The sequence below is a fragment of the Dyadobacter beijingensis DSM 21582 genome (assembly GCF_000382205.1).
GTDB lineage: Bacteria > Bacteroidota > Bacteroidia > Cytophagales > Spirosomataceae > Dyadobacter > Dyadobacter beijingensis.
Genome location: NZ_KB907787.1, coordinates 287,176 through 517,861, shown reverse-complemented (window position 1 = coordinate 517,861; position 230,686 = coordinate 287,176). Strand labels below are relative to the sequence as shown.

Here is a 230,686-nt window from a genome sequence, read left to right as displayed (position 1 = left end):
ACGATCCGTTTGCTGCCATCGCTCGCATTGGGCAAAACGGAGGCCGATCTGTTCCTCGAAGCATTGAAAAAAGAAGTATCTGTCGCAGCTGAGTGATTTTTTTGAACTAATACCATCCTTGTCCCAGTTGAGAATAGGAACACCTATCTCCGAAATTTTAACCTGAATGAAACACTTTCTTTCCATTAAAGACGTCACCGACCTCCCTCAGCTCATCAGCAGCGGTATCGCAGCCAAAAAGGACCCGTTTGCAGACCAGGCGCTTGGGAAAAACAAAACGATAGGCCTGTTGTTTTTCAATTCGAGTTTGAGGACGAGGATCAGTACCCAGAAAGCAGCGCAAAACCTCGGCTTGAATGTGATTACGATGAATGTCGGCCAGGATGGTTGGGGACTGGAAATGGAAGAAGGCGTGATCATGAACGGCGACAAGGCGGAGCACGTGAAGGAAGCGGCGGCTGTGATCGGCAGCTATTGCGATATCATCGGTATCCGTTCGTTCGCAGGCTTGCAGGATCGCGAGAAGGATTATTCTGAAATTGTTTTCCAGCAATTCAAAAAATACGCGCAGGTACCGATCGTGAACCTCGAATCGGCGACGCGGCACCCGCTGCAATCGCTCGCCGACTGCATTACCATCGAAGAATTCAAGCTCAAAAAGCGCCCGAAAGTGGTTTTGACCTGGCTTCCGCATTTCAAAGCATTGCCCCAGGCGGTAGCCAACTCTTTCTGCGAATGGATGAACCCCATGGACGTCGAACTAGTGATCACGCACCCGGAAGGGTACGACCTCTCCCCCGATTTCGTGGGTAAAGGGCAGGTTATCTACGACCAGGACAAGGCTTTGGAAGGCGCGGATTTTGTATACGGCAAAAACTGGTCGTCTTTCAATGAATATGGCAAGGTATTGAACACCGACCCGTCTTGGATGATCACCGAGGCTAAAATGGCATTGACCGACAACGGCAAATTCATGCATTGCCTCCCCGTTCGCCGCAATATGAAAGTGGCCGACGAGGTACTCGACGGCCCGCGTTCGCTCGTGATCGAGCAGGCTGCCAACCGTGAATGGTCGGCGCAGGCGGCATTGAAAGAGGTCTTGTTAGGATTGTAATTGCTATTTTTGCAAGATTGAAAAAGAAAAGGGAATAGTCTTCCGCGACTGGCTTCCTCTCATGAAACTGATTATAAAATGAGTACAACCACATTGGCTCAACCCTTCGATACCACAACGATGAATGAAGTCCGGAAAACGGGCGTATTGATCGTCAACCTCGGCACGCCCGACAGCCCGTCGGTACCCGATGTACGCAAATACCTGCGCCAGTTCCTGATGGACGAGCGCGTGATCGATATTCCGTACCTGAACCGCTGGTTCCTCATTAACCTGATCATCGCGCCGTTCCGCGCACCCAAATCCGCGAAAGTTTACAAGCAGCTTTGGCGCCCCGACGGCTCTCCGCTGAAAACGTACGGCTATTCGGTGAAGGAAAAGTTGCAAAAGGTACTGGGCGAAGACTACATCGTGGAATTAGCGATGCGTTACCAGAACCCGAGCATTGAAAAAGCATTGACCGCATTGCGCAAGGAATGCCTGACAGAAATCGTCATCGTGCCGTTCTTCCCGCAATATGCCTCGGCGTCCACCGGCTCGGTGTACAAAGAGGTCATGCGCGTCGTGAAAGACTGGGAAGTATTACCCGAAATCCGTTTTGTCAACCGTTTCCTCGAACACCCGAAGTTCATCAAGGGTTTCGTGGATTTGGGTAAAAAATACATGGCGCAGCACGATTACGACCATTTCGTGTTCAGCTACCACGGCCTGCCTGAGCGGCAGATCACCAAGGGCGATGTGACGGGCAGTTTTTGCCAGTTCGGCAGCTGCTGCGACAAGCTCGATCACCGCAACCAGCATTGCTACCGCGCCCAGTGCTTCGAAACGACACGTTTGCTCGTGAAAGGCATGGGCATTCCCGAAGGCAAGTATACAACCTGCTTCCAGTCGCGACTGGGCAAAAATCCGTGGATCAAGCCTTATACCGATGAGGTAATCCCTGAACTGACGAAAAAAGGCGTGAAAAGCGCATTGGCATTTTCCCCCGCATTCGTCGCCGACTGTCTGGAAACGACCATCGAGGTGGGCGAAGAATATAAAGAGCTGTTCGAGAAGGAAGGCGGAGTGCATTGGCAGCTTGTCGAGAGTCTCAACGACTCCGACATATGGGTCGAATGCCTCGAAGATATCGTAAAAAACCCGGCCTCCTGATTCAGGGGCCGGGTTTTGGCTTTTATAGCTTCATGCTTCTGCAGATCGAACCGCTGTTAAGGCCTGGCAGGCATTTACAGAATAATGCTTTCTTTCTTATAAAGACTGATCAGCGTTTCCGCTGCGTAATCGATCTCCGCTTCCGTATTGTATTTGCCAAACGAAAAACGCACATTAGCGCGGTTCTCATCGATCCTGAGCTCATTCAGCACGTGTGAGCCAATGTCGGTCCCGCTCGAACACGCGCTGCCGCCTGAAACGGCGATCCCGGCAATGTCAAGGTTGAACAGCAGCATATCGCTGATGTCCGACGGCGGCAGGCTTACGCTTAGCACGGTGTAAAGACTTTCGCCCAATTCGGCAGACTTGCCATTGAACGTCACTCCTTCGATACCGGATTGCAATTTTGCGATCATGCGGCCTTTTAGCCCTTCGATATGCGCCTGGTGAGCGTCCATGTCACGGTAAGCGATTTCCAGTGCTTTCGCCAGGCCTACAATGCCGTAAATATTCTCGGTCCCGCCCCGCATGTTACGCTCCTGTGCGCCCCCGTGCACGAAGGGATGGATTTTAATGCCCGGACGAACGTACAAAAAACCGACGCCTTTCGGACCATTGAACTTATGTGCCGCGCCGACGATGAAATTCGTTTTCAGCTTTTGCAGATCGTGGCGGTAATGGCCCATCGTCTGCACGGTGTCGCTGTGAAAAATCGCGTCGTATTTCTCGCAAATGTCGCCCGCCGCTTCCAGGTCGAGCAGGTTACCGATCTCATTGTTACCATGCATGAGGGATACCAGCGAGCGTGGCTTCGAGGCCAGCAGTGCGTCCAGATGCCCCAGGTCGACTTCACCTTTCTCATTCAGGTTGACGAAGCTCAGCTCGATGACGCCCAGCTTCTTCAAATGTTCCAGCGTATGCAGTACCGCGTGGTGCTCGATGCGGGAAGTAATGGCATGTTTCAGGCCGAAAGTCTCGATGCTTGAACGGATAGCGGTATTGTCCGCCTCGGTACCGCCGGATGTGAAGAAGATCTCTGCCGGGGCCGCATTCAAAATTCCCGCGATGTTCTTCCGGGCGCGCTCGATGGATGAGCGTACCGCACGGCCGAACGAATGGATGGATGAGGGGTTACCGAATTGCTCGGTCATCAGCGGCAGCATGGCTTCCAGAACCTCAGGGTCCAGTTGCGTCGTCGCCGCATTGTCCAGATAGACTTTCATTGGATATAAATTAGAAAGATCACTCATTGCCAGTTTCCGACAACAAGTGACCTGAATTTGCTTAGCAACAGCTTTATTATTTCTTAGGTTCCGAAATGATTTCCTTGATATCGGAAATGATCTTATTGGCAAGGTTAATGGCCGTCGTCTGTGTTTCCGATTCCGAGTAAATGCGGATAATCGGCTCGGTATTAGACCTTCTCAAATGCACCCATTCGCGGTCGAATTCGATGCGGACGCCGTCGACCGTATTAACGGGCTGCTTGGAATAGCGTGTCTGAATGCGGTCGAGAATATTGTCGACGTTGATTTCCGGCGTAAGCTCGATCTTGTTTTTGGAGATATAATAATTCGGGTAGGCCCGCCTTAAACCGGATGCTTTCTTGCCCGATTTCGCCAAATGCGTCAGGAACAATGCTATGCCCACGAGCGCGTCGCGGCCATAGTGGCTTTCGGGGTAAATGACCCCTCCGTTGCCTTCCCCGCCGATCACCGCATTGTTGGCTTTCATGGCGTTCACCACATTCACCTCGCCTACTGCCGATGCAAGGTATTCGCCGCCGGCTTTAAGGGTGACGTCGCGCAATGCGGCCGTCGACGATAAATTCGAAACCGTGTTGCCCGGGGTATGTTTCAACACATAATCCGCCACGGCAACCAATGTATATTCTTCACCGAACGGCGTCCCATCCTCGCACATGAGCGCGAGCCTGTCAACGTCCGGGTCCACGACGATCCCGAGCTGGTAGGAGCCATTGTTGAGCTCCTTGCTGATGTCGTGCAAATGCTCCGGCAGCGGCTCGGGGTTGTGTGCGAAGTTACCGGTCGGCTCGCAGTTCAGCTTCTTGATGTTCTTCGGATCTACGCCCAGCGCTTCGAGCAGCTGCGGTACGGCAATGCCCCCAGTAGAGTTCACCGCATCGACCACAATCCTGAAATTGGCGTTTTTGATCGCTTCCGCATCCACAAGCGATAGCGAAAGCACATGATCGATATGCTTTTGGAGATAGGTATTGTCGGAAGCGTATCCGCCCAGTTTCTTCACGTCGGGAAAAATAAAATCTTCCGCTTCGGCGATGCGGAGCACTTCCGCGCCTTCCGCTTCCGAAATGAATTCGCCTTCGTGGTTGAGCAGTTTGAGGGCATTCCACTGGATCGGGTTGTGGCTTGCTGTCAGGATGATCCCCCCCGCCGCGCCTTCCGCTCTCACGGCTATCTCGACGGTAGGAGTGGTGGAAAGGCCAAGGTCGAGCACATTCAGGCCCACGCCTTGCAAGGTACCGGCTACGAGGCGGCTTACCATTTCACCGGAAAGCCTGGCATCCCTGCCGATCACTACCTTCTGATTCTGCGGATTTGTACGCCTCACCCATGTCCCGTATGCCGCAGCAAACTTAACAACATCAATCGGAGTCAGCGCCTCACCCGATTTTCCACCCACGATTCCCCTGATTCCTGAGATAGATTTAATTAACGTCACGATCTAGAATTCCTCTTTATGTTTGGTTGCAAAAATACTAAAATTCCCTCTCCCCACTTAGATTTTTCTACAAACAAAAAACTACAACTGATTATCTGGATTGATATCGTTCGTCTGTTTTCGGCATGAGTGATTTGCCGGAAATAGGGCATTAAAACGTGTCTCAGAGCTGCATTGACCGGTTATGCGGTCGAAGTTTCCCCCATTTTACCGAACACCGGGTCCATCCATTCCAGGGACAATTTTTGTACGGAATTGCTCAATAATGCGCTCCATTGCTTACCCACGTAGTCGAGGTCGTCCTTCTCGAAACGGTGCTCCACGAGCTGGAATGAGTCCTTTTCATACATGACGACATCTATCGGGTAATCCACATCATTGGAACTGACCCTTGTAGAATCGAACGACAAAAAACCGATTTTCAATGCATCCTGCATCGACGACTCGAATTTGAGGCTCCGATACAACAACGGCTTGCCATAACCCGAATTACCGATGATGATAAACGGCGAGCCGTCGCCCACTTCCACCCAGTTGCCTTCGGGATATAACAGGAACAGCTTATGGTCCGAATCGTTTTCGAGCTGGCCGCCGACGATCGCGAAAAGGTTGAAAACCAGCCCCGCATTGTTGAGCGCATGCCGGTCCTCGTCGGCTACCCGCCTGACCTGCTGCCCCAATGCATTCACGGCCTTGTAAAGCTTGTCGAATGAAGTGTCCCGCTCTTCCAGGACTTCCTTGAAATAGGTAATGGCCTTATCCCGCACCGACCTCAAACCGGAGGTCATGACAAAAATCGAATGCTTCTCCGACTGATATACAGATACTTTCTTATTGGTCGAAACTTCGGTTCCGGAAGTAAGGCGGGTGTCCGCAATGGCCACCAGGCCGGATGCTACTTTGATACCCAGGCAATATGTCATGTCTTAGCGGCTCAATAATGATAGAGTCGCTAAGATAGGAAAGTTTTGATCAGTTCATCCACTGACTTTTGAAATGCCCCTGGCTCTGGCTTTGCGATTGACCCGTATCCAAACCGAAGTACATATCGAAGATTTTATTGTCCACTTCGTTGTTCTTGATCTGGAATTTATCGAGATACTCGTGCAGCCCCATCTTGAAAACGTCTTCCACGTCTGTGAATTCCAGCTCGCTGCGGATCTTGCTCAATGCGCGCTCGGCCGGGCTGGTATAACCCCGTTCGGGAATAGAGCCGGCAATGGCGTAAAGCGACAGTTCCGCCTGGCGCACCGAATACGCGATCGAGCGCGGGAAAAGCTTGTCGAGGATCAGGAACGCCACGATGTTCATCGGCGTCAGCGCCCGGTGCGTCTGCCGGTACATATTGTAGGCACTCACCGATTTCAGTACGGCCGTCCAAAGCATTAAATCCAATGTCGACCCCGAAGTACCCGCATCCTGCAAAAGCGTGAAATATTTTACATCCAGGAAACGCGAGCATTTGTCGGCCCGCTCGATATGCCGGCCGAGGCGGCCGAAATGCCAGGCTTCGTTGCGCGTGATCGACGAGTCGACGACGCCGTGGAAAAGCTGGCAGTTTTTGCGGATATCGGTAAAATAGGCTTGCATATGGTCCATATTCCGGAAATCGTCGGGCGATGTTCCCTTAATGGCCAGGTAAAACGTGTTGATACTCTCCCACATTTCCTTCGAAATGGTCTCCCGGATCGTGCGCGCATTCTCGCGGGCTTCGTAGAGGCAGCTGATAATCGAGTTCGGATTCCGCTTGTCGAATGTCATGAAATGGATGACATCCTCTTTCGTAGGCTTATCGTAGTATTTGTAAAACAGGAAATGGTCGGCTGTTGCGATCAGAAGCGGCTCCCATTGTTCGTCCACATCGGGCGGAAGGTCGAGGGCCAGGTTAAAATTAACTCCCACGAAACGGGCATAATTCTCAACCCGTTCCATATATCGGTTCATCCAGTAAATTGAATTCGCAACTCGGCTCAACATAAAGGGTAAGTACGTCTCTAAATTTGTAAATCAGAATAATCACTAAGTGATCAAACCAAAATACCTAATAATATTTTGCAAATACAAGCATATACAAAAAGTTATATTATTTCCTCACAAATTATTATTCTACAAAATTCCCCGGGAAGCCTTGGAATCTTCCCGAAACGTTTAATTTTTGTAAATTAACCTTTCATCAAACCATAACCCGTATTTCCTGTGTCAAAGAAAGAACAATTTATTGCAGCAATTCAGAAATCTTATCAAACTGACAAACCTGTAATTCATTTGGGGTCGGCCATTCTCGATGGCGAGATTATCGGCGAGGCCCGCGTGAACCTTCCCTTGCGCATGATGAACCGCCACGGACTGGTGGCCGGAGCGACCGGATCGGGTAAAACGCGCACACTGCAGGTATTCGCCGAACAGCTTTCCGCAGCCGGCGTGCCCGTATTCATGTCGGATATCAAGGGCGACCTTTCGGGCATTGCGCAGCCGGGCAAGACCAATGCAGCCCTCGAAGAACGCGCGCAGATACTCGGTACCGTTTTCGAACCCAAAGGCTTTCCCGTAGAGCTGTATTCGCTCAGCGGCAAAAAAGGCGCCCAAATGCGCGCAACCGTCCTCGAATTCGGCCCGATATTGCTTTCCAAAATATTCGAATTGAACGAAACGCAGGCCGGCGTGCTCGCCATCCTATTTAAATACGCCGACGATAAGGACCTGCCGATGGTGGATTTGAACGATTTGAAAAAAGTCCTCAACTACCTCGCCGAAGGCCCCGGCGCCGCGGAGATCAAAGCCGATTACGGCACTATTTCAGCATCCACAGCCGGTACGATCCTCCGCAAGATCGTCGCGCTGGAACAGCAGGGCGTGGGTAGTATTTTCGGGGAAAAATCATTCGATATAGAAGACCTGATCAATAAGGTCGACGGCCAGGGCGTGATCAGCCTGCTGAATGTGTCCGATGTGCAGGACCGCCCCGCGTTGTTCTCGACATTTATGCTGAGCCTTCTGGCGGAACTATATCAAAAACTACCGGAAGCGGGGGATCTGGACAAACCCAAGCTGGTATTCTTCCTCGACGAAGCGCATTTGCTCTTCAAGGACGCGCCCAAAGCATTTCTCGAACAGATCGAGCAAGTAGTGCGGCTCATCCGGTCCAAAGGCGTGGGGATTTTCTTCTGTACCCAAATGGCGCAGGACGTGCCGGTATCGGTGCTCGGCCAGCTTGGCAACCGCGTGCAGCACGTGCTCCGCGCATTCACGCCGCAGGATGCCGAAGGGTTGAAACAAACTGTCAAAACCTATCCGAAATCCGATTTCTATTCCATCGACCAGATACTCACGACATTAGGAATCGGCCAGGCGCTCATCACGGTTTTGAATGAAAAAGGTATCCCTACCGAAGTGGCCGCCACGCATTTAATGCCACCGGCGTCCATTATGGGCCCGATGGTGCAGGCCGATTACGACCAGCACGTGCAAAAATCGGATGTGTACTCGAAGTACAAAGATCCTGTCGACCCCGAGAGCGCGTACGAAATCCTGACCAAGCGCATGGAAGAGCAGGCGCGCAAGGAAGCCGAGGTGAAAGAAGCCGAAGTGCAGGCGAAAGTCGAGGCGAAAAAGGAGAAAGAGCAATCGAGCATGATCTCCGACGCGCTCAACTCGCCATTGGCCAAACAAATAGGCCGCGAAGTAGTCCGCGGCGTTTTTGGAATGCTGTTTGGCAAGAAAACCACCTCGCGGAAGAGCGGGGGCGGGTTGTTCGGATTCTAAACATCCGTATCAAACCCGATCACGCAGCGCTGGTTTTCCAGTTTGATCAGATTCTGATATACATCGAGACGCGTTTTGGCATTGTCGAACGCGTCTCGGTACTGTTCCTTCAACTCCCGCCGTTTGATCGCTTCCAGAAAACGGCGCGCATCGCCCTCGTTTTCCAGCAGCAGTTCAGGCACCACGGTAGGCTTGTTATTGTCGTCTTTGGCAACCATTGTCACATAGGAAGTATTCGTATGCCGCACCGTGCGGTTCCTGACGTTTTCAGCCACCACACGAATACCCACTACGAGCGAAGTCCGGCCGACATAGTTCACCGATGCGTGCAGCGACACGAGATCGCCTACCTCCACCGGTTCCAGAAAATCCACCGCATCCACCGAAACCGTCACGCAATAGGTGCCCGCATGGCGCGTCGCGCACGCATACGCGACCTTGTCGATCAGCGAGAGCAATATCCCCCCGTGTATTTTCCCGCCGAAGTTGGCGTAGGAAGGGATCATCAATTCGGTAAGGGTAGTCTGGGAGAAACTGACGGGCCTGGGCTCCATAAGCATTGTTTATTTTTTCAAAAAGATGGTTTTACCGGTTTTAGCAGCCTCTTTGGCCGTTTCCAGTATTTCTACGACGGTCACATTCACCGGCAGCCCGTACAAATCGTTCTGATCGAGTTTCAGACGCCCCTGCACGACGTCGGCCAGCACAGAGAACGGATCGGTATAAGGGGCCGGGCGCGGATCTAGTTTCAATGTTTCTTCCGGTGCTTTTTCCTGTAAGCGCTGGCGAACGGTGGTCGCATTCACGGCCACGGCATAGCCTTTATTGCCATATACTTCCATGTCCTTTCTGGCAAATGACCAGTTCCAGGAGCCCTGGATAATGCATTGCGCCTTGGGATATTGCAGGATAATGGACGCCTCATCGTCGACATTCTTGTAGATATCCGGCTTGTTCTGGTGCGTCGCGGCGGTGACCGAAATGGGCCGCTCCCCTTTCATGAGCCAGGTCATGAGGTTGGCGCCATAGCAGCCAAAGTCGACCAACGCGCCGGCACCGTTTTTCACCGGATCGGTCAAAATAGCGAAAAACTCCTTGCTCACCCCGATTTCCTTGGGCCCCTGATGGCCGTCGTTGACCATTACTTTCCGGATTTCGCCCAGCTTACCGTCCTGAATGAGCTGGTTCACATGCTGGTTGCTTGCGTACCAGGAGGTTTCGTAGTTGGTCAAAACGTGGATATTGTTCTGCGTTGCCAGCTTCTGGATTTCCTTTGCATCGGCAAATGTCGTCGCCAGCGGCTTTTCCACCATCACATTCACTTTCCTCGGCGCACAGGCGCGAACCACCACCACGTGCTCGCTGATCGCCCCGAATGCAGAAACGGCTTCCGGTTTCGTCTCATCGAGCATTTTATTCAGGTCTGAATAAAACAGTTTCGGATCGAGCTTGTAGCGTTCGGTAAACTGTTTCACCAGATCGGGGTTCGTTTCCCAGATGCCTACCAGCTGAATGTCGGTTTTGTCTTTCCGGTTAAAAATCCAGCCTACGTGGCCGTGGCTTAGCCCTGCTACCGCCACGCGAACGGGTTTCTGGGCCATGGAAGTAAGGCTGAGGAATGCCAGGAAAAGGAATGCGAGTGTTCTCATATCAGTTGCGGTTTAGGATAATTTATCGATAATATCTTTGATCACTTCCTGCAAGTAGGCGCCATTGTACGGCCCGTACCAGCTCATGGTTTTTGTTTCGTACAAATCGCGGTTGAAATACTTATCGTGGGTTATGTAGCCGATATAGCCGCCGTTAAAGCTCGTCACCATCAGGTTCAGGCCCTTGGTTTTCGCATAAGCATCGAGGCTGGCGGTGAGCTCGCCGGAAAAGTCGCAGGGCATGCCTACCATGAGAATGTTGCCCACGCGCAATGCTTTTACAAACACGGGATATTCGCCGAATGCCTTTTTGAATGCCCACGGCCGGAGTACGATGTTCATCGTCAGGCGCGGCGTGGGTTCACGGAGCGGCAGGGGCAACGTCAGCGTTTCCACGATTGCGCTCTTCGCGTCCTCCCTTGTGGTTGCAGGTGACAGCAATGCATTCTGCACGCCGAATGCCTGGTTTTTCACCTCATCGAAATCATCCGTACCTTTTTCGATCGGCCCCATGCTGCCTACCGCCCCGGCCATGTACATCGCGAAATTGTAGCGTCCCTTTTCCAGCGAGTCCACGAGCATGCCTGGGTAGTCGCGGGAGAGGACGATGTTTTTGGAATTCAATACCGTGGAATGTGCCGCGAATGAGCTGAGAATGGCCTTCTGCCCGCTTCGGGTAACAAATGCCGCCGACCGGATCTCGGGGTCGATGCCTCCCTCCTCGCCTACCAGCCGGTTGCGGATATCCAGCGAGTCGAGCGATTCGAGGTATGTCAGCTGCACAGGTTCTACCCTTTTCTGCGCGTCGGCAATGGCCTGGTGAAATGCATTGGCAAGGTTTTCCACAATAGCAGGGTCATACTTTCCCGAAAAGAACAGCGACGAAATGCCCGTTCCCCAACCGCCGACGCTGTTGTGGCTGTGCGTGGCTCCGAAATAGATCTGGTCAAACGGAATATCGCCCGGTTTCAGCTTCTCTTTCAATACCTTAATGACGGTGGGCGGGATGATGAGCAGGTCGGCCGCGATGATGGCGGCTTTGGTATGGCCATTGTCGATCACCATCGCACGCACGTATACGGAGTCGTGCACGGCGGTGTAGGGTTTGCCGCGCCGGTTGCCGTAGCCCGCCGTGGGTGTTGGCGTTGCGGGTGTGATGTTTACTTTGGCCCAACCGGCCCGCAAAGCGCCGGCCGTGTCTGCCGGAGTCACTTTTACGCCGCCGATCAGCGTTTTCCATTCTTTATAATAAGCCATTTGCTGATACGGCGTGTCGTCCATCGTCGTGATCATCGTGGCAATGGCGATTACCAGCACGAGCAGGAATATGCCTATAACTTTGAGTACAATGCGAAGCAATTTCATGGATTGCGTATAGTGGAGTTCAGGTTTGAAGGAAAAGACGGGAGGTCCTGTTTTCTATTGATCACAAAAATACCCGGCAAACCTGGTTTCGGTTCATGCCGGGTACCTTTTGGGCATTAAATGTTTGTCGAAAGCGCTTCAGGGCTGTTTTACGAGCTGAATATTCGCGATCAGCTTCACGTCCTCGCCAATTACCAGGCCGCCCGAATCGGTCAGCTGCATGTAGTTGAGGCCAAATTCCTGGCGGCTCAGACGGCCCTCCACCTCGAAACCGATGCGCGTGTTTCCGTTCGCATCCTTCTCGGCCCCGCCGTATTCGGCGTCGAGCTCGATGGGCTTCGTAATACCTTTCAGGGTAAGGAGGCCCGAAAGCTTGTAATTATCGCCTTTTACCTGATGAAAATAGTTGGATTGAAAAGTAATGTGCGGATATTGCTCGGCATCGAAGAAATCCGCCGACCGCAAATGGGCATCGCGCATTTCCACGTTGGTATCGATACTGCTCACGTCGAGTGAGAAATGTATTTCCGCGTTTTCGAAGTTATTCAAATCCGAAGTAGCCCCGCCCTCAAAGTTCTTGAACGAACCGGTGATGGTTGAAATCACGAGGTGTTTGATCTTGAATTGCACTTCGGAGTGCGTAGGGTCTACAATCCATTTTGTAACTGCCATAGATGTATTATTTAAATTTCACTAAATACTACTCGCTCTAAAATTAGCATTCCTGACATACAAACGTCGATAAAATGGATTTAATTCTGGTCTTTGCGCATGTTCACGATAAAATAAATGGCACGTAATTTTTAAATAACTATGCATCATTACATTGAACTCAAATACTAATCCGACTCATACATGAAAATGAAGGGAAGAAGCATATTCACGTACGACGTGTATGCCCCCACCACCGTAACGACCATGTTACGCCCCCGCCGCCAGGAAGGCCAATCGATCATACAGGAAGGTTTCAATATCGAGCCGTCGGTACCGTTTTCGGAATACACCGATCTGTACGGTAACCCCTGCCAGCGCACCATTTTACCGGTCGGGAGAGTTACCATTTCTACGGAAGTACAGGCGCAGGTAAGCCCTACGAAGCCCATACCGAACCCTGCACCTGCGTATATGCTGGTAGGGGACCTGCCCGATGAAGTGATGCATTACATTCTGCCGAGCCGCTACTGCCAGTCTGATCTGCACGAAGTCAATATGCTGGCGATGGAAATCGCTGGTAACCTCACGCCCGGTTACGACCAGGTGGAAGCCATCCGCAGCTGGATTCATAACAATGTAAGGTATCAATACGGCATGTCCGATGCCTCCACCACGGCCCTCGATACCGCCCGCAGCCGTGTAGGCGTGTGCCGCGATTTTACGCATTTGGCTATCGCATTATGCCGAAACCTCTGCATTCCCACCCGGATGACGGTAGGTTACCTCGATAAATTGAAGGATATGGACCTGCATGCGTGGTTTGAGGTGTTTATCGGCGGCGAGTGGTACACATTCGATGCGGTGCAGGAAAAGACCGAAGGTTACCGCATTGAAATCGCCCACGGCCGCGACGCCGCCGACGTGGCGATGGTGACGCAGTACGGGAATGCCACGTTGCAATCCCTGCATGTAGAAGTAGAGCTCCTGGAACCGGAGCAATAGGACAAAAAGCCGGTACCGGAATCCGGTATCGGCTTTGTTTTATCGGTTTTAGCTATTGAAATGTGGTCTAAATCACGCCCAACGTCTGCCCAACCTTCGTAAACGCCGCAACGGCCTTTTCCAGGTCTTCCTGCTCGTGCCCGGCGGAGATTTGTACGCGGATGCGCGCCTTGCCCTGCGGCACTACCGGGTAGAAGAACCCGATCACGTAAATGCCTTCTTCGAGCAGTTTGGCGGCGAAATCCTGCGCCAATGTCGCTTCGTACAGCATAATCGGCACAATGGGGTGCTCGCCCGGCAGAATATCGAAGCCCGCTTCGGTCATGGCTTTGCGGAAATATTGCGCATTGCGTTCCAGCTTGTCGCGCAGGGCAGTAGATGAGGTAAGCAAATCGAGCACTTTGATGGAAGCGCCTACAATGGACGGGGCCAATGTGTTGGAAAACAAATACGGCCTTGAACGCTGGCGCAGAATCTCTACGATCTCTTTTTTCGCAGCCGTAAACCCGCCGGACGCGCCGCCCAATGCCTTACCGTAAGTGCCGGTAATAATATCGATGCGGCCCATTACATTGCGGAATTCGTGCGTACCGCGACCGGTTTTGCCCATGAAACCCGTGGCGTGGCATTCGTCGATCATGACCATAGCTTCGTATTGCTCGGCCAGGTCGCAGATTTTGTCAAGCCGCGCAATGGTACCATCCATCGAGAACACGCCGTCGGTCACGACGAGAATGCGGCGGCTGCCCTGGGCATCTTGCAGCTGCTTTTCCAGGTCGGCCATGTCGTTGTGCTTATAGCGGAAGCGTTTCGCCTTGCAAAGCCGCACGCCGTCGATGATCGACGCGTGGTTCAGCTCGTCGGAAATGATGGCATCCTGCTCGTTCAGCAAAGGCTCGAACACCCCGCCGTTCGCATCGAAAGCGGCGGCGTAGAGAATGCAATCCTCCGTGCCAAGGAATTCGGCTGTTTTGCGTTCCAGCACCTTGTGAATGTCCTGCGTGCCGCAAATAAACCGCACCGACGACATTCCGAAACCATGCGTATGAATGGCCTCGATACCCGCCTGGATCACATCCGGGTGCGACGACAGGCCGAGGTAATTGTTTGCACAAAAGTTAAGCACATCCGCGCCATCGGTTGTCGCAATATGCGCCGCCTGCGGCGTCGTGATCACGCGCTCCTTTTTATATAATCCCGCAGAACGGATTGCTTCCAGTTCACCGGCGAGTTGTTCTTGAATGTTGCCGTACATAAGTTATGAGTTTATGAGTGTATGAGTTCAAAGTTTAGGATTGAAGAGTTTATGAGTTTAAAATGTACCCTAAACTCATAAACTTTTAACTTTTAGCTCTTCACCAAATGATACTTTTTCCGCAACTCACTGATCATCTCCTCCGTCATCTTATCGAGTGAGTAGGCCGGGCGCCACCCCCAGTCTTTGCGGGCCTGGGCGTCGTCGATTTCCTGCGGCCACGAGTCGGCGATAGCCTGGCGGAAGTCGGGTTTGTAGGTAATGTCAAATCCGGGGATGATCTTTTGAATGCTTTGCGCGATCTCCTGCGGCGAGAAGCTCATGCCCGCGAGGTTATAGGAAGTTCTGACCGATATCTTCTCGGCGGGGGCTTCCATCAGGCGCACGGTAGCGTCCATGGCATCGCTGATGTAAATCATCGGCAATGTGGTTTCGGGTTTCAAAAAGCATTCGAATGCCTCGCCCTTTACTGCCTTATGGTAAATATCGACGGCATAATCGGTAGTGCCGCCGCCCGGCATCGACTGGTGCCCGATAATGCCCGGGTACCGCAGCGATCGGATATCCACGCCATAGCGCTTGAAATAGTAGTTCGACCAATTCTCGCCAGCCGCCTTACTAATGCCGTAAACCGTCGCCGGGTCGAGGTATGACCATTGCTCAGCCAAAGCGTCCACACGATCACCGAAAACGGCAATAGAACTTGGGTAGAAAACCTTGCTCACCCCATTCTCGCGAGCTACTTCGAGCACATTGAAATAGGTTTGCATATTGATCTGCCACGTTCGCAATGGGTCCTGCTCGCCTTTTGCCGAGAGGATGGCGGCCAGATGGTAAATTTGCGTAACGCCATATTTGCGCACGATAGCGGCCACTTCACCCGCATTCGTCGCGTCGAGTTGTTCAAAAATCCCGGTAGGGAATTCGGGCATGCGGATGTCCGTCGCCACAACCTTCCCCAATCCGTAAATTCCCCTCAGATATTCCACCAGAACAGAACCGATCTGCCCGTTTGCTCCTATTACTAAAACGCTGTCCGTTTTCATAAAAAACAACTTTTGGGTAAAGCATAAATCACTCGCAATTTCCCATTTGCGAAAATTATTTTCAACAAATGGTCTGTTTTGCAGGAAACATTACCACACTATTTGATTTTTGAAGCAAAATTTACTTTTTGAAGCCTGAAACAAATGCCCCACCAGTAAATATTATTGCCCCATGGAACAGTTGGACAAAATCGATACCAAAATCCTTCGCATCCTGCAAAAAGACGCAAAAAAAACGACGAAAGAAATCGCGACGATGCTCAACCTCACGGTGTCGCCGGTGTACGAACGGATCAGAAGGCTGGAAAGTCTCGGCTACATTAAGCAATATGTAGCTATTCTCGATAAAAAGCTCATTAACAGGCACGTGACGACCATCTGCCAGGTGTCCATGCGCTACCATAACGAGGCATTTATCGAGAAGTTCGAGCAGGAGATCCAGAACCTGCACGAGGTGCAGGAATGCTACCACATGGCCGGGCAGGTCGATTTTCTGTTGAAAATAAACGTCGCCAGCCTCGACGAGTACCATGATTTTGTGAAGTACAAACTGTCGAAAATCGACAACATAGGCGTGCTCAACAGCACCTTCGTATTGAAGGAGATCAAGCACACCTCGGAGTTCTACATTTAAAGGCTCCGCTTTTTCACGTCGAATGAAACGGTCTGGCTGCCGGCAGTGCCCTCAGGCGTAATGCCCTGGATCACCACCTGGTAGCGGCCCGTCTGGTCGGACGTGTAAAACTCGACCGTCGCTTTGCCGTCCTTGCCCGTCGTTACATTCGGTGCCCAATGCAGCAGGTTACGGAAATCGGCAATGCGACTGTTCGCATTGTTATTGTCGTACCTTGGCGCGTAAAACTCGCGCTGCGCCTGCACGCCCTCATAAGGCATGACGAGCACTTTCGGATCGAGCTCGAAGCCGCCCAGGTCGCCGCGGTAAGTCGAGAAGCTGACGATGCCGGTAAATGTCATTGGCCCCAGAAAGTAGCGCGAGCTCAACAGTTCGATCTTCTTGATTTTCAATGGGTCCATTTCAATGATCTTGTCCGCATCGAATACCGGGATACCGTCCAGGAGCATCAGCGGGTCTGTCGTATAATAGGTGTTCGGGACGAGCTTATCGATCATCCGCAGGTGGAATTCCTTCTGTCGGCGGCGCACCAGTACGCCTTTAACATATTCCCGAAGCACTTCTTCCATCGTTGGGAAGCGGGTGAAATCGTCGAGGAAATACTTCTCGTCGGGCATACCGAAGAACGGCAGCGAGTCGGTGAGGACGGCTTTCTTTTCCGCATAAACGCGTGGCAGGAATGCATTGGCCGTCTGCATGTTGATCGACCGCGTCAGCAGCTGGTTTTCCAGGGCTTTGTCGAAATAAAAGTTCGGAACACCGTTGGTAGAGAACTGTTTCGAGAACGGATTGGCCACTTCGAAACGGTAGGTCGTATCGTTGGCAAGGTCGGTTTGGAGCGTAATCTCTTTCGGGCCGGTAAACTGCCGCACCTCGAATTTCACCCGGCCGTTCTCATCGCTCCGGTCTACATACAGACGTGCCGGCACGTCGAGCGTACCCAGGAATGCGTCCTTATTTTTGGCAGGCGTTCCATCGGCCTTGTTGAGCAGGCGCGCGTGGATGAAATGCCCGTCATATTCCGGCAAATGCTCGAACGAAACGAGCTGCCCCCCGAAAACCTTGTCCCATTTCAAGCGTCGCCAGCCGTGGGTGAGCATCAGGTTGTCGAGCTGCCGGTCGGTGTCCTTATTGGCACTGCTAAAATAATAACCCGGGTTTTCGATATTGCCTTTCAGGTCGGCGGTCAGCCACAAATAGCTGTGAATGTCCTGCTGGGGCTGGTATTGGATCGAGTCGTCGAGGTATACCGCTACCGACAGGCTGCTCCACGCGGGCAATGCCTGCCCGAGCCCCGCGGTCACATTCATCGACACTTTTTCCCGCGTGGTAAAGGATTTCCCTACCTGCGCGTCGATCGTCAGCTGCTTTTCCGGGCGTTTGAAATACAGCCTTTCGCAGACCGGTTTCAGCTTTTCGTTGAAGATCGTGATCTGCGAAACCCCCTCTCCCATTTTAGCCTTTTCCAGGACAAATACAGCCTTACCGCCGCCTATCGCCTTTTTTCCAAAGAATGCATTCGCCTGGCGCGTGTGCGTGAGCATATACACATTCCCCGGGCCGTCGGCGTCCACCTTGGCCGTAACCGTTACCTTCACGAGCGCCGCCGTCGAATCCTTCACTTCCATCACAAACCCCTGCGGCTCTACTTTCGGGAATTCATATTCGAAGCGTTTGCCCTTACCGTCGGTAATGGCGGCTTTGTAAACCGCATTTCCTTCCGGTTTGAAGCTGAAATAGCCGATACCGTTCATTTCCGGTTCGAACTCGCGGACGGTTTCGTTCTGCTGGTTGAGCAGGGCGCCTTTGAATTTGATCCCTTTTCCATCCACACCCACGGCACGGAATGCGACTTTGCTTTCAATGCCATTCACCAGATGCCCGCCCTCCGGGAAAAACTGGACGTCATAGCGCGTCTCTTCTTTCGAAGCTTTGTCGGGGTCGAAGCGCACGAACGGGTTCAGAATGGAAATATTGGTTTCAAAATAACTGTCGGCGGAGAAATTCTTCATCCAGCTGGTATAGCAACGGACTTTGTATTTCCCGCTCACGAGCGTCGACGGTACCAGCGCCGAACCATTGCCGCGGCCATCCACCATCGAAAATTTGGTTTGCAATACGGCATTGTTTTCACTGTCGAGCACTTCCAGGTAGCCGACCTTGCTCAGGTCGAGAAAGCGGTGCGTTGCGCCATTGAGGTTATAGGCTTTGAACCAGATCGTTTCCCCTACGAGGTAAAACGGCCTGTCGATGTGCACGTACATTTTTTCCTGCACGGCCCGCTCGGTGTAAAGCCCGAAACGTTGCTGCATGGAAGCCATCATGGCATCGTCCTGCGCGCAGGCAGGCGCAGCCAATGTCAGCAAGCCGTAAATTAATGTCCTGATTTTCATTGTATATTTTCAGACAATCGGATAATCATTGATCCCAAAATGCGGGTTTCTTCGTTGTTCCGCCCTGCGAACGGCAGTCGGCACACGACTCGGACGTACCGAGGTAACCGCTCTTGGGCAGGCCGTCGTAATAGTAAAGTAATACCGCCGCGCCTTCTAAGGCATCTTTAAAAGTAAGCGTATCAGGCGCCGAGCACCGCGGGTAAGCTCCCAGCCGCTCGCGGATAAATATGCGTTTCTTCTGCTCCTGCGCCGCACTGAAATAGCCGAATACCAGCTCTTTCGCGTCGCTTTTGCTGTGGATATTGCCCGTCACCTGCGATGGCTGCGGATCGAAAAGGCTACCGGTTCCCTGGGTCGTCTTGGCCAGGTCCGTCCAGTATTCGAATGCCTCGCGCGAGAGGCCATATTGTTTCAAAAGAATGGTATACCCGAAATACAGCTTGTTAGTACCAATATCGACAATGTTGATCGGCAGGTCCCTGATAATATCCTGGCTGAGCTTGATCGTCGAGCCGAGCTTGATATCCTTCGACTGCAATGTGCGCCAGCATACATTGATATTCTCGTTTCGCGGAACGATCGTCCGGTTGGGGATATCGCGCGTGAGGCTGGAATAGTAGGCCATGCGGTACTCGTATGTTTCCTCGAAATTCCATTTGTAAAAACGCGTCGCATTGGTGGCGTCGTGGGTGTTTACATAAATCATCATGGCATTGCGGCCCTCGTCCACGCGGTAAGTAATGCTGTCGATCGGCGGCGTTTTGCTTACTATCACGTAATCCGATTCGTATTCGCTCCCGCTGAGGCGTTTGATCCGCAGACGGTATTTTTTGTTCTGGTCAAATGCGGCAGGAGGCAGCTTGTACGAGCCATTGCCCATGTCCCTGAATGCATAGCTTTCGCCGTTCTCGGCATCCACCGTAATGCTGGCACCCGATTCTTTTTCGACCGTCTTGTTGTCGTTCGTGGCCTGTGTGTGGCTCAAAAGAATGGTACTCGTATCGCCATTTACATTCAAAAAGCCGTCCACGACCAGGTACGTATCGGGATTACTCACTTCGGGTGGCGAAAACGGTTCAATGCAGCTGTTCACAACCAGCCCGATGCCCAGCAGTATCCCGAACGCCGCCCATTTCCCCTTCGATTTCCGGAGGGTATGATCTGGTTTTCCGATGAAGTTTAATTTATTCACAATCATTCACAGCTAATTCATTACCAATAAGAAGGTCTCTGCGTGGTACCACCCAGAACGCGGCAGTCCGTGCAGGATTCGGCGGCTACCAGAACAGAATCCGAACGCGGCCCCCAATAGGTCAGGAGCAGCTTCGTGGTGTTGAGCGCGCATTCGTCGGCATCACGCGCGGAGCAGCGGATCGGGATCGTGTCCGGTTCGGTACAGCGCGGGAACATTCCGAGGCGCGGCGACACGGTCAACCGGCGGGTTTCCTCGGTAGCCGCGCTGAAATAGCCGAAAGCCAGGATGCGCGGATCGGCCGTATTGCGGATATTGCCGGTCACCTGCGAGGGCAACACATCAAAAAGGCTCCCGGTACCCTGCGTGGTTTTCGCCAGGTCGGTCCAGTATTCGAACGCTTGCCGCGAAAGGCCGTACTGCTTCACGAGGATGCTGTATTTGATATAAAGCTTGTTCGTCGAAATGGGCACTCGGTTAAGCGGCAGGTCTTTGATCACGTCGGCACTGAGCTTAATGGTGCTTCCGAGCAGAATGCTTCCCGAACGCATGCTCCCCCAGCATTTGTTGATGTTTTCGGGCCGGATTACCACCGAATCGTTCCGCACCATCAGGGCCGAGTAATAAGCCATTTCATACTCCCATGTTTCTTCGAATTTCCAGCGGTAAAACTGTGTCTTGCTCTGTGAATCGTGGGTGTTGACGTAAAAAACCGCCGCATCCAGCACCGGATCGACTTTGTAGGTGACACTGTCGATCGCCGGCGTAATGCTCACGGCCACATATTCCGAGAGGTATTCCTGCCCGTCCTTCGTTTTCACGCGCAGCCGGTATTTCCCGGCGCGGTTATACTGCCTTGGGGCCAGGATATAAAGGCCCGAACCCTTTTCGGTCAAGGCGAACGTTTCGCCGTTTTCTTCCTCCACAGCCAGCTGGGCGCCTGTTTCGATGACGGGCATCGTGTTTGCATTCACATTCTGCGTCCGCCGGAGCTCGATCCGCGTCGAATCGGTGCCGCCTACGTTCAGAAACCCGTCGATCACCAGGTACCCTTCGTCCGAATTGGTTTCGGGTGGAGAAAACGGTTCGACGCAACTGTCGACAATCAGCAGCAATACAAAAAAGCCTATTTTCAATAACCAATATCTCATTGTATACCGCCCGTTTAAAATCTGAAATTGTAGGTAACAGTCGGGATCGGCTGGCCGAAGATCGACAGCTGGTAGCCATTCACCCTGCCGCCGACGGTCTGGAAATATACCGACGTCGGGTTTTTCCTTCCCAGCACGTTGTAGACCGCAAGCGTCCACGAGCTGTGCGCAAGCTTTTTGATCCGGTGGTTACCTTCGATGTTCATCGCGACGTCCGTCCGGTAATAATCCGGGATGCGGTATTGGTTGCGGTCGGCGTAATACACCCTTTGCGAGCCGTCGATCACGTATTTACCGATCGGCGGCGTGTAGGGCCGGCCCGTGCTGTACGTAAAGTTGAATGAGAAGCTGAAACGGTGCGAGAACCGGTAATTGGAAATCAATGTAAAATCGTGCGGCTTGTCGTAGTTGCTTGGATAGAAGTTACCCTTGTTCGGCGCATCCGGCGAGTCACGGTCGACCGCGCGCAGGAGCGTGCGTGCATAGGTATACCCGAGCCAGCCGTTCAGTTTGCCCGTCATTTTCTTGATCATGAATTCCACGCCGTAAGCCTTCGCTTTGGTATTGATCACCGCCGCTTCGATGTTGTGGTTCATGATTAGCGAGTCGCCGCCTTTATAATCGAGGAAATTGCGGATGTTTTTGTAATAACCTTCGAGCGATACCTCGATTTTGTTACCCCGGAAATTCCGGTACAAACCCAGTGAAAGCTGGTCGCCGATCTGCGGTTTGATGTACGGATCGCTGAGCTTCCAGATATCGGTCGGCGAAACGGTCATCGTGTTCGTTAGCAGGTGAATGTACTGCCGCAGCGTGTTGTAGCTCACTTTGAGCGACAGGTTATCGAACAGGCTGTACCGCACCGAAGCCCGGTATTCCGGCCCGCCATAGGATTTGATCTTCTTGCCCGACTTGTATTCCTGCACGCCTTCCTGGTAAATGTAGTCGATCGGGAAGCCCGACAGGTAGGTATTCACGGTTTTAGGCCCCAAATACTGGAAAAACGACCAGCGCAAACCTCCTGAAATCGACAACCTGGGGCTTACCTCCCATTTGTCTTCCAGGTACAACGCATTTTCCGTCGCCTGCTCCGCTTCCAGTTCATCGGCCAGGATCAGCGATTCGGTGCCCCGCGGTTTGAATGAGCCGGGGTGCAGTTTATAGTAAATGGTACTTAATCCAAATTCCAATGTGTGCTTCGGATGCAGCACGTAGCTGAAATCTGTCTTAAAATTGGATTGGTTAATATCGAATTTCAGATCGAAAGAGTTGAGCGGCAACCCTTCCGCTTCCATCGAATACTGGTATTTGGTGTGTGCGGCGGTGAACATGCCATAGAGCCGCGAGTTGAACGTGTGCTTCCATTTAATGGAGCCCAGACGGTTTTGGTAGGCATATAATGTATCGCCGTAGAGCTTGAAACGGTCGTCGCTCACGTAGCCGGTCAGCGAGAGGCTGTTTTTCTCGTTGATTTCATAGTTCAAATGCAGGTTTACATCGTAGAAATTGGCCGAGCTGCGGTTATAATTCTCATTATCCAATGCCCTGATCACCCAGTTGGAGTACGTGGAGCGCCCGCCGAGGAGGAACGATGCCTTGTCTTTCACGAGCGGCCCTTCCAATGTAACCCGGCCCGTCACCAGACCGATACCGCCCGAAGCCACGAATTTCTTCTTGTTACCGTCACGGCTGTTAATATCCAGCACCGAAGCGAGCCGGCCGCCGAACCGGGCCGGGATCGTGCTTTTGTACAATTCTACATCTTTCAGCACATCGGGGTTGAAGGCCGAGAAGAACCCGAAAAGGTGCGACGGGTTATAGATTACCGCATCATTATACTGGATCAGGTTCTGGTCCACCGAGCCGCCGCGTACGTTCAGACCGGTGCTGTTTTCACCCACCGACTTGATACCGGGCAATGTCAGCACGGTACGCAGAAGGTCCGTTTCGCCGAAAACCGTCGGTACCTGTTTGAGGTTCTTGATGGTGAGTTTGACGGTACCCATTTGCGTACCTACCACGTTTTTGTCCATCCCGGCCTTCACCGACACTTCTTTCAACGCGATCACACTTTCGCGCATTTCAACGTCGAGCTTGCCGTCGGAATAGAGCACCACCTGTCGCTGGGTTTCGCGCATACCCGTGCTCCTGATGCGCACGATCTGCTTCCCGCGCGGGATCGTGAGCGCATATTGCCCGAGTGCGTCCGTGGTGACGCCGATGGACGGCGAGGTGATGAACACCGCCGCGCCGATCACCGGCTCCCCGGTTACGGCATTCCTGACGTACCCGGTTATCGTGGAGTTGCCCGGCGCGATGCGGTACTTCCGAATGCCTATTTCGTGCACCTTGCTCTCGGCCGTGGACAGCAGCTTTTCCTTGGCGTCGCTTTCCGGCCCTGCATATTGAATGGAATCGCTTTCCCCCGCCTGCTCGGGATTGAACAGGCCCGGCGTAAGCTGGGTGATAATTTTCTGGCCCTGGGTAATGTAAATGTGTTTCTGGCCGTCGATGGCGTATTCGAACTCTGAGCCGCGGAACACCTGGTCGAGCACTTCGCGCAGCGAGAGGTTGTTCACATTGAGGTCGAGTGTGAGGCTATCGAACCGCGATGCGTCGTAGTAGAAGTAATAGCCGGTTTGCGCCTCCACCTGCTTCACAAACTGGTCGAACCGCGCCGAATCCAGCTTCATCGTGATCTTTTTCTCGGGCGCATTCTGGCCGTGCGAAAATTGGGTGGTAAAAAGGCAGCAAATAAAAAGGGTTAGGGATAAAAGTATTTTCATCTGGCTAGTTCGTCGTAGGTTTCGACCATTTTCGCAATGGCCATTTCACGGTTTTTACGGAATTTGATCTTATTCTCCCGCAGTACCCTGCGTAATTCCCGTTTGTGGTCCGGAAAGAGTTCCAGCGCCGACTTCTTCGTGTGCACCGGGTGGTAACGCCCATCCTTAAACACATAGAAAAAGTTCTTTTGGGGATAGTAGGCGATCACTCGTTTCTCAACGATTTTTTCCTGCCGCGACTTGGTCCGTCGCACAATGGTACGCGACTTGCCGCCGTAAATGACATCATAAAACCCGGTCCGCATTTGCGGGTTAATATCCTTGCCCGATTCCAGCCTTGCGAAATGGTGGTTGTCAATAATGAACGAGTCGACCTTGACGGTTTGCAAAAGCACGTGGTCGCCATTGAAATGCCGGATCACGAGCTCATCCTTGAAAATATCGTAGAGCATCGGGATGCTGTCGAACTGCTGGCCGTCGTACAGTACCATTCCATTGAGCCAGCGGCGTTGCTCGAAAAACTGGTGTTCCTCCATGCGCGCGTCGTACACGTAATACTGGCGGCCATTATAAAGATTCTGGGAAATGGAGGTCGCATTTTTGTACAGGGAAACGGGGTATGCAGCCACGTCCCGGGCCGACGAGGCCTCGGCAAGCGCGCCCTGGGCATACGATTTCCCCGACAATAAGGCACAAAGAAATAATGCAGTGGTAAAAATACGCATCTACGCAGTTTATTTTAATTCAATACGTTTAAAGGATATCCAAATGCTGCAGTACCGGGGCTTGTACTTTTAGAAGTGAACATAAGTTACATACTTCAAATGTAAATTAAATATTTTATTCGATTAATTCAGTAAAATCACAAAAGAATGAAATGCTATTTATCTAATGCATAGGCGCCGGTTCCCCCGAATCCCCTAACTTTGGCCTTTTATAGGTACCACACATTTCACTTACCTTCTATGAAAATCCTGATCACCGGTGGAGCCGGTTTCGTTGGCTCTTCGCTGGCCATAGCCTTGAAAACTAACTATCCAGATTACCAGGTTTACGCGCTCGACAACCTCAAAAGAAGGGGTTCCGAACTGAATATCCCCCGTCTGAAAAAGGCCGGCGTGGAGTTCGTGCATGGCGATATCCGTAACAAGGAAGACTTCGACGCCATTCCGGCCGTCGATACGGTAATCGAAGCTTCGGCTGAACCATCGGTACTGGCCGGCCTCGACGGCACGCCCGATTATCTGATCAATACCAACCTCGTCGGGACGGTCAACTGCCTCAATTATGCATTGAAACACAAAGCCGGTTTTATTTTCCTTTCCACGAGCCGCGTGTACCCGATCAAGACGATCGAGACATTGAATTTCGTCGAAGAAGAAACCCGTTTCGCCTTGTCGGACGAACAGCCTGTGCCGGGCGTTTCTTCCAAAGGGATCGGTGAGGATTTCCCGCTGAACGGCGCCCGCTCGCTTTACGGCACCACAAAACTAGCTTCCGAATTGATCATTCAGGAATATAATGAGTTTTATAATCTCAAAACGGTCATCAACCGCTGCGGCGTGATCACCGGCCCGTGGCAAATGGGCAAGGTAGACCAGGGCGTAATGGTACTCTGGATCGCGAAGCATTATTTCGAACAACAACTCGGCTACTTCGGGTACGGCGGTACGGGCAAGCAAATCCGCGACATGCTCCACGTGGCCGACCTGTACAACCTGATCGACTGGCAGCTGCATAACCTCGACAAGGTGGATGGTGAAATCCTGAATGCCGGCGGCGGCCTCCAAAGCAGCGCTTCATTACAGGAACTGACCAAAATCTGCCAGGAAGTGACTGGAAAAACAATCCCGATCAAAGTCGTTCCCGAAAACCGGACGGCGGATATTCGCTTGTACGTAACGGATAACACGAAGGTTACGGCATTAACAGGCTGGGAACCTAAAATTGGCATTCGCCAGATCGTGGAAGAGATCACGGCATGGCTCGGCGAGAACGAAGCCGACCTCGCACCGATTTTAAAATAATACCATGAAACTCATCGAATGCCCCCGCGATGCCTGGCAAGGCTTTCATCCCTTCATTCCTTCGGAGGTGAAGCTGGAATACCTCAACCAGTTGCTCCGCGTGGGCTTCGATACCATCGATTTCGGCAGCTTCGTATCGCCGAAGTCGATGCCGCAAATGCGGGATACCGGGTGGATTACCGAGCGGCTGGACCTTTCCGGGACCAATACCGGCTTGCTCGCCATTGTTGCCAACGAGCGGGGAGCGGCCGATGCCTGCGCATTCGAACAGATCGGCTACCTGGGTTACCCGTTCTCGATTTCAGAGACATTCCAAATTCGCAATACGCAGGCAGGCATTGCCGAGTCGTTCGATCGGGTCAAACGCATGGCCGATTTGTGCAAAGCTCATAAAAAGGAACTGGTCATTTACATTTCGATGGGCTTTGGAAACCCTTACGGCGATCCGTGGGCACCGGAGATTGTGATGGAATGGGTCGAAAAACTGTCGAAACTGGGTGTCAACACTTTCTCTCTCGCTGATACCGTAGGCGTAGCACGCACGGGCGATATTGCGTGGCTGTTCAGCGGGCTCATCCCCACTTATCCCGAACTCGAATTCGGGGCGCATTTTCACACCCGCCCGGACGACTGGCGCGTGAAAGTGGAAGCGGCTTACAATGCAGGCTGCCGCCGGTTCGACGGTGCATTGCTTGGGTACGGGGGCTGCCCGATGGCGCAGGACGACCTCGTTGGTAATATGACCACCGAACGGCTGGTCGAATTTGCCAAAGAACAAAAAGAGCTGCTCACCCTCGACGCCAACGAGCTGCAAAAGGCGCATACGATGTTTCAGCAGATCGTCGGATAAGCAAAATGCGCCGGAAGTTTCCCCCCGGCGCATCGGATCAGTATTTGAAACACTTTGTTAAGCAAATTTACGCTTCACGATCGCGAGTAATGCGGTAACCGCCTCGCCATTCACATCCCAGGCATATTTGGAAGCATACCGATGCCAGATCAGGTTTTCGGCTTCTTCAAAACTTTTCACGCGGTCGAGCTCGTAAATCGCTTTGTCGAAATGTTCGCTGTTGCGGTCGAAAAGCTGATTAACGAACATGAAACGCTGGCCCAGCGGAATGCTGCCGGCGATATTCTCCACTTTCACGGACACGCTGCCGTACGATTTATCGTCCGTAGGCTTGGGCAAATCCACTTTAAACCGGTTATTGAGCGAATCCCGTTCCGCGCTCGGCTGTGCATTCGCCTTCGCGACGATCTCGCTGATGACCGCCGATGCCGGTTCCGCGCGGGGCGCCTGTGGCCTTGCCGTGCCCGGTTCCAGCTGGCTGAATGCCGAATCGAAGAACGATTCGTGCTTATGCGGCTGCTGAGGCTGCTGCGTTTGCGCAGCAGATTTGTCGGCTTCCTGGATTCTCAGTTCGCTGATGTTCATCGGGAACACTTCTGCGAATTGTACCAAATGTTGCTCGATATCATCGATCAGATCGGCATTGTCCTTGAATTCGTACAACCAGCTCACGGCTTGCGTCTGATACACCGAGTCGGAACCGCTGTCGGTAAGGCGGCCAAGTAATGCTTCGGCTACACCGCGGTGGATGTGGGTATATTTGACGAGCTGTTCGGCCTTTTCGTGCGTAAACTCGGCGTCGGGCACAGCCCTGATCTTGTCTTCGAAATAATTGGCAGGGGTGAGCAGTAGTTTCAACGACTCCTTCACCGAGTCGGACAACAGGGGTTCGAGGTCGGCGCGCTTCACGGCAATATGCTGCGAGGCGGTGTTCATAAACTCTTCCAATGCGCTTTTTACTTCATCATTGGAAAAATCAAAGTAAGGGCTGCGAAACGCTGCGGCATTGTTTTTCCATTCTTCGAACAGGCGGTTGAGGATACCCAGGTTGACCTGTCTTACGGGTGTCAGTTTTAATAATCCGGCACCGGTAACGACGTCCTGCGACCTGTACACTTCGTTCAAAACTGTTGTTGTGAACCGTGCTGAGTACTGGTTGAGTGCGATTGAATTCAGATTATCCGGCATAACGAATAAGCGCTTTTGGTAACGTAGTGTTGGGAAAAATATGTTTGATTTGTAAATATAAAATAAAAATCGACCTTTCAATGGGTCGGTTGGGCACCAAAGTATGTTTGTAGAACCATCTCACAGAAGAGAATTTCAAAATCCCCGCACCGGCTGGATCGAAGTGATTTGCGGCTCGATGTTTTCCGGTAAGACCGAGGAATTGATCCGCAGGCTCAACCGCGCCAAAATTGCCCGGCAAAAAATACAGATCTTCAAACCTGCGCTTGATAAACGATACCACGAAGAGAACATTGTTTCTCATAATGACAATTCGATCCCGTCGATACCCGTACAATCATCCCAACAAATATCGGACCTGGCGCAAAATTGCGAGGTGGTAGGCCTCGACGAAGCCCAGTTTTTCGATGAAGGTATCGTGGACGTGTGCGACCGGCTGGCCAATTCGGGCAAGCGCGTGATCGTCGCCGGCCTGGATATGGATTACATGGGAAAACCGTTCGGCTGCGTGCCGCAGCTCATGGCCATTGCCGAATATGTGACCAAGGTCCACGCAGTATGCATGGTGTGCGGGGAAGTGGCTTCGCATTCCTACCGCCTTTCGTCATCGAATGAGCGTGTGCTGCTCGGCGAAACGGATTTGTACGAAGCGCGCTGCCGCAGGTGCTTCAACCTGGGCGAAAAAGCGCACGAACTGTTTTCAAAATGAGTAAACAAACGTGGCTGATCGTCTCGCTGGCATTGAATGCCGTCCTGATCGCGGCGTTTTTTCTATTCGGCTACATTTATCGCGATAAAATCGCTCAGCGTTTTGTGCAAATGAAAGGTAACCCGACGATCGTCATGTACGGCAATTCCATTACGGCGCAAGGCAAGTGGGTGGAGCTGCTGGGCCGGACCGACGTGATGAACAATGGCCTGCCGGGCCTGACTACCTATCATTTTCTGAAACTCATCCGATCGCATGTCATCGACCTGCATCCGAAGGTTTGCTTCATTAAGGGCGGGATTAACGACATTACCGTCGGCGTAGCGCAGGAGCGCATTCAGGCTAATTTCAAAACCATGCTTGAAATGCTGGTTCAAGACGGCATTACGCCTGTGGTGACGCTGACAGTTTACGAACAGAACGACCCTTCAAGCAAAAAGGAAGTCGATGCATTGAACGCATTCCTCGTTTCTTTTTGTACCCAAAACAACATTAGCTACATTGACCTGAACCACTACATTTCGAACGCTACCGGCCTGCGCGCGGAGTATGCCGTCGACAAAACGCATTTGAATACCAAAGCCTACGAGATCTGGGCACGGGAAATCAGCCGGGTATTGGAGGAGAAGGGTATTTGAAATGCGATTGATATTAAACAGCGAAAGCCGCCCATTGCTGAGCGGCTTTCGTTGTTTATAAGCTGTTCCGATTACGCGCTTACCTGGTTCATCACCTCGGTTTGCTTGCGGATCGACTCCATGTGAACGAGTTTGAACAATTCGTCCACCAGGTTTGGATACAGATTCAGGCTGCGGCCCCATCCAGCGCGGGTTTCCAGTACTTCACGGAAACGGTCAACCTGGTAAGCGGCTACGTTGTTATCGCGTTTGTACTCGGCCAGTTTCTCAACCAATGCCATACGGTTTGCCAGAGTTTCGAGCAATTCGCGGTCGAGGTTATCGATTTTGCCACGGATAATTTCCAGTTGTGAGGCGTAGTCGCTGCCGTAAGACTCTTTACGAACGTGCAGGTCGTGCAGCATTTGTCCCAAAGCAGCAGGTGTAAGCTGTTGTGCAGCGTCGGACCATGCTTTGTCCGGATCGCGGTGTGATTCGATGATCAGACCATCGTAGTGCAGGTCAAGCGCGCGCTGAGCGATTTCGTACAGGTATGCACGCTTTCCAGCCATGTGGCTAGGGTCACCGATTACCGGCAATTGAGGGAAAATCGTTTTCAATTCGATCGCGATATTCCACATGGGCGAGTTACGGAATTTGTGCTCCTGTGCGTTAGAGAAACCGCGGTGGATCGCACCGAGTTTTTTCACGCCGGCCTGGTTCAGACGTTCCAGGGCTCCTACCCACAGTTGCAGGTCGGGGTTCACAGGGTTTTTAACCAATACAGGTACATCAATTCCTTTCAATGCATCGGCAAGCTCCTGTACGTTGAATGGGTTCACGGTAGTACGTGCACCAACCCAAAGGATATCCACGCCATATTTCAATGCCAGTTCGATATGCTGAGGCGTAGCAACTTCCACAGCCACAGGCAGGCCTGTCTGCTGTTTCACCGCTTGCAACCATGGCAAAGCAGCCTCTCCCATGCCTTCAAAGCTGCCTGGACGAGTTCTCGGTTTCCACACCCCTGCACGGATTACGTGCGCAAATCCTTCCTCTTTGATCTGGGTTGCGGTTTCTAACATTTGTTCCTCGGTCTCTGCGCTGCAAGGCCCGGCGATTACCAAAGGCTTTCCTTCGGTATTGATCCAACTGCTGAGCGGTAGGATATCTAAAGAAGCATTCATACTCAAAAACTTGTCCTTGATAAAAAATTGATAATTGTAATATTTTGATCCGGTATTATGCGTATTTCTTCGATTGCCCGTACATTTGGTGCCGTAAAAGTCAATCAACTTCTTAATGCGTATTACTTTCTTCCTGTGGTTCGATAATGAATTGTTAAACAGTTACTCAGGAAAAACGTACATCCAAAATGGCATATCCGTCACCAAACGACCAAATACCTGTATTTTTTGAAGATACTTCCGTCGCATTCGCATCCAAATCAGACGCTAAACTGAGGAAGACATACTGGTTATTCAGCCTTATGAATCAGGCTCGAGTCGTAAATTTAGGCACTTTTTTTATAAAGCTTGCGCTAAAACTTAACTTACCTATAAAAAATCTCATCCGGGTCACGATTTTTGAACAATTCTGTGGCGGTGAGACAATTAACGACTGCGACACGACCATCGCTTCTTTGCGCCAGTCGGGCATTGGCACGATACTGGATTATTCCGTTGAAGGAGAAGATAAAGAAGCCAGTTTCGACGCCACCACGGCCGAAATCCTCCACACGATCGACAAAGCCGCCGGCTCCGACACCATTCCGTTCTCCGTATTTAAAGTGACGGGCGTGGCTTCTTCCGACCTCCTCGAAAGGGTACAGCGCAAGGATGAGCTCTCGGAAGAAGAATCGGCCGCGTACGAACGGGCCCGTGAGCGCGTGCAACGCCTGTGTGCACACGCACATGCGAAGAACGTCCGGATTTTCATCGACGCCGAAGAAAGCTGGATACAGGGGGTAATCGACGAGCTGGCCTATGAAATGATGCAGCAGTTCAACCGCGACCATGCGATCGTGTACAATACCTACCAGCTCTACCGCCATGAAACGCTCGAAGCATTAAAAACCGCTTTCCTGAATGCGCGTCAGAAAGGCTATTACCTCGGCGGCAAGCTCGTGCGCGGCGCTTACATGGAAAAAGAAAGGTTGCGCGCCCGCGAACAGGAGTATTTCAACCCCATTCACACCTCCAAAGAAGCGACGGATACCGATTACAACCTCGCCATCGACTTCTGCCTCGACCGCATTGAATACGTCTCGATCTGCCTCGGGACGCATAACGAATACAGCTCGCAGTACTGCGCTACGAAAATGCAAAAGCTCGGCATCGGGCGTAATGACGCCCGTATCTGGTTCGCGCAGCTGCTTGGTATGAGCGATAATATCTCCTACAACCTTGCCAAAGCCGGTTATAATGTGGCAAAATATGTACCCTACGGCCCTATCGATGCCGTGCTGCCGTACCTGATCCGCAGGGCCGAGGAAAACACTTCCATCGCCGGCCAGAGCAGCCGCGAGTTTTTGTTAGTTAAAAGCGAATTGAAGAGAAGAGGAATCGGTTCTTTATAAGTAAGTTATTACTTTCGCATTCCTAAAATTGACCATTGTATTAAAAACCGAATGAACCAATCCAGAAATCCAGCTCCCTACCTTCTTTTAAGCGTACTACTGATCGGGATCGACCAGGCTTCCAAATTGCTGGTTCATCATTATATGCAACCCGGCTTTTCAGGACAGATAGCGCTCATCGGGGATTGGTTGAAACTGCATTATGTGTTGAACCCGGGCATGGCTTTCGGCATGCAGCTCGGGCACGAATACGGTAAGTTGTTCCTGACATTGTTCCGCCTTGTGGCGATGGTCGCGATCGGCGGTTATATGATCCACCTCGCCAAAGCGGGCGCTTCCAAAGGCTTGCTTTGGGCCCTGGCGATGATCCTGGCCGGCGCGGTGGGGAATGTGATTGACAGTACGTTTTACGGCGTCCTGCTCGACAATGCACCGTACGGCTCGCCTACCCCGTGGTTTCACGGCCAGGTCATCGATATGATCTTCGTCGATTTCTGGGAAGGCTTCATTCCCGACTGGGTACCCGTATGGGGCGGCCAGTATTATTCGACGCCGATATTCAACATCGCCGATTCCTGTATTTTCCTGGGCGTTTGCAGCATATTGATCTTCCAGGGCAGCTTCCATTCGCATGGGACCGAGCCGGAAGGGGAGAAAAGGGAAGAAGGGGAGGAAAGGGAGAAAAGGGAGGAGGAAATTCCCGGGTTTCAGGGTTCTTCTGAAAATGAGCCTACCAGTGGTGATGTGTACATCGAGCCGCGGCGTCAGGATGACATTTCTACTCCCAGCACTGCATCGCAGGAAGAGGATGAAAATAAAAAAGAGAGCTAATTGCTCTCTTTTTTGCTATCTGGCTTTGTTGTTGATCAATTCTCGTCTTTGGTATAAGGGACGAAATCCTTGAATGTTTTCTTAATAGCCGAATCCGTCGCTTCCTTCTTATTTTCCCAGTTGGCGTCGAGCTCCAATGCCACAAGACCGCTCAGGTTCATTAATGTTTTGAATTCGTCGAGCTTTCTGATAAAATCGCCCTGGCGACGGGCCGATTTCTGGCCCCATTCGCGCGCAAACACATCGCCCTTGTTCTGCAATTCATTTTTCTTCTGCATGACGTAGTTGAAACGGTCGAGCAAGCCGTTCACCGACTTTCCGATTACCTCCGTCGCTTCCAATGTACCAACGGTCGCTACCGTCGTACCTCCTATCGTCGTGATGTAACCGCGGGCCTCAGGCTCCTTCGCAATTACCGGTGCAAGACCAGTGGTGGCACCTAACGAAGCATTCAGCAAAGACCTGCTTCGCTTGCCCTTCTTGGCACGGGTATAAGCCCTTTTCAACTGTCCTTCCTTTTCGGTCATTTGTTCAATAAGGCCCCAGGCATTCACCAATGCCCCTCTGTACAGGTTATATACATACGTGTCGCGCAGGCTTTCATCGACGGTGTTTTTAATCACAAATTTCACCGTACGTTCCTTCTTGTTCTGCGCCTTGTCCAATACGTAAAAAGTAATATTAAAAGCGAGCGTATCAAACGGGTCCTTCACGAAGTCGTAACCGGGCTCCCAGATAAATTCATAGCTGGTAGGCGTGTTCTTGACAAGTGCATCCTGAGGAACTTTTTTGTTCTCGGAGATGAAATTGAATGCCGTAATATCATCCTCGCCATTCGGGTCGGATAAGGTAAAGCGGAGGTTAATGCGGTTGTTCTCGGCGCTACGGATGACGGACTGCTGCGGGATAATGGTAAAATCCGGCGCGAGGTCCATTTGCGTAATGTCGAGCTTCAAGCGTCCTTTCGTCCGCGCCTTGGAAGGCTGGTCTTCGACATAAAACTCCATGTAGCGCGGGCCTTTTTTGAGAATGCCGAACTGCGTCACCGACGGGTCCCACGTAATTTCGCCGGCTGCCGACAGTTTCATCCCTTCCGGCATTTCTTCCAGAATGGGTACGAACACGATCGGGTCACCATCGGGGTCGCGCACGGCGCCCATGTCGATCTTGTACACATTCTGCGTCTTGTACTGTACGTAGAATGGTTGCAGCTCGTCGACCTGCGGCGGCCGGTTAACATGATTTACTTTAAAAACGACTTCGCGCGATGCGCTTTCGCCGGCATTGTTCTGCGCTTCGAATACGATCGGGAACGATTTAGTCGTGTTGATCCTATCGGCGACGTCGAATCCCGGCGTCCATATGAAGTGGCCTGTCGAATCAAATTTCATATCTTTTGCCAGGCCACTCGCCACTGAATATCTTACCGAATCGCTCCTTCCGCCTTTGGTTTGTAAATGAAAGTTGATCTCCTTGCCTTCGTACAGCACGTTCCATTCGGCTTCCGTAGGGAACACCAGCTGTAACGGGCCCGTTGAGGTTTTGTCCTTCATATTATCCTGCCCCTGCACCCTCAATGCAAAAAAAACGGGTATCAGAAGTATCAGTATTTTATGAATTTTTCTGGTTAGCATGACATCGAAAATATAATTAATTCCATGGGTGAAAGAATACTTTGATCTTAACGCAAAACTACTAAATCCTGTATAGAAAGCCCTGTGATTAGTTGCAAATTTGAAACGCGTGAAAACATCGTTACGCGCAAAAAATCAGTTTGTACTTTTCAAATAAAGCTTCTGAGAGGGTTTATGATTAAAGCAAGTCCAAAGCCTTTCCGCGCTCAAAGCAAAAACCGGAGCGCAATCCTTTTATAGACTGCGCTCCGGTTTTTAAAGTTCACTAATTACCTTATTATTTTTTCTTTGGGGTTGTTGCCGGAGCCGTTGCAGGAGTAGTAGCTGGCTTGGTAGCCGGTGTAGTGGCTGCCGGTGCTGCTGCTTCTACTTTGTCAGGGTCAACACCCAGTTTACGCAAGATCAGGTTCGTTGCATTGTTTTCTTCCGATGCTGCGAAAAGGATGATTGGCGTTGTACCTGCACCTGCGTCCATGTTCAGGATGTACAGGAAGCCGCTTTCTTTACCTACTTCCTGGATCGCGTTGTTCACTTTCGTCAGGATAGGTTCGAGCAATTGCTGTTGCTTGGTTTGCAGGGAAGTCTGCGCGTTGGCACGCATTTCTTCGATGCGGGTCGAAAGGCTTTGCAACTCTTTCTCTTTGTCGGCGCGGATCACGTCGGTCATGTTGGCACCATTTTTCTGGTATGCCTCGTATTTCTCCTGAGCCTCTTTATAGGTCTCCCCGATAGCCTTGTCCAGCTGCGCTTTGGTTACTTCCAGCTGGTTCTGCATTACTTTGGCTTCTGGCAGTTTGCCGATTATATAGTCAACATTGGTGTAACCGATTTTAGTAGGCCCGCCTGCCGGGGTTGTCTGGGCTAAGAGAGGGGTGGTGATTATGGTCATCACGACCAGAATAGCCATCAGTTTTTGTTTCATTGCTTTGTTACTTATTTAAGTTTACTGGTTGTACTTTTTTGTTTTGGTGAGTTTTGCGCAGGTGCGGCTGGTTGCTGCTGGGCCGGTTGCTCTACCTTGCCCGATTTATCGTTCCCTCCGGCTTTGTTCGCTTTCGGGTCAATTCCCAATTCCTCCATCACATAATCCGAATAGTCGTGCTTGGGATTGGTATAAAGCATGCCTACGTCGCTGGATTTATCAAACATAAAGTCGAGACGGCGTTGGCTGCAAACTTTGGTCACTGCGCGTTGTACCTTTTCAAGTACCGGCTTCATGAGTTCCTTCTTCTTCTGGAACATCAATCCTTCCATGCCGAAGATCTTGCTGTTATAGGCGCCCGCTTCGAGTTCCTTTTCCTTGATTTCGTTCTGCCGCTTCCTTTTCAGGTCGTCGGTGAGCAGGATTTCCTCGGCCATATAAGCACGCTGCATCCGGTCGATTTCAGCAAACTTGTCCTCTATTTCCTTCGCCCATTTGTCGGAGAATTTCTTCATCTCCACCTGGGCGGCCTGGTATTCGGGCATTTTACTGGTGATGAATTCCATGTCCGTATACCCGATCTTCTGGGCATATAGTGCTGAACTGCATAGAATTGACAAAACTAGTAAAATAAAGATGTTCTTCATGCCAAGCTGCTAATATAATTTGCAAACCTCTTAACGAATACCCCGGCCATAATATTATCTGATCTGCTGGCCGATTGTGAAGTGGAACTGCGGACCGCTTCGGGTTGTCGATCCCTGGATCTTGTCGAAACCGTAACCCCAGTCGATACCGAGCAAGCCGAATGCCGGCATGAAAATCCTTGCTCCCACACCCGCCGAGCGTTTCAGGTCGAATGGATTGAACTCACTGTAACTTCCCCAGTTGTTACCGCCTTCCGCGAAACCAAGGACGAAGATCGTCGCCTGCGGGTTCAGCGATACAGGGTAGCGAAGTTCCATTACATATTTGTTATAAACAATACCTCCACCCGACGCAGGATAACCGTTAGCCGCCAATGGGCCTACTTTCTGGTCCTGGTAACCGCGCAAACCGATGATGTCCTGGTCCGCCAGCGAGAATGTACCCTGTCCTGCCAACCCCGAACCTCCGAGGATGAAGCGTCCGAACGGGCTATATCCGACCTTGTCTCCGTACGCACCCAGGAAACCCATGTGCGCGCGGGTGCTTAACACCAGCTTGCCTGCGATGGTCGCATAGTAGCTCGCATCAAACATCCATTTGTGGTATTCCACCCAACGATAAGTGTCGGTTTTGTCGGTAAAATCTTTTTTACGGAACACCGAGTACGGCGGCGTGAAAGTGGCGCTCAATGAAATGTTGCTACCGCTTCTCGGGAATTGGAAATCGCTTAGCGTGTTCCGCGAGATGGTTGTATTGAATGAGATATTATTCGAAACACCCTTGCTGTATCCGATACGGAAAATGTCGAGGCTGTCGAGGCGGTAGCGCTGATACGACAGCGAGTGCGTCATCACGAGGTTCCGGTCCGGCTCTTTCAGACGGCGGCCGAGCGAGAGCGTGATACCATTGTTATAATAACCTCCGCGGTAGCTGACACGTCCTCCGCCTCCGCTTGTGTTATAACCATAGTAGGAGCTCAAATCCGTCATACGGTAAACGGTGCGCTGGAACGACACCCCGAAGTTAATCGGCTTTTTACCGCCGAGCCACGGTTCGCTGAATGAAAGCGAATAGGTCTGATATTGCTTACCGTTGGCCTGGAAGCGCAGCGACAATTTCTGCCCGTCGCCCGAAGGCAATGGACGCCATGTTTCCCTGTTCGGAATATTCTTAATGGAGAAGTTATTGAAAACCAATCCCAATGTTCCCACAAAACCGATGTAGCCGCCCCAACCACCGGAAAGCTCGATCTGGTCGGATGGCTTTTCTTCCACGGTATATTCAATATCCACCGTACCATCTTGCTGGTTAGGGATCGGGTTGATCTGGATTTTCTCGGGATCGAAGTAACCCATTTGCGATAACTGGCGCTGGGTATTGATGATCTCCGTCTTGCTGAATTTCTGTCCCGGCAATGTAAACAACTCCCGCAATACCACGCGGTCGCTGGTTTTGGTGTTACCGTTCAGCAAAATGCGGTTGATTGTCGCCTGCTTACCTTCGAACATACGGAGTTCGACGTCGATAGAGTCGCCTTCAACGGCTTTCTCGGTAGGATCGATGTGGAAATACAGGTAACCGTCGTCCATGTAAATGGAGCTTACGTCGGAGCCGGGAATACCGTTGATCTTCTTATCGAGTTCTTCCGGGTTGTACACATCACCCTTCTTCACACCCAGGCGCTCGCTCAGGTATGCGGATGTGTACAGGTAGTTACCGGACCATGTGATGTCGCGGTAATAATATTTCCGGCCTTCATCGATTTTCATGTCGATGCTGATCGTCTCGTCGCCGTTTCTAATGGTATCGAATTCGATCGTCGCGTCGCGGTAACCGTTTTTCCGGTAGTAGGCGATGAGTTTTTCCTTATCCTCGTCGTATTTTTTAGGAATGTATTTGGAAGGGTTAAAAAGGCGGCCAATGCGACGCTGCTTGGTACCTTTCATCTTGCGTTTGAGCGTTTTGTCGCTGATCGCCGTGTTCCCTTCGATATTGATTTTCTGGATCTTAACCTTCTTGCCTTTGGTAATGCCGAAGTTCAGTGTAGCCTGGCCGCGGGTCGAGTCGGGGATTTGGAGGACTTTTACCTTTGTATTGTAAAAACCTTTATCCTGGTAATATTTCTTGATGACCAGCTGGGTGTTCTTGATGATCGTCGGCGTGATCACGCGGCCTTTGATCAGCTTCACCTTATCGTTCAGCGTTTCGCGTTCACCCTTACGGATACCCGAGAAGGATACTTTGTAAAGCCTCGGACGCTCCTTAATATGGATGTTGAGCCAGACTTTCTCTCCTTCGATCTTGGTCGCCATGATTTCCACATCATCGAGCGTACCGAAATCCATCATTTTCTTGATAGACGACGTCACGGCAGGCCCGGGAATGCGGATCTTGTCGCCGGGTTTGAGGCCCGAAATGGAGATCATGGAATTGGGGTCCAGGAACTGCGTTCCCGATACGGTCACCTCAGCAATCGTGTATTCTTTGGGATTGGCGGGATCGATACCCAGGTTCGCCGCGGGAGCAGCCGTCGGTTTTGCACCGCCAAGGCCTACACGCTGCGCCTGTACGGACATGCAGCAACACAGAAGGAATAATGCTGAAAGACCTTTGAGATGTGCTAATGTTTTATTCAAATTTTTCACTGGGTTCATATAATTCTACTTAGCACCATTCGCTTTGATTTGTTCACCCGTTTTGCCGAAACGTCTTTCCCGGTTCTGGAAAGAAAGAATCGCTTCGTACAAATGCTCCCGGCGGAAGTCGGGCCAGAAAAGATCTTCATAAAAATACAATTCAGAATATGCCAGTTGCCATAGCAGGAAGTTACTGATCCGATGGTCGCCGCCGGTACGGAGCATCAGGTCCACATCGGGCCTGTGACCTGTCGACAAGTTGGCGGCAATTACTTCCTCATTCACTTCTTCGGGCAGCAAAATACCGTTGCGAACGTCTTCGGCTACTTTGCGCGTTGCTTGTGTAATGTCCCACTTACCGCTGTAACCTAATGCGAGGATGAGATTCAGGCCGGAATTGTTGCGTGTCTGCTCGATGGCTTTTCCCAGTTGGTTCTGGCAGCTGCGCGGCAGGCTTGCCGTATCGCCGATCGTGTCGAGCTTCACATTGTTTTTCATCATGGTCGGCAGCTCGTTTCCGATGGATTGCACGAGCAACTCCATCAGCGCCCTGACCTCGAACTCGGGACGGGCCCAGTTTTCCGTTGAAAAAGCATACAATGTCAGGAACGATACCCCGAGCTCCGCACAACCTTCCGTCACTTCCCTCACTGCCTTGATCGCATTGCGATGGCCAAACACACGCGCGGCTCCCTGGTTCTGGGCCCATCTTCCGTTACCGTCCATGATAACGGCGATGTGTTTTGGCAGATTGCCCGTATCAATGAGCTCCTTCATTACTCCTGACTCCTTTTAACCTTTTTTAACAAAACAAAAACAACATTTCGGAGAGCCTTGTCATTCGGGGATGAATTTCAGCCGCTCCGGGTTAATCAGGAATCATTTGCCGTTAAACAGATACGCAGTAACCGCTCAATGTGTGCCGAAAATCTGCACATTTCATTCCTGATTCCGTTTCAGACCAATCCGAAAGTCCTGACGAACAACACATTAGTCTCCAAAATAACAATGGAAATTTAAACGAGGGCGCAATTTAGGAATAAGAATCAGGTCTACAAAATGAATATTCTGGTACAATCGGAGTGGAATTCGATTAATTATCAAGAAGATGGCGGATCGCGTCGCCGTAGGTGCTACCGCTGGTTACCTGTGAAGCCTTGCGGTCGCGCATGACGATCACGTACTTGCCGTTGAAGTGTTTCTGGATTTCCTTGATATGGTGGGAGTTGACGATCCCCGCCCGGCTCACGCGCAGGTAATGCGTGGGAAGCTTCTCTTCGAGCGAAGTAAGCGTGTAGTTGAGCAGGTACTTCTGTCCGTCGAGCGTGTTCAGGAAAACGTATTTTTCCTCGGCCTCGAAATGCGTGATCTCGGTCATCGGTATGAGCAGGATCCGGTCGCCGGATTTGACGGACAGCGAGAATATCTCGCGTTTCGGCTTCATTTCTTCCAGCAGCCGCAGCAGGTTTTCGGAATAGGGGTTACTGCCCGTGTGGCCGTTTCCGGCCTGGGTGATATTTCTGATCTTCTCGATTGTCTTCATCAACCGCTCGTTCTCAACCGGTTTCAACAGATAATCCACCGAATTTTCCTCGAATGCCCGGATCGCATACTGGTCGTAGGCTGTCGAGAATACCACCAATGGCATTTTCGTCAGCTTGGAAAGCATTTCGAAGCCGTTCAGCAGCGGCATTTCGATATCCAGAAAAATTACGTCGGGATGGTGCCGGTCGATCTCCACGAGCCCTTCCGCACCGTTTTTAGCCTCCGAAACAATGTTAAAAGTGTCGGAATGCTTTTCGAGCAGCCGGCGCAGGCGGCTCAATGCAAGCGGTTCGTCGTCGATCAGAATGGTTTTAAGCGGAAACTGCATGACTGGATTGTTGATGTTGTTCGATGGCTGTTTTCTGAATGGCAATATTAACCGATTTGTGCGGGTCGTTTTTCAGTTCCAGGCGCGCATTGTCGCCATAAAGCAATTTCAGCTTGTCCTGAATGCTGCGCATACCGTAGCCCGCGCCCAGCGTTTCGGGGAATGCGGGACCATTGTCATGCACACACAAATGCAGCCATGCGTCTTTCTCATAAATTTTCACGACAATATTCCCCTGCTCGGCCATCCGTGAAATGCCATGCTTGATCGCATTCTCGACGATCGGCTGCAATATGAACTTCGGCACCTGCAGGCTCTTAAGCGACTCCTCCTCCACTTCCACCGTAAACCGCAGCCGCTCCCCGAACCGCACTTTTTCTACCTGCAGATACGTCTCGACCATTTCCAGTTCATTTTCAATGGTATCGAAATAATCACTGGTTTTCCGGCCGGTGGTGTAGCGGAACAGTTTCGAAAGCAGCAGGGTCATTTCCTCCGCTTTATCTGGGTCTTCGTGCACGAGGCTGGCAATACTATTAAGAGAATTATACAAAAAATGGGGATTAATGCGGGCCTGCAGGGCATCCAGTTCGGCACGGGTTTTCAATTTTTCCAGGTTCAAAAGCTGGTATTCCTGGTCGGAGATCTTGCGGGAAATCTGCCGGCCTTCGCGGCTCAGGAAGTAAAACACGTTGGCGATCACCACCGGCGCCCAGGAATACCAGTACCAGGGCGCACTCTGGGAAGGCTCGGCCGGATACCGCGAAATATATTGCGCTACAATATCGGTGGCAAACAGCTGATGAATGGCCACAGCCAGCACGCTATCCGCCAAAAACACGATAATGGACAGAATAATATGCTTCGCCCATAAGCTCTTGATAATCATATCGAGCCACGCCGTGAGCCCCTGCGTGATGAGGATCGTACACACGCCCGTCGCCACGGTGAGCATGACGAGGTATTTGTAAAAAGCCAGCCGGACGGGCTCGTCGGTAAACGACAGCTCCGCCGTGAAATAGGCGATTGCGTTGAAACCGTACAATATCACCGCACCCAGCATGGCCGCCACGAGCGTCCCGATCCAGCTCTGGGTCTGGATGATGCCGATCAGGCTGAAATCCTGCCAGTTAAATGATTTTTCCTGTGAAGTAAAACTGAAATTAGCTCCCTCTACCTTTGCCCCGCTGAGGTCCACGTCGGACATACTGCTGAAACTCAGGTCCGCATTCCGCAGGTCGGCGTTTCGGAAAGTCGTCCGGTCGAGGGCCGAAAAACGAAGTTTTGCATTGCGCAGATTCGCCCCGTCGAAGTTGATATCCTTCAAACTCGAAAAGCTGAAATCTGCATTTTCCAGATCCATGTTACTGAAATCCCTTCCGTCCAGCGATGAGGCTGTCATGCGTAACGGCTTCGTTTTGTTGTCGTCCATGCTGTTATAACCCTAAACATTAATATCAGTTTGTCTGAGAAAGCATCCATTCGGTTTCCATTTTGCCCCAATCCGGGTGGATGGTGGTGGCCGGTTTGAAGGCGGCAAATTTCTGCTGCGCCTTTTCGAGCATCGGCTTGGCCACCTTTTTGCCACCGCCATATTCGTCCGGGGTAAAGAAGGCACTCGACGCTTCGAGGTAATAAATGCGCGGATTGTCGGCATTCAGCGATTTCGCCGATTGCAGGAAGCCCTGGAACTTTTCACCGTCGGTTTGCCAGCGGTTCATCGGGTCGGCCGCGAGGTGGATTTGCGCGTGGTATGCTTTGAGCACTTCCAGCTCGTCATTAGGCTTTCCGGCAATGGTTTCCGCCTCTTTCAATAAGGCATTGGCTTTGTCCAAATACTGGTCTTTTTCCGTGAGCGTAGCGCCTGTCAAACCGAGTAATGCATTGGTATAGGCGGCGTAATATTTTGGCAGCCATTCTTTCGGCTCGGCAGCGGCAATGCGCTCGAAGCGGTTTCCGATCTCCTGTAATGCTTTCGGATCAGGTTTGGAGCGGTCGATGGCCATCAATGCATTGATACCGTCGCTCATGGCCCTGGTGTATTTCTCGTTCTGCGCCCACGCCATGCCGGTGGCGAGGGCAAAGAGCAATGCGAATGTGGTCAGCTTTTTCATCTTTATGATTGGTTTTAAATATGGGATATGAAATGTTCAAAAATCGTCCTTCCCCACTTTGGCCTTTTTGGAAAGCATGATCTGCATTCCTGCAAAAAAGCTGCGGTAACTCTGCGGCCCGACCGCATAGCGCGTGCGGCCGTCGGGCGTGTAGCGGTAAGTGAATACATTGCGGGTATTGAGGATATTATCAACCGTGGCATAGAATATCACCAGGTTACCTTTAATGCTCTGCAGCTTGCTGGCCTGGATGCTCACATGATGCACAGCGGGCGTGCGGTCTTTCAGGAATTCGTCATTGTTGGGATTATAGTAGGGCCGGCCGCTGGTGAATGCGTAAGTAGCGCTGAGGTTGGTTCTAGCCTTTTCAAACCACTTTTTGGTAATGAGGCTGATATTATGGTTGGAAATAAATGTAGGCGTGGCCGATTGTTCAAATTGCTGAAAGAGCCGTTTGGAATCCACAAAACTGTAAGTAACCCAGTAATCCAGGTTTTTGACCGACTTCTGATCGCGCCAGAAGAAGTCGAAGCCGCGGGCGTAGCCGTCGCCGGAATTGTTGGTGGCGCCCCACGGGAAACGGTAGGGATCGGCGTCGTATTTCTGGCCTGTAAATTCGCGGACGAGCTGCGCGTAGTTCTTATAAAATGTCTCAACCCGGAATGTGCGCTGGTTTTTGATAATCTGGTAATTGACGATCAGATGGTCGGCGCGCTCGTATTTCAGGGATTTGTTTAAATACAAATATCGGTAATCCGGATTTTGGTAAAACTGCCCTGCGGCCAGCGAAACCTGGCTGTACCGGCCCGTCTTGTAGGCAAATGACAACCTTGGCGCCGCATTAGCCCGCCCGATCACCGACGAATACTCGCTCCGAACCCCGATCCGCCCGGCCAGCGCACGAGTAATGTAAATCTCCGATTCCACAAACGCCGCCGTATAGCGGTCTTTCAGCCGGTACATCTTCCCATCGACGCCGTTCCCGATATTAATCGCATGCGCCTCGGCGCCGAACAGAATGGTATTGTTTCCCGAAAGCAGGCGTGTGAGTACGACGCGCGCCTGCGTGCGTTCGTCGAAACGGTCGAAATGCACGCCGTCCCAGGTCATATTGTCCTTATTGCGGCTGTACGAGATACCGGAGTTCAGTGTCCAGCGGCCGTCGGCCCAGGAGTCGGTGTAGGTGCTGGTGGTGAATGCATTGTTGTTTTTCAAAACAAGGCGCATTTTGCCCGTATCCGACGACGGGTCGTTGCTATTCATACTCAAATGGCTGTCGGAATACATACCATAGACTTTCAAGACGCCGTTTTTGGTCGGCTTCCAGCGATAGGTCAGCGACGAACCTTTGAACTCCGGGGCATGAATCCATTCCACATTCTGCTTCACCAGCTTGAACAGTGGCCGCAGGTTGCCGTAATAGACCACCGCCGAGACCGACTGGTTTTTATGGGCATAATCATAATTCAAACCCGCATTGGCGAGGTTCAGGCTGATGCCCAGGCCATTGTTACTAATCTTATCCGTCGTATTCAGCAGCAGTACCGACGACAATGCCTGCCCGTATTGCGCCGAATAACCGCCGGTGCTGAATGAAGTGCCTTTAAACATGAATGGGTTGAACCGACCGCGCGATTGTACGTCGGGTAATGAGCTGAAAAACGGGTTTTGCACGATCATCCCGTCGATGACGATCTTCGTCTCCTGACCGGAGCCACCGCGTACGAAAAGCCCCTCCTGCTCCCCTACCCGCTGCGCGCCAGGAAGAAATTGCATTGCACCGGTAATATCCGCCGCCGCGCCTGCCGTAGTCACAATATCCAGTGGTTTCAGCAAAGCCATCCGCTTCTCGTCCGACGCTTCGAATGCGCCGGCGGTAATCACGACGGTATTCAGTTCGTTGGCCAGTTCATCGAGCCTGATGGACATTGCCGGGATACTTTCTTTCAGATTGATCTTATTCTCAAAAACCTCAAACCCGACATAGCTCGCCACAACGGTAGCCGTATCGGATTCCGACGTCTGGAATGCGAAAACGCCGTTGGCATCGGTGGTACCGCCGTCGTAAGTGCCTTTCAGGAACACGTTGGCGCCGGGCAACGCATTTCCCCGCTGATCGGTCACCTTGCCCTGGATGTTTTTCTGGGCCAGGGCGGCGGCGGGGATGATGAGCAACAGACAATAAAAAAACTTCATGGCTAATAGATGATGTGTAACTGTTGACACAAATCTATTGGCCATGAAGCCGTTTAATAAGTTAATTCCGACGAAGTGCCGGTTTCAGCGGGATGAATTTACCCGCTGACGGAATGAAAACCGTCCCGTTTTAGAGCTCTTCCAGCAAGATATCTTTCCAGCGCACTTTAATGCCGCCGCCATCGTGGATCTGCAATGCGATCGAGCCAACGCCTGCCCCGATTTTGGCATCGGTGAGGTCCACCATTTCGTGGCCATTAAGCCAGGTTTGGGTGCGGTCGCCTTCCGCGCGGATGCGGAGGGTGTTCCATTCACCCATTTTCAGGAAGCCTTCTTTTTCCTCGGGAATCTGCACAAGCCAGTTGCGGCCGTAGGATTCGTAAATGCCGCCGGTATCGTGGTTTGGCGGCGCCACTTCTACCTGCCAGCCGGATACTTTGGTACCCTCTACCGTGGAGCGGAAGAATACGCCGCTGTTGCCATTGGCCTCCTGTTTGAATTTAAGGGTCAGGTCGAAGTTTTTGTAAAACTTGTCGGTGGTGAGGTAGCCGTACTTTTTGTCGGGGCCGCTTTCACAGATGAGCTCACCGCCGTCGACATACCATTTCTCGGTTCCGTGGATGGTCCAGCCTTTAAGATCCTTTCCATTGAACAATTTTACGGGCTTTTTCAACGGATCTGCCGCGGGGCCATTCAGCGCGAAAAACGCTGAATTCAGCATCAGGACGGCCGCTCCGGCGACAATCCATTGTCTCAATTTTAACATGGTGGTTATAGGATTAGGATTAAAAATTTGTGGTTACAAATTCGGCCAAACTACATTTTCCATTAGTTTTACGAAAATTAACCACTTGGAAAGCTATGAAAAAAAACCGTTTTGGAGGGCGTTGGGCAACATTTTTTTTGGCAGCAGGGCTATTTTCAACGATTTTGATTTCTTGTAAGGAAGACGAAGGGGAACTCGTAAAGCGCAAAGCGATGACGGATGTGATCATGGAAAATCCGGAATTCAGCATGTTGAAAGACATTATGCAGCGGGCGAAAAAAAGCGACGCTTTCAGGTCGCAGAACCAAACCCTGCTAGCTCCGTCGAATGCGGCCTTTAATAAGGCTAATATATTCAGCTCATCTGTGATCACCAGCATGCCCGATACCTCTGTGGATGAGTTTTTAAACAGCCATGTCATCAAATCGGTGAAAAAATATAGTGAGTTCGAGGCTGGATCGCTTGCAACTGCGGCAAAGCTGAAACTTGGTGTAACAAAAAAAGACAGCGTAATCACATTCAACGGGGCCAAGATCAGCAGGAAGGATATCGAAACAGCCAACGGCTACATTCAGGTACTTGACAGCGTTTACGTGAAAGTGATCAAGTAGTATATAATAGTATCAAAAACAGCAAACCCCGGAGCATAGGCCCCGGGGTTTTCGTTTTTAATATGGTCGCTTTCTCAGAACTGCTCTACGTGCGAGAAGAAGAAGTTTCCTTCGATTTCCGCATTTTCGTCGGAATCCGAGCCGTGGATGGCATTCTTCTCCATTGAAATCGCGTACAATTTGCGGATGGTACCTTCCTCTGCATTGGCCGGGTTGGTAGCGCCGATCAGTTTACGGAAATCGGCCACTGCATTCTCCTTTTCGAGTATCATCGGGACGATCGCCCCGGATGACATATATTCACACAGATCATTGTAAAAGGGACGCTCCTTGTGTACGGCGTAAAATTCACCGGCACGCTCGGACGTAAGCTGCGTTTTTTTCAGGGCCACAATCCGGAATCCTGCTGCTTCAATCAACTTAATAATTGAACCCGAATGACCATCCTTCACAGCATCAGGCTTGATCATGGTAAATGTCTTATTCGTTGGCATACGTACTTGGCTATATTGATACTGCATGCAAGCTACTATATTTCATTTTAAAATAGCGAACCTTTCGTCCGTTAAGCCCCGCCTTATGTTAAATCAAGGCCTGATTGCCAGCCTTTACCGCTCTTTTTGGCACAAATCCCAACCATTTTGTTAATTTTGTGGGCTCTAAGCAAACAGGAAATTCCTCTTTTGAACTAAGTTACTGTGAATCAAATCATTGAAGAGCTTCGCTCTTTTTTATCCCAACCCCAAAAAATCGTTATCACAACGCACCGCGACCCGGATGCGGATGCATTGGGTTCGTCCCTGGGCTGGGCCAGTTATTTGCTCAAAAAAGGACATGAGGTAACGGTGATCAGCCCTACCGACTATGCGGCTAATCTCCGCTGGCTGTCGGGCATGGAGCACGTGCTCGTGTACGAGAAAGCTTCCGAGCAAGGCAAATGCAAACGTAAAATCGAACAGGCGACTATGATCTGCTGCCTCGATTTCTCGGCATTATCCCGGCTCAAAGACCTCGGGAAAGTGGTACAGGACGCCGCAGCGCCCAAAATGATGATCGACCACCATCTCGAACCGGAACATTTTGCGAAATGGATGGTTTGGGATACCACGGCCGCCGCTACGGCGCAGCTCGTGTATGAGCTCGTGAAAGAAATGGAAGGCGGCCTGCCGGCGGAAGAGATCTTCGACATTCCTATGGCCGAATGCCTTTACGCGGGCATCATGACCGACACCGGCTCGTTCCGGCACGGTAATGTGACGCCGGCGGTGCACCTGGCAGTGGCTGATCTCATGCGTACCGGTTTCGATTCGAGCCGCGTACACCGGTTGATTTATGATAATGCGCCGCTCTCACGCCTGCAATTCCTCGGCTATGTGCTTTGCAATAAACTCACGGTGCTGCCCGAATACCGCACCGCATACATGGTACTGACCGAGGCGGAACTGCAAAAATTCAACTCCGCATCCGGCGAAACAGAAGGCATTGTGAACTACGGTTTGCAGGTCGAGAATGTGGTGATGTCGGCGATGTTCATCGAACGGAAAGGCGAGGTAAAAATCTCGTTCAGGTCGGTGGGCAGCTTCTCGGTACGTGATCTTGCCAGCGCGCATTTCAGCGGTGGCGGGCACAAGAATGCATCGGGGGGCCGGTCGGAACAATCAGTGAATGAAACAGTTGCAAGATTTCTTAGCATACTGCCCTCATACCAGGAAGAACTTTTGAGCGTTGACTAAACTTGAATTATAACTTCACCAAAAATATCTTTTCAATAATCACATCCCAATGAATTTAAAAACAATCGGTTATGCGATGGGCATAACTATTCTCGCAGCCGCTTGCAATCAATATCGTCAGCAGGTAACCGAAAGCGGCCTCAAATACACGCTTTTCGACCACGAAGACGATGCAAGAAAAGCCAAACTGGGAGATATCATGACATTCCACCTGGTGTTGAAGAATGGTACAGACTCTACGCTCCGGGATACTTATAAAGAGAAAAACCCCGTGAAGATGGTATTGCAGGCCCCGCCTTACAAAGGCAGTTTCGAAGAAGGCCTTACCATGCTCGCAACCGGCGACAGCGCGAAATTCCTCGTGAATGCCGATACATTGTTCGCGAAAATCGGCCAGCCGATGCCGCCGATGATCAAAAAAGGATCAGAACTGAGCTTCACCGTGAAAGTGGTAAGCGTACTCACTTCGGAAGAATTCCAGAAGCAGCAAGCCGAAGCAGGTAAAAAACAAAAGGATATCGACGCGAAAGTGATCGAAGATTACCTGGTAAAAAACAACCTGAAAGCCAAAGCGCGTAAAACTGCTTCCGGCCTAGTATACGTACCACAAACCGAAGGGACCGGCATTACCCCTACTGCGGGCGATAATGTGAAAGTGCATTACACCGGCAAGTTCCTCGACGGCAAAGAATTCGACAGCTCTAAAAAGCAAGGCACACCGCTCGACCTGCAAGTAGGCGCGGGCATGGTGATCCAAGGCTGGGACGAAGGCCTGACTTTGATGAAAAAAGGCGAAAAAGGCTTGCTGCTGATCCCATCGGGACTGGCTTACGGCCCTGAGACTTACGGTCCGATACCGGGTAACTCGGTATTGCAGTTTGAAATGGAACTGATCGACATTACCAAAGGCGCGAAGCAACCGGCTGGCCCTGCGCTCCCGGCTCCGGCTCCTGCGAAATAGGCCACTTAAATTGATAATGCCACGAAGGCACGAATTTTCACGAATACATTTCGTGTATAATTCGTGCCTTCGCGGCATTTAACCCTACTCATTTTTTCGTAAAATGCATCCCGATCATCATCATCTCAACGCATGAAACTTTGCTTTGCCACTAACAACCGGCACAAACTGGAAGAAATACAGGCATTACTGGGCGACCAGTTCGAACTTGTAACATTGAGCGACATCGGCTGCGATACCGATATTCCCGAGCCTTTCGATACGATCGCGGAAAATTCGCGTGAAAAAGCGCGGTTCGTGCGAGACAATTATGGGATAGACTGCTTCGCAGACGATACCGGCCTGGTAGTAGATGCATTAAATGGCGAACCGGGCGTCAAATCGGCGCGCTATGCCGGCGAGCACCGCAGTTCCGACGACAATATCGACCTGCTTGTGAAGAACCTCGCTAACGAAGAAAATCGTGCTGCACGGTTCCTGACGGTCATTACATTGTCGGTTGAAGGTGAATATTACCAGTTTGAGGGCACGGTAGAAGGTACCATTATCGACGACCGCCGCGGTACCAACGGCTTCGGGTACGACCCGATATTTGTTCCCAAAGGGCATTCGCGCACATTTGCCGAAATGACCATGCAGGAGAAATCCGAGCTAAGCCATCGCGGGCGGGCATTTGCGAAGCTGGTAGCTTTTCTGAGAGCCCATTAATTTTTTCCAATACTTAAATCGTACGGATATGTCGGACTTTAATTCGGATGATTACCGCTTCGACGGTAGCAAGAAATTTGACATCAGTAAGGCCAAAACGAAGTTCAAGGACATTTATGCCGACAAAGCGGAGTACGAGGCCATGCAAGAAGAATCGGCGAAAGAGCTCGACGAGCTGCAAAGCATGATGTACGCGCATAACCGCTACGGCCTGCTGGTGATCTTCCAGGCGATGGACGCGGCGGGTAAGGACGGTACCATTAAGCACGTGCTCTCGGGCGTGAACCCGGTTGGTGTCAAGATCCATTCGTTCAAGCGTCCGACGGAAACCGAGCTCGGCCATGATTTCCTGTGGCGCACGAACCTTGTGCTGCCTCAGCGCGGCACGATCACGATATTCAACCGCAGCTATTACGAGGAAGTGCTGGTAGTAAAAGTGCAACCCGAAATCCTCACCCAATCGCAGCGCCTGCCTGTGGAATTGACGGAAGACCTGGAAAAAGTATGGAAACACCGCTATTCCGACATCCGTAACCTCGAAAAATACCTCTACCGCAATGGTATCCGCGTGATCAAGTTCTTCCTGAATGTCTCCAAGGAAGAACAGGCCAATCGTCTGATCGAACGTATCGAAGATCCTTCCAAAAACTGGAAATTCGAAGAACAAGACGTAAAAGTCCGGGATAAATGGGCGGAATATATGCAGGCTTACGAGGATGCCATTAATGCCACAGCCAGTAAAAAGGCGCCCTGGTATGTAATCCCGGCCGACGACAAAAAGAACCTCCGCCTGACCGTGGCGAAAATCATCGCCGAAGAATTAAAGAAGATGAATATGAACTACCCCGAATCGGGCCCGCAGCGGACGGAGGAGCTCCGGCATTTCATCGACGTTATCAATGCGCAAACGCAGCAATCATAAAAAAAAGGCCGCCGATCGTTGATCGGCAGCCTTATAGCTATGCATGGTGTGAAGTTATGTCTTATTTCTTGATGGTGAAGTTACCCCCACCAATTTTGTAACCTTCTGCATAAAGCTCCACATTATACTTGCCTGGGCGGAACTTATTGGCATTATCGTACAACATCTCTACTTTCTGGTTGTTGTTTTGATAAGCGATCGACTCGCGGGTCGTGAATTTAGATGGAGCACCATCCACTTCGAACTCGCCTGATCCCGTAGCGTCGTCAGCTACCACCGCTCCGTCCGGATCAAGCACCCGCACATAAATGTCTTTGGGCTCCTGAGCAGTCAGCTCGTTTTCCGGAAGGTTGAACACCAGTTTCAGCTTGTCGACACGGCTGGCTTTGTACTCTTCGCGTTCTTTGGTTTTACCTCTCGAATTCACGGTAAGTACTTTCAGGTTCTGTGCTTTCAGTGCAGCAGCTTTGCTCACTTTCGCGCTCAGCTCTTTGTTAGCCGCAGTAAATGTGGTAACAGAGTCTGTCAGTTCAGCCTGGCGTTGAACGAGTTTCTCACGTTCGCTGGTCAGTGTTCCTACGTGTGTGTGCAGGGAGTCGTTGCTGGCTACAAGTTGCTCGTTTTCAGCTTTCAGTTGCGCGATCATCTCGTCTTTCTCGGTCAGGAATTTTTCGTATTCCTTAATTTTACCAAGATACTTGTTGGTTTCAACTCTTCTGCTGCGGCTGAATGCTACTTTATCCGCTTCGAGTTTCTCCTTCATTTTGGTCAGCTCTGTAATATCACCGCCCAACTTCTCAACTTCCGCGATTTTCGCGTCCAGCACCGTCGAAATAGAATCCAGTTTAGTTTTGGTTACAGCCAACTCTCTTGCTTTTTCGACTACCATCGACTCCTGTTGGGTCAATTCCTGTTTCTGAGTAGTAAACAAGTAGCCGAACATGGCTGTTGCAAGCCCAAGGACAACAACCATTGCCCAGGCTATGCTCTGCTTATTTTTCTGTTCTTGTTGCATTGATATTAAGTTTTACTTGTGTGATTTAGTTTCTCATGGAGACAGGTTAAATTGAATCCGGGTCTACATGCAATTCTGCTTTCTAATCAAACAATTCTGTGCCGCTCAATGCTAATGGCCTTTTTCGATGCATTCAACCGATTTCCCACAACCCGCTGAAATGCAAAAAAGAACCTCATTCTTACGAATTTGGCTCTTTTCGTGTATTCTGTTGTATATTTTAAAAATCTTCCAAACCGTTGGTTATCTCAAACATGCAGCTGGAAAATTGGGTAATGTTACCACAAAATATGGTGTAGTGGTACAGAGAAAATAATGCAATTAGCCCGTTAAAGTCCTATTTGGCCCTGAATGCGGAAAGTTTTCCTGTCTACGAAGATCAGCTTCTGGTAACCGTCTACCTGGTAAGCGTTTACTTCCAGGAGATTATCCCGCTTGACGGTTTTCAAAATCACCTTTTTTTCCGAATGGTAGATCTTGTTCCGTGCGCGCAGCAATGCTTCTACATATAAAGGCTGTTTCAAAACGGAATCCGTTTCGATTTTCAGGTAAGTTACGGGCAGATCGTTACCTGGTTTGAGCCGATATTCGTAATACACGGGCCCGTTTTGAAGGATGTCGTAGCTCTGCCGGTAGGACGGTTTATTGATATCGGCTTGTACAAACAGTTCCAGTTCCTTTTTCCAATCGACATCTCTGGTCCTGGAAACCTCGCGCTTGCTCCCCAGAATGGCCGTTTTATTGACTTCCGGCCTCTTGTCGTTCAAATACTCGATCTGATTCTCCACAAAGCCTTTCAAATCATAGTAAGTCTTGGGGCCGTCGTCTTTGGATTCTTCCGGCGTGCAGGAGATGAGGGAAATGCACAGGAAAGTTGCGAGGATCGGTAGGAAGCGGTAATGCATGGATTTCAAATGTGGCTAAAAAAACAGAGAGCCCCGACGGACTCTCTGTTGGTTAACATCAATCGATGCCCTAAAAGTTTTAGAGAATGCTCACGCCGGTCATTTCTGCCGGTTTCGCGATTCCCATTAATTCCAGAATGGTCGGCGCGATATCGGCAAGTTTCCCATTATTGATCGGCTTCTGGTATTCATTATCCACCAGAATGCACGGCACGAGGTTCAATGAATGCGCTGTGTTTGGTGAACCGTCGTCGTTCGACATATAATCCGAGTTACCATGGTCGGCGATGATGATCGACGAGTAACCGTGGTCCAAACCGGTTGTTACAACCGCCTGTACGCATTGATCTACCGTTTCGCAAGCCTTCACTGCCGCCTCGAAAACGCCGGTATGGCCTACCATGTCGGGGTTCGCGAAATTGAGACACACGAAATCCACTTCTCCTTTTTCCAATTCAGGAACAATGGCATCGCGAATATCGAATGCCGACATTTCAGGCTGCAAATCGTAGGTAGCCACTTTTGGTGAAGGGCACAGCAAACGGCTTTCCCCCTCGAACGGCTTTTCACGACCGCCGGAGAAGAAGAATGTCACGTGCGGGTATTTCTCGGTTTCAGCAATGCGGATCTGCTTCTTTCCAGCCGATTCGAGCACCTCGCCAAGGGTATTGTTCAGGTTATCTTTGTCAAAAATGACGTCCACGCCTTTGAAAGTATCATCATAGTTGGTCATGGTGATGTATTTCAAATTCAGCTTGTGCATATTCTGCTCGTGGAAATCCTGCTGCGTGAGCACCTGCGTGATCTCGCGGCCGCGGTCTGTGCGGAAGTTGAAGCACAATACCACATCACCGTCCTGGATCAACGCGAGCGGGGAACCGTCGGCATTGGTAGCGATGATCGGCGTGATGAATTCGTCGGTAACACCTTCTTCGTAGGAAGCCTGTACAGCCTTCAGAACGTCTGCTGCCGGTACGTGCTTGCCTTCGCCGTGAACCATCGCGTCGTAAGCGAGTTTCACGCGCTCCCAACGCTTATCACGGTCCATTGCGTAGTAGCGGCCGGTTATGCTGGCGATCTTGCCTGTGGTTTGCGCCATCGATTCACTTAGCTCGGTCAGGAAACCCAATCCGCTCTTCGGATCGGTATCGCGGCCGTCGGTGAATGCGTGAACGAATACATCGCTCAAACCGCGGTCTGCCGCGATTTTGCAAAGACCTTTCAAATGGTCGATATGCGAGTGCACGCCGCCATCCGAAACGAGGCCGATGAAATGGAGTCTTTTACCCTCCGCCTTCGCGTAGTCGAGCGCCTGTGCGAGCGCGGGCTCGTGCGCGAGCGTGCCTTCGGATACCGCGAGGTTGATTTTTACCAGGTCCTGATAGACGACGCGACCGGCGCCGAGATTGGTATGTCCTACTTCGGAGTTACCCATTTGTCCGTCGGGCAAGCCTACTGCCAGACCGCTCGCTTCGAGCTTGCTATGCGGGTATTTTTGAAGAATGGAATCGTAAAACGGCGTTTTTGCAGCCAGAATGGCGGAACGGTTTTCCTCGCCGGACTTGGCGATGCCCCAGCCGTCCATAATAATGAGGATGACTTTCTTGCTCAATGTATGCTGAATTAAAATGTTATGTCTAGCGTAATGCTACTCTTCCTTTTTGCTTTCGACAGGCTGATTGTTTTCGTCCACAATCACATATACTTCTTCGTTGGGTTTGCGCATCATGAATTTCTCGCGCGCCCATTTTTCAAGCATTCTGGGATTTCCGAAAACCTCATTCCGTTCTTTCTTAACCTCGCGGATCTTCTCTTCCAGGATCGTCTTCTCCTTTTCGAGGTCCTTCATTTTCATCCGGTTCGACATCACGATCCGGACATTGTTATTGTCGAGGAACAAAATCCATATCAGCCACACGACGAATGTGGCGATATAGAAGTTCTTTAATGTGTGCAACGACCAGAATGAGCGGTTTTTCATATTGAAATACCCTTAAAACAAGAACCGGAGCACTGGGCTCCGGCTCTTATATGGTTTTGATTAGAATTTCAATCCCGGGAAATATGCGCTTTCGCCCAGTTCTTCTTCAATGCGAAGCAGCTGGTTGTATTTCGCCATACGGTCTGAACGTGAAGCCGAACCTGTTTTGATCTGGCCGGTGTTCAATGCAACCGCGAGGTCAGCGATCGTTGCATCTTCTGTTTCACCTGAGCGGTGCGACATAATGCTCTTGTAGCTGTTGCGTTTTGCAAGGTTTACCGTATCGATGGTCTCGGTCAAAGAACCGATCTGGTTTACTTTCACCAATACCGCGTTAGCGATTTGTGACTCGATACCTTGTTGCAGACGGGTTACATTGGTTACGAACAAGTCGTCGCCCACGAGCTGGCATTTCTTGCCGATAGAATCGGTCAAAGTTTTCCAACCTGCCCAGTCGTCTTCGTCCATACCGTCCTCGATCGAGATGATAGGATATTTAGCCACCCACTGAGTCCAGTAGTCAGCCATCTCGTCAGAGCTCAATTTACGGCCGTCTGATTTTTTGAAATGGTACAAACCGTCTTCGTAGAACTCGGAAACAGCTGCATCCATCGCGATGAAGATTTCTTCGCCGGGTTTGTAACCTGCTTTTTCGATTGCTTGCAATACAACCTCGATTGCCTCTTCGTTGGATTTGATGTTAGGGGCAAAACCACCTTCGTCACCTACGTTGGTCGAGTAGCCTTTGCTTTTCAATACGGTTTTCAAAGTATGGAAAACTTCAACGCCCATGCGCAATGCCTGAGAGAAAGTATCCGCTTTGGCCGGCATGATCATGAACTCCTGGAAATCGATGGAGTTATCCGCGTGGCTACCGCCGTTAAGGATGTTCATCATCGGTACAGGCAATGTATTGGCATTGGTACCACCTACGTAACGGTACAATGGCAGGTTAGCTTCCTGTGCAGCAGCTTTCGCAGCAGCAAGGGAAACGCCCAGGATCGCATTTGCACCCAACTTCGCTTTGTTAGGCGTGCCATCCAGTTCCAGCATGATTTTATCAATGAGGTTTTGCTCGAATACGGAGCAACCGATCAGTTCAGGGAAGATGATGTCGTTTACATTCTCAACCGCCTTCAAAACTCCTTTTCCAACATAAACGCTCTTGTCGTCATCGCGAAGCTCAACTGCCTCGTGCTTACCGGTAGAAGCTCCCGAAGGAACAGCGGCACGGCCCAGATAACCATTCTCGGTACGAATATCAACTTCTATTGTGGGGTTTCCTCTTGAATCCAGAATTTGTCTTGCATGTACTGACTGAATCGTACTCATTTGCAGCTTGTGGTTTGATTAAAAATTGGAACTTATAAACGCTACAAAATAACGCAAAAAAAATGGTCATCCATAAACTCCCGGTCATTTTAGGCTAAATTTACTAGCTGAACAACCACACCATTTACCATGAGAATAACCCACATTCTGACAACCATCCTGCTGAGCCTGCCCTTTGCATTACATGCTCAGAAACAGATCACTACGGAAGAATTCGAAAAACAACTGGCCAAATCGGGCAGCGCACAGCTCCTGGACGTGCGCACGCCGGAAGAGTACGAGGAGGGACATCTGGCCAAGGCGGCCAACGTCGATTATAAAAGTCCTGATTTCAAGGAGAAAATTGCAAAACTGGATAAGAACAAGCCTGTTTTCGTGTATTGCCTGTCGGGCGGAAGAAGTGCGGCGGCAGCCACTGCATTGCATGAAAACGGCTTCAACGAGGTCTACGACATGAAGGGCGGGTATCTTAAATGGAACACGTCGGGAAAGGCTGTCGAAGGAGCTAATAAGGCGGGCGTTAAGGGCATGAGCAAGTCTGAATTTAACAAAATCATAACTTCCGAAAACGTCGTGCTGGTGGACATTCATGCAAAATGGTGCCTGCCATGCGTGAAAATGCTGCCTACCGTCGAAAAACTGCAAAAGGAATACGCGGGAAAGGCAAAAATCGAAACCATCGAGTTCGACCCGAATAAGGCATTGGTGAAAGAACTGCGCGTGGACGAGATCCCGGCATTCCTGCTTTATAAAAATGGCAAGCTGGTGAAGCTTAAAAATGGCTATATGGAAGAGAAAGAATTCCGTGCATTGCTGGATTCGCAGCTTTAATGCTATTTTCATTCTCAAAAAGCGAAAAATCCCTCCGCATAATGTGGAGGGATTTTTGTTATATCAGCTCGCTGCGTTAAGCAACTTGATAAACTCGTCGAACAGGTAGCGTGAATCGTGCGGGCCTGGCGATGCTTCCGGGTGGTATTGCACCGAGAATGCCGGGTAATCCTTTCTGCGGATACCTTCGATGGTCTTATCGTTCAGGTTAATGTGCGTTACCTCGATATCCGGGTGGTTTTCGATCTCATCCGGTTTCACTGCGAAGCCGTGGTTTTGCGAAGTGATTTCGCAAAGACCTGTGATCAGGTTTTTCACCGGGTGGTTCAGCCCGCGGTGGCCGTGGTGCATTTTGTACGTAGTGATACCGCTCGAAAGCGCCAGCAGCTGGTGACCGAGACAGATCCCGAAAAGCGGCTTGGCCGTTTCCACCATTTGTGATACGTTTTCTACCGCATAGGCCATCGCCGAAGGATCGCCGGGGCCGTTTGAGATAAAGAAGCCGTCGGGGTTCCATTGCATTACTTCTTCGTAAGGCGTCTTCGCAGGGAAAACCTTGCAATAGCAGCCTCTTGACGTCAGGTTCAGCAGAATGCTTTTCTTGATACCATAATCCATGACAGCCACGCGCCATTTGGCGGAAGCTTCGTCGCCCATGTAGTAAGGCTCCTCGGTCGTAACTTCGGAAGAAAGCTCCAGTCCGTTCATGGATGGGATTTTCTTCAATTCTTTCATCAGCTCCGCTTCGTCGAGGATCTCAGAAGAGATAATGGCGTTCATCACACCCTTCTCGCGTACGTGACGCACGAGGTGGCGGGTATCCACATTGCTGATACCGACAATGTTCGCCCGTTCGAAATACTCTTGCAGAGAGAAATCAGCGGTGTCACGCGAGTAGATCTGTGAGAATGTGTTACAAACCATCCCGCGGATCTTAACCGAGCCAGATTCTTCCTCGTCTTCCAGCTGCACGCCGTAGTTACCGATGTGCGAGTTGGTGTTCACGATAATCTGACCGTAATAGGAAGGGTCTGTGTAAATTTCCTGGTAGCCGGTCATGCCCGTGTTAAAGCAAATTTCGCCACCGGTGGTTCCACTTTTACCCAAAGCGAGTCCTTTGTATGCTGTTCCGTCTTCTAGCAACAACAGAGCTTCCTTTTTCTGATTCATATTATGGTTTAATCTGTTTTCCGGGCTGTTTTGAGCCTTTTTGGGGCGGCCGGTTCAATTTTGGTGCAAAAATACGACTTTTCACTCAAAAAAAAGGGTTAAACGAAACCGTTCAACCCTTTTCCTATATTTCAATTTCCGATTTCCAAACTATTCCTTTTCAGTTTCGCCTGGTGTTTCTTCGGTTTTCGGAGCTTCTTCTTCGGCAGGAGCCTCAGTTTCTGCTACGATCGGATGATCTTCTTTCTTCACCGGAGCAGCTTCAACAGCGCCCTCAGCTTTCTTGCCACCTCTTCTGCTGCGACGAGTCTTAGCAGGTTTGTCGGCATTGGCAAGCAACAGTGCATCGTTGAAATCAACCAGCTCGATCAGCGCAGTTTCAGCCGCGTCACCCAAACGGTTGCCCAGTTTGATGATACGTGTATAACCACCCGGGCGAGATGCGATTTTATCCGAAACGACACCGAAAAGTTCTTTTGTCGATTCTTTGTCTTTCAGATAAGAGAATGCGATCCTTCTGTTGTGAGTCGAATCCTCTTTCGCACGTGTCAGCAGAGGCTCAACGAACTTACGAAGTTCTTTTGCCTTTGCCAGGGTTGTTTCAATTCTTTTGTGGAGGATCAAAGAGGAAGCCATGTTTGAAAGCATCGCCTTGCGGTGTGATGCGGTTCTTCCTAAGTGATTGTCCTTCTTACCGTGTCTCATTGTTTTGTTGTTTAGTTGCTTCGAGCGGCGCGGTTAGCGCGCTACAGAATACATACTTATGATGGAATTTAATTAATCCTCGTCCAGACGGTATTTCGACACGTCCATTCCAAATGTCAACTGTTTGTCGGCAACAAGTTGTTCCAACTCGGTGAGTGACTTCTTACCGAAGTTGCGGAATTTCATCATATCAGAAATTTCGAGTCTCACCAGATCGCCAAGCGTCTTCACGTCGGCTGATTTCAAACAGTTGTAAGCGCGTACGGAGAGATCCAGTTCGGACAATGAAGTCTTCAACAATTTTCTCATACGCAGCATTTCTTCATCAACCTGATTATCTTCTTCTGCTTTCTGTTTCTCAAACGTCATCGTTTGGTCAGAGAACAGCATGAAATGTTGAATCAGAATATTGGCAGCGCCTTTCAATGCATCTTCCGGGTGGATTGAACCATCGGTTTGGATGTCGATCAAAAGACGTTCGTAGTCGGTACGCTGTTCCACACGCGTGTTTTCAACGCTGTATTTCACATTTTTAATAGGCGTATAAATGGAGTCTACCGCGATGTAGCCGAACGGGAGCTCATTAGCCCGCGGCTCGTCTGCCGGTACGTAACCTCTACCTTTATCCAAGAGAAGTTCCATTTCGAACTCCTTTTGATCATCTATATGGCAAATGACCAGGTCCGGATTCAAGACCTCGAACGCACTAGTAAACTTGCCAATGTCGCCGGCGGTAATCACCGATACATTTTTCAGGTTTACTACGATCCTACTCTCACTCAGGTCAGAAACTTTTTTAAAACGAACCATTTTCAGGTTCAGGATGATTTCCGTTACATCCTCAACTATACCTTCGATAGAAGAAAATTCATGAAGAACGCCAGGGAACTTCACGCTCGTGATGGCATAACCCTCCAAAGAAGAAAGGAGAATCCTACGCAACGCATTACCAATGGTTACGCCGTATCCTTTCTCTAAAGGCTTAAACTCAAACAACCCGTGAAAGTCGTCTGCTTTCTCCATGACGACCTTATCAGGCATTTGGAAAGCTAATATTGACATAGTCCTTGCTCCTTTTATAGTAGTAAATGATAGTTGATCACGCTACCTTACCTTTGCGATCGCAAAATTGTGCCGTTGCCGGCAAAAAAAGCACTACCCCGAAATTTCGGGGAGTGCATGTAATATGAAGATTATTATTTAGAATACAATTCAACGATCAGCTGCTCGTTGATGTTTTCTGGAATTGACTCGCGGTCTGGATAGGAAACGAACTTGCCGGACAATTCCTGACCGTTCCACTCCAACCAGCTAAAACCTTTTGAACTATGTCCTGCAAGGCTGTCGGTTACGGCTTCGAGAGATTTGGATTTCTCGCGAACGGTAACAACCTGGCCTGGGCGCAATGAGTATGAAGGGATGTTTACAATCTCACCATCAACCAGGATATGCTTGTGAGACACGAGCTGACGGGCAGCACGACGTGTCGGAGCAATACCCAAACGGTAAACTGTATTATCCAGACGGGCTTCGCAATATCTCAAAAGGTTTTCACCCGTAAGACCTGCTTTAACGGAAGCTTTCTCAAACAAGCTACGGAATTGTCTTTCAAGGATACCGTAGATGAATTTCACTTTTTGTTTCTCAGCCAATTGCAGAGCGTACTCCGACTTCTTTGACCGACGACCCTTTCCGTGCATTCCGGGAGGGTAATTTTTCTTTGCAAGCGCTTTGCTTGGGCCCATGATGGGCTCTCCGTAACGTCTTGCGACTTTGGTTTTGGGACCTGTATAACGTGCCATTAAAACTATTTGTTTACTAAATTGATAAAAACCATTCTGTAACCCCAGTGTCCAAATTACGAATGGGTACCTTTCGGTACTAACTAATTACTATACTCTACGACGTTTTGGAGGACGGCATCCGTTGTGCGGAAGCGGCGTGATGTCACGGATTGTGGTCACTTCGATACCTGCATTCTGGATCGTACGGATCGCGGACTCACGGCCTGACCCTGGTCCTTTTACGAAAACCTCAGCTTTACGCATTCCGAGGTCGAACGCAACTTGTGCAGCGCTCTGTGCAGCAGTCTGAGCTGCGTATGGCGTGTTCTTCTTAGAACCACGGAATCCCATTTTACCGGCAGAACCCCAAGAGATAACTTGTCCGTTGCTGTTAGTAATTGAGATAATGATATTATTGAAAGAAGCCTTGATGTGAACCTGACCAACAGGCTCCACAACAACCACTCTCTTTTTTGCTTTATCTTTTCTTTTATTCTGTGCCATTGCTGTTGGAATAATAAGTTGTGGATCACTCCACCGCTCACTTTATTATTTAGTAGCCTTTTTCTTGTTCGCGATAGTTTTGCGTTTACCCTTACGAGTACGTGAGTTGTTTTTCGTTCTCTGACCACGCAAAGGCAATCCTTTACGGTGACGGAGACCACGATAACAAGCGATATCCATAAGGCGCTTAATGCTCAACTGAACCTCAGACTTAAGAGCGCCTTCTACTTTAAATTCCCCAGCAATAACCCCACGGATCGCGCCAGACTCGTCGTCGGTCCAGTCGATCACTTTTTTATTCAAATCAACACCTGCCTTTTCGAGGATTTTCTTAGCCGAGCTACGGCCGATCCCGAAAATATAAGTCAATGAGATTTCGCCTCTTTTGCGATCTGGAATGTCTACTCCTGCAATACGTGCCATAATTATTATCCTTGTCTTTGTTTATACCGTGGGTTCTTCTTGTTAATAACGTACACTTTACCCTTCCGGCGGATAACCTTGCAGTCTTCACTGCGTTTCTTAACTGATGCTTTGACTTTCATCTGATTAAACTTTGTGTTAATTTAAGGTAATCGATCCCCTTACTTGTAACGATATGTAATCCGGGCCTTCGATAGGTCGTAAGGAGACATTTCCAGTTTTACTCTGTCGCCCGGCAATATTTTGATATAGTGCATTCTCATTTTACCTGAGATATGCGCGATAACTTCATGCTTGTTCTCTAATACAACACGAAACATTGCGTTTGACAATGCTTCGAGAATTACTCCGTCTTGTTCGATTGATGCTTGTTTTGCCATTCGTAGCGTTTGTTACTGTACTTCAACCATAAGGCTGGTGTTGGCCGTCACTTTTTCAATGTAATCGAATGTTGTCAGAATTTCTGCCTTTCCTTTCCGCACTACCACGGTATGTTCGAAATGCGCAGAATACTTTCTGTCGTTGGTGCGTATTGTCCAGCCGTCGCGCTCCTGCACTACTGCTTTCGCTCCAAGGTTGATCATCGGCTCGATCGCCAAAACCATACCTTCTCTCAGTCGTATTCCTTTGCCTCTTTTCCCGTAGTTGGGTACTTCCGGAGCTTCGTGCAGGTCCCTGCCTACTCCATGTCCTACCAACTCTCTCACCACCGTGTAACCCCGATCTTCGACATAACTCTGAACCGCGTGGCCGATATCACCGATCCGAAGGCCATCCACCGCTTGCTCGATTCCCTTGTACAAGGACTTCTTCGTCGCGATCAGGAGGTTCATCACCTCCTTGGATACTTCCCCGACCGGGTAAGTGTATGCGCTATCGCTGTGATATCCGTTCAGCTTTACGCCGCAGTCGATCGAAACGATGTCACCTTCTTTTAGCACGTAGCCCCCGGGGATCCCGTGGACTACAACTTCATTGACCGATATACAAAGAGAGGCCGGAAACTTGTTGAATCCCTTGAATGAAGGGATTCCACCATTGTCTCTGATATATTCCTCAGCAACCGCATCCAACTTTCCGGTAGTAACACCTGGTTTTACCCAGGTGGCTACTTCCGCATGTGCCTTGCCGAGCAGTTGAGCACTAACCTTTATCAGGTTGATTTCCTCTTCTGTCTTAAGATAAATCATTTCAGATTGCTACGCTCTCGGTGCGTCCTTTAACACGTCCCGACTTCATCAAGCCTTCATAGCGGCGCATCAGCAGATAGCTTTCAACTTGTTGAAGCGTATCCAACACTACACCTACCATGATCAGCAACGAAGTACCTCCGAAGAAGTGAGCGAAGTCGGTAGAGATTCCCAGAAGGCTTGCGAATGCAGGCAAGGTTGCAACAACCGCCAGCATCAACGCGCCAGGAAAAGTGATCCGGTCCAATACAGAACTAATGTACTCCGAAGTCTGCTGGCCTGGTTTCACACCGGGGATAAATCCGCCTCCACGTTTCATATCATCGGCAATCTGTTGTGGGTTTACCGAGATCGCTGTATAGAAGAACGTAAAAACAATAATCAATACCGCAAACAGCAGGTTGTACTGCCAGGTCGTGTAGTTCGCAAAAATGGTTGCTACGTTGCTGGCGAAATCACTTTTCTCAGCGAAATACGATGCTCCCAGTGAAGGAATGAACATCAAAGCCTGAGCGAAAATGATCGGCATTACGCCCGCTGCATTCAATTTCAATGGTAAATACTGGCGCTGACCACCCATTACCCGGTTTCCTACCACCTGCTTAGCATACTGGATAGGAATACGACGAACAGCCTGGGTCAACATCACCGCACCCATGATTACGAAATACAGGGCTACGATCTCCAATACAAATAACAGAATCTGGCCGCTGCCTCTTGATACGAATTCTTTGTAGATCGCACCAGGAAAACGCGATACGATACCGATCATGATCAGCATCGAAATACCGTTACCAATACCTTTATCCGTAATGCGCTCGCCGAGCCACATACAGAACATGGTGCCAGCCGTCAGAACGAATACGGACGAAATGGTGAACATGCTTCTGGAAACCAGAAGAGCCTCGTCAGGTACGGTCGTATTCAAATAGGCAGTACCTTGAACAAGTGTAACAACGATAGTCAGAACCCGGGTGATTTGGTTCAGCTTTTTACGGCCTGATTCCCCTTCCTTTTGCATTTTCTGGAAATATGGCAGGGCCATAGTCAACAGCTGAATAGCAATGGAAGCGGAAATGTAAGGCATGATGCCCAATGCAAAAATGGAAGCTTTACTAAAAGCTCCACCTAAGAAAGTATCCAGCAACCCCAACAATCCCTGCGAGGATACATTCATTTGATCAGGTTCAACACCTGGCAACGCAACGTAAGACCCCAAACGGAAGATCGTTATAAACAAAAGAGTGTTGAGAATACGTGTTCTCAACTCCTCAATCGCAAATATGTGTTTTATAGTCTCTAAAAATCGTTTCATCTTCTGGGCTTACAACGCTCTGTTCAAAGTAAACAAATTCTGTCGGGGTATCGCAGCTAAATTACAATTTAACTGCTTTACCACCTGCCTTCTCGATCGACTCGATAGCCGAAGCGGAGAACCCATGAGCCTGAACTTCAACCGCAGAAGTAATTTCACCACGGTTAAGGATCTTAACCAGGTCATTCTTCGCGCTGAGACCATTTTCACGAATCAGATCCAACGTTACTACCGCAGCGCCGGTTTTCTCAACCAATGCCTGGATTGCATCCAGGTTCAACGCCTTGTATTCAACGCGGTTGATGTTATTGAAACCGAATTTCGGCAAACGTCTTTGAAGAGGCATCTGACCACCTTCGAAGCCCAGCTTGCGGCTGTAACCTGAACGCGACTGCGCTCCCTTGTGTCCACGTGCAGCAGTGCCCCCTTTACCGGAACCCTGGCCACGTCCAACCCGCTTTCCAACCTTTACGGAACCAGCAGCCGGTTTTAATGAACTTAAATTCATACTATTCGTATATTAGATTTCTTCAACTTTAACCAAGTGGCTTACCTTGCGGATCATTCCCGCGATGGCGTCGCTGTTTTCTTTCTCAACAGACCGGTTCAGTTTACCAAGACCCAACGCTTTGATCGTCAGCTTTTGCTTCTCAGGGCGGTCAATTGTGCTCTTAACTTGTGTAATACGTACTTTTGACATGATTACTCTCAGATTGAGGATAATCCCGAAGGATTATCCGTTGAATACTTTTTCCAATTTAACGCTGCGTTGGAAAGCAACCTGATGCGGAGCTCTCATCTTCAAAAGAGCGTCAATTGTAGCCTTGATTACGTTGTGCGGGTTCGATGAACCTTTGGATTTTGCAAGTACGTCTTTGATACCTGCGCTTTCCAGCACTGCGCGCATCGGGCCACCCGCCAGTACTCCTGTGCCAGGAGCAGCCGGCTTGATCAGAACGAAACCACCGCTGAACTTACCTTCCATTTCGTGAGGAACGGTATGTTTAAGCATCGGAATTTGGATCAGGTTTTTCTTAGCATCGTCAATTCCTTTGGCGATCGCGTCAGTTACTTCATTGGCTTTGCCCAATCCATAACCTACAACCCCATTTCCGTCTCCTACTACCACGATGGCAGAGAAGGAGAAACGACGACCACCTTTTACTACTTTTGCTACCCGGTTGATCGCTACAACGCGCTCTTTCAGGTCTGATTCGTTAACCTTTGAAGGTCTTGTATTTGTAGACATAGTCTTTGTTATACTTAGAATTTCAGGCCACCCTCACGAGCTCCGTCGGCCAATGCTTTTACCTTACCGTGGTACAAATATCCGTTGCGGTCAAAAACTACTGCCTGGATACCTGCTTCCTGCGCTTTTTCAGCGATTTTTTTACCAACCTGGGCAGCTACTTCAACATTGGAGTTTTCTTTTCTGCCCCCCAGTTCTACCGACGATGCGCTTGCAAGGGTAATCCCTTTGATATCATCGATAATCTGAGCATATATGCTTGTATTTGAACGGAAGACCGAAAGTCTTGGACGTTCTGCGCTTCCCTTCACCCGTTTACGGATGTGAAGTTTCAGGCGTTGTCTTCTATCTGCTTTTGCGTTAGCCATCTTAAATCTTGTCTTACTTGTTTATAACATTGATCGGTGGCTACGCACTATTTCTTAGAAGCAGACTTACCTGCCTTGCGACGAACGACTTCACCAACGAAACGAATACCTTTACCTTTGTAAGGTTCAACTTTACGCAGGGACTTGATTTTCGCAGCTACTACACCTATCAGCTCCTTATCGATACCTTCCAGGATAACCTTAGGGTTCTGACCTTTCTCAGAGGTTGTAACAACCTTGATTTCCTCTGGGATCGCCATGAAGATGTTGTGCGAGTAGCCCAGTTGAAGTTCGAGAACATTGTTCGCCGAGCTCGCCTTGTAACCTACCCCGATAATTTCAAGCTCGCGCTTGTAACCCTCGCCTACACCGATTACCATGTTGTTCAACAGGGAACGGTAAAGGCCATGCAATGCTTTGTGACGCTTTTGCTCTGTCGGGCGCTTCACTTTAAGCTCGCTACCTTCCACTTCAACAGTAATATCGCTGTCGACAGCCTGGGTAAGTGTGCCTTTTGGGCCTTTTACAGATACTACGTTATCGTCTGCAACCGATACGGATACGCCCGCCGGCAACGTGATAACTTTATTTCCTATTCGTGACATTTCCTGAATAACTTTTAAATATTAATACACGAAACATAACACTTCACCACCCACATTCAGTGTCTTAGCTTCCTTATCTGTCATTACACCTTTCGATGTAGAGATGATCACTGTTCCTAAGCCGCCCAATACACGTGGCAGTGTTGATGAACCTGAATATTTACGTAGTCCAGGCTTACTAACCCTCTCCAATTTCACAATTGCAGATTGCTTTGTCACAGGATTGTATTTCAAAGCGATCTTGATAACTCCCTGAGGACCAACCTCGTCGAATTTATAGCTTTGAATGTACCCCTTGTCAAAAAGTACCTTTGTAATCTCTTTTTTTATGTTGGATGCAGGTATCTCAACAACCCGGTGCTTCGCTTTGATAGCGTTTCTGAGTCTCGTCAGATAGTCTGCTATGGGATCCGTTAACATGTTTATGCCAAGTTTAAACACCCCCTTTTGAACGGGAGTGCAAAGTTAAGTAATTGAAATCAGAATTGAAAGTATTCTTACCAACTTGATTTTGTAACTCCTGGAATTTTTCCATCTGACGCCATATCGCGGAAGAGTACCCGGGAAATTCCGAATTTACGCATATAACCGCGAGGTCTTCCGGTGATTTTGCACCGGTTGTGCAGGCGTACAGGAGAAGAGTTACGTGGTAACTTGTCAAGACCAACCCAGTCACCGGCAGCTTTTAACTTGCTACGTTTTTCAGCGTAACGCTCTACTAGCGCTTGTCTTTTTCTCTCCCGTGCTTTTACTGATTCTTTTGCCATTGTCGGTAAATAATCTTAGTAGTATTTTCTTATTTATTCGCGTTGGTGAAAGGCATTCCCAATGCTTTCAGCAGTTCGTAGCTCTCTTCGTCAGAGTTGGTAGAGGTCACGAATGTGATATCCATACCAGTGATTTTAGCCACTTTTTCGATGCTGATCTCAGGGAAAATAATCTGCTCCTTCACACCGAACGTATAATTTCCACGTCCATCGAATCCTTTGTCGCTGATACCTTTGAAGTCACGTACACGTGGCATAGCAATGGTTGTCAAACGGTCCAGGAATTCATACATCTTGTCACCACGAAGCGTTACTTTCGCTCCGATAGGCATGTTTTCACGCAACTTAAAGTTAGAAACAGCCTTTTTGGAGATAGTAGCTATTGCTTTCTGTCCTGTGATCAGGCTCAACTCTTCCACACCGGTGTCAACAAGTTTCTTGTCTGCCACAGCAGCACCGATACCCTTGTTGATAACAATCTTTGTCAGGCGGGGAACCTGCATGCTTGATTTATACTGGAATTTCCCCTTCAATTGCGAAACGATTTCGCTAACGTATTTCTCTTTTAATCTAGGCGTCGCCATGTTTGAAAGTGATTATGTGGATTGCCGACCCACGCGCTTGGTTATAAAAATCAACTGCTTTCGGCAAATCCGGATTACAATAAGTTTCCGGATTTTTTCGAAAAGCGTTGCAGTTTTCCTTTGTCGTTCGCTTTACGGCCGGTTCTTGAAGCTTCGCCTGTTTTAGGGTCTACTACCATCAGGTTACTGATGTGAATCGCGCCTTCGCGTTTTTCGATGCTGCCTTGTGGGTTCTGCGCGTTTGGCTTAACGTGCTTGGTGATCATATTCACACCTTCCACAGTAGCTCTCTGTTTTTCTACAAGCACCTTGGTGATCACGCCTGTTTCGCCTTTTGCGTTACCTGAAATCACTTTCACGGTATCACCTTTGCGAACGTGCAATTTTGCCGGTGCTTTTTTATTTGTACTTTCCATTGAGGTATTCTCTTAACTGTTTAAAGAAATACTGATGTTTCTTACAACACTTCCGGTGCCAGTGATACGATTTTCATGAACTGCTTCTCGCGCAACTCGCGGGCAACTGGTCCGAAAATACGTGAACCACGTGGTTCGTCATTGTTGTTCAATAAAACTGCCGCATTATCTTCAAACCGGATATAAGTTCCATCTTTGCGACGTACCTCTTTCTTAGTACGTACAACCACGGCTTTGGAAACCGTTCCTTTTTTCATGTTGCTCGAAGACAGAGCGGATTTCACCGTCACGACGATCTTATCGCCCACCGAAGCATAACGCTTTCCAGTTCCGCCCAATACCCGGATTACGAGTACTTCTTTCGCGCCACTGTTATCGGCTACTGACAGTCTTGATTCTTGTTGTACCATGATTACTTCGCTCTTTCAAGGATTTCTACTAATCTCCAACGCTTGTTTTTGCTAAGCGGACGAGTTTCCATTACACGGATAGTATCACCGATACCAACCTGGTTTGTTTCGTCGTGAACCATCAGTTTGGTAGTTTTAGTCATAAACTTACCATACTTCTCGTGCTTCACTTTACGCACTACGGTGATCACGCAGGACTTGTCCATTTTGTTGCTCACCACTTTGCCAATTCTCTCTTTACGTAAATTTCTTACTGTTGCCTCCATAATTTCTAAACTGTTTACTGTTGGTTAGATTTAGCCGACAGCTCGGTTAAGAGTCTTGCAATTTCCTTACGTGAGGCGCGAATACGCAGAGGATTCTCAATTGGAGAAATAGCATGCGCAAATTTCAACCGGAGTAAGCGCTCTCTCTCTTGGGCGATCTGCTCTTTCAGCTGATCCTGCGACAGATTCTTGATTTCTTTACTAGCCATTGCTTTTAATAATTTGTGTTCTTGATACGTTCGGACTACTATGATTCCTGATAATCCCGGCGTACGACGAACCTTGTCTTAATTGGCAACTTTTGTGCAGCCAAACGCAATGCTTCGTTTGCAGTATCCAGCGCTACACCAGTCGCTTCGAAAATGATAGTTCCAGGTTTAACAGGAGCTACCCAATATTCAGGAGCACCTTTACCTTTACCCATACGAACCTCAGCAGGTTTTTTGGTAATTGGTTTGTCAGGGAATACACGGATCCAAACCTGACCTTCGCGTTTCATCGCACGTGTTACCGAGATACGGGCTGCTTCGATCTGGCGAGCAGTCAACCAACCTGGTTCCAGTGCCTTTATTGCAAACGATCCAAAAGCGATCTCATGTCCGCGGGTCGCGAGACCGTTGTGCGAACCTTTGTTCTTTTGTTGTTTGCGAAATTTTGTCCTTTTCGGCTGTAACATGATTCTAATCTATTTGAACCGGTTTGATACCGGAAAGTATCTGATTACTTCTTCTTGTTCTTGTTGCGTTTGCGGCGATCTGCGTCACCACCTCCACCTTCTCCGCGAGGAGCACCGTCGTTTCTGTCACGACCGCCTCTTCTGTCACCACGTCCGCCGCGATCGTTTCCACGTTCGCCACCTTGCGCGCTTCTTTCAGCCCTGTCTGATGCCGCAGTTGCCGCGCTTGGAGTCAGGTCACGCTTTCCATACAATTCACCTTTGAAGATCCATACTTTGATACCGATCTTACCGTAGATAGTTTGTGCTTCGGAGATAGCGTAATCGATGTCCGCTCTCAATGTATGCAAAGGAATGCGTCCTTCTTTGTATTCTTCCGTACGGGCCATTTCAGCACCACCCAGACGACCTGCCAAACGAATTTTGATTCCTTGTGTTCCTACACGCATTGCAGAAGCGATCGATTGCTTCATTGCACGACGGTAAGAGATACGAGCCTGCAATTGCTGAGCGATTGCCTCGCCTACCAGTTTTGCATCGATTTCAGGACGTTTGATTTCGTAGATGTTGATCTGAACATCTTTGCCTGTAATCTTTTTAAGCTCTTCTTTGATTTTATCAACTTCGCTACCACCTTTTCCGATCACGATGCCTGGACGGGCAGTGTGGATCGTCAATGTGATGCGTTTCAATGTACGTTCAATAACTACTTTTGAAATCGATCCTTTCGGGATACGTGCTTTGATGTAGTTACGGATTTTCTCGTCTTCAACCAGTTTGTCAGAGAAGTCTTTTCCTCCGTACCAGCTAGATTCCCATCCTCTAACAATTCCTAGTCTTAGACCTATCGGATTAACCTTTTGTCCCATTCGAAATAGATCGTTTTACTTATGATTCGATTACTGCTTCATTTACTGACACCGACGCGTCGTCTACCACGATTGTGATGTGGTTGGAACGCTTACGGATTCTGTGTGCTCTTCCCTGAGGTGCAGGGCGCAAACGCTTCAACATGCGTCCACCGTCGATGAAAACGGTTTTAACGATCAGGTCAGCGTCTTCCAGTTTTGATCCTTCGTTCAGTTGCTGCCAGTTGGCAACTGCTGAAAGAAGAACTTTGTGCAAAACCGGCGATGAAGCTCTCGGTTGGAATTTCAAAAGTGCCAACGCTTTGCTGACCTTCTGTCCGCGAATCATGTCGGCCACCAATCTCATCTTACGAGGAGAAGTAGGCACATCCTTTAATATAGCTCTTGCTTCCATGTTTCTTTTCAGATATCGGCTCGTCCGTTAGGACCAGCTACGTCGACAAATTATTTTCTTCCTTTATCTTTTTTTGCGGTGTGGCCACGGAAGTTACGGGTTGGAGAGAACTCGCCCAGTTTGTGTCCTACCATGTTTTCAGTTACATAAACCGGGATAAACTTGTTTCCGTTATGTACTGCAAATGTGTGCCCGATAAAATCAGGCGAAATCATTGAGCGCCGCGACCAGGTCTTGATGACAGATTTACGCGACGAGTTGTTCATCGTTTCAACTTTGGCTTCGAGACGAAAGTCGATATATGGTCCTTTTTTTAATGAGCGTGCCATGTTCTACTTATTTTTTACGACGGCTGATAATCAATTTCTCAGAATGCTTGTTGCGGTTACGTGTCTTAAGACCCTTCGCGAACTGACCATTTCTAGAACGAGGCTGACCTCCTGACGAACGGCCTTCACCACCACCCATCGGGTGATCAACAGGGTTCATAGCAACACCACGTACGCGTGGACGACGTCCCAACCATCTTCTGCGACCCGCTTTTCCAAGCGAAACGTTCATGTGGCTAGCATTCGAAACAACACCAACTGTTGCGATACATGTTGCCAGTACCATACGCATTTCGCCTGACGGCATTTTCAATACTGCGTATTTACCGCCTTCTCTCGCTACCAGCTGCGCGTAAGCACCGGCGCTTCTTGCAAACTGACCACCTTTACCAGGAGTCAATTCGATATTGTGTACGATCGTACCGACTGGCATCGATCCCAATGGAAGGGCATTTCCAACCTCAGGAGCTACTGAATTTCCGGACACGATAACCTGTCCAACTTTCAGGCCGTTTGGTGCGATGATGTAACGTTTTTCTTCGTCCTCAAACTGGATCAGAGCGATACGCGCTGAACGGTTTGGATCGTATTCGATCGTAAGGACAGTAGCGGGAGCGTCGAAACGATTTCTTTTGAAGTCGATAACGCGGTATTTTTTCTTGTGACCGCCACCAATATATCGCATGGTACGATGTCCCTGGCTGTTACGACCACCTGTTCTTTTGATGGGTTCCAGAAGACTCTTCTCAGGCTTCGACGCGGTGATCTCCTCGAACGTAGGAGCCGAGCGGAAACGCTGACCAGCACTTGTAGGTTTTAATTTTTTAACTGCCATTTGCTATTAACTCGTCTAATGATTTGAAATCGTTCAACTAGGCTTCTCCGTAGATATCGATCGCTTCGCCCTCGGCTACTGTGATGATCGCCTTTTTGATCGTTGACGTTTTTCCAGTGACAAACTTACCTCCCGATGTGCGGGATTTGCTTTTACCAATGCTGCGCATGGTATGAACGCTCTCTACGGTAACCCCGAACAGTTTCTCAACAGCCTTCTTAATCTCTACCTTGTTTGCAGTAAGGGAGACTTCGAAAGCGTATTTACCTTGACCACCCTGAGCCGTTACCTTTTCAGTTATAATCGGACGTTTCAGTACACTCATTGTTATTTGTTCAATTGGGTTTCCAAAATAGAAAGAGCAGATTCACTTATCAGAAGACGGTCTGCATTCATCAGGTCATATGTATTAACCGAATCCACAGTTGTAACCTTCGCTTTCGGAATGTTACGGCTCGACAGGTATACATTGTTGTCGATCTCTGGAAGGATCAATAATGTCTTTGTATTCACAAGAGAAAGTGAATTCAATACATTCAGGAAAGACTTCGTTTTTGGAGCGTCGAAAGTGAATGCTTCCAAAACCGAAACGGCGTTAGCTTGCGCCTTCACAGAAAGTGCCGAACGGCGAGCCAGGGCTTTTACTTTCTTGTTCAGTTTGAAACCGTATGTGCGGGGCCGTGGACCGAAAATACGGCCACCACCTACGAACACCGGAGACTTAATGCTACCTGCACGAGCTCCGCCGGTTCCTTTTTGGCGTTTGATTTTACGTGTAGAGTGACTTACCTCTGCACGTTCTTTTGATTTGTGCGTTCCCTGACGCTGGTTAGCCAGGTAAAGCTTCACATCGAGATAGATCGCGTGCGTGCTAGGTTCAATGCCGAATACTTCTTCTGACACAGTTACCTTCTTGCCGGTATCTTCTCCTTTTATATTTAATACGGACAGTTCCATCGGTACTACTTCTCAATGATTAGAAATGAATTCTTTGAACCCGGTACTGAGCCACTCACTACAAGAATGTTCTGCTCAGGTATCACTTTCAGAATACGCAAATTCTGAATCTTTACACGATTGTTACCCATGCGTCCACCCATACGGATACCTTTGAATACGCGTGATGGGAATGAACAAGCACCAATCGAACCTGGGTGACGGGCCCTGTTATGCTGACCGTGCGTCTGACCACCTACCCCGCCGAATCCGTGACGTTTTACAACACCCTGGAAACCGCGACCTTTGGCAGATCCTACTACGTCAACAAACTCGCCTTCTTCAAAGATGTCCTGTACGGACAATGAAGTTCCAAGTTCATGTTCCACTTCGAATTCCTTGAACTCAACCAATTTTTGCTTGGGAGTCGTGTTGGCTTTCTTGAAGTGGCCAATCAGAGGCTGGGAGGTGTTCTTTTCTTTCTTCTCACCAAAACCTAACTGGATAGCCTTATAGCCATCCTTTTCTTCGGACCTAACTTGTGTAACAACACAAGGACCAGCTTGGATCACAGTACATGCCAGAGCCTGCCCGTCAGCATTGTACAAACTAGTCATTCCGATTTTTTTACCAATTAAACCAGACATGTTTGAAATTTAAATTTAGCAGGTAAAACCCCTTATTCTTTAAAACGGACTGCAAAGGTAGAAAAAACGAATTTTATATCCTAACAGCCTAAAAATATTTCTCGCTGATAATCAGCAAAAAAGGTCAGATGAACGAACATCTGACCTCATTTTGTGAGAAGCTGACTGATATCGCCATTAACTGCGTGCCTGTCAGGCTTTTCTGAGCTCAGATGTGGTTTCCAGAGGAACCCGGACCTTCATCCAATTTATGTAGTTGGCTTAACTAAGCCGGTAATACTAAACTTTGATCTCTACGTCAACGCCGCTTGGCAATTCGAGCTTCATCAGGGCGTCTACCGTTTTTGCACTTGTAGAGAAAATGTCCACCAAACGCTTGTAGGTACAAAGCTGGAATTGCTCTCTCGATTTTTTGTTAACGTGCGGCGAACGAAGAACAGTGAATTTCTCTGTCTTTGTAGGCAAAGGAATAGGACCGCTTACTACCGCGCCTGTCGCCTTTACTGCCTTAACGATTTTCTCAGCTGATTTGTCAACCAAGTTGTGGTCGAATGACCGAAGTTTGATACGGATCTTTTGATTCATTGTATTGGTTTGTTTCCGGTTCAGAAAATCTCATCAGGTTGCCTGACAATTACACCTGTGAAAGAACCATTTACTTCACAGGCTATATCATAAAAATGCGTTGCAGAATTGCTCCTGCAACGCATTCATTTTATTAAGCCTTAACGAGGCCTTTCGCCTTCTCGATAACACCCTCAGCGATGTTATTCGGTACGATTTCGTAGTAAGCGAATGTCAGGGATGCAGTAGCACGGCCTGATGACATGGTACGAAGGTCAGTTACGTAACCGAACAATTCCGACAAAGGTACATCAGCCTTGATCACCTGCGCACCGTTACGGGTGTCCATACCGCGCATGATACCACGACGACGGTTCAAGTCACCTGTGATAGGACCAGTATACTCGTCCGGAGTCAGAACTTCCACGTGCATGATAGGTTCCAGCAATTTCGATCCGGCGTTGCGTGCAGCTTCTTTGAAACCAAGCTTGGCAGCCAATTCGAAAGAGAGTGAATCTGAATCGACATCGTGGAATGAACCGTGGAACAAACGCACTTTCATGGAATCCAATGGGAACCCGGCAAGCGCACCGTTGATCATCGCAGCTTCGAAACCTTTCTGAACAGGAGCGATGAATTCGCGAGGGATAGCACCACCCACAACTTCGTTCACAAACTGCAAACCGGTTTTTGGCTCTTTGCCTTCTTCGTTGTCGTCACGTGGTCCGATTTCGAATACGATATCGGCGAATTTACCACGACCACCCGTTTGTTTCTTGTAAACCTCACGGTGTTCGAAGTTCTTGGTAAGAATCTCTTTGTAAGCAACCTGAGGAGCACCCTGGTTTACTTCCACTTTGAACTCACGACGCATACGGTCGATGATGATTTCCAAGTGAAGCTCACCCATACCTTTGATGATCGTCTGACCAGTCTCTTCGTTCGATTCAACCTGAAGCGTCGGATCTTCTTCGATCAGTTTGGTGATCGCTTTCGAGAAGTTATCGCTGTCAGCCGCTTTCTTAGGCTCGATCGCATAACCGATTACCGGTTCCGGGAACACCATTGATTCGAGGATGATAGGCGATTTTTCCTCTGAAAGGGTATCTCCTGTTTTGATATCTTTAAAACCTACTACCGCACCAATATCACCTGCTTCCAGCTTATCGATCTGATTTTGCTTGTTAGCGTGCATTTGGAAAATACGGGAGATACGCTCTTTGTTACCTGAACGGTTGTTCAATACATATGAACCTGATTCAAGTACACCCGAGTAAGAACGGATGAAGCAAAGGCGACCTACGTAAGGGTCAGTTGCAATTTTGAATGCAAGCGCGCAGAAAGGATCTGTTTCTGACGGCTTACGGCTGATTTCGTTACCTGTGCGCGGATCTGTACCAACGATGTTTTCGCGATCCAGTGGTGAAGGCAGGATAGCCATCACGTAATCCAGCATGGTTTGAACGCCTTTGTTTTTGAAAGAAGATCCGCAAACCATCGGAACAATCTTCATGCTGATAGTCGCAGCGCGCAATGCCGCAAGGATTTCGTCTTCTGTGATGGAGTTAGGATCTTCGAAGTATTTCTCCATCAAAGTCTCGTCGAACTCAGCAACCGCTTCGAGCAATTTCTCTCTCCATTCGGTAGCTTCTTCCAGCATATCGTCAGGAATAGGCACCTCGGTGAAAGTCATACCTTTATCAGCTTCGTTCCACTCGATACCGCGGAAGTTAACGAGGTCAACCACGCCACGGAAAGTATCTTCTGCACCGATAGGCAATTGAAGAGGTACAGCGTAGCTGCCCAGCATTTCTTTCACCTGCGTACAAACTTTCAGGAAGTCTGCACCCGAACGGTCCATTTTGTTCACGAAACCGATACGCGCTACATTATAGTTGTTAGCAAGGCGCCAGTTTGTTTCAGACTGAGGCTCAACACCATCTACTGCACTGAAAAGGAACACAAGACCATCCAATACGCGGAGTGAACGGTTTACCTCTACGGTAAAGTCAACGTGCCCCGGAGTATCGATGATGTTGATGTGGTATTTTTCGTTGCGGTAGTTCCAGTTAACAGTCGTAGCAGCGGAAGTAATAGTGATACCACGCTCCTGCTCCTGCTCCATCCAGTCCATCGTAGCAGCACCATCGTGCACTTCTCCGATTTTGTGGCTAACCCCTGCGTAGTAAAGGATACGCTCCGTTGTCGTCGTTTTACCGGCATCGATGTGCGCAGCAATACCTATGTTTCTTGTTAATCTTAAATCACGTGCCATGACAGATGGTGATGTGTTTTTTTATATTCAAAGTGCAATTCAATGCGAAGCTGTTCGAACTTTCTGCTCAGCGTAAACTGCTGGTTTTGAAAATTCAGAGCGCAAAAGTATAAATTGTTGATTATAAAAACAATTAAGGAAAAGTTATTTTTCTCAAAACCATTAAAATAAAAATCGGGAACCCGGACAAACCGGGCTCCCGACCATTCATTATGTCTGCGCTCCTGCTTAGAAACGGAAGTGCGAGAACGCCTTGTTGGCATCTGCCATACGGTGCGTATCGTCTTTCTTCTTCACAGCAGCACCTTCACCTTTCGCAGCAGCGATGATTTCGCCAGCCAGACGGTCAACCATTGTCTTTTCACCACGCTTGCGGGAATAGTTGATCAACCATTTCATGCCCAGTGACTGCTTGCGCTCAGGACGAACTTCGGTAGGAACCTGGAAAGTAGCACCACCCACGCGACGGCTCTTCACCTCTACGGAAGGGGTAACATTGTTCAGTGCCTTTTTCCATGTTTCCAGGCCATTTTCGCTGGTTTTTTTCTCAACCAGTTCCAATGCATCATAGAAAATAGTGAAAGCAATGCTCTTCTTTCCTTCGTACATCAGGTTGTTTACGAATTTGGTAACCTGTACGTCCCTGAACTTCGGATCAGGAAGGATATATCTTTTCTTAGGTTTCGACTTTCTCATTTTGTCTTAATTTTTTTAACGAGGTTTCGTTTTGCAACTTATTCACCCTGGGGTAAATGCCAGGATTACTTCCCTTTTATAAGATTGAATTACTTAATAAAAGCAGAGAGAGTTACTTTTTATTTTTTCTTACCTTTTACTGGCGCTGCCGGAGCTTGTCCTGGTTTCGGACGCTTCGCACCATATTTAGAACGACGTTGTTTACGTCCGTTAACACCGGCGGTATCCAATGCACCACGGATAATGTGGTAACGAACACCTGGCAAATCCTTCACACGACCACCGCGGATCAATACGATCGAGTGCTCTTGCAGGTTGTGGCCTTCACCTGGGATGTAGGCATTCACCTCCTTGTTGTTCGAAAGACGAACACGGGCTACTTTACGAAGCGCGGAGTTCGGTTTCTTAGGCGTAGTTGTGTACACCCGGGTGCACACGCCCCTGCGCTGAGGGCATGAATCCAAAGCCGGAGACTTGGATTTCCATGTAATGGTCTCTCTACCTTTACGGACTAATTGTGAAATAGTAGGCATTTAACAATTTGATTTTGATCCGGTTAGCTAACCGATCGTTTGTTATATAAACACTTTTCCCGAAAAATCGGACTGCAAAAGTAATAAACCATCCTTGATTTACAAACCGTTAACAACTTTTTTTATCCATTTCCTACCATTCGGCAGGAAGGGTTGTCAGGAAGTGGTCACAAGGGGTCAGATTCGAATAAAATTCTTCCTATCTAGTATCCTGAATTTTATTTCCAAACGTTGTTTATTAGTATTGTTTTTCAGAAACCCAGTGCGCGTCGAATCTTGATTTTATACTTTACATTATGAAACTTTTCCGGAGTTACTTTACTCTCATAATTTGTTTTGCCCTTTGCTTATACTTGTCCGGATGCAATTCGGCGATGCAGGCCTATAAAGACGGTCAGAAGAAATTTGCAAACGGCGAGTATGATCTCGCGATCAAGGGTTTCCAGAAAGCAGCCGAAGCCAACTATGAACCCGTGCAGACGAGCTACCTCATCGCCGAGTCGTACCGCCTCTCCAACCGCTTCAAAGAAGCCATTCCCTATTATAAAAAAGCGCTCGACGGCGGCATTACGAATCCCGACGCCCGTTTTCAATATGCCTATGCATTGAAAACCACCGGCGAGTATGCCGATGCTTCCGCACAATTCTCCGAGTTCGCAAAAACCCAGAATGTAGCCCAGAATTTGCAGGAAAGGGCATTGCGCGAAGTGGAAATCATCCGCATTGCCGACCGCCTGAAAACGACAAAAATGGAAGTCACACTCAAAGACCTTCCGTTGAATACCGCCGGCTCGGAGTTCTCGCCGACCGTCGTAGGCAATGAGCTAGTGTTCTCCGCTTCTAAAAAAGAGAAGATTTACACCAACAACGGCCAGCCGATGCTGGGGCTTTACAAAATCAATATCGCTTCCGATCCTGGCAGTACACAGGGCAACCCTGTTCTTTTTAGCCAGGAAGTTTTTGCGCCGGAAGCTCACGACGCGTCTCCCGCGTTCTCGCCCGATGGCAAAACGCTCGTATTCGCCAGGAGTAATACCGGCAAGAAAAAAGACAAATCGCCGGATGTGGATCTCTACATGAGCCGCAACATCAACGGCCAATGGACACCACCCGCCCTGCTCCCCATTAACGATTCGCTTGCATGGGATGGCTCGCCCGCATTCTCCCGCGACGGCAAGACGCTCTATTTCGCCTCCAACCGCGCCGGCGGCGTAGGCGGTATCGACATTTACCGCACCAATATGGATGCCTCCGGCCGGTTCAGCCGCCCCGTTAATATGGGCCGCGACATTAATACCGCCGGTGACGATATGTTTCCCTACGTAGCGGAAGGCGGAAAGCTCTACTTTGCATCCGACGGCCACCCTGGCCTCGGCAAACTCGACCTGTTTTCAGCTACCCGGACGCAAGGTGTGATCACGATCGAAAATATGGGGCTTCCGTTTAACAGCCCCCAAGACGACTTTGGACTGGTGTTTTACAAGGATCTCAATAAGGGCTTCTTCGCTTCAAACCGTGACGGCGGCAAGGGCGATGACGACATTTACTATTTTTCAGGGCCGGAGGAAGAAGACACGACCACCGTTGCCAAGCACAGCGACCCCAACGATCCGCTCAATCCGAACAACCCCAACTTCATAAACGGCAAACGGAAAGTGGTACGCTATTTCCTCGGTGGAAATGTGATTGCCAATGGTGAAACCCCTACCCCGATCGACTCGGCTGTCGTACACATTCTGCCAGATACTTCGGATACACAGATTGCCGAATTCCCGACTGCCAAAGATGGCAAGTTTGGTCGGCAGCCCGTCGAAGAAGGCCAATCCTACCAGTTACTCGTGCAGCGCAAAGGCTATATCAGCAAACGCGAGCCGTTCTCGATGTCGGGACGGAATATTCCGCCGATCTTCCTCACCAAAGAGTTAACAGACACTACATTCAATGTGACGATCAAGCTCGACAAGCTGGAATTGAACAAAACCTTCGTTCTGGAAAACATTTATTACGATTTGAACAAATACAATATCCGTCCCGACGCCGCGGTGGAACTCGACAAGCTTGTCCAGATTCTGAAAGACAACCCGACGATGACCATCGAGCTCAGCTCGCATACGGATGCGCGTGCGACCGACGCCTATAACATGACGCTCTCGCAGAACCGCGCCGAATCCGCCGTGGCCTACCTGAATTCCAAAGGCATCGAGGCCGACCGGATGGAGGCCAAAGGCTATGGGGAAAGGGAGCTCATCATTCCGAACGCCAAAACCGAGGAAGAGCACCAACGCAACCGCCGCACGGAATTCACCATCCTGAGCTACTGATTTTACCCAACCATACCAAAGCCCGCTGCGAACCGATCCGTTCACAGCGGGCTTTTTCATAGGCAGCCCGGGTCATGCCGACGTGTCATTTTTTGTATACTTGCATTTATAAACATCCCAACGAGTACTTATCAGTTTGTATTAATGGCCCGACGCATTATCTATTGGTTCAGGAATGATTTGAGGTTAAAGGACAACCAGGCGCTTGCCGCTGCCGTTAGCTCCGCCGGTGAAATCATCCCGGTATATGTTTTTGATCCACGCCAATTTGAAAAAACAAAGCTTGGTTTCCGCCGCACCAGCGCATTGCGCGCCCGCTTCCTGATCGAATCCGTGGCGGAGCTCCGTGAAAATATCCGGCATAAAGGCGGCGACCTCATCATACGCACGGGCGCACCCGAAGCGATCGTCGCCAAACTTGCGGAAGACTACGACGCGGATTATGTGTATACCAGCAAGGAAATCGCCCCGCAGGAAACCCGCATCGAATCCTCATTGAGTAAAAATCTCAAACTGGCGAATGTGGACATCAAGCTGTTCTGGATGGATACGATGGTGAATGCGTTCGACCTGCCTTTCCCCGTTTCCAAGCTACCTTCCGCATTTGCGGAGTTCGCCGGCCAGCTGAGCAACGACCTGAAAATCAAGGAACAATTCCCGACACCGGAGAAAATTACATTACCCGCAGACTACGAAGCCGGCGCTATGCCGGGCCTGCCCGAGCTGGGTATCGACCCGAAAGAGATCCCCGCAGGCGCACCGGAAACATCACCGGGCGGCGAGTCGCACGCGTTGGCGGCATTGAAAGCATATGTTGAAGATTATGTCAAAAAAGACATTTCCTACCCGTCCGCAGAGCCGTTGACCGATACCCGCCTCTCCGACTGGCTCTCGCTGGGCTGCATTTCGGCTTCCTACATTTACAGGAGCGTAAAAGTGGCCCAGTCGCATGCTGTAACGGAAGATGCGATCATAACCAACCTGTTAAAACGGGAATTCTGGCATTGGACATTGTTACGGTACGGCCCGCGGATGTTCAAACCGAGCGGGGTGAAGCATCATTTCTTCCGCCGCTGGACCAACGATCACGCTGCTTTCGGCAAATGGACGAACGCCCAAACGGAAGACCGGACGATCAACGAAATTATGCGTAAGCTCAATACCACCGGCTTCATTACCGCCGCCGAACGCGGGACCGCGGCCCAGTACCTCGTCGACGATCTGGATATTAACTGGACCTGGGGCGCAATGTATTTTGAAAGCCTCCTGATGGATTACGAGGCATCCGTGAACTGGGGAAGATGGAACAATACGGCCGGTGTCGGCGAAGACTGATCCGGCTTAAACCAGGCAATATTGCCCTATGGAACCGCTCATATAGTTTTTCTCAAAGTTTTGCTAGCTTTGGTCAACTTTGAACCACATTCAATAACTCTAAACTGAATATTACAATGTCAAAAGGACTCATTGCAGTTATCGTCGTAGTTCTGATTCTCGGATTCGTTGGCTGCGGTAAATATAATGGCCTCGTGCAAAAAGATGAGGTAGTAAAAGAATCATGGGCGGGTGTGGAAAGCCAGTATCAGCGCCGCGCCGACCTTATTCCGAACCTCGTCAACACCGTGAAAGGTGCAGCGGATTTTGAAAAAAGCACGCTCACCGCGGTAATCGAAGCGCGCAGCAAGGCAACGCAAACGACCATCAGCGCCGATCAGCTGACCCCCGAAAACATCGCCAAGTTCCAGGCTGCGCAAGACCAGCTGAGCGGTTCATTGTCGCGACTGCTCGTTTCGGTGGAACAGTATCCGAATCTGAAAGCCAATCAGAACTTCCTGGAATTGCAGGCCCAGCTCGAAGGCACCGAGAACCGCATATCGGTAGAGCGCGGCAAGTTCAACACGGTGGTGAAAGATTATAACCAGGAGGTACGCACCTTCCCGACCAACCTCTTCGCCGGAGTGTTCGGCTTCGCCCAGAAAGGCTACTTCACGGCCGCTCCGGGTTCCGACAAAGCGCCAACCGTACAATTCTAATCGCTGCGCCGGACCGACCAAGTCCGGCGCAATCATTTTATCACCCAACAGCAGCAGTCCGGCCCATGGCAAGCGAACCCCTATTTTTCACCGAGGAAGAGCAGCAATACATTGTTGAAGCGATCCAGGAAGCGGAAAAGCAGACTTCCGGGGAGGTGAAAGTGCATATCGAAAGAAAATGTCCTGCCCCCGACGTCATGGACCGCGCCAGGGAGGTGTTCCTCTTTCTGCATCTGCACGAAACCGCCGAACGCAACGGGGTATTGTTTTACCTCGCCCACGAGGACCGGAAATTTGCCGTGCTGGGCGATAAAGGTATTGACGAAAAGGTAACCGCCGACTTTTGGGACAGTACCAAAGAGCTCTTGCGCAACCATTTTAAGGCCGGCGAGTTCAAGGAAGGGCTGCGGCACGGTATCCTGGAAGCGGGCATCCAACTCAAAAAGCATTTCCCCTACCAGTCCGGCGACATCAACGAACTTCCGGACGACATTTCGTTCGGCTATTAATCCTATGAAGCAATTCATCTTATATATACTGCTCGTCATAGCGGCCCTCGCGGGCGTGCAGGCGCAGGACATCCCTCCCAAACCCGATCCCCCAAGGCTCGTAAACGACCTGGCCAACCAGCTCAACCCCTCGGAGGAAGCGCAGTTGGAACAAAAGCTCGTCGCCTACAATGACTCGACGTCGTCACAGATCGTAGTCGTGATTGTACCGACATTGGGAGATTACCCTATCGCCGACTATGCATTCAAGCTAGGCACGGACTGGGGCGTGGGGCAAAAAGGTAAGAATAACGGTATCGTACTGTTGTGGGCGCCCAAGGAGCGGAAGGTTTTTATCGCGACGGGTTACGGCCTCGAAGGCGCTATCCCCGATGCGATCGCGAAACGCATTGTATCACAGGTCATCACACCGCAGTTCAAAGCCGGGCAGTTTTACCAGGGCTTGAACGACGGCGTGGATATGATATTCAAATATGCCACTGGCGAGTACAAGGCCGATCCGAAAGAGGATAATGGCGAGGGCGGAGGATTCCCTCCCGTGCTCATTTTCGTGATCATATTCGTGATCATCCTCATCTTTATCTTCCGTAACCGCGGCGGAGGCGGCGGTAACCGCGGCTACCGCGACCTCGGCGTGCCCCCCATCTTCTTTCCCTATACCACGCATTCGGGCCGCGGTAGCAGTTCCGGCAACTGGGGCGGATTCGGCGGCGGCGACGGTGGTGGTTTCGGCGGGTTTGGAGGCGGCAGCTTCGGCGGCGGTGGTGCCGGGGGCGATTACTAGCTACGTATAGTAGTGGCACGCTTTTTTGTACAAATTCCATAATCTATATCACCAAAACCTAAACGTAGATTTATGGAAAGGAAAAGCAATACCGGTTTGGTCGTAGGACTGATCCTGATGACCATCCTGGCGGCCGTGTTCGGATACCTGTATTACAAAGAACACAACATCACACAAAAGCAGGAAACAGACCTCGAAACCCGGGTCAGGGAACTTGCAGCCTCTGAAATCAAGCTCGACTCGATCTCCAAACAGCTGGACGCGCGCATTCTGGAAGTACAAGGCCTCGGCGGCGACATTGCAGAATTGCAGAAAGTAAAAGCGTCACTCGAAAACGACCGGGCGTCCTTGCGCAAGGGTAATGCTAATATGGGCCGGAAAATCAAGGAATACGAACAATTCCTGACCCAGAAAGACACCGAAATCGCGCAGCTGCGCGAAGAAAACCAGCAGCTCATCAGCCAGAACGAAGGCCTGACCCAGGAACGGAACGAACTCCAAACCAGCCGTCAGGCGGTACGCGACTCGCTAAGCGGCGTGGTAGCCAAGAACACCGAGCTGGAATCGAAGGTAACGATGGCTTCTGCACTCCGTGCGCGTAATGTGAAAGTGTACGCGGTATCTTCCAAAGGCAAAGTGCGGGAGGGCGAAAATGTCAAATCCAAAAGGGTGGACAAGGTACGGGTAGATTTCATTCTGGAAAAGAACCCGCTGACCACGACCGACAACAAAACCGTGTATATGCGTATCATCGATCCCAGCGGTGCCACCATTTCCGATACTAAAACCGGCTCCGGCGTTTTCCAGTATAACGGACAGGAACAAGGCTACACCATCAGCAAAGATGTAATGTATTCCAATAACAACCAGGACGTAAGCATTATGTACGACCGCGACGCGCCATTCACCTCCGGCAAGTACACCATCGAGCTTTATTCCGAAGGATTTTCGATCGGCGAAGGATCATTCTCCGTCAAATAACGAGCCATTTCAACCGTTCATTAAAAGCGGTAGCAGCATTCGAAGCTGCTACCGCTTTTATTTTGCTGATTGATTGATATTTACCCATAATTCCTATCTTGCACGATAAAAACGTACCGTTTACAACCCCAAAAACCAAATAAAACACTTCTCTTCTATGTCTTCACAGATTTCCCAAAAACATCCCAAAGGACTGTATGTCTTGTTCTTTGCCGAAATGTGGGAACGTTTCAGCTACTACGGCATGCGGGCCATTCTACTGCTTTTCCTCCTCGACAATATCAAAGGCGGAATGGGAATGAGTGCAGCCGAAGGGACGGCTATTTACGGGCTTTATACCGCTTCCGTTTACTTGCTCACATTGCCCGGTGGCTGGTTGGCAGATAACATTTTGGGTCAAAAAAAGGCCATTTGGTACGGCGGTATCGTCATCATGCTGGGGCACATTATTTTGGCCGTACCCGCCGGGTCGGTCATATTCTTTTTAGGGCTTTGTACGGTGGCCATTGGTACCGGTCTTTTAAAACCGAACATCAGCTCCATCGTAGGCGAGCTCTACCCCGAAGGCGGCGCACGCCGTGACGCGGCATTCTCCATCTTTTATATGGGTATTAACCTTGGCTCCTTCCTCGGTATCGCCATCGTAGGCTACCTGGGCGAAAAAGTGAGCTGGCACATGGGCTTCGGTGCGGCAGCGATAGGCATGTTGCTCGGGTTGATCGTATTCCGGTATGGCAGCGCCACGCATTTGAAAGGGCTCGGCGACGTGCCATCGGCCAAAGAAGATTCCCAGGAAGCAGGTGCACCGGCCTCGGGCAACAGCAAAATGCTGGGTTATGGGCTCATCGCACTGCTGGTCGTGTTCCTCATTGTGCTGCAATCCACCGGTACCATTAATATGACCACCGCCCAGGGCCTCGCACAAGGTGCCGGTATCATTATCGTTTCCATTTCCGCCGCCTACTTCCTGTTTATCCTCGTGGCGGGCGGGCTTACGCGCGTGGAAAAATACCGCGTCGGCGTACTGATCATACTCTTCCTGGCCATTGCATTGTTTTGGGCGGGCTATGAGCAGGCGGGCACTTCGTTGCAGATTTTTGCCGAGCGCCATACCCAGCGCATGATCGGCGGATGGGAAGTACCGTCCAGCTGGTTCCAGAACTTCCAGCCAACTTTCGTACTCATCTTCGCGCCCGTGCTGGCGAGCCTTTGGATTTCACTTTCTTCCAAAAACCGTAACCCCTCCATTCCCGTCAAGTTTGCGATGGGTTTGATATTGCTTGGTCTCAGCTTCTTCGTGATGGTGGCCGCTTCCAATATCGCGGTGAAGGGCGAGCTTGCTTCGCCGTTTTTCCTCACATTTACCTACTTCCTCCACACGATCGGCGAGCTTTGCGTGAGCCCTGTCGGGTTGAGTTCCTATACCAAACTAGCCCCTAAGCGTTATGTGAGCCAGCTAATGGGGATCTGGTTTGTGGGCGCGTCGCTCGGTAACCTCATCGCCGGACTTTTCGCAGGCGGTTTCGACGAATCGAATATTATGCAAATGCCGGCCCTGTTCAACCAGGTAGCTATTATTACCACCATTTTCGGCCTGATCCTGCTTGTTTTCTGGAAGCCGATCAAAGGCTGGATGGGAGGCATTCACTAATGTGATTTTACATACTTCAAAAACAAATACATCATAAAATGAAATCAGCCGCATTCCGTGCTGCCGCACTGGCCCTTGTAGTCGGCCTGGCAGCATGCAAAAAAGAGAAGGAAGAAACCGACACCACCAAAGTACCGGGCTTCGATGTGAGCTCGCTGGATTCGACGGCCAGGGCTTGCGACGACTTTGATAAGTATGCCAATGGCGGTTGGAAGAAAAACAACCCCATTCCCGGTACCGAAAGCCGCTGGGGCGCATTCGGAATTCTCGATAAAGAGAATAAAGAAGTGCGCTTGAAAGGCATTATCGAAGAAATCACCAAGGTTCAGGACCGCAAAAAAGGGACCGAAGAGCAGCAGATCGCCGATTACTACCAGTCGTTCCTCGACACGGCGACCGTCGAAAAACGTGCATTGGAGCCTTTAAAACCTTATCTCGACAAGATCAATGCGATCGCTTCGCTGAAAGACCTTGCCTCGGTGGCGGGTGAAATGCAGAAGGTAGGCGTAGAATCCGTGACGGGATTTGGCGTGGAAGGTGATTTGCGGAACAGTAAAATCAATGTGCTGTACCAGGGCCAGGACGGCCTCAGCCTCGGCGAGAGAAGCTACTACGAACGCGCCGATTCCAGTACGGTGAAAGTGCGCAGCGAATTTGTAAAGCATATCGACAAGATGTTTTCGATGGCCGGCTTCCCCGAAGCCAATCCGGGCCAGACCATCCTCGATTTTGAAACGAAAGTCGCCAGGCTGCAACTCACCAATGTGGAGCTCCGCGACCCGGTGAAAACCTACAACCGGATGTCATTCGCCGATTTCGAGAAACTGATACCGGATTTCGACCAGAAGACATTTGCCGAGAAGCAGGATGTCAAGACCGACACCCTCATTGTGCAGAACAAGCCCTATCTGCAAAACCTGAACAAGCTCCTGAAAGCAACGCCGATCGCAACTTTAAAGCTGTACACCAAATGGCAGCTGCTATCGCGCTTCGCTGGTTACCTGCCCAAACAGTTCGACCAGGAGGATTTCCGCTTCTTCGCGACTGTCATGCGCGGTACCAAGCAGCAGAAAGGTCGTGTGGAACGCGCCATCCGCTCTACCGATGGATTATTGGGAATGCCGTTAGGAAAACTGTTCGTGAAGAAATATTTCCCGGAAGAGGATAAGAAGAAGGTATCCGAAATGATCGAAAACGTGCGGACCGTGTACGGCGAGCGCATCGACAAGCTGACCTGGATGAGCGATTCCACCAAGGCGAAAGCGCATAAAAAGCTCAAAGCATTTACCTATAAAATCGGCTATCCCGATAAATGGAAGGACTATTCGTCGATCGAGATCGCGCCTGATAAACTGTTCGAAAACGTCATTTCCGCTTCGCTTTATGCGCATAAGGAGAATGTGAAGAAAATCGGGAAAGAGGTGGACAAGAAGGAATGGCTCATGACGCCGCAGACGGTGAATGCCTACTATAACCCGCTGAACAACGAGGTGGTATTCCCGGCAGGTATCCTGCAACCGCCATTCTATAACCGCAATGCCGACGATGCGATCAACTACGGCGGTATCATCGCCGTGATCGGTCACGAGTTTACCCACGGTTTCGACGACCAGGGCTCGCAGTTCGACGACGAGGGTAACCTCAAAAACTGGTGGACCGCCGCCGACCGCACCAATTTCGACAAGCTGACCAAACGCTACATCGATTATTTCAGCGGCATCGAAGCATTGCCCGGTTTCAAAATCAACGGCGCATTAACCATCGGCGAAAACGTGGCCGACCTCGGCGGGCTGACATTGGCCTATTATGCTTTGGAAAAATCATTCAATGGTAAGGAGCCGGAACCGATCGACGGATTCACCTGGAAACAGCGCTTCTTCCTCGGCTGGGCGCAGGTATGGCACATGAACACCACCGACGAAGCATTGCGCAACCAGGTACAAACCGACCCGCACTCGCCCGCTCGCGACCGCATTAACGGCCCGCTACCGCATTTGAAAGAATTCCAGGCAGCATGGAGCTGCGGCGCCGGAAGCAAAATGGTATTGCCCGATTCGTCCCGGATTGTGATCTGGTAGAGAGTTGAGAGTTCAGAGTTCAGAATTGCGGTTTAAAATTTGACTTTGAACTCTAAACTCATAAACTCTAAACTCATACGCTCACTTCCCGGCCAGATATTTGTTCCGATAAGCACTCGGACTGCATCCCTTAGCCTGCCTGAACTGGCGGGCTATATTTTTGCTATCCCCCAGCCCCATATCAAGCGCTATTTCGAAAACCGACATGTCGGTATCGAGCAGTTTCTGGGTGAATTTCTCGATACGGAGGTTGAAAATGTACTTGTAAATCGGGTAACCGGTGATTTCCAGAAACCGCTTTTCCAATGCACGCCGCGAGAGCGGTACCTGCTTCACAACCTCGTCCACGTGCAGGTTTTTGTCGATATTCTGGTGAATGTACTTCAATGAAGATGCGATATGGTCGTCGTTGGTGGCGTAAATGTCCGTGGAATGGCGGGTAATAACCTGCGTGGGCCGTACGACCACATCGTAAAACCCGGCGGTGCCGTGCTTAATCATATGATCGAGCAGTTTGGCCGCGTCGTAACCGCCCTTTTCTACATCCAGCGCAATGCTCGATAGCGGCGGGTCCGACAGGTCGCAGATCATTTCATCGTTATCCACGCCCAAAACGGCCACTTCCTCGGGTATCCGTATGCCTACGTGCCGGCACGCCTCCGTGATGTGCTGGCCCTGGTTATCGTCGCAGGTCATGAGCCCGATCGGCTTCGGGAGCGATTTCAGCCAGCGGCTCAGCGAGCTCGGCTTGTAGTACCAAAGCTCCGTCGAGCGCGCCTTTTTATGCTCAAAATAATGCACCTTATGGCCCTTTTTGCGCAAATGCTCTTCAAAACCTTCCGCACGCTCGCGTGACCACACGATGTCGTTGAAACCGTAGAATGCGAAATTGGTAAAGCCCTTTTTCAGGAAATAATCGGCGCCGATCTGTCCGGCCTCGTGGTAAGCGCCCGTAATGTTCGGGATTTCGGTGAACCGTTCCTTGAAATCCTGCGCGATCACCGGGATGCCGGCGCGGATGATTTTATCTATTTCCTTATTATATAGCTGCCCCACGATCCCGTCGGCGCCCCATTCGAGCGCCCATTTGAGGATACCGTCGATCCCGATCGTCTCGCGGTGAAAAAGCGGCATCCGACAGAAGATCCACGGACCGAATTCCCGCGAATACGCATTGATCCCCTTCATCAGGCTTTTGCTGTATTCTTCGGCAAAATCGAGCAGGAGAATGATTTTGTACATAAATAGAAAGGGAATTTGCCTCAGCTGAAAGCCTGATGACCGTCTGAATTAACCCATTTTAAACAGCTCTCTGACGCTGGAAACCGTTTCGTTGTTCACCAGCGGTTTGGCCCATAGGCCAATGCTCAGGATATAGCCCAGCGGAATGAGCAGGAAAAGCATCGCAAATCGCAGCCCGACCAGCTCCCCCAGCCCGCCGACAATCAGCGGCACCACCGCGCCGCCTGCAATGCCCGCGCACAGAATGCCTGAGAACGTCCCGTGATGTTTTGGGACGGAGTTTAATGCCAGCGAAAAAATCACCGAGTACATCACCGAAGCGAAGAAGCCGGCCATCGGAAACCCGATCAATGCCATGTCTTTTGAACCGAACAATGCGATAAGTAAAGATACAATGCCGCCGCAGGTGAAGAAAATCAGCACTTTCCGGCTATCGAAGATTTTCAGCAGGATCAATCCCAGGAAACAGCCGATCGTGAGCAGCCCCCAGAAATAGGAAATTACCGACGCACCCGTGGTAGCCGGATCGACCTCGTGATAAGTTTGTAAAAACTGGGAAATCCAGTTGGCAATGCCCTGCTCCGTGCCCACGTACGCGAAAATACCCAGGAAGAATGCCCACACCAGCTTGTTCGCGGCGAGTTCGGCAAACGACTTCCCGACATCGATCCGCTCGTCTTCCAACAGTTCCACCTTCGGGAACCGTACCAGGGCAATCACCACGACCATTAGCAGTGCAATCGCCGCAAACACCCAGTAAAGCGACACCCATTTCAGGTTTTCGGGTACTAATCCATTTAATATATCAATCAAAAAACCGGAACTCTCCGAATATCCATTCCGGGAATGCACATTCAGCACCAGATAGCTGTAAAGCAAGGGGCTCAGAAACGATGCCGCCCCAAAGAAAAGCTGCGCCAGCACCGAATAGAAAGCAAATTTCTCCTCCCCGCCCGACACCCGGAGCAGCGGGTTGATCACCACCTGCAAAATAGCCATGCCGATGCCGATCAGGAACAACGAGGACAATGCAATGGTAAAGCTGGGGATCAATGCAAAGAGCAATGCACCGCCGAATGCTAGGAAGAATGCACCGATCAGCATTGCTTTTTCACCAAACTTTTCCACCATCAGCCCCGCCGGAATGGACATTACCCCATAAGCGACGAAGAATGCGAACGGCAGAAAACCCGCAAGACCAATGCTCAGATCGAAACTTTTGACAATGTCGGGGATGATCGGACCGAGGATGTTGGTCAGAAAGGAAATGACGAAAAAGATCAGGAAGATCAGGATAACTATGAAAATGTTCCGTTGCATGGACAGGCCCGTGGTTTTGTAACCCAATTTAAGCTGGAATACGCATTTACTCAATCGCCGAGCAATGCCGCTGCGCCCAGCAATGCGATATTCTCGTTTTCTGATAACAGTAATGTCAATTTCTTCAACGATTCGGGGTAAGCGAAATCCTGGATGCTATCAAGCATGCTGTCCTGGAAAAAGCGGTTGGCCTTGGCAATGGAACCGCCCATGACGATCGCCTCCGGATCGTAGGTGTACATAATGGCTTTGATCACCGCGCCCAGGTGCACCCCGAATTCTTCCCAAACCTCGATAGCCCGCTTGCTGCCTTTCAAGGCCGCCTCGTGCGCCGCGAATGCGTCGATACCGAGCGAATCTTCAAAAAACCGGCTGCAAACGTAATTTTCGAGGATCGAATCCTTGTAAGGCAACATACCGATCTCCCCCGCTCCGCAGTTTTTGCCTGCGTACAAATGGTTATCGATGATAATGCCCGAGCCCAGCCCCGTCCCGATCGCCATCCCGATCACCGAACGGAACTTCCGTGCGAGGCCAAACCGGTGCTCGCCGAGGATAAAGCAGTTTACATCGTTGTTCACCGAAACCGGCAGGTTGAACTCCTTTTCCACAATATCACGCAATGCAACCTCTTCCCACGAGGGGATATTCATCACGTTATACACAATGCCCTTGCTCACATCCACCACGGAAGGCACACCGATACCGATGCCCTTCACCGGGTACGCCGTTAATGGACGGATCACGTCCATCAGCTGGTCGAGCGTGGCCGACAGCGAATGTTTGTTGGCCAGTAATGTCTGATTTTGCCGGGTAATATGGCCACCCGATTCGATACCGGCACGAATGTTCGTGCCGCCGATATCTACACCAATGTTCATCGACGGAGAGGAGTTGAGCGATAAGCGCGTTGTTAAACGATCAGTTCGGTCAACGGACTGTCACTACACTGCTGCGGCTCGACCGTCCGGCAAGGTCGAAGCTTTTCAGCGTAACAGTACCCGAAACTTTCACAGGGTTTTCATAAAGCTGCGAGGTTTCGGTAGGCTCGGAACCGTCGGTCGTGTAGCGGATCGCCAGCCCTGGCAGCTCCACATTCGCTTTCAGCATTCCGTTTTCTATGATCGCGCCCGGTTGAGGCAGGCGGTAATTGTAGCCCCCGTTGATATACTTTAGTCTCGGGAGGTGCTTTTGGGCTATCGAATTTGCAAAAATATTCCAGCCTTCGGCCATCATGACTTTTCTGGCGGCATCATCGGCTACATTTTCCCACTTTCTTTCCGCCGCCCAGGCGCTTTCCGAGAAGCCCAACAGTTTAGGTAAAATAGAATATTCCATCATATCCCGGCCTTTGATCGTCTCGCTCCATAGCTGCGCTTCGATGCCGTATACATTTTTGCGGGCTTCCGGTTTCATCTGCTGTTTCCCGACGAATTCCTGCTTCATCGGCTTGCCCATCGACGTTTCTTCGGTGGTACGGAACATATTGAATGGCGCAAATGCCCAGTTGTCGCGCGTGTCCACAAATCCACCCCAGTACAGGCCGGGCTCTTTCGGATCGTTGTTGTATGACATGTCGAAATAGAAGTTGGTCACATTGCAAAGCACCACCGGATAACCCGCATTAGCCAGTCGGTTACCCAGATCGACATCATACACATTGTTCCAAACGTACGGATACACCTGGTGCCCGACGAATTCCGGGTTAGCCAGGTAAGCGCCGGTTTCGGTTTTGTTCAATGCCACTTCTTCCCAGCCATGTACTTTCAGGCCGCGTTTTTCAAGCATCGGAAGCAGTTTTCTGAAAAAATACGTCTGCAAATAGCGCGGGCCTTTCACTTCAGGATGCTCCGCCAACAGCTTCGCGGCCATCGGCGACTTCGTCCACACACCATCCGCTACCTCGTCGCCGCCGGTATGGAAGGTATCCATTTTCAAACCCGCCTGCTCGTACAGCTTCGCGATTTCGTCCACCACTTTCACAAAGAAATTGTAAGTCGATTCGCGCGCCGGGCTCACGACATTGTTCTTATACCCCTGCGCCGAAATGTACACCGACTTATCATCGGGGTCGATCAAACGGTACTCGTTCGCTTCTTTCTCTTTCCCTTCCTTCATTAAGCGCTCGTACCGCGCCTCCATGGACTTGATCGCCGCCAGCGCGTGGCCGGGGAAATTCAGCTCCGGGATAATTTTGATGTGCCGTTCGTGGGCATATCTGAGTATTTCAATAAAATCAGCCTTCGTGTAATAGCCGCTTCCGTGCTTTCCTTTCTCGTTGGCGACCGGCCCGGAGCCATAGCCCGGATGCAATGCGTTCGCATTCATGCCCGACATGTGCTGGCGTTGCGCACCTACTTGCGTGAGCTCTGGTAACCCATCGATCTCGATCCGCCAGCCCTCGTCCTCCGTCGTATAGAGCAGCAGGTGATTGACCTTATAGCCGGAAAGCAAATCGATGACGCGCTTGACCGACTCCTTCGTCTGGAAGTTACGCGCCACGTCCAAATGCAGGCTCCTGAACTGGAACCGCGGCGCGTCCTGCACCTGTACGAACCCGAAGCCGATCGAAGCGACGGCCTTCTGGTAAGCATCCGTCGGGGCGAGCTGCAGGAGGCTTTGTACGCCATAAAAAACACCGGCCGCATCGCTGCCTTCAATGGTAACACCGCTTGGGTTGATATTGAGATGATAGGCTTCGCTCGAAACGCCGTTTACCGTCACCTTGCCCGTTTTCAAAACGATCGCAGGTTCTTCGGAAGAAGGTTTGCCAGGCAGGCCTGCCTGGATTGGCAAGTCGGTGCCGGTCAATGCTTTGAGCTTGCTGATCAGGTATTTAGCCTCGTTTTCAAGACCATCCTGGTAATAGACATTCGTTTTGCCCGTCAATGTAAAAGTACCGGCGGCCGGAACCAGTTTCACGGGGCTCGGAATGATTTTCAGCAACTGGTCCTCCCCAAGCCTGGTAAATCCGGCATTGGCTTTGTAGCGTGTTTCGGCGGTCGGCACTTCCTTCAAATCCATTTTACCGCGCAGGATCTGCTCTTTGGTCGTGAATGGTTCGATGGTGTAATCCGCCACTTCAACGATTTCCTTTTCTTTGCCTTCTTTGTCGTAAAACACGAAATACAAGCCCAGCGGCGCATCCGTTTCCTTTATCACACCCTCGGTACCGGTGTAGGTAATGGTCATCGAATCCTTCGGGCGCATGATAAAATCTTTCGCGGGCACCATTTGGTACCAGTCGCCGTTGATATGCTCCACGACGGCCGGTTGTGGCGTTTTGTTCGACTGGATCGGCCGTGGCGACATGTTCCAGAACAGTTTCCAGTTAGAATCGTCCAACGTAAAATCGCTTTCGTTGCGGATGGTAAACTGCGCTTTAAACGTCCCCTGAGGTTCGGTAAAATTGCTGACAAGCTTCCAGGAAACGGCAATTTTTTCGGCCTGTTCCTTGGAAATATTGCCTGATCTTTTGCAGCCAGCAATCAGCAGCATGCTCAACAGGATCAGCGAAAGCGGGAATATTTTCTTCATAGGGTTCAAAAAGGCTGGATTGATGATTTTCCGGGAGTTCAGGATACAACTTCCTAATTACTGACAATTGCGCAAAATATACTAATACAGGGTGCAAAAAGCGTATCGAATAGCCCTTTCATTTCCCATTTGAGTACTACCCCCAACAACCCATTGATATGGAAAACAGCCCGGTGTCGAGATTGCTTTCGCTGGATGCCATGCGTGGTTTTACCATCGCGGCAATGATCATGGTCAACTTTCCGGGGCATGAGGACTTCGTGTTTCCGACCCTCAGGCATACAAAATGGAATGGCCTCACATTTACCGATCTCATCGCCCCTACCTTCCTGTTTATCGTAGGCGTGTCCATTGCATTTGCCTATTCGAAGCAGCTGAATGCACCTAAGTGGCCGCTATACCGCAAAATCGTTGTTCGTTCGCTGAAAATCTTCGCAGTAGGGATGTTCCTCAACATGCTTCCCGACTTCAATCTCCCGGATCTTCGTTACACCGGCACGCTTCACCGTATCGCGATCGTGTTCCTCGTGTGTGCGGTCCTGTATTTAAATACAAACTGGAAACAGCAACTTGGCACCGGCATCGCCATCCTTGTGCTCTACTGGCTCGCCCTGACCACGATCCCTACTCCGGGAACAGGCCAGGTCGTGCTCGAACCGGGCATGAACCTCGCCGCGTGGGTCGATCAGCAATATTTGCCGGGCAAAATGTGGCAGGGAAACTGGGACCCGGAGGGCATCCTCAGTACTTTTCCGTCCATCGTCACCACCATTACCGGAATGCTCGCAGGCCGGCTGATGCTGCGTTCGCTCCCGCCTAACGAGAAAAGCAACTGCCTCTTCACGGCCGGGTTCGCAACGGCGGCATTGGGGTATTTTTGGGGACTGATTTTTCCGGTAAATGAAAATCTCTGGACCAGCTCGTTCGTGCTCGTCACTTCGGGCTTTGCGGCGATGCTGCTGGGGGCGCTTTACTATTTGGTCGATATCCGCGGCAACAGGAAAAGCATTGCACCCGGTGTTATTTTCGGCGCGAATGCAATCACGGCTTATGTACTGGCCGATATTCTGGCGCTCATTTTCTATGTGATGCCGGTCGGCGGAGATACGCTGAACCACCACGCTGTGCATGCATTGTCTCAAACGGGCATGGACCCGCGCCTGGCCAGCATGCTCTACGCGCTGTTTTTTGTTTGTATCAATTTCATTCCCGCCTGGCTGCTTTACCAAAAACGACTATTCATCAAGCTCTGATTTCCGTCCATGCGCTTCCCGACACCTTCACGTTTTTTCATTCTGCTACTCCTGATCTTACAGGCCGGAACAGCATTGCCGCAATCCATTGATCTATCGAAAAGCCGGATTTACAGTCCTACCGACAAAAGTGTGCTGCTAAGAAGCATTGAAGTGCTCCAAAATGAAGTAGGAAAACGGACGGGGATCAGCTTGCCGATTGTCAAAAAACTGCCTAAAAACGGCCAAAGCATTGTAATCACACTTGAAAGCGACCTGGGCAAGTTGCCGGAGCAATACCGTAATGCGGTTTCTGCATTGCCCGAGATCAAAAGTGAAGGGTTCAAAATCATTTCCCTTCCTGCATTACGAAGCATCATCATCACAGGCAAAGACGCGCGAGGTATTCTTTACGGAGTTGGAAGAATGTTGCGGAAGGCGGAAATGACGTCCGGCAAATTGCTCATTTCAGAACGCCTTGCAATTAGTACCAGCCCTAAATATCCGATGCGGGGCCATCAGCTAGGTTATCGTCCCAAAACCAACGCTTACGATGCATTCACCGTCGCCGCTTTCGACCAGTATATCCGCGAATTGGCACTATTCGGCGCGAATACCATTGAAATACTCCCTCCCCGCACGGACGACGATGCAACCAGCCGGCATATGAAAATTCCGGCGGCGCAAATGATCGTCGAGCAATCCCGCATTTGCCAATCGTACGGGCTGGATGTTTCCATTTGGTATCCGAATATGGGTAAAAACTACGTCCATCCCGATTCCATTGCCAGCGAGCTCGCGGAGCGCGACCAGGTATTTGCCAGTCTGCCGAAGCTGAACGGCGTTTTTGTACCGGCCGGCGACCCCGGCGAGCTGGAACCCGACGTGCTTTTCGGCTGGCTGGAAAAGGAAGCCGTCGTGTTACAGAAATACCATCCGAAAGCTAAAATCTGGGTTTCGCCACAGGTATTCCGGCCAACGCAGCATTGGTTCGATGCATTTTTTAAGCATGCCAATCAGGAGTATCCGTGGTTTGGCGGCGTCGTGTTCGGGCCCTGGGTAAAAATTCCGGTGGCCAGAATCCGGGAAATACTCAAACCAACCATCCCCATCCGCCATTATCCCGACATCACACATAACTACGCCGCACAATATCCGATGCCGCATTGGGACCTCACCTGGGCGATGACGCTCGGCCGCGAGAGCATTAATCCCCGTCCATTCGACGAAAAAGTCATTCACAATGCGCTGGACCAATATGGCATCGGCAGCGTGAGCTACTCGGAAGGGACGAACGACGACGTCAACAAGTTTGTTTGGAGTGACCAGGATTGGGACCCGGAAATGCCGGTGATGGAAACTTTGCGGGATTATAGCGGACTGTTTTTTGGCCCGGAATACAAGGAAGCCGCAGCGCAGGCCATCGTGGATCTGGAAAAAAACTGGCGCGGGGAAGTGCTTACGAATGACGGAATCGACGGGACTTTACGGCAATGGCAGACGTTGGAAAAGCACGCACCACCGAAACTACTTCAAAATCCACGTTTCCAAATGGGCCTTATCCGCGCGTACTTCGACGCGTATACGCGGCAGCGGCTCATGTATGAAACCGAACTGGAACAACAGGCGCGCCGCACGCTCGCATCCGCAGGTACGGGCGGGGCCGTGAAAGCCATGCGCGAAGCGACATCGATATTTGAAAAAGCCTGGAAAGAACCTATCCTGCCCGATTACCAACGGAAATGTCAAGACCTGGCCGATTCCTTGTATAAAAGCATTGGTGCGCAGTTAACAATGAAAAAACATGGCGCGATGTCGGGCCGGGGTAATTTCATCGACCTCATCAATATGCCGCTCAATGATGCGCCCTATCTGCTGGACCAGTTGAAAAGAATTGAAAAGCTCGGCAGCGAGGCTGAAATGCTCCGCGAACTCGGCCAGGTGCTGCACCGTACCGACCCGGGACCGGGTGGTTTCTACGACCATTTCGGCGATCCCGAAAGCTGGTACCGCGTCGTACCCAACCTGTCGTGGGCGGAAGATCCCGGCAGCCTGCAATCGCCCCGCATTGGTTTTGGCGTCGGGCTCGTCGGCGAGGAATGGGTGGATGAAATACAGGCGACGGGTTTTAAGGGACAAATCACGCCGCGAGCGTGGATGAAGCAGGCCAAAACGCTGTACGACCAGCCGTTGCGCATTCATTACGATTACCTCGACCCGGGCGCGACTTACCGCATCCGCATTTCCTACACCGGCCGTTTCCGCTCCCGCATGAAAATGACCACCGACGACGGCCAGACAATCCACGATTTTATCCAGACCGGCGAGCAGCCCACATTTGAATTCAACATTCCCAGAGCCACCACCGCCGACGGCAAAGTAACCTTCGAATGGACGTGCGGCGAGGGCGAGCGCGGCTCGCAGGTGACGGAAATATGGCTTTTGAAACAATAATTCATCCAATGGAACCCACCTTACTCGACAAGCTCCGGAACGGCGGCAATGTGTACGGCACCTGCATTACTTCCACGGCCCCGATGTGGCCGGCGGCTATTCAAAAAACGGGAGTCGATTTTGTGTTTCTCGATACGGAGCATGTGCCGCTTGGCAGGACCGAGCTCGCTGCATTGTGCCAGCAGTTCCGGCATTTGGGCATTACGCCCATTGTCCGCATCCCCTGCCCGGATCCCTACCTCGCCTGCCAGGCCATCGATGCCGGCGCGAAGGGCATTGTAGCCCCCTACCTTGAATCGACGGCGCAGATCACCGAGCTCGTGGGCGCCACCAAATACCGCCCGCTCAAAGGCGAGGTACTTGCCAGCTACCTCAGTGGCGCCGTGCCGATGCCTGACCATGTACGTGAATATGTGAATCAATACAATGCGGGCAACATTTGCATTGCCAATATCGAAAGCGTGCCGGCGATGGATAACCTGGATGCATTGCTCTCTGTACCAGGCCTGGACGCCGTATTTATCGGCCCGCACGACCTGTCGGTGAGTCTCGGATTACCCGAACAGTACGACCATCCCGATTTCGAAAAGGCGGTTTCGTATATTATCCGTACCACCCGAGCAAAGGGGCTGGCGATCGGCATTCATTTTTCGCTGGAACCGGAACGGCAGATACGCTGGATGAAGGAAGGTGTGAATATAGTCGTGCACAGCTTCGACGTGGCGCTGTTTACCCAACGGCTCAAAGCAGATTTGGAAGTCATCAAAAAAGCCGCGGGCGATGTGGTTGCCCCCGGCGATGATAGCCCGATGATTGTGTAATGCCTATTTCCCCTGCCACATCATCAGTCCTTCGATCAGCGCGGTGAGCTGTTCGAAGGGCATACTCGGTGTCAGGTAGGCGTGCGGGCCCATCGCGTCGTCCTGCCAGCTGTTGTTACCACCGTCGATCGTGATTTTTCCTCTTTTTACGCTAAAATAAGGCTGAATACCGCGAATGGCCACCAATACGGCCGTCTGGTCCCAGCTCATGCGTCCGTCCGCGTCGCCTTTGGACAGTGGCATGGCCATGGCGAAAACATCCTTCACGGGGCTTTTCAGGCTTTCATTGGCAACGACGCGCTTGCCGGTTTTGATCTCCTTTCCGATTTCGAAGCCGCTGAAAAGAATCTCCGTAGGCCATTCGGCGAACACTTTTTCCGACGCCACCGAATCCACGAGCACATTGTATTCCCTGCCTTTAGGAAACCCGCCGGCCATCGACACGAGGCGTTTCACTTTTTTACGAACGAGGTTGCTGCCTGAAAGCTGCGAATGCGTATCCGGGCCGGAGTCGAGCAGGTCGGCGAGGTTGGTCAGGAAGCCTACGGTGACGATCGTCACGCTCTGGTCGGGCTGCCTGGCGAGCAGTCTGCGGTAAGTTTCCACCGCGTCGGGCGCGTCGGAGGTTTTGGCAATCTTATGCGGATATTTTTCGACCAGCATTTCCGGCCATTTCTGCGTGGCACCGAAGCTCGCGCCCTTGCCTTTCGGCGCACCGGTAGGCAGCTCGGGGCGGCCGAAATAGGTATTCAGGATCTCGATCGTGGGTACTACCAGTTCATTTTTATTGGAAGAAATCACCGCCAGCGGCTTCACTTCGCCCTTGTCGGCCAGCGCGTGCATGACGGCCATAGCGCCTACATCGTCATAATCGGGGCCGATGTCGGTATCGAGGATGAGCGCGTTGGCGGCATTATTTTGAGCATAGGTATTGGACAGTGCGAAGAGGCAAAGGATCAGGAAAAATTTGTTCATAACAATCAATATCCAAAAAATGGGTCTGCTGTAAAGCTATTCGCTTTTCCTGACCAATATGCTGCATTGCGGCATTTCTAAATTAAATCTAATCGGGTCGGAAGCGGCGGATATCAGTTTTTCAACACCTGGAATGCCTGTTTCGTTTCTCCGTTTACAATTTCAAGTACATAAATACCTTCCTCGAATTCCCTTCCCGAAAGGTCCACTTTCCGTTTTTGCGCAGGGTTCCAGGCATTATCGCCCAGGCGCTTCAACACGCGCCCCTGAAGGTCGTATACATTCACGGAAACGGACGGACTGGCCGGAACCTGATCGCCCAGGTAAAACACGCCTTTGGACGGGTTCGGGTAAACCGACCATTCGGCCTGGCCGCCAAAACCGACGTTGCGAACGCGTGAGTATTGGTAGGTGCTGTCGATATCGACCATTTTCAAGCGGTAGTACAGGTTGCCCCATTTACCCGGCCGCTGATCGAGGTACTCGTATTTCCGGCCGTTTTTCAGATCCCCTTCGCCAAATACCTGCGCGAGCCGCACAAACTGCCCCTTCCGGTAAGCCTCGTCGCCTGCCGCCACTTCAATATCGAAATGATCGAAATTCTCCTCGGATGCCGTTTCCCATTCTACGGTCACTTCTTTCGAAGTATCGTCTCCCTGCTTTTTCCTGACATTGAAACTCACCAGATCCACCGGTAATGCGCCCGGATTGCCTACAAATGCTTTGGAAAGCCAGAATTCCGAGAAGGTTTTCATTTGCATTTCGGCATAATATCCCTTGTCGAAAGGCACAATAACCACCTCGCCCGCCGGATGGAACGACCAGCCGCCTTCACTGCTATTGGTAATATTACCGTCCTCTTTGCCGGGGTTACCCGCATTCCGGTATTTCGAAATTCCCAGCTCGAATGCATTTACCGGCTTGCCGCAAGTGCCGCAGCCCGAGGCGTTGATCAGCGCCTCGCTTTCTGTTTCGAGGAAATAGAACCTGACCGTGGCCATATTCGCGAGCTCGTCGTTGGCCGGTTTAATAGTGAAGCTCCGGTCGAGGTAGTACTGACCGTTCGCGGTGCGCACACCCGAGGTGTTCACATAGGTCTGCACTTCGGTTTGGCCCATATCCTGCCCGTTAGGATTAATGGAGGCGAATACTTTTCCATTATGGATAAAATTAACCCAATTCGAACCTGAAACGCTCTGGCTGGCTATCCCGCCGGGATTGTCGTGGATCGGGGCAACCTTGTCGAAAATGTGGATATCGTCGATCGCGATACCTTCGCGGTGGGTAAATGCATCTGAAATCAGCACGAAGCGAAGTTTCAAATTGGTAAACCCGGTAGGTAACGCAATGCTCGCCACATGCCAGCGCAGGTAATCCTGCATGGCCCAGCCACCACCACCCGGGTAATTTTTGTTATACCAGTTGGTACCCTGCCCTACGCCGCCGAGCCGTGTCCAGGGGCCATTGTTTCCGGAATATTCTACATACACATAGTCGCAGGGCGTCGGCTCGCACACTTCCAGGTCCATCGCCGCGCTGAAACTCAGCATCGGCGAGGTTAGCCCGCTCACATTGAAGCAGGGCGAATAGAGGAACGATTCTTCCTTATCGTTGTGGCCGCCTGTGAGATTGGTTTTCCAGGCCTTGGTACCGCTCGCCGCGCCGTTCAGTCCCGAAGAAGCCGGCGTGCCGTATTTCCAGGAGCTGTTCGTCCCCTTCGCCGACCAGAACCCGTCGCCGTTTTCGAAGTTTTCGAGATAAGGGAATGTGCTCAGTACCGGTGCATTGAATACCTTGATTTTCAATGTGTCGTTTTCACGGAATGTGTCGGTTCCGAGCTCCGACCACGCCTTGATATCCAGCGCGCCGATGGCTGACAAATCGGCCTTCTGCCCGAATGTGAAGTCGATGGTGGTGCGTTTGGCGAGCGACGGAATGGTATCGCGGATCACCGTGCCGTTCGGCAGCGAGAAGGCCACGGGCAGTTTGGCAATGTCCCGCGCGGAGCTATTCCTGATCCTTACCGCGATGGTTTCGGCATTGCTCAGTCCGCAGCTTTCGGTAGGCGGCGCAAGCAGGCTGATCATCTGGATGTCGTCCGTGACGGAGATAATGCGGATGTCGTCGAATGAATACCCGGCGCCATTATTGTAGTCGGAGGCGATCATTTTACCCCATTGCCCCCACCGCACCTGGAAGCTCGACGAGTAATTTTTCCCATTAGCCGACAGCAGCGCACTCATTTCAAGCGTAGGCGTCGTTTTGTAGTCTTCGATACTCAGGTTTTGGTTCGCGAAAAGGTCGTAGAGCTCGATCCAGGTGTCGGTATCCGTGCCCCTAATCCAGACTTTGTTTTCCGAATTCGTTTTCTGCCCGTGATTTTTGTAGGAAAAAATAAGGCGCAGGTCGTGCGTATTGACATTGTAGGCCGACAAATTGAAAGTACCCGTCAGATAATTGGTATTCCCGGCAGTGTAGAAGCGGTTCACGTCGAGCGTGAGCGCCCGCTGGCCCGATGCTGCGAGACCGGTGTTCACGAATGTCCGTATCCTTCCCGCGTCCGTCGACGGGGAGAAATCGTACCGGCCGTCGCCTGTGAGGCCCATTTGGCTTACCACTGCCTGCTGCACCGGCAGATTTTCCAGGTTATCCTCGAATGGCATCGCGAGGGCGTCGTTGGGCAGCTGCCTGAAAAGTTTCATCAATGTATCGTTCGCGGAAACGAGGTCGGCATTGCTGTGAATGTAGGCAGTGAAATTGTAGTCGCCCGGATTGGACAAATTGGTCCCTACCGAAAACGTGTGTTCGTAGGTTTTCCCCTTTTCAATAAACGGATTAATATTTTCGATGGGAATCGCCGCGCCATTCAGCTGGTAACCCACTTGAAGCGGCCCGTTGAAATCGGTATCGTCGAGGTTTTTGATCCTGATTTTAACAAAAACATTATTTCCCAGCTCGGATGAGGTATTTTTCCTGCCCGACGATGCCGGTGTGACAATCGCGTCCAATTTCAGGTCGTTGTCCGAAATACTTCCCGCGCAGGTACCCGTGTCAGGCCTGCGTGAGATCGCCAGCGCCCGGCGGCCCGCCTGCCCGTTAATGCGCGCCCGTACGGAAACGTAATAGGTCGAATCCTTCAAGAGGCCGCTCAATGCATAGGTAGTGGCGGTGGTAGTGGCTACCGGCACCATTTCCTTTCCTTTCAAAACCATTACCTCATAATCTGTGGCGCCGGTTACCGCAGTCCAGTCGACGGAAATATAGCCTTCGCATTGCAGGCCCGAAAGTGTCACGCTGGGCACGCCAATCACCGTGAATGGTTCTGAAACGCTCTCGGCGCCGGTGCTGTTCTGGATCACCCGCACGCGCACCTTGTCCGAACGTATGCCTACCGGTATTGCCCAGGCATACTGGCTTGTTCCGGCAGCCACCCCGCTCGTAAGCGTTGTCCAGGTGCCGCCATTATTACCGCTGTATTGCACCGTGAACGTGCTGCCGCTGTTGCCGAATGCATCCCACGAAATGTAGGTAGGGTCGCCATCCTTGAAGCGCTCGCCGCCGACGGGGTTGGTAAGCGTGATGGAGTTCGGGATAATGTCGTACACGACAAAGTACTCCTGCGACGGCGACTGGCCGATGGTAGTGCCTTTCACGGAGATGGTGTAATCGCCCGCCGCCGGTGCATTCACCACCACTTGCTCCATATTATTGAGGTTATCCACACCAGTACCAGCCACGTTGTTGACATTCGCAACCGCCGGGTCGAGCAGGCGGGGCAGTACCGTCCCCGTCGACGCGCTGCTCACTTGGAGGTCGAGGTTATGGACGAGGTTTTGGGTGACCAATGTGCTGCCCGCCGGATCGTTCCAGTACAGCATGACTTTGAGCTGGGCGGTATTGGCAGGGACATTAATGGAAAAATTGTTAGTCGCGCCATTCGAAATCTGGCCCGTCGTATAGCTCTGCGATTCGAGCATCTTCACCGACCGGAGCAGGTTCAGCCAACCGAACCCGAAGCGGTAATCGGGGCCTTCGTTGCCCTTGTCCACGGCGCCGTTGACGAGCAATGCCTTCATCAAACCGTTTTTGGGGTTCTGGTTGCCATTCAGCTGGCGGTACCGCTCGTAGAGCAATGCCAGCCCGCCCGAAACCGCCGGCGTAGCCATACTCGTGCCGCTGCCGCTGCCGTAAAGGTTCACCGGGATGGTTGACATGATACCATTGCCCTGCGCGGTGATTTCCGGCTTCACGCGGCCATCCCGGACTGGTCCGCGGCTGGTACCCGCTGTAATGCCGCCCGTTTCGCCCGTCGCACCGACGGTGATTACGTTCTTCGCCGTTTGGTAACCACCCAGAACCGTAGCGAAGCCCGGCGCGAACGGCGCGCAAGTGACATTACCGCTGTTTCCGGCTGCGAAAACGTGTTGCAGGTAAGGCATTTCAAATGCCTGCTGATCGAGAATGTAGGAATAGAGGTCGTAAACGCCATTGGTTTCGCAGCTTACGACGTCGGAGCCGTAGGAATTGTTGGTCACCACCATTCCGAAGTCCTGCACATATTGGGGCGAATTGGCCAGAATGGCCGAATAGCTCTGTGCCACCACCGTAGCCTTGGGCGCATACCCCGCGTAGCGCTCATCCATAATGCCGGCGCCCGCCATCGTGCCCATCACGTGCAGCCCGTGCGAACCGGCTTCTATCGGCGCGCGGTTGATAATGCGGGTGTTGAAATCGATGTGCCGCATGGGATTCGATTCGTCTCCGATGCCCACCACCACGCCAGCCCCCGAAAGGTTGCGGGCACCGGGAAAGCCGGCTTTCAGCACATTGGCGCGGCCGTTGACGGTGCTTTTGTTGTTCAACCGGCGGTCGGGCTGCGGGATGGCCTGCACATACTGCACAAATGGCTGCCCTGCGAGCTGCTTCAATGATTTTGCCGGAATGCGGACGGTGAGTATCTGGTATTTCTTGTAAATGTCTGAAACGATTTCATAGCCCAGCTTGCCCAGCTGCGCGCTCACTTCTTCATAAGTAAATGATTTGGGATAGCTGATCCACAAATCCACGGTAGATGGCCCTGTGAATGCGTGCGGGGGAATGTTACCATTGGCAAGTCCCGGCTGCATTTTCTGCTCAGGTTGGAGTGCTACGATGGCCCGGCCGCGCGCCCGCACCAGTGTAGAAGGACTACTGCCGGCTTCGATCGTGGCCGTGTAGGCATAATGTGGCAGATATTCCAGCAATTCGATCCCTTCCTCTTTCAATGCACGCCGCTCTTCGCCGGAAGGGATGTCTTCAAACTGGATTACGACAAACGATTTTTGCCCGGCATTGGCCAGCCTGAAAGCTGCATTTGCCCTTCCTGAGGCCTGAGAGATGTTTTTTTCGGGCAGGATGGACCCGCTTCTGAGCAGAATTTGATAGTCTTTCCGCTGCTGGCCTTTTACGCTTCCAATCGAAAGGGTAATCAGCCATAGTGTGTAGTAAAGATTTTTCAACTTCATAATTTTAGGGACAGATAAAGGATAGGTAATTCTACTCCATTTGTGATAATTATGCAAATTAATTCGGTTATAGTTTAATATAAATTGGCCTGACCGATGAAGTAGTTGATTACCAATCCGATGGTGCTGTTTTCCGACCGAACCCCGGCCGCTATACGTAAATTAGCCAGTGCACATTTGCCGACGCATTTGTAATTAGCTGGTGGCTGGTATAAATTAGCGGCCTCAAATTTTACCCGTCGTCGCACGCATCCTATGAACTTATACGGCCTGATCGGATACCCGCTTACCCACTCGTTTTCAAAGAGATATTTCACCGACAAATTCATTCGGGAGAAGATCAAGGAAAGCAGTTATGAGCTTTTCGAGATGAAATCGCTGGAAGAATTGCCCGAATTGCTCAAAAAGAAGCACGATCTCCGCGGGTTGAATGTCACGATCCCGCACAAAAAGGATGTCATCGCGTACCTCGACGACCTCGACGATGCGTCGGCAGAGCGGATAGGTGCCGTAAACACCATTAAAATCTACGCCGACGGAAGCACAAAAGGCTTTAATACAGACTATTACGGATTTCAGCAATCATTGGTGGAGTGGTTCGACAAGCGCGGTGAATCCTGTAAGGACATCCGGGCGCTCATCCTCGGCAATGGCGGTGCCGCCAAGGCCGTGCAGGTGGCATTGAAGGACCTGGAAATGGATTTTACGCTTGTTTCCCGCCAGAATAGCGACGATTGCGTGACATACGAAGGACTTACGCAGGAAGTAATGCGGGCCCACCGGCTGATCATCAATACCACCCCTTTGGGAACTTTCCCTAATACCGAGGAATGCCCCGTAATCCCCTACCAGTGGATTACCAGGGGCCATTACCTGTACGACCTCGTGTACAATCCCGCCGAAACCTTGTTCCTGAAAAAAGGTGCAGACCAGGGCGCCGCCATTCAGAACGGTTTGAAAATGCTGGAATTACAAGCAGAAAAGGCCTGGGAAATATGGACTAACGAGGAAAACCTGTGGAGTATTTAAGCTTTGCTGTAATACGTCCATAAATCGTCCCCTATTTTTTCGGAACCCCTGAAAACGCCTTTCGGTGAAGGCGCCGGAACACCGTGGCCGATCGTCAATGCTCCCTGGCAGCGGCGGATTTCGTCCCATAAACCGGCATCGAAGAATGCGTTGATCACCGCCGCGCCGCCTTCCACGAGCACGGATTGTACCTTTCTTTGGTACAGCCCTTGTAGAAGTTGACTGATCTCGTTTTCGCCCGTTTCCACCTTCATGTAAGCCGTCGAAGGCGCGGCGTAGCGCTCGGGTTCTTTCGGGATTTCCGTCTGCCGGTCGTAGTTGACGACGATCGTGCTTTGAAGGTTATTGAATAGATGCAGGTGTTGCGGCAGTTGCAAATGCCGGTCGGTGACGATCCTTACCGGATCGGTGCCGGTCCAGTGGCGGGCATTGAGGCGCGGGTTGTCCATCAGCGCCGTTTTATAGCCTACCATAATGGCATCTTCCTCGGTGCGCCATTGGTGCACGCGCATGCTGGAAAGCGGCCCGCTGATCTGTACCGGATTTCCTGCTGCGTATCCGAGAAAACCGTCGGCGGTTTCCGCCCATTTGAGGATCACATACGGGCGGCGCTGCGTCATGGCCGTAAAAAACCGCTTGTTCAATTCCAGGCCCTGCGCTTCCAGCATGCCGCATTCGACTTCGATACCGGCGTCGCGGAGGCGGGTAATGCCTCTGCCTGAAACCAGCGGATTAGGATCGGCATTGCAGACGACGACTTTTTTCAACCGGCGGCTCACGAGCAGATCGGCACAGGGTGGTGTTTTGCCGGTATGCGAGCAGGGCTCCAGTGTCACATAGGCCGTTGCTTGTGGCAATAAATGCGAAAGGCCTTTCTCGTCGGCATCCTCGATGGCCCTCACTTCGGCGTGCGGGCCTCCGTAGGCACGGTGCCAGCCTTCCCCGATTATATGGCCTTCATGGACGATCACACACCCGACCATGGGGTTCGGACTTACCTTTCCGCGGCCGTGCGCGGCGAGCTGCAATGCCCGTTTCATCCATTGATCGTGCGTCTCCATGTGGCAAAAATACAAATGCGCTTTTAAACTCAACTTTCGGGAGTTCCCATAATTTGCTAACTTTCCGACATTGGATCAAAATCAGTGAAAATGACTTCTGCACGCCAGCTTTATTTATATATAGTAAAAAACATCACAGTTTATCCTGAAAAAGAAGCGCAAGCTATCTCATACATGCTGTTGGAGCATTATATGCGGCTCCGCAACATCGATGTGCTGGTAGACCGCCCCATTCCGGCAACGAGCGCACAGCCCGACTGGGACGGCATTATCAAACGCCTGAACAACAACGAGCCGGTGCAGCACATTATCGGTTCCACCGAATTCTGCGGCCTCGAATTCCGCGTTTCCTCGGCGGTTCTGATCCCGCGCCCGGAAACGGAAGAACTCGTTCAAATGGTGACCCGCGACTATGCGGAACCGGATAAAAACATTTCCATTCTCGACATCGGGACGGGCAGCGGCTGTATTGCCATCGTGCTCGCACGCTTCCTCCCGCATGTGAGCGTTCACGCCTGGGACGTTTCCGACGAAGCCCTGGAAGTAGCCCGCGAAAATGCCCGCCAGCTTATCGCCGACGTCACTTTCGCGAAGCAGGATATGCTCAATGTGACATTCCCGCTGCCCGGCAACATCGTCCAGTTCGATTGTCTCGTAAGCAATCCGCCTTATGTGACTTATTCCGAAGCCGAAAGTATGCGGCCTAATGTGCTGCGTTTCGAGCCGCACGAAGCATTGTTCGTCGAGGACAGCGACCCTCTGCTTTTTTACAAGGCCATTGCCGATTTCGGGGTACACCATTTGAAACAACAAGGCAAATGCTATGTCGAGATCAACGAGCATTTCGGCGCGGAAACCAGGAAGGTTTTTGAAGAAAGGAATTATAAAAAAGTGGAAATCCTTCGTGATATCAATGGCAAGGACCGGTTCGTGAGAGCCATCTGGGCCTGATCAGCCATTTAATTTGACCCAATTTTCATGTACGTAGAAAAAATCAGGGAGGTACTGGACGAAATGGGCAAGGTGGTCGTAGGGCAGGACAAGCTCCTGAACCGCCTGCTGATCGGCCTTTTCACCGGCGGCCATATTCTCCTCGAAGGCGTTCCGGGACTGGCTAAAACACTCACCATCAATGTGATGGCCAAAGTATTGCACCTGGAATTCAAACGCATCCAATTTACCCCCGACCTGCTGCCCGCGGATTTGATCGGGACGATGATTTATAAACCGAAAATAGGCGATTACGAGGTCAAAAAAGGACCTATTTTCTCTAACCTCATCCTGGCCGACGAGGTAAACCGCTCCCCGGCGAAAGTACAGTCGGCATTGCTCGAAGCGATGCAGGAAAAACAGGTGACGATCGGCGACGAGACTTTTTTGCTTGACCGCCCGTTTGTCGTCCTCGCTACGCAAAACCCCGTAGAACAGGAAGGCACTTACCCGCTTCCGGAAGCGCAGATCGACCGGTTTATGATGAAGGTCTACGTCGATTACCTCGACAAGATGAAGGAGCTCGAAGTAATGCGCCGGATGTCGGACATCAATTATGAATACAAAATCAGGCCTATCCTGAACAAGGAAGAAATTTTCGCGATCCGCGACGAGGTCAATAAAGTCAATATTTCCGACACGCTGGAACGGTACATTATCGAGCTCGTATTCGCCACCCGCCGTCCGCTCGACTACGGGCTGCGCGACGAGGCGCGGTACATCCAGTTCGGCGCGTCGCCCCGGGCCACCATATACCTCAACCGAGCCGCCAAAGCGCTCGCTTATCTCGAAGGCCGGGATTATGTGCTGCCCGAGGACATCAAGGAACTCGCCCCCGACATTATGAACCACCGCATCCTGCTCAACTACGAAGCGGAAGCCGACGGCGTGCGCACGATGACGATCATCGACTCCATTCTACGGAAAGTCGCCATTGGATAATTCACGGCACCGGGTCGTGGCCGTGGCCGCCCCAGGGATGGCAACGCGCAATGCGCTTCAGTCCCAGCCAGCCGCCTTTCAACGGGCCGTGCTTCTGCACCGCCTCGATCATATATTGCGAGCAAGTAGGCGTATAACGGCACGAATTCGGTAAATAAGGCGAAAGTGCCGCCTGATAAAACCGCACCAGGGCTATGAGTAAAAATTTCATTTCGCGTCTTGTCTCATATTAGTATATTTGACCATTAACACCACAAACAATGCTTTCATATATCATGTGGGACGCCAGTCCCGAAATATTTACCATTCCGGAAATCGCCGGTTTTGGTCCCTTCCCTGTCCGATGGTATGGTCTTCTTTTCGCAGCCGGCTTCCTGATCGGCCAGCAAATTATGATCTATATTTTCAAGAAAGAAGGAAAGACGCTGGAAGATATCGACTCGCTTACCCTATACATGGTGCTTTCGATCGTCATCGGCGCACGCCTCGGCCACTTTCTCTTCTATGAACCAGAAGTATTGTTTAAAAATCCCCTGGAAGTGATATTACCTCCCTACGCCGGGCTCGCAAGTCATGGCGCGGTGATCGGGACGGTGACCGGGCTGTGGCTCTATGCGCGCTCGCGCAGAGGCACGGGCCAGACGTTCTTCTGGGTAACGGACCGCCTGACGATCACGTTCGCACTGGGGGGCTCGTTCATCCGCTTCGGTAACCTGATGAACTCCGAGATCGTCGGCAGGCCTTCCGATGTACCCTGGGCTTTCATTTTCAAGCAAAATACCGAGTTTCAGCAAATCCCGCGTCACCCGGCGCAGCTTTACGAATCCATAACCTGCTTCATCCTTACGTTTGTCCTGATCGCGATCTGGAACAAATACAAGGCGGCCACGCCGCGCGGACTAATGGTAGGCGTATTTCTTGTGTGGGTGTTCACGCTGCGATTCCTGTTCGAATTCCTGAAAGAAAACCAGGAGGCATTCGAGGCGAATTATGCATTGAACATGGGGCAGATCCTCAGTATACCAGCGGTACTTCTAGGCCTGTACTTCATTATCCAATCCCGGAGAAATCCGCTGGAAGCAGCGAGCTGAAATGGCCGCTGAGTCGGAATACGTGCATCAATGCGGTGTTTTCATTACATTGTAAATGGTTTGAAACAACTCTAACAACTGTCAGATGAAAACACCCTTTATAGCCGCCTTTCTATCGTGTGCCCTCCTCCTAAGCGGTTGCGGGAGCAGCAAGGAAGAAAAAGAAGCCGAGGAAAAAGCCGCCGCCGACAGCCCGGCCGACGCTCTTCAGGCCATCGCCGATAAAGCCAAGGAAATGGGCGACCGCGAAGCCGTGGACCCCGTCGATTTCCGCAAACTGAAAGACCTGCTCCCCGAAAAACTGGCCGGCATGAGCCGTACCGAAGCGACGGGTGAAAAATCCGGTGCAATGGGCTTCACCGTTTCCACCGCCCAAGCCAAATACCAGGGAAGTTCTGACGATCGATTGAATATCGAAATCGTGGATACGGGCGGCATTGCCGGCGTTTCTACCATGGCGCTCGCAGCCTGGTCGATCGCCGAAATCGATAAGGAAACGACGACAGGCTATGAAAGAACGACCAAAATCGAAGGCTACAAGGCATTTGAAAAATATAACAACGAAAGCAAATCCGGGGAAATCAATGTGCTCGTAGCCGACCGCTACGTCGTGAATGTGGAAGGCGACAATGTGAGCGTCGACCAGCTGAAAGAAGCATTGAAAGGCATTAACCTGAGCGACCTCGGCGATCTGAAATAATTCCATTAGCACTAAAAAAGGAAAGCAGAAGCGCGGATGCTTCTGCTTTTCAAGGTTTTAGGAATATATAATGCCGGGTTAACTGGGATACTATATGGTTGCCAGATCCGCTTTTTCACGCAGGATCTGCTTGGCTTTCACGAGCTGGTTCTTCACCGTGTTCTTCGAAATCCGCAAAAACTCCGCGATTTCCTGGTAAGATTTCCCTTCTTCGATATTCAGCTTCAAAATCTGCCGTCTTTTGACGGACAGCGATTCCACCGCGGCCTGAATGACGCTCAAACGACGTTCCGACTCTTCTTTCTCTTCTTCTCCCGCGCTGCGGATCGCGTCGAGGTAATGTTTGCGCAGCTGCTCGTTCTTTTCCAGCTTTTTGAAGTGATCAAACGCCATGTTGCGCAGGCAGGTGAACAGATACGAGTTGAAATTGTAGTCGGGCTTGATCTGGGAACGGCGCACCCAGATTTTGATAAACACGTCCTGAACCATGTTCTCAGCTTCTTCCTCGTCTTTGAGCAACGAAACCGTAAACCGCAGTGCAGGTGTTTTGTAGTAGTTATACAACTCCGCAAAGGCCGCTTCGTCGCCTTGCGTCACTCTGATCAGGGTATTTTCATCGGGATAGGCCACAGTCGTACAGATTTAGCTTATAGAAAAGGGGACTAGGTATAAAGACTTTGTTATTGATTAAAAAACTTTTATTCTTGGTATGATCCTATTTATTGATCGGCAATAACTATTTGAAAACGGTATTCGATATGGAATTGACAATCAGTCAGGTATTAAAATATAAGTTGTGTCAGACATCGCCTCAGCAGTGAAAATTCTGCTATCCGAACAATCGGCAATGTTTTATTTTGAGCGGCGTATTTGCAATTGTTTGATAAATCTACATGAACGATTCAAGATTTCAGATCGCAAACTGCGTAAAAATATCTTCAATTTGCGCATCATTGTACGATTTAATCATATCATAATAGTAACTTATCATTTATCACATAAATCCTCATTTACAGCACTTTCTTAGCAGAAAATTCATAGAAATGACCGGCATTTTCGCCGCCCGTTTCGGCATGCGTTTTTAACAATTTTGTAACATTTGCTACCATTTGGCAAGCCCCGCGATAGCCCTCCGCATTGGATCGAAAGTATTATCCAAAAACACCTGACACCTATATCCACTTTTCTCAATCCGGACCAACTTCTGCTCATGGATCAAAGCCGCATCAATCCCATTCTGGAGAAAATCTCCGCCGTTCGTATCGCCGTATATGGCGACTTCTGTCTGGACTCCTACTGGGTCATGGACGACCGCACTTCCGAAGTGTCCATAGAAACCGGTTTGCAGGCCCTGGCCGTTGCACGGCACTACTATACGCCGGGCGGTGCGGGCAACGTCGTCGCGAACCTGGCAGCGCTGAACCCGGCGGCTATCCGGGTGATCGGCGTGGTGGGCGATGATATGCAGGGGCGTGAGCTAACGGCCCAGTTGCAACAGCTCGGCGCGGATACGGATTCGCTTTTGATCCAGAAGGCGGATTTCAACACATATAGCTATCTCAAACGGCTCGTGGGCGGGCAGGAAGAGCCGCGCATTGATTTTGGTGTATATAATGAAAGGAGCGCCGAAACCGACCGGCAGCTTGTGGCCGCGCTGGAAAGGGCATTGCAGGAATGCGACGCGTTGATTTTCAACCAGCAGGTAACGGGCAGCATTACGAACGAAGCGTTTATCGACGAAGTGAACATGCTTTTCGAGCGCTATCCAGACAAAATCGTAATGCTCGATTCGCGGCATTTCAACGATCGCTTCCGGAATACTTACCTGAAATGCAACGACCGGGAAATCGCTTCGCTGAACGGCCGGGAAGTGACGCCTTACGAAAATGTGCCCGTGAGCGATGTGAAAGGTTATGGTACCGAAATATTCGGCCGGTACCGCAAGCCGGTGTTCGTGACCTGCGGCGAGCGCGGCATTATCGCATTCGACGAGGCCGGGCATCACGAAGTACCGGGCATCCAGCTGAAAGGCAAGCTCGATACCGTGGGGGCCGGCGATACGGCCATCAGCGCCATTACGCTTTGCCTCGCAGCCGGGTTGCCACCTGCCGAGGCGGCGGCATTCGGTAATTTCGCCGCGGCCGTGACCGTACAGAAGCTATTCACAACCGGCACCGCGACCGGCGAAGAAATTATGTTGATGGCCAAAGACCCGGATTTCATTTACAATGCCGACCTCGCCGAAAACGAGTGGTCCGGCACCCGGCGGACGGCCACTTATTATCCCGACACCGAATTCGAAATCTGCGTTCCGGAGATCCTCGACAAGCTCGGACATATACGCTATGCCGTTTTCGATCACGACGGCACGATCAGTTCGTTGCGGCAGGGCTGGGAAGAGATTATGGAGCCGGTCATGATGAAATCCATCCTGGGCGGACAATACGACACGGTCGATGCCGGCACGTTCCACAAGGTCCAGGCGGAATGCAAGGCATTTATCCACAAAACCACTGGTATTCAGACGATTTACCAAATGGAAGGGCTCGTAAACCTCGTGCGCGAGTTCGGCTTTGTACCCAAAGACCAGATCCTCGACAAGTTTCGGTACAAAGAGATTTACAACGACGGCCTGATGGAAATGGTGAACAAACGCATGGAAAAGCTTGCCAACGGCGAACTCGGTCAGGAGGATTATACCATGAAGGGCGCAGTGGCATTCCTGCAAGCACTCAAAGAACGGGGCGTAACGATGTATCTCGCCAGCGGCACCGACGCGGACGACGTCCGGAACGAAGCCGAAGCGCTCGGTTACGCCGATTTGTTCGACGGTGGCATTTACGGCGCATTGCGGGATTATACCAAGTTTTCGAAGAAAATGGTGATTGAAAAGATCATTCGCGACAATAACCTGCAAGGAAAGGAACTGGCCGTATTCGGCGACGGCCCCGACGAAATCCGCGAGGGGCGGCGCGCTGGCGGCATTTCCGTGGGCATTACAAGCAATGAGGTACAGCGCTTCGGTCATAACCCCGCCAAGCGCCCGAGGCTCGTACGCGCCGGTGCCCAGCTGCTGATCCCCGATTTTTCGCAGCATAAAAAACTGATCAGCCTGCTGTTCCAGGAAAGCGAAAATTACGCCGAAGCCTGATGCGCGCATTCGAAAAACTCCTGATTTACTGGCTGGTTTGCGGCTTACTCCCGGCGCTCGTTTCGTGCCGGAACGGGAAGGCACAGGAAGAGGAAGCGCCTTTCTATCAGGATCAGCCATTTACGCAGGAATACCACGAGGCATATCCGATCGACGGTGCCGGGGAGGTGCGCGCGGTTTTGCCCGAGGCCAACGGCAACGTATGGGCAGCTGCGGCGAATGGTGTTTTTCTCAAATTGAATCGTGAAAGCAAATGGAATGCCGTACTCCCCGACTCGGCAAACGGACCGGCATTTGCCCTGGCCCAGGATGCCTCGGGAACAATGTATATGGGTGTTTGGAACGGGTTATACCAATATAAAAACGGTGTTGCCACGAAAATGAATGGCCCTACCGGCCCTGTTTCAGCCATTTGCACCGATGCCCGAAACGTCCACGCCATCGGCCCGAATGGCTTCTGGACAGGTAATGCGAAAGGTTTTATCAAGCAAAATGCCGCCATCGCAAGGTCCGTGCGCGATGTGGTTAGTGACGGAAAAAACGGCTTGTGGATAGCTTCGGACGTAGGGATTTACCACTGGACGCCCGAGAGCCTGGAACATTTTTACCAAACCGGCGCATTGATTGCCGGTTATGCCAAAGGGCTGGCATTCAACCACGACGGCAAGCTGTGGATCGGCGGGCTGGGCGGGGTTACCATTCAAAATAATGGTAAAAAAGAAGCTGAGCTGCGGCCTGAGAATGGCATTCCTTCGACCTACGTCACGGCTGTGCGCCGGGCTCCCGACTCTTCGATGTGGGTCGGCACGCAAACGGGCGTGGTGCGTTTCCGGAAGGACGGCAGTCGTTCGCTACTGTTTTCGAGAAGATGGTTGCTGGACGATCAGGTCAACGACATTGCTTTTGACAGTGAAGGCAATGCATGGATCGCGACGCCGCAGGGCGTGAGCGCGATCAGGAAGCGGAATATGACGCTGGCTTCCAAAAGCGCCTTTTTTTATGATGTATTAATGAAAAGACATATCCGCGAACCGTGGATCGCCGGGCAGGCGCATTTGCGGGTTCCGGGCGACACCGCGAGCTGGGAGCCGGAAGACGACGATAACGACGGCGAATACACCGGCAACTACCTCGCGATGGAAAGCTTCCGCTACGCCGCCATCAAAGATCCCGTCGCGAAAGATAACGCCCGGAAAGCATTCGGTTTTCTGAAGATGTTGCAGGAAGTGACGGGTACCGACGGTTTTTTCGCGCGCACGATCATCCCCGCCACCTGGACGCGCATGCACGACGACAACAGCACGTATACGGAGCGCGAGCGCGCCGAAGAGCTCGCGAAGGAGCCCCGTTTCAAACCGGTGGAGGTGCGCTGGCATTTGTCGCCCGACAAAAAGTGGCTCTGGAAAGGCGATACAAGCAGCGACGAAATGTGCGGGCATATGTTTGGCTACTATTATTATTACACGCTCGCGGCCGATGCGGCTGAGAAGCAGCGCATTGCCGGGCATGTGGGTAAAATCGTCGATTACCTGATGGCGCATGGGCTCAATTTTGCGGATGTGGATGGTACGGCCACGCGCTGGTCGGTGTGGTCGCCGGACCAGCTCAACCGGGACCCCGAATGGCTGCCCGACCGCGCCCAGAATTCGATGGAAATGCTCGCTTTTTTGAAACTGGCGCATTACATGACCGGCCAGGAAAAATACCAGAAAGAATATCTCCGGCTGATCGAAAAGGAGCACTACCTCGAAAATATGCAAGCCGTAACGAAGCAAAACCCGGCCTGGTTTATCTATTTCGACGTAGTACTGCAAGCCTACCTCTACCCGATCCTGATCCGTTGCGAAAAGGATCCTGAGCGTTCGAAATTTTACAAAAATCACCTGGAAGAGTGGTTTCGGAAGCGCCAAGACGACCATAACCCGCTGATCAACTTTATCTACAACGATTGCCTGGATCAAAAAGCTGAGCTCAAAAACTCCGTCGATTTCCTCATCGATACGCCGCTGGACCTGGTAGACTGGCCGATCGATCACCGGAAGCGGGAAGATATCCGCGTGGTACGCACGCCGGTGCTGGAAGACGAGCAGGTGAGCGAACTGCAACCGGCGAGCATCCGGCTCACGGTGCGCTGGGACAAAAACCCGTGGACACTGGCAGGCGGGAACCCCGAGGTGGAACGCGAACCGGTTTTCTGGCTGCTACCCTATTGGATGGGCCGCTACTTAGGCATGATTTCGAAATAATTCAGTAAACAACTACCCATACCCATGCAAAAGCCTTTTTTATTACTACTCCTATCACTGACGACGAGCATCTACACGCGGGCACAAGGGCCAGCGGTGCATAAAGACAAGCCTTTTTTGCAGGATTTCAGTGTTAAATATTATGCGGATACCACACAAAGTTCGCTTCTGCAAGTCGCGGCTGACCGCAACGGCGTGGTTCAAATGCTGGCTAAAGAAGGCCTCCGGCACACTTACGACGGCCAGTTCCTGTATCCCGGCAAGGTAGTCCCTGACCGGAATTACCGCTATATGAAGGACAAGCAGATCAGCGGCCTCATTTCATACGAAAACCAGCTCGTGTACCTCACCGACCAGGTCGTGTTCAGCAACGCGTGGGCGGGGACATTGTTTTCGAAGCACAATCTACCCAAAGCCAGACGATTCGCCGGCGGCAGGGATTTCATGTTCCTGGTTTCGGACGGTGAATCTTTGGAGCTGATCAAGGACTCGAAAAGCCTCTGGAACGGCAAACTGCCCGACGATGTCGTAACGGACGTCGCATTTCAGGGTAATGCCAACCAGTTCTGGATTTTGGGAAAAAAATCATTGTACAAACTGGGCGCGCAGGACAAGAAACTGACCAAGGCGCTCAGCGGCAGCGATTTTACCGCATTCGGCATTGCTTCAAAGGAAAGGAGTATTTTCATCGGTACCGGCGACGGGTATCTGGTTTTCGATATTTCAACCGGCAAACAGACCGGCAACATTCTCCGCAAGCTACCTGCTACCCGCATTACGGCCGTGCAGGAGGTCAATGGCAAAGTGTGGTTCGGCTCCGACCTGGGTGCATTCGCATTACGCACCGATGGCAGATATGATTACTATTTCGGTGAGCGCTGGCTACCCGGAAACGTGGTGACCGACATTCAGAAGGGACCTAAAAACTCGGTATTGGTGCTTACAACGAAGGGTTTGGGCCAAATCCAGTTCAAACCCATGACGCTGGAAGCGAAAGCGCTGCTGTTTGAAGACCAGGTACGGCAGCGCCATATCCGCAATGGGTTCAATTCGCAGCTCGTAGGCCTCATGCATGGCGACCTTTCCACCGGCTACATGGAAGATTCCGACAATGACGGCCTATGGACGGCGATGTATCTCGGTGGGGAGATTTTCCGTTATGCCGCTACCAAAGACCCGGAAGCATTACAGAACTGCCGCGAATCGATGGATGCCATGGAGCGGCTCTACACCGTGAACCCTGTGGCGGGATTTCCGGCCCGTTCCTTCGAGCGTTCGGGACATATCAATGAGCTGCACGACATTGAGCGCTGGCAGCATTCCCCCGAAAAAGAATGGGACTGGAAAGCGACGACGAGCAGCGACGAGGTAATCGGCCACATTTTCGCATTCGGTGCCGCCGCGGAACTTATCGGCGACCCTAAAATCAAGAAACAGGCCATCATGCTCATCGATACCGTGATGTCGCACATCGTGAAAAACAATATGTACCTCATCGACTACGACGGCAAGCCAACCCAATGGGGCAAATGGCACCCCGACTACGTGAACTCCTTCCCTACCAACGTGGGCGACCGGAAACTGAACTCTTCAAACATCGTGGCCATGCTGCAAACGGCCTATCATTTCACCAAAAAAGAGAAGTACAAGGCGAAAGCGATGGAATTGATGACGAAACACGGCTATCTCGAAAACATGATGCGCCCCATGAGCGTCATCGGCCGCGCGCCGGAAGATGCCGACGAACATGCGAAACACATGTCCGACGGCTGGAACCATTCCGACGATGAAATGTATTTTCTCGGCTATTGGGGGCTTTACCGGTATGCATTCAACGATACTTTGAAAACGAAATACAAGCAGCAGATCCTCGACCACTGGCAAGCCGAAAGGCCCGAAAAGGAAGGGGCATGGAATATTTTTACGGCCATTACCAGTCCGAAAGAGTTTGATTTGAACGAAGCCGTATGGTATTTGCAGGAACATCCGATCGACCTGATCGACTGGGTGATTAAAAACAGCCATCGCAAGGATATCGAAAAATTGGAGCCTAATTTTCGCAAGCAGACCACCAAAGAGGTACTGCCGCCCGACGAGCGCCAGATCCAGCGTCACAATGGCAACATGTTCAGCCTCGACCGAAACGGCGGCAACGGCGCCAGCGAGCACAGCGCCGGGGATATCTGGCTGCTGCCTTACTGGATGGGCCGGTACCTGGGCGTGATCAGCGCCCCTCAAAAGTAGAATTTGCCATGAAACTTGTTTCTATCCCGGTTTTATCGTTCCTAACAATACTCAGCATGCCATCCTGCCAGACAGACATCGCCGAAAAACAGATCACGCACGACCTGAGCTACCACCACGACCTGGACAACAACGACAACTTTTCGCCGGACGGCAAATGGCTCGTATACGACACCCGGACGGACGACGGCGGCATTGCAGAATCGGCGCGGATCGAGCGTGTGAACATTGAAACGGGAGAGAAACAAGTTCTTTTTCATATTGATGGCAATGCCAAATGGGGGCCAGGCGCGGGGGCTGTGAGTTACAGCCCGAAGGAAAATAACGTGGTATTCATCCATGGCCTTTCCCACAGTACGCAGGACAATCCGTATCAGCAATGGCGCCGCACGGGTGTGATCATCAACGACGCGCACCCGAACGTGCCCATTTACATGGACGCCCGCGACGTGACGCCCCCGTATACACCCGGCGCATTACGCGGGGGCACGCACCGGCACGAGTGGAGCGGCGACGGCCAGTGGATCGGCTTTACCTACAACGACGCTATTCTGAAAGCACTGGAAGATTCGACCGGCCAGAAACGGAATTTGCGGACGATCGGTGTTTCGAAAAAAATTCGCCCCGTCAATGTGGAAAAAAACGATGAAAACGTCTCCGGTGAATGGTTCAGCGCGCTCGTGGTGCGGGTGGTATCCAATCCCAAGCCCGGCAGCGACGAAATCAGTCATGCTGCCAGCGACAGTTGGGTAGGCCTAAATGGTTACGTTACGCCAACCGGCAACAGGCAAATGGCGCGCGCGTTTCTCGGCACGGTGAAAGACAGGAATGGCAAGGACGTTCCCGAAGTGTTCGTCGTGGACATCCCCGCCGACATTACACAGCCCGGTCCGCTCGGCCCATTAGAGGGCACCGACGATGATTTCCCGATGCCTCCCAAAGGCGCCACACAACGACGGCTGACATTTACCGCCAACACGCCACACCCCGGCTGCTCCGGCATCGTCCGCGCCTCCGCGGACGGCGGCCAGCTCGCATTCGTGGCCAAAGATGCAAAGGGTATCAATCAGATTTTCACGATTTCACCCAATGGCGGCATAACCAGGCAGCTCACCGAATGCGCATCCGACATTACCGGCAATCTGCGCTGGCATCCGGATGGCAAGCATATCACCTATGTTTATGAAGGCAGTATTGTGCTTTGTGAAACGGGCGATGGGGCATTTAAGGAAAGAATTCAAATGTTAACCGAACCTTCGGAAGCGGCTCCCACTAACCTGATATGGTCGGCGGATGGCAAGATGCTGGCGTTTAACAGGCTGGTGAAGAATGACGGGGGTATGGCTACGCAGCAGGTGTTTGTGCTGAATGTGCCATAGCCGCCATTATTCTGCCTCGTGCGGGAACCGTACTTTTCTGTAAACCGCAATCAAAGGCAGTTCGGCGTTGAAATAGGGAAGCTTGATCACATCCTCCATCTTGTCATAAAACTCCACATACCAACGCTCGCCGTCGCGAATGTGCATTTCGACACTGCACTTGGTTTGCTCGATTATTAAATAATAGATGAGTGACGGATCTGCGGAGTACTCCCTTAACTTGTCAACGCGATCGATCCTGGCAGTGCTTTCAGATAGTACTTCGACTATCAGAAGCGGTAAAGTGGTATAACGAATGGCGTCACCGTCTTCCTCACAAATCATAAAATCGGGAAGGCGGACAACCCTGCCCTCTTCCAGTTTCAACTTCACATCATTTTGGTAAAACTCGTATTGACCGGCTTGCAATGCGTTTCCTAAATGCCGATGAATATTCCCGGCAATCCTATTGGAAGTAGTAGTTTCTCCTGCCATCTCGATGATTTCTCCGTTGACGAATTCGAACCGGCCTTCGTGTGATTCACAAAAGGCGAAGTATTCTTCCAGCGAATAGAGTTTTTCAGCCACAGCTTCCATAATTTCTGCTTTGTTTTCAAAATTAATGAATTACAGGACAATAGGATTGGCAAACGTTGAATGTAAACGCAATTTACGAATCACCCAACCGTTTCGACGACCTCCTGATAATTAGTGCTGAGCGCAGAATAATTGGGTCCTGGATGAGTGGTTTGGTGCCGTTCAGCTGGGCCAGGATCGCCATGATGGCGGTTTTGCCCATTTGGTAGCCGGGGTAAAAGATCGTGGTGAGTTGCGGGGTAATGACCTGGGAGACGGGGTCGTTGTTGAAACCGACGATCGCAATGTCGCCGGGGATCGTGTAGCTTTTTTCCTGCAATGCCTGCATGCATGTGACTGCGCAGAGGTCGTTGGCGATAAAGAGGCCGTCGGGTTTGGCGGGCATTTGATCTATATGGTCGGCAATTGATTTGCCGGCGTCCTGGCTCAGGTCCGTGGAAAGAATTGATGCGCTATCGGCTTCGATGCCGGCTTCGGATAGTGCTCTTTTGAAGCCATCCATGCGATCCGCGTAGACATTTCTGCGGAGATCGCCGGTGACGTGCATGATCCTGCGGCAGCCTTCATCCAGCAAATGGCGCGCGGCGTCATAGCCCGCCTGCTCGTTGTCGATCACCACGCTGCCGCATTGCGGATGCTCCATAACACGGTCGAAAAACAGTACCGGGATATTCCGGCTGATGAAGGCAGCAAAATGGTCGATCGATTCCGTATCGTAGGCTACCGACACGAGCAAACCGTCCACACGGCTGTTAAACATCGTTTTCGCATTGGCTTGCTCCTTTGACTCGGATTCCAGTGACTGACTGATTAGGAGGTTATAGCCGAAATTATTAGCCACTTCCTCCATCCCCGCCAGCACGGTGGACATGAAATTACTGTTCAGCCTCGGCACGATGACACCCAGCGTATTCGTCTTGCGCGTCCTCAAATGGCTTGCGAAAGTGTTGGAACGATAGCCCAGCTCGGCCGCCTTTTCCGCAATCAACGCCTTGGTTTTGACGTTAATCGCCGGATGGTCGTTCAATGCCCTGCTCACCGTCGCGGGCGACAATGCGAGTATTTTTGCGAGGTCGTAAATGGTAATTTCTTTCTCCATGTTCCTTTCGGTGTAAGGGCTTGTCGCCGGCATGTGCGTCTGTTGGTTTATCCTTCGCGCTTGATGGTCAAATATTGCCCGGGGGATAAATTTACAGGAATTTAATGCAATCGGTTACAATACAATATTATATTTATATTTTAATAAAAGAAACACGCTCGATTATGATTCAAACCATGCGCTGGTTCGGTCCTAATGACCCGGTGTCGCTGATGGACATCCGGCAGGCGGGATGCAGCGGCGTCGTGACGGCGCTGCACCAGGTTCCCGTTGGCGACGTATGGACAAAGGAGGCGATTCAGGAAAGGATCGCGCTGGTAGAGGCGGGCAACGATCGGCATACGGCATTAAAATGGCTCGTCGTGGAAAGTTTGCCGGTGCACGAGCATATCAAAAAGGGCCTGCCCTCGCGTGACGAATACATCGAAAATTATAAAAAATCGATTCGCAACCTCGCCGCGGCCGGCATCAGCACGGTTTGTTACAATTTCATGCCGGTGCTCGACTGGTCGCGTACCGACCTCGCTTACACGTTCCCGGAAGGCCATAAAACGCTGCGGTTCGTATGGGAGGATTTTGCATTATTCGATCTCTACATTCTGCAACGACCCGGTGCGGAAACCGAATATGATGAAGCAGTGCGGGACTCGGCGCGGTTGAAACTGCAAAATATGTCGCCGGCCGACATTCAGGCTTTGACCAATACGGTACTACTCGGGCTACCGGGCTCGGAGGAAGCATTTGAGCTGACCAATTTTCAGGAATTACTTCATGCATATGCCGAGATCGGTGATCAGGAGCTGCGTGAAAATCTGTACTATTTTATCCGGCAGGTAGCGCCCGTGGCGCAGGAGTCGGGCATACACCTTTGCATTCACCCCGACGATCCGCCGCGGCCATTGCTCGGCTTGCCGCGTGTGGTGAGTACCGAGGCTGATCTCGCCGAGTTGATGAGCGCGTGCGACCTCCGTGCCAACGGCATTACCTTCTGCACCGGCTCGCTGGGCGTCCGCGCGGACAACGATCTTCCCGGCATGATCCGCCGTTTCGGCGACCGCATTCATTTCGTGCACCTCCGGACTACCAAAAGGGAGGCCGAAGACAACCGCAATTTCCACGAAGCCCCGCATCTGGATGGCGACGTGGACATGTACGAGGTCGTAAAAGCATTACATCAGGAGGAGCTCCGGCGCCAGGCGGCGCATTACGCCGATGCCCTGCTCCCGATGCGCCCCGACCACGGATTTCAAATGCTCGACGATTTACATAAAAAAACATATCCCGGCTATTCCATGATCGGCCGGCTCAAAGCCCTGGCCGAGCTGCGGGGGCTGGAAATGAGCATCGCGCGATCGGTACGGGACGTTTAGTTATAGGTTTTATTGATTAAAATTACATGTCTATCACTCATACAATTCATTCAGCATTAAACATCTTCTCACTGGAGGGCAAAATCGCCCTGGTGACGGGTGGCGGCAGCGGGATCGGGTTTCACATTGCCCAATGTCTCGCGCAGGCGGGCGCGCAGCTCGTGATCACGGGCCGTCGTGAAGAAGTTTTGAAAGATGCATTACCGGCGCTCGGCACAGATGCCCGCAATTTCGTTAATGACATTACGGACCTGAAATCGCTGCCCGGCCTCATTGCCGACATTGAATCGGAGGTCGGAGAGATCGATATTCTCGTGAACAATGCAGGTATCAATATGAAAAAACACGCGGTAGAGGTAACCGACGAAGATTTCGACCGCATTATCCAGACCAACCTGCACGCCGTTTTCACCATCACACGCGAATGCGGCAAGCGCATGATCGACCGCAAGCGCGGGTCTATCCTGATGATCACCTCAATGGCCGCGCTGTACGGTATCGACCGGGTAGTGGCGTACACCGCATCCAAATCGGCCGTAGGCGGAATGGTGAAGGCATTGACGACCGAATTTTCGCCTTACAATGTGCGCGTAAATGCCATCGCACCCGGGTTCATCGAAACGCCGATGATGCTCACCGCGATGAACGGCGACCCATCACGCCGCGACAAAGCGATGGACCGCACCCCCATGGGCATATGGGGCAAGCCCGACGACATCGGCTGGGCATCCGTATTCCTCAGCTCCGACGCCGCGAAATTTATCACCGGCGTTTCGCTACCCGTCGATGGCGGGAATTCGATTGGATTTTAGGGATGCACCGCTCCTCTTTGTGAAGCTTTCATTTGTATTAATACCTTTCCCAATATCATTTCAATGAAAAAACAAAACATACTCAAAACATGCCTTTTCAGCCTGCTAATGATCGGGCTGGGATGGCCGGTGAGCACACACGCGCAGAAGATCAAGTGGAACAAAGTGAAAATTTTGGTTTACACTAAAAACGGCAAGGGTTATGTGCACGACAATATCGCCAACTCGAAAACGGCGATCCTGGCGCTGGGCAAGCAAAACGGCTTCGCGGTTGACACTACTTCCGATCCGGCGAAGTTTACGGATGAAAACCTGAAACAGTATGACTGTCTCGTGTTTTCAAACACGAATAATGACGTATTCGATACCGATGCGCAACGGGTGGCACTCATGCGGTACATCCAGGCGGGAGGGAACTTCGTCGGACTGCATTCGGCTTCTGGAACGGAGCGTAAATGGCGGTGGTTCAAGGACTTGCTGGGCGGAACTTTCTTCTGGCACGAGCCGGGGCAAGGCTTTTCCGTTAAGGTCCTCGACCCTAAAAATCCTGCGTTGGCGCATTTGGGGAATACCTGGCAGCGGCAAACGGATGAGTTCTATTTCATTAAAGAACTGGGTGTGAACCTGAACGTGCTGGCGGTTAACGACCATTCTACCATTCAAAAACCGGCCGGAAAAGCGCTCGATACGTTTGGGGACGTGTTCCCGTCGGTGTGGTGGCACGAGTACGACGGCGGTCGGGCATTCTACACCTCGCTCGGCCATCAGAAGGAAGATTATGAGAAAGAAGATCTCCGCAAACACATACTCGGCGCTATCGAATGGGCCATCGGGCCGCAGAAACCGCGGAATTACGGCAAGGCATACGCTACCAGTCCGCAGGATGCGGTGAAAGGTGCGGCATTGTCCAGGTAAAAGAACTCATCAGTCATTAATCCTAAATCTGCATACAAAATGAAAGATCAGCAGGAGCAAAATCAAGACAGAAGGTCATTTTTGAAGGCCACGGCGAAAGGTACCGCCGGCATTATCGCCGCTTCGATGTTCCCGACCATCGTGCCGTCGACGGTTTTTGGCAAAAATGCGCCGAGTAACAAGATCAATATCGGGCAGATCGGCTTCGGCCGTATCGGCTCTACGCACGACTTGCCGGAAGTGATCAAAAATGAGGCCGCGCACGTGATCGCGGTGGCGGACCTGGACAAGAACCGGTTGGCGAAAGGCAAGGAATGGATCGAGCGGAAGTACGTGGAGCGCACCGGTAAGGATAAATACCTCGAAGTAAAAACCTACGACGATTACCACGAAATCCTCGCCCGCAAAGATATCGACGCCGTCATCATCAGCACGCCCGATCACTGGCATGCGCAACCCGCGATGGAAGCTGCCGTGGCCGGAAAGCACATTTACATGCAAAAACCGACCTCGCTGACGATCCGCGAAGGCCGCCAGATGGCCGATATGATCAAAAAGAAAGGGGTCATATTCCAATTGGGCAGCCAACAGCGTTCGGTGAACCCGTGGCCGCAGTTCAAGCGCACCTGCGAGCTCGTACGCAATGGCCGCATTGGCAAACTGAAGAAAGTATATGTGGGCCTCCCGGGTGACCCTGCGGGAGGAAGTACCGCACAAATGCCCGTGCCTTCGAACCTGAACTACGACATGTGGCTCGGCTCAACACCCGAGATTTTCTATACCCTCGATCGCGTGCATTCGCAAACGGACATCAACGACCGTCCGGGCTGGCTCCGTCTCGAACAGTTCGGCGCAGGTATGATCACCGGCTGGGGCTCGCACCACATCGACATCGCGCATTGGGGCATGGACACCGAGCTCACCGGCCCGATCGAGATCGAAGGGAAGGCTACATTCCCCGCCAAAGGTTCCGGACTTTGGGATGTGCACGGCGATTTCCTGGTCAATGCATTGTATGAAAATGGCGTAGTGATGGAAATCGGCGGAACCAACCCGAATGGGGTGAAATTTGAAGGTACCGACGGCTGGATATTCGTTTCGCGCGGCAATGTGGGCGTCACCGCCTCCGACCCGGTAGCGGCACAGAATGCGAAGGAAAACAAGGCATTCTACGCGAGCGACCCGAAAATCCTCGGCTCGGTAATCGGCGAAAAGGAAATTCACCTGTACGAAAGCCCCGAGCAGCACCAGAACTGGATCGAAAGCATCCAGAGCGGCAAGCAAACGATCAGCCACGCCGAAATCGCGCACCGCTCCTGCACGGCCTGCCTCCTCGCCCACACGGCAATGAAGCTGGGCCGCAAGGTAAAGTGGGACCCGAAAAAGGAGCAGTTTATCAATGACAAAGAAGCGACGGCGATGCTGTCGCGGCCGCAGCGCGGGAAGTATGGGACTAATAATGTGAAGGGGTAATCTTCTGAAATATCCTGGCTGGCATTGGCTGGTCAGGATATTTTTATAACTTAAATGTTTCCAAATTTAGAAACACATACTTACACCTATGAAAAAGGCCCCAATGAAAATCTACACTTTGGACGAGATGATCGACAAACATGTAGGAGAAAGAGGCACTCCACGGCGTGAAGCCTTTGCGCATCGTTTGAGCATGGACCTACTCGGACGCGCAATCAGAACACTTCGAAAAGATCGTAATCTTACACAGGAACAGCTCGGGGAGTTGGTTGGCGTATAGAAAGCGCAGATATCCAAGCTCGAAAATGGCACCAATAGTGCCACTATTGACACCATTCTGAAAGTTTTCAGCGCCTTAAAAGCAGAAGTTCAGTTCAATGTTACAGTTGATCAGCAAACACTCGCCATTCGATAGCAGTGAATACCGGTAACGTAAGGGAACATCAATAATTCCCCTTATACTCCCGCGGGGTGTGCCCGATGTATTTCTTGAAATTCCTGTTGAAATTCGATAGCGAGTCGAAACCGCTGTCGTAGGCGATTTGGGCGATGGTCCATTTGTCTTCGAGAAGCAGCTTGCAGGCGTGGCCGATGCGGATTTCGTTTACGAAGTCGATGAAAGTTTTGTTCGACCGTGCCTTGAAATAGCGGCAGAATGCGGCCTCGGTCATGCCGGCGAGGGAGGCGACGTCGCTGAGGCGGATTTCCTGGAAGAAATGCTGCAGCACGTAGTTGTGCACCTTCTGCATGCGCTCGGTTTCTGAAACTTTGTAGTTATTGACGTAGCCATAGCTCGAAATCGGTTCGCCGGTGGCGTCGTGGGCCAGCTTGTCGAGCAATGTCAGGAGTTGCAGGATACCCTTGAAACCTTCCACGCTCGTGAGCGCCACGAGTTCGTCGCGGATATGCTCGGCCAGTGCGCCTTTGTAGGAAATGCCCCGCTTCGAGTCGGCGAGCAGCTGGCGAAGGCCGAGCATTTCGGGCTTGTCGAGAAAGTCTTTTCCCAAAAAATCTTCCTGAAAATAAAGCACGATGCCGTGGGTCATCAGGCTGGAACCTGTTTCAAAATAGGCCGGATCGCTGCGCCACAGGTGCGGAACATCCGGGCCGAGGAACACCGTATCACCCGGACCGAACGTGTGGATCGAGTCGCCTATCAACCGTTTACCAGTTCCCTCTAGAACGGTAAATAATTGGTAGTGGGGATGAAAATGCCAGTTAGGGTCGAAATGAGACTCTTTCAGTTCGTGAACAGTAACGGTACGGACCTGGCTCTCTATATTTTTATGAATGGGTGCTTTCATCTTCTATCAGTATTTTACCCAAAATATCGGCAATAATACGATAATACTATCAAAATAAGATTACTTCGGCACAAAATCCTTCAAAATTGATTAGGGCGCCAATAAAAGATTCCAGCCTTAAAACCGTTATAATTTATACTGTGTGCTTTCGGAAGGCTGGCATATTTTTTGTAGATTTATAAAGCCGCCCAACTTTTTTGCAACCTTTTTTGCGAGTACGATGTCAGTTAAAGGTAGTTCTGAAAATAATTTAAGTGTATGAAAGCCCTTGTACTTCCAGCAGCATCCGTGCTGTTTTTTTCGCTGTTAACCGGTTGTGGAAAAACAACCACAATCAGCAGCAACATGGAGTTAACCGGCAAATGGCAATTGGACAGTATCGTGCAGGAGGACGTTACCATCAGGAAACCAGCCACTACAAAAGGCCTGATGGACATTGGCCTTAATTTTAAAGAGAAAGGCGAACTGGAAGGCACCACTTCCACCAACATTCTGACGGGGTTCTATGAAACGGCCCAGCAGAATACGATCCAGATCGGCGGCGGCGGCACCGAAAGGGCCGAAACGAATTGGGGTAACCTCTTCGTGAATGCATTGCCCAATGTGAATCTCTACGATTTAAAGGCAAACAAGCTGATCCTGTATTACGAAAACAGCAACCAGCTCATTTTCAGCAGAATTCAGTAATAAGGTTCTATAAAACTCCATCGAATGGCGGTCTCTTACCAAAGGGTCGCCATTTTTCTTTGCCGGCTGCTGGTTCTATTTTATCCCTATATCCAGATAAACGGCCGCCAACTTGTCAATATCAGCTAAGTACTCGTCAAAACGTGTATATTAAACAGTACTTTTTTACTTTAAGATTGTATACTGAAAAGACACGGGCATTTACACGCCGCCTTATCCATTCGCCAGCGAGATAAATTCGATTTTTGATGAAGTACAGCATGAACCTCCTTTTGTGGGGAAACCAGATTGACGAAAGCCTATTTCCTACCCTAGAACTCATTAAAGAGATCGGTTTTGACGGCGTCGAGGTGCCGATCTTCAATACAAATCCCGAGCACTGGTTTGCGTTCCGCCAGAAGCTCGACAGCCTCGGCCTGGCTTGCGAAACGGATACCATTTGCGGGCCGTCCGAGCACCTCATCAGCGCCGATCCCGCCATGCGCCGCCACACGATCGACCATTTAAAAAGTGCGCTGGATTGCTCACTCGTGCTAGGCGCAACCCGCCTGATGGGCCCTTACCATTCAGCATTGGGCGTTTTCACCGGCAAGCCTGCCACCGAAGAAGAATGGCAATGGGGCATCGAAGGCATCCGGGAAGTGGCCGATTACGCCGAATCGCTGGACATTACCCTCGGCCTCGAATACCTGAACCGCTTCGAACTGTACCTCACCAGCTGCGGCGACGAGATCATCCGTTTCATAGACGAGGTCAACCACCCGAACTGCAAGATCATGTTCGACACTTTCCATGCGAACATCGAGGAAAAGAATATCGGCGACACGATCCGCAAGGCCGGCGACCGCATTTCGTTTATCCAGCTCTCCGAAAACGACCGCTCTACGCCCGGCAAGGGCAATGTGGATTGGGAAGGCGTTTTCCAATCGATCCGCGATATCAACTACGACGGCTGGATCAGCATCGAAGCATTCAGCCCGAAACTGCCGGTGGCTAACATCTGGCGCAAAATGTTTGACTCGGAAGAGCAGCTCATGCGCGAAGGCCTCGCATTCATCAAATCCAACCTGGGTTAACCTTTTACACCCGAAACTTTCAATATCCCTGTCGTCAGCTAAATGTAACTTTTAGCCACATTTGGCTGACGATAAAACAATTAGCAGAAAAAATTGAATTATTAAAACGAATTAAAAAATGAGTGCCTAATTGCAAAACTCATTATTTGGGATTGGTCTAAATAAGACTATTTTTGCCACCTGTTTGGCAGTACCTAGTTTATTTAACCCCTGCATCATGAGGCTATTTTGCTTACTCATTCTATCACTTTGCTGTTCCGCGGCGTTCGCGCAAACGGGCCAGATCGACGGGAATATTAAAAATGCCGCCGGCCAGCCTGCGGAATCTATCAACCTGATCCTCAAAGGAACAGGTAAAGGGACGCTCACCGACGCCGCCGGTAATTTTGAATTTACCGCATTGGCTCCCGGCCATTACCAGCTCATAGGCACAGGCGTGGGCATCAGGCGTATCGACCGCAGCGTGCACGTGAAGGCCGACGAAACGGCAACGGTCGAAATCACGTCAGAAGAGAATGCACAGGAACTGCAGACGGTAGAAATCACCGGTCGCAGGGAAACATCCTACAAAAACGATCTTTCCTTTATCGCCAGCAAAACCGCGACGCCCATTAAAGAGGTACCGCAGGCTATTTCCTACATCACCAAGGAAGTCATGCGCGACCAGGGCACATTCCTCATGGGCGATGCCGTGAAAAACATGAGCGGCGTGAACCAGTTTACCTTTTACGACGATTTGACGATCCGCGGTTTCCGTATGAACGGCGGAAGCACTACCCAGCTGGTGAACGGTCTCCGTACATTTTCGGGCTTTTGGAAACAACCGCCGGTGAACTATCTCGAACGCGTGGAGGTCATCAAAGGCGCGGCGTCCGCATTGTACGGTAACACCTCGCCGGGCGGGACGATCAATCGCGTGACTAAAAAGCCGCTCGCAACGCCTCAAAAATCGCTGAGCTTTACGACCGGAAGCTTCAATACATTGCGCACGCTGGCCGATTTCACAGGCCCGATGAACGAAAAGAAAACGTTGCTCTACCGCCTTAACCTGGGTTATGTCAATGCACAGAACTTCCGGAACATGCAGTTCGACAAAAACATTATCGTGGCTCCGTCAGTGTCATTCCTGCCGACCGAGAAGACCCGCATTAACTTCGACCTCGTGTTCAACCGCTCGAACAGCCGCCTCGACCGCGGCCAGTCGGTGAAGGGTAACGACCTGTATTCGAGCTCGATCAAGACTTCGCTGAATGCGGTGAACGATTATCTCAATGAAGAGACCTACCTGATTACTACTTCACTGAACCACCAGTTTACCCAAAATACCTCGTTCAATGTCGCTTACCTGCGTACGGGCTATTCCGAAGACCTGCTCGAACACCGGAGCAGCAATGTGAATGCAGTCGATTCGGCAGGGAAAGCCATCGAAAACCTGGTAGCACGGCAGGTGTTTGTTCGCAAGACGAAGTCGTTTATGGATAATGTGTCGCTCTTTTTCAACCACAACTTCAACACCGGCATTGTGGAGCATAAAATGGTAGCGGGTTACGACTTTATCCAATCATCCACGCCCAAAGGTTCGGGCCAGCAAACGGCGAACGGCTACCTGCTGAAAGCGGGCGGCGCGGCGGCTTATAATGCGAAAACGCCTGAGAAATACGTGTTCTACAACTACACCGAGAACGGAAAGACTTACAGCATTCCGAAGCCGAACATTTCGCATTACGACCTTACGCTGCAGAACAATAACATGGAAGATCCTTCCAAATACATTTACAACGTAACGGCCAACTCCGCCACGACACCCGTTCTCTACAAAGTGCACGGCTTGTATTTGCAGGAACAACTGAAAATCAGACGCTTGCAAATCCTGCTCGGCCTGCGCTATGATACTTATATTGATAAAAAAGGCTACACGACCAACAACGAGCAGAATGTAACCCAGCACGCATTGCTACCGCGTATCGGGGCGGTGTATACGCTGAATAACCACATTAACGTGTATGGTACTTACACGGAAGGCTACAACCCGCAGGACCCGATCGTGCAAAGCAACCCGCTATCGGGAGGGCCTTTCGATCCGCTCCGCAGCAGCCTGTCGGAAGCCGGTTTCAAGACAGAATGGCTCGATGGCCGTTTGACCGCCAATATTTCGGCCTACAAAATCACGCAGAAGAACACCCTGTATTCCGCCAACGCCTCCGACCAGCCTGACCTGATGGTCCAGATCGGCGAGGAGGCGGCGAAAGGAGTGGAATTCGACGTGACGGGCAACATCCTGCCAAACTGGAACGTGATCGTCACTTACAGCTACAACGACGCCAAGATCACGGAAGCAGGCGCCCGCGCCGCCGACCAGGTGCTTGTGAACTTGCAAAAGCCGAACGCGCCGAAAAACCAGGGAAGCTTCTGGACGAAATACACGTTTGTGAACAACTTCCTCAATGGCTTCGGCGTCGGCCTCGGCGGAAACTTCGTGACCGAGCGTAACCTATCGCTCAACAACAACCAGACTTTGCCGGGTTATGCCTTATTGAATGGTGGGGTTTATTACAAAATCGACAAATTCCAGGTTCAGGTAAACCTCAACAACCTGACCAACAAGACTTACTGGGTGGGCGGTTACGATTACCTGCGCCTATTTCCAGGCGCGCCGCGCAATTTCATGGCGACGATTTCATACACATTCTAATGCGTGCTCTTTCATAAACTGTGAAAAAGACATTCAAGAAAATTGCATCGCAACTACACTTATGGCTGGGGGTTTCCTCCGGTCTTGTGGTTTTTATAGTGGCGCTCACGGGCAGCATACTCGTATTCGAAGAAGAGCTGGAACCAGTGATTTATCCTAAATTTCACGTGGTGGAAGCTCCGGAGAATCATCCGGCACTTCCGCTGGATAATCTCCGCGAAACCGTCGCGGCCCGCTATCCGAAACAGCGCATTACCCGCATTACCATCGAGCCCGAAGCCGGCCGGACGGTTATTTTCAGTTTGGTCAAAGGCAAAAAAGAGAAGGATGTTTTCTCGGTCGCAGTAAACCCGTACACCGGCGAAATCACCGACACACGCCGCGAGAACGAATCATTTTTCCACATTGTACTCCAACTGCACCGGTACCTGTGCCTGGAAGACACCGGCAAGGCCATTACGGGCGTCTCGTGTGTGCTATTCATTGTGATTATGATCACCGGCCTGGTGCTCTGGTGGCCCAACCGGAAGCAGACGAAGCAGCGCCTGACCATCAAATGGGGCGCCAAATTCAAACGCCTCAACTGGGACCTGCACGCCGTATTCGGCTTTTACATACTCCCATTCACCTTCCTCATCGCCCTGACGGGCCTTGTTTGGAGTTACAAATGGGTGAATAGCATGATCTTCCTCACTTTCGACGGTAAACCGCAGCAAAAACGCGAAGCACCGGCGAATGCCAGCACAGTGAATGCGCTATCTTCCGGTGGTAATGCATTAGCCAAAATCACCGCCGAAACCAACCGCCTGCTCCCCCACCCCGGACGCATTCAATTCACACTTCCTGAATCCGACAGCCTTTCGATTACCATTTCCAAAGTCAACGAAAACGCTTCCATCGCCAACGTGGTCGATTTCCTTTATTTCGACCAGAACGATGGCCATTTGCTCAGCAAGCGGCTTTATGATGATGAAACCACGGGCATGAAAGTGCGTAGGTTGGTGTTTCCGATTCATACCGGGAGCCTTTGGGGGTTGCCTACGAAGATTTTAGCTTTGATTGTGGCGCTCATTACCGCTACGCTGCCGGTTACGGGGGTGATTATTTGGGTTGGGAGGAAGTTTAAGAAGAAGAAGGTTAGAAGGGATGTTACTACCAGCAAGGCGATTTTGGAGAAATCAAAAGCCGTTGTTTGATAAGTTTTTCTAGCCTTCTGATAAATCAATTTGGCGGATTGTCCTACAAAGCGAATGGTGCCAAGAAAGAATCTAGTGCCATTCGCTTTTTTTGCATTAAACCAAAACCTTTTCTGCCATGAAAGTCAAAAATCCACACTACGAAGTTTCAAATGACGAGGAAAATGCCGCATTGATTGAAAAGGTGGGCGCGTTGATGAAAAAGGGCGAAAAGAACACGACGGCAGAGGAAAGACGGCATATTCGCGCAATGGGCGAGGCAATAATGGCCTACGAACAAAGTATTTACCCCATTCCTGAACCTTCTTCACTGGAAGGAATTCTTGAATTACGAATGTATGAAATGAGGATGAAGCATCAAGATCTCGCTCAAACGCTTGGAATTTCGCAGGAAGAGCTTGAAATGATCATGTGGGAGGACAAGAAGGCGGACATCTCAATGCTGAATGTTATTCAAGAGAAACTCAAAATTTCTCCAGAAGTCATCTCACATTATACCCAACGGTTGTGAAGACTTTTACTTCGCTGGAACAGGCATTTGAATGGTGGATAAAAACCATTTACCCAACAATACCACCAAGCTTAAAAGAAGGTAAATACCGCAATGCATGGCGCGACTATACTTTTAAGAAAGGGATTTCCCAAAAGCGTATGAGAGAGGTACTTTCTGACTTTGGAGAAATCTCTGAGAAAGTCACGATCACTTTCGATTTGAAATAATTTCTTGTTGGAAACCTGCACAAATCACTATCTTTGTCTCAATGAAGACATTCGCTTCCATAGAGGAGGCTTTTCAGTGGTGGCTGACCAACATCTACCCATCACTTCCAGCCGAAGTAAAGAAAGGAAAATTAACCTACGCTTGGAGAGACTTCACTTATAACAGAGGCATTTCGCAAGCAAGAATGAAAGAAATCCTTTCCGAGTACGGAGAGATTGAAGTGCAAACTTTGATTAAGTATTCTCCTAAGTAAATTTTTTTGAATTGGATTTGTTGGAAAAATGAACAAATATTTAATTTCAAACTTCACACAACTATGAACACACTTCCCGATTCTCAAACACCAGCAACTGCTGAATTGCAATGCCGAATCGAGTCATACGATCAAAGTGAATCTCAGCAGCAAATCATCAAAGACTTCTTCCTGAAAGATAGCGGCCCCGAAATGATCGAGTCACTCAACACGCTCATCGAAACATACCTATTTACCGAAAACCTAACTCATGTCACGCCCGAAATGCGCGAACACATCGTCAATCAACTTCGTGTAACTACGTTAATTGCAAAGCTAGACGCCACCAACATCGCTAAGCATTAACCTCCTCTTTAACCAAAGCCTTCAACCCCAAAACCTCCATCATCTCCCGGTCCTGGCTTAGCCCCGGATTCGGCGTCACGAGCAGCTCCCCGTTCTCGTTCGTAAAAATCGAATTGGCCCCGGCCATGAAACAGAATGCCTGCTCGTATTCACTCATTTCCATGCGGCCGGCGCTGAGGCGGACCATCGCCTTCGGCATCAGAATGCGCGCAGTGGCGATCATCCGTACCATTTCCCAGGTATCCACCTTTTTCATATCGCCCAACGGTGTCCCCTGTACGCGGGCAAGGGCGTTTACAGGTACGGACTCCGGGTGCTCGGGCATGGTGGATAATGTGTGGAGCATTTGAATGCGGTTTTCACGGGTTTCACCGAGACCGATAATGCCTCCGCAGCATACGGATATGCCCGCGTTGCGTACGTGGTCGACCGTGTTCAGGCGGTCGTCGTAGGTGCGCGTGGTGATGATTTGCTCGTAATATTCGGCGGACGAATCGAGGTTATGGTTGTACGCGTAAAGGCCCGCGGCTTTGAGCTTTTCGGCCTGGGTTTCGGTGAGCATGCCGAGGGTACAACATACTTCGAGGCCCAATGCCGCTACATCTTTCACCATTTCCAGCACGCGGTCGAAATCGCGGTTATCTTTCACTTCGCGCCAGGCCGCAGCCATGCAGAAGCGGCTCGAACCGCCTTCGCGGGCGCGGCGGGCGATGGCCACCACGTCGTCCTTTTTCATCAACGCTTTTACTTGAATGCCGGTCTGATAACGCGCCGCCTGACCGCAATAGGCGCAGTCTTCCGGACAGCCTCCGGTTTTGATGGACAGCAACGTGCATACCTGGATGCGCTTCGGGTCGTGGTATTGCCGGTGGACGGTCGCGGCATCGTAAATGAGGCTGAGTAAAGGGCGGTTGTAAATGCTTTCGATCTCTTCGAAAGTCCAGTCGTTGCGGATGGCTGCGTCTTGCATGGCTTATCGTTTTGACGCAAAATTAACGGGCCCGCCCAGGCGGGTTTGCATCCGGTTCCGAAGATCTGCGATAGTCCGGGCAACAAAAATGCCTCCCGGTCGGTAGTCCGGGAGGCATTTGAATGCGGGTTAATGCAATGCTTAATATACTTTCGCAAGCAAGTGCGGACGTTCCTTTTCGAGTTTCAGGATCAGCTCGCCGAACAAGGTATTCACCCACGCAAACCAGCTCCGCGTGAACTTCGCGTCGTTGTCCTTATCGAACGATTCGTGCATGAAACCGGTGTGGTTATGCGTCGTTTTCAACAGTTTCAGCTGCGCTTCGATCTCCTTGTCGCTCGTAGAAGTAATAGCGCGGGCAATGATCCCCATCGGCCAGATCTGGTTCACGAGCGTGTGCGGGCTACCCAGTCCTTCGCCCGCCTTCCCTTTGAAGAAATACGGATTGGAATCACTCAGCACATATTTGCGGGTGTTAATGTAAATCGGGTCTTTTACCGACACGGCATTCAGGTAAGGCAGACTGATGAGCCCCGGAATACCGGCATCGTCCATCAGCAAATGGTTACCGAAACCATCCACCTCGAACGCATAGATCTTGCCGTATTGGGTATGTTCCAGCACGGCATATTTTTTCAATGCCGCTTCTACCTCGTTGGCCAGCGCCTTGAAATCAGCTGCCAGCTTCGCATTTTTCGTGGCGGAAGCTTTTTCCAGCAATTCGGCAACCTCGCGGAATGAAACGACGGCGAAGAAATTGGAAGGAACGAAGAACGGGAATATTGCAGCGTCGTCCGACGGCCGGAACGTGCTGGCGATCAACCCAACCGGCTTGATGGGGTTACCGTACCCGTTGCCCGGCACGGTGTCGGTAGACCATGCCGTTACCCGGCCAAATTTGTACGGCCCAGGCCCGTCTTTGCGCTGTTGTTCCTTGCAGGTTTGCAGCACCAGCTCCATCGCCTTCATCCAGTCGGCGCCGAACGGCGTGGTATCGCCGGTGGTTTTCCAGTAGTTGTAGGCCAAACGAATCGTATAGCACAGCGAATCGAGCTCCCATTTACGCTCGTGGAGCATGGGCTTCATCGCCGTCTGGTCCTTCGTCCACTCGCTTTCTTTCGGACGGTCGTAGAATGCGTTCGCGTAGGGATCTATAATAATGCATTTGGTCTGGCGGTTGATGAGACCGGCCACCATATCTTTCAATTTCGCATCTTCTTTCAGCAGCGGCAGGTAAGGCCACACCTGCGCCGTACTGTCGCGAAGCCACATGGCGTCGATATCGCCGGTGATGACGAATGTATCGGGTTTGCCGTCGACAGGATTATAATGTACGGTAGTATCGAGCGTGTTCGGGAAGCAGTTTTCGAAGAGCCACGCCAGTTCCGGGTCCTTGATGACTCTTTTCATGCGTGCGATGGTCGCTTCCACCGCGGGGCTGGTGAAGCTGCGTTTATCGGCCGGAACGCGCACTACCGGAAAATCGGCACTTTTTGCAAACGACCATTTGGGCAAGGCAATGCCAGCGACTGCCAATGCACCCGCCTTGATGAAATCTCTTCTTACGAACATGAGGTAGGTTTGTAATGGATGCTTAGTAAAAATAAAAAGGCAATTTAGACAAAAATCGCAGATACCCTTACGCAAATATTTATACCCAAACCTAACCGTTTGATAATTAACCGCAGCCGTTTACTCAAACCTTAAATACCAGTTTTTTACGGTACAGAGCCAGCAAAATCAAAGACCAAAGCGCCACCAGCAGCAACGCCTGCGCCAGCGAAGCATCCCGCGGATCGGTGAAAAGCGGGGCCAGCCGGTACTGATAGAAATAAGGCACCAGGTCCGTTTTTTCGGACATGTTCACTGGATTTTCCACCTTCACGGCATTGAGCAGCCTGAAAATCATGCCTGTAAAAAAGAAAACGACCATCGGGTTCACGCCCCATGCCACGAAGAAGGCCGTCCATTTGGAATGCCCCTTCAAATCGATAATATAATACAGCACAGCCAGGCAAAGCAGCGCCCAACCGCCTGCATACAAAACGAATGAGCTCGTCCACAATGCCTTGTTGAGCGGAAATACCAGGCTCCACAGCCAGCCTGCCGCCACAGCCGCCAGGCCGCCGGTCAGCATATATTTCACTTTCTCCGATTTGCCAAGCCCCTCCGATTTCAGCAAAGTACCGATCAGCAAACCGGCAATGCCTGTACCAATCGCAGGCAGCGTGCTCAGAATGCCTTCCGGGTCCCATGTTTTGGAAGAAGCCCACAAATGCCCCGGCAGCAGCAGATTGTCCAGCCAGGCAGCCAGGTTTGTCCCTTTTTCCAGGGTCGCTCCGCCTGTGCCCGGCACGGAAATGAGCGTCATCACGGCCCAGTAGCCGAGCAGCAGGACCGCCCCGACGATCGCCTGCGTGCGCCAGCTGGTTTTTAAATACAACAAAGAGGCGATCAGGTACACCACCGCGATACGTTGCAGCACGCCGGGAATGCGCACGGTATTGAAAGGTTCGATACCGCTGAATGCCAGCCCGATCATTATCGCAAAAATGCCGGCCGCCGTGATAAACTGCCATTTCCGGTCATAATCCGAAAATAATGCCACGACCACCATCGCCGTCACGACGAGCCGGGCCGCCAGCAAAGCATTCCCTTCCAGCCCGAACAAATGCAACCGGACGAAGAAACCCGAAAACATACCGAGGCAAAATATACGCAGCGTACGGGTAACGATCTTTTGCAGCGTTGGCCCGTTCAGATTCTTTGCCGGCGTGGCCAGCACGATGGAAATGCCGACGATCAACAGAAATGTAGGAAACACAAGGTCGGTAGGCGTGCAGCCGTGCCACTCGGCGTGCAGGAGCGGCGGGTATACGTGACCCCAGTCGCCGGGGTTGTTCACGATGGTCATGAGGATCATGGTCAGCCCGCGCAGGACGTCCAGGGAGATCAGGCGTTGTTTCATCAAATAAAGGTTTAGGATCAATGCTTGACCGAATTTACTTACTTATCCTTTCCAGCCTGGTAAATCCGGTGAATTACGGCAAAATCGGCATTTTAGCGTTGTTTTTCTAGCTATTTTTTGCTTAAAATTGATTTATACATAAAATTTAGGTCAAAATACATTCAGTACTAATCAAAACGCGAAAAGTTTTTAGCACTATTTTGCTTTAAAATTGTATTGTCGATTACTATCCACACCATCTGACTTTTTTGCCGGGCTGCACACAACCGGCCGTTTTAGCCGAAATAATCCATTTTGCCTGCTAAACCACTGATCTACTGAATCATTAACCTGTTAATCAATATGTCCAAGAAAATTAATGTTGCCATTATCGGATTAGGCTTCGGCGCCGAGTTTATCCCTATTTACCAGCAACATCCCAATGCCAATATGTACGCCATTTGCCAGCGTACCGAGTCCAAACTGAATGAAATCGGTGACCAGTACGGCATTGAAGTACGCTATACCGACTATGACGAGCTGCTGAAAGACCCGAACATCGACGCGGTGCACATCAACTCCCCTATCCCCAACCACGCCGAGCAGACATTGAAGGCATTGCGCGCCGGCAAGCACGTGGCTTGTACCGTACCGATGGCGACGAGCGTGGAAGATTGCATCGAGATCGTGAAGGCGACCCGCGAAACGGGCAAGAAATATATGATGATGGAAACCGTCGTGTATGCACGCGAATTCCTGTTTGTCAAAGAATTGTATGAAAAAGGTGAGCTGGGCAAAGTGCAGTTTCTCAAAGCGAGCCACCAGCAGGACATGGAAGGATGGCCTGATTACTGGCCGGGATTGCCCCCGATGCATTACGCGACGCACTGCGTAGGCCCGGTGGCCGGTTTGCTGAAACTCGAAGCGGAATATGTTTCGTGCTTCGGTTCGGGAACGATCTCCGAAGATCTGATCAAAATCCACAACTCGCCATTCGCAGTGGAATCGGCGCATATTAAGTTTAAGGACAGCGACTTGTCGGCTTATGTGTACCGCTCGCTATTCGACGTGGCGCGCCAGTACCGCGAGAGCTTCGAAGTTTACGGAAGCAAAAAATCGTTCGAATGGCCATTGATTGAAGGCGAAGATCCGGTGATCCATACGGCGAAAAAGCCCGAGCATGAGATCCCGGAAAAAGTAACGACGCCGGATTACGCACATTACCTGCCCGAGGAAATCCGTCATTTCACCGGTCATGGCGTGTATAACCTGGATGACAACGCGCATTTGTCGTTTGTACAAGGCGGCGGCCACGGCGGTTCGCACCCGCATTTGGCGCACGAGTTCATCAGCGCATTGATCGAAGACCGCGAGCCGTTCCCGAATGCATGGCAGTCGGCCAACTGGACGAGCGTAGGTATCCTCGCGCACGAATCGGCATTGCAGGGCGGCGCGATCATCAAGCTGCCGGATTTTAAGAATGTGTAATAACCATTACAATTGAAACAACCAATCTCAATGAAAACCAAAGCGTTATCCTTTTTCCTAGGTATTGTCCTGCTCGGATGTGCCTCCCAGCCATCCTCCCAGAACGCGTCGGTTAAAACTGCTTCTTCCAAAGGCGAGGCGAAAGCGCGCCGGCTGGAAATCCTGTTCCTGGGCGATAAGGGCCATCACAAGCCTGCCGAGCGTGTTCCGCAGATCATGGCTGCGCTGGGCCCGAAAGGCTTCAACTTTACCTATACGGATAACCTCAACGACCTGAACCCCGAGACGCTGAACAAGTACGATGCACTGATGCTGTATGCCAACTGGGACTCGATTGCGCCGCAACAGGCGAAATCGCTGCTCGACTATGTGGCCAGCGGCAAAGGCTTTATCCCCGTTCACTGCGCTTCGTACTGTTTCCGCAACAATGCGGAAGTGGTGAAGCTGATCGGCGGGCAATTCTGGCGCCATACCTGGGATACCATCCAGCCGGTATGGACAAAGCCCGATCACCCGGCCATCGCAGGCGTGAAACCGTTCAAAACGGTGGATGAAACGTATTTGCACACGTTGCTGCAACCAGATAATGTCGTGCTTACCGAGCGCCTCATTCAGAAAGACCAGGAAAAAGACCGTCCCGGACAGCAGAAAGAGCCCTATACCTGGGTAAGGACCCACGGCAAAGGCCGCATTTTCTACACCGCTTACGGCCACGACGAGCGTACCTGGGGCACGCAAGGCTTCCAGGACCTGATCGAAAAAGGTATTCTCTGGGCTGTGAACGACGATGCCCGCAAGGCATTAGCCGCATTGGCACCGAAACCATTCGAATACCGCGAGGCGAAATTGCCTAACTACGAGCAGCGCCCCGGCGTTCAGATGCAGCAGCTGCCGCTTTCACCGGAAGAATCGGTGAAACACATTCAAATCCCGGTGGACTTTACATTGAGCGTATTCGCCCACGAGCCCGACGTCATGCACCCGATCGCGATGACGTGGGACGAGCGCGGCAGATTGTATGTACTCATCACGAAAGATTATCCCAACGAACGCAAAGACACAGGCGGTAGCGACTACATCCTGATCTGCGAGGATACGAACAACGACGGCAAGGCCGATAAATTCACCAAGTTCGCCGACGATCTGAGCATTCCTACCGGTATGGCATTCGCCAACGGCGGTCTGGTCGTTTCACAGGCGCCTCATATGTTGTTCTTGCAGGATACCGATGGCGACGACAAGGCCGATGTGAAGAAAATCCTCTTCTCCGGCTTCGGTACCGGCGATACCCACGCAGGCCCTTCCAACCTGCATTACGGGTTCGACAACTGGGTATACGGCTCGGTAGGTTATTCAGGTTTCAAAGGCAAGGTAGGCAACAGCGACCAGCTCGATTTCGGCCAGGCGTTGTTCCGCTTCAAACCGGATGGTTCGGATATGGAAATCGTGGCTAAAACCTCGAATAACACCTGGGGATTGGGCTTCAATGAGGCCGGTGACCTGTTCGGTTCTACTGCCAACAACTCGCACGGCTGGTACAGCGCCATCCCGAACCGCTATTTCGGCGCGAGCAAAGTCGATAACGGCAGCCGCAGCACCGATACGCATAAGGATATGCAGCCGATCACGCCGAAAGTGCGCCAGGTCGACGTATTTGGCGGATTTACCGCCGCAGCAGGCCATAACTTCTACACCGCACGCGCCTATCCGAAAGAATACTGGAACAAAGTCGCATTCGTTTCCGAGCCGACCGGCCATATTCTGCACCGCAACGTGATGGTGAAAAAAGGCACCGACTACGAAGATCAGCTCGGCTTTAACCTCCTTGCAGGTGCCGACGAATGGGTAGCGCCCGTATTCGCGGAAGTAGGCCCGGATGGCGCGGTATGGGTAGCCGACTGGTACAGCTACATTATCCAGCACAACCCGACTCCCAAAGGTTCCGAAAACGGAAAAGGTAATGCCTACGAAACGCCATTGCGCGATTTCACCCACGGCCGCCTCTACCGCATCGGTTGGAAGAATGCACCGAAATACACGCCGATCTCGCTGAGCAAAAACCGCCCGGACGAACTCGTTGCCACTTTGAAAAACAACAACATGTTCTGGCGCCAGCACGCACAGCGCCTGCTCGTGGAGCGTGGCAACAAGGATGTAGTGGGCAAACTCGTCGAACTCGCGAAAGACAAATCCGTAGACGAGATCGGTCTGAATACCGCTGTAATCCACGCATTGTGGACACTGGAAGGCTTGAATGCGATCAGCGACCCGCAGGTGTTGCCGGTGGTGCTGGAAGCATTGAAACACCCGTCGAACGACGTGCGCAAGACAGCCGTGCAGGTATTGCCGCATAATGCAGCTACCGGCCAGGCATTGCTCACCGCCGACGCATTGCACGACAAGGAGCCGTTGGTGGTATTGAATGCATTGCTCGCATTCTCAGAAATTCCGTTGACCCCGCAAATCGAAACGGCGGTACTGACATTGCTCGATACATATTCCAATGCGGAAGACCGCTGGATGCCGGATGCATTCGCTGCCGTGCTGAATTCGCATGACGGCGCATTGCGTACCAAATACCTCGCGCAACGGGTGGCAAAAGCCGGTTCAGCAGGTGCCGCACAGCAGACCGCCTCAGCCAGCAGCCACGCCGACCATTCAGCGATGAACCACGAAGGCCACGGCGCCGGCAAGGTAACCGTGCAGGGAGCGGCCGATCTGGCGATCACCAATATTACCATCGATCCGAAAACGCCGTACGTACGCGAATACGCCCGGGTGACGATTGAAATCACCAACATCGGCTCCGTAGCTGTCACCAAAGAGCAGGTGCCGACCGTGAACGTGGGCATCCGCAGCCGTTCGCTGAACACGAACTACATCAGCCGCCAGCTTAACAACGGCATCGCGCCGGGTGAAACGGTGAAGCTCGTGGAAGGTAACAACGGCCCGTGGAAAACGGCATTCGGCTTCACTTCCGACGAAGCCGGCAAAGTGAATGTAACGGCGACGGTGGACGTGGATAATGTCGTTCCTGAAAAGGATGAGAACAAAAACAACACCATGAGCAAGTCGTTCGAAGTGCGTCGCCTCGACCGCCTTTCGGACTTCGCGCTGGAACGTACCGTGCGCGGCTATACTTCTTTCGCCAGCGGCGACGATGTACTGAAACTGATCAAGACTTCGCAAACGCTCGACCCCCAGGGCCGTAATGCGATCATCAAAGGTGTGCTCGGTGCATGGAACCCGAAACGCAAGGAAAACGCGGACGAGGAAGGCAAAAAATTGCTCGCAAGCGTAAAAAGCACCATTCCCGACGATCTGAGCAGCCGCTACACCACCTTGCTGGAATCTTACGGCATGAAGGAAGAAGTTGCCGCCGATCCGAATGTGCAGATCGTGACGATCAAGGCCATCCGCGAGGAAATGAAGTTCAACGTCACCGAATTCACGGCGGTGGCTGGAAAAACCGTTGAAATCGTATTCGAAAACCCGGATGCGATGCAGCACAACATTGTGGTCGGAAAACCCAAAACGACCGAGATCATCGGCGCTGCTGCCGACAAGATGATCACCGCCAAAGACGGCGCAGAGAAGAATTACGTACCTAATATCCCCCAAGTCGTGGCTGCGACACCGCTCGTAAACCCCGGCCAGACTTACCGCTTGAAATTTGTAGTACCGGATCAGGTTGGAGACTATCCGTATGTATGCACGTTCCCTGGCCACTGGCGCCTGATGACCGGGGTCATGAAAGTTGTAAAGGACAAAGGGCTGTAATTCTAAACTGCGATTGCCTATGGCTTTAAAATCAATCACAATTTAGCGTATACCTATAAGCGTTCAGATTCGCAGGGCACAAAAAGTGCTTCCTGCGGATCTGAATAGCTGAATTTCTGAAACAGAAAAGCTGCGGGCCACTTACGGGCCGCGGGAGGGCTATTTTTTTGCTAATTTTTAAATAGTATTTATTCAATAATTTATATTAATAAATAATTATAAATACAATAAATAACCACAATGCTGTAACTACTACTCACATCTAACTCAGGTTAACAATGAACAACCAAAACAGACGAAACCCCTCGCTGGGGCTTCGCAGGCCTCTTTTTGCCCTTTTGGTGGCAGGATGCCTGTCGCCCCAGGAGGTTTGGGCCGAAAATCTCCGCGTCGGCCCGGCGATTACCTACCGGAAAATGCTCGATAAAACGATCACGGGGAAGGTCGTCGACGAGAAAAACAACCCGCTGCCGGGCGTAAGCGTGGTCGTGAAAGGCACCACTACCGGCAGCATTACCGGTACCGACGGTACTTATTCGCTTAATGTCTCCGAAACGGCTACGATCCTCTCATTTTCATTCATCGGCTACACGTCGCAGGAAATCACGATCGGTAACCAGTCGAACATCCAGGTGATCCTGCTGCCCAGCAGCGAAGAGCTTACGGAAGTCGTGGTGGTAGGTTACGGCACGCAGTCTTCGGCAGCGGTAACCGGTGCGGTGAGCAACATCCAGGCCAAAGACCTGATCCGCACGCCGGCCATCGGAACGGCCGACGCGTTGGTAGGCCGCGTGCAGGGTATCACGGCGCGGAAAGCCGATGCCCGCCCCGGTGCCGCTACCACCATCCAGATCCGTAACATGGGTACGCCGCTTTTCGTGATCGACGGCGTGCCTTCCGATGCGGGCAGCTTCAACAACCTCGGCCAGAACGACATCGAGTCCGTTTCGATCCTGAAAGATGCTTCGGCGGCCATTTACGGGTTGCGTGCTGCCAATGGGGTGGTTTTGGTCACGACCAAAAGAGGGAAAGCCGGCGACGGAACGAAGATCAGCCTCTCGGGCTATTATGGTTTGCAGAATTTCACCCGCTACCCCAAACCGGCCAATGCTTACCAGCACATGCGCGGGCTCGTGGAGTCGGATGTGAACCAGGGCCGGACGCCGTCCATTACCCCTGCCGAATTGGAAAAATGGCGCGTCGGCACTGAAAAAGGCTACCAGAGCTACGATTACTACGACATGGTGATGCGCCCGAACGTACCCCAGTATTTCGGCAATGCAAGCGTACAGGGCGGCAGCGACAAGATGAACTATTTCCTCTCGATCAGCCATTTGAACCAGGATGCATTGATCCGCGATTTCAATTTCAAACGGACCAACATCCAGGCCAACATCGAATCGAGCCTTACCAAAGGCTTGAAAGTGGGCACACAGATCAGCGGACGCATCGAAAACCGCTTCCAGATCGGCGTGCCGGGGCTCGACGATTATTTCAACCCGTTCCTCAGCATTTTCACCATGTGGCCCACCGAGCGCCCCTACGCCAACGACAATCCTGCTTATATCAACCAGACCCACAACGTGAACGTCAACCCGGCGACTTACAAGCGCGACGTGACGGGCTACATCGACGAGATCTGGCGGAATGTGAAAGGTAACTTTTACGCGGAATACGATTTCAAATTCGGCCTGAAAGCGAAGGGAACGTACTCGTACGCATTTACCAACTTCGATTTCGACGGGTTCGAATACACGTACGACGCCTATACCTACGACGAAAAGAACGATACCTACAATGTTGTGCCCGGCGGCGGTAACCAGAACCCCTGGCGCGAACGCCGGAAACGCAACATCGTGGACCGGTTTGCACAGATCCAGCTGAGCTATGCAAAGACATTCGGCAACCACGACATCTCGGCCGTGGCCGCCTACGAGCGTTCCGACAATGTGAATACCTACCTCGTGGTGCACACCGTGCCGCCGAACAACTACATTCCGCTGATGTCGTTCGCGAACCAGGATATCCTCATCGACGAATGGAGCACCGAGGCACGGGCCGGTTATGTGGGCCGTATCAATTATGATTTTAAACAAAAATACCTGCTTGAACTCGTAGGCCGCTATGACGGGTCGTTCCTGTACGCACCGGGCAAGCGGTACGGTTTCTTTCCAGGCGTATCGGCCGGATGGCGCATTTCTGAGGAGAACTTCTTTAAAGGCAAACTGGAAAATGTATTCAGCAGCCTGAAATTACGGGCTTCCTACGGCCGCACCGGCGCCGACCGCCTGAGCAACGACGCGTTCCTGGTAGCACCTTTCAGCTACCTGCCGGGCTACAACTTTCTCCAGGGCAGCGCCATTTTCGATGGAAACTACACCATCGGCGTGCGTCCGAGAGGTCTACCGATCACAACGCTTTCCTGGATCACCAACATTACGACCAACTTCGGTCTCGACTTCGGGTTAATGGACGGCAAGCTCTCGGGCCAGTTCGATATTTTTGAAAGAAAACGCGAAGGCCTGCCCGCGGCACGTTACGACGTGCTGCTGCCTTCGGAAGTAGGTTACAGTTTGCCCAACGAAAACCTGAACTCCGACACCCATCGGGGCCTGGAAGGGGTATTGACCTATAAAAGCAATGTAGGCCAGGTGGATTACACCGTGAGCGCGAATGCGACGCTCTCCCGCCGCCGCGACCTGGATTTTTATAAACCGCGTTTCGGCAACTCCTACAATGAGTACCGCGACTCGTTCGTGGACCGCTGGGGCAATATCAACTGGGGTTACCAGGTAACGGGCCAATTCCAGTCGATGGAGCAGATCGAAAGCCACCCGATCGATAACGACGGCCAGGGCAACCGCTCGCATTTGCCCGGCGACTTCATTTACAAGGATGTGAACGGCGACGGCATTATCAACGGCCTCGACGAGCGCCCGATCGGCTATGCGGAAGGCGCGAACCCTTACCTGAGCTTTGCATTGAACGGGAGTGTTTCCTACAAAGGCTTCTCGATGTTCTTCGACTTCGCCGGTGCTTCGCTGCAAAGCTTCCAGCGTAACTGGGAGCTGAAAATCCCTTACCAGAACAATGGTACCTCGCCGCATTTCATGCTCGAAGACCGCTGGCACCGCGAAGATCCGTTCGACCCGAACAGCAAATGGATATCAGGCACCTACCCGGCCATCCGTAAGGACAATACGAGCCATGTGAACTTCCGCAAAAGCGATTACTGGATCACCAACGTGCGCTACATCCGCCTGCGCAACATCGAGCTCGGTTACAGTTTCGACCAGAACATTTCCAAAAAACTCGGCCTTTCGGCATTGCGCATTTACGTGAATGCATCCAACCTCTTCTCCATCGACAATGTGAAGAAGTACGAGATCGACCCGGAAATTTCATCGGGTAATGCGCTCGTGTACCCGCAGCAGCGCTTGTTCAATGCAGGTTTCAACCTCACTTTCTAATGCCTTATCATGAAAAAAATATCCGTTAAAATATTCGTTTCCGCCTCGCTGCTGTTTCTTTCGGGCTGCAACGACTGGCTCGAACGCAAGCCGCAGAACATTATCCTCGAAGAACAGGTCTGGAACGACCCGAAGATGATCACCGGCCTGCTCGCCAACTATTACGACCGCCTGCCGGCCCACACCTCGCTCACCACCGGCTGGGCGGAGTTTGCCGCTTACGACGAGGCCATGTGGTCCAACAACGACGACGGCCGTAACAACATCATCAACTACCCGTTCGACCGGTGGCGGTTGTGGGAATACGGCCTCATCCGCGACATTAACCTCGCACTGGAGAGCATCGACAAATACGCCGTGAAGCTTTCCGACGCGCAAAAGGCACAATTCAATGCCGAGCTCCGCTTCCTGCGTGCCTACACGTACTTCGAACACGTGAAGCGCATGGGCGGGGTACCGCTGGTGACGAAGCAGCTCATCTACGATTTCAGCGGTGACCCGTCGTCGTTGCAGCAGGCCCGGAACAAGGAGGAAGAAGTGTACGACTTCATCGCGAGCGAGCTGGATGCCGTGAAGGACCTGCTGGGCAATGGTACCAGCAACACCCGCGCTACCAAATACACCGCGTTGGCCGTGAAAAGCCGCGCGATGCTCTACGCAGCGTCCATCGCGAAGTACAACAACCTGATGGCCTCCCCGATTTCCACGCCGGGCGGCGAGGTGGGCATTCCGGCGGCGCGTGCGAAGGACTATTATACCAAATCGCTCGCAGCCTCCCGCGAGATCATCAATAGCGGCGCTTTCGACCTGTATAAAACCAATCCCGACAAGGGCGTTAATTTCTACGAGGCCATTACCAAGAAGAGCGCCAACCGCGAGGTAATATGGGCGCAGGATTTTTTGGTAAGCAAAGACAAGCGGCATGGTTTCACGTACGACAACATCGCCCGCAACGTGCGCGAGGATAACCTTTCGTCTTCGTCCATTACCCCGTCGCTGAACCTCGTGGAAGATTACGAATACCTCGACGGCACCTCGGGAGAGCTCAAAAACCGCAATGCCGGCAATACGGATTATGTGTATTACGACAAGTTGCAGGACATCTTTGCCAACAAAGACGCGCGCTTGTACGGCACCATCATTTACCCCGGAACATCTTTCCGCGGTACCGAAGTGCAGATCCAGGCGGGTGTTAAAGTGTGGGACAGTGCGACCAGTGCATTCAAAACCGTAGAATCCAACACGCTGGGTTCCAACTATGAGGACGGCGGCCTGCTTACCGGCTCGTCGGGCCCGCAGCGCTCGCAGACGGAGGTATCCAATACCGGCTTTTACCTCCGCAAATTCGTAGACCAAACCGCTATGTCGAGCACACGCGGTATCCGCAGCGATATGTGGTGGGTACGGTTCCGGCTGGGCGAAATTTACCTGAATGCAGCCGAAGCCGCACTGGAACTGGGCGAAACAGCCGATGCATTGAAATACACCAATACCCTGCGCGAACGTGCGGGCTTCCCCGCCAACAGCCTGAAAACGCTGAACCTCGAAAAGCTCCAAAACGAGCGCCGCGTCGAGCTCGCATTCGAAGACCACCGCGTGTGGGACCTCATGCGCTGGCGCGTTGCGCACGAGGTTTGGAATGGTAATGCCAACAACCCCGATGCGATGATCTATGCATTATACCCCTACCGCGTCGTGCGCCCAGGCCACGCCACCCATGGCAAATATGTGTTCGACAAGCTGGTAGCGCCCCGTTTCCGTGCGCCGCGCTTCTTCCAGATGGGCAACTACTACTCGTCCATTGCCCAGGCGGTGATCGACAACAACCCGAAAATTGTCCGTAATCCATTCCATTAATTTCCCAAACGATGAAAACAAGCATTATCAAAGGCATTCCCGCGCTCGTGCTGGCATTTATGGTCGGAGCGGCTATGATGGGATGCGAAAAAGACAACCGCACCGAACCGAAGTCGGTGCTGAAAGGCCGCGTCGTGCACGAAGGCCAGCCGTTAGGCGTGCGCTCGAACGGCGTGCAGCTCGAACTGTGGCAGTACGGATATCAGCTTTTTACCAAAATACCGGTACATATCAACCAGGACGGCACATTTGCGGCGTCGCTTTTCGATGGCAACTATAAGCTGGTAAGGCTTCGCGGCAACGGCCCGTGGACCGACAATACCGATTCGATCGACGTGCAGCTGCGCGGCTCGAAAGAGATCGATGTGCCGGTGATCCCCTATTTCGTCTTTAAAAACGAGCGCTATGCCAAAGGCGAAGGCAAGGTTTCGGCCACGTTCGACGTGCAGCAGGTGGCAACGGGCCGTACCATCGAGCGGGTGAACCTGTACATCGGCACCACCACCATCGTAGACCCCAACAACAACGTAGCCAATGCACAGCAGGTGGCGGCCAACCTGACGGACCTGTCGAAACCCGTAACGCTGACCGTGAACATCCCGGCCGCGCACGCATCACGCGACTACATCTACGCGCGCATCGGCGTAAAAACTTCCGGCGTGGGTGAAATGCTGTTCGGCATGCCGCAGAAGATTATGCTGAAATAATGAGGCTTACTTTTTTCTTACTACTCATCCTGGGCGCGGTCAAGCTGCGCGCCCAGGATTCTTTGCAAACGAATATCCCCGTCCACGACCCGGTGATAATCCGGGAAGGCGGGGTATATTATGTTTTTGCAACCGGCCGCGGCATTGCCGTGTGGTCGTCGAAGAATATGCAGACCTGGAAAAAGGAGAGGCCGGTATTCAGCACCCCGCCCGAATGGGCCGTAAAGGCAGTTCCCGGTTTCAAAGGGCATATCTGGGCGCCGGATATATCGCATTATGACGGCCTCTACCATCTGTATTATTCCATTTCCACATTTGGGAAAAACCGCTCGGCCATCGGCCTGGCCACCAACCAAACGCTTGACCCCGCAAGCCCCGGTTACCATTGGACCGACCACGGCCCGGTGGTAGAATCCATCCCCGGCCGCGACGAGTGGAATGCCATCGATCCGAACCTGATCATCGACGGGCAACAGCAGCCCTGGCTGGCATTCGGTTCGTTTTGGAATGGCATTAAAATGGTAAAACTAGCGCCCGACGCCCGTCATATCGCCCAACCGCAGACGTGGTTTACCCTCGCGAGTGTGCCGCGCACGAGGCCCGGCAGCGACTCCACGGCCGGTAACGGGGCCATCGAAGCGCCATTTATTTTCAAAAAATTTGATTATTTCTATCTCTTTGCCTCCTATGACTATTGTTGCCGGGGTGAAAAAAGCACGTATAAAATGCGCGTAGGGCGCTCCAAAACACTGACCGGCCCCTACCTCGACCGCGACGGCAAACCCATGACGCAAGGCGGGGGCACATTGCTCCTCGAAGGCAATGCGGATTGGCACGGCGTGGGGCACAATGCGGTTTACACGTTCGACGGCGTGGATTACCTGATTTTTCATGGGTATGATGCGAAAGACAAAGGACGGTCCAGGCTGCGTGTGGAACAGTTGGATTGGCAAGACGCCTGGCCGGTCCTCCATTTGAAGTGATACCTGAAAAATGCAAAGATCGATCGAAAACGTGATCCCGCATGAAGCATTAACCAACCTTCCTGCGTATATTTAATATTATGAAAGTCGTACAATTCACCATTCCCGTTTCCCGCGAAAGTACAATTGTTGTTCAGGAGGAGAAGTTACCGCATTACTACCCGCACTTGCACCGGCACCGCGAAGTGCAGATCGAATGGGTGGTGGAAGGGTCCGGAATCCTCGTCGCGGGGAATTATATGCAGCGGTTCGAATCGGGCGACATTTACATTATCGGGGCCAACCAGTCGCATATTTTCAAGAACGACGAATCATACTTCAACCCCGACGAACCGAGGCAGATTCATTCGGTTTCTATTTTTTTCGATCCCAACTATTTATCCCAAAACATCTTGAGCCTGCCGGAAATGGCCAATATCCGAAAGTTCGTGCACGGCGTCCATAACGGTTTCCAGATCCCGGAAGAGGCGCGGGAGGCGGTGCAGAAGATCATGTCGGAAATTATCCAGTACAAGGAAAGTCAGCGCGTGGCGGCATTTATCAAACTCCTGTATCAGTTTTCGACCACCCGCGATCTGAAACCGCTTGCGACGAGCAACAGCGAACAGGTAATATCCGAAGTGGAAGGGATTCGGATGGACCGAATTTTCCAGTACCTCGTCACGAACTACAAACGCCACATTTCCCTCGCCGAAATCTCCGAAATCGCCAACCTCACGCCCCAGGCATTCTGCCGGTACTTCAAAAAACATACGGACAAAACATTCGTCAGTTTCCTTAACGAGGTACGCATCAACGAAGCTTGTAAAATCATCCTTTCGGGCAAATTCGACAGCTTTTCCGACATCTGTTATCAAACCGGCTTCGATCATGTGACGAACTTCAACCGGGTGTTCAAAAAAACCACCGGCATGTCACCAGGGGAATACCAGAAGGGGTTCAGGGATATTTGAGTGTCGGGAATAGTCAGGAGGTTATCAAGCGTAGTCAAGAGTTGTCAGGAATAGTCAGGTGGCCCCGCTGGGGCCGGATGTTTTGCACTGTATTCGCTTCTATCAACAGGAGACCGCTCCGCGGTCGTACCTCCGCCGGGAATTTCGTCGCGGGACAAACTCATAAAATTGCAAAACGAAAGACTTTGAATAGTTTGATCGGCTGAACAATACCGAACCGATAGGCCACAGCGTGTCTTTCTGTTTGTGGCACTGGCATTCCTCGGTTACCACGGCTCCGTCGGAGCCTCCTACCTCCCAAACGCCCCCCTATTATCTTAATACGGCAACACAAACCCCGCAATATGCCCCGAAATGGCTAAATTGGGGACTGATTCTCTATCTTCTTAAACCATTCTTTTGAAAACCACACCCGAAACCGCCTGGCAAATCTGGATCGATACCGGCGGGACTTTTACCGATTGCCTGGCCATTGATCCTGCGGGAAATAAAACGCGTATCAAAGTACTCAGTTCCAGCTGCCTCCGAGGCCGCATGACAGAGAAACTGGACGCTCACACGTATCGGTTCGAAGCATCCTGGCCGTTCGATGGCGGTCTTTTCAAAAACTATACTTTCAAACTGCACGGAAACGAAACGATTACCCGCATTGCAAGCATCGACCGGCAGCAGCAAACCATTACGTTAGCCGACGATCTGCCATTCGGCCAACCTTCCGATTTTGAGATAACCACCGGTGAAGAAGCGCCTATCCTCGCGGCTCGGCTGCTTACCGGAACTCCGATCAATCAACCGCTTCCGCCGATTGCCATGCGATTGGGCACAACGAAAGGTACCAACGCATTGCTCGAACGCAAAGGCGCAAAGACATTGCTCGTTGTGTCAAAGGGTTTTAAGGATTTGCTCTATATCGGTAATCAGCAACGTCCGTCCCTTTTTCAGCTTGATATTCCTGAGCCGAAATTGCTTTACAGCGAAGTGCTGGAAGTCGATGAAAGGCTGGATTCAAGCGGGAATGTTGTTGAAGCACTGGACCTCACTGATTTCAGACCCCAGGAAGGACCTGCTGATTACAAGTCAGTTGCTCTTTCTCTTTTGCATTCATACAAGAACCCGGACCATGAAAAGCAACTGGCAGATTGGTTTGCCGGGCATGGGACTCGATATATTTCAACGTCTTCCGAACTGTTCCCCTTCGCGCATTACCTGCGCAGAACGCAAACGGCGGTCGTGAATGCATACCTCGATCCTATCCTGGATCATTATCTGACCAATATTCGTAACTCACTGAATGACGGTAGCCTGCAAGTCATGACCAGCACGGGAAGCCTTGCGGAAGTGAGCGGCTTCCGTGCCAAAGACAGCTTGCTGAGCGGCCCGGCCGGGGGGATGGTAGCCGCCACCAATTTTGCCCAAAAACTAGGCTTTCCGAAGGCCATCACCTTCGATATGGGCGGTACGAGCACGGATACGGCATTGATCGACGGCCAGCCGGAGCTCAAATACATTACCGAAATAGACCGGATCGAATTCTACAACCCTACCCTGGCCATCGAAACCGTGGCGGCGGGTGGAGGTTCCGTTTGCTGGTTTGATGGTTTTTCATTGCAAGTCGGGCCGGAAAGCGCCGGCGCATCACCCGGGCCGGCTTGTTATGGCGCGGGAGGGCCATTGACCGTCACCGACGTAAATCTGCTGCTCGGCAAGCTGGAAACATCGAAATTCAGCATTCCCATCGACCCGGCAGCCGCGATCACGAGGCTGGAAGAGCTGCGCGACCGCATTCAATCCCAAACCGGTAACCACCTCGGCCACGGGGAAATCCTCACCGGCCTGGAACGCATTGCGAACGAAAAAATGGCCGACGCGATCCGCAAGATTTCAGTAGAAAAAGGCATTAACCCGAATGCATTCGCACTCGTCACTTTCGGCGGCGCCGGCGGCCTGCACGCGTGCCAGCTCGCTGAACTGCTCGATATGCGCACAGTACTGCTGCCTTACGACGGCGGACTTTTCAGCGCGGCGGGCATCGGCGAGGCGTTGATCAGCACCATCGTCTCGAAACAGGTTTTACAGCCCTGGACCGACGCTTCTGCGCAGGTTGCAGCCTGGCGGGATGCGTTGGAAAAACAAGCGGCGGAGGCTCTGCACGAGCAGGGCAGCCTCGCTTTGGAAACCGTCTTTTGCCACGTGTACCTTCGTTTTGCGGGCCAGGAAAATACCATTGAAATACCCTGGTCGGGCGAGGCGACGCTGGCTGCCTTCGAGGAAATTTACCGGGCGCAGTTTGGCTACTACCCGGCCAATGCGGTGGTGGAGCTCGAAAGCATTAAGCTGAAAGTGCAGGAAAAAGCGCCGGCTGCGGATACAGTAAAAATCATCGAAAATGGTCACCAAGCAACGCCAGCAGGCCATAGGAAACTTTTTTTACAGGAATTAACCGTCCCCGAAACGCCCGTTTTCGAATGGGACAGCCTCCAACCCGGCGACCAGCTGAACGGACCTTCGATTTTACTCAACAACACCTCCACAACCTATTTACCGAAAGGCTGGAAACTGGTGATCCAACGGGGCCTCGACGCCGTCGCCTGGCGCACCGAAACGGCCGGCACGCATAATGGTCAGCAAAGCGAAGAAGTAGCATTGCAGCTTTTCACGAACCGTTTCAAAGCCATTGCCGACGAAATGGGCGTGCAGCTGCAACGGACTGCATTTTCCGTCAACGTCAAAGAACGCCTCGATTTCTCGTGCGCATTGCTCGATGCGGACGGCGAGCTGCTTGTGAATGCGCAGCATATCCCCGTGCACCTGGGCAGCATGGGCATCTGCGGGCGTCTTGTACGCGAAGCCCTGCCGATCGGTCCGGGAGATGTCGTGATCACCAACCACCCGCGCTACGGCGGCTCGCATTTACCGGATATCACGCTGATTTCCGGTGTTTTTACGGAGGACGGAACCTGTGTCGGCTACGTGATCAACCGGGCGCACCATGCGGAAGTCGGTGGTAAGACACCCGGCTCGATGCCGCCCGACGCCACCTGCCTCGCCGAAGAAGGGGTGGTGATCGTGCCGCAATACCTGGTAAAATCCGGTGAATTTCAATGGGATACAATGCGGGAGCTCTTCACGGGAGCCGACTACCCTACCCGGTCGTTCCTGTCCAACGAAGCCGACATTATCGCGGCATTGTCGGCACTGAAAAAGGGCAGCGCGCAGTTGCTGAAACTCGTGGAAAATCACGGATTGGAAACGGTACGCAAATACATGGTTATGCTGAAACAGACAGCCGTTTCGCAGCTCCGGAATGCATTGCAGCCGCTGGAAGGGCAGGTTTTCGAAGCGTCCGAATCACTGGATGATGATCATCGGATAGCCGTAAAAATCACCATAACCGGTACGAAGCAAATCTTCGATTTTACAGGCACCTCCGACGTCCATCCAAACAACCTGAATGCCAATATGTCCATTCTGTACAGTGCTATTTTGTACGTTTTGAGGCTTTTGGTAGACAAGGAGATTCCTTTAAATGACGGCTTAATGCAAGATGTGGAGATCAAACTGCCGGAAAACAGCTTCCTGCACCCGCATTTCTCCGACGATCCGCTGCGATGTCCGGCGGTGGTCGGCGGGAATACCGAGGTGAGCCAGCGGCTGGTGGATACATTGCTCAAAGCATTCGGCCTTGCGGCTTGCAGCCAGGGAACGATGAACAACTTTCTGTTCGGCAACGAGCAGTTTGGCTATTACGAAACGATCGGCGGCGGCGTGGGTGCGGGAAAGGGATTTCATGGACGTTCGGCGGTGCACCAGCACATGACCAACACGCGCATTACCGACCCGGAGCAGCTGGAACGAAAATATCCGGTGCGGCTACTGGAATTCGGCCTTCGCCGGGGTTCCGGCGGCAACGGGCGATGGCGCGGCGGCGATGGCATCGTGCGGAAGCTGGAATTTCTGGCGCCACTGCAAGTGACATTGCTCGGCCAGCACAGGCGATATGCACCATATGGAATGGCCGGCGGCAGTGACGGGGCTTGCGGGCGGCATGTGCTTCTTTCAAATGGAATAGTGAATGAACTGCCCGGAGTTTGTAGTCTGAAAGTGGTTGCGGGTGATGAATTGACTATCGAAACGCCGGGCGGCGGCGGATATGGTGTTTAGATCTTAACGTTACGAATATGCACGAAAGCAACTTCGTGTGAATTCGTGTCTTCGTGGCAACCCAAATATGTCAAAAAACAAAAACGCCCTGCTAGGCGCCGCATTCCTGATGGCCACCTCCGCGGTGGGCCCTGGCTTCCTGACCCAAACGACCGTCTTCACCGAAAAGCTGGCGACAAGCTTCGGCTTTGTCATTCTGCTATCGATATTGATCGACCTGGCCGTCCAGTTCAACATCTGGCAAATCATCACCGTCTCCGGCAAGCGCGCCCAGGACCTGGCGAATGAGCTGCTGCCCGGTCTCGGCTACCTGCTCGCATTCCTCATCGTAGCGGGCGGGCTCGCATTCAACATCGGCAATGTGGCCGGTGCGGGGTTGGGTATCGAAGCCATGACGGGCGTGGGCGTGCAGACGGGTGCCATCGTCAGCGCCGCGATAGCCATTGGTATTTTCCTGTTCAAAGAAGCCGGCAAGGCGATGGACAGTTTTGCCAAAATCCTTGGTTTTGTAATGATTGCGCTGATTTTGTACGTCGCATTCACTTCCCATCCGCCCTTGGGCAGCGCCATTCAACACACTTTTCTCCCCGAGAAATTCGACGCTATCGCCACCCTCACGCTCGTGGGCGGCACCGTGGGCGGGTACATTTCCTTCGCCGGCGCCCACCGCCTGCTCGATTCCGGTGTTCGCGGCGAGAACGCATTGAAAGAAGTAAACCGCGGCGCATCCACCGGCATCGTCATTACTGCCTTAATACGTTACCTGCTCTTCCTGGCTACGCTGGGCATTATCCTGGCCGGGGCGAGCATTAGCCCCGACAACCCGGCCGCTTCGGTATTCGAAAATGCAACCGGGACATTTGGCAGGCAACTTTTCGGGTTGATGATCTGGGCGGCGGCCATTACCTCGGTGGTAGGTGCGGCATATACTTCCATTTCGTTCCTCCGGTCGTTTCACCCTTTGATAGAGCTATATAAATCCTACATTACCATTGCTTTTATCCTGATTTCGACCGTGATCTTCCTGCTCATCGGCCGCCCCGTGAAAGTGCTGGTGTTTGTGGGTACTTTAAATGGCTTTGTGCTGCCGGTTGCCCTTGCGATTTTGCTTGTTGCTAGCCGGAAACAGCGGTTAATGGGCAGTTATAAACATCCGGTAATGCTCCAAATCGCGGGCTGGGCCGTTGTGCTCATTCTGCTGTCGATGGGTTTTAATATATTCTGAAAATAGACGATGTTAATCACTTAATCATGAAGAAAATACTTTTCCTAACCCTTTCATTCATCGGAATTCATACGCTTCACGCCCAGAAACCGCGCGAACTCGTCATAAAAATCAATACCAAAAACAAAGTACAGAAGATCGACAATTTCGGCGCCGCCGGGGCGTGGTTTACCGAAGGCATTGTCCAAAACTGGCCTGCCCAAAACCGCGAGCAAATGGCCGAATGGCTTTTCAGTAAGGATTTCGACATAAATGGCAACCCCAAAGGTATCGGGCTTTCCGCCTGGCGCTTCAACATAGGCGGCGGCACGGCCGAGCAGGGAGATAGCAGCGGCATCACCGACTTCCGCAAGCGTGTCGAATGCTTCCTGAGGCCGGATGGTACTTATGATTGGTCGAAACAGGCGGGTTATGTATGGTTTACCAAAAAAGCAAAGGAATACGGCGTCGAAAACCTGATCGCATTCTCGAACACACCTCCGGTGCAATTCACGAAGAACGGCCGGGGCTATAAGACGGACAAAGATTACATTTCGAACCTCAAACCGCAGCATTACGGCGACTATGCCCGATTCCTGGCAACGGTTTTGAAGCATTTCGACGATGAAGGTTTGCATTTCGATTACATCAGCCCCATCAACGAGCCGCAATGGGACTGGTACCATGCCCCCGGCCAGGGCGCCAAGCAGGAAGGCAGCCCGTGGCGCAACGACGAGATCGCCCACGTAGCCCGGTCGCTCGACAGCGCATTGACCGCCACCGGCTCGACCTCGAAAGTCCTCCTTACCGAAGCGGCACAGCTGGATTTTCTGTACACGGGAAAAGGTAACGCTACCCAACAAACGCAAGCCTTTTTCGATCCGAAAAGCAGGCTCGCATTAACCGGCCTCCGTAATCTCCCGGCCCTCATAGGCGGCCACAGCTACTTCACCGACAAGGGCGACAGCGCCCGCATCGCCATCCGCCGCCACGCAGCCGACACGACGGCCCGATACGGCGTCACGTTCTGGCAAACGGAATACTCCATGCTCGCCGACGGCTACCGTGAGGGCAAAACCGGCCGCATCCCGGCCATCGACTGCGCCCTGTTCCTCTCCAAAGTCATCCACGACGACCTTGTACACGGCAACGCCGCTGCCTGGCAGCTCTGGAACAGCTGGGAACCCGGCAACCCCGATTTCGATACGCGGTACTACCTCATCGCGCTCGCTCCCTCTTCGCGCGAATACGTGGATGGCAGCATTACCGCCACCAAAAACCTCTGGGCGCTGGGCCATTACAGCCGCTTTATCCGGCCGGGAATGCATCGGCTAAACGTAGAACGCGGCGACAAACTCAGTGATGTTGAAATCGCGCAGGATTTGATGGTTTCGGCTTATACCAATGAAAAACGGATCGTCTTAGTAGCTGTTAACTATGGGAATGAAGAACGGGTTTTGAGGCCGGAGGTTAATGGGTTTAAGGTGAAAGGCGCGGATGTTTATTTGACTACCGGGGAGAAGGGGGTCGATATGCGACGTTCGAAGGTTAAGGGTTTGAAGGAAGGGGTGAAGATTCCGGGGCGGGGGCTGGTGACGGTGGTGTTGGAGAAGTAGAACGCCTTTTGTATGAATGAATAACCGGTCGGTCCCACTTCTCAAGCAATTTGGTTTGCCTCTTACCGAAGAATTACCTTTGCATTCCATACTTTGAAAATGCCTGCGGTGAAGGCCGCCCCCGGGTCGTCAAGAGGTATCGTTCTGTATGTACAGGCGGGCATTTTTCATAACTTTATCATATGAGAACGGAAGTCAGTTTTAACAGTCAAATACTACCCTGGGCCATCGCTCGGGCAGGATATAAATTGGGCGATGTGGCTGAAAAAGTTCCCAATATCGAAAAATGGATTACGGGAGAGAAAATCCCGACTGTAAAGCAACTCGAAGATTTTTCCAGAAAAGTTCATCTGCCTTTCGGATACCTGTTTTTACCTGAACCTCCGAAAGAAAAATTACCGATCCCCTTTTTCCGCACTGGAAAAGGCCCTTTCTCAAAAGTGTCTTTGAATGTATACGACACCATTTTACTAGTCCAGCACCGGCAGGAATGGCTCAAAAGCCACCTCCGGGATAACGGATTCTCCGACCTCTCCTTCGTCGGGAAGTACAATGCAGACTCAGCGGTCTCCGAGGTTGTATCGGATATGAGACAAACCCTCCGACTTGCTGAAAACTGGGCAAGCAATTTTCCAAACTGGACATCCGCGATGGATCATCTGGTAGAGCATATTGAAGACAGTGGTATTATCACGGTTTTCAATGGAATTTTTGAAAATAACACCCATCGGAAGATCGAAGTGGACGAATGCAGGGGATTTGTGCTGGTCGATAAACTTGCGCCTTTCATGTTCATTAATAATGCGGACGGAAAAGCGGCCCAGATGTTTACGCTTGCGCACGAACTGGCCCATGTGTGGCTAGGGCAAAGTGCCGGTTTCGACTTCCGGGAACTACAACCTTCCGACGAAGCGATCGAGCGGTTTTGCGATCAGATAGCCGCTGAGTTTCTGGTACCTGGAAAACATTTTCAGGAAGTATGGCGCACTTACAGCAACATTCCGCAAGCAGCGCGCTATTTTAAGGTAAGCGAAATTGTCATCGCCCGCCGCGCGCTCGACACAGGAAAAATTAACCGACAGCAGTTCCTCAAATTTTACAATCAATACATCTCACGGGAAATTGAAATAAAGGAGAATAGAAGCTCTGGCGGCGATTTCTATGCAACTACTAAAAAACGTTTAAGCATCACGTTCGCCTCGCACATCAATAATGCCGTAAAATCCGGCAAGCTGCTGTACCGGGACGCCTACAAACTCACGAGCCTCAAAGGAGACACTTTTCAAACATTTTTTGACAAGCATTTCTGATATGGGCATCTATATTGTCGATAGCAATTTTTTCATTCAGGCACACCGCGACAGCTACCCCCTGGACGTCGCGTCTGGTTTCTGGAATCAGGTAAAGACGCTTGCCGAAAGCGGGACAATAGTCAGTATTGATAAAGTGCGTGACGAGCTTTATGATAAAAACGATGCCCTCGAAGGCTGGTGCCGCGCTAATTTGCCCGATTATTTCTTCCGGGATACAGCCGGGGATATTGATTTTTACGCCCGAGTGATAGCATGGGCCTCATCAAAAAGCGAGCATTATCAACCCGGTGCACTCAACGAGTTTCTGGATGCTATGGAAGCAGATGCATTCATTATTGCTCATGCCCTTGCCGATTCACACAACCGAACGATTGTCTCGTACGAACGCAGTGATCCCAATCGCAAAAACAAAATCAAGATTCCAGACGTGTGTCAGGATTTCAGCATTCAGTGCATTCGTCCGATCGATATGTTTCGGCAATTGAAGCTCACATTTTAAAATTTCTCAATCTTTTTCCAAAAAAAATTTGCGCAACTCGAAAGTTGCATATATATTTGCAACCATCAAGTTGCATATTTCAATCGTGTATGAAAGGAGATATATTTCAGGCTATTGCGGACCCGACGCGGCGGGCAATATTGGTTTTGATCGCTGCGCAGTCTATGACGCCCAATGCGCTGGCAGAACATTTTGATACTTCCAGACAGGCGGTTTCGAAGCACATCAAGGTACTCACCGATTGTGAGCTTTTGAAGCAGAACAAAGTCGGGAGGGAGATCCATTATTACTTCAATCCGGTCAAAATGAAAGAATTAGACCATTGGTTGACACAGTTCAAAAAACACTGGGAAGACCGTTTTAATCAATTAGATCAACTTTTAAGCAACCTAAATTCCGATTCCAATGAACAGTAACCTGGTAATGAATTTTTCTGTAGACAAGGAAAATAACCGTGTCAATGTAGAACGGGAATTTGCCGCCCCCGTGGGGAAAGTTTGGGCAGCGTGGACGCAGAGCGAGCTGCTCGATCAATGGTGGGCACCGCGCCCCTGGAAGGCCCGCACGAAATCGATGGATTTCCGCGAAGGCGGCACCTGGCTGTACGCCATGGTCGGCCCCGAGGGCGAAGAGCACTGGTCGAAAGCGGACTATTTGACGATCAATGCTCAGAAAAGCTTCTCGGCAATCGATGCTTTCTGCGATTCGGAGGGAAACCTGAGCCCGGATTTCGCGCGCTCTACCTGGACGAATACGTTCACGGAGGCCGACGGTAAAACGACGGTTTCGGTTTCGATCCAATACGATAAATACGAAGACATCCAGCAAATCATGGAAATGGGCTTCAAAGAAGGCTTTACCATGGCACTTGGTAATCTGGACGAGCTGCTGGAAAAGTAATATCGTTTTGCTTCATCAACAAAAAGTGCCCTGTATGGAATTTTCCGCACAGGGCACTTTTCACTTTAAATGCTTACTCAATCACCGCCGCATCCTTCCGCGCTACCATATAATAAACCGGAATGCCCAACAGCACAATGATGAGCCCCGGCCAGGTGTATTCGGGCTTGTAGATGATCAGCAGCACGCAGAACGCGATACCCATGATAATGTAAATGATCGGCAGGAAAGGATAGCCGAACGCCTTGTAAGGCCGCGGCACATCCGGGCGTTTTTTACGAAGAATGAAAATCCCGATAATGGTAAGCATGTAAAACACGACCACCACGAACGAAATCATATCCAGCAGGTTACCGTATTTACCGCTCAACGCCCACAACGAGGCAATCACGCATTGCAGCCAAAGGCCGATTTCCGGCACTGCATTTTTATTTAATATCCCTACCTTTTTGAAAAACAGCCCATCCTTCGCCATCGAATAATACACCCGGGCGCCGGACATGATGAGGCCATTGTCGCAGCCGAATGTCGAAATCATGATCATCACCGCGATCACGATCGTGCCGGCATTGCCGAAAATGACGTGCGATGCGGTAACGGCTACCCGGTCCTTGTCCGACGAGGCGATCTCCTCCAACGAAAGCACGCCGGTGTACATCACGTTGGTGAGCACGTAAATGACCGTCACGATGATCGTACCCAATGCGAGGCTGAGGCCGATATTGCGCTGCGGGTTTTTGATTTCGCCGGCAATGAATGTCACGTTATTCCATGAGTCGCTGCTGAAAATGGAGCCTACCATCGAAGCGGCAATAGCGCCGAATGCGGCGATGGTGGTGTAGGATTCAATGCTGCCGTCAGGATTGAGTTTGTGCAGGTCCCACATGCCTTCGCCCCAGTTGGCGGCCCACACTTCGGGTTTCATGAATATCAACCCGAAAACGATCAGGCCGAGCAAGCTCAGAAGCTTCGTTAATGTAAATGTCGTTTGAATGATTTTCCCGCTGTTTACGCCACGTGTATTCGTAAACGTCAGCACGACGATTACCACAATGGAAAGCAGCTGGGCGGGACTTATTTTGAGAAAACCGAGATCCAGTGCGACCAGGTCTTCGCTGAATTGCGGGATCAGGTAAGCGGTAAATTTGGCGAATGCCACGGCCACGGCGGCGATGGTGGCGGTTTGGATTACAGTGAAAAAGCTCCATCCGTACAGGAAACCGATCAGCGGGTTATAGGCTTCTTTCAGGTAAATGTATTGTCCGCCTGCCTTGGGGAACATTGCGCTGAGCTCGCCGTAGCTCAATGCGGCCGTGAGCGTCATGAAACCGGTGATAAGCCACACGAACATGAGCCAGCCCACGCTGCCGGTATTGCGCATGATGTCGGCGCTGACGATGAAGATCCCCGATCCGATCATACTGCCGGCTACGAGCATGGTAGCGTCGACAAGACCCAATGAGGGCTTGAAAGAAGTGTTTTCTTGTGGCATAAAGGGTAATAGGTTTATGAAGTCAGGTGTTAATCTGTGAAAACTACGAAGTATTTGGCCTACTCACAATATCTATCCCCTGCCACCCGCTAAAATGGTTACAAAGTGCTGCCCCGCCTTTGTTTATTGATAACGCTCCGGATCGTAGAGCGAAACATTCACCGAAGGCACATGACGATCGGCCATTTCGGCGACGATTTTGCCGGTAGCAGGCCCAAGGCTGATGCCCATCATGCCGTGCCCGCCGGCGATAATCAGATTGCCCAACTTTTTGGAATATCCCAAATAAGGTAAGCCGTCGGGCGAGCAAGGGCGGAACCCGTACCAGATACGGTCTTTCTGCGGCACGGCCACATTCAGTTCCGGGTAATAGTTGGGGATGGAATTGACAATGCCTTCCACCCGGTTCATATTGATCTGATTGTTCAGCGGCGCGAGCTCCATCGTTCCGCCGAAGCGCACCTGCCCGTTCATGGGCGTAACGGCCACGCGGGCTTCCAGCAGCAATGCGGGGTGAACGATAGGGTGCTCCGAATTAGGTTCCATCAAAGAGTAACCTTTGCCCGGCATTACGGGGATAGACAGCCCGGCCAGCTTGGCAAGCTGCGGCATCCAGGAACCGCCGGTCATCACCACGATGTCGCCGGTATAGGTTTTAGCGGCCGTTTTAACCGCCTTGATCTCTCCATTACCCGTATCGAAGCCGGTCACTTCGGTTTTCTGCACGATCTCTCCGCCCAGCGTTTGAATGCTTTTGATCAACCCATTCACCAATGCGGTCGGGTACAAATGGGCGTCGCAGCGGTAATGCACGGCGCCGGCCACGTCGAGTCTGATGCCCGGTTCCAATGCCTGCACCTGCTCTCGGCTGAGCATATCGATGTCCAGGCCGAGCTGCTGGCCCTGCTTACCTACGTGGATTTCCTCCTCGCCGGTTTTCTCGGATTTGTAGAGCATTAATATGCCCTTTTCTTCCAATCCAAAATCCAGGTTTTCGTCTCTGGCAAAATCCTCGTACAAGGCCTTGCTCAGCAAATGGTAGTCGCGCAAATGCGGCGCGGCGCGTTCCACATTCGCTTCGGTGGCCGCTTTCATGAATTTCAAACCCCACGAAATGAGCGAAAAATCGAGCGACGGTTTTACATAAAAAGGGCTGCGGCTGTTGAACATCCATTTGATGCCCTTCGAAACCATACCCGGCGCGGCAAGCGGGATGAAATGGCTCGGCACGATCATGCCCGCATTGCCGGTGGAACAGTTGTCGAACAAATCGCCCTTATCGAGCAACGTCACTTTCCAACCGCTTTTCAGCATGTAATAGGCCGAAGCCAGACCGGTAATCCCGCCACCGATAATGACGGCGCTGCCTTTTTGAATGTTCATCGGAAGCTTTAAGCTGTAAGCGATAAGCCTTAGGCTAAAAGTTTACAGCTGTTTTATTTTCGTTTATAACAATTGTTAGCGCTTTCAGGCTTTAAGCTTTAGGCTGTAAGCTTTAAGCTGCCTTAGTTTCATAATTCTGTTTTGAACTGAACCCTACCATTCTCAGCATACAGCTTACAGCCTACGCCTTAAAGCCCCTACAAAACCTGAAAACCGAATGCATAGGGATCTTCTTCGTCGTCGATAAAAATGGTATTGTGTCCGGTAATCACCGCCCAGCCTTCAATGCCGGGGATCATGGCGGGCCTATCGCCGATGGTTGTTTCTTCTTCTACGGTCCCGATGAATTTGGAACCGATAATGCTTTCGTGTACGAAACGGTCGCCTTTTTTGAGCTTACCCTGCGCATGCCATTGCGCCATACGGGCGGACGTGCCTGTACCGCACGGGGAGCGGTCGATCGCCTTATCACCATAGAACACGGCATTGCGAGCGGTCGATGTCGGATCAAGCGGGGCACCGGTCCACAGGAAGTGGCTCAGGCCCTTGATATGTTCGTTTTCGGGATGGACAAACTGGTACTGCTCGTTCATCCGCTGACGGCACACGCGGCTCCAGCTGATAAGCTGGTCGGCGGTATGGTTTTCGATGCCTTTGAAATTCTCCTGCGGATCGACGATCGCGTAAAAGTTGCCGCCGTAAGAAACATCGACGGTCAATGTGCCCAGGTCAGGGCATTCGACAGTCAGCTTTTCAGCCGCGAGGAATGATTTGATGTTAATCAGTTTGACGGATTTCACCTTCCGGCCTTCCTGCACATATTCCACCAATACCAGCCCGGCAGGGGTTTCGAGGCGTAGCTTACCCGGCACTTTGGGGGTCACCAGGCCTTCTTCAATGGCGATAGTCACCGTTCCGATGGTTCCATGGCCGCACATGGGGAGGCAGCCGCTCGTTTCAATGTAGAGTACGCCAATATCGTTGGCCGGGTCGATGGGCGGGTAGAGAATGCTCCCGCTCATCATATCATGGCCGCGGGGCTCGAACATCAGGCCCTTGCGTATCCAGTCGAATTCCCTCAAAAAATGGAGCCTGCGCTCCATCATGCTGTTGCCCTCGAGGAGCGGCCCGCCACCTGCGACTACGCGTACGGGATTACCGCAGGTGTGGGCGTCGATACAGAAAAAAGTTTTACGCATAAAAGCTCCCGGGCTGCATTTACAGCGCCGCTTTGGTTATTTCGTTATCCACCGTCCGCCAGATTCCGAGCGGGTTGGCGTTCTTCAATTCATCAGGCAAAAATTCGTCGGGCCAGTTCTGGAAGCTCAACGGGCGGGTAAACCGCTTGATCGCGTCCGGGCCTACCGAGGTAAACTGGCTGTTGCTCGACGACGGGAATGGCCCGCCGTGGTGCATGGATTTGCACACTTCAACACCGGTCGGAAAGTTATTGAAGATAATGCGGCCGCATTTGTTCTGGATCGCAGCCACTAACTCGCGGTGCGAGGCCAGGTCTTCACTGGTAGCGAGCAATGTCGCCGTCAGCTGGCCGTGGAGTTTTTCCGTAACCGCCAGCACTTCCTCCGCATTCCGGCATTTTACGATCAATGCAAATGGCCCGAAAACTTCGGTTTGCAAATCGTCATTGATCAAAAAGTCAACACCGGAAACGGTTGCCACCGTGGCAGCGCCTTGTCCGTCGGCCGCCTCGGCAGTCGCGACCGAAAGCACTTCCACGCCCGATTGGCCGATCACTTTCTCGCGGTTACCACGGTAAGCCACCGCAATGCCCGCATTCAGCATCGGCGCGGGAACGATATTGACGATCTCCTGGTCCAGTGCGGCGATAAAGCCTTCCAGCGCCGGGCTGTCTTCCGTGATGAGCAGGCCCGGATTGGTACAAAACTGCCCTACGCCCAATGTCAGTGAACCGGCGTATTGTTTGGCTAAATCCGCGCCGGCCGTGCTCAGCTTGCCCGGCAGCAGGAACACCGGGTTAATGCTGCCCATTTCGGCAAACACCGGAATCGGCTCCTTACGCTTGCTGGCAACCTCTACCAAGGCGAGTCCGCCGCGATTAGAACCGGTAAAGCCCACCGCTTTGATCACCGGGTGGCTAACCAAAGCCTGCGCTTCTTCATTGGTTTCCGTAAAAATATGGGCAAATGTGCCTTCCGGGAAACCGCTTTTGGCTACCCCGCGGCTAATGGCATCAGCCATCAGCTGCGATGTTTTCGGGTGACCGGGATGCGCTTTTACCACCACCGGACAGCCCGCCGCTATGGCGCTGGCCGTATCACCGCCCGCCGTCGAGAATGCGAACGGGAAGTTGCTCGCCCCGAAAACGGCCACGGGGCCGAGCCCTACATTCGTTTTACGGATATCCGGTTTAGGAACGACACGCTGCGGATTGGCGGTATCAATGCTCGCATCGAGCGAATAGCCGTTTTCCACCGCCTGCGCATAGCTTCTCCATTGAAAAACCGTCCGTGCTTTTTCGCCGTTCAGCCGCGCCTCAGGCAGGTTGGATTCCGCCATCGCGGTTTGCACCAGCTCAGGGCCCAGCACCTCGATTTCGTCGGCGATCGCATTCATTAATGCCACACGGCGGCGCAATGCGTAGGCGTTCATTGCTACGAACGCCGTTTGGGCTTTTTCAAGAATAAGGTCTAATTCGGATGAATTCATAATTTGATGTTTTGACAAAAACAGAACAATGCTGCGCATGCAATCTAACGATCATACGGCGCTTTTTTTGTCAATATTACGGTTATTGGTTGGGTAGAGGCCATCCGGATAACAGGGAACCCCTCCGGTTAGGGATATTTATGTGATCGGTTCGCTATAAACAGGCGATTGCTCCGCATTCGGCATCGAAGGAGCCACCTGTTTATAGCAAACACCGTCACCAAGGCATTTGGCTCCTCAGGAGCCTCCTACCCCGACCCGATTTTATGCCACGTCTACCGCCAGATTCAAATAATCCGGCAATTCAGGCTGTGTAGCGATGGCCTGGTCGATAATGGCGATTACCTTCTCGCGTTCTGCGCCGTGGAGCGGCAGACGCGGGGCACGCACGTATTCAGAACCGATACCCATTTTGGCAGCGGCCAATTTGATGTTTTGTACGAGTTTCGGATGAATATCCAGTTCGAGCAATGGCAAATACCAGCGGTAAATCGCCAATGCCTCTTTGTATTGGCCCGCCTTCACGAGGTTGAAGATCGCTACCGTTTCTTTCGGGAACGCATCTACCAAACCACCGATCACACCGTCGGCGCCGAGCATTACCTCTTCCATAATGAGCGTATCCACCCCGCAGAACACGCGGAAACGGTCGCCGAATTTGTTGAAAAGGCGCGTTACATTGCTCACGTCGCGGGTCGATTCCTTGATAGCGTGGATGTTCGGCACTTTTGCCAGCTCTTCAAACATCGGCAGCGTCACTTCGATCTTGTAGTCGAATGGATTGTTATAGACCATGATCGAAAGCGATACGCTCTCGGCGATCGTTTTGAACCAGTTCACCGTTTCGGCGTCGTCGGCCTTGTAGCGCATCGGCGGAAGGATCATCAGGCCGTCGGCGCCAATGCTTTCGGCTTCTTTCGCGATGCTGATCGCCTCCGCGGTGGATTGCTCGGCGATACCCAGCACCACCGGCAGGCCGGCAGGAAGCGCTTGTTTAGCATATTTCACCAGTTCCATTTTCTCGGCCCTGGTGAGTGTACTGGCTTCCCCGAGCGACCCGCCCACGATTACGCCGGTAATACCTGCTTCCACCTGCGCGTCGAGGTTTTTGCCGAACAGTTCAAAATCAACCGTATCATCTGATTTGAATGGCGTCACCAACGCTGGGAAAATGCCAGACCATGCTTCTTTGTTCATATCCTGCTTATGTTAAAATTTTAGTCCAAAATTAATCCATGCCGGCATGCGGATATTCACATGTTTTAATCAATTCCTTACATATTTTAACATAGTCCCTAAATTCACTCAAAGCTTGTTTTCCACGAACACCACCTGCGTCCTGTCGGCCTTTCTGATCTTTTTCAGAAAATCGACCCACGCGGCAAAATCCTTCGATCCGTAACGTCCGCCGTTCATTACCACTTTTCTCGCGCAAATGAGCTTGTTGTTTTCGTAGCTCGTTTTCAGCTCGTAGCTTCCGAAAGCCGACGCGATCTGGAATACAGGCAATGTCGTTTCCAATTTATAGTTGGCCGGAACGTCGTAAGATACGGTATCAAGATCGGTAAAGTTGTAATCCGAAAATGGTAGGTAGAAATCGGACGTGCGCTCGCTCGTGGCCGGCATATCGAAAGTCCTGCTCATCAGGCTGGGCTTGATGAACAGTCGCGTGCCTGTTTTGGTAGCACAGTTGCGGACATTCAGGCTCAGTTTTTCCGTCACCGACGGCTCCGGCTCCACGCCTTCCGCCAGCTCGAAACGGCGCAGGTCCATACTCGGCAGGTTAATATGGCTTACGAGCCATTTCTCCTGCTCTTCTTTCGTGCGGTACTGGATCAGCTGTACCCGCGGTTCGTGCTGCAAGCCGGTGTACCGCGACCTTGCCTCGATCTCCCCATCGCCCGTTTCTGTCAGTTTTACCAATGCCCGGCTTTCCTTTACATTCTGCGGGGCCTTGTAATCCGGCGTCATTACAAGCTTCCCGCCGGTGGGCAGGACCAGCAATGCGGGACGGCTGCCGGTAAAGCTGCCCATGAAGTTGGGCTTCGTATTCGGGCTGGTACATTCGAGCCACACCGTATCTTTCCCCGCGAATGCGCAGGCGATCACATGGTTGAACTTGCTGCTTGGGAAATCGGCTTTGATCTTCGCTTCCTTTCCGGCGCGGATCAATGCGGCACAGGCAGGTATTTCGGCCACTTTCAGCGCGGCGAGGGTGAAATTCGTCAGCGCCTTACAATCGCCGTAACCGGTTTTGGCGACCGTCATCGCGTCGATGGTCTGCCAGCCGCCGATTCCGAGCTGAATGCTTACATACCGCGACCGTCCCTGCATCCATTTATAGATCCGGTCAATTTTCTCCCGGTCGGATTTGGCACCTTTGACCAGCGTCTTCACTTCCTCCTGCATATTGGGAGGCAGAAGGTCGCGGCCTGCATTCAATGTATAGTAAAAACGGCTGAGGTCTTCCCAGGTATTGAAATTTCCCTTGTATTCCTGCACCTCAAAATCCGCAGGCGCCGTAAACACCAGTGGAATGCGGTCGAACGGCGGCAATGGGTAAAAATCGTCGGAACGCGGCCGGGCCAGGTCTTTCTGTGTCCATTCATAAACATCCGATCCCTCGGCATCCTTCGACTTTTTCACGCCCGGCGCGCCATTGCATTCCTGGTAACGGAATGCGAACCCGGCCGGCGTTTTCACCCGGAAATAGGAGTATTCCACGGCACACCCTTCGGCCGGGGCCGGTGTCCAGTCCGGGAAAAACATCATATTCCGCGTGCGCACTTCGCTGATAAACTCGATCGTGTAGGGATAGGAATAGCTTTTTTTGCCGAAGCTGGCCGTTTTCACGCGGTTATCCGAAATGTCGTCCCCGGCGATACCGTCCCCGCGGTCCTCGATATCGGAATTCCGCAGGCGCTTCACCACTTTGCCATTGGCATCATATAATGTACCCGACAGTTCGGTGATCTTCCTGAACTTGTCGTACCACTCCTGCGTGGAGCCGTAGCGGTCCTCCCCTTTTTCATTAAAAATCGTAACCACCAGCCGGGTTCGCTCGACGCCCTCGGCCTGTGATCTGATATCCCAGAACAATTCATCGACACGGATCACCGCATCGGCGTCCTTCGACAGCGCCGGGTTGATTCTAGAAACGCTGAAATCGGTCTGTGCCAAAGCGGCGCCCGGCCATAGCAGCACGGTACATATAATCGTGTTCCAAAAGATTGACTGAAACTTTTCCATAATGGGAGGTATTAAATAGACTTCTTCTTGATCACCAACGGCTGGGCGTGCTTTTGCACCACGCGCTCGAAAAACTCTTTCAAGTCCGCATATTCCTCGGGCAGGAAGCGGGTGCGGCTCACCTGCACCATGCTGTTGACCTGGATTACATTACCGACCTGGCGTACCTGGTAGGAAAATTTGCCCCCTTTGTCGGGCAGCATGATGATTTCCGTTTTGGGCATTTCTTCGAGCGCATAACCTTCGGGCAATGTAAAATTCCCGATGAATGAATTGGAAATACCCGTAGCCAGGTCGATCGGATAAATGCGCTCCTTGGATTTCAGCGGGTTTTTGGTCCAGCGGCCGGCCATAATCGGGTTGAAATAGAACACGCCGGGCGATGCATTCTCGTCTTCCAGTTCGAAATCGCAGCTCACATTGACAGTACCTTTATAATCGTCGGCCTTGTTCTTGATCGCCAGGTTCTGGATTTTCCATTCCGGTACCGTTTTCTTCAACGCGTCGTGGTACACATTATCGGCCTCCGTGGCGTAAGACGAGCGCCAGTCGAGGGCCTCGTAGCCGCCGTAGGAAATGCTGTAACTGCCTTTGACCATGCCGTCTTCTGGCAGGATATTCGCCGTGATCATTTCCAGCTTGCTATCCGAGTCGATCGGGTTGATTTCCACGAACCGGCCCTGGCCTTTTTTCGGTATCAGCCTGCCAAATCCGTTCAATGCGCGCTCGGGAAGCAAGCCCGGCTTCGCGAACGATTCCGAAGCGTCGAGAAAATAGGTTTTCTCCCCGATCTTCACATGCGCGATCACATAATTGAAGCTTTCGAGCAACGGAATATGCTGGTGTACATAGCCGTGCGACCGGGTACTGAGCAATATCGGGTCGCATTCCAGGTCCAGCTCGCGCAGCAGCACCGTCAGCATGAGGTTAATATCGCACGCATTGCCTTTGCGGTTGTCGTAAGCCTTTTTAATACCGTCCCCCGAATACAGGCCCGAAGTACCGTCCCATTTCATATGCGCCTGCACGTACTTGTACGCCAGCGTCATGCGTTCGAGCGGATCGGTCGTTTTCTTGGCGATTTCGTCGCGTACCTCCTTTAAAAAGCCGCTGCGACCGAGCTCGCCGCCGAACCATTTGGCCTCGCCGAGTGTACGCTCCACATTCTCCCAGGTCTGCGAGTAGTTTTTGTGGATCTGTCCCGGCACATTCACGCTCGCAAGTTCGAACGAGATTTTGGAAAGATAGTCCATCTCCGTCGTGATGAACGGCTCGTTCACGAATGCCGGCGCATCTTTCACGACGAACCGGTACGACCGGCCCGACCCGTCGAAGCTGGCATGGCCCAGGGTTACATTCACCGATTCCTGCTTGTTCATATAAAGCGGCAGAAAGCCGCCCATGGTCATTTTGTAATCGAGGAAATTGGGGATAATGATATTGTATTCGCTCCATTGAATGGGAATCGAAGCCTGGAACGTCCACGGCTTCGGCTCGACCCGCACGGTGAAGGGCGAGTTCAGCGTGTACGAATACTCGATAACCGAACCTTTTTTGACGTTCGTGAGGTTAAACTTGGAAGTAGTGTAGTTGTCGGTGGACTTTTCGCGACGGACGGTTTTGCGTTCCAGCTCGGTTTTCACGATCTGGCCGTTTTCCAGGTTGTAGGTGTAGCCTTTGAGGCTTTCCACCCATTCCTGGTCCTTATAGCTCTGCCCTTCGTAATAGGGGATACCCACCGACGCCCTGTCCAGTGCCGATTCTTTGAGGATCTTGATCCTGACCCAGATATCCGTGCTCATAACCAGGCCTTTGAGGTTGTCGTAGCTGAAAGTCACTTTTCCGTAGTCGTACAATACCACGGCATCGGCGGTACTATCGCCGGGATAAGCAGTCATTTCAAGCGAAGCACGGTCGATCTGCCCGAGTTTGGGTTTGAAATCTTCCTGGGCAAATGTTTGAAAAGTGATAAAAAGCAGCAGGAAAAGGATGGATGCGTGTTTCCTGCGGAACAGACAGGACAGTCTGCTGGAAAGTAAAAAAGTAGTCATGAACAAGTAGATGAGGAGTAACAAAATTGATGCATTATCGTACAGTTAATTCGATTTTCAAAGAAAAATTTATAACCGAAACCGGATTTTTTTTCACTTAGACCGAAACTGGCTGAAAACGGATTTTAATGCCTAATTTTGACACTCAAACACGGCCGGAATGTTGCATGGCCGCTTGTTCCTGCTAACCCATAATCTTAACATTTATCTTTACTCTATGTCATCTTTTGAAAATGCAAGCCCCATCCGCGTACTGGTAGTCGGTTGCGGGAACATGGGCGCTTCCCATGCCTTTGCTTACCAGCTGCTGGATGGTTTCGAGATCTGCGGGATCGTTTCGACCGGCAAAAGCAAAGAGGTTCTCAATGAAAAACTAGGCGGCGGTTATGCCCTTTTCAATGACTATGAAACAGCATTGAAAGAGACCAAACCCGACGCCGTCTGTATCTCCACTTATCCCGATACGCACGAAGATTTCGCTATCAAGGCCCTGGAAGCCGGCGCGCACGTGTTTATCGAAAAACCGCTCGCAGACACCGTAGCAGGTGCCCAGCGCGTAGTAGAAGCGGCCAAAAAAGCCGACAAAAAAGTGGTAGTGGGCTACATCCTGCGCGTACACCCGTCGTGGGAGCGCTTCGTGACCGAAGCACAGGGCCTCGGCAAGCCGCTCGTGATGCGGATGAACCTTAACCAGCAAAGCCACGGCTACATGTGGGGCGTTCACCGCAACCTGATGAAGAGCCTCAGCCCGATCGTCGACTGCGGCGTACATTATATTGACGTCATGTGCCAGATGACGCGTTCGAAACCGCTTCGCGTGAATGCGATCGGGGCGCGACTGACGGACGACATCCCTGCCGGCAACTATAACTACGGCCAGCTGCAAATCTGGTTCGAAGACGGCTCAGTAGGCTGGTATGAAGCAGGCTGGGGACCGATGATCAGCGAAACGGCGTTTTTTGTGAAAGACGTGATCGGCCCGAAAGGCTCCGCGTCCATCGTAGCGAAAGATGCGGGCGGCACGGGAAAGTCTTCCTCCGTTGAAGCGCATACAAAGACCGAATCGATCCGCGTACACCACGCCGACCTGAACGGTTCCGACGAATTCGTGAAAGAAGACACCTGGATCAACCTCGAAGACGAGCCCGACCACCAGGAGCTTTGTAACCGCGAGCAGCGCTACTTCCTGCGCGCGATCACCGAAGACCTCGACCTGACCGATCACCTGTCCGACGCGGTAACGAGCCTGCAGATCGCATTTGCCTGCGACGAATCCGTGAAAACGGGACGGACCGTGGATCTCGCTTAGGCATTTCCAGACCTTTTTCAGAGCCCTGCCTGCGGTACCAGCCGCGGGCAGGGCTTTATGTTTTAATATAGGATTTTAGCACATAGCGGTTACATTTTAAGGGAATATTATAGGATATTCGCAAAAAGTTGTCTTCAAAAATGTGTGTGTGCAGGTGGGTCTGTTTGCCCGAAATTGACCTGTAACTACCTGATTTATTGTACGGAATTGACAATTTTTGATAAGATTTGTGCAAACGTTTGCATAAAATATTCTTTATTTTCCTTCCCCATTATTCGAAATCTATTGTTAAATATTATAATATTGCAACGCGTTTTCTTAAAGACTTTTATTAATACTACTGACGCCAATTACTTTGAAGCATTTGCCGGCAGATTATCGGTTGCAGTTCCCGGATAATCCGCCAATCCATTCCATCCTCCGTCAGAGAAAACGTAACGTATCATACCTTTTTTGAAATAGCGTCGCCAGGCTCTGTGGTCATGATTTGATTCAAAAAACCAGGTATGGATTGTTGCGCGCCCGATGGAATGTAATTTATTGAATACAAACTATAATTATTTCACTATTCACCGAAACGAAAATTTAAACAGTAAACCGCAAACTATGATTAAACAAAAAACGCAAAATCCTAATGAACAGAGAATTAAGACTAAAATTCGTGTTATCCAAGACTGCATGAGAAACGTTTAACAAGCCTTACTACATGAAAAATACCGATACCAATCAATGGTTGCTCCGAATGAGGGGCATCCGTAACTCTCTATTGCTCCTGCCCGCGCTCGCCAGCCCCGTGCTCGTGAATGCAGCCCTCGCCAACTCCGGAATCACTGCTACCATTCGCGCCGATAAAACCCTCAAAGGAAAAGTAACCGACAAAGAAACCGGTGACGGCCTCCCAGGCGTAAACGTGGTCGTAAAAGGTACCAGCAGCGGTACTACCACCGACGGAGAAGGTAACTATACGCTTTCTGTACCTGATAATGCTACGCTGGTTTTCAGCTTTGTAGGTTATATCAGCCAGGAATTGCCTGTTGGTAACCGCACTACCCTCGACGTTTCACTCGCCGCTGATTCCAAGGCGCTTAGCGAAGTAGTCGTGATCGGGTACGGTACCGCGAAAAAATCCGACTTGACCGGTTCCGTAGGTTCCGTGAAAGAAGAACAGCTGAGAGAACGCCCTGCACCTTCATTGAACCAGGCTTTGCAAGGTAAGATTTCCGGTGTGCAGGTGAACGTGAACTCGGGTCGCCCGGGTGGCCGCGCCAACGTGCGTATCCGTGGTTTCAGCTCCATCAACTCGTCCAATAACCCGTTGTACGTGGTGGATGGTGTAATGCTTCCACAAGGTAACCAGAACCAGCAGAGCCAGGCGATCGACTTCATCAACCCGAACGACATCGTGTCGGTAGAGGTGTTGAAAGACGCGTCTTCAACGGCGATTTATGGTGCCCGTGGTGCCAACGGTGTGATCATGATCACGACCAAAAGAGGCCGGTCGGGCGAAAGCCAGATCACTTATGGTCTTGATTTGAGTGTACCGACCGTAGGTCCGAAAAGAGCGAAAGTGTTGAACGCCCAGCAATATATGGACGTGGAAGACCTCGCTTACAAGAACATGGAGAAGTTCGACAAGGCAGGTTGGGATGCTAAAAAATATGTGACCCACGATCCACAGGTACGTCGTGCCCAGCTGGCAGCTGCCCACCCCGACGTGTTCACCAAACGCCCGGACGGCACATTTGCCCCTAACTACGACACCGACTGGTTTGACGAATCGACACAAAACCGTGTCTCGCAGAACCACCAGCTCGGTTTCAGCGGCGGTAACGAGCGTACGACCTACTCGTTGTCACTCAACTACCGCGACGATCAGGGTTTGATCAAAACATCTTATCTGAAACGTTATGCTACCCGTTTCAGCATCGACGACCAGGTCAAGAAATGGCTGCGTCTGGGTGGTACTCTGAGCTACAATAATCAGGCTGAAAACCTTGTCGACATCAACGACGCCGTACCTCGCCAGATGGTGGAAGACTTCCCTTTTCTTCCTGTTAAATGGCCGGACGGATCTTATGCCAACAACCGCGATTATCCCGGTGCGGAAGGTTCTTTCAGCTCGGTACACCGTTTGATGGGACGTAAATTCAACCTGAATACTCAAACTACCCTCGGTAGCCTATACGGAAACGTGACGCTTGCAAAAGGCCTTGAATTCCGTACGGTATTGGGTGTGAACGTGATCAACCAGGAAGTAAACCAGTCGCAAACGCGTACATTGACGCCGGGCGAATTGGGTACTGCGAGAAAAGAAACCAGAAAAGAGACTTTCTGGTCATGGGAGAACTTGCTGACCTATAACAAAACCTTCGGTATCCACTCGATCAACGCCCTCGCCGGTATTTCATGGCAGGAAACGAACGTAGCTACGACCGGTGTAGGTGCGCAAAACTTCTCGACCGATTACTACGGATTCGATAACCTCGGTGCCGGATCTGTGGCGCCTTCGTCCAGCCCTTACGTATCAGGTGCTTCCCGCTTTGCATTTAACTCGTACTTCGGTCGTTTGAACTATACCTTGCTCGACAAATACCTGTTGACAGTGACAGGCCGTGCGGATGGTTCTTCGAAATTCGGTGATAACCACAAGTTTGCATTCTTCCCGTCGGCGGCCCTTGCATGGAAAGTGTCTGACGAAGAGTTCCTGAAAGGCAACCCGATCATTTCGAGCCTGAAAGTTCGTACCAGCTATGGTTTGACAGGTAACTCGGAAATTCCTCCGTACTCGTCACTCGGCTTGCTGCGCTCTAACTACGCAACAGTTTACGGCGACACCCGTTTCGGCGGAACCGGTATCAACAGGCTTGCCAACAACGATTTGCGCTGGGAAAAAACAGCTCAGACCGACGGTGGTCTGGAAATCAGCTTCCTCAAAGGAAGAATCTCTCTGGAAGCGGATTACTACTACCGCAAAACCACCGACATGCTTTTGGATGCGCCTGTACCACGTACAAGCGGCTACGCAACGATCCGTCGTAACATCGGTTCGATGGAAAACAAAGGTTTCGAATTCGGCTTGAACACGACGAACATCGAGAAAGAAAACTTCTCATGGAATACCAGCTTCAATATCTCGTTCAACAGAAACAAAGTGTTGTCACTGGCAACCCCGGCGGACATCTTCGGTGTGGGCGGTCCTTCGATCACCAACCAGACTAGCGTAATCCGTATCGGCGAGCCGGCAGGTGCATTCTGGGGATTGACCCGCCTGGGTACTTGGAGCACTGCTGAGGCGGATGAGGCTGCGAAATTCACCAGCTACCGTGGTAACCTGAAAATGTTGCCGGGTGATATCAAGTACAAAGACGTGAACGGCGACAATGCGATCACCGATGCCGACCGCGGTATTATCGGTAACGGTTCTCCGAAAGGATGGGGATCACTCTCAAACAGCCTCCGTTTCATGGGCTTCGATCTGACCCTCGACCTGCAATTCTCATACGGAAACGACCTGATGGACATGAACCTGCACGCCAGCGAAGACCGCCAGGCTTTGGCGAACAGCTACACGACCGTACTGGATGCATGGACTCCTGAAAACCAGAACACGCCGATCGCCCAAGTTCGCGATACCAAGGCTGGTTACGTGACGAACGTAGATACGCGCTGGATCTTCGACGGTTCATTTATCCGCGGCCGTAACCTGTTGCTGGGCTACAACTTCCCGTCGGAAATTGCGAGCAAGCTGAAAATGAGCAAACTGAGACTGTACGTTTCCGCTCAGAACTTCTTCATCATCAGCAAATATCCGTTCGGCGATCCTGAGCAGACTCCAATCCGCGGTGGCGATGGCGACAACGTATTCTCGCAAGGTATGATCTGGCACAGCTATCCTAAGCCAACCACATTCCTGGGCGGTATTCAGGTTGCATTCTAATCTACGGGACGGTTGTATCATTCAAAATGACATTCAGCATGAAACTTAATAACAAAAAATTCTATCAACTTTTGCTCTGCGGAGCGATCCTGCTGGGACCGACTGCCTGCTCCGACTTCCTCGACGAGCAAGATCCGTCGAACCTTCAACCGGATACCTTCTACACCATTCCCGATCACGCGGAAGCGGCCATCGCGGCTACTTATGCAGAAATGCGTTTCTTCGGTGATGGTGCCGGTATCTTCTCGGCCAACTGGCAGATGCTCGAAGCGCCAACCGGTACCGCAACCACCGAAACAGGCCAGAACTCCGACCTGAACAACCTGTACGCACTCATTTACGATGGTAACACAGGCCATATCAGCAACTGGTGGAACGGCTTGTACCGTGTGATCGCGAACGCCAACCTGGCAATTGAAAAAATCCCGGGCATTCAGTTCCCGGCTGCCAATGAGGCACAGAAAGTGAGATTGCTCGGCGAAGCGCGTTTCCTGCGTGCATGGGCTTATTTCTATGCGGTAAGATTGTGGGGCGATGTACCTTTGGTGACCAAGCCGCAAACTGCAAACTCCGAAGATTTCTTCCCTGCAAGAGCATCCCAGGAAGAAGTGTACAAGCTGATCGTGGACGACCTCCTGGCTGCGGAAGCTGCCAATCTGGCCGACTACAATGCCAACGGACGCGTATCCAGAATGGCTGTGAAGGCTTACCTGGCGAAAGTGTACCTCACGATGGCAGGTTTCCCATTGTCAAAAGGTGCTTCGCATTACAAACTGGCGGGCGACAAAGCGAAGGAAGTGATCGACTATGCGAAGGCTAACCCTTCAACATTAGGTTTGTTCGCAACTTACAAGGAGCTGCACGACGAGAAACTGAAAAACCGCATGGAGCACATGTTCCAGATCCAGTACAACAGTGTGGTGGCAGGTTTCCCATTGAACGACTTCTTCCCGAACTTCAAAGCGGTAACTTACTCGGGTCCTAGCGGAACGGGTAGCACAGTGCCAACGATGTCGTTCTACAAGTCCTACGAAACAGGCGACCTTCGTACCAAAGATCAGGAAGGCTGGTTCTACACCACCTACTATACCAATGGTACCGGCGAGAAATTCGACCTGGGCGCCCCTTACGTGTTCAAATACTTCAACATTGCGGCATTGGGTGGCCCCGGCATTACCCCTACTCGCTTGAACAACCTGAACGTGAACCAGATGCGCTACTCGGATGTGCTGCTCATGTACGCAGAAGCACAAGCTGAGCAGGGAACTGTTGACCAGGAAGCATACAATGCATTGAAAGCGATCCGCGACCGTGCGAAACTGACTACGCCTGCGATCGGCACTTATACAGCCACTACCTTCAAAGAAGCTGTCTGGAAAGAGCGCTGGCATGAATTCGCTTACGAAGGCATTACCTGGTTCGATATGGTACGTCTGCGTAAGGTGTTCAACGAGGAAACCAAGAAGTTCGACAACTTCGTAGGTCACCGCAACCTGAACGTGAGTGGTGGTGCTCCATTGCTGGAAAAACACCTGCTGTTCCCGTTGGGTATCCAGGAAATGAGAAACAACCCGAGCCTGAAACCTCAGAATCCGGGTTACCAATAATAATTTCTTATCTGTTTTTCAAAAGCCGGCCTTCATCTGAGGGCCGGCTTTTTTCGTTCTTATCAACAGACACCGCGCCCCGCAAAGTCATTTTCCTTTATATTCACAACCTGAGATCTACCCAAAACCTTGCAATGCTGAAAAGGACAGGTTTTTCTGCCAGGCTCCCCGCGCACTGCTGGCCGGTGCTGTTTTGCCTGCTAGCCGGCATGGTGAATGCCCGCGCGCAGCTCGTCGTCACCAGCCCGGCTGCCAGCCAGGTGATGCAGCGCAATGCGGCCGGTACGGCGTCGATAGCCATTACCGGCTACGCGCATTACCCCTATTCAAGCATTCAGGTGACATTGACGCCCATCGAGGGCAATACCCATCCTGCTCAGGCGCAGCAGCTCGACGATACCCAGCTCGCGCAAGGCTTTCTTCACACCACATTCACGGCCGCTACCGGCTGGTACCGCCTTAAACTCATCGCCACGGCGCCCAACGGCGTAACCGATTCCGCCGTCGTCGCGCGGGTGGGCGTGGGTGAAGTGTTTCTCGTCACCGGTAATTCCAACGCCATGGGCCTGCCGGGGCTCGGCGCGAAAGATGCTTCGGCAAATGTGGTTTCCTACAATGCGGTGAATAAAACGCTGAATGCGGAAAACATTACCGTAGCACCCGACGGCCCGATGCCCGTTCCTGCATTCGAGCCTTTGAAAAGCGGCAACAACATATTTCCCAATGGCGAAACGGCCTGGTATTGGGGCGAGCTGGGGGATTTGTTGTTCCAAAGATGGAAAACGCCCGTGCTATTCTACAATACCGCCTGGGCGGCCGCCAATGCAGAAAACTACCGCGACGCCGCTTCGGGCAAGGATGCGTACAATTTATATGTAGGTAAATTCTGGCCCAACCGGCAGCCATATACCAATATCATCAACACGATGCGCTACCTCATCTCGCTCACCGGCGTGCGGGCTGTGCTATGGGCGCACGGAGAAAATGACGCGCAGCTGGGTTTCAATGAAAACCAGTATTTCGAAGGCATCCGTACGCTGATCCTGAACAGCCGCAAAGATTCCGGCTACAACATTGCCTGGTACATTGCCCGCAACTCGGCCAGCAACCAGCTGAAAGACCCTTACCTGCCGGTCCTGAACGCGCAGAACCGCCTGATAGCGCTCTCCGGTTTCAATGCCTTCCAGGGCCCCTATCTCGACACCATCCAGATTCCCCGCCCGGCTTCCGCACATTTCGAAAACGTCCCCGGCGGTGTGCAGGGCCTCTCGCTTGCGGCCCGCGCCTGGAACCGCAGCCTGGCCGACACGGCCATCGCCCGCACCACGCCCCTGCAACCCGCCTACGCTTTACACACAGGCGTAACGCCCGCCCGCATGTACCCGGGCGCGACGTTCAACCTGCCATTCGTCGTGACGGGCAGTGTCCCCGCCGACCTGCAAATCGCCGCGGAACTATACGATGCGGAGGGACACTTCATCGCTGTGGCAGGGAACGGAGCAGGTAGTCCATTGAAAATCCAGCTTCCCGCGTCGCTGGCCAATGGCGCCTACCGCATCCGGCTCGCAGGCCAAAACCCCATGCTGCCCGGCAGTCTTTCCGGTACATTTTACGTTGAAAGCTCAGCGCGGGAGATCGATTATGTGCATGCGATCAGCACGAAGACCCTCGGGGCGGATATGCGTATGGCCTGGGCCCTGGCACCGGTGCCGGGCCTCGCCACGATTACCCTCCAAAAAACTACGAACGGCCAAACCTACACCGATCTCGAAACCTTCACCGCGCCGCCGGCCAATGCGTCGGGTGTATACGGCTTTACCGACACCGCCCCCGGCGACGGGACGCTGTTTTACCGGCTGAAACTCGGGTATTCCAATGGCAGCACCTCCTATTCGACCATTATCACCTTGTTCCGCAACGGCGCACCGGCCCCATGGACGGTATTCCCGAACCCGGTTACCCAACAGCATTTTTACGTCATGCCGCCCGCCGATCCCGCCACCATCGAAGAGGGCATTACCTGCCGCATTTTCGACGCGGCCGGCCGCGAGCACCCGTTGTACACCTCCGCGCACGAAGCGGTCGGGTTACTTTCCGTACGGCCCGTGTACGCGTTGCCGGCCGGCAAATACATCTTGCAGGTAACCGCAGGCGATCAGCGCCACACGCGTCATATTGTTTTTTATTAAGAAAATATATCCTTTTAACAGACAGACTATTCCAACGCCGACTGCGTCCGATGTGTCCAATGGTGAGTACTCCGTCCCGAATTGCTAAACCACCTGACTCATGAAAAAATTGCTACTCATCGCGTTGCTCTTCCATGTGCTCAATGCCTGCACCAGCAGCAAAACAGACATTCCCGTTCCGCTTGAAATTTCAGAAACCAACCTCAAAGATTACCACGTTATCTCCATCGCATTCGAAGCTTCCGGCACAGCCTGGCTCGGGACGCTCGGCCAGGGGCTCATCCGGTACAGCAGCTCCGGCATTTCCGTTTTCGATTCCACCAATTCCATTCTGAGCAGAGCCGCCATCTGGGACATCGACGTCGATAAAAAAGGCAATGTTTGGATCGGTACCGACGATCTCGTGAAATTCGACGGCAGCCGGTTTACCCGCATTAATCACACCCAATACAACCTTCCCCGCAATGCCGTACGCGCGGTCGAGGTCGATGGGGCCGACAATGTGTGGTTTTCGGCCGGCGCATCCCGGCAGGGCGGCCTCGTGAAGTACGACGGAAACCAGTTTACGGCATTTACACCGCAAAACTCCCGGTTGCCCGGCAACCTCGTCGCCGGCATTGCCATCGACCAGGAAAATACCGTTTGGGCGGCATTGAACGACGGCGTCACTTCTACCTCGATGGCACGCATTAAAGGTGATGAATGGACGATTTTCGGGGAGAAAGAGCTCGGTTTCAATCCCTATTATTACGGCAACATCGTCACTAACAAGCAGAATGAGCTCGTCGCGTCGATCAATTACGGACTGTCGAGCGCGATCGTTCCCGGCAGGCCGCAGATATTCCGGTTCAACGGCAAGTCGAGCCAGGTGATTAATCTGCCGCAGGACGACAAATTGGTGTATATGACGCAGCAGGTTTTCGTAGACCGCGACGACCGCATATGGGCCGCATTCTGGAGCGATAAGGAATACGGCGTGTTCCGCAACGGCAGCTGGGAGCTCAAAGACCTCGACGAAAGCGGCGGCATTTTCGCCATTGCCCAGAGCCCGGCCGGCCAGGTATGGCTCGGGGGCGGCAAAGGTGTTTTTATATTAAAGTAAAAAACGAAAGGCGGGCCTGTGACAGCCCGCCTTTGCGATGTAATGATTTCGGAAGATTAGTCCTCGAACAAACTGCCCAGGCCACCGATCACCGAACCGCTTTCTTTTCTCGAATTAGGACCGTAAGCGGAAAGCCGCTGGATCAGTTTGGAAATCGGCATCGACTGTATCCAGCAACGGCCAGTCCCGCGCAATGTGGCCAGGAACATGCCCTCGCCACCGAATACCATCGATTTCAACCCGCCCGAACGCTGGATATCGAAGCTCAGCGACTGCTCGAATGCCACCACGCAGCCGGTATCGATGCGCAATGTCTCGTTGTTCAACTGCTTCTCCATCACGACGCCACCCGCGTGCACGAACGCCATCCCGTCGCCTTTCAGTTTTTGGAGGATAAAACCTTCGCCGCCGAACAAGCCCGAGCCGAAGCGCTGGTTGAAATGGATTTTCATGCTTGTACCCATCGCCGCGCACAGGAAGCCGTCTTTCTGCACGATCAATTCGTTGCCGTAGATTTTCGACAGGTCGATGGGCATGACCGTACCGGGATAAGGCGCCGAAAAGGCTACTTTCTTCTTGCCTACACCGCGGTTGGTAAAATGCGTCATAAACAGCGACTCTCCCGTGAGCAAACGCGTACCTGCCTGGAAAATCTTGCCCATCACGCTCTGGTTCGCTTCCGAGCCGTCGCCCATTTTAGTTTCGAACTGAATGCCGTCTTCCATAAAAAGCATTGCTCCCGCTTCGGCGATCACGGTTTCGTTCGGATCTAATTCGATTTCAACGACCTGAATGTCGTCGCCGATGATTTTGTAGTCGATTTCGTGTGAGATCATTTTTTCGTAAAAAGTTTATGGTTTATTCTTCCTCTTCTTCCTCCTCGGAGCTCTTTTTCTTCGATTTCCGGGTTTTCCGACCGGGGATATCCTCGCGGTCACGGAGTTTTTTGTCATCCACATTTTTATTCAAAAATTCATTGATACGGTCCATATCAAAGCTCGTGGTGATCTCACCGAACGAGTTGATCTGGATATCAAAACCTTCCAAATCCTTATGCACACGCGGTTTTTCGGGCGCGGGTTTGGATGTCTCCGACTGTTTTTTCTTAGCCATGTGTTTGATGCCAATGGGCACTGAGGCCCGTTATTCACTTATTACGAAAATATGCAATGATCCCCGCCGATTCAATGGAATTTGATTCTGCGGTAGGCCGGAACTTACGCCAGCCGGATTTGGGCTGACAAGCGGTTCAGCGCACCTTCCAGCCTGGCCACGACTTCTTCTTTTCCAAGGATCTCCATGATGATCATCAAATCCGGGCCGGCACCGGCGCCGGTTACCGCCAGGCGCAATGCCTGCATGATCTTGCCCATTTTGATTCCCAGCGATTCCATCGTCGCCGAAAGCACTTCTTTAATATCGTGCGCCACGAAATTTCCTTCGAATGCCGCCAATGCCTCCTTGAAACCGCCGATCGCATTCACCGCTTCCTCGTTCCATTTCTTGATCACCACATCCTGGTCGTATTCTTCCGGCGCGTTGAACAAAAAGAGCGATTCCGAAACGATCTCCCTGATAAAATGCACGCGGTCTTTCAGCAAATGCACGATCTGCGCAAGCTGGCCGTCATTGACCGTAATGCCTTTCACGGCATACAGCGGTTTCAGTTCCGCGATGATCGCCGCGTCGTCCAGTTGTTTCAGGTATTGCTGGTTAAACCAGTTTGCTTTTTGAATATCGAATCTGGCGCCCGCCTTGTGCACGCGGTCGAAACTGAACGAAGCGATCAGCTCGTCCATGCTGAAAATCTCCTGCTCGGTACCGGCATTCCAGCCGAGCAATGCAAGGAAATTGGCCGTTGCGCCGGGCAGATAGCCTTCTTCACGGAATCCGCGCGCTTTGTCGCCCGTGTTAGGGTCGGTCCATTCCAATGGGAAGATCGGGAAGCCGCCCAGGTCGGCATCGCGTTTCGAGAGCTTGCCGTTACCGTCCGGTTTGAGCAGCAATGGCAGGTGCGCAAACTGCGGCATCGTGCTTTCCCAGCCCAGGTAGCGGTATAGCAGCACGTGCAGCGGCGCCGAAGGAAGCCATTCCTCGCCCCGGATCACGTGGGTGATGCCCATCAGATGGTCGTCCACGATGTTGGCCAAATGGTACGTCGGCATGCCATCCGATTTCAAAAGCACCTTATCGTCGATCTGCGACGAATGCACTACCACCCAGCCGCGAATGAGGTCGTTGAAACGGATATCCTCTTTCGGGCTGATTTTCATACGGATTACGTACGGGTCGCCGCTTTCGAGGCGCGCTTTCGTTTCCTCGGCCGACAGCGTCAGCGAGTTGGTCATTTCCGTCCGGGTAATCGCATTGTATTGCACGGCCGCCACTTTCGCGGCTTCGAGGCGCTTGCGCATATCGTCCAGCTGCTCGGGGGTATCGAACGCATAATACGCTTTCCCTTCCTGAACAAGCCTTTCCGCATATTCGCGGTACATTTCTTTTCTTTCCGACTGCCGGTATGGCGCGTGCGGGCCACCTTGCTGCGGGCCCTCGTCGATGCCGATACCCAGCCATTCCAATGCTTCCAGGATGTATGCCTCAGCGCCCGGAACGTAACGGTTCTGGTCGGTATCTTCGATGCGAAGCAGCATCTGGCCGCCTTGCTGGCGTGCAAACAGGTAGTTATACAGGGCAGTACGCACACCGCCCGCGTGCAGCGGACCGGTGGGACTAGGCGCGAATCGTACCCTGACAGGTCTATTATTCATTATTCAAAAAATTAAGTTTAATGTGTTTGTCATTTGTGGTCATGGGTTGTCAGGTATTGTCGTTTGTAGTTAAAACTCTCTCTCCTCTCAACACTTGACTCACTTACCACTTCTCGACCATACTTGACTACTTCCTGACCATTCCGCAAGCCGTTACTCAACCGCAATCACGGAAATTTCGACATTCACGTCTTTCGGCAGGCGTGCTACCTGTACGGTTTCGCGTGCGGGAGGTTCTTTGGTGAAAAAACTGCCGTAGATTTCGTTCACGGAGGCAAAATCGTTCATATCGCGAAGGAAAATACTGGCTTTTACCACGTGCTGAAAACCAAGGCCCGCAGCGCCCAGGATATGGCCGATGTTCTGCATAACCACGCCGGCCTCCGCTTTGATATCGCCCGACTTCGCCAGTTCCGCGGCGATCTGTCCTGAAACGTATACGGTGCCATTTATTTTAACAGCCTGGCTGTAAGGACCAATGGGGGCCGGTGCTTTATCCGAGAAGATGATCTGTTTGGGCATAAGTAACAAAGAGTTGATGCCGCAAAATTACCAAATAATGCCGTGCCTACCGACTTATTCCACCTTAAAAAGCGCTTTCAGCTCGGTAGCTTCGGCTGCATTGAGGCGTCCGGCGAGCACGAGCCGCAGCTGACGGCGGCGAAGTGCGCTCAGGTACAACTCATTTTCCTCGTCCGATTCGGGTTCGAGCGGGGGAACTTCGATGGGCCGGCCGTTCTGGTCAACGGCCACAAATGTGTAGAATGCGCGGTTGGTACTCACCCGCACGCCCGCCGGAATGTCCTCCGCCCACACTTCGAGGAACACCTCCATCGAAGAATTGAATGCCCGCGTCACCTTCGCGCGCATGGTCACGATGTTGCCCAGGCGGATGGGCTCTGTAAACGACACATTATCCACCGAAGCCGTCACCACAATGCGATTGGAATGCTTTTGTGCCGAAATGGCCGCGCAAATGTCCATCCAGTGCAGCAGCCGCCCTCCCATCAGGTTGTTAAGTGTGTTGGTATCGTTGGGAAGCACCATTTCGGTCATGGTCACTTCGGATTGATGCGGCTTTTTGGCTTTCAGCATGTCGATCGTAAAATGTATTTAAAACTTGGGGCAGCGGGTCTTTCTCCGCTCGATGTTCTGGGTGCGGTTGCCGATGAGGTAGGTGGCCCGCACCTGTAAAAAAAGATAACTATCCTTGCTTTTGGCGCTTCCGCGGTTCCAGCCCGGCTGGCGCGGCTGCTCGCCGATCTCCGGCGCACGGTCGGATAGCGCCCGCGCGATGTCGCTCGGCAGCTGGTCGGGATTGGGATACACCGTACTCACATCGTCGAGGTAATCGGAATTGACGAAGTTGTTGCAGAGTTCGAGGCCGAGGCTGAGGCGCTGTGTGGTTTTCATGGAAACACCAATGCCGGCGGTGAATACCAATGGCAGTCTTTTGTATTTAACACCCTCGGTGGTGAGTTCGGGCAAGCTATACCACGTCCCGCCGAGCTGCGCTTTCGGGCTCAGGTAAGTGGCGCCCACGCCGGCAAACAGGTAGGGATTAATGGGCGACTGGCGGTTGTAAGCAAACAAATCGGCCTGCACGCCGAGGTTGATGTCCGGATTGAATGTTTTAAATGAAAGGTTGTTCTGAAAGTTTTTGGAATACTGCTGATCGCCGGAAACCTGGTAAAAACGCAGCTCGCCGCGTGCGCTGACGTGCTCCGTGAGGCGGTAAAGCGCCCCCAGCGAGATCGACGGCCCCAGTCCGAGATGCTTCATATTGACCCCGTCATTCAGGTCGCCCATGTAATAGGCCACCCCCACGCCGGCCGTCACGCTTAGCACGCCGAAAGGATCGGTATAGCGCCCCCCGAACTTGGACCGGCCCTGCCCCACCGCAAACTGGTGGAAAAGCGTCAGGCACAATGCAACGGAAAGTAAATATTTTTTGCTCATGTGTGATGTCAGGGAAAGCTTGTTGAGTGATGCAAGTTGTAAAAGAAACTGATTTATCCCAAATTGTTAAAGTTATTCTGGGTTACTTGCTACTTTACCTCACAAACCTCCATTCTATGCCTCAAACCTCTATTTCTCTATCCCTGCGTCGCGCGCTGCGGGCATCGTGCGTGATGATTGCGCTGGTGATTTTTGTTTCTTGTTCGAAGAAGGATCATGAGCCGCAGCCGGCTGAATGCCTGTTTACAGGTAAAACTTCAATTTTAACTTCTCAAACATCCACGCATGAATCGGGAAATGAGGTTGTTCTGGATGACGACAAACAATTGGTTAGCGCGAGGTCGATCAGTAATTCGGAAGCTTTTAATCAGTGGAAGCGTACCATAACTACCGACCATGTACCCCAGTATAATTCGGATGGTTATTTGACGCGGATGATCGTCACCACAATCGATTTGTATGAGGGCACAATAGGCCACTCATACAAGTACAACTCCCAGTATTATTTGAAATTTAAAACAGAGACAATTGAGACATCAGCTTATCAATATGAATCTGGGCGCGCCACAACTGTGGATATTAAAACAGTCATTCGATTGCAGGGAGATAATGATACACCAGTTGTCGAGGAAAGTGAAATGGTGAAAAAATATGCATATGATACGCAGAACAAGCTGGCATCCACATTGATCACAACTCCTACGAGCTCTGTCCTTTCAACGTTCAAAAACGGTGTTATCGCTTCGACAATCACCAAAAACACGGATGGGAAGGTTATTATGGATGTGCAGTATGATGATAACGGCAAGGCGAAAACACAAAAAAGCTCCAACTATCTGTATGAATACACTTATGACACGCGGGGCAATATGCTGAGCGTTAAATTCACGCAAGACGGCAAACCCAACTATCTTCAGGAGTTCACTTACGACGATCATGTCAATCCTGAAACGCACATTCCAAGGATATTCAAGGGTATTCCTGAAAGTGTGGAGACGGTACGCACCTCGAATGGCGTGAATAACATGACCAGCGAAAAATCCACCAGTTATGTCGGGGGACCCACATACGACCAGAAATTCATTTACGCATACAGGGCCGACGGCCTGCCCGAATCCTGGGCGCCGCTGCCAGACGGCAGTGGGTACACCATGAACACCACATTTCGCTACAAATGCCAATAAACACAAAAGGCCCGCAATGCAGGCCTTTTGTGTAGTTCGTGGTGAATTATTACTAATTGTCTTTAATCTCTTTTGACCGAACTGGCGCCGGAGGTGCTGGAATGAATGTCCTTCGCACCACCGGAATACCGGATGCTGCTCGCACCGCTCGCTTCGGCATTGACGGTGTTGCTGGCGAGCACCGCCGCGCTACTCGCGCCGGAAGCGTCGATATTGACGGTTTTGGCCGAGAAATCACGTCCTTTGAGGGAAGAAGCGCCCGAAACGTCGCCGGTCAGCACATCGCCTTCGCCGGTTAAGGTGAGCGAGGACGCGCCGGAAAGGTCAACGGCCACTTTCGGGGAAGACACGCTCATCGTTACCTGCGAGGCGCCCGACACTTCGATCTCCATACTCTTGACACCGCTGAAACGGGCCACATTGGCTTTGGATGCTCCGGAAAAATCAACGCCTTCGAGAGCGGGCATCGTGATTGCTATTTCGACCATCTTGCGGTTTTTGTTCCAGCCATTGTTTTTATAGCCCAAATGCAGGGTACCGCTTTTCACGGCCGATTCCATATCGTCTAGGTCCTCGGAGCGGCCGGTGGCCGTCACGCTGAACCCGCTGCCTTGTTTCACATCTATTTTGAAGGCGCTGCCCATCGACAGTTTGGTAAAGCCGGATACCGAGAATTTGCGTGTTTCCTGTGCCGACACCTGGCAAGACAATGCGGTGATCAAAAGGGCGGCGATGAGGAATAGTTGCGTTCTTTTCATGGTTTAATAAGTTAGATTTTCCCGAAAGATGACATGAATGCCGGCGACGTTGCACCGGCATTCAAAATATTACTGCACATTAATCTTGCTGGCACCGCTGGCGTGGCGGTTCAGGTTAGGCACGTGGCTCAGCTCCACTTTCGAAGCGCCCGACGCGTCCACGTCGGCATTCTGGATATTCATTTCGGTAGCCGTCAGTTTGCAGGCCCCGTGCGCATCCAATTTGGCCGATTTGGCCGAACCTTTCAGCGTGGCTTTCGACGCGCCGGATACGTTCACCGTCAGCTGGTCGACGAACACGTTCAGCTCCGATTTGGAAGCGCCCGAAATCTGCACGTCAAGCTTCGGCAGGTCTTTGAACTCGGTGACCAATGTCTTGTTCGCACCCGAAAGCGATACGGCTTCGATCGTCGGCATGGTGATCACCAGCCCTACGCGCTCCCATTTTTCGCTGTCGAACAGGTTGAACTCGCGGTTGCGCTTCACCCGCAGCACACCATCTTCCACGGTCACCTTGATGTCGTCGATATGCTCCTGGTTGTCAGAATCGGCCGTTACCGTGTACTCAGAACCCTGACGGATGATGATCGAATAAGCGCCGCCGATGTCGACCTTCTTAAATTCCGACACCGGGAATTGCTTGCTGTAACTGCCGCGGTCGCCCAGTTCCAGATCGCTGTTGTCGTTGTATTCAAACGAGTAGCCCGAGTTGTTGTCCTCGTCGCTGTTCTCGCTGCGGATATATTTGGCCGGAATGTTGGTACAAACCAGTCCCGAATCCTGCCGCATCACCCAGATCAGCTTTTTCCATACCACCTCGTCGTTATGCGAGAGATCGTAGCGTTTCAGGTTACGCTGCTCCGACTCCCAGTCGTTGAGCAGGTAGTAGAAATCGCGGTTCATGATAAAAGGCTTATTATATGGAATGCTCACCGTAAGGTCGATCTCCTGGTCGCGGAACTTCGTGCGGCCGGCGATAAGCGGGCCTTCCGTGAATGTCAGCACCGAATCCCGGAGCGCCAGGTCGTACCGGATCGCCCGTGCATTCTGCTCAGCGCTCTCGCGTGACCGGCCTCTTGCACGCAATGTCTTTTCGAGTTTGATACTGTCGCCCGCGCTGTACCCGGCCAGGCGCACGTCCACGTCGATATTTTCGTCGTCATTGTCATAGTCGAAATTCAGCGTCAGCGTGCCTTGCGGGGCTTTGTAAAACGCTGTTTCCACTACTTCCCCTCTTTTGGCGAAATTCTGCTGGTACGAAATCCCTCCTACCGTGGCGCCTACCACGCCAATGATCCAGAGGCCGAGCAAGGTGAGCCACACGCTGCCGCCGACGATTTTTTTGTTGGAAATCAATGTAAGGCCCAGCAAAAGGAAGGTGATCAACGGGATAGCCGCCACGAAAATGGACGAAATGATCAGTATTTCAGGCAGCTCCTGGTAAATCACAAACGGCAGCGGCAGGTTATCGAATGCACCCGCACTGGTAACCCCCAGCGCAATGCCCGCCGCGATCACGATACCCAGTAAGCCCAGCGCGGAAGTTCCGATCAGGAATGCGCCGATAAGTATCCGCACGATCGGCCCCAGCCCCCTTAGCAATTTCCCAAGGGCATTGATAATCAACCCGATTGCCCGAAAAGGAAACAACAGGATTTTGGTCACAATATGCTCTTCTCCCCCTCTTTCATCCAAATTGAGGCTCTGCTTGATGTTCGACTCAATATTGGAGAGGGTAATAGGCTCCCCCTGCATTTCCATTTTTTCGGTCAGCGTGTTCGCATTCGGCGCAATCACCCACAGCACGAGGTAAATCAGGAACCCGGTACCGAACAGCAGGATGGACAAAACCCACAGGAAGCGTACCACGCCGAGGTCGATCCCGAAATAGGAAGCTACGCCCGCAGCCACACCGCCTACTACCTTACGGTCCGGATCGCGGTAAAATTTCTTCACATGCGCATCCTCTTCCAGCGAGGCAGAACCGGGAAATGCCACCCACATGGCAATGTAAACGAGCACCGTGAAGCCCGAAATCGGTCCGAAAACCTCTTCCGCATTCATATCTAGCATCCCCGAACCCGCAGGTAAGCCGACTACGGCGAACAAAAATGCCAGCCTCACCCAGATCGCATCCACCGTGAAGTAATGCGCCAGACCGGCCGCCACGCCGCCAAGCAGCTTTCTGCGCAGGTCGCGATACAGCTTTCTTGGTGCGCCCGGTTTCGCAGGCTCCGCTTTCGGCGGGTTAGGTGCATTGTAGGAAGTATAAGTTTCTTGCTGCGGTGCGGATGTATGGGTTGAAGCTGTTTCCAATGGGTCGGCGAGAATGTCCTCGGCCTGCTCGATGGCCTCGAAATCGGCCACGGTACCCATTGCCGCAATGAGCTCGTCCACATCCGACAAGGATATTACCTGCTTGCTCTCTGCTTTTTGTTTGTTCAAAAACCGCTCCGCAATCCTGCCCTCAATGTCCGAAAGGATCTCTTTGCTATCCGCGAACGAAGAAAAATACTTCTGGATAGAGGCAAGATAACCTTTCAGTTTCTCGTAGCCATCTTCCTCGATATGGAAGATAATGCCGCCAATATTTATGCTGATTGTCTTTTTCATGATTGAAATAATCGAATGTCTCTAAGTGATCAGTTAGGGTCAGGAAGGATTGCCAGAAGCCGTTTTGCTCAATTCCTCCGTGCGTTTTATCACGGTTTGCACCGAATCGGCGAGCTCAAACCACGTAGCCTGCATCGCGTCCAGGAACACCTTCCCCTCATCCGTCAAAACATAGTATTTCCTTGGAGGGCCCGAAGACGACTCCACCCATTTATAATCCAGCCAGCCCGAGTTTTTTAACCTGGTAAGAAGCGGGTATAATGTGCCTTCCACCACCATGATGTGAGCGGACGTCAGTTCATCCAACATATCCGAAGCATATACTTCGCCCCGGGATATGATGTGCAGGATACAGAATTCCAAAATTCCCTTCCGCATCTGCACTTGGGCATTTTCAATATTCATGTGGTTGCATCTGTTAATTTTTAATGAATAAGTTCATGGCTAATAGATAGAATCCAAATTCTAACAATACAAAGGTATACACAGGTACTTTGCGATGCAAGGTACCATGTAAAAAAGATGGGATCGTTAGGATGAATGGCAAATTCAAAAGGCCGATCGGCTTAAAATCTCTTTGGCTCCCAAAGCTTTGCTTATCTACCCATTCAGAATCACTTCTCTTTTATTATCTTTTCCCGTCGACTTAGGCCGACGGCAGGGAATACGAATATGAACATGATCATATGCAGATGAAGACTCGACTTTATATTATTGCGGCGATGAGTGAGAACCGTGTTATTGGGATCAATAACAGTCTGCCCTGGCATTTGCCTGATGAATGGGCGCATTTCCGGAAAGTCACCGCCGGTAAGGCGTTCATCATGGGCCGAAAGAGCTTCGAAGCGCCCGACGCACTGCATTCCGAGCACCGGAATGTGATCATTACCGCCCGTCCGCCCGCGCACGCTGAACCCCATACGGAATATGCCGGAGATATTCCCGAAGCCATTGCGTTACTTTCCGGCGAAACCGACGTATTCATTCTGGGCGGCGCCAGTATTTTCCAGCAAATGCTCCCGCTTGCCGACAGAATGTATTTAACCATTGTACACGCACAAGTCGAAGGAGATGCCTTTTTCCCGGCATTCAAGCCGGACGACTGGCAGCTTGCAAGCTCGGAATTTCATGGCACCGACGAAGATCATGCCTATTCGTTTTCCATGAATCTGTATGTAAGGAAGCAGCCGGAGTAGCCGCGAACCAGCCCTTGCGCGTCACAAAAACCCGGACGATGACAAGGAAACACACATTATGGATCATTGGATGCATGTTTAATTGTATTCACACCAATGCGCAGCCGCAGTACGGCAACGAGTGGATCGGCTACGGCCAGCAATACCTGCGCATTCCGGTGACCGAAAATGGCGCCTACAAAATCACCGGTCGAGAACTGGCCGCTTACGGCATCCCGGTCGATTCTGTATTGGCCGGCAGCATTCAGCTTTTCAGGCGCGGCTCGGAACAGGCCATTGAGGTGGCAGGTGCCGCTGCGGGCATGCTGGGTACCGAGGGCTATATTGTTTTTGCAGGTCAAAAAAATGATGGTACGACGGATAGTGCGCTCTACACCTCGCCCGGCGCCATGCCTCATGCCTTCTATAACCTGTACTCGGATACCGCCGCCTGTTTCCTGACCTGGAACAGCGGCAAACAAGGCCTGCGCACTCATTTTCCGAAACCCGGAACGATTACCGACACCGCCGCCATCCATACCGGCGAAACTTTACAATTATTCACCTCGCATTACCTGCCCGGCCGCTTTTTCCCCGAAGAAAGCGATTACCAAACCGGCTCGCTGCGCACGGCCTACGACGAAGGCGAGGGATGGACCGGCCCTCCCATGGCCACGGGCGTGCCATTCGAAATGGTATTCCAAACGGATCACCTGTTTCGAGACGGCCAGGCCAATGCTGCCTGTGAGATACTGCTGGCAGGCTGGTCGCCGGGCGTGCATGTAATAACAATATGGCTCGGCACGACGGGCAATCTGCAAACTGAACTGGCTGAAATCGCTGTCACAGGCAGGGAGACGAAACGCATTGCACTAACCCTCCCGGTTCAAAACTTTGACGCACATGGCCGCGTTACGCTTGCATTGCTGCCCACGGCTACTGGCGGGCAGGTGTCCGTTTCGTACGCATGGATGCGTTACCCGCAGGCAGGTCCGCGCGTTGCACCCGCGTACAAGCAGACGCTCCCCGGCCGGATTGTCCATTTCAAACCGATCGATCCGCAAACCGAATACCTGATCGTCACGCACCCACTCATGCGCGTGCCAGTGGGCGGGTGCGATCCCGTCGCGGAATATGCCGGTTACCGTGCTTCTGAAAAAGGCGGCGGCTACTGGACGGCCGTCATGTATAGCCATGAATTATATGATCAGTTCAATGCAGGCCAGGCTGGTCCGCAAGGAATCCGCAATGCCATTCGCTGGCTGGCCGGTCAAAAGCATTTAAAATTCGTACTACTTGCGGGCAGGTCGGTCGACCCGCAAAAGGCACGCAAAATGAAGGATTCGTGGCAGGTCGATATGGTCCCCAATGCGGGCTGGCCGGGCTCGGACATTGCCCTGGTAATGGATGAAAACGATTCCGGTCCGTACGTTGCCATTGGTCGCGTGAATGCATTAACCTCCCGCCAGCTGCTCGACTACCTTCGCAAGGTGCAGGCGCTGGAAGCAGAACCCAGGTCTGCCGCGTGGCGGAAACGGATCATGCATTTGAGCGGCGGCAGATCATGGGAGGAACTCACTTTGTTCAAATCCTATACCCGTTCATTTGAACAAAAACTAAAAAACACCCCGCTCGCCCGCAAAGTCGTTTCTATTTCAAAACTGACTGACAATGCCGTGGAAGAAGTGCGGATCGACGAGCCGGTAAACGACGGCCTCGCGCTCGTGACCTTATTCGGGCATTCCTCCATTGATGTGACAGATATCGACATCGGTCACGCCAGCGACCCGGCCCGGAATTATCAGAATCACCCCAGATACCCCGCAATAATCGTAAATGGGTGTGCGGCGGGCAGCATTTTCTACGCCACGCAAACATTAAGCAGCGACTGGATCTTCGCCCCGGAACGCGGCGCCGTACTGTTTCTCGCACACACATTCAACGGGCCGTCTACGGCATTGAAGCGCTATACCGATATTTTCTACGAAGTCCTCGCCGACACCGCATTCACCAGCCAGCCGTTCGGCATTATCCAGCAGGAGGCGATCAGAAGGAATATGCTGCGCGCGCCAACCACTATTGACCGCATTACCACACAGCAAATGACCCTCCACGGCGACCCGGCCGTCCGCATTTTCCCGGCACCGAATGCGCCCGACGCCTCCGACAGCACCGCCATCCCACGCCTGCCCCCGCTCCTGGCCGTCACATTCGACGGCAGGCCGCTGGTTCATGACGAAACAGTATCCCCAAACACACAGATCAGCATACGCATTTTCGATGATCACCTGCCCTTAGCTGCCCATGACACGACATTCATCAGCGTTTGGCTCAAACGGCATTGCACAGGCTGCACGCACGAACGGATTTCACTGCGCAACGCGAGCGGGCTGAATGCGGCAGGCAGTTATTATGAGATTACATTTCCCCTCGCCCTCGAACCGGGCGACTACACATTTACCGTCCAATGCCGCGACGGCGAGGGCAATGCGGCGGCGCCTTACCAGATCCGTTTCAAAGTTCCATCGCGCCCCAGTGGCATTAAAGTGACCGTTTCGCCTAATCCATCTGCACAATGGTTCCGGTTCGCGATATACCATGAGTCGCCGGACGATACCGACCTTGAACTTTGCATCGCGGACCAGTCGGGAACGACTGTATTCCGAAAGCTGTTACATTGCCATACCGGCCTGAACGAATACTTCTGGTGGCCGGGCGCGCTTTCTCCCGCTTTCTACCATTACACCGTCGGCAGCACGGTAAGTGCAGGGAATAAGGTACCCATCTTGGAAGGCGCACGCGGGCATTTGCTTTACGCCCCCTGAGAACAGCTCCGCAGATGCCTGTTTTACAGCGCTACCTCATTTTGTTTCCACAAAAACTTATTATTTTTGTCCATTATAAAAAAGATATCCCATTGAAAGAATACGGTAGTAACGTACAAAAACTGGCCGACCACATCGTCAAGATCGAGGACAAAGCCAAGCGCACACTCTACGCGCACATCCTGGTCGAGCTTATGCGTCAGATACATCCCAACATGCGGGACAACCAGGATTACACCAACAAGCTCTGGGACGATCTGTACATTATTTCCGGTTTCGAGTTGGACGTCGATAGTCCTTTTCCCCCGCCATCGAAAGAAGCACTGGGTAAAAAACCCCTCCGCGTTGAATACAACCAACAAAATCTGACCTTCCGCCATTACGGCCGGAACATTGACCTGCTGCTTGAAAAAGCATCCCAAACAGAAAACCCCGAAGACCGCCTGGCCTTCGTCTCCTATATCTTCCGCCTCATGCGGTCGTTCTTCAATGCCTGGAACAAGGACAATCCCGAAGACAACGTGCTGCTAAGCCAGCTCGAACAGCTGAGCAAAGGCCGTCTGAAAGAAGAAATCGACTACATCCGCAAATCCGGGCCCATCGAAGCTGCGCCGAAAGACCGCAACAACAACCAGGAACGCAACCGCGTGAACCAGATCGGCTTCAAACCGCAATCCGGCCATAACAGCGACCGGCAGGGCGGCAACAACCAGGGCAATCAGAACCGCAACCGGAATAACAAGTTCCAGAACCGGAACAACAACAACAATAACAACAACCGGAATAACAACCGCAAAAAACCTGGAATGTAAGATCCGGGGTTGCTTTTATACAGTCTCAACTGCCCAAAATTTTCTATGGCATCATTCAAAATTACCGGGGATCGTCGTCTCAAGGGTGAAATCGTGCCGCAAGGCGCGAAAAACGAAGCATTACAGATCATCTGCGCCGTATTGCTCACCAAAGAGCCGGTCACCATCCACAACATCCCGAATATCCGCGACGTAAACCAGCTGATCAACCTCCTGGGCGATCTCGGCGTACGCCGGACACGCCTGAGCGAGACGTCGATCCGTTTCGAAGCCGACGATATCAACCTCGATTACCTTGAATCCGATTCATTCCGCCAGAAAGCAGCCGCATTGCGCGGCTCGGTGATGCTTCTCGGACCTATGCTGGCACGCTTCCGCAAAGGGCGTATCCCACGTCCGGGCGGCGACAAAATCGGCCGCAGAAGGCTGGATACCCACTTCCTGGGTTTCGAAAAATTGGGCGCGACATTCAGCTACGACGAAGAGGACGGTGGGTTTTATCGCGTGGACGCCGCGAACCTGAAAGGCACTTATATGCTGCTCGATGAGGCTTCGGTAACCGGTACGGCCAACGTTTTGATGGCGGCGGTCATGGCCGAAGGCACGACCACCATCTACAATGCGGCCTGCGAGCCTTATTTGCAGCAGCTTTGTAAAATGCTCAACCGCATGGGCGCCAAAATCTCCGGTATCGCTTCCAACATGCTCATCGTCGAAGGTGTTAGCGAGTTGAAAGGTACCGAGCACACGATGCTGCCCGACATGATCGAAATCGGCAGCTTCATCGGCCTTGCCGCTATGACGCAATCGGAAATTACGATCAAAGATTGCCAAATCCCGGAGCTCGGCATTATCCCCGACGTTTTCCAGCGGTTGGGTATTAAAATGGAATTTCGCGGCGATGATATTTTCATCCCCGCACAGGAGCGCTACCGCATCGAAAACTACCTCGACGGCTCCACATTGTCCGTTGCCGACGCCCCGTGGCCCGGTTTCACACCCGACTTGCTGAGTATCGTGCTCGTAACGGCTACGCAGGCACAGGGAACAGTGCTCATTCACCAGAAAATGTTCGAAAGCCGCCTGTTCTTTGTGGATAAACTGATTGAAATGGGGGCACAAATCATCCTTTGCGACCCGCACCGCGCTACCGTGATCGGTCACAACCGCGAAACCCAACTCCGCGGCATCCGCATGACTTCGCCAGATATCCGCGCCGGAGTAGCATTGCTGATCGCCGCCATGTCCGCCAAGGGCGTCAGCATTATCGACAACATCGAGCAAATCGACCGTGGCTACCAAAACATCGACACGCGTTTGAATGCGATCGGTGCTGAGATTGTGCGGTTGTAATACATTTGAAACAAGACGAGGTCCGCAGTGCAAACTACGGACCTCGTTTTGTTTAACGCCTGGCCTTCTATTTCTTCTTCCCGTACGTACACTTCCCGTTATCCGCCTTCACATAGTACGACTTGTAATTCGTCGCTTTCGGGTCCATGCATCCTTTCAGGTCCAGGATTTCCACTTTACGGAATTCTACCGGGTGGCTTTCGCTTTGGAGCGAGATTGAGCCGTGATCGAGCAGCTTGCCGGCGATTTTGATGTCGGGATCGGTGTCGCCGCTTACATTACCGCCACCCAGTTGCGGCTTGTTGTATTCGAGTACCATTTCGCCATTCGCAAAATGCTGGATGAGCGAATCGCCGAGCACGAGCACTTCGGCACGTACCCACTGGTCGCCATTGTAGGTTTTGGATTTTGAATTAATACAATGCTGCGTCACCAGTTTCCCGTCGATCACGACATTCGTGCCGGGCGTACAAAGGTTACAGGTAGTACGCGTCTTGTCGTTTCCACCCAGAAGCTGTACTTCGATCGACGCGGGAAAGTCCTGATTTTTTCCCATTGTAGCCGCCGGCTGGCCGTGGACCATAATGCCGCTGTTACGCCATGCCCAGCCTTCGCCTTTGGGAGCCTGCTCGCCCACGAAGCGATATTCCACCGCAATGCGGTAGTAGGAGTAGTCGCCTTTGTGAAAGATATGGCCATATTTTTGGGCAAAATCATCATATTGGTCGTAGCGGACCACCATCTTGCCGTCTTCTACGCGGAAGGTGTTGTTGTAGTTGTCGTTCAGGTCGTAACCCCGGATTTTGATGTCCCAGCCGTCGAGGTTTTTACCGTTAAAAAGCTGCTTCCACTCTTGTTTGTCGGCATTCTTTTGGCCAAAAACGGCCAGACAAACGAGGCTGAATAGGATCGTGAGTTTAAATTTCATGAATACAGGTTAAGTTGAAATGATTGCTGGCAAGGTTTTGTACAAATATACCTTAGCAATCCAAAAAAATGCCCTATTTCGCAACTAACATCACATCAACCCGGACTGCGGTCCGGCTATCTTAGCTGCATGAGCCTGAAAACGAAAGAAAAAGTAGCAATATTCTGGTTTCGCCGTGACCTCCGCCTGCGCGACAATGCCGGGTTATATTACGCCTTGCGCTCGGGTTACCCGGTGGTACCGCTCTTCATTTTCGACCGCAATATCCTCGACGACCTCGAAGAAAAGAAAGACGCCCGGCTAACCTTCATTTATGATACCATTTCGGGCATTCGCGAGGAATTGCAGGAAAAGAACGCCGATATGCTCGTCGAATATGGGTACCCGGTAAAAATCTGGGAGAAATTGGTGGAAGATTACGACATCGCCGAGGTGTATACGAATACGGATTACGAAGTGTACGCCACGCAGCGCGATAAGGAGGTGTACCGGATTTTAAAGAAAAAGGATATTGTTTTCAAAACCTGCAAAGACCAGGTCATTTTTGAAAAACAGGAAATACTCAGCGGACAAGGCTCGCCCTACACCGTTTTTACGCCTTACAGCCGCGCCTGGAAAGACAAATGCAACGATTTTTACCTCTCGTCCTACCCTAATCAAAAGTATTTCCGGCATTTCCACCACTGGAAAGGCCAATCGACGCCTTCGTTAAAGGAAATGGGTTTCGAAAAAGCAGATTACGACTTTCCTTCCGACAATGTGGGTGATGATCTGCTGAAAAACTACGCCAGGGAACGCGACTTCCCGGCCAAAGAGGCTACGAGCCGCATCGGGGTACACCTGCGCTTCGGGACCGTGAGTATACGTGCGCTCGCACGTGATGCCCGCGCCCACAGCGATACCTTCCTGAATGAGCTCATCTGGCGGGACTTTTACCAGCAAATCCTTGCAAATTTCCCCCATGTGGGCAAGGGAGAAGCATTTCGTAAAGCTTACGATCTCATCAAATGGCGGTATGACAAGCCCGATTTCAAGAAATGGTGTGAGGGAAAAACCGGGTACCCGCTCGTGGACGCCGGTATGCGGCAGCTGAACGCGATCGGGTTTATGCATAACCGCGTGCGGATGGTCACGGCGAGTTTTCTGTCCAAGCATTTGCTCATCGACTGGCGCTGGGGCGAGGCCTACTTCGCCGAAAAACTGCTTGATTACGACCTCGCGGCCAACAATGGCGGCTGGCAATGGGCAGCAGGCTCGGGTACTGACGCCGCGCCGTATTTCCGGATCTTCAACCCGGCCGCGCAGGCGGAGAAATTCGACCCTAAAATGGAATACATCAAAAAGTGGGTGCCCGAATTCGGTACCGACGAATATCCCGAGCCGATGGTCGACCACAAAATGGCCCGGGAACGTTGTTTGAAAGCATATAAGGATGCCCTCGACAAGGCCGACAAATAATTACTTTACACCGGCAGGGAGTTACTTCCCACCTGCTACGACCGTCACCATGTCTTCGGGGCGCAGATAGGTGTTGGCCATCGCCATGACATCCCCGGCCGTGGTGGCGTGGATGCATTCGATGTATTGATTAAAAAAGTTGGCAGGCAGATTATCCAGCAATAGTACTTTACGGCGGTCGGCCACTTCGAATGCCGTGTTCAGCGAACCGGCAAATTCACCCGCCATGAAGCTTTTCACCGTTTGCAGTTCTTCGGCACTTACGGGTTCAGTTTGCAAACGGTATATTTCCTTTTTGATTTCGTCGATCGTCTGCTGGGTAAATTCTTTCTTGACATCCGTCCCGATCATCAGGTAGCCCGCATTACGCAGCGTCACCAAATGCGATGAAATGCCGTATGTCAAGCCTTTTTCCTCGCGGATATTCTTCATCAGCCTCGATCCGAAATAGCCGCCCAGGATTTCGTTGGTCACCAGCATTTTGAAATAATCTTCATGATGGCGGTTGAACAGCACACGGCCCATGCGGATAGACGACTGCACGCTGTCGGTTCGCTCTACCACGACCTCGTCGCCCTGATAGGCTACCGACGCGTCATAACTTAGCGCGGTAGCATCGGTGTCCAGGGTGTCCTGCCCCAATGCGGCATTTACCTGGGCCACGCTGGCCTGGCTCACCTGCCCGGCTAGCACCACGGTGAATTTCCTGTTACGGATCAATCGATCGTAATGCGCGAGCACCGCATCGATGCCCAATGCCTCGATACCGCTTTCGCTCTGGCTTTGCCCATAAGGATGCTCAGCCCCGAAAAGCCGCGCCCGGAACTCGGTCGTGGCCACGTAAGCCGTTTTTTCCTTATTCACTTTCAGGTTCTGAATGGTGATGTTTTTCAATTCCTGAAACTCCTTTTCCGGGAAAGTAGCCTGGCGAATGAGCTTCTGCACCAATGGCAGCACCTCCGGCAGGAAGCGCGAGAGGCAGTAAACGACAATGCCCGCGCGGTCGGAAGTATGGGTCATTTCCGTGAATGCGCCCAGCCTGTCGAATGCCTCGCTGATTTCCTGCGAAGCCAATCCTTCCACTCCCTCGGGCAGCATCTTGACCGCGAAATACGATGCGGCCACTTCGCTTTCATACCAGTTTCCGGCTTCGAAAATGCATTCCAGGCGCACCACCGGCTGCTCGCCAATGTTGATCACGTGCAGGGCAATGCCGTTATCAAGCGTGTGGGTTTGGGGTTCCGGCAGGTTTACAGTATGAATGATTTTGAAATCGGGCGCAATGGTACGGTCCAGCAGCATGAGAAAGCGATGAGTATAAAAAAACGAATGACGTTGCAATAACGCCATTCGTTCCGAGAAATTAAATTCTGATAATGCTTAGTTTTCGGTATCGCTCACGTCCAGCTTTTCTGCTTTGTTCAGAGCGAGCGACAATGTGATACGCAATGTCTGTGCGAGCGGGCTTCCTTGTGTTGTCGGGAACATATAAGCGAAGTCAACCGCGTATTTGTCGGCGAAACGCAGACCTGCACCAGCGGTGAAGAAACGGCGGTCGCCTTTGTTTTTATTTTCACTGAAATAACCGGCGCGCAATGCGAAGATGTTGTTATACCAGTATTCCAGACCCGTCGCGATAGCCACTTCCTGAATTTCTTCTTTGAAGCCATCCGGTGCATCCGAGAATGAACCGAACACGCCGTTCAGCAATGGCTTGGTGTTGATGTTCGTTTTGCCATCCGGCGTTGGTACCATCAGTTTGCTGAAATCGAGCACGAAGTTGAAGCGGTTTCTGCCGTCGCCGGTGTAGGAAAGACCGGTACCGATTTTCAGGTTGGTCGGGATAAAGTTTTCAGTATCGGTGCTGGAACCGTAGTTGATCTTACCGCCCAGGTTGGAGAGCACCGCACCCAATGACCATACCAACTCGCTGCCGGTGTCCTCGTTTTTGAATTCCTTCTTATAGTAAGCGCTGATATCACCGGCCGCCACACGTGCAGGGCTCAGTGAAACGCCGTTGATCACTGCGTTACCCGCGAGGTTGGACGAGATGTATTTCAGCGTCAGACCCATCGAGAAGTTTCTTCCGAGCTGGCGTGAATACGTTCCATTTACGGCAAATTCGCGTGAATTGAAATAACCTACGTTTTCACCAATCGCGTCGCGCAAATCCAGTTCGCCATTGTTGAAGTAATTGAATGAAAGTGCAACCGCCTGTCTGTCGCCCAATTTCTTGTAGGCCGTCAGGTAACCCAGCCACATATCGTCTACCAGATAGCGGAGCCAGGGGGTGTAGGAAGCGGAAATGCCAAAGTCTTTGGTGTTGTAAGGAAGCTTCGCTGCATTCCAGTAGCTCGCATTGGCATCGGGGCTCAGCGCCACACCAGCTTCTCCTAACGCCGCACTTCTCGCATCAGGGGCAAATGTCAAAAAGGAAAGTGGTGATGCCGGAATTCTTCTTGTAGAATCCTGCTGAGCGAAAAGCGTACCTGATGTTAAAAAGAATAGTGAGGATAATGTAACAAAAAAAAGTTTCATAGAAATTGGATTTGCGATAGGAAGTGCTTTGTATCAGCTTCTTTAAAGGGTCAAAAATACAATGAAAGATAGTTATTACTAAAAATTTGATAAGTTTTATTATCTTAATGAGTTCGGATTAACTTACCGGCTTTCTGATCCACGGAATTGTCTTTTAACGATCTGAGCCGCACCTGGTAAACCAGCGATTCCCGAAACGGGATCATCCGGAGCAACTGCGTCAGGTCCCAGGTTTCCCTGATAACCGGGTCGCTGTTATAATAAAGCTTTTTGAAAGTGCCCAAACGTTGCCCATTAATCAGCAATATATTAAAAATTAATTCTACGTCCTCATTTACCCGGTTGTGACCGAGTTCCAGTGTAAGGTCTTTCTGAAATGGGTTAGGGTATATCTTAAAGGTGCTGAGCTGGACCCCCTTGGCCGGGCCTACTAGAAACCCGAACGCTATTTCAGAAAAGTTAGTATACGCATCCCACACTTTTACGCGGACAATATATTTTCCGGCAGGCAGGTTTTCCAACGGATAATTGATCGTGCCCGATTGATAATTATCCAGATCTGCGACGAAATAATCATTCAAAATGACGGTCAGCGTATCATTCAAAGTCATCGTAATGTCGTGCCCGATTCCGGCCCGCGAAATACTGATCCCGCTGTCGTCGCTCATGCGCAGCACCAGCGTCGACGACGGTTCCACCGTATCGCCCTCGCGGAATGCGGGCGTGTTCAGGTAACCGGCCAGTTTGGGCGGAATGGTATCACGCTGTTGCGCAGCACTTCCGCCGACGATTAGCGAAAGCTGCGCGGATGCATCTTCAGTGCTGTCCGCGTGCACCGCGTATACGCTAGCCCGGCCGAGGCCAATCCGGTAGTCAATGTCTTTCGGCATTTGCAGCGTGCACTGGAAGCGGCCGTCCTTCACCGATACGCTTCCATCGAAAAGTTTGCTGCGAAACTCGGTGTAAGCTTCGGCATCTCCCTCGTTACCCAGCGTACGGAACTCGATCGGTTTGTCGTAAACCACGACGCGGGCCGTGCCGCTGAAACCCGCATCGCGCCGGCCCCCGGACGGATCGAAAATCTCGCCGTTCAGCGTCACCTTCTGCAATGCACGCAAAGTATCCGGCGCCGAGGCCCAGCGAATGCCTTTTTTGCCCGGCGATAATGTCATCGACGGGTCTGCCAGCAGGGTAAAGTTCCTGTTGAGGCTTCCGGCGAGTGCATTGTTCTTGGTTTGTAAGAAGAAATCGCCCAGCCGCTGTCCCGGCTTTGCATTGAGTAATGCTTCGTAAAATGCCTTGTTTAATGCAAAGTTCGTACTGGAATACACGGGGCGCGTGGTGCTGATCGCCCCCATCGCGGCGCCTTTCGGGCTGAGTACCATCAGTTCCGCGCCCGAAACAATGCCGGGGTCGTCGTACCGGCCGAAATCGCAGGTGGCCGTGATGAGCAGCGGCAGGTTATTCATGCCGCGGGCCGAAAGCATGTCGGCCAATGTGAGTACCTGCTCCTCCGCCCAGCCGCTCACGCCGCCGTGACCGGTGTAATTCAATATCAGCGTGCCTTGATCGATGGCATCGCGGATGGCTTTGTTGATCGCCGGGGCTTTTTGCCCGACATCCGTGGTTGTTTGCGGCACCTCGTCGATGAACGACCTTATGGCAAATGCGCGTCCCTGGATGAGTTTCGCCAGCTGGTCGGCGTGGCGCTGATGAATGTTCCCGTCGCCATCATCGGCCACGAAGCGCACCGTATTTTTCCATATGCCAAACGACGATTCGTAGCGCATCAGCTTGTCGACGACGATCCTGGCCTCTTCCAGGGACTTTACCGGCAGCCTTCCGATACCGATATCAACGGTATGGTCGCCCGCGCTATTCTCGTTCCAATCGCCCTCACTGGCATCCATAAAGCCGAAATAGTCGTCCGACGAATAGGTATAAACGGGGTTCAGCGATTCGCGGCTCTCGTACACGGGCACCCACCCCTCGCGCTGCGCCTGAGATTGGTTGCCGAGCAGGTTCCGGTAATCGTAAGTAGCGTCCCCGAAAAGCAGGAGGTATTTCAGCTTGCCGGGCGTTTTCTGGTACAATTGCCGGACAAAATCGCGGATGGCGGTAATGTCGGCACGGCCGGAGGCATATTCATTGTAAATCTGCGTCGTGCTGACGACGCGCACATCGAGCCCGTCGCGGGTGTTGCGGAAACCGGCCAGACGATTGGCCTCCGTCTCCCAGGCGGGAGCGGTGATAATGAGCATATCGGGCGTGGACGCAGCGGCGATATTCTGATTTGCGACGGGCGCCCAGGCCACGGGCGTAAATGCATCCGCAGGTGTGAAGCTAATGTACTTTTGAAGCGTTGTAGCGCCCCTGCTCGTCCAACGGAATACGCCGCCGGCATCTTTTTGGGAAATGGCCTGCGGTACCAACGCATTGGTCACATTCCAGAGGCTGTACCCTTCGCCCGAACCTGCAAACTGATAACTAACGGTATCGACCGCCTGCGGCAGGAAATGGTAAACCTGCTGTCCGCCGTAGATCCTCAGCTCCCGTCTGACCTGCAAACCGATATAATCGAGGTATGCTTCCGCCGAGCTCTGCCCACTCTTATTATAGGTAACACCAATCGTAAAGTTGCCCGACGCGGGTGCATTCTTTATGGTATAGGTATTGCCGGTTCGCAATGCTTTCACATCGTAAGTACCGGGGCTCACCGTCCCGATCGCCTCCTGACCTACCTCCCCGCCATTGACCTGCCATATAAAACGCGTCGATACCTGCGCCGCTCCGATGGTGGAAGTCCTCAATTTATAATCCGAGCCGGCGACGGTGCCCGGCATATTCACCTGCATGCTGAAACCCGACGCACCCGCCAGGTATTCGCCCCACCATTCGCGGCCGGACTTGAGCGTGTTGGACGATTCCGTTTCGTGGTACCAGTAGTCGTCGAACTGGCTGATCGTCCGCGACGCCGTGCCAGCCACATTCGTTTGTGGTTTTACCCGCAAACCGCCGCTTTCGGCAAATGTGAGGAAGTAAAATGCGCTGTCGGAATAGTAATTGATCTGATGGCTCAGCTCGGCCTTCGCGGCATCGTAACGGATGATGTGCGGGCCTTCGGCATAAAAGTAAACGGCATCGCCCGGATCGAACCGGCCGTCTTCCCCGCCGCTTACCCATATTGCATTTTCCGTCAATGCATTCACATAGCCCGACTGATTGGATTGCGGCAGCATGGCACCGCCGTTTCCATAGATTTTGATCCCCGATGGACGAATAGCCGCCGCATTGACGCCCATTTTGGCAAGCATATCCGCATCGATACGGTAAATGCCGGATTCGGTCACAGCCAGCTTGAACCACTGCCCTTCCGACAACACCGATTTTTGGGCGTGGGATAACAAGGAGATGAGCAATGCCAGGCAGCCCGACATTGTACGTAATATCATTTTTTGTACATCAGCATGCTTCAACCAATGCATGGGCCGGGATCGTGTAAAGACGTTGAGAGGCCTTGTCCGTGCAGAGTACACGCGTACGCCGGAGGGTGCCGCGGGTGAATGTCCTGTTCTGAAAAACGAAGTTGGTCCCTTCGTCCAGCTGAAAAAGGCATACTTTGCCGGTTATCAATTCCTGCTCGTCGTATTTTCTGAGCGCATTAAACAGTTTCTGGTCACCGCCGGTAGATGCGGCGGGGTTTTGAGCATAACGAAGCAAATGCACCAGAATGTCTGCGGGAAAAATATGTTCGTTCATGACGGGCAGCAGCAGCTCGCGGAACTCGTGCTTCCATTCCGCACCATGCGGTGCCACACGGCGCCGGCCGCGGCCTTTGTACCTGGTGTGTACCACGTAATGCGCCACCTCGTGCAGGTACGTGATGAGGAAACTATAAGGATTAAGATTGACATTAACCGTGATCCGCGGGACCATGCCGGGCTTTACGGTGAAGTCGCCCAGGCGTGTGCGGCGCGGGCGAGAGAGGAAAAAATCAAACCGGTGGGTGCGGTATAATTCCTGGCAGTAGTCAGCTGCCCCATCCGGCACATACGAACCCAAAGACACGTTTTTCATCCCCGAATAAAAAAAGAAAAGCCCTACTTTCATAGGGCTTTTCAAGATTTTCGACTTGTACGTCTGATTACTTCTTAGTAGTATCAGCAGCAGCAGTGTCAGCAGCAGCAGTATCAACAGCAGCAGTAGTGTCAACTGCAGGAGTTTCAACAGTTACAGCAGTAGTATCAGCTGATTCGTCAGCAGGTTTGCTAGTACAAGCAGCGAAAGCTACCATCCCGGCAACAAACGCAAATGCAAAGAATTTTTTCATTTCTTGGGTGTAATTAAGGTTCGATGCAAAGGTAATATGATCGAATTGAATATTCCTAAATTTTGAGTTTGTATTTTTCCAAGAACTTAAAATTTCCTTAGAAAATTCTTCATTCGCTTTAATTTGTCCTATTAAATCTCCCGATCCCCCTAAACACTCTGCAACTTTTCGTTGAAAGCGCGCACGCATGCAGCCACTTCGGGTAGTAATTCGGGATTGGCTTCGATACCGTTTCCGACCACGATCACGTCCGCGCCTGCATTCAGCGCATTATCGGCCTTTTCGTAAGAATCGATGCCGCCTCCGACGATGATCGGCGTGTCGACCGTCGCTCGTACGGCGGCGATGGTTTCGGCTGGGACAGGGAACTGCGCACCGCTGCCGGCGTCGAGGAAAATGTTTTTGAGGCCCAGGTATTCGCCAGCCAATGCCGTGCATGCCGCTATGCCCGGCTTGTCGCGGGGTAGCGGGGTTGTATTACTAATATATGAGACGGTCGTGAGCTTGCCGCTTTCGATGAGCATATAGCCCGTAGGCAGCACTTCGATACCACTTCTTTTCAGCAACGGCGCCGCGATCACGTGCTGGCCGATGAGCAATTCGGGATTGCGGCCGGAGATCAGCGAAAGCAACAGAATGGCATCGGCAGTAGGCTCGATGTGCAGGCTGCTGCCGGGGAAAAGGATCGCGGGAATGTCGGTATATTCGTGAATGGCGGATATCAGCTGGTCGATGGCGTAGTTGGTAATGAGGCTGCCGCCTACAAAAAAGAAGTCAACGCCGTGCCCAGCCGCGTATTCGAGGAATTTCGGGAAAGTGGAAAGGTTAATTTTATCCGGATCAAGGAGAACAGCAAACGATTTCCTTTTTTCTGCTTTACGTTCGGAAAGGAGGTCTGCGATTTGATGTTTCGCTGCTTTCATTCGGTTTTACGTTCGTCTTCAATAAAATGTTTCAGCTTCTGGCGCGCCCACCCCACAGCCAATGTCCAGGCTAAACTTTGAACGGCTTGTCCGACCGCAGACTGGGTTTTAATTTTGGTAACCTTCTTTTCAACAGGTTTGACCGGCTCTACCAAAATCTCCTTTTTCTTTCCTTTCGGCAGCAATGCGTTCATGACCACGAAAGTCGTCGCCACTACCCCGCCGATAACGAGCGCCTGCTTGCCGTACTCGGTAGCTTCCTGTTTAAGCCCGCTCCATTGCGTTTCCAGCTTTTCGCGGTACAGATCCGCGTCCTGCAACAGACCTTCTTTGTCCTTGTCCGTATCCGAGGAGAACGGCTTAGTGATTTTAACGGAAGAATCTGTTGAAGAACTCATTTCATATCTGTTTAAATAGTGCCCTGAGGTTTTTTCAAAAGGAATCCAAAAATAGCAATTCAGAGAAACTTATTGCCAAATAAAGCAGCCAAAAAGCATTATTCCTCCTTCGCGCTGACAAAACGAACGATTATTTTCCGGATCAGCCTGATCCATGTTTCTTTCCAAATGACGGTGGCGGCCAGTTTAACAAGGAAAACACCGAGCAATATCACAAAGCCCAGGTAATCGCTGTGCAGCCATTTATTAAGGAATGTACCCAGCAATATGACCAGCAAAATGAGGATGGTAATGCCGATACAAAGCAGAATGGCAGCGTACAGCGCCATGACCACGGCCCGCTCGATCTTGTCACGGGTCTCAATCTTGAAAAGGTCGATCCGCGTTTCGAAATATTTGAAAAGGGTGTCCTTGATTTCTTCCAGTTGACTCAGCATAGCGGTATATTTCAAATCATGTGAATTCTATTTAGGTCTGAACAACAGCCTTTTTTCACATTAATCCAAAAACATACCAAGGATTGCCGAGACTACCGAGACGATCAGTCCAAAGAATAACGCCGAAATGAAACCATCGACCCGGAAACCGTCGACGAGCGAGGCGGCAAGGTAAATGATAAAGACATTGACGACGAAATAGAACAGCCCCAGCGTCAGGATCGTGATAGGCAATGCGAGGATTTGCAGGATCGGTTTGAGGAATGTATTGAGGATACCCAACACAATGGCCACGATAATGGCCGTGCCCGTACTCGCAACTACCACCCCGGGCACCAAATTAGCGGCGACGATGATCGCCAAAGTACTGATTACAAGACGTAGGAGTAACTTCATACTGATCTGGTTTTTATTGATGACGGCTACGAAGTACGTCAATTACCTCATCTAAGTCAATGTTTTTTTGTTCGAGCAAAACGAGCAGGTGGAACAGCAAATCCGACACTTCGTTTTTGAAAAGGTCGTCGTCGTTATCCTTCGATTCGATCACTACTTCTACCGCTTCCTCCCCTACTTTCTGCGCAATTTTATTGATTCCTTTTTTGAAAAGGCTGCTCGTGTATGACGCGTCCGAAGGGTTCAGTTTTCTTTCGCGGATCACATCTTTTTGCAGGTAATTTAAGAATGCAGCCTCGCCCGCACGAGTGTCTGCGATTTCCGGCTGGCTATTTTTTTCCCCAAAACAGGTATCCGCGCCGGTGTGGCAAACAGGCCCCGCAGGCGTTGCCTTGATGAGCACCGTATCGCCGTCGCAATCGGCCGCGATGTCGTTTACGAACAGGAAATTGCCCGACGTTTCGCCCTTCGTCCACAGGCGCCGCTTGCTCCGGCTGAAAAACGTAACGGTGCCCTGCTGCTTGGTCACATCCAGCGCTTCGGCATTCATGTAGCCGAGCATCAGCACTTTACCGGTATTTACGTCCTGAATAATGGCCGGTACCAGGCCGTCGGCCGATTTATTAAAGTCAATGGTTGAAAACGTCTCGCTCATTTTGGTTATGTCAATTAAACACCCGCCTTGCCGCAGCATCCGGGCCTGCCTGTAATGGTATTTGATAAATTCCGCGCCACTACCGGGTCATCCGGATCGGCAGGTCTTTGTTTTTGAGATATTCTTTCAAATCGGGGATATCGATTTCCCGGAAATGGAAAATGCTTGCTGCCAGTCCAGCATCGGCTTTTCCGGCCGTAAAGACATCATAAAAGTGCTCCACGCTGCCTGCGCCGCCCGAAGCGATCACCGGGATGTTCGCATTGCCCGAAATGGTCGCAGTCAGTTCTAATGCGAAACCAGCCTTGGTACCGTCGGTGTCCATGGAGGTCAGCAGGATTTCGCCCGCACCGCGGTCTTCCACTTCCTTCGCCCAGGGGATCGAACGAATCTCCGTCGCTTTCCTGCCCCCGTGCGTATGCACGATGTGCTCGTGGCCGTTCGCCGTTTCGATATAGCGCGTGTCGATCGCCACCACAATGCACTGACTGCCGAATTCGAGCGACAGCTCGTTGATCAGGTCCGGGTGACGCACCGCCGCCGAGTTGATCGACACCTTATCGGCCCCGGCGTGCAGTAATGCCGACACATCCGCGATCGAAGAAATGCCTCCGCCGACGGTAAAAGGAATATTGATGGTCTGCGCTACTCTGCGGACGAGGTCGATAAATGTCGAACGGCCGTCTACGGTGGCCGTAATGTCGAGGTAAACCAGCTCGTCGGCGCCCTGCGCGGCGTATAATGCGCCTAGTTCCACGGCGTCGCCCGCGTCGCGCAGGTTCACAAAGTTAACCCCTTTGACCGTCCGGCCGTCTTTCACGTCCAGACAGGGAATGATTCGTTTCGTAAGCATATTTTAAACTGAAAAACGCTGTAAATCGGTCAGGCTGATCCGGTTTTCGTAAATGGCTTTACCGATAATCACGCCGTAGATATTCATTTCCGCCAATTTCTCCACGTCCTCGATGCCTGCAATGCCGCCGCTGGCGATGATGTTCAGGTCGGGACATTTGTCTTGCAGGTTTTTATATAAATCAAAAGAAGGGCCTTGCAGCAGGCCGTCCTTGGCTACATCGGTACTAATGGTGTATTTCACCCCTTTTTCCACATATTCTTCCACAAAATCATACACCCAAATCGCGGTACCTTCTTCCCAGCCGCTCACGGCGATCTTTTCGTTCTTCGCATCCGCGCCGAGAATGATCCTTTCGCCGCCGTAGGTTTTGAGCCAATGCTCGAACAGATCGGGCTGCTTCACGGCCACGCTGCCGCCGGTAACCTGCTTCGCCCCGCTTTCGAACACGATTTTCAGGTCGTCGTCCGACTGTACGCCCCCGCCGAAATCGACGTGCAGCGAGGTTTTGGATGCGATGGTTTCCAGTACCTTCCAGTTCACGACCTTTTTTGCCTTCGCACCGTCGAGGTCAACCAAATGCAGCCTTTTCAGGCCCGCATCTTCAAATTGCAATGCTACTTCCAGCGGGTTTTCATTGTAGATCTTCTTCTGACCATAATCGCCCTGGGTGAGGCGTACGCATTTGCCTTCAATCAGGTCGATAGCGGGGATAATCTGGATCATGGGTTCGGGGCAGGCGGTTATCAGAGTTTGAGGAAATTTTCGAGAATTTGCTGGCCGGCATTCCCGCTGATCTCGCAGTGGAACTGGGCCGCGTAAAAGTTGTCCTTATGCAGCATCGCGCTGAACGGCAATGCATAATCGCAGCTCGCGACGGTATATTCGCAAACCGGTGCCGCATAGCTGTGTACGAAATACACGTAAGCATTGTCGGGCAGGCCGGCGGTAAGCGGCGATTGGTAGTTGGAAATATTATTCCAGCCCATATGCGGCACTTTCAGGCCCGCATCCGCCGGGAAGCGCTTTACATCCACATCGAAAATGCCCATGCATTCGGTATGGTTCTCTTCGGAAAACCGGCACATCAGCTGCATGCCCACGCAGGTCCCGAACACGGGCTGTTTCAGCGACGGTATCACCTTGTCGAGTCCCACATGACGGAGATAGTTCATGGTGGTGCTGGCCTCGCCTACGCCCGGGAAAATTACCTTGTCGGCGGAGCGGATTTCGGCTTCGTCGTCGGTGTATAGGTAGCTCGCGCCGATGCGGTCGAGCGCATACATGACCGACTGCACATTGCCTGCGTTGTATTTGATAATGACGGTTTTCATTCCAATTTGTGCTTGAAATCGACAACAAAAAAGCCCGATCTTAACAATCGGGCTTCTGGGGATACTATGTATTCAACCTTATTACAACACTACTTGCAAAAACACATCACCCTAGACGTCCGAAAGCCAAAAGGCCATGATGCAAATGATATGTTTCAGCTGTTAACATGGCACAAATGTAAGTAAAATTTACAATAAGAGGATAAGATGGGCGTAAATATTACATTAAAATTTGCTTAGAGATTTCTTCGTACCTTGCGGTTAACAAATGGCCCTGAACCATGACCAGACCAATTATTCTGCCACTATTTTTCCTGCTCATTACCTTGATTACCGTTGATTCCCAGGCACAAACCAAAGACCTGGCCGACCGCCTGTTCAAAGTTCACGAAACCTACCGCGAAGCGGTCCTCACCCAGCGCCGTTTCAAGCAAAAAGACATTCTGCCGCTGATTTCCAGGCGACAAGGCAACGCATTGTACCAGATCGAAAAAGTAGGCGATTCTTTCGAAGGAAGGGGCATTCAGATGATCAAAGTCGGTAATGGCAAGAAAAAAGTGCTGCTATGGACGCAAATGCATGGCGACGAGCCTACCGCAACGATGGCGAGCTTCGATATTTTCAATTTCCTCGAAGGCAAAAACGATGGTTTTGACGAGCTCCGGAGGAAATTGCTCGACAATACCACCCTGTATTTCGTACCTATGCTCAACCCCGACGGTGCGGAAAGATACCAGCGCCGCACGGCCCAGGGCATCGACATGAACCGCGACGCCGCCGCACGCCAGACGCCTGAGGCGCAAATCCTGAAAGGTCTCGTGGACCGCCTGAAACCGGATTACGGTTTCAACCTCCACGACCAGAGCCCACGCTACTCTGCCGGCCGCAGCGCGAAAGTGGCGACGATCTCTTTCCTGGCTACTTCCTACGATTACGAGCTGTCCGTCAACGATGTACGTCAGCGCTCGATGCAGCTGATCGTGGGGATGAACAAGGTCCTGCAAAAGTATATTCCAGGCCAGGTAGCCCGCTACGCCGACGACCACGAGCCGCGCGGCTTCGGCGATAATGTGCAAAAATGGGGCACTACACTGGTCCTGATCGAATCGGGCGGTTATGTGGGCGATCCGGAGAAACAGTATATCCGCCAGCTCAACTTCATGGCGATCCTGTCTGCGTTGGACAAAATTGCCGACAACTCCCTGACCAAAGAGAACCGCGAGGAGTATTATGATATTCCAGAAAACGGCCGCTGGGTGTACGACCTCGTCGTACGCAATGCAACAGTGCGCCAGGCCGGAAAATCATTCACAACGGACCTTGGGATAAATCGTAATGAGGTAAGTTATGCCAATGCGACCAAGTTCTTCTATTACAGCAAAATTGAAGATTTCGGAGATTTACACCCCCAATTCGGCAGCCAGGAAGTAGACGCTACGGGCCTGACGATCGAGAAAGGGAAAGTATATCCTACCGCCTTCAGGAATGTGAGCGAGATCAGCAAACTCAATGCATTGAACCTCCTGAAGGAAGGTTACACCTACGTGCGCCTGGCGGCCGATTCGAACACGCGGGCACTCGGACTTTACTTTACCACGACGCCTTTACATATACTGCGGAGCGGTCAGACGGCACCGTCCGGCACACCTGGATTGGGCAATACGGCCACATTTATCCTCAAAAAGGCCGGTAAGGTCAAGTATGCCGTCATCAACGGTTTCGTGCACGACCTTGATGATTTCAATACCGAAAAAGGACAAGGAATCGTTGAGTAAGCGGCTGATTTTTAAGTAAAAGTACAATTTTTAAATAATTGACGCGTAACATAGGGTTAACATTGGGGTAACATTGGCGATCTACTTTTGTGTCGAAAATTTGACACCTGAAGATGAAAACCAAACTGTTTACACTGCTGTTCACCCTCACTGCCGTCATCACGGCATTTGCAGACCCCGGCACGATCCGCGGATCAATCAAAGACGCTAAAAACAAGGAGCCTCTCATCGGGGCCTCCGTTCTGATAGAAGGCACCCAGATCGGTGCCGCTGCCGACATCGACGGTAATTTTGTACTTTCCAATGTTCCGGTCGGCAACCACAATATCATTATCTCCTTCGTTTCCTACCAGACCAAAACCATCCCGAACGTGCGGGTGGAGTCGGGTAATACCACGGTGATCGACACCGAGCTGGACGAGGAAGGCAAAGCATTGCAGGAGGTTGTCGTTCGCGGCGCCCGTGCTACCAACACCGAAGTGGCGGTTATCAGCGAAATCAAGCAGCTTAAACCGATCGCCGTAGGTATTTCGGCAGCGCAGATCCAGAAATCTCAGGACCGTGACGCCGCTGCGGCTATCCGCCGGGTACCGGGTATCAGCATTGTTGAAAACCGTTTCGTCATGATTCGCGGGCTGGGCTCGCGCTACAATGCGGTGCTCATCAACGACGTGATCACGCCCTCAACCGAAGTAGACACGCGTTCATTCTCTTTCGACCTTATCCCGAGCAACATCATTGATCGTATGATCGTGTACAAATCCGGCTCGGCCGAATCTCCCGGCGACTTTGCAGGTGGTGTGATTAAGATTTATACCAAACGTCGTCCCGACCAGAACTTCACAGACGGTGCCCTCACCGTAGGTTATCGTGCGAATACGACATTCCAGAATGTACAGTCACACACCCGCAGCGGCGCCAACTGGCTGGGCTTGTGGGGTGCGGACCAGACGCTTTCCAGCGCATTTCCGAAACGCTCCGCCGACTTCAATACCCTGAGCTCAGCTGAAAGAGCCGGTTACGGAAGGATCCTGCCTAACAGCTGGGCAATGAAAAACGTGAACGTTTCGCCTGACGTACGCCTTGCATTCAACCTCGGCCGCCGTTTCGACATCGGCAATGTGGACGTGAGCAACATCACGAACATCAACTACTCGATGACCAACCAGGTTTCAGACATCGACCTGAAACTGTACCAGAATGGGCTGAATGCGAACGACGTTTTTGAGCAATATAAAGACTCCAACTACTCACGCCAGACGCGTATCGGCGTGCTCCACAACTGGACATTCCGCTTCTCCCCTGTTTTCAACCTCGAATGGAAGACGTTGTTCAACCAAATGGGCAACACCGAAACCGTTGCCCGCGAAGGCCAGCGTGTGGTGGACGGGTATGATGTAAAAAACTACTCGCAGCGTTTTGAAAACCGCAGCATTGTGACCACACAGGTTTCCGGCGACCACAAACTCGGCGATCTGACAAAATTGAACTGGATCACCGGCTTCGGCTACACCGGCCGCTGGGAGCCGGACTGGAAAAGAATCCGTTTCCAGCGCAGATCTGCCGAGCCAGGCAGTGAAGAAGCTCCCTACCAGGCTGTGGCACCTATCGACCCGAACCCGATCGACCTCGGCCGCTTCTACTCCAAACTCAACGAACGCGTAGTAACCCTGGCGGTGAATGGCGAGCATACTTTCGGCAACCCTGTTGACCGCGAGCCTAACAAAATCCGCTTCGGGGTGTATGGCGAGCGCAAGGACCGTGACTACTCCGCCCGCTTTTATGGTTATACCAATGTCGGCAATGCTTCTGAAATCCTCCGCGGCGACGTCGGCTCGATTTTCACTCCTCAAAACGTTACCGGCGTAGACGGTGGCCTGACCATCAAGGACGGCACCAAAGACCTGGACTCTTATAACGGTATCAACAACTACTACGCGGCTTACCTGAGCGGCGACGTGAATTTCGGTTCGAAAGCGATCCTGACCCTCGGCTTCCGCGGTGAATACAACAACCAGCAGCTGCATTCGACGATTGTGAACCAACGTCAGGAACTGGTGAACAACATCGTGTTCATCCCGCTTCCGTCCATGAACTTCACGTACAAGCTGAGCGAAAAACAAAACCTGCGTCTGGCCTATTCCTCGACCCTTAACCGTGCCGAGTTCCGTGAAATGGCACCATTTACCTACTTCGATTTCAACCTTTTGGCCGATATCCGTGGTAACACCGCCCTTAAAACCGCGAAAATCCAGAACATCGACGCCAAATGGGAGTTTTACCCGACCCAGAACGAGCTGATCTCATTGACCGGTTTTTACAAACACTTCAAAAACCCGATCGAGACGTTCCTCATCCCTACCGGAAACGGATTGGCCTACACCTTCATCAACGCCGGAACCGGCCAGAGCTACGGGGTTGAAGCCGAAATCCGCAAAGGGTTCGCGCAGGCTTCGAGCACTTTCCTGCAAAACCTGACATTGGTAGCGAATGCTTCATTGATCAAAAGCAGCGTAGACCTCGGCCAGGTAGTGGAAGGACCGGATTTGAGCGGTGCTATTCAAAAATACGACCTGACCGGCATTACCGACAGCAAACGCCCGATGGCCAACCAGTCGCCCTACCTCGTGAATGCAGGTGTGTACTACGCCGAGCCGGGCGGATGGCAGTGGAACGTGCTCTACAACGTGTTCGGACAGCGCATTTTCGCCGTGGGTAATGTGGATAACCCGACTGTTTACGAGATGCCGCGCAACGTGATCGACCTGAACATCAGCAAGAAATTCAAAAACAACCTCGAACTGCGCCTGGGTATCCAGGACCTCCTGAACCAGCCGGTGCGTTTCTCGCAGGATTTCAACCATGACGGTAAAATCGGCAGCGACGTAACCACCAAAGGCCCGAATGCCGACCAGGATATCCGCAAGTTCAGACGCGGCAGCTACTTCACCCTTACCGCTGCCTATAATTTCGGAAGAAGAACAATCATACCATAATTCAATCGCAGTGCCGGCGCGCGCCGGTTCATACCAGTAAACCAATCCAAACAACAACCAATTGCAAACAAACTTGAATTCACTATGATTAGCTTAAAAAACAAACTGTACTCATTGCTCCTTCTGGCAGGTCTGGTGGCAGGCATGTCGGCTTGCGACAACGACGACGAGCCCGACACAACACCGCAACCGGTATTGACTGTGACTGCCATTGCCCCGGCATCAGGACCGGTAGGGACCAAAGTAACGATTACAGGTACGAAGTTTGACCCTACCCCCGCGAACAACACGGTATTGTTCAACACCACACCGGCAACCGTAACAGCGGCTACGACTACTTCACTCGAAGTAACCGTACCAGCCGGCGCCACCGCCGGGGTGATCACCGTGACGTCGGGCGGCGCAACTGTGAAAAGCACTACCAGCTTCACCATTTCCGACCGCACGGTGGTAGAGGTAACCGGTGAAATCAAAGCAAACACCAACTGGACCAAAGACAAGCTGTATCTTCTGAAAGGCTTTGTATATGTAACAGCAGGCAACACGCTGACTATCGAAAAAGGAACGATCATCAAAGGCGCCGGCAAAGATGCCGATCCTAATGCATCCGGTAAAGGCGGTGCATTGATCATCGAAGCCGGTGCGAAACTGATGGCCGTAGGTACTGCCGAAGAGCCTATCGTATTCACATCTGCCAACGATCCCGGCAAGCGCAGCTATGGCGACTGGGGCGGTATCGTATTGATCGGTAAAGCACCTAACAACCGTCCTGCTTCCACTGCATTCGAAGGTGGTATCCGCGGAACGATCGGTGCTGGTACCGACGCTGCCGACAACTCGGGAACATTGCAATATGTACGTATCGAGTTCGCTGGTATCGCATTGAGCTCTACCGCAAACAGTGAAATCAACGGACTTACCCTTTATTCGGTGGGTTCAGGCACGGTACTCGACCATATTCAGGTTTCTTACTCGGGTGACGACTCTTACGAATGGTTCGGTGGAACTGTAAATGCTAAAAACCTGATCGCTTACCGCGGATTCGACGATGATTTCGATACTGACTGGGGCTTCACCGGTAAAGTACAATATGCACTTTCACTCCGTGACCCTGAATACGCTGACCAATCTGCGTCTAACGGTTTCGAATCGGATAACTACAACCCGGGTGAGCCTGCAACCGGCGCCAACAGCGGTTTGCCTTTGACAGAGCCTACTTTCGCCAACGTAAGCCACTTCGTTACTGCCGGTACGCCATCGACAGCGACCATCAAAGGTAGCGGCGGTTACCAGTCGGCCATGCACCTTCGCAGAAACACGGCGATCAGCATCCTGAACTCGGTATTCGTGGGTTCACCGGAAGGTCTTCGTCTGGACGGTACTGCTACCGGTACGTACAAAAACGCCCTGGACGGCAAGCTTGACCTGAGAGGTATCGTGTTGTCGAACAATCTGACCCCGATCACGGGCAAAGGCGAGATCACCAACGACCAGGCTATTGCTTACTTCAATACTGCTGCACGCAAGAACGAAACCAAAGACCTGGCTTCCCTCCTGCTCAACAGCGCTAATTTCAGCCTGACTGCTCCAAACTTCCTGCCACAGGCTACTTCACCGCTTTTGGCTGGTGCTACCTGGGAAGGCAAAGGTGCTGATGCATTCTTCACCAAAGAGCTTTTCAGAGGCGCATTCGGAACCACAGACTGGACCAAAACATGGGCTAACTGGGATCCACAGAATACCATCTACAAATAAGCGATTCAAAAATCTTATATAATTGGTGTCAGAATTTAGAAAGGCCGGGAGCAGATGCTTCCGGTCTTTTTCTTGTAAATGCTTAGTAAGAATTACTAGCCACTTGTAGCATTTTCACCACTTTATTGATTTACACAGTCTAAATAAATATCTTCGGGTTTATCTACTTTTGTCTTGACAACTAAAATTGTCGGGTTTCACTTATCCTAGCCCTAATTTAATGTCCGAGTTTCAGGCTTACCTCCAACTAGGTTTCAACCACATTACAGATTCCAACGGGTACGATCATATTCTCTTCATCATGGCCATCTGCGCGGTCTACACATTGGTAGACTGGAAAAAAGTAGTGGTACTCGTCACCGCTTTCACGGCAGGGCATTCCATTACGCTGGCCTTGTCCACATTAGGTTATGTTAATGTCAATGCGGACTGGATCGAGCTGCTGATCCCGGTCACGATCCTGATCACGGCATTTCTGAACTTCTTCCATAAAATGCCGAAGAACACATACGCCCCGAAAGAAAAGGAGCCGGCATTCCGGTACCCGCTCGCATTGGGTTTCGGGCTGATCCACGGACTGGGCTTTTCGAACTACCTGCGGGCGTTGCTCGGCAAGGAAGCGGAGATCTTCAATCCGCTGCTCGGCTTCAATGTCGGCCTGGAATTGGGGCAACTCATCATCGTGTTTATTATCTTAGTCATCGCATTCGTGATGATCGAGCTGCTGAGGGTTTCGAAACTGACCTGGGTACATATTATATCGGGGATCATTTTCGGAATGGCCTTGTCGCTGATCCTAAACAACGAACTGTTCCGCACACTCGCAGGCATGCCTGTGGACTCTTGACAACCAACTATTTATGACCAACCAATTATGAAAAAAGCGCTGCTCCCGTTACTATTGCTGCTGGTGTCCCTCAGTATCAAGGCCCAGCAATTACCCACTTCACCCAATTACCAGGCCAACGATCGTTTTGAACAACTAGGTACCGTATTGCCCACACCCAACACCTACCGCACCGCTTCCGGCGCGCCGGGAAAGGAATATTGGCAGCAACGCGCCGATTACGATATTAAAGCCGAGCTCGACGACGACAACCGCCGCATTACCGGCACCGAGACCATTACCTTCTACAACAATTCCCCGGATGATTTGAAGTACATCTGGATGCAGCTCGACCAGAATTTGTTTAAAAAGGATGGTATCGCAGCCCTCTCGCGCACGGGGACCGTCAACGAAAAAGGCATGAGCACTGCCCAGCTGGCCGCATTGAACACCGGCCGCGGCTCTTCCCTCGACCCGAAGGTGGAATATGGCTACAATATCCTTTCCGTGAAAGACAAGGCCGGCAAGGCATTGCCGCACACCATTAACGGAACGATGATGCGCATCGACCTGCCCGTGGTGTTGAAGCCGGGCATGCCTTATGTGTTCAGCGTGGATTGGAATTACAATATCACCGAATACTATGGCCGCAGCGGCTACGAATTCTTCGCGAAAGACGGTAATGCCAATTACTTCATCGCGCACTGGTTCCCGCGCATGGCCCCATACGACGACGTGAACGGCTGGAACCACAAGCAATTCCTCGGCCAGGGCGAGTTCGCATTGATTTTTGGAAACTATAAAGTAGCCATTACCGTTCCGGCCGACCACGTGGTGGCAGCCAGCGGAGAATGCCAGAACTACGCGCAGGTACTGACTGCAACACAAAAGCAACGCCTCAAACAAGCCGAAACTTCCAAAACCCCCGTCATGATCGTGACGCAGGCGGAGGCGGAAAAGGCTGAAAAACGCGAGAACAAAAATCCGGGCAAGAAAACCTGGATTTACAAAGCCGATAATGTACGCGACTTTGCATTTGCCAGCAGCCGGAAATTCATCTGGGACGCCATGCAGAGCGATGTGTACAAGAGCGGACGCAAAATCTGGTGTATGTCGGTGTATCCCAAAGAAGGTAACCCGCTGTGGGAGCAATACTCGACCCGCGCCGTGGCCCACACGTTGAAATCTTACGGTGCACGTACATTTGAATACCCCTACCCGGTTGCGATCTCCTGCCACTCGGTAGCGGGAGGCGGTATGGAGTACCCGATGATCAGCTTCAACGGCGGCCGTCCGGAGGAAGACGGTACGTACACCGAAGCAGTGAAATACGGCATGATCGGCGTGATCATTCACGAAGTAGGCCACAATTTCTTCCCGATGATCGTCAATTCGGACGAACGTCAATGGGCGTGGATGGACGAAGGACTGAACACGTTCTGCCAGTACCTGGCCGAAAAAGAATGGGACTACAACTTCCCGACCCGCCGCGGCGAGCCTAACCAGATCACGGAATATATGTCGTCCGACAAATCGGTACTGAGCCCGATCATGGCCTCCGCCGAAAACGTCATCGGCCTGGGCCCTAATGCTTATGGCAAGCCGGCCACCGCGCTGAATATCCTCCGCGAAACCGTGATGGGCCGCGAGCTGTTCGACCATGCATTTAAGGAATATGCCACCCGCTGGCGCTTTAAAAGCCCTACCCCGGCCGATTTCTTCCGCACCATGGAAGATGCTTCGGGCGTAGACCTCGACTGGTTCTGGAAAGGCTGGTTCTATGGTACCGAACCGGTAGATCAGGATTTGGTGAGCGTCGACTGGTTCAGCATCGACACGCAAAACCCGGCTATCGAAAAAGAGATCGCCCGCAAGGAGGATGCCCGCAAAAAGATGACGATGAGCAAAATCCAGGACGCCAAAACGAAGGGCGAAACGGTAGTAGCCCAGGATTCGACCATGGCCGATTTCTATAACCGCTACGATCCGTTCAAGGTAACCGATGCCGACAAGCAGAAATATGAGCAATACCTGTCGACATTATCCGAAAGCGAGCGCCAGCTGATCCAGGAGAACACCAACTTCTACACATTGTCGGTGAAAAACAAAGGCGGCGTACCGATGCCGGTGATCGTAAAAATGGGCTTCGAAGACGGTACCGATTCGGTAGCGGTATTCCCTGCGGAAATCTGGCGCTTCAACGACGCGCAGATCAACAAGGTGATTTCGACGAAAAAGAAAGTCGTGCAATGGACGCTCGACCCTTACCAGCAGATCGCCGACATTGACACGGAAAACAATTCTTTCCCCCGCATCGCGCAGCCGACCCGGTTCCAGATCTTCAAGCAGCAGCAGCAGAAAAAAGCCCCGAACCCGATGCAAATGCAAGGCGCCGGCGCCGGAAAGATCAGCACCGATCCAAAGAATTAGCGTTATTGCCATTGAAATACCAATCCCTTCCGAAGATGATTTGGAAGGGATTTTTTATGGAAATTGGGAATAAGATCCATGTAATTTCAAAGTAAAGTCTATGCAATTTCAAAATTAGACTTATGTAATTTCAAAATAAAGTCTATGTAATTTCAAAATATCATATCTTTGCATTGACAAACAAAAGCTTATGGAACTCCTTTCGCGAGATATTGAAGCGGTTATTCGAAAACATAAAGATCAATACCCGGTTATCGCCGTCACAGGTCCGAGACAGTCCGGAAAGACGACATTGCTCAAAACACTTTTCGGAGATTACCGGTATGTTTCGCTTGAAAATCCTGACAACCGTGCATTTGCTAACGATGACCCGGTGGGTTTTTTGAAAGAATACCCCGAAAGGGTCATTTTTGACGAGGTTCAGCAGGTGCCGCTTCTGTTTTCCTACATCCAAACCATCGTCGACGAATCCAGGCAAATGGGCCAGTTCATACTGTCCGGCTCGCAAAACTTTCAGCTCCTCCATAACATTACCCAAACACTCGCCGGCCGCGTCGCGATTTTCAAATTGCTGCCGTTCGATTTTGCTGAAATGCGGTCGGGTAAACTACTGTCCGATACATTCCCGGAAGTATGCCTCAATGGATTCTACCCGGCTATTTACGACCGCGGGATCGATCCAACCACATTTTACGCCAACTACATTCAGACCTATGTCGAACGCGACGTCACCGAGCTGGCCAACATCCGTGACCTGCGTCAGTTTCGTACATTTTTGAGCCTGTGTGCCGCACGCGTAGGGCAATTGATGAACCTGTCGTCGATCGCAAATGAATGTGGAATATCCCAGCCGACGGCCAAATCCTGGCTCTCGATACTGGAAAGCAGCTACATTACTTTTCAGTTGCAGCCATTTTACCGGAATTTCAGCAAGCGCGTCGTTAAAACCCCGAAGGTTTACTTTTACGATACAGGCCTGCTCTGCCATTTGCTGGGGATCCGCAATACGGCGACGTTCAATGAAAATCCATTGCGCGGGAGTATCTTCGAGAACATGATCGTTGCCGAACTACACAAACAGAACGAACACCGTTACCTCCACCGCGACTACTGGTTCTGGCGCGATTCTAACGGTCACGAGGTAGACCTGCTGGTTCAAAACGGCAATTTGTACGATATTTTCGAGATTAAATCCACGCAGACGATCATGACCGAGCATTTTGCCGGCCTTCATTTTTTCAGCGAAATTTCAGAAAACAGTACAGGAGAAAAGACTTTAATCTACGGCGGTAGTATCAACCAGTCCCGCACGCAGTACACCGTATTAGGTTGGAAAAACATTTAAAACAACATTCCATGAATATCGTAATCCTCGACGGATATACTTTAAACCCCGGCGACCAGGATTGGGCGCCGATAGAGCGGCTGGGCAATGTGACCATCTACGATCGTTCGGCCAAAGAAGAGATTGTGGAACGCGCCGCGGATGCGGAGGTTTTGCTGGTGAATAAAGTAGTGCTTTCCGGCGAGACGCTCGCGCAGCTGCCCAACGTGAAATACATCGGGGTGATGGCGACGGGTTTCAACAATATCGATATCGACGCCGCCCGGAAACAGGGCATTACGGTAACCAATGTAAAAGCGTACGGGCCCGCATCGGTAGCGCAGCAGACGTTCGCATTGCTGCTCGCGATCATGAACCGGGCGGAGACGCACAGCCAGAGCGTATTTGCCGGCGACTGGGCCGCTTCGCCGGATTTCTGCTACTGGAAAACGCCGCTCACCGAGCTGGCCGGCAAAAGAATGGGCCTGATCGGCTTCGGGGACATCGGCTCGCAGGTGGCAAACATCGCGCTCGCATTCGGAATGCGCGTGATCGCCTACCGCAAGCATCCGGCGCCCGCCGACGGCGTGAAGATGGTCTCGTTGGATGAAATTTTCACAAAAAGCGACGTCATCAGCCTGCATTGCCCGCTCACGGAGGAAACACGCGAAATCATTAACAGGGATAGCATTTCCAAAATGAAGCGCAATGCCATTATCCTCAACACCGGCCGCGGCCCGCTCATCCGGGAAAGCGACCTGGCCGAAGCGCTGCGCGACGGCACCATTGGCGGGGCCGGCCTGGACGTGCTTTCGAGCGAGCCGCCGAAGGCCGATAATCCGCTGCTTTCGGCGCCTAATTGCGTGATCACACCGCACGTGGCCTGGGCTACATTCGAGGCACGGCAGCGCCTGCTGCAGATGGTGGCCGACAACCTGGAAAGCTTCCAGAACGGGAATCCGCGCAATGTCGTTTCGTGATTATCGCGTACCTTTGCACCACTAAAATTCAAGCCTCCGCGCTGAGCATCTGATATTTCCTGGTTCGATACAATTTCACGTATGGGTATTTTTTTACTCCTGATTTCGTTTGCCTGCATTTTTACGATCTTTTTCCTGCGTTCCCAGGCAGGGCTTTATACCAACCTCCGCCGGGCGTTCATATTTTCGCTGATCGCCCAGGCAGGTATCATCTTCGTATACAATGAAATAGCGTCGTTTTTCAACGCCATTAATACCACTTCGGCGCTGATTTTCTGGTCGTTGGAAGCGCTGGCAATGCTGGGGTTGGTCTATTACCAGCACCGCTCGGGCCAAATCGATCCGGGCCGGTTAAGCGAGCTTGGCACTGCATTGCGCCTGAAAGGTTTTGGTAGAACGCATCAGCTCGTCATCGGCTTCGTCGCACTGTTTTACCTGCTGCCGCTGCTGTTCCTGGCGATTTATGCCGCGCCGAACAACTTCGATTCGCATATGTACCATTTGAACCGGATACTGATCTGGATCTACAATAGTAACCTCGACCACTTCCCGACGATGCATTTGCAGCAGTTGTATCTCAATGTGTTTGCGGAATACCTCGTGCTGGATACCGTGCTGCTCAGCGGCACCGACCAGTTTTCCGGGCTCATCCAGTTCGGTGCATTCATCGGCTCCATTTGCGGCATCAGCCTCATTGCCAAAAAATTCGACCTCGGCCGCGATGGTCAGCTGCTCGCCTCGATCTGCTTCCTGACGCTCCCCATCGGGATTTTCGAGAGTACCAGCACCCAGGTCGATCTTTGCGCATGCTTCTTTTTTATCGCATTCATTTATTTCGGCTTCGAACTGCTCGAACGCAAATCGACGATCGCCCTGGTGGCGATGATGCAATCGCTGGCCTTCGGAGGCTTTTCAAAATACACCATCCTGATTTTCGCGATACCGTTTGCCATCTATTTCGGCGTCCGCATTCTCATGCAATACCGCATTGCCTATGCCGCTAAAGTGCTGGCCGTGGCGCTGGCGCTGATGGCCGTCACATTCTCCCCTTTCTTTTACCGCAATTATTCGCTTTTCGGGCACGTCATGAGCCCGCTGCGCAACACGCCGTTTGCGTCGGAAGAGCTCCCTGCCAACAAGCATTCGGTACGCTATACCTTATCCAATGTCATTAAAAATGCCGGTCTGAACATCGGCCTGCCCATTACCAGCTTCAACCGCGCCCTCGACGACAAGATCCGCGCCTTCCACGACGCCATCGGCGTCAACATCGACGATCCCGACCTGAGTATCGACCCGTTTTCGGTCAAATATTCCGTGCACGAGGATATGATCCCGAATACGATCCATTTCTGGCTCATCGTCGGCGCCGGCATCCTGCTCCTTTTCTCTCCCGTCAAGCGAGACATTAAATGGTTCTGGACCTGTTCCGCGCTGGGTTTCCTGTTGTTTTGTACATTAATGAAATTCCAGCTGTGGAGCACGCGCACGCAAATGCCCCTCTTCGCCATGGGTGCGATCATGATCGCCTGCGTATATGGGCTGAAACTGCGCTGGAAGGCCGTGTACCTGATCGTGCCGCTGCTGCTGCTGTCGCTGCCGTTCGTTTACGGAAACCCCAGCAAAGAGCTCGTATCGATCAATTTCGTGACGCGGAAGGCCCTGGGCCACATTCCCATAGCCATTTGCCAGAGCAGCGAGGCGGTGGGAAAGGTTTATGAAAAATACCTGAGCGAATACTACGAATTCCCCGGCAAAGACGGCTGCCATCCCTTGAAACGCTGGCCCGACTACGCCGAACGCACAAAAGTATTCTCCCTGCTCGAAGAAGCGGGCTATTACGATGAGGACCGCACGTCCAACATCATCTCCATGCACCGCGACAGGGCCTATTTCCTCAGTAATCCGGACAATTACCTGAGCTACAAATCGCTCCTGCCCCACATCCGCCCCGACCGCAATGTAGGCGTGATGTTCAGGCGCAATGTAGGCTTTTACCACTTCTGGAGCGCGACCAGTAACCAGGTGGAGCGCCCCGGCCAGATGGACTACATCCGCTATATGAAGGAACTTTCCCCGCTCAAAAACGCACAAAAGAAGTTTTGCTATAACTACGTCCTTTCCGACGACCCTACCCTCATCGATTCATTCATCCCGAAAGGCAACATCGCCCGCATTTATTCCAGCGAGCTGTTCCACCTGGTGGAGTTGAAGCAGGAAAGTTGTGAGAAAATCCTGTTTTAGGCCATGACGATCCGAGCGCTGTTAACCGTCCCACCGCCCCGAAAGACATTCATTCCCGACAGCTACGCTCTGATTCTCGTGCTGTTCAGCTGCGCGCTGGAAACGCATTTCCTATGGACAGCCAAAGGCTCATTGGCAATTTCCGTATTGATCCTTCTGGTGAATTTCCGGTTATGGTATATCGCCCTGGTCCAGATCGCCATTGCGCTCTGCTGGCTTGCGCCGATGTTTCCCAGGCAGCCCAACCACGCCAATGCCGAGTTCTTCATTTCTCTCGTGATCCTGGGCCTTTTTGCACTGAAATTCTTAAAGCTGAAAACCCATGTCACCCCGGCCCTTACCTCCTGGGCATTCCGGCTCGTAACGCTGGGCATCTACTTTTACTCGGGTTTTCACAAGCTCAATACCGACTTTTTCAACACCTCCGTCAGCTGCATTAACGAATACTGGAGCGCCCCGATCGGCCAGGTACTGGGACTGCTCGGCTGTGATCATTGCGCCCCGCAACTCACGCAGCTTCCGTTCCCGCTTTTTACCGTATTACTGGAAATGGCCCTGCCGTTCGGCCTGTTCTGGCACCGCACCCGCAAGCCGGCCATTTACCTGCTCATTGCATTTCACGCGTTTCTCGGCATTCACGGCCTATTGAATTTCAGCGCATTGGCGATGTTTCTCCTCGCCGGCTCGACGATCAATTTTGAACAGCCCGTATCCGGGCGGACCATTCAGGCACTACGGATTTATATGCTCGGTATTATGGCGAATGCATTCTTCCATCTGGGCGGAAGTTTCAAGCTGCCGGGCTTTCGCAGCTGGGAGTTTGTCACATTTATTTCAACCGTCGCATTCACGATCGCGACCTTCTGGTTTTTTGTCATACTATTTAAAGAAAACAAAAAACCTGCTTACCGGCTTCGGGTGCAGAATTGGCCTGTGCTGGCGACCGTGTTTGCCTGCATGACATTCTGGGCGCTGAAAAATTATGTCGGGCTCGGTACCGTCGGGAATTTTTCGATGTTCAGCAACCTCGTCACCGAAAAGAACCGCTGCAATCACTTCCTGATCGACACGCGAAATACGAAAATCTGGGATTTTGAAGAAGATTGCGTGCAGATTGTGAAGCTGGAAAGCGGTTCCCGCTGGCAGAAGCTCAATGCCGACGTCATGGAACGTTCCCTGGTGCCGGTGGTGCAGTTCGGTCACCTCATCAGAAGATGGTCGGGAGAAACCCCCGGAAAAATCCCCTGTACGCTGATCTATCAAGGTAAAACCCTGCAAATCGACGACTTGAAAAACTCCACGTTTGCCGAATACCGTTGGTGGTACCACTACCTCCCGTTCCGCGTCGTCCAGATCGACGGCCCGAACCAGTGCCGCTGGTAGGCATACCGGGAAAATGTCACCGTAGAACACTACGATATACCTTGTATTGTCCAGTGTGATTATTAAGGCCTAAAAATGAGCGATTTGTGACGATCGCTTACCGGATTTTCTACGTCCGCGTCAAACAAAATTTACCGTTTGAAATTGAATTTTTTCATCTTTTGGGCTTCCGGGCGATCGTTTTCGCCAAAGTGAGGGATTAGCGGATATTTTCTTGAATTATGCATGATTGATTGTGTAATTTCCTGCATCTATTTACTCAATCCCTTCTCTTTCAAAATGTTATGAAAACTTTTTTCAAACTTATTCACACGCTGCGGTCCGCAACATTCTACACCACCGCACTATTTACTTCTATTGCATTTTTTTCAGTCGGGCAGCAGCATTTGATGGCCCAGAACACCAAAACCAGGCTGACCATCCCGGACGAGTACCTTTCTCCGGACTTTGTCGGAAACGGTAATTTCAATGCGATCATTTTCGGGAATTTCCAGAGCAACTCCGGCGACGTGGAAGGACGGCTGGCTATTGCCGGCAATTTTAATCTCGGCACGAGCGGGTATAGCGTGGGTACGGGCGGAATGGGCGTGAACGCACCGGACCTGACGGACAATTTCGTCGTGAACGGCGTGTTTAACAACATCGGCAACTGGGGCCTGCGGGGAAATCTGGTGTACAACACGGCACCTTCCGGCACTACATTCCCAAGTTTGCTGGTGCCTGGCACGAGCATTAAGGGTGGAAAATTCGACTACATCCGCTTCTCGGATAACCAGCTGCTGCTTTATTACCGGGCGCTGAGCGGCGCGCTGGACGCATTGCCCAACACCGGCACGTACACATTCGACGGCTACCACCAGTGGACCCTCACCGGCAGCAGCACCGGCCTGAACGTATTCGATATTACGTTGCCCAATAACATCAGCAGCGACGAAATACGCGTCGACATCCCGGCCGGCGCGTCGGCGATCATCAATATCCTGAACACGACGCTCACGGTCAACGGCGGCAGCATGAAAATGAACGGCGCCGACAAAGAGAACAACAAAGTGCTCTTCAACTTCCCGAATGCGACCTCGATTTCGCTTTCGCATTACAAATTCCTCGGCAGTTTCCTGGCACCAAAGGCCAGTTTGACGGGTAATGGCGGCTCGATCAACGGCCAATCGATCGTCGGCGGGCATTTCGACCAGCAAGGCGGCTTCGAATTCCATAATTTCTATTTCGAAGAAAACTCGATCGTATTGCCCGTGACGCTCGTGAAATTCACGGCTACAAAAGAAAAGGCGGCTGTAAATCTCGCCTGGGCCACCACCGCGGAAACGAACAGCAGCCATTTCGACATCGAACGTAGCGCCAACGGCAAGAGCTGGAACCGCATCGGCACCGTAGCATCCCACGGCGAAAGCAACCAGCAAATCCGCTACACCTTCACCGACGCCAACCCAGCCATCGGCGAAAACTTGTACCGTTTGAAGATGGTCGATCTCGACGCCACATTCGCATACAGCAGTATCCAAAGCATTCAAATGGACTCAGACGCGCTGGTATCCATCTTCCCGAACCCCGCTTCGGACAAAATCCTGGTGGCCAACAGCGCTACCGTGAAGCTGCTCACCGTTACCGATTTGTCGGGCCGTAAGGTTTATGAATCGCAGTCGGTTTCGGCAGCGGGTGTGGATTGCAAGAACTGGGCGTCCGGGATGTACGTGGTGACGATGACGCGTGTTAACGGGGCTGTGGATTCGCGGAAGGTATTGGTTGCGAGATAGGGATCATTTAAGCGTTTTTGATATTGAAACGGCCTGCGAAGTGATTTGCAGGCCGTTTTTTGAACTGCTATTGCATTCAATGGATAATTTAGCGCAAGAACACTTTGCCTCCGGCGATTGCCCATTATCCCGTATGAATCGTGCAGCATTCCGAATGATCAATCGGAACAAGAATGCATTACAGCCTGTTGCCTTTTTAAAAATAAACAGCAACACGACATGCAAGAAATTACCTGGGCGGATTTTGAAAAGGTTGAAATGAGAGTAGGGACGATCCTGGAAGTCCTCGAATTCCCCGAAGCCCGCAAGCCTGCCTACAAACTGAAAGTCGATTTCGGCGAATTCGGCATCCGGACGAGCAGCGCCCAAATCACCAAACTTTACCAAATCGACGATCTACCCGGCAAACAAATCGTGGGCGTGATCAACTTCCCCAAAAAACAAATCGGCAAATTCATGTCGGAATTCCTCGTCACCGGCTTCGCGGACGCCAATGGCGACATCGTGCTGACGACGGTGGATGGTACGGTGCCGAATGGGAGTCGGATGTGCTGAGAACTTATTTCGATATTGTGGAAATGTTGCCGGAGGCCATTATTGTGGAAAGTTGTTTTTCAAATTGCTCCATTTTCGCTTTCAGTGATTGGGTTTCTGCTTTCAAAGACGTCTCTGCAAGTTTCAGGCCTTTGTTCTCTGCCTTTAATGCCTCCACTTCTTTGATTAGGGCCTGGATAGCAATCAGGTTTACACCATCAAAATCAGCCTGGTTAATGGATTTATCTTCTCCGATTACTCCCAATTCGTCGTGCCCGAATGCTGTAAAAAAGTCCTGTGCCATGGGTCCATAGTGGCGGTTTTGCTTCATGTTTTGCCCCTTGTAGTTCCAGCTTCCCAGCCGCATCCTGCCGATCTTTTCCAGGAACAGCGCTCCATCGGCAGCACGAAAGTTCTCTTTTCGAGCTGAGTCGGATATCACTGACCACGCATTCGCATTGGGTTGAAGCTGTACTCCGACTGGGGAGTTCTCCTGACGGGCGTTGCTGGTATACAAAATATACCCACCTGCAAAATGCATCATCATCTGGTTAACAGCTGTGGTATTGTAGGTACAACCCAAACAACTGCTATTATCACCAATAATAAATGACCCTCTGTGATTTGCTATGACGGAAGAACCCATAGCCGTTGAATAATCCGCATTTGCAAATGTCCAGGCACCAAAGGCAGTTGCGCTTTCCGCGTTTGCCTGTGTACCAAACCCCATAGCCGTTGAATGCTCCCCACCGGCTTTGGTACCTTCACCGCTGGCGAAAGAAAACCTGCCTACATTCGCGTTGTCCCAATAAGCGTATTGGTTTGGGGAAGGAGACACCGCGCCGGCCCGAAACGCGCCCTTGCTGCCATACCAGATCATTTTTGAATAATTCTTTGGATTCGGTGATTGAGAACCCACAGTATCGGCTCCGAACAGCACTGTTCTTCCTTCCGCAACATTCAAAAACGCTTTGGGTTGTGTTAAACCGATCCCTACCTGCGCCTGGGCATGCACGGAAAAAAGGAGCAGCACGATCCATGCCGCCAAATGATTTAATGGTGTGAGACGCATTCCAATTTGAAAATTTGCAGTGTATAATTTTATCATTTTGGAGCTAAGTTAAAATAAGTTATCGGTTGGTCACAACGAATGTTGTTTCTACGGATCTGAAAGGCAATGCATAAATCTGACATGCATCTATTTCTTTTCTCGCCTGGTGGCCATGTGGGCAAGAAAAAAGCCCCAATGCATATTGCAAAGGGGCTTCTCGATACTTTTTGTGGTCACGTAGGGATTCGAACGGCACCGGCCGCCCGGCCCAAACCTCCTGATCCGTAGGCAGGTGCAACGCAAACAAAAAA

At 51.7% G+C, this 230,686-nt stretch carries 200 protein-coding genes (1 of these 200 cut by a window edge); 86 read left to right on the top strand and 114 right to left on the bottom strand.

The window, feature by feature from the left end; all coding sequences use genetic code 11:
• From H144_RS0109435 to hemH, 3 genes are all read left to right on the top strand, one after another.
• A protein-coding gene (locus tag H144_RS0109435) for an aspartate aminotransferase family protein (protein ID WP_019941807.1) crosses the window boundary here: on the top strand, positions 1 to 96 show its 3' end. Its footprint begins 1,041 nt before the window's first position; the window shows 96 of its 1,137 coding nt (coding positions 1,042–1,137); the start codon falls outside the window, past its left edge; it ends in the stop codon at positions 94 to 96.
• A gap of 70 nt (positions 97 to 166) precedes the next feature.
• On the top strand, positions 167 to 1,114 hold the full coding sequence (locus tag H144_RS0109430) for an N-acetylornithine carbamoyltransferase (protein ID WP_019941806.1): 948 nt from the start codon (positions 167 to 169) through the stop codon (positions 1,112 to 1,114).
• A 78-nt stretch (positions 1,115 to 1,192) separates the two neighbouring features.
• Positions 1,193 to 2,266 (top strand): ferrochelatase, encoded by a 1,074-nt coding sequence (gene hemH / locus H144_RS0109425; RefSeq protein WP_026350546.1) that lies wholly within the window; start codon positions 1,193 to 1,195, stop codon positions 2,264 to 2,266.
• 74 nt (positions 2,267 to 2,340) lie between these two features.
• On the opposite strand, the gene H144_RS0109420 is transcribed toward hemH, so the two are convergent.
• The 4 genes from H144_RS0109420 to H144_RS0109405 all read right to left on the bottom strand — a co-directional run bounded on the left by H144_RS0109420 (position 2,341) and on the right by H144_RS0109405 (position 6,946).
• Complete coding sequence (locus tag H144_RS0109420) at positions 2,341 to 3,489, bottom strand: cysteine desulfurase family protein (RefSeq protein ID WP_019941804.1); 1,149 nt, start codon at positions 3,487 to 3,489, stop codon at positions 2,341 to 2,343.
• A 76-nt stretch (positions 3,490 to 3,565) separates the two neighbouring features.
• On the bottom strand, positions 3,566 to 4,969 hold the full coding sequence (gene glmM, locus H144_RS0109415; protein WP_026350545.1) for a phosphoglucosamine mutase: 1,404 nt from the start codon (positions 4,967 to 4,969) through the stop codon (positions 3,566 to 3,568).
• Positions 4,970 to 5,151: 182 nt separating this feature from the next.
• Entirely contained in the window at positions 5,152 to 5,892 is a 741-nt protein-coding gene (locus H144_RS0109410) for a proteasome-type protease (RefSeq protein WP_019941802.1), read from the bottom strand.
• Between the two features lie 49 nt (positions 5,893 to 5,941).
• The gene (locus H144_RS0109405) at positions 5,942 to 6,946 is read right to left on the bottom strand and encodes an alpha-E domain-containing protein (protein ID WP_026350544.1); all 1,005 of its coding nucleotides are present in this window, start codon (positions 6,944 to 6,946) and stop codon (positions 5,942 to 5,944) included.
• A 288-nt stretch (positions 6,947 to 7,234) separates the two neighbouring features.
• On the opposite strand from H144_RS0109405, the gene H144_RS0109400 reads away from it, so the two are divergent.
• Positions 7,235 to 8,731, top strand: a complete 1,497-nt coding sequence (locus H144_RS0109400) for a helicase HerA-like domain-containing protein (RefSeq protein WP_019941800.1) — start codon at positions 7,235 to 7,237, stop codon at positions 8,729 to 8,731.
• Here H144_RS0109400 and H144_RS0109395 read toward each other — a convergent pair.
• The 4 genes from H144_RS0109395 to H144_RS0109380 form a co-directional block, all read right to left on the bottom strand.
• Positions 8,728 to 9,285: an acyl-CoA thioesterase gene (locus H144_RS0109395; RefSeq protein ID WP_019941799.1), complete on the bottom strand. Its 558-nt coding sequence runs from the start codon at positions 9,283 to 9,285 to the stop codon at positions 8,728 to 8,730. The genes H144_RS0109400 and H144_RS0109395 overlap by 4 nt on opposite strands.
• Before the next feature lie 9 nt (positions 9,286 to 9,294).
• Complete coding sequence (locus H144_RS0109390; RefSeq protein WP_019941798.1) at positions 9,295 to 10,380, bottom strand: Gfo/Idh/MocA family protein; 1,086 nt, start codon at positions 10,378 to 10,380, stop codon at positions 9,295 to 9,297.
• A gap of 12 nt (positions 10,381 to 10,392) precedes the next feature.
• Positions 10,393 to 11,745: a neutral/alkaline ceramidase family protein gene (locus tag H144_RS0109385; protein ID WP_019941797.1), complete on the bottom strand. Its 1,353-nt coding sequence runs from the start codon at positions 11,743 to 11,745 to the stop codon at positions 10,393 to 10,395.
• A 138-nt stretch (positions 11,746 to 11,883) separates the two neighbouring features.
• Complete coding sequence (locus H144_RS0109380) at positions 11,884 to 12,417, bottom strand: YceI family protein (protein ID WP_019941796.1); 534 nt, start codon at positions 12,415 to 12,417, stop codon at positions 11,884 to 11,886.
• A gap of 183 nt (positions 12,418 to 12,600) precedes the next feature.
• Between H144_RS0109380 and H144_RS0109375 the strand changes: the two genes are divergently transcribed.
• The gene (locus H144_RS0109375; RefSeq protein WP_019941795.1) at positions 12,601 to 13,401 is read left to right on the top strand and encodes a transglutaminase-like domain-containing protein; all 801 of its coding nucleotides are present in this window, start codon (positions 12,601 to 12,603) and stop codon (positions 13,399 to 13,401) included.
• Positions 13,402 to 13,468: 67 nt separating this feature from the next.
• Here the strand turns inward: H144_RS0109375 and kbl are convergent, their stop codons facing one another.
• Together kbl and H144_RS0109365 are read right to left on the bottom strand one after the other, a co-directional pair.
• On the bottom strand, positions 13,469 to 14,656 hold the full coding sequence (gene kbl / locus H144_RS0109370) for a glycine C-acetyltransferase (RefSeq protein WP_019941794.1): 1,188 nt from the start codon (positions 14,654 to 14,656) through the stop codon (positions 13,469 to 13,471).
• Between the two features lie 92 nt (positions 14,657 to 14,748).
• Entirely contained in the window at positions 14,749 to 15,702 is a 954-nt protein-coding gene (locus H144_RS0109365; protein ID WP_019941793.1) for an NAD-dependent epimerase/dehydratase family protein, read from the bottom strand.
• 172 nt (positions 15,703 to 15,874) lie between these two features.
• Between H144_RS0109365 and H144_RS0109360 the strand changes: the two genes are divergently transcribed.
• Complete coding sequence (locus H144_RS0109360; protein ID WP_019941792.1) at positions 15,875 to 16,336, top strand: Lrp/AsnC family transcriptional regulator; 462 nt, start codon at positions 15,875 to 15,877, stop codon at positions 16,334 to 16,336.
• Here H144_RS0109360 and H144_RS0109355 read toward each other — a convergent pair.
• The 5 genes from H144_RS0109355 to H144_RS0109335 are packed head-to-tail and all read right to left on the bottom strand — an operon-like array spanning position 16,333 to position 24,586.
• On the bottom strand, positions 16,333 to 18,729 hold the full coding sequence (locus H144_RS0109355; protein WP_019941791.1) for a hypothetical protein: 2,397 nt from the start codon (positions 18,727 to 18,729) through the stop codon (positions 16,333 to 16,335). The genes H144_RS0109360 and H144_RS0109355 overlap by 4 nt on opposite strands.
• A gap of 25 nt (positions 18,730 to 18,754) precedes the next feature.
• Complete coding sequence (locus tag H144_RS0109350; protein WP_019941790.1) at positions 18,755 to 19,930, bottom strand: DUF4249 domain-containing protein; 1,176 nt, start codon at positions 19,928 to 19,930, stop codon at positions 18,755 to 18,757.
• 14 nt (positions 19,931 to 19,944) lie between these two features.
• Positions 19,945 to 21,075 carry a DUF4249 domain-containing protein gene (locus tag H144_RS0109345; RefSeq protein ID WP_026350542.1) on the bottom strand — a complete coding sequence of 377 codons (1,131 nt, stop codon included), beginning with the start codon at positions 21,073 to 21,075 and terminating at the stop codon, positions 19,945 to 19,947.
• Positions 21,076 to 21,089: 14 nt separating this feature from the next.
• Complete coding sequence (locus H144_RS0109340) at positions 21,090 to 23,861, bottom strand: TonB-dependent receptor (protein ID WP_019941788.1); 2,772 nt, start codon at positions 23,859 to 23,861, stop codon at positions 21,090 to 21,092.
• Positions 23,858 to 24,586 (bottom strand): hypothetical protein, encoded by a 729-nt coding sequence (locus H144_RS0109335; protein WP_051100082.1) that lies wholly within the window; start codon positions 24,584 to 24,586, stop codon positions 23,858 to 23,860. The genes H144_RS0109340 and H144_RS0109335 overlap by 4 nt, the downstream gene beginning before the upstream one ends.
• 240 nt (positions 24,587 to 24,826) lie before the next feature.
• Between H144_RS0109335 and H144_RS0109330 the strand changes: the two genes are divergently transcribed.
• A complete protein-coding gene (locus tag H144_RS0109330; RefSeq protein ID WP_019941786.1) occupies positions 24,827 to 25,888 on the top strand; it encodes an NAD-dependent epimerase/dehydratase family protein in 1,062 nt (353 codons plus the stop codon).
• A gap of 4 nt (positions 25,889 to 25,892) precedes the next feature.
• Positions 25,893 to 26,738, top strand: a complete 846-nt coding sequence (locus H144_RS0109325; protein ID WP_019941785.1) for a hydroxymethylglutaryl-CoA lyase-like TIM-barrel protein — start codon at positions 25,893 to 25,895, stop codon at positions 26,736 to 26,738.
• Positions 26,739 to 26,795: 57 nt separating this feature from the next.
• On the opposite strand, the gene H144_RS0109320 is transcribed toward H144_RS0109325, so the two are convergent.
• A complete protein-coding gene (locus H144_RS0109320) occupies positions 26,796 to 27,854 on the bottom strand; it encodes a DUF8457 domain-containing protein (RefSeq protein WP_229207898.1) in 1,059 nt (352 codons plus the stop codon).
• A 175-nt stretch (positions 27,855 to 28,029) separates the two neighbouring features.
• Between H144_RS0109320 and H144_RS0109315 the strand changes: the two genes are divergently transcribed.
• Positions 28,030 to 28,635 (top strand): thymidine kinase, encoded by a 606-nt coding sequence (locus H144_RS0109315; RefSeq protein ID WP_019941783.1) that lies wholly within the window; start codon positions 28,030 to 28,032, stop codon positions 28,633 to 28,635.
• Positions 28,632 to 29,273, top strand: a complete 642-nt coding sequence (locus H144_RS0109310) for an SGNH/GDSL hydrolase family protein (protein ID WP_019941782.1) — start codon at positions 28,632 to 28,634, stop codon at positions 29,271 to 29,273. Before H144_RS0109315 ends, H144_RS0109310 begins: the two co-directional genes overlap by 4 nt.
• Positions 29,274 to 29,344: 71 nt before the next feature.
• Here H144_RS0109310 and H144_RS0109305 read toward each other — a convergent pair whose 3' ends face one another.
• Positions 29,345 to 30,439: a chorismate mutase gene (locus H144_RS0109305; RefSeq protein ID WP_026350541.1), complete on the bottom strand. Its 1,095-nt coding sequence runs from the start codon at positions 30,437 to 30,439 to the stop codon at positions 29,345 to 29,347.
• Between the two features lie 188 nt (positions 30,440 to 30,627).
• Between H144_RS0109305 and H144_RS0109300 the strand changes: the two genes are divergently transcribed.
• Together H144_RS0109300 and H144_RS0109295 are read left to right on the top strand one after the other, a co-directional pair.
• Complete coding sequence (locus H144_RS0109300; protein WP_026350540.1) at positions 30,628 to 31,830, top strand: proline dehydrogenase family protein; 1,203 nt, start codon at positions 30,628 to 30,630, stop codon at positions 31,828 to 31,830.
• A 51-nt stretch (positions 31,831 to 31,881) separates the two neighbouring features.
• Entirely contained in the window at positions 31,882 to 32,661 is a 780-nt protein-coding gene (locus tag H144_RS0109295) for a lipoprotein signal peptidase (RefSeq protein ID WP_019941779.1), read from the top strand.
• A gap of 35 nt (positions 32,662 to 32,696) precedes the next feature.
• Here H144_RS0109295 and H144_RS0109290 read toward each other — a convergent pair whose 3' ends face one another.
• The 10 genes from H144_RS0109290 to H144_RS0109240 form a co-directional block, all read right to left on the bottom strand.
• Positions 32,697 to 34,295, bottom strand: coding sequence for a hypothetical protein (locus tag H144_RS0109290; protein ID WP_019941778.1), 1,599 nt, complete (start codon positions 34,293 to 34,295; stop codon positions 32,697 to 32,699).
• Positions 34,296 to 34,572: 277 nt separating this feature from the next.
• A complete protein-coding gene (locus H144_RS0109285) occupies positions 34,573 to 35,217 on the bottom strand; it encodes an OmpH/Skp family outer membrane protein (RefSeq protein WP_019941777.1) in 645 nt (214 codons plus the stop codon).
• An 11-nt stretch (positions 35,218 to 35,228) separates the two neighbouring features.
• Positions 35,229 to 35,864 carry an OmpH/Skp family outer membrane protein gene (locus tag H144_RS31645; RefSeq protein ID WP_033402486.1) on the bottom strand — a complete coding sequence of 212 codons (636 nt, stop codon included), beginning with the start codon at positions 35,862 to 35,864 and terminating at the stop codon, positions 35,229 to 35,231.
• Between the two features lie 54 nt (positions 35,865 to 35,918).
• Positions 35,919 to 38,519 (bottom strand): outer membrane protein assembly factor BamA, encoded by a 2,601-nt coding sequence (bamA, locus tag H144_RS0109275; RefSeq protein ID WP_033402485.1) that lies wholly within the window; start codon positions 38,517 to 38,519, stop codon positions 35,919 to 35,921.
• 6 nt (positions 38,520 to 38,525) lie between these two features.
• Positions 38,526 to 39,278: an undecaprenyl pyrophosphate synthase gene (gene uppS / locus H144_RS0109270; protein ID WP_019941774.1), complete on the bottom strand. Its 753-nt coding sequence runs from the start codon at positions 39,276 to 39,278 to the stop codon at positions 38,526 to 38,528.
• A gap of 316 nt (positions 39,279 to 39,594) precedes the next feature.
• On the bottom strand, positions 39,595 to 40,374 hold the full coding sequence (locus H144_RS0109260; protein ID WP_019941772.1) for a LytR/AlgR family response regulator transcription factor: 780 nt from the start codon (positions 40,372 to 40,374) through the stop codon (positions 39,595 to 39,597).
• Positions 40,358 to 41,806, bottom strand: a complete 1,449-nt coding sequence (locus H144_RS0109255; protein WP_019941771.1) for a histidine kinase — start codon at positions 41,804 to 41,806, stop codon at positions 40,358 to 40,360. The genes H144_RS0109260 and H144_RS0109255 overlap by 17 nt, the downstream gene beginning before the upstream one ends.
• 25 nt (positions 41,807 to 41,831) lie before the next feature.
• Positions 41,832 to 42,488 (bottom strand): hypothetical protein, encoded by a 657-nt coding sequence (locus tag H144_RS0109250; protein ID WP_019941770.1) that lies wholly within the window; start codon positions 42,486 to 42,488, stop codon positions 41,832 to 41,834.
• 36 nt (positions 42,489 to 42,524) lie between these two features.
• Positions 42,525 to 44,684, bottom strand: coding sequence for a TonB-dependent receptor (locus H144_RS0109245; RefSeq protein ID WP_019941769.1), 2,160 nt, complete (start codon positions 44,682 to 44,684; stop codon positions 42,525 to 42,527).
• Positions 44,685 to 44,814: 130 nt separating this feature from the next.
• Positions 44,815 to 45,405 carry a 3-keto-disaccharide hydrolase gene (locus H144_RS0109240; protein ID WP_374754586.1) on the bottom strand — a complete coding sequence of 197 codons (591 nt, stop codon included), beginning with the start codon at positions 45,403 to 45,405 and terminating at the stop codon, positions 44,815 to 44,817.
• Positions 45,406 to 45,545: 140 nt separating this feature from the next.
• On the opposite strand from H144_RS0109240, the gene H144_RS0109230 reads away from it, so the two are divergent.
• Positions 45,546 to 46,061: a fasciclin domain-containing protein gene (locus H144_RS0109230; RefSeq protein ID WP_063826386.1), complete on the top strand. Its 516-nt coding sequence runs from the start codon at positions 45,546 to 45,548 to the stop codon at positions 46,059 to 46,061.
• Positions 46,062 to 46,135: 74 nt separating this feature from the next.
• Here the strand turns inward: H144_RS0109230 and H144_RS0109225 are convergent, their stop codons facing one another.
• Positions 46,136 to 46,555, bottom strand: coding sequence for a nucleoside-diphosphate kinase (locus H144_RS0109225; protein ID WP_026350537.1), 420 nt, complete (start codon positions 46,553 to 46,555; stop codon positions 46,136 to 46,138).
• A 204-nt stretch (positions 46,556 to 46,759) separates the two neighbouring features.
• Between H144_RS0109225 and H144_RS0109220 the strand changes: the two genes are divergently transcribed.
• The 4 genes from H144_RS0109220 (at position 46,760) to H144_RS0109205 (ending at position 50,385) form a co-directional block, all read left to right on the top strand.
• The gene (locus tag H144_RS0109220; RefSeq protein ID WP_019941764.1) at positions 46,760 to 47,794 is read left to right on the top strand and encodes a DHH family phosphoesterase; all 1,035 of its coding nucleotides are present in this window, start codon (positions 46,760 to 46,762) and stop codon (positions 47,792 to 47,794) included.
• A gap of 49 nt (positions 47,795 to 47,843) precedes the next feature.
• Positions 47,844 to 48,755, top strand: coding sequence for an FKBP-type peptidyl-prolyl cis-trans isomerase (locus H144_RS0109215; RefSeq protein WP_019941763.1), 912 nt, complete (start codon positions 47,844 to 47,846; stop codon positions 48,753 to 48,755).
• 132 nt (positions 48,756 to 48,887) lie between these two features.
• Positions 48,888 to 49,463: an RdgB/HAM1 family non-canonical purine NTP pyrophosphatase gene (gene rdgB, locus H144_RS0109210; protein WP_019941762.1), complete on the top strand. Its 576-nt coding sequence runs from the start codon at positions 48,888 to 48,890 to the stop codon at positions 49,461 to 49,463.
• 28 nt (positions 49,464 to 49,491) lie between these two features.
• Positions 49,492 to 50,385 (top strand): polyphosphate kinase 2 family protein, encoded by an 894-nt coding sequence (locus H144_RS0109205; protein ID WP_019941761.1) that lies wholly within the window; start codon positions 49,492 to 49,494, stop codon positions 50,383 to 50,385.
• A 61-nt stretch (positions 50,386 to 50,446) separates the two neighbouring features.
• On the opposite strand, the gene H144_RS0109200 is transcribed toward H144_RS0109205, so the two are convergent.
• The 5 genes from H144_RS0109200 to eno all read right to left on the bottom strand — a co-directional run bounded on the left by H144_RS0109200 (position 50,447) and on the right by eno (position 55,618).
• A complete protein-coding gene (locus H144_RS0109200) occupies positions 50,447 to 51,400 on the bottom strand; it encodes a DUF8428 domain-containing protein (RefSeq protein WP_026350536.1) in 954 nt (317 codons plus the stop codon).
• A gap of 329 nt (positions 51,401 to 51,729) precedes the next feature.
• The gene (locus tag H144_RS0109195) at positions 51,730 to 52,305 is read right to left on the bottom strand and encodes a hypothetical protein (protein WP_019941759.1); all 576 of its coding nucleotides are present in this window, start codon (positions 52,303 to 52,305) and stop codon (positions 51,730 to 51,732) included.
• 79 nt (positions 52,306 to 52,384) lie between these two features.
• Positions 52,385 to 53,917, bottom strand: coding sequence for a 2,3-bisphosphoglycerate-independent phosphoglycerate mutase (gene gpmI, locus H144_RS0109190; RefSeq protein WP_019941758.1), 1,533 nt, complete (start codon positions 53,915 to 53,917; stop codon positions 52,385 to 52,387).
• Positions 53,918 to 53,953: 36 nt separating this feature from the next.
• A complete protein-coding gene (locus H144_RS0109185) occupies positions 53,954 to 54,286 on the bottom strand; it encodes an FtsB family cell division protein (protein ID WP_019941757.1) in 333 nt (110 codons plus the stop codon).
• A 60-nt stretch (positions 54,287 to 54,346) separates the two neighbouring features.
• Positions 54,347 to 55,618, bottom strand: a complete 1,272-nt coding sequence (gene eno, locus H144_RS0109180) for a phosphopyruvate hydratase (RefSeq protein WP_015813818.1) — start codon at positions 55,616 to 55,618, stop codon at positions 54,347 to 54,349.
• 129 nt (positions 55,619 to 55,747) lie between these two features.
• Between eno and H144_RS0109175 the strand changes: the two genes are divergently transcribed.
• Positions 55,748 to 56,449, top strand: coding sequence for a rhodanese-like domain-containing protein (locus H144_RS0109175; RefSeq protein WP_019941754.1), 702 nt, complete (start codon positions 55,748 to 55,750; stop codon positions 56,447 to 56,449).
• Between the two features lie 63 nt (positions 56,450 to 56,512).
• Here H144_RS0109175 and carA read toward each other — a convergent pair whose 3' ends face one another.
• The 34 genes from carA to rpsL all read right to left on the bottom strand — a co-directional run bounded on the left by carA (position 56,513) and on the right by rpsL (position 76,959).
• Positions 56,513 to 57,619 (bottom strand): glutamine-hydrolyzing carbamoyl-phosphate synthase small subunit, encoded by a 1,107-nt coding sequence (gene carA, locus H144_RS0109170; protein ID WP_019941753.1) that lies wholly within the window; start codon positions 57,617 to 57,619, stop codon positions 56,513 to 56,515.
• A 150-nt stretch (positions 57,620 to 57,769) separates the two neighbouring features.
• On the bottom strand, positions 57,770 to 58,324 hold the full coding sequence (gene rplQ / locus H144_RS0109165; protein ID WP_026350535.1) for a 50S ribosomal protein L17: 555 nt from the start codon (positions 58,322 to 58,324) through the stop codon (positions 57,770 to 57,772).
• Between the two features lie 72 nt (positions 58,325 to 58,396).
• A complete protein-coding gene (locus H144_RS0109160; RefSeq protein ID WP_019941751.1) occupies positions 58,397 to 59,386 on the bottom strand; it encodes a DNA-directed RNA polymerase subunit alpha in 990 nt (329 codons plus the stop codon).
• A 134-nt stretch (positions 59,387 to 59,520) separates the two neighbouring features.
• Positions 59,521 to 60,126: a 30S ribosomal protein S4 gene (rpsD, locus tag H144_RS0109155; RefSeq protein ID WP_019941750.1), complete on the bottom strand. Its 606-nt coding sequence runs from the start codon at positions 60,124 to 60,126 to the stop codon at positions 59,521 to 59,523.
• 90 nt (positions 60,127 to 60,216) lie between these two features.
• Positions 60,217 to 60,612 (bottom strand): 30S ribosomal protein S11, encoded by a 396-nt coding sequence (gene rpsK, locus H144_RS0109150; RefSeq protein WP_015813813.1) that lies wholly within the window; start codon positions 60,610 to 60,612, stop codon positions 60,217 to 60,219.
• Positions 60,613 to 60,657: 45 nt separating this feature from the next.
• Positions 60,658 to 61,035 (bottom strand): 30S ribosomal protein S13, encoded by a 378-nt coding sequence (rpsM, locus tag H144_RS0109145; RefSeq protein WP_026350534.1) that lies wholly within the window; start codon positions 61,033 to 61,035, stop codon positions 60,658 to 60,660.
• Between the two features lie 5 nt (positions 61,036 to 61,040).
• Positions 61,041 to 61,157 (bottom strand): type B 50S ribosomal protein L36, encoded by a 117-nt coding sequence (gene ykgO, locus H144_RS33840; RefSeq protein WP_015813811.1) that lies wholly within the window; start codon positions 61,155 to 61,157, stop codon positions 61,041 to 61,043.
• A gap of 39 nt (positions 61,158 to 61,196) precedes the next feature.
• The gene (gene infA / locus H144_RS0109140; RefSeq protein WP_015813810.1) at positions 61,197 to 61,415 is read right to left on the bottom strand and encodes a translation initiation factor IF-1; all 219 of its coding nucleotides are present in this window, start codon (positions 61,413 to 61,415) and stop codon (positions 61,197 to 61,199) included.
• A gap of 12 nt (positions 61,416 to 61,427) precedes the next feature.
• Entirely contained in the window at positions 61,428 to 62,225 is a 798-nt protein-coding gene (gene map / locus H144_RS0109135) for a type I methionyl aminopeptidase (RefSeq protein WP_019941748.1), read from the bottom strand.
• A gap of 1 nt (position 62,226) precedes the next feature.
• Positions 62,227 to 63,540 (bottom strand): preprotein translocase subunit SecY, encoded by a 1,314-nt coding sequence (secY, locus tag H144_RS0109130; RefSeq protein WP_026350533.1) that lies wholly within the window; start codon positions 63,538 to 63,540, stop codon positions 62,227 to 62,229.
• A gap of 61 nt (positions 63,541 to 63,601) precedes the next feature.
• Positions 63,602 to 64,048 carry a 50S ribosomal protein L15 gene (gene rplO, locus H144_RS0109125; protein ID WP_015813807.1) on the bottom strand — a complete coding sequence of 149 codons (447 nt, stop codon included), beginning with the start codon at positions 64,046 to 64,048 and terminating at the stop codon, positions 63,602 to 63,604.
• Positions 64,049 to 64,060: 12 nt separating this feature from the next.
• Positions 64,061 to 64,240, bottom strand: coding sequence for a 50S ribosomal protein L30 (rpmD, locus tag H144_RS0109120; protein ID WP_015813806.1), 180 nt, complete (start codon positions 64,238 to 64,240; stop codon positions 64,061 to 64,063).
• A 33-nt stretch (positions 64,241 to 64,273) separates the two neighbouring features.
• Positions 64,274 to 64,789 carry a 30S ribosomal protein S5 gene (gene rpsE, locus H144_RS0109115; RefSeq protein ID WP_015813805.1) on the bottom strand — a complete coding sequence of 172 codons (516 nt, stop codon included), beginning with the start codon at positions 64,787 to 64,789 and terminating at the stop codon, positions 64,274 to 64,276.
• Positions 64,790 to 64,803: 14 nt separating this feature from the next.
• A complete protein-coding gene (rplR, locus tag H144_RS0109110; protein ID WP_019941746.1) occupies positions 64,804 to 65,157 on the bottom strand; it encodes a 50S ribosomal protein L18 in 354 nt (117 codons plus the stop codon).
• Between the two features lie 47 nt (positions 65,158 to 65,204).
• Positions 65,205 to 65,762: a 50S ribosomal protein L6 gene (rplF, locus tag H144_RS0109105; protein ID WP_019941745.1), complete on the bottom strand. Its 558-nt coding sequence runs from the start codon at positions 65,760 to 65,762 to the stop codon at positions 65,205 to 65,207.
• A gap of 21 nt (positions 65,763 to 65,783) precedes the next feature.
• Entirely contained in the window at positions 65,784 to 66,182 is a 399-nt protein-coding gene (gene rpsH, locus H144_RS0109100; protein WP_026350532.1) for a 30S ribosomal protein S8, read from the bottom strand.
• 77 nt (positions 66,183 to 66,259) lie between these two features.
• Entirely contained in the window at positions 66,260 to 66,529 is a 270-nt protein-coding gene (rpsN, locus tag H144_RS33835; RefSeq protein WP_015813801.1) for a 30S ribosomal protein S14, read from the bottom strand.
• Between the two features lie 29 nt (positions 66,530 to 66,558).
• Positions 66,559 to 67,113, bottom strand: a complete 555-nt coding sequence (gene rplE, locus H144_RS0109095) for a 50S ribosomal protein L5 (RefSeq protein WP_019941743.1) — start codon at positions 67,111 to 67,113, stop codon at positions 66,559 to 66,561.
• Between the two features lie 74 nt (positions 67,114 to 67,187).
• The gene (gene rplX / locus H144_RS0109090; RefSeq protein ID WP_019941742.1) at positions 67,188 to 67,529 is read right to left on the bottom strand and encodes a 50S ribosomal protein L24; all 342 of its coding nucleotides are present in this window, start codon (positions 67,527 to 67,529) and stop codon (positions 67,188 to 67,190) included.
• A gap of 41 nt (positions 67,530 to 67,570) precedes the next feature.
• Positions 67,571 to 67,939: a 50S ribosomal protein L14 gene (rplN, locus tag H144_RS0109085; protein ID WP_015813798.1), complete on the bottom strand. Its 369-nt coding sequence runs from the start codon at positions 67,937 to 67,939 to the stop codon at positions 67,571 to 67,573.
• A gap of 2 nt (positions 67,940 to 67,941) precedes the next feature.
• Positions 67,942 to 68,205, bottom strand: a complete 264-nt coding sequence (rpsQ, locus tag H144_RS0109080; RefSeq protein WP_015813797.1) for a 30S ribosomal protein S17 — start codon at positions 68,203 to 68,205, stop codon at positions 67,942 to 67,944.
• A 14-nt stretch (positions 68,206 to 68,219) separates the two neighbouring features.
• The gene (gene rpmC / locus H144_RS0109075) at positions 68,220 to 68,414 is read right to left on the bottom strand and encodes a 50S ribosomal protein L29 (RefSeq protein WP_019941741.1); all 195 of its coding nucleotides are present in this window, start codon (positions 68,412 to 68,414) and stop codon (positions 68,220 to 68,222) included.
• A 38-nt stretch (positions 68,415 to 68,452) separates the two neighbouring features.
• The gene (gene rplP, locus H144_RS0109070) at positions 68,453 to 68,881 is read right to left on the bottom strand and encodes a 50S ribosomal protein L16 (protein WP_019941740.1); all 429 of its coding nucleotides are present in this window, start codon (positions 68,879 to 68,881) and stop codon (positions 68,453 to 68,455) included.
• Positions 68,882 to 68,925: 44 nt separating this feature from the next.
• Positions 68,926 to 69,750 (bottom strand): 30S ribosomal protein S3, encoded by an 825-nt coding sequence (gene rpsC / locus H144_RS0109065; protein ID WP_019941739.1) that lies wholly within the window; start codon positions 69,748 to 69,750, stop codon positions 68,926 to 68,928.
• 19 nt (positions 69,751 to 69,769) lie between these two features.
• Complete coding sequence (gene rplV, locus H144_RS0109060) at positions 69,770 to 70,144, bottom strand: 50S ribosomal protein L22 (protein ID WP_033402484.1); 375 nt, start codon at positions 70,142 to 70,144, stop codon at positions 69,770 to 69,772.
• A 50-nt stretch (positions 70,145 to 70,194) separates the two neighbouring features.
• Positions 70,195 to 70,473: a 30S ribosomal protein S19 gene (rpsS, locus tag H144_RS0109055; protein WP_015813792.1), complete on the bottom strand. Its 279-nt coding sequence runs from the start codon at positions 70,471 to 70,473 to the stop codon at positions 70,195 to 70,197.
• 7 nt (positions 70,474 to 70,480) lie between these two features.
• Positions 70,481 to 71,308, bottom strand: coding sequence for a 50S ribosomal protein L2 (rplB, locus tag H144_RS0109050; protein ID WP_019941737.1), 828 nt, complete (start codon positions 71,306 to 71,308; stop codon positions 70,481 to 70,483).
• A gap of 37 nt (positions 71,309 to 71,345) precedes the next feature.
• Positions 71,346 to 71,633: a 50S ribosomal protein L23 gene (gene rplW, locus H144_RS0109045; protein ID WP_015813790.1), complete on the bottom strand. Its 288-nt coding sequence runs from the start codon at positions 71,631 to 71,633 to the stop codon at positions 71,346 to 71,348.
• A 2-nt stretch (positions 71,634 to 71,635) separates the two neighbouring features.
• Complete coding sequence (gene rplD, locus H144_RS0109040) at positions 71,636 to 72,265, bottom strand: 50S ribosomal protein L4 (protein ID WP_019941736.1); 630 nt, start codon at positions 72,263 to 72,265, stop codon at positions 71,636 to 71,638.
• Between the two features lie 5 nt (positions 72,266 to 72,270).
• On the bottom strand, positions 72,271 to 72,891 hold the full coding sequence (gene rplC / locus H144_RS0109035) for a 50S ribosomal protein L3 (protein WP_015813788.1): 621 nt from the start codon (positions 72,889 to 72,891) through the stop codon (positions 72,271 to 72,273).
• A 279-nt stretch (positions 72,892 to 73,170) separates the two neighbouring features.
• Positions 73,171 to 73,476 carry a 30S ribosomal protein S10 gene (gene rpsJ / locus H144_RS0109030; protein WP_015813787.1) on the bottom strand — a complete coding sequence of 102 codons (306 nt, stop codon included), beginning with the start codon at positions 73,474 to 73,476 and terminating at the stop codon, positions 73,171 to 73,173.
• A 133-nt stretch (positions 73,477 to 73,609) separates the two neighbouring features.
• A complete protein-coding gene (gene fusA, locus H144_RS0109025; protein ID WP_019941735.1) occupies positions 73,610 to 75,730 on the bottom strand; it encodes an elongation factor G in 2,121 nt (706 codons plus the stop codon).
• 228 nt (positions 75,731 to 75,958) lie between these two features.
• Complete coding sequence (gene rpsG, locus H144_RS0109015) at positions 75,959 to 76,426, bottom strand: 30S ribosomal protein S7 (protein ID WP_019941733.1); 468 nt, start codon at positions 76,424 to 76,426, stop codon at positions 75,959 to 75,961.
• Between the two features lie 119 nt (positions 76,427 to 76,545).
• A complete protein-coding gene (gene rpsL / locus H144_RS0109010) occupies positions 76,546 to 76,959 on the bottom strand; it encodes a 30S ribosomal protein S12 (RefSeq protein WP_026350530.1) in 414 nt (137 codons plus the stop codon).
• Positions 76,960 to 77,255: 296 nt separating this feature from the next.
• Here rpsL and H144_RS0109005 point away from each other — a divergent pair, with 296 nt between their 5' ends.
• The 8 genes from H144_RS0109005 to H144_RS0108970 all read left to right on the top strand — a co-directional run bounded on the left by H144_RS0109005 (position 77,256) and on the right by H144_RS0108970 (position 87,316).
• Positions 77,256 to 79,280 carry a CHU_0125 family OmpA-like outer membrane integrity protein gene (locus H144_RS0109005; RefSeq protein WP_026350529.1) on the top strand — a complete coding sequence of 675 codons (2,025 nt, stop codon included), beginning with the start codon at positions 77,256 to 77,258 and terminating at the stop codon, positions 79,278 to 79,280.
• 144 nt (positions 79,281 to 79,424) lie between these two features.
• Positions 79,425 to 80,615 (top strand): deoxyribodipyrimidine photo-lyase, encoded by a 1,191-nt coding sequence (locus H144_RS31640; protein WP_019941731.1) that lies wholly within the window; start codon positions 79,425 to 79,427, stop codon positions 80,613 to 80,615.
• 116 nt (positions 80,616 to 80,731) lie between these two features.
• Positions 80,732 to 81,313, top strand: a complete 582-nt coding sequence (locus tag H144_RS0108995) for a LemA family protein (protein ID WP_019941730.1) — start codon at positions 80,732 to 80,734, stop codon at positions 81,311 to 81,313.
• Positions 81,314 to 81,378: 65 nt separating this feature from the next.
• Positions 81,379 to 81,822, top strand: coding sequence for a TPM domain-containing protein (locus tag H144_RS0108990; protein WP_019941729.1), 444 nt, complete (start codon positions 81,379 to 81,381; stop codon positions 81,820 to 81,822).
• Between the two features lie 4 nt (positions 81,823 to 81,826).
• The gene (locus H144_RS0108985; RefSeq protein WP_019941728.1) at positions 81,827 to 82,606 is read left to right on the top strand and encodes a TPM domain-containing protein; all 780 of its coding nucleotides are present in this window, start codon (positions 81,827 to 81,829) and stop codon (positions 82,604 to 82,606) included.
• A gap of 72 nt (positions 82,607 to 82,678) precedes the next feature.
• Complete coding sequence (locus H144_RS0108980; protein WP_019941727.1) at positions 82,679 to 83,587, top strand: DUF8428 domain-containing protein; 909 nt, start codon at positions 82,679 to 82,681, stop codon at positions 83,585 to 83,587.
• Positions 83,588 to 83,744: 157 nt separating this feature from the next.
• Positions 83,745 to 85,238, top strand: coding sequence for a peptide MFS transporter (locus H144_RS0108975; protein ID WP_026350528.1), 1,494 nt, complete (start codon positions 83,745 to 83,747; stop codon positions 85,236 to 85,238).
• Between the two features lie 38 nt (positions 85,239 to 85,276).
• A complete protein-coding gene (locus H144_RS0108970) occupies positions 85,277 to 87,316 on the top strand; it encodes a M13 family metallopeptidase (RefSeq protein ID WP_019941725.1) in 2,040 nt (679 codons plus the stop codon).
• 81 nt (positions 87,317 to 87,397) lie between these two features.
• On the opposite strand, the gene H144_RS0108965 is transcribed toward H144_RS0108970, so the two are convergent.
• Genes H144_RS0108965 through H144_RS0108950 form a run of 4 tightly spaced genes read right to left on the bottom strand, consistent with a single transcriptional unit; the run spans position 87,398 to position 93,415 of the window.
• A complete protein-coding gene (locus tag H144_RS0108965; RefSeq protein ID WP_019941724.1) occupies positions 87,398 to 88,558 on the bottom strand; it encodes an AraC family transcriptional regulator in 1,161 nt (386 codons plus the stop codon).
• A 48-nt stretch (positions 88,559 to 88,606) separates the two neighbouring features.
• Positions 88,607 to 89,878 carry an MFS transporter gene (locus tag H144_RS0108960; RefSeq protein ID WP_026350527.1) on the bottom strand — a complete coding sequence of 424 codons (1,272 nt, stop codon included), beginning with the start codon at positions 89,876 to 89,878 and terminating at the stop codon, positions 88,607 to 88,609.
• Between the two features lie 50 nt (positions 89,879 to 89,928).
• Positions 89,929 to 90,759 (bottom strand): ROK family protein, encoded by an 831-nt coding sequence (locus H144_RS0108955; protein ID WP_019941722.1) that lies wholly within the window; start codon positions 90,757 to 90,759, stop codon positions 89,929 to 89,931.
• A gap of 49 nt (positions 90,760 to 90,808) precedes the next feature.
• Entirely contained in the window at positions 90,809 to 93,415 is a 2,607-nt protein-coding gene (locus H144_RS0108950) for a family 20 glycosylhydrolase (protein WP_019941721.1), read from the bottom strand.
• A 158-nt stretch (positions 93,416 to 93,573) separates the two neighbouring features.
• On the opposite strand from H144_RS0108950, the gene H144_RS0108945 reads away from it, so the two are divergent.
• Genes H144_RS0108945 through H144_RS0108935 form a run of 3 tightly spaced genes read left to right on the top strand, consistent with a single transcriptional unit; the run spans position 93,574 to position 97,922 of the window.
• On the top strand, positions 93,574 to 94,668 hold the full coding sequence (locus tag H144_RS0108945; RefSeq protein WP_019941720.1) for an acyltransferase family protein: 1,095 nt from the start codon (positions 93,574 to 93,576) through the stop codon (positions 94,666 to 94,668).
• 9 nt (positions 94,669 to 94,677) lie between these two features.
• A complete protein-coding gene (locus H144_RS0108940; RefSeq protein ID WP_019941719.1) occupies positions 94,678 to 97,101 on the top strand; it encodes a hypothetical protein in 2,424 nt (807 codons plus the stop codon).
• 8 nt (positions 97,102 to 97,109) lie between these two features.
• Positions 97,110 to 97,922: an HpcH/HpaI aldolase family protein gene (locus H144_RS0108935; protein ID WP_019941718.1), complete on the top strand. Its 813-nt coding sequence runs from the start codon at positions 97,110 to 97,112 to the stop codon at positions 97,920 to 97,922.
• A gap of 3 nt (positions 97,923 to 97,925) precedes the next feature.
• Here H144_RS0108935 and H144_RS0108930 read toward each other — a convergent pair whose 3' ends face one another.
• Positions 97,926 to 98,897, bottom strand: a complete 972-nt coding sequence (locus tag H144_RS0108930; protein WP_019941717.1) for a nucleoside hydrolase — start codon at positions 98,895 to 98,897, stop codon at positions 97,926 to 97,928.
• Positions 98,898 to 99,010: 113 nt separating this feature from the next.
• A complete protein-coding gene (locus H144_RS0108925; protein ID WP_019941716.1) occupies positions 99,011 to 104,401 on the bottom strand; it encodes a S8 family serine peptidase in 5,391 nt (1,796 codons plus the stop codon).
• Positions 104,402 to 104,656: 255 nt separating this feature from the next.
• Here H144_RS0108925 and H144_RS0108920 point away from each other — a divergent pair, with 255 nt between their 5' ends.
• Positions 104,657 to 105,430 (top strand): shikimate dehydrogenase family protein, encoded by a 774-nt coding sequence (locus H144_RS0108920; RefSeq protein WP_019941715.1) that lies wholly within the window; start codon positions 104,657 to 104,659, stop codon positions 105,428 to 105,430.
• On the opposite strand, the gene ribD is transcribed toward H144_RS0108920, so the two are convergent.
• A complete protein-coding gene (ribD, locus tag H144_RS0108915) occupies positions 105,427 to 106,491 on the bottom strand; it encodes a bifunctional diaminohydroxyphosphoribosylaminopyrimidine deaminase/5-amino-6-(5-phosphoribosylamino)uracil reductase RibD (protein WP_026350526.1) in 1,065 nt (354 codons plus the stop codon). The two genes, H144_RS0108920 and ribD, sit on opposite strands and share 4 nt — an antisense overlap.
• Before the next feature lie 90 nt (positions 106,492 to 106,581).
• Between ribD and prmC the strand changes: the two genes are divergently transcribed.
• Positions 106,582 to 107,442, top strand: a complete 861-nt coding sequence (gene prmC / locus H144_RS0108910; RefSeq protein ID WP_019941713.1) for a peptide chain release factor N(5)-glutamine methyltransferase — start codon at positions 106,582 to 106,584, stop codon at positions 107,440 to 107,442.
• A gap of 27 nt (positions 107,443 to 107,469) precedes the next feature.
• Positions 107,470 to 108,423, top strand: coding sequence for an AAA family ATPase (locus H144_RS0108905; protein WP_019941712.1), 954 nt, complete (start codon positions 107,470 to 107,472; stop codon positions 108,421 to 108,423).
• Position 108,424: 1 nt separating this feature from the next.
• Here H144_RS0108905 and yidD read toward each other — a convergent pair whose 3' ends face one another.
• Positions 108,425 to 108,634 (bottom strand): membrane protein insertion efficiency factor YidD, encoded by a 210-nt coding sequence (gene yidD / locus H144_RS0108900; protein ID WP_019941711.1) that lies wholly within the window; start codon positions 108,632 to 108,634, stop codon positions 108,425 to 108,427.
• 49 nt (positions 108,635 to 108,683) lie between these two features.
• Here yidD and lgt point away from each other — a divergent pair, with 49 nt between their 5' ends.
• Positions 108,684 to 109,514 carry a prolipoprotein diacylglyceryl transferase gene (gene lgt / locus H144_RS0108895; protein WP_019941710.1) on the top strand — a complete coding sequence of 277 codons (831 nt, stop codon included), beginning with the start codon at positions 108,684 to 108,686 and terminating at the stop codon, positions 109,512 to 109,514.
• Between the two features lie 85 nt (positions 109,515 to 109,599).
• Positions 109,600 to 110,214 (top strand): hypothetical protein, encoded by a 615-nt coding sequence (locus tag H144_RS0108890; RefSeq protein ID WP_019941709.1) that lies wholly within the window; start codon positions 109,600 to 109,602, stop codon positions 110,212 to 110,214.
• Positions 110,215 to 110,304: 90 nt separating this feature from the next.
• On the opposite strand, the gene H144_RS0108885 is transcribed toward H144_RS0108890, so the two are convergent.
• Positions 110,305 to 110,844, bottom strand: a complete 540-nt coding sequence (locus tag H144_RS0108885; protein WP_019941708.1) for an RNA polymerase sigma factor — start codon at positions 110,842 to 110,844, stop codon at positions 110,305 to 110,307.
• 580 nt (positions 110,845 to 111,424) lie between these two features.
• On the opposite strand from H144_RS0108885, the gene H144_RS0108870 reads away from it, so the two are divergent.
• Genes H144_RS0108870 through H144_RS0108855 form a run of 4 tightly spaced genes read left to right on the top strand, consistent with a single transcriptional unit; the run spans position 111,425 to position 119,234 of the window.
• Positions 111,425 to 113,365 (top strand): PfkB family carbohydrate kinase, encoded by a 1,941-nt coding sequence (locus H144_RS0108870; protein WP_019941706.1) that lies wholly within the window; start codon positions 111,425 to 111,427, stop codon positions 113,363 to 113,365.
• Positions 113,365 to 115,611, top strand: coding sequence for a ligand-binding sensor domain-containing protein (locus H144_RS0108865; protein ID WP_019941705.1), 2,247 nt, complete (start codon positions 113,365 to 113,367; stop codon positions 115,609 to 115,611). The genes H144_RS0108870 and H144_RS0108865 overlap by 1 nt, the downstream gene beginning before the upstream one ends.
• A gap of 24 nt (positions 115,612 to 115,635) precedes the next feature.
• Positions 115,636 to 117,855, top strand: a complete 2,220-nt coding sequence (locus tag H144_RS0108860) for a hypothetical protein (protein WP_019941704.1) — start codon at positions 115,636 to 115,638, stop codon at positions 117,853 to 117,855.
• Positions 117,856 to 117,863: 8 nt separating this feature from the next.
• A complete protein-coding gene (locus H144_RS0108855; RefSeq protein ID WP_157504597.1) occupies positions 117,864 to 119,234 on the top strand; it encodes a DUF3748 domain-containing protein in 1,371 nt (456 codons plus the stop codon).
• 6 nt (positions 119,235 to 119,240) lie between these two features.
• On the opposite strand, the gene H144_RS0108850 is transcribed toward H144_RS0108855, so the two are convergent.
• Both H144_RS0108850 and H144_RS0108845 read right to left on the bottom strand, forming a co-directional pair.
• The gene (locus H144_RS0108850) at positions 119,241 to 119,810 is read right to left on the bottom strand and encodes a Uma2 family endonuclease (protein WP_019941702.1); all 570 of its coding nucleotides are present in this window, start codon (positions 119,808 to 119,810) and stop codon (positions 119,241 to 119,243) included.
• A 73-nt stretch (positions 119,811 to 119,883) separates the two neighbouring features.
• Positions 119,884 to 120,909: a LacI family DNA-binding transcriptional regulator gene (locus H144_RS0108845; protein ID WP_033402545.1), complete on the bottom strand. Its 1,026-nt coding sequence runs from the start codon at positions 120,907 to 120,909 to the stop codon at positions 119,884 to 119,886.
• Between the two features lie 164 nt (positions 120,910 to 121,073).
• On the opposite strand from H144_RS0108845, the gene uxuA reads away from it, so the two are divergent.
• The 4 genes from uxuA to H144_RS0108825 all read left to right on the top strand — a co-directional run bounded on the left by uxuA (position 121,074) and on the right by H144_RS0108825 (position 125,479).
• The gene (gene uxuA, locus H144_RS0108840; protein ID WP_019941700.1) at positions 121,074 to 122,279 is read left to right on the top strand and encodes a mannonate dehydratase; all 1,206 of its coding nucleotides are present in this window, start codon (positions 121,074 to 121,076) and stop codon (positions 122,277 to 122,279) included.
• 26 nt (positions 122,280 to 122,305) lie between these two features.
• Entirely contained in the window at positions 122,306 to 123,091 is a 786-nt protein-coding gene (locus H144_RS0108835) for an SDR family NAD(P)-dependent oxidoreductase (RefSeq protein WP_019941699.1), read from the top strand.
• Between the two features lie 63 nt (positions 123,092 to 123,154).
• Positions 123,155 to 124,006 carry a ThuA domain-containing protein gene (locus H144_RS0108830; protein WP_019941698.1) on the top strand — a complete coding sequence of 284 codons (852 nt, stop codon included), beginning with the start codon at positions 123,155 to 123,157 and terminating at the stop codon, positions 124,004 to 124,006.
• A gap of 39 nt (positions 124,007 to 124,045) precedes the next feature.
• Positions 124,046 to 125,479: a Gfo/Idh/MocA family protein gene (locus H144_RS0108825; RefSeq protein ID WP_019941697.1), complete on the top strand. Its 1,434-nt coding sequence runs from the start codon at positions 124,046 to 124,048 to the stop codon at positions 125,477 to 125,479.
• Positions 125,480 to 125,922: 443 nt separating this feature from the next.
• Here the strand turns inward: H144_RS0108825 and H144_RS0108815 are convergent, their stop codons facing one another.
• Positions 125,923 to 126,783, bottom strand: coding sequence for an AraC family transcriptional regulator (locus H144_RS0108815; protein WP_026350525.1), 861 nt, complete (start codon positions 126,781 to 126,783; stop codon positions 125,923 to 125,925).
• A gap of 258 nt (positions 126,784 to 127,041) precedes the next feature.
• On the opposite strand from H144_RS0108815, the gene H144_RS0108810 reads away from it, so the two are divergent.
• From H144_RS0108810 to H144_RS0108775, 8 genes are all read left to right on the top strand, one after another.
• A complete protein-coding gene (locus tag H144_RS0108810) occupies positions 127,042 to 127,470 on the top strand; it encodes an META domain-containing protein (RefSeq protein ID WP_019941695.1) in 429 nt (142 codons plus the stop codon).
• Positions 127,471 to 127,718: 248 nt separating this feature from the next.
• On the top strand, positions 127,719 to 128,546 hold the full coding sequence (locus tag H144_RS0108805) for a sugar phosphate isomerase/epimerase family protein (protein WP_019941694.1): 828 nt from the start codon (positions 127,719 to 127,721) through the stop codon (positions 128,544 to 128,546).
• A 217-nt stretch (positions 128,547 to 128,763) separates the two neighbouring features.
• Positions 128,764 to 131,238, top strand: coding sequence for a TonB-dependent siderophore receptor (locus tag H144_RS0108800; RefSeq protein ID WP_019941693.1), 2,475 nt, complete (start codon positions 128,764 to 128,766; stop codon positions 131,236 to 131,238).
• Between the two features lie 20 nt (positions 131,239 to 131,258).
• The gene (locus H144_RS0108795; RefSeq protein WP_019941692.1) at positions 131,259 to 132,434 is read left to right on the top strand and encodes a PepSY-associated TM helix domain-containing protein; all 1,176 of its coding nucleotides are present in this window, start codon (positions 131,259 to 131,261) and stop codon (positions 132,432 to 132,434) included.
• 118 nt (positions 132,435 to 132,552) lie between these two features.
• Positions 132,553 to 132,945 (top strand): hypothetical protein, encoded by a 393-nt coding sequence (locus H144_RS0108790; protein ID WP_019941691.1) that lies wholly within the window; start codon positions 132,553 to 132,555, stop codon positions 132,943 to 132,945.
• Complete coding sequence (locus H144_RS0108785; RefSeq protein ID WP_019941690.1) at positions 132,942 to 133,154, top strand: hypothetical protein; 213 nt, start codon at positions 132,942 to 132,944, stop codon at positions 133,152 to 133,154. The genes H144_RS0108790 and H144_RS0108785 overlap by 4 nt, the downstream gene beginning before the upstream one ends.
• Positions 133,155 to 133,195: 41 nt before the next feature.
• The gene (locus tag H144_RS0108780) at positions 133,196 to 133,408 is read left to right on the top strand and encodes a hypothetical protein (protein WP_019941689.1); all 213 of its coding nucleotides are present in this window, start codon (positions 133,196 to 133,198) and stop codon (positions 133,406 to 133,408) included.
• Between the two features lie 63 nt (positions 133,409 to 133,471).
• The gene (locus H144_RS0108775; protein WP_019941688.1) at positions 133,472 to 133,753 is read left to right on the top strand and encodes a hypothetical protein; all 282 of its coding nucleotides are present in this window, start codon (positions 133,472 to 133,474) and stop codon (positions 133,751 to 133,753) included.
• On the opposite strand, the gene bioB is transcribed toward H144_RS0108775, so the two are convergent.
• From bioB to H144_RS0108760, 3 genes are all read right to left on the bottom strand, one after another.
• Positions 133,743 to 134,723, bottom strand: coding sequence for a biotin synthase BioB (gene bioB / locus H144_RS0108770; RefSeq protein ID WP_019941687.1), 981 nt, complete (start codon positions 134,721 to 134,723; stop codon positions 133,743 to 133,745). The two genes, H144_RS0108775 and bioB, sit on opposite strands and share 11 nt — an antisense overlap.
• Before the next feature lie 141 nt (positions 134,724 to 134,864).
• Positions 134,865 to 136,295: a glycoside hydrolase family 125 protein gene (locus tag H144_RS0108765; protein ID WP_019941686.1), complete on the bottom strand. Its 1,431-nt coding sequence runs from the start codon at positions 136,293 to 136,295 to the stop codon at positions 134,865 to 134,867.
• A 124-nt stretch (positions 136,296 to 136,419) separates the two neighbouring features.
• Positions 136,420 to 137,691: an acyltransferase family protein gene (locus H144_RS0108760; protein ID WP_019941685.1), complete on the bottom strand. Its 1,272-nt coding sequence runs from the start codon at positions 137,689 to 137,691 to the stop codon at positions 136,420 to 136,422.
• Between the two features lie 342 nt (positions 137,692 to 138,033).
• Between H144_RS0108760 and H144_RS0108750 the strand changes: the two genes are divergently transcribed.
• From H144_RS0108750 to H144_RS0108685, 14 genes are all read left to right on the top strand, one after another.
• Positions 138,034 to 139,158: a Gfo/Idh/MocA family protein gene (locus H144_RS0108750; RefSeq protein WP_019941683.1), complete on the top strand. Its 1,125-nt coding sequence runs from the start codon at positions 138,034 to 138,036 to the stop codon at positions 139,156 to 139,158.
• A 30-nt stretch (positions 139,159 to 139,188) separates the two neighbouring features.
• A complete protein-coding gene (locus H144_RS0108745) occupies positions 139,189 to 142,938 on the top strand; it encodes a PVC-type heme-binding CxxCH protein (RefSeq protein ID WP_019941682.1) in 3,750 nt (1,249 codons plus the stop codon).
• Between the two features lie 278 nt (positions 142,939 to 143,216).
• Positions 143,217 to 146,408: a SusC/RagA family TonB-linked outer membrane protein gene (locus H144_RS0108740; protein WP_026350523.1), complete on the top strand. Its 3,192-nt coding sequence runs from the start codon at positions 143,217 to 143,219 to the stop codon at positions 146,406 to 146,408.
• A gap of 9 nt (positions 146,409 to 146,417) precedes the next feature.
• A complete protein-coding gene (locus H144_RS0108735) occupies positions 146,418 to 148,265 on the top strand; it encodes a RagB/SusD family nutrient uptake outer membrane protein (RefSeq protein ID WP_019941680.1) in 1,848 nt (615 codons plus the stop codon).
• An 11-nt stretch (positions 148,266 to 148,276) separates the two neighbouring features.
• On the top strand, positions 148,277 to 148,972 hold the full coding sequence (locus H144_RS0108730; protein WP_019941679.1) for a DUF3823 domain-containing protein: 696 nt from the start codon (positions 148,277 to 148,279) through the stop codon (positions 148,970 to 148,972).
• Positions 148,972 to 149,955 carry an arabinan endo-1,5-alpha-L-arabinosidase gene (locus H144_RS0108725; RefSeq protein ID WP_019941678.1) on the top strand — a complete coding sequence of 328 codons (984 nt, stop codon included), beginning with the start codon at positions 148,972 to 148,974 and terminating at the stop codon, positions 149,953 to 149,955. The genes H144_RS0108730 and H144_RS0108725 overlap by 1 nt, the downstream gene beginning before the upstream one ends.
• A gap of 80 nt (positions 149,956 to 150,035) precedes the next feature.
• Positions 150,036 to 150,908, top strand: coding sequence for an AraC family transcriptional regulator (locus H144_RS0108720; protein WP_019941677.1), 873 nt, complete (start codon positions 150,036 to 150,038; stop codon positions 150,906 to 150,908).
• 399 nt (positions 150,909 to 151,307) lie between these two features.
• Positions 151,308 to 155,069: a hydantoinase B/oxoprolinase family protein gene (locus H144_RS0108715; protein WP_019941676.1), complete on the top strand. Its 3,762-nt coding sequence runs from the start codon at positions 151,308 to 151,310 to the stop codon at positions 155,067 to 155,069.
• A 67-nt stretch (positions 155,070 to 155,136) separates the two neighbouring features.
• Complete coding sequence (locus tag H144_RS0108710; protein ID WP_019941675.1) at positions 155,137 to 156,294, top strand: NRAMP family divalent metal transporter; 1,158 nt, start codon at positions 155,137 to 155,139, stop codon at positions 156,292 to 156,294.
• 26 nt (positions 156,295 to 156,320) lie between these two features.
• Positions 156,321 to 157,889, top strand: a complete 1,569-nt coding sequence (locus H144_RS0108705) for a glycoside hydrolase (RefSeq protein ID WP_019941674.1) — start codon at positions 156,321 to 156,323, stop codon at positions 157,887 to 157,889.
• A 182-nt stretch (positions 157,890 to 158,071) separates the two neighbouring features.
• Entirely contained in the window at positions 158,072 to 159,199 is a 1,128-nt protein-coding gene (locus H144_RS0108700; RefSeq protein ID WP_019941673.1) for an ImmA/IrrE family metallo-endopeptidase, read from the top strand.
• A gap of 1 nt (position 159,200) precedes the next feature.
• Positions 159,201 to 159,701, top strand: a complete 501-nt coding sequence (locus H144_RS0108695) for a DUF4411 family protein (protein WP_019941672.1) — start codon at positions 159,201 to 159,203, stop codon at positions 159,699 to 159,701.
• Positions 159,702 to 159,790: 89 nt separating this feature from the next.
• Positions 159,791 to 160,117 carry an ArsR/SmtB family transcription factor gene (locus tag H144_RS0108690; protein ID WP_019941671.1) on the top strand — a complete coding sequence of 109 codons (327 nt, stop codon included), beginning with the start codon at positions 159,791 to 159,793 and terminating at the stop codon, positions 160,115 to 160,117.
• Positions 160,118 to 160,124: 7 nt separating this feature from the next.
• The gene (locus tag H144_RS0108685) at positions 160,125 to 160,601 is read left to right on the top strand and encodes an SRPBCC family protein (protein ID WP_229207869.1); all 477 of its coding nucleotides are present in this window, start codon (positions 160,125 to 160,127) and stop codon (positions 160,599 to 160,601) included.
• Between the two features lie 73 nt (positions 160,602 to 160,674).
• Here the strand turns inward: H144_RS0108685 and H144_RS0108680 are convergent, their stop codons facing one another.
• The 7 genes from H144_RS0108680 to H144_RS31630 all read right to left on the bottom strand — a co-directional run bounded on the left by H144_RS0108680 (position 160,675) and on the right by H144_RS31630 (position 171,464).
• On the bottom strand, positions 160,675 to 162,093 hold the full coding sequence (locus H144_RS0108680) for an APC family permease (RefSeq protein WP_026350522.1): 1,419 nt from the start codon (positions 162,091 to 162,093) through the stop codon (positions 160,675 to 160,677).
• A 123-nt stretch (positions 162,094 to 162,216) separates the two neighbouring features.
• On the bottom strand, positions 162,217 to 163,476 hold the full coding sequence (locus tag H144_RS0108675) for an NAD(P)/FAD-dependent oxidoreductase (RefSeq protein WP_019941668.1): 1,260 nt from the start codon (positions 163,474 to 163,476) through the stop codon (positions 162,217 to 162,219).
• A 197-nt stretch (positions 163,477 to 163,673) separates the two neighbouring features.
• A complete protein-coding gene (locus H144_RS0108670) occupies positions 163,674 to 164,675 on the bottom strand; it encodes a 4-hydroxyproline epimerase (RefSeq protein WP_019941667.1) in 1,002 nt (333 codons plus the stop codon).
• A 19-nt stretch (positions 164,676 to 164,694) separates the two neighbouring features.
• Entirely contained in the window at positions 164,695 to 166,164 is a 1,470-nt protein-coding gene (locus H144_RS0108665) for an aldehyde dehydrogenase (NADP(+)) (protein ID WP_019941666.1), read from the bottom strand.
• Between the two features lie 264 nt (positions 166,165 to 166,428).
• A complete protein-coding gene (locus H144_RS0108660) occupies positions 166,429 to 167,361 on the bottom strand; it encodes a dihydrodipicolinate synthase family protein (protein WP_019941665.1) in 933 nt (310 codons plus the stop codon).
• A gap of 108 nt (positions 167,362 to 167,469) precedes the next feature.
• Entirely contained in the window at positions 167,470 to 169,413 is a 1,944-nt protein-coding gene (locus H144_RS0108655) for a DUF3857 domain-containing transglutaminase family protein (RefSeq protein WP_019941664.1), read from the bottom strand.
• Between the two features lie 11 nt (positions 169,414 to 169,424).
• Positions 169,425 to 171,464, bottom strand: a complete 2,040-nt coding sequence (locus tag H144_RS31630; protein WP_019941663.1) for a DUF3858 domain-containing protein — start codon at positions 171,462 to 171,464, stop codon at positions 169,425 to 169,427.
• 217 nt (positions 171,465 to 171,681) lie between these two features.
• Here H144_RS31630 and H144_RS0108645 point away from each other — a divergent pair, with 217 nt between their 5' ends.
• From H144_RS0108645 to H144_RS0108625, 5 genes are all read left to right on the top strand, one after another.
• Positions 171,682 to 172,773: a Gfo/Idh/MocA family protein gene (locus H144_RS0108645; RefSeq protein WP_019941662.1), complete on the top strand. Its 1,092-nt coding sequence runs from the start codon at positions 171,682 to 171,684 to the stop codon at positions 172,771 to 172,773.
• 706 nt (positions 172,774 to 173,479) lie between these two features.
• On the top strand, positions 173,480 to 176,710 hold the full coding sequence (locus H144_RS0108640; protein WP_019941661.1) for a SusC/RagA family TonB-linked outer membrane protein: 3,231 nt from the start codon (positions 173,480 to 173,482) through the stop codon (positions 176,708 to 176,710).
• A gap of 26 nt (positions 176,711 to 176,736) precedes the next feature.
• Positions 176,737 to 178,317, top strand: coding sequence for a RagB/SusD family nutrient uptake outer membrane protein (locus tag H144_RS0108635; RefSeq protein WP_019941660.1), 1,581 nt, complete (start codon positions 176,737 to 176,739; stop codon positions 178,315 to 178,317).
• A 134-nt stretch (positions 178,318 to 178,451) separates the two neighbouring features.
• Complete coding sequence (locus H144_RS0108630) at positions 178,452 to 180,506, top strand: T9SS type A sorting domain-containing protein (protein WP_019941659.1); 2,055 nt, start codon at positions 178,452 to 178,454, stop codon at positions 180,504 to 180,506.
• Positions 180,507 to 180,606: 100 nt separating this feature from the next.
• Entirely contained in the window at positions 180,607 to 181,608 is a 1,002-nt protein-coding gene (locus H144_RS0108625) for a two-component regulator propeller domain-containing protein (RefSeq protein WP_019941658.1), read from the top strand.
• A gap of 56 nt (positions 181,609 to 181,664) precedes the next feature.
• Here H144_RS0108625 and H144_RS0108620 read toward each other — a convergent pair whose 3' ends face one another.
• The 6 genes from H144_RS0108620 to H144_RS0108595 form a co-directional block, all read right to left on the bottom strand.
• Complete coding sequence (locus H144_RS0108620) at positions 181,665 to 182,444, bottom strand: TIGR00266 family protein (RefSeq protein ID WP_019941657.1); 780 nt, start codon at positions 182,442 to 182,444, stop codon at positions 181,665 to 181,667.
• Positions 182,445 to 182,466: 22 nt separating this feature from the next.
• Positions 182,467 to 182,721, bottom strand: a complete 255-nt coding sequence (locus H144_RS31625) for a hypothetical protein (protein ID WP_019941656.1) — start codon at positions 182,719 to 182,721, stop codon at positions 182,467 to 182,469.
• A 104-nt stretch (positions 182,722 to 182,825) separates the two neighbouring features.
• Complete coding sequence (gene gltX / locus H144_RS0108610; protein ID WP_019941655.1) at positions 182,826 to 184,376, bottom strand: glutamate--tRNA ligase; 1,551 nt, start codon at positions 184,374 to 184,376, stop codon at positions 182,826 to 182,828.
• A gap of 153 nt (positions 184,377 to 184,529) precedes the next feature.
• Positions 184,530 to 184,898 carry a Rid family detoxifying hydrolase gene (locus H144_RS0108605; protein ID WP_019941654.1) on the bottom strand — a complete coding sequence of 123 codons (369 nt, stop codon included), beginning with the start codon at positions 184,896 to 184,898 and terminating at the stop codon, positions 184,530 to 184,532.
• Positions 184,899 to 184,952: 54 nt separating this feature from the next.
• Positions 184,953 to 185,471, bottom strand: a complete 519-nt coding sequence (locus tag H144_RS0108600) for an acyl-CoA thioesterase (protein ID WP_019941653.1) — start codon at positions 185,469 to 185,471, stop codon at positions 184,953 to 184,955.
• 18 nt (positions 185,472 to 185,489) lie between these two features.
• Complete coding sequence (locus H144_RS0108595; protein WP_019941652.1) at positions 185,490 to 186,335, bottom strand: outer membrane beta-barrel protein; 846 nt, start codon at positions 186,333 to 186,335, stop codon at positions 185,490 to 185,492.
• Between the two features lie 29 nt (positions 186,336 to 186,364).
• On the opposite strand from H144_RS0108595, the gene H144_RS34260 reads away from it, so the two are divergent.
• Positions 186,365 to 187,519 (top strand): hypothetical protein, encoded by a 1,155-nt coding sequence (locus H144_RS34260; protein ID WP_157504593.1) that lies wholly within the window; start codon positions 186,365 to 186,367, stop codon positions 187,517 to 187,519.
• A gap of 62 nt (positions 187,520 to 187,581) precedes the next feature.
• Here the strand turns inward: H144_RS34260 and H144_RS0108585 are convergent, their stop codons facing one another.
• The 3 genes from H144_RS0108585 to H144_RS0108575 form a co-directional block, all read right to left on the bottom strand.
• Complete coding sequence (locus H144_RS0108585; protein WP_019941650.1) at positions 187,582 to 188,277, bottom strand: head GIN domain-containing protein; 696 nt, start codon at positions 188,275 to 188,277, stop codon at positions 187,582 to 187,584.
• A 69-nt stretch (positions 188,278 to 188,346) separates the two neighbouring features.
• Positions 188,347 to 190,890, bottom strand: coding sequence for a PspC domain-containing protein (locus H144_RS0108580; RefSeq protein WP_019941649.1), 2,544 nt, complete (start codon positions 190,888 to 190,890; stop codon positions 188,347 to 188,349).
• Between the two features lie 39 nt (positions 190,891 to 190,929).
• Positions 190,930 to 191,295, bottom strand: coding sequence for a PadR family transcriptional regulator (locus H144_RS0108575; protein WP_019941648.1), 366 nt, complete (start codon positions 191,293 to 191,295; stop codon positions 190,930 to 190,932).
• Between the two features lie 287 nt (positions 191,296 to 191,582).
• Between H144_RS0108575 and H144_RS0108570 the strand changes: the two genes are divergently transcribed.
• The 4 genes from H144_RS0108570 (at position 191,583) to murA (ending at position 197,055) form a co-directional block, all read left to right on the top strand.
• On the top strand, positions 191,583 to 192,086 hold the full coding sequence (locus tag H144_RS0108570) for a dihydrofolate reductase (protein WP_063826394.1): 504 nt from the start codon (positions 191,583 to 191,585) through the stop codon (positions 192,084 to 192,086).
• Positions 192,087 to 192,160: 74 nt separating this feature from the next.
• Entirely contained in the window at positions 192,161 to 194,890 is a 2,730-nt protein-coding gene (locus H144_RS0108565) for a C25 family cysteine peptidase (RefSeq protein ID WP_019941646.1), read from the top strand.
• 14 nt (positions 194,891 to 194,904) lie between these two features.
• Complete coding sequence (locus H144_RS0108560; RefSeq protein WP_019941645.1) at positions 194,905 to 195,702, top strand: DUF4290 domain-containing protein; 798 nt, start codon at positions 194,905 to 194,907, stop codon at positions 195,700 to 195,702.
• 45 nt (positions 195,703 to 195,747) lie between these two features.
• On the top strand, positions 195,748 to 197,055 hold the full coding sequence (gene murA, locus H144_RS0108555) for a UDP-N-acetylglucosamine 1-carboxyvinyltransferase (RefSeq protein WP_019941644.1): 1,308 nt from the start codon (positions 195,748 to 195,750) through the stop codon (positions 197,053 to 197,055).
• A 67-nt stretch (positions 197,056 to 197,122) separates the two neighbouring features.
• Here the strand turns inward: murA and H144_RS0108550 are convergent, their stop codons facing one another.
• Positions 197,123 to 197,983 (bottom strand): 3-keto-disaccharide hydrolase, encoded by an 861-nt coding sequence (locus H144_RS0108550; RefSeq protein ID WP_019941643.1) that lies wholly within the window; start codon positions 197,981 to 197,983, stop codon positions 197,123 to 197,125.
• A gap of 129 nt (positions 197,984 to 198,112) precedes the next feature.
• Here H144_RS0108550 and H144_RS0108545 point away from each other — a divergent pair, with 129 nt between their 5' ends.
• Positions 198,113 to 199,441, top strand: a complete 1,329-nt coding sequence (locus H144_RS0108545) for a cryptochrome/photolyase family protein (protein ID WP_019941642.1) — start codon at positions 198,113 to 198,115, stop codon at positions 199,439 to 199,441.
• A gap of 21 nt (positions 199,442 to 199,462) precedes the next feature.
• Here H144_RS0108545 and H144_RS0108540 read toward each other — a convergent pair whose 3' ends face one another.
• The 13 genes from H144_RS0108540 to hisH all read right to left on the bottom strand — a co-directional run bounded on the left by H144_RS0108540 (position 199,463) and on the right by hisH (position 211,305).
• Positions 199,463 to 200,743: a M16 family metallopeptidase gene (locus H144_RS0108540; RefSeq protein WP_019941641.1), complete on the bottom strand. Its 1,281-nt coding sequence runs from the start codon at positions 200,741 to 200,743 to the stop codon at positions 199,463 to 199,465.
• Positions 200,744 to 200,821: 78 nt separating this feature from the next.
• Positions 200,822 to 201,979, bottom strand: coding sequence for a type IX secretion system outer membrane channel protein PorV (gene porV, locus H144_RS0108535; protein WP_026350519.1), 1,158 nt, complete (start codon positions 201,977 to 201,979; stop codon positions 200,822 to 200,824).
• 104 nt (positions 201,980 to 202,083) lie between these two features.
• Positions 202,084 to 205,431: a type IX secretion system sortase PorU gene (gene porU, locus H144_RS0108530; protein WP_026350518.1), complete on the bottom strand. Its 3,348-nt coding sequence runs from the start codon at positions 205,429 to 205,431 to the stop codon at positions 202,084 to 202,086.
• Between the two features lie 10 nt (positions 205,432 to 205,441).
• Entirely contained in the window at positions 205,442 to 206,191 is a 750-nt protein-coding gene (locus tag H144_RS0108525) for a SprT family zinc-dependent metalloprotease (protein WP_229207868.1), read from the bottom strand.
• Complete coding sequence (locus H144_RS34830; protein WP_229207867.1) at positions 206,124 to 206,498, bottom strand: hypothetical protein; 375 nt, start codon at positions 206,496 to 206,498, stop codon at positions 206,124 to 206,126. Before H144_RS34830 ends, H144_RS0108525 begins: the two co-directional genes overlap by 68 nt.
• On the bottom strand, positions 206,459 to 207,232 hold the full coding sequence (locus H144_RS0108515) for a phosphoglycerol geranylgeranyltransferase (protein ID WP_019941636.1): 774 nt from the start codon (positions 207,230 to 207,232) through the stop codon (positions 206,459 to 206,461). Before H144_RS0108515 ends, H144_RS34830 begins: the two co-directional genes overlap by 40 nt.
• A complete protein-coding gene (locus tag H144_RS0108510) occupies positions 207,229 to 207,630 on the bottom strand; it encodes a hypothetical protein (protein ID WP_019941635.1) in 402 nt (133 codons plus the stop codon). Before H144_RS0108510 ends, H144_RS0108515 begins: the two co-directional genes overlap by 4 nt.
• 98 nt (positions 207,631 to 207,728) lie before the next feature.
• Positions 207,729 to 208,067 carry a phage holin family protein gene (locus H144_RS31620; RefSeq protein WP_019941634.1) on the bottom strand — a complete coding sequence of 113 codons (339 nt, stop codon included), beginning with the start codon at positions 208,065 to 208,067 and terminating at the stop codon, positions 207,729 to 207,731.
• A 60-nt stretch (positions 208,068 to 208,127) separates the two neighbouring features.
• Entirely contained in the window at positions 208,128 to 208,463 is a 336-nt protein-coding gene (locus H144_RS0108500) for a phage holin family protein (RefSeq protein WP_026350516.1), read from the bottom strand.
• Between the two features lie 13 nt (positions 208,464 to 208,476).
• On the bottom strand, positions 208,477 to 209,118 hold the full coding sequence (hisIE, locus tag H144_RS0108495; protein WP_033402540.1) for a bifunctional phosphoribosyl-AMP cyclohydrolase/phosphoribosyl-ATP diphosphatase HisIE: 642 nt from the start codon (positions 209,116 to 209,118) through the stop codon (positions 208,477 to 208,479).
• 79 nt (positions 209,119 to 209,197) lie between these two features.
• Positions 209,198 to 209,971 carry an imidazole glycerol phosphate synthase subunit HisF gene (gene hisF, locus H144_RS0108490; protein WP_019941631.1) on the bottom strand — a complete coding sequence of 258 codons (774 nt, stop codon included), beginning with the start codon at positions 209,969 to 209,971 and terminating at the stop codon, positions 209,198 to 209,200.
• Positions 209,972 to 209,974: 3 nt separating this feature from the next.
• Positions 209,975 to 210,697: a 1-(5-phosphoribosyl)-5-[(5-phosphoribosylamino)methylideneamino]imidazole-4-carboxamide isomerase gene (gene hisA, locus H144_RS0108485; RefSeq protein ID WP_019941630.1), complete on the bottom strand. Its 723-nt coding sequence runs from the start codon at positions 210,695 to 210,697 to the stop codon at positions 209,975 to 209,977.
• Positions 210,698 to 210,717: 20 nt separating this feature from the next.
• Positions 210,718 to 211,305 (bottom strand): imidazole glycerol phosphate synthase subunit HisH, encoded by a 588-nt coding sequence (gene hisH, locus H144_RS0108480; RefSeq protein WP_019941629.1) that lies wholly within the window; start codon positions 211,303 to 211,305, stop codon positions 210,718 to 210,720.
• A 281-nt stretch (positions 211,306 to 211,586) separates the two neighbouring features.
• Here hisH and H144_RS0108475 point away from each other — a divergent pair, with 281 nt between their 5' ends.
• From H144_RS0108475 to H144_RS0108420, 11 genes are all read left to right on the top strand, one after another.
• Positions 211,587 to 213,080, top strand: coding sequence for a M14 family zinc carboxypeptidase (locus H144_RS0108475; protein WP_019941628.1), 1,494 nt, complete (start codon positions 211,587 to 211,589; stop codon positions 213,078 to 213,080).
• Positions 213,081 to 213,193: 113 nt separating this feature from the next.
• The gene (locus H144_RS0108470) at positions 213,194 to 216,076 is read left to right on the top strand and encodes a TonB-dependent receptor (protein WP_019941627.1); all 2,883 of its coding nucleotides are present in this window, start codon (positions 213,194 to 213,196) and stop codon (positions 216,074 to 216,076) included.
• 84 nt (positions 216,077 to 216,160) lie between these two features.
• Complete coding sequence (locus H144_RS0108465) at positions 216,161 to 217,831, top strand: IPT/TIG domain-containing protein (RefSeq protein WP_019941626.1); 1,671 nt, start codon at positions 216,161 to 216,163, stop codon at positions 217,829 to 217,831.
• 220 nt (positions 217,832 to 218,051) lie between these two features.
• Entirely contained in the window at positions 218,052 to 218,678 is a 627-nt protein-coding gene (locus H144_RS0108460) for a HupE/UreJ family protein (protein WP_019941625.1), read from the top strand.
• 27 nt (positions 218,679 to 218,705) lie between these two features.
• Entirely contained in the window at positions 218,706 to 221,087 is a 2,382-nt protein-coding gene (locus tag H144_RS0108455) for a M1 family metallopeptidase (RefSeq protein WP_019941624.1), read from the top strand.
• Between the two features lie 190 nt (positions 221,088 to 221,277).
• The gene (locus H144_RS0108450) at positions 221,278 to 222,432 is read left to right on the top strand and encodes an ATP-binding protein (protein WP_019941623.1); all 1,155 of its coding nucleotides are present in this window, start codon (positions 221,278 to 221,280) and stop codon (positions 222,430 to 222,432) included.
• An 11-nt stretch (positions 222,433 to 222,443) separates the two neighbouring features.
• Complete coding sequence (locus tag H144_RS0108445; protein WP_019941622.1) at positions 222,444 to 223,391, top strand: D-2-hydroxyacid dehydrogenase; 948 nt, start codon at positions 222,444 to 222,446, stop codon at positions 223,389 to 223,391.
• 81 nt (positions 223,392 to 223,472) lie between these two features.
• Positions 223,473 to 225,635 (top strand): glycosyltransferase family protein, encoded by a 2,163-nt coding sequence (locus H144_RS0108440; protein ID WP_019941621.1) that lies wholly within the window; start codon positions 223,473 to 223,475, stop codon positions 225,633 to 225,635.
• 3 nt (positions 225,636 to 225,638) lie between these two features.
• Positions 225,639 to 227,018 carry an HTTM domain-containing protein gene (locus H144_RS0108435; protein ID WP_019941620.1) on the top strand — a complete coding sequence of 460 codons (1,380 nt, stop codon included), beginning with the start codon at positions 225,639 to 225,641 and terminating at the stop codon, positions 227,016 to 227,018.
• Between the two features lie 284 nt (positions 227,019 to 227,302).
• Entirely contained in the window at positions 227,303 to 228,790 is a 1,488-nt protein-coding gene (locus H144_RS0108425) for a choice-of-anchor A family protein (protein WP_019941618.1), read from the top strand.
• Between the two features lie 219 nt (positions 228,791 to 229,009).
• Entirely contained in the window at positions 229,010 to 229,345 is a 336-nt protein-coding gene (locus tag H144_RS0108420) for a tRNA-binding protein (RefSeq protein WP_019941617.1), read from the top strand.
• A gap of 4 nt (positions 229,346 to 229,349) precedes the next feature.
• Here the strand turns inward: H144_RS0108420 and H144_RS33240 are convergent, their stop codons facing one another.
• Entirely contained in the window at positions 229,350 to 230,432 is a 1,083-nt protein-coding gene (locus H144_RS33240; RefSeq protein ID WP_019941616.1) for a tail fiber domain-containing protein, read from the bottom strand.
• A 22-nt stretch (positions 230,433 to 230,454) separates the two neighbouring features.
• Positions 230,455 to 230,686 (bottom strand): hypothetical protein (locus tag H144_RS34700; protein ID WP_211220686.1); only part of this gene is annotated, 232 nt, incomplete at its 5' end.

Excerpts from the sequence above, each read along its gene's own strand:
- H144_RS0109430 (WP_019941806.1), top strand. The coding sequence starts at position 167 with ATGAAACACTTTCTTTCCATTAAAGACGTCACCGACCTCCCTCAGCTC.
- hemH (WP_026350546.1), top strand. The coding sequence starts at position 1,193 with ATGAGTACAACCACATTGGCTCAACCCTTCGATACCACAACGATGAAT.
- H144_RS0109420 (WP_019941804.1), bottom strand. The coding sequence starts at position 3,489 with ATGAAAGTCTATCTGGACAATGCGGCGACGACGCAACTGGACCCTGAG.
- H144_RS0109410 (WP_019941802.1), bottom strand. The coding sequence starts at position 5,892 with ATGACATATTGCCTGGGTATCAAAGTAGCATCCGGCCTGGTGGCCATT.
- H144_RS0109405 (WP_026350544.1), bottom strand. The coding sequence starts at position 6,946 with ATGTTGAGCCGAGTTGCGAATTCAATTTACTGGATGAACCGATATATG.
- H144_RS0109395 (WP_019941799.1), bottom strand. The coding sequence starts at position 9,285 with ATGGAGCCCAGGCCCGTCAGTTTCTCCCAGACTACCCTTACCGAATTG.
- H144_RS0109390 (WP_019941798.1), bottom strand. The coding sequence starts at position 10,380 with ATGAGAACACTCGCATTCCTTTTCCTGGCATTCCTCAGCCTTACTTCC.
- H144_RS0109385 (WP_019941797.1), bottom strand. The coding sequence starts at position 11,745 with ATGAAATTGCTTCGCATTGTACTCAAAGTTATAGGCATATTCCTGCTC.
- H144_RS0109380 (WP_019941796.1), bottom strand. The coding sequence starts at position 12,417 with ATGGCAGTTACAAAATGGATTGTAGACCCTACGCACTCCGAAGTGCAA.
- H144_RS0109375 (WP_019941795.1), top strand. The coding sequence starts at position 12,601 with ATGAAAATGAAGGGAAGAAGCATATTCACGTACGACGTGTATGCCCCC.
- kbl (WP_019941794.1), bottom strand. The coding sequence starts at position 14,656 with ATGTACGGCAACATTCAAGAACAACTCGCCGGTGAACTGGAAGCAATC.
- H144_RS0109365 (WP_019941793.1), bottom strand. The coding sequence starts at position 15,702 with ATGAAAACGGACAGCGTTTTAGTAATAGGAGCAAACGGGCAGATCGGT.
- H144_RS0109360 (WP_019941792.1), top strand. The coding sequence starts at position 15,875 with ATGGAACAGTTGGACAAAATCGATACCAAAATCCTTCGCATCCTGCAA.
- H144_RS0109355 (WP_019941791.1), bottom strand. The coding sequence starts at position 18,729 with ATGAAAATCAGGACATTAATTTACGGCTTGCTGACATTGGCTGCGCCT.
- H144_RS0109350 (WP_019941790.1), bottom strand. The coding sequence starts at position 19,930 with ATGATTGTGAATAAATTAAACTTCATCGGAAAACCAGATCATACCCTC.
- H144_RS0109345 (WP_026350542.1), bottom strand. The coding sequence starts at position 21,075 with ATGAGATATTGGTTATTGAAAATAGGCTTTTTTGTATTGCTGCTGATT.
- H144_RS0109340 (WP_019941788.1), bottom strand. The coding sequence starts at position 23,861 with ATGAAAATACTTTTATCCCTAACCCTTTTTATTTGCTGCCTTTTTACC.
- H144_RS0109335 (WP_051100082.1), bottom strand. The coding sequence starts at position 24,586 with ATGCGTATTTTTACCACTGCATTATTTCTTTGTGCCTTATTGTCGGGG.
- H144_RS0109330 (WP_019941786.1), top strand. The coding sequence starts at position 24,827 with ATGAAAATCCTGATCACCGGTGGAGCCGGTTTCGTTGGCTCTTCGCTG.
- H144_RS0109325 (WP_019941785.1), top strand. The coding sequence starts at position 25,893 with ATGAAACTCATCGAATGCCCCCGCGATGCCTGGCAAGGCTTTCATCCC.
- H144_RS0109315 (WP_019941783.1), top strand. The coding sequence starts at position 28,030 with ATGTTTGTAGAACCATCTCACAGAAGAGAATTTCAAAATCCCCGCACC.
- H144_RS0109310 (WP_019941782.1), top strand. The coding sequence starts at position 28,632 with ATGAGTAAACAAACGTGGCTGATCGTCTCGCTGGCATTGAATGCCGTC.
- H144_RS0109305 (WP_026350541.1), bottom strand. The coding sequence starts at position 30,439 with ATGAATGCTTCTTTAGATATCCTACCGCTCAGCAGTTGGATCAATACC.
- H144_RS0109300 (WP_026350540.1), top strand. The coding sequence starts at position 30,628 with ATGGCATATCCGTCACCAAACGACCAAATACCTGTATTTTTTGAAGAT.
- H144_RS0109295 (WP_019941779.1), top strand. The coding sequence starts at position 31,882 with ATGAACCAATCCAGAAATCCAGCTCCCTACCTTCTTTTAAGCGTACTA.
- H144_RS0109290 (WP_019941778.1), bottom strand. The coding sequence starts at position 34,295 with ATGCTAACCAGAAAAATTCATAAAATACTGATACTTCTGATACCCGTT.
- H144_RS0109285 (WP_019941777.1), bottom strand. The coding sequence starts at position 35,217 with ATGAAACAAAAACTGATGGCTATTCTGGTCGTGATGACCATAATCACC.
- H144_RS31645 (WP_033402486.1), bottom strand. The coding sequence starts at position 35,864 with ATGAAGAACATCTTTATTTTACTAGTTTTGTCAATTCTATGCAGTTCA.
- bamA (WP_033402485.1), bottom strand. The coding sequence starts at position 38,519 with ATGAACCCAGTGAAAAATTTGAATAAAACATTAGCACATCTCAAAGGT.
- uppS (WP_019941774.1), bottom strand. The coding sequence starts at position 39,278 with ATGAAGGAGCTCATTGATACGGGCAATCTGCCAAAACACATCGCCGTT.
- H144_RS0109260 (WP_019941772.1), bottom strand. The coding sequence starts at position 40,374 with ATGCAGTTTCCGCTTAAAACCATTCTGATCGACGACGAACCGCTTGCA.
- H144_RS0109255 (WP_019941771.1), bottom strand. The coding sequence starts at position 41,806 with ATGGACGACAACAAAACGAAGCCGTTACGCATGACAGCCTCATCGCTG.
- H144_RS0109250 (WP_019941770.1), bottom strand. The coding sequence starts at position 42,488 with ATGAAAAAGCTGACCACATTCGCATTGCTCTTTGCCCTCGCCACCGGC.
- H144_RS0109245 (WP_019941769.1), bottom strand. The coding sequence starts at position 44,684 with ATGAAGTTTTTTTATTGTCTGTTGCTCATCATCCCCGCCGCCGCCCTG.
- H144_RS0109240 (WP_374754586.1), bottom strand. The coding sequence starts at position 45,405 with ATGCTGAATTCAGCGTTTTTCGCGCTGAATGGCCCCGCGGCAGATCCG.
- H144_RS0109230 (WP_063826386.1), top strand. The coding sequence starts at position 45,546 with ATGAAAAAAAACCGTTTTGGAGGGCGTTGGGCAACATTTTTTTTGGCA.
- H144_RS0109225 (WP_026350537.1), bottom strand. The coding sequence starts at position 46,555 with ATGCCAACGAATAAGACATTTACCATGATCAAGCCTGATGCTGTGAAG.
- H144_RS0109215 (WP_019941763.1), top strand. The coding sequence starts at position 47,844 with ATGAATTTAAAAACAATCGGTTATGCGATGGGCATAACTATTCTCGCA.
- rdgB (WP_019941762.1), top strand. The coding sequence starts at position 48,888 with ATGAAACTTTGCTTTGCCACTAACAACCGGCACAAACTGGAAGAAATA.
- H144_RS0109205 (WP_019941761.1), top strand. The coding sequence starts at position 49,492 with ATGTCGGACTTTAATTCGGATGATTACCGCTTCGACGGTAGCAAGAAA.
- H144_RS0109200 (WP_026350536.1), bottom strand. The coding sequence starts at position 51,400 with ATGCAACAAGAACAGAAAAATAAGCAGAGCATAGCCTGGGCAATGGTT.
- H144_RS0109195 (WP_019941759.1), bottom strand. The coding sequence starts at position 52,305 with ATGCATTACCGCTTCCTACCGATCCTCGCAACTTTCCTGTGCATTTCC.
- H144_RS0109185 (WP_019941757.1), bottom strand. The coding sequence starts at position 54,286 with ATGAAAAACCGCTCATTCTGGTCGTTGCACACATTAAAGAACTTCTAT.
- eno (WP_015813818.1), bottom strand. The coding sequence starts at position 55,618 with ATGAGTACGATTCAGTCAGTACATGCAAGACAAATTCTGGATTCAAGA.
- H144_RS0109175 (WP_019941754.1), top strand. The coding sequence starts at position 55,748 with ATGAGAATAACCCACATTCTGACAACCATCCTGCTGAGCCTGCCCTTT.
- carA (WP_019941753.1), bottom strand. The coding sequence starts at position 57,619 with ATGAATCAGAAAAAGGAAGCTCTGTTGTTGCTAGAAGACGGAACAGCA.
- rplQ (WP_026350535.1), bottom strand. The coding sequence starts at position 58,324 with ATGAGACACGGTAAGAAGGACAATCACTTAGGAAGAACCGCATCACAC.
- H144_RS0109160 (WP_019941751.1), bottom strand. The coding sequence starts at position 59,386 with ATGTCAATATTAGCTTTCCAAATGCCTGATAAGGTCGTCATGGAGAAA.
- rpsD (WP_019941750.1), bottom strand. The coding sequence starts at position 60,126 with ATGGCACGTTATACAGGTCCCAAAACCAAAGTCGCAAGACGTTACGGA.
- rpsK (WP_015813813.1), bottom strand. The coding sequence starts at position 60,612 with ATGGCACAGAATAAAAGAAAAGATAAAGCAAAAAAGAGAGTGGTTGTT.
- rpsM (WP_026350534.1), bottom strand. The coding sequence starts at position 61,035 with ATGGCACGTATTGCAGGAGTAGACATTCCAGATCGCAAAAGAGGCGAA.
- ykgO (WP_015813811.1), bottom strand. The coding sequence starts at position 61,157 with ATGAAAGTCAAAGCATCAGTTAAGAAACGCAGTGAAGACTGCAAGGTT.
- infA (WP_015813810.1), bottom strand. The coding sequence starts at position 61,415 with ATGGCAAAACAAGCATCAATCGAACAAGACGGAGTAATTCTCGAAGCA.
- map (WP_019941748.1), bottom strand. The coding sequence starts at position 62,225 with ATGATTTATCTTAAGACAGAAGAGGAAATCAACCTGATAAAGGTTAGT.
- secY (WP_026350533.1), bottom strand. The coding sequence starts at position 63,540 with ATGAAACGATTTTTAGAGACTATAAAACACATATTTGCGATTGAGGAG.
- rplO (WP_015813807.1), bottom strand. The coding sequence starts at position 64,048 with ATGAATTTAAGTTCATTAAAACCGGCTGCTGGTTCCGTAAAGGTTGGA.
- rpmD (WP_015813806.1), bottom strand. The coding sequence starts at position 64,240 with ATGTCAAAAGTACGTATTACACAAGTTAAGAGCACAATTGACCGCCCT.
- rpsE (WP_015813805.1), bottom strand. The coding sequence starts at position 64,789 with ATGTCTACAAATACAAGACCTTCAAAGGTTAACGAATCAGACCTGAAA.
- rplR (WP_019941746.1), bottom strand. The coding sequence starts at position 65,157 with ATGGCTAACGCAAAAGCAGATAGAAGACAACGCCTGAAACTTCACATC.
- rplF (WP_019941745.1), bottom strand. The coding sequence starts at position 65,762 with ATGTCACGAATAGGAAATAAAGTTATCACGTTGCCGGCGGGCGTATCC.
- rpsH (WP_026350532.1), bottom strand. The coding sequence starts at position 66,182 with ATGTTAACGGATCCCATAGCAGACTATCTGACGAGACTCAGAAACGCT.
- rpsN (WP_015813801.1), bottom strand. The coding sequence starts at position 66,529 with ATGGCAAAAGAATCAGTAAAAGCACGGGAGAGAAAAAGACAAGCGCTA.
- rplE (WP_019941743.1), bottom strand. The coding sequence starts at position 67,113 with ATGGCGACGCCTAGATTAAAAGAGAAATACGTTAGCGAAATCGTTTCG.
- rplX (WP_019941742.1), bottom strand. The coding sequence starts at position 67,529 with ATGGAAAGTACAAATAAAAAAGCACCGGCAAAATTGCACGTTCGCAAA.
- rplN (WP_015813798.1), bottom strand. The coding sequence starts at position 67,939 with ATGGTACAACAAGAATCAAGACTGTCAGTAGCCGATAACAGTGGCGCG.
- rpsQ (WP_015813797.1), bottom strand. The coding sequence starts at position 68,205 with ATGGAGGCAACAGTAAGAAATTTACGTAAAGAGAGAATTGGCAAAGTG.
- rpmC (WP_019941741.1), bottom strand. The coding sequence starts at position 68,414 with ATGGCTAGTAAAGAAATCAAGAATCTGTCGCAGGATCAGCTGAAAGAG.
- rplP (WP_019941740.1), bottom strand. The coding sequence starts at position 68,881 with ATGTTACAGCCGAAAAGGACAAAATTTCGCAAACAACAAAAGAACAAA.
- rpsC (WP_019941739.1), bottom strand. The coding sequence starts at position 69,750 with ATGGGACAAAAGGTTAATCCGATAGGTCTAAGACTAGGAATTGTTAGA.
- rplV (WP_033402484.1), bottom strand. The coding sequence starts at position 70,144 with ATGGAAGCAAGAGCTATATTAAAGGATGTGCCTACTTCTCCTCGTAAG.
- rpsS (WP_015813792.1), bottom strand. The coding sequence starts at position 70,473 with ATGGCACGCTCATTAAAAAAAGGACCATATATCGACTTTCGTCTCGAA.
- rplB (WP_019941737.1), bottom strand. The coding sequence starts at position 71,308 with ATGGCAGTTAAAAAATTAAAACCTACAAGTGCTGGTCAGCGTTTCCGC.
- rplW (WP_015813790.1), bottom strand. The coding sequence starts at position 71,633 with ATGAGTGTACTGAAACGTCCGATTATAACTGAAAAGGTAACGGCTCAG.
- rplD (WP_019941736.1), bottom strand. The coding sequence starts at position 72,265 with ATGGAACTGTCCGTATTAAATATAAAAGGAGAAGATACCGGCAAGAAG.
- rplC (WP_015813788.1), bottom strand. The coding sequence starts at position 72,891 with ATGTCTGGTTTAATTGGTAAAAAAATCGGAATGACTAGTTTGTACAAT.
- rpsJ (WP_015813787.1), bottom strand. The coding sequence starts at position 73,476 with ATGAATCAAAAGATCCGTATCAAACTTCGGTCATTCGACCACAACTTG.
- fusA (WP_019941735.1), bottom strand. The coding sequence starts at position 75,730 with ATGGCACGTGATTTAAGATTAACAAGAAACATAGGTATTGCTGCGCAC.
- rpsG (WP_019941733.1), bottom strand. The coding sequence starts at position 76,426 with ATGAGAAAGTCGAAACCTAAGAAAAGATATATCCTTCCTGATCCGAAG.
- rpsL (WP_026350530.1), bottom strand. The coding sequence starts at position 76,959 with ATGCCTACTATTTCACAATTAGTCCGTAAAGGTAGAGAGACCATTACA.
- H144_RS0109005 (WP_026350529.1), top strand. The coding sequence starts at position 77,256 with ATGAAACTTTTCCGGAGTTACTTTACTCTCATAATTTGTTTTGCCCTT.
- H144_RS31640 (WP_019941731.1), top strand. The coding sequence starts at position 79,425 with ATGGCCCGACGCATTATCTATTGGTTCAGGAATGATTTGAGGTTAAAG.
- H144_RS0108995 (WP_019941730.1), top strand. The coding sequence starts at position 80,732 with ATGTCAAAAGGACTCATTGCAGTTATCGTCGTAGTTCTGATTCTCGGA.
- H144_RS0108990 (WP_019941729.1), top strand. The coding sequence starts at position 81,379 with ATGGCAAGCGAACCCCTATTTTTCACCGAGGAAGAGCAGCAATACATT.
- H144_RS0108985 (WP_019941728.1), top strand. The coding sequence starts at position 81,827 with ATGAAGCAATTCATCTTATATATACTGCTCGTCATAGCGGCCCTCGCG.
- H144_RS0108980 (WP_019941727.1), top strand. The coding sequence starts at position 82,679 with ATGGAAAGGAAAAGCAATACCGGTTTGGTCGTAGGACTGATCCTGATG.
- H144_RS0108975 (WP_026350528.1), top strand. The coding sequence starts at position 83,745 with ATGTCTTCACAGATTTCCCAAAAACATCCCAAAGGACTGTATGTCTTG.
- H144_RS0108970 (WP_019941725.1), top strand. The coding sequence starts at position 85,277 with ATGAAATCAGCCGCATTCCGTGCTGCCGCACTGGCCCTTGTAGTCGGC.
- H144_RS0108965 (WP_019941724.1), bottom strand. The coding sequence starts at position 88,558 with ATGTACAAAATCATTCTCCTGCTCGATTTTGCCGAAGAATACAGCAAA.
- H144_RS0108960 (WP_026350527.1), bottom strand. The coding sequence starts at position 89,878 with ATGCAACGGAACATTTTCATAGTTATCCTGATCTTCCTGATCTTTTTC.
- H144_RS0108955 (WP_019941722.1), bottom strand. The coding sequence starts at position 90,759 with ATGAACATTGGTGTAGATATCGGCGGCACGAACATTCGTGCCGGTATC.
- H144_RS0108950 (WP_019941721.1), bottom strand. The coding sequence starts at position 93,415 with ATGAAGAAAATATTCCCGCTTTCGCTGATCCTGTTGAGCATGCTGCTG.
- H144_RS0108945 (WP_019941720.1), top strand. The coding sequence starts at position 93,574 with ATGGAAAACAGCCCGGTGTCGAGATTGCTTTCGCTGGATGCCATGCGT.
- H144_RS0108940 (WP_019941719.1), top strand. The coding sequence starts at position 94,678 with ATGCGCTTCCCGACACCTTCACGTTTTTTCATTCTGCTACTCCTGATC.
- H144_RS0108935 (WP_019941718.1), top strand. The coding sequence starts at position 97,110 with ATGGAACCCACCTTACTCGACAAGCTCCGGAACGGCGGCAATGTGTAC.
- H144_RS0108930 (WP_019941717.1), bottom strand. The coding sequence starts at position 98,897 with ATGAACAAATTTTTCCTGATCCTTTGCCTCTTCGCACTGTCCAATACC.
- H144_RS0108925 (WP_019941716.1), bottom strand. The coding sequence starts at position 104,401 with ATGAAGTTGAAAAATCTTTACTACACACTATGGCTGATTACCCTTTCG.
- H144_RS0108920 (WP_019941715.1), top strand. The coding sequence starts at position 104,657 with ATGAACTTATACGGCCTGATCGGATACCCGCTTACCCACTCGTTTTCA.
- ribD (WP_026350526.1), bottom strand. The coding sequence starts at position 106,491 with ATGGAGACGCACGATCAATGGATGAAACGGGCATTGCAGCTCGCCGCG.
- prmC (WP_019941713.1), top strand. The coding sequence starts at position 106,582 with ATGACTTCTGCACGCCAGCTTTATTTATATATAGTAAAAAACATCACA.
- H144_RS0108905 (WP_019941712.1), top strand. The coding sequence starts at position 107,470 with ATGTACGTAGAAAAAATCAGGGAGGTACTGGACGAAATGGGCAAGGTG.
- yidD (WP_019941711.1), bottom strand. The coding sequence starts at position 108,634 with ATGAAATTTTTACTCATAGCCCTGGTGCGGTTTTATCAGGCGGCACTT.
- lgt (WP_019941710.1), top strand. The coding sequence starts at position 108,684 with ATGCTTTCATATATCATGTGGGACGCCAGTCCCGAAATATTTACCATT.
- H144_RS0108890 (WP_019941709.1), top strand. The coding sequence starts at position 109,600 with ATGAAAACACCCTTTATAGCCGCCTTTCTATCGTGTGCCCTCCTCCTA.
- H144_RS0108870 (WP_019941706.1), top strand. The coding sequence starts at position 111,425 with ATGGATCAAAGCCGCATCAATCCCATTCTGGAGAAAATCTCCGCCGTT.
- H144_RS0108865 (WP_019941705.1), top strand. The coding sequence starts at position 113,365 with ATGCGCGCATTCGAAAAACTCCTGATTTACTGGCTGGTTTGCGGCTTA.
- H144_RS0108860 (WP_019941704.1), top strand. The coding sequence starts at position 115,636 with ATGCAAAAGCCTTTTTTATTACTACTCCTATCACTGACGACGAGCATC.
- H144_RS0108855 (WP_157504597.1), top strand. The coding sequence starts at position 117,864 with ATGAAACTTGTTTCTATCCCGGTTTTATCGTTCCTAACAATACTCAGC.
- H144_RS0108850 (WP_019941702.1), bottom strand. The coding sequence starts at position 119,810 with ATGGAAGCTGTGGCTGAAAAACTCTATTCGCTGGAAGAATACTTCGCC.
- H144_RS0108845 (WP_033402545.1), bottom strand. The coding sequence starts at position 120,909 with ATGGAGAAAGAAATTACCATTTACGACCTCGCAAAAATACTCGCATTG.
- uxuA (WP_019941700.1), top strand. The coding sequence starts at position 121,074 with ATGATTCAAACCATGCGCTGGTTCGGTCCTAATGACCCGGTGTCGCTG.
- H144_RS0108835 (WP_019941699.1), top strand. The coding sequence starts at position 122,306 with ATGTCTATCACTCATACAATTCATTCAGCATTAAACATCTTCTCACTG.
- H144_RS0108830 (WP_019941698.1), top strand. The coding sequence starts at position 123,155 with ATGAAAAAACAAAACATACTCAAAACATGCCTTTTCAGCCTGCTAATG.
- H144_RS0108825 (WP_019941697.1), top strand. The coding sequence starts at position 124,046 with ATGAAAGATCAGCAGGAGCAAAATCAAGACAGAAGGTCATTTTTGAAG.
- H144_RS0108815 (WP_026350525.1), bottom strand. The coding sequence starts at position 126,783 with ATGAAAGCACCCATTCATAAAAATATAGAGAGCCAGGTCCGTACCGTT.
- H144_RS0108810 (WP_019941695.1), top strand. The coding sequence starts at position 127,042 with ATGAAAGCCCTTGTACTTCCAGCAGCATCCGTGCTGTTTTTTTCGCTG.
- H144_RS0108805 (WP_019941694.1), top strand. The coding sequence starts at position 127,719 with ATGAAGTACAGCATGAACCTCCTTTTGTGGGGAAACCAGATTGACGAA.
- H144_RS0108800 (WP_019941693.1), top strand. The coding sequence starts at position 128,764 with ATGAGGCTATTTTGCTTACTCATTCTATCACTTTGCTGTTCCGCGGCG.
- H144_RS0108790 (WP_019941691.1), top strand. The coding sequence starts at position 132,553 with ATGAAAGTCAAAAATCCACACTACGAAGTTTCAAATGACGAGGAAAAT.
- H144_RS0108780 (WP_019941689.1), top strand. The coding sequence starts at position 133,196 with ATGAAGACATTCGCTTCCATAGAGGAGGCTTTTCAGTGGTGGCTGACC.
- H144_RS0108775 (WP_019941688.1), top strand. The coding sequence starts at position 133,472 with ATGAACACACTTCCCGATTCTCAAACACCAGCAACTGCTGAATTGCAA.
- bioB (WP_019941687.1), bottom strand. The coding sequence starts at position 134,723 with ATGCAAGACGCAGCCATCCGCAACGACTGGACTTTCGAAGAGATCGAA.
- H144_RS0108765 (WP_019941686.1), bottom strand. The coding sequence starts at position 136,295 with ATGTTCGTAAGAAGAGATTTCATCAAGGCGGGTGCATTGGCAGTCGCT.
- H144_RS0108760 (WP_019941685.1), bottom strand. The coding sequence starts at position 137,691 with ATGAAACAACGCCTGATCTCCCTGGACGTCCTGCGCGGGCTGACCATG.
- H144_RS0108750 (WP_019941683.1), top strand. The coding sequence starts at position 138,034 with ATGTCCAAGAAAATTAATGTTGCCATTATCGGATTAGGCTTCGGCGCC.
- H144_RS0108745 (WP_019941682.1), top strand. The coding sequence starts at position 139,189 with ATGAAAACCAAAGCGTTATCCTTTTTCCTAGGTATTGTCCTGCTCGGA.
- H144_RS0108740 (WP_026350523.1), top strand. The coding sequence starts at position 143,217 with ATGAACAACCAAAACAGACGAAACCCCTCGCTGGGGCTTCGCAGGCCT.
- H144_RS0108735 (WP_019941680.1), top strand. The coding sequence starts at position 146,418 with ATGAAAAAAATATCCGTTAAAATATTCGTTTCCGCCTCGCTGCTGTTT.
- H144_RS0108730 (WP_019941679.1), top strand. The coding sequence starts at position 148,277 with ATGAAAACAAGCATTATCAAAGGCATTCCCGCGCTCGTGCTGGCATTT.
- H144_RS0108725 (WP_019941678.1), top strand. The coding sequence starts at position 148,972 with ATGAGGCTTACTTTTTTCTTACTACTCATCCTGGGCGCGGTCAAGCTG.
- H144_RS0108720 (WP_019941677.1), top strand. The coding sequence starts at position 150,036 with ATGAAAGTCGTACAATTCACCATTCCCGTTTCCCGCGAAAGTACAATT.
- H144_RS0108710 (WP_019941675.1), top strand. The coding sequence starts at position 155,137 with ATGTCAAAAAACAAAAACGCCCTGCTAGGCGCCGCATTCCTGATGGCC.
- H144_RS0108705 (WP_019941674.1), top strand. The coding sequence starts at position 156,321 with ATGAAGAAAATACTTTTCCTAACCCTTTCATTCATCGGAATTCATACG.
- H144_RS0108700 (WP_019941673.1), top strand. The coding sequence starts at position 158,072 with ATGAGAACGGAAGTCAGTTTTAACAGTCAAATACTACCCTGGGCCATC.
- H144_RS0108695 (WP_019941672.1), top strand. The coding sequence starts at position 159,201 with ATGGGCATCTATATTGTCGATAGCAATTTTTTCATTCAGGCACACCGC.
- H144_RS0108690 (WP_019941671.1), top strand. The coding sequence starts at position 159,791 with ATGAAAGGAGATATATTTCAGGCTATTGCGGACCCGACGCGGCGGGCA.
- H144_RS0108685 (WP_229207869.1), top strand. The coding sequence starts at position 160,125 with ATGAATTTTTCTGTAGACAAGGAAAATAACCGTGTCAATGTAGAACGG.
- H144_RS0108680 (WP_026350522.1), bottom strand. The coding sequence starts at position 162,093 with ATGCCACAAGAAAACACTTCTTTCAAGCCCTCATTGGGTCTTGTCGAC.
- H144_RS0108675 (WP_019941668.1), bottom strand. The coding sequence starts at position 163,476 with ATGAACATTCAAAAAGGCAGCGCCGTCATTATCGGTGGCGGGATTACC.
- H144_RS0108670 (WP_019941667.1), bottom strand. The coding sequence starts at position 164,675 with ATGCGTAAAACTTTTTTCTGTATCGACGCCCACACCTGCGGTAATCCC.
- H144_RS0108665 (WP_019941666.1), bottom strand. The coding sequence starts at position 166,164 with ATGAATTCATCCGAATTAGACCTTATTCTTGAAAAAGCCCAAACGGCG.
- H144_RS0108660 (WP_019941665.1), bottom strand. The coding sequence starts at position 167,361 with ATGAACAAAGAAGCATGGTCTGGCATTTTCCCAGCGTTGGTGACGCCA.
- H144_RS0108655 (WP_019941664.1), bottom strand. The coding sequence starts at position 169,413 with ATGGAAAAGTTTCAGTCAATCTTTTGGAACACGATTATATGTACCGTG.
- H144_RS31630 (WP_019941663.1), bottom strand. The coding sequence starts at position 171,464 with ATGACTACTTTTTTACTTTCCAGCAGACTGTCCTGTCTGTTCCGCAGG.
- H144_RS0108645 (WP_019941662.1), top strand. The coding sequence starts at position 171,682 with ATGTCATCTTTTGAAAATGCAAGCCCCATCCGCGTACTGGTAGTCGGT.
- H144_RS0108640 (WP_019941661.1), top strand. The coding sequence starts at position 173,480 with ATGAAAAATACCGATACCAATCAATGGTTGCTCCGAATGAGGGGCATC.
- H144_RS0108635 (WP_019941660.1), top strand. The coding sequence starts at position 176,737 with ATGACATTCAGCATGAAACTTAATAACAAAAAATTCTATCAACTTTTG.
- H144_RS0108630 (WP_019941659.1), top strand. The coding sequence starts at position 178,452 with ATGCTGAAAAGGACAGGTTTTTCTGCCAGGCTCCCCGCGCACTGCTGG.
- H144_RS0108625 (WP_019941658.1), top strand. The coding sequence starts at position 180,607 with ATGAAAAAATTGCTACTCATCGCGTTGCTCTTCCATGTGCTCAATGCC.
- H144_RS0108620 (WP_019941657.1), bottom strand. The coding sequence starts at position 182,444 with ATGATCTCACACGAAATCGACTACAAAATCATCGGCGACGACATTCAG.
- H144_RS31625 (WP_019941656.1), bottom strand. The coding sequence starts at position 182,721 with ATGGCTAAGAAAAAACAGTCGGAGACATCCAAACCCGCGCCCGAAAAA.
- gltX (WP_019941655.1), bottom strand. The coding sequence starts at position 184,376 with ATGAATAATAGACCTGTCAGGGTACGATTCGCGCCTAGTCCCACCGGT.
- H144_RS0108605 (WP_019941654.1), bottom strand. The coding sequence starts at position 184,898 with ATGCCCAAACAGATCATCTTCTCGGATAAAGCACCGGCCCCCATTGGT.
- H144_RS0108600 (WP_019941653.1), bottom strand. The coding sequence starts at position 185,471 with ATGCTGAAAGCCAAAAAGCCGCATCAATCCGAAGTGACCATGACCGAA.
- H144_RS0108595 (WP_019941652.1), bottom strand. The coding sequence starts at position 186,335 with ATGAGCAAAAAATATTTACTTTCCGTTGCATTGTGCCTGACGCTTTTC.
- H144_RS34260 (WP_157504593.1), top strand. The coding sequence starts at position 186,365 with ATGCAAGTTGTAAAAGAAACTGATTTATCCCAAATTGTTAAAGTTATT.
- H144_RS0108585 (WP_019941650.1), bottom strand. The coding sequence starts at position 188,277 with ATGAAAAGAACGCAACTATTCCTCATCGCCGCCCTTTTGATCACCGCA.
- H144_RS0108580 (WP_019941649.1), bottom strand. The coding sequence starts at position 190,890 with ATGAAAAAGACAATCAGCATAAATATTGGCGGCATTATCTTCCATATC.
- H144_RS0108575 (WP_019941648.1), bottom strand. The coding sequence starts at position 191,295 with ATGAATATTGAAAATGCCCAAGTGCAGATGCGGAAGGGAATTTTGGAA.
- H144_RS0108570 (WP_063826394.1), top strand. The coding sequence starts at position 191,583 with ATGAAGACTCGACTTTATATTATTGCGGCGATGAGTGAGAACCGTGTT.
- H144_RS0108565 (WP_019941646.1), top strand. The coding sequence starts at position 192,161 with ATGTTTAATTGTATTCACACCAATGCGCAGCCGCAGTACGGCAACGAG.
- H144_RS0108560 (WP_019941645.1), top strand. The coding sequence starts at position 194,905 with ATGCCTGTTTTACAGCGCTACCTCATTTTGTTTCCACAAAAACTTATT.
- murA (WP_019941644.1), top strand. The coding sequence starts at position 195,748 with ATGGCATCATTCAAAATTACCGGGGATCGTCGTCTCAAGGGTGAAATC.
- H144_RS0108550 (WP_019941643.1), bottom strand. The coding sequence starts at position 197,983 with ATGAAATTTAAACTCACGATCCTATTCAGCCTCGTTTGTCTGGCCGTT.
- H144_RS0108545 (WP_019941642.1), top strand. The coding sequence starts at position 198,113 with ATGAGCCTGAAAACGAAAGAAAAAGTAGCAATATTCTGGTTTCGCCGT.
- H144_RS0108540 (WP_019941641.1), bottom strand. The coding sequence starts at position 200,743 with ATGCTGCTGGACCGTACCATTGCGCCCGATTTCAAAATCATTCATACT.
- porV (WP_026350519.1), bottom strand. The coding sequence starts at position 201,979 with ATGAAACTTTTTTTTGTTACATTATCCTCACTATTCTTTTTAACATCA.
- porU (WP_026350518.1), bottom strand. The coding sequence starts at position 205,431 with ATGATATTACGTACAATGTCGGGCTGCCTGGCATTGCTCATCTCCTTG.
- H144_RS34830 (WP_229207867.1), bottom strand. The coding sequence starts at position 206,498 with ATGCGTGCGCGCTTTCAACGAAAAGTTGCAGAGTGTTTAGGGGGATCG.
- H144_RS0108515 (WP_019941636.1), bottom strand. The coding sequence starts at position 207,232 with ATGAAAGCAGCGAAACATCAAATCGCAGACCTCCTTTCCGAACGTAAA.
- H144_RS0108510 (WP_019941635.1), bottom strand. The coding sequence starts at position 207,630 with ATGAGTTCTTCAACAGATTCTTCCGTTAAAATCACTAAGCCGTTCTCC.
- H144_RS31620 (WP_019941634.1), bottom strand. The coding sequence starts at position 208,067 with ATGCTGAGTCAACTGGAAGAAATCAAGGACACCCTTTTCAAATATTTC.
- H144_RS0108500 (WP_026350516.1), bottom strand. The coding sequence starts at position 208,463 with ATGAAGTTACTCCTACGTCTTGTAATCAGTACTTTGGCGATCATCGTC.
- hisIE (WP_033402540.1), bottom strand. The coding sequence starts at position 209,118 with ATGAGCGAGACGTTTTCAACCATTGACTTTAATAAATCGGCCGACGGC.
- hisF (WP_019941631.1), bottom strand. The coding sequence starts at position 209,971 with ATGCTTACGAAACGAATCATTCCCTGTCTGGACGTGAAAGACGGCCGG.
- hisA (WP_019941630.1), bottom strand. The coding sequence starts at position 210,697 with ATGATCCAGATTATCCCCGCTATCGACCTGATTGAAGGCAAATGCGTA.
- hisH (WP_019941629.1), bottom strand. The coding sequence starts at position 211,305 with ATGAAAACCGTCATTATCAAATACAACGCAGGCAATGTGCAGTCGGTC.
- H144_RS0108475 (WP_019941628.1), top strand. The coding sequence starts at position 211,587 with ATGACCAGACCAATTATTCTGCCACTATTTTTCCTGCTCATTACCTTG.
- H144_RS0108470 (WP_019941627.1), top strand. The coding sequence starts at position 213,194 with ATGAAAACCAAACTGTTTACACTGCTGTTCACCCTCACTGCCGTCATC.
- H144_RS0108465 (WP_019941626.1), top strand. The coding sequence starts at position 216,161 with ATGATTAGCTTAAAAAACAAACTGTACTCATTGCTCCTTCTGGCAGGT.
- H144_RS0108460 (WP_019941625.1), top strand. The coding sequence starts at position 218,052 with ATGTCCGAGTTTCAGGCTTACCTCCAACTAGGTTTCAACCACATTACA.
- H144_RS0108455 (WP_019941624.1), top strand. The coding sequence starts at position 218,706 with ATGAAAAAAGCGCTGCTCCCGTTACTATTGCTGCTGGTGTCCCTCAGT.
- H144_RS0108450 (WP_019941623.1), top strand. The coding sequence starts at position 221,278 with ATGGAACTCCTTTCGCGAGATATTGAAGCGGTTATTCGAAAACATAAA.
- H144_RS0108445 (WP_019941622.1), top strand. The coding sequence starts at position 222,444 with ATGAATATCGTAATCCTCGACGGATATACTTTAAACCCCGGCGACCAG.
- H144_RS0108440 (WP_019941621.1), top strand. The coding sequence starts at position 223,473 with ATGGGTATTTTTTTACTCCTGATTTCGTTTGCCTGCATTTTTACGATC.
- H144_RS0108435 (WP_019941620.1), top strand. The coding sequence starts at position 225,639 with ATGACGATCCGAGCGCTGTTAACCGTCCCACCGCCCCGAAAGACATTC.
- H144_RS0108425 (WP_019941618.1), top strand. The coding sequence starts at position 227,303 with ATGAAAACTTTTTTCAAACTTATTCACACGCTGCGGTCCGCAACATTC.
- H144_RS0108420 (WP_019941617.1), top strand. The coding sequence starts at position 229,010 with ATGCAAGAAATTACCTGGGCGGATTTTGAAAAGGTTGAAATGAGAGTA.
- H144_RS33240 (WP_019941616.1), bottom strand. The coding sequence starts at position 230,432 with ATGATAAAATTATACACTGCAAATTTTCAAATTGGAATGCGTCTCACA.